The sequence below is a fragment of the Oceanimonas doudoroffii genome, from assembly GCF_002242685.1.
GTDB classification, from domain to species: domain Bacteria; phylum Pseudomonadota; class Gammaproteobacteria; order Enterobacterales; family Aeromonadaceae; genus Oceanimonas; species Oceanimonas doudoroffii.
In genome coordinates, this window is sequence record NZ_NBIM01000001.1 from 630946 (window position 1) to 861631 (window position 230686).

The 230686-nt window shown below is 58.5% G+C and carries 214 protein-coding genes, 8 tRNA genes and 4 pseudogenes (2 of these 226 running past the window's edge); 101 read left to right on the plus strand and 125 right to left on the minus strand.

Annotated features, from left to right (window positions below; genetic code table 11):
* Positions 1 to 366: the start of an ABC transporter ATP-binding protein gene (locus B6S08_RS02860; RefSeq protein ID WP_094199267.1), read on the minus strand. 1422 nt of this gene lie to the left of the window's left edge; the window shows 366 of its 1788 coding nt (coding positions 1–366); the start codon lies at positions 364 to 366; the stop codon falls past the left edge of the window.
* A gap of 73 nt (positions 367 to 439) precedes the next feature.
* On the opposite strand from B6S08_RS02860, the gene B6S08_RS02865 reads away from it, so the two are divergent.
* From B6S08_RS02865 to B6S08_RS02900, 8 genes are all read left to right on the plus strand, one after another.
* The gene (locus tag B6S08_RS02865) at positions 440 to 898 is read left to right on the plus strand and encodes a GAF domain-containing protein (protein ID WP_094199268.1); all 459 of its coding nucleotides are present in this window, start codon (positions 440 to 442) and stop codon (positions 896 to 898) included.
* A gap of 92 nt (positions 899 to 990) precedes the next feature.
* On the plus strand, positions 991 to 1542 hold the full coding sequence (gene proQ / locus B6S08_RS02870; RefSeq protein ID WP_094199269.1) for an RNA chaperone ProQ: 552 nt from the start codon (positions 991 to 993) through the stop codon (positions 1540 to 1542).
* Between the two features lie 10 nt (positions 1543 to 1552).
* A complete protein-coding gene (gene prc / locus B6S08_RS02875) occupies positions 1553 to 3559 on the plus strand; it encodes a carboxy terminal-processing peptidase (protein ID WP_094199270.1) in 2007 nt (668 codons plus the stop codon).
* A 76-nt stretch (positions 3560 to 3635) separates the two neighbouring features.
* The gene (pepN, locus tag B6S08_RS02880; protein ID WP_094199271.1) at positions 3636 to 6242 is read left to right on the plus strand and encodes an aminopeptidase N; all 2607 of its coding nucleotides are present in this window, start codon (positions 3636 to 3638) and stop codon (positions 6240 to 6242) included.
* Positions 6242 to 6463 (plus strand): DUF2835 domain-containing protein, encoded by a 222-nt coding sequence (locus B6S08_RS02885; RefSeq protein WP_094199272.1) that lies wholly within the window; start codon positions 6242 to 6244, stop codon positions 6461 to 6463. The genes pepN and B6S08_RS02885 overlap by 1 nt, the downstream gene beginning before the upstream one ends.
* A gap of 284 nt (positions 6464 to 6747) precedes the next feature.
* On the plus strand, positions 6748 to 11583 hold the full coding sequence (locus tag B6S08_RS02890) for an NAD-glutamate dehydrogenase (protein ID WP_094199273.1): 4836 nt from the start codon (positions 6748 to 6750) through the stop codon (positions 11581 to 11583).
* A 65-nt stretch (positions 11584 to 11648) separates the two neighbouring features.
* Positions 11649 to 12656 (plus strand): quinone-dependent dihydroorotate dehydrogenase, encoded by a 1008-nt coding sequence (pyrD, locus tag B6S08_RS02895; RefSeq protein ID WP_094199274.1) that lies wholly within the window; start codon positions 11649 to 11651, stop codon positions 12654 to 12656.
* Between the two features lie 84 nt (positions 12657 to 12740).
* Positions 12741 to 13277: a cell division protein ZapC gene (locus B6S08_RS02900; RefSeq protein WP_094199275.1), complete on the plus strand. Its 537-nt coding sequence runs from the start codon at positions 12741 to 12743 to the stop codon at positions 13275 to 13277.
* A 129-nt stretch (positions 13278 to 13406) separates the two neighbouring features.
* Here the strand turns inward: B6S08_RS02900 and B6S08_RS02905 are convergent.
* The 5 genes from B6S08_RS02905 to B6S08_RS02925 form a co-directional block, all read right to left on the minus strand.
* A tRNA-Met gene (locus B6S08_RS02905) sits at positions 13407 to 13483 on the minus strand.
* Between the two features lie 38 nt (positions 13484 to 13521).
* Positions 13522 to 13598 (minus strand) — tRNA-Met (locus B6S08_RS02910).
* 41 nt (positions 13599 to 13639) lie between these two features.
* A tRNA-Met gene (locus tag B6S08_RS02915) sits at positions 13640 to 13716 on the minus strand.
* A 39-nt stretch (positions 13717 to 13755) separates the two neighbouring features.
* A tRNA-Met gene (locus B6S08_RS02920) sits at positions 13756 to 13832 on the minus strand.
* A 39-nt stretch (positions 13833 to 13871) separates the two neighbouring features.
* Positions 13872 to 13948: transfer RNA gene (locus B6S08_RS02925), tRNA-Met, on the minus strand.
* A 217-nt stretch (positions 13949 to 14165) separates the two neighbouring features.
* Here B6S08_RS02925 and rlmKL point away from each other — a divergent pair.
* The 4 genes from rlmKL to rmf all read left to right on the plus strand — a co-directional run bounded on the left by rlmKL (position 14166) and on the right by rmf (position 18840).
* A complete protein-coding gene (gene rlmKL, locus B6S08_RS02930; RefSeq protein WP_094199276.1) occupies positions 14166 to 16268 on the plus strand; it encodes a bifunctional 23S rRNA (guanine(2069)-N(7))-methyltransferase RlmK/23S rRNA (guanine(2445)-N(2))-methyltransferase RlmL in 2103 nt (700 codons plus the stop codon).
* Positions 16265 to 16498 (plus strand): glutaredoxin family protein, encoded by a 234-nt coding sequence (locus B6S08_RS02935; RefSeq protein ID WP_094199277.1) that lies wholly within the window; start codon positions 16265 to 16267, stop codon positions 16496 to 16498. The genes rlmKL and B6S08_RS02935 overlap by 4 nt, the downstream gene beginning before the upstream one ends.
* Positions 16495 to 18402 carry an ATP-binding cassette ATPase Uup gene (uup, locus tag B6S08_RS02940; protein WP_094199278.1) on the plus strand — a complete coding sequence of 636 codons (1908 nt, stop codon included), beginning with the start codon at positions 16495 to 16497 and terminating at the stop codon, positions 18400 to 18402. Before B6S08_RS02935 ends, uup begins: the two co-directional genes overlap by 4 nt.
* A gap of 261 nt (positions 18403 to 18663) precedes the next feature.
* Positions 18664 to 18840 (plus strand): ribosome modulation factor, encoded by a 177-nt coding sequence (rmf, locus tag B6S08_RS02945; protein ID WP_014292547.1) that lies wholly within the window; start codon positions 18664 to 18666, stop codon positions 18838 to 18840.
* Positions 18841 to 18951: 111 nt separating this feature from the next.
* Here the strand turns inward: rmf and fabA are convergent, their stop codons facing one another.
* From fabA to B6S08_RS02970, 5 genes are all read right to left on the minus strand, one after another.
* Complete coding sequence (gene fabA, locus B6S08_RS02950) at positions 18952 to 19482, minus strand: 3-hydroxyacyl-[acyl-carrier-protein] dehydratase FabA (protein WP_094199279.1); 531 nt, start codon at positions 19480 to 19482, stop codon at positions 18952 to 18954.
* 91 nt (positions 19483 to 19573) lie between these two features.
* Positions 19574 to 21529 (minus strand): Lon protease family protein, encoded by a 1956-nt coding sequence (locus tag B6S08_RS02955; RefSeq protein ID WP_094199280.1) that lies wholly within the window; start codon positions 21527 to 21529, stop codon positions 19574 to 19576.
* 89 nt (positions 21530 to 21618) lie between these two features.
* Positions 21619 to 22392 (minus strand): PhnD/SsuA/transferrin family substrate-binding protein, encoded by a 774-nt coding sequence (locus B6S08_RS02960; RefSeq protein WP_094199281.1) that lies wholly within the window; start codon positions 22390 to 22392, stop codon positions 21619 to 21621.
* Between the two features lie 229 nt (positions 22393 to 22621).
* Positions 22622 to 22924: an MTH1187 family thiamine-binding protein gene (locus tag B6S08_RS02965; RefSeq protein WP_094199282.1), complete on the minus strand. Its 303-nt coding sequence runs from the start codon at positions 22922 to 22924 to the stop codon at positions 22622 to 22624.
* A gap of 1856 nt (positions 22925 to 24780) precedes the next feature.
* Positions 24781 to 26073 (minus strand): tyrosine-type recombinase/integrase, encoded by a 1293-nt coding sequence (locus B6S08_RS02970; RefSeq protein ID WP_094200524.1) that lies wholly within the window; start codon positions 26071 to 26073, stop codon positions 24781 to 24783.
* A gap of 123 nt (positions 26074 to 26196) precedes the next feature.
* On the opposite strand from B6S08_RS02970, the gene B6S08_RS02975 reads away from it, so the two are divergent.
* On the plus strand, positions 26197 to 26997 hold the full coding sequence (locus tag B6S08_RS02975) for a dienelactone hydrolase family protein (RefSeq protein ID WP_094199283.1): 801 nt from the start codon (positions 26197 to 26199) through the stop codon (positions 26995 to 26997).
* Here B6S08_RS02975 and B6S08_RS02980 read toward each other — a convergent pair.
* The gene (locus B6S08_RS02980) at positions 26991 to 27461 is read right to left on the minus strand and encodes a hypothetical protein (RefSeq protein ID WP_094199284.1); all 471 of its coding nucleotides are present in this window, start codon (positions 27459 to 27461) and stop codon (positions 26991 to 26993) included. The two genes, B6S08_RS02975 and B6S08_RS02980, sit on opposite strands and share 7 nt — an antisense overlap.
* Before the next feature lie 311 nt (positions 27462 to 27772).
* Between B6S08_RS02980 and ccoN the strand changes: the two genes are divergently transcribed.
* The 11 genes from ccoN (at position 27773) to ttcA (ending at position 37571) form a co-directional block, all read left to right on the plus strand.
* On the plus strand, positions 27773 to 29197 hold the full coding sequence (ccoN, locus tag B6S08_RS02985) for a cytochrome-c oxidase, cbb3-type subunit I (protein WP_094199285.1): 1425 nt from the start codon (positions 27773 to 27775) through the stop codon (positions 29195 to 29197).
* Between the two features lie 16 nt (positions 29198 to 29213).
* Positions 29214 to 29822, plus strand: a complete 609-nt coding sequence (ccoO, locus tag B6S08_RS02990) for a cytochrome-c oxidase, cbb3-type subunit II (RefSeq protein ID WP_094199286.1) — start codon at positions 29214 to 29216, stop codon at positions 29820 to 29822.
* 11 nt (positions 29823 to 29833) lie between these two features.
* Positions 29834 to 30049, plus strand: coding sequence for a cbb3-type cytochrome oxidase subunit 3 (locus B6S08_RS02995; RefSeq protein ID WP_094199287.1), 216 nt, complete (start codon positions 29834 to 29836; stop codon positions 30047 to 30049).
* Complete coding sequence (ccoP, locus tag B6S08_RS03000) at positions 30046 to 31014, plus strand: cytochrome-c oxidase, cbb3-type subunit III (protein WP_094199288.1); 969 nt, start codon at positions 30046 to 30048, stop codon at positions 31012 to 31014. Before B6S08_RS02995 ends, ccoP begins: the two co-directional genes overlap by 4 nt.
* Positions 31015 to 31106: 92 nt before the next feature.
* A complete protein-coding gene (locus tag B6S08_RS03005) occupies positions 31107 to 31592 on the plus strand; it encodes a FixH family protein (RefSeq protein WP_094199289.1) in 486 nt (161 codons plus the stop codon).
* Positions 31593 to 31594: 2 nt separating this feature from the next.
* Complete coding sequence (locus B6S08_RS03010; protein ID WP_094199290.1) at positions 31595 to 33964, plus strand: heavy metal translocating P-type ATPase; 2370 nt, start codon at positions 31595 to 31597, stop codon at positions 33962 to 33964.
* Positions 33961 to 34173, plus strand: coding sequence for a cbb3-type cytochrome oxidase assembly protein CcoS (gene ccoS / locus B6S08_RS03015; protein ID WP_094199291.1), 213 nt, complete (start codon positions 33961 to 33963; stop codon positions 34171 to 34173). Before B6S08_RS03010 ends, ccoS begins: the two co-directional genes overlap by 4 nt.
* Positions 34157 to 34840, plus strand: a complete 684-nt coding sequence (locus B6S08_RS03020) for a sulfite exporter TauE/SafE family protein (RefSeq protein WP_094199292.1) — start codon at positions 34157 to 34159, stop codon at positions 34838 to 34840. Before ccoS ends, B6S08_RS03020 begins: the two co-directional genes overlap by 17 nt.
* 63 nt (positions 34841 to 34903) lie before the next feature.
* On the plus strand, positions 34904 to 35647 hold the full coding sequence (locus tag B6S08_RS03025; RefSeq protein ID WP_094199293.1) for a fumarate/nitrate reduction transcriptional regulator Fnr: 744 nt from the start codon (positions 34904 to 34906) through the stop codon (positions 35645 to 35647).
* Positions 35648 to 35669: 22 nt separating this feature from the next.
* Complete coding sequence (gene uspE, locus B6S08_RS03030; protein WP_094199294.1) at positions 35670 to 36584, plus strand: universal stress protein UspE; 915 nt, start codon at positions 35670 to 35672, stop codon at positions 36582 to 36584.
* A gap of 66 nt (positions 36585 to 36650) precedes the next feature.
* Positions 36651 to 37571 (plus strand): tRNA 2-thiocytidine(32) synthetase TtcA, encoded by a 921-nt coding sequence (gene ttcA / locus B6S08_RS03035; protein ID WP_370462313.1) that lies wholly within the window; start codon positions 36651 to 36653, stop codon positions 37569 to 37571.
* Between the two features lie 58 nt (positions 37572 to 37629).
* Here the strand turns inward: ttcA and B6S08_RS03040 are convergent, their stop codons facing one another.
* Together B6S08_RS03040 and B6S08_RS03045 are read right to left on the minus strand one after the other, a co-directional pair.
* Positions 37630 to 38229, minus strand: coding sequence for a DUF2987 domain-containing protein (locus tag B6S08_RS03040; protein ID WP_094199296.1), 600 nt, complete (start codon positions 38227 to 38229; stop codon positions 37630 to 37632).
* Positions 38226 to 38981, minus strand: coding sequence for a DUF2189 domain-containing protein (locus B6S08_RS03045; RefSeq protein ID WP_094199297.1), 756 nt, complete (start codon positions 38979 to 38981; stop codon positions 38226 to 38228). Before B6S08_RS03045 ends, B6S08_RS03040 begins: the two co-directional genes overlap by 4 nt.
* A 230-nt stretch (positions 38982 to 39211) precedes the next feature.
* Between B6S08_RS03045 and potA the strand changes: the two genes are divergently transcribed.
* From potA to B6S08_RS03065, 4 genes are read left to right on the plus strand one after another with little or no spacing between them, the layout of a single operon-like run.
* Positions 39212 to 40318, plus strand: a complete 1107-nt coding sequence (gene potA / locus B6S08_RS03050) for a spermidine/putrescine ABC transporter ATP-binding protein PotA (protein ID WP_094199298.1) — start codon at positions 39212 to 39214, stop codon at positions 40316 to 40318.
* The gene (gene potB, locus B6S08_RS03055) at positions 40305 to 41162 is read left to right on the plus strand and encodes a spermidine/putrescine ABC transporter permease PotB (RefSeq protein WP_094199299.1); all 858 of its coding nucleotides are present in this window, start codon (positions 40305 to 40307) and stop codon (positions 41160 to 41162) included. The genes potA and potB overlap by 14 nt, the downstream gene beginning before the upstream one ends.
* Positions 41159 to 41926, plus strand: a complete 768-nt coding sequence (gene potC, locus B6S08_RS03060; RefSeq protein WP_094199300.1) for a spermidine/putrescine ABC transporter permease PotC — start codon at positions 41159 to 41161, stop codon at positions 41924 to 41926. The genes potB and potC overlap by 4 nt, the downstream gene beginning before the upstream one ends.
* 1 nt (position 41927) lies before the next feature.
* A complete protein-coding gene (locus tag B6S08_RS03065) occupies positions 41928 to 42974 on the plus strand; it encodes an extracellular solute-binding protein (protein ID WP_094199301.1) in 1047 nt (348 codons plus the stop codon).
* Positions 42975 to 43018: 44 nt separating this feature from the next.
* Here B6S08_RS03065 and cobB read toward each other — a convergent pair whose 3' ends face one another.
* The 9 genes from cobB to B6S08_RS03110 all read right to left on the minus strand — a co-directional run bounded on the left by cobB (position 43019) and on the right by B6S08_RS03110 (position 51461).
* Positions 43019 to 43759, minus strand: coding sequence for a Sir2 family NAD+-dependent deacetylase (gene cobB / locus B6S08_RS03070; protein ID WP_094200525.1), 741 nt, complete (start codon positions 43757 to 43759; stop codon positions 43019 to 43021).
* Positions 43760 to 43866: 107 nt separating this feature from the next.
* Positions 43867 to 44169: an integration host factor subunit alpha gene (locus B6S08_RS03075; protein ID WP_094199302.1), complete on the minus strand. Its 303-nt coding sequence runs from the start codon at positions 44167 to 44169 to the stop codon at positions 43867 to 43869.
* A 4-nt stretch (positions 44170 to 44173) separates the two neighbouring features.
* Positions 44174 to 46561, minus strand: coding sequence for a phenylalanine--tRNA ligase subunit beta (pheT, locus tag B6S08_RS03080; RefSeq protein ID WP_094199303.1), 2388 nt, complete (start codon positions 46559 to 46561; stop codon positions 44174 to 44176).
* Positions 46562 to 46576: 15 nt separating this feature from the next.
* Positions 46577 to 47560, minus strand: coding sequence for a phenylalanine--tRNA ligase subunit alpha (gene pheS / locus B6S08_RS03085; RefSeq protein WP_094199304.1), 984 nt, complete (start codon positions 47558 to 47560; stop codon positions 46577 to 46579).
* A gap of 155 nt (positions 47561 to 47715) precedes the next feature.
* Positions 47716 to 48072 carry a 50S ribosomal protein L20 gene (gene rplT / locus B6S08_RS03090; protein WP_094199305.1) on the minus strand — a complete coding sequence of 119 codons (357 nt, stop codon included), beginning with the start codon at positions 48070 to 48072 and terminating at the stop codon, positions 47716 to 47718.
* 14 nt (positions 48073 to 48086) lie between these two features.
* Complete coding sequence (rpmI, locus tag B6S08_RS03095) at positions 48087 to 48284, minus strand: 50S ribosomal protein L35 (protein WP_094199306.1); 198 nt, start codon at positions 48282 to 48284, stop codon at positions 48087 to 48089.
* Between the two features lie 74 nt (positions 48285 to 48358).
* Complete coding sequence (gene infC, locus B6S08_RS03100; RefSeq protein ID WP_094199307.1) at positions 48359 to 48901, minus strand: translation initiation factor IF-3; 543 nt, start codon at positions 48899 to 48901, stop codon at positions 48359 to 48361.
* Complete coding sequence (gene thrS / locus B6S08_RS03105; RefSeq protein WP_094199308.1) at positions 48898 to 50832, minus strand: threonine--tRNA ligase; 1935 nt, start codon at positions 50830 to 50832, stop codon at positions 48898 to 48900. The genes infC and thrS (B6S08_RS03105) overlap by 4 nt, the downstream gene beginning before the upstream one ends.
* 188 nt (positions 50833 to 51020) lie before the next feature.
* Positions 51021 to 51461, minus strand: coding sequence for a tellurite resistance TerB family protein (locus B6S08_RS03110; protein ID WP_094199309.1), 441 nt, complete (start codon positions 51459 to 51461; stop codon positions 51021 to 51023).
* An 87-nt stretch (positions 51462 to 51548) separates the two neighbouring features.
* On the opposite strand from B6S08_RS03110, the gene B6S08_RS03115 reads away from it, so the two are divergent.
* Genes B6S08_RS03115 through B6S08_RS03125 form a run of 3 tightly spaced genes read left to right on the plus strand, consistent with a single transcriptional unit; the run spans position 51549 to position 53399 of the window.
* Positions 51549 to 52412: a fructosamine kinase family protein gene (locus tag B6S08_RS03115; protein WP_094199310.1), complete on the plus strand. Its 864-nt coding sequence runs from the start codon at positions 51549 to 51551 to the stop codon at positions 52410 to 52412.
* A gap of 8 nt (positions 52413 to 52420) precedes the next feature.
* Positions 52421 to 53167 carry a pteridine reductase gene (locus tag B6S08_RS03120; RefSeq protein ID WP_094199311.1) on the plus strand — a complete coding sequence of 249 codons (747 nt, stop codon included), beginning with the start codon at positions 52421 to 52423 and terminating at the stop codon, positions 53165 to 53167.
* A 28-nt stretch (positions 53168 to 53195) separates the two neighbouring features.
* Entirely contained in the window at positions 53196 to 53399 is a 204-nt protein-coding gene (locus B6S08_RS03125; RefSeq protein WP_094199312.1) for a CPXCG motif-containing cysteine-rich protein, read from the plus strand.
* A 90-nt stretch (positions 53400 to 53489) separates the two neighbouring features.
* On the opposite strand, the gene B6S08_RS03130 is transcribed toward B6S08_RS03125, so the two are convergent.
* The gene (locus tag B6S08_RS03130) at positions 53490 to 54098 is read right to left on the minus strand and encodes a riboflavin synthase subunit alpha (protein ID WP_094199313.1); all 609 of its coding nucleotides are present in this window, start codon (positions 54096 to 54098) and stop codon (positions 53490 to 53492) included.
* A 160-nt stretch (positions 54099 to 54258) separates the two neighbouring features.
* On the opposite strand from B6S08_RS03130, the gene B6S08_RS03135 reads away from it, so the two are divergent.
* From B6S08_RS03135 to B6S08_RS03155, 5 genes are all read left to right on the plus strand, one after another.
* On the plus strand, positions 54259 to 55647 hold the full coding sequence (locus B6S08_RS03135; RefSeq protein WP_094199314.1) for an MATE family efflux transporter: 1389 nt from the start codon (positions 54259 to 54261) through the stop codon (positions 55645 to 55647).
* A complete protein-coding gene (locus B6S08_RS03140; protein ID WP_094199315.1) occupies positions 55592 to 56623 on the plus strand; it encodes a DUF3080 domain-containing protein in 1032 nt (343 codons plus the stop codon). The genes B6S08_RS03135 and B6S08_RS03140 overlap by 56 nt, the downstream gene beginning before the upstream one ends.
* Before the next feature lie 91 nt (positions 56624 to 56714).
* Positions 56715 to 56791: transfer RNA gene (locus B6S08_RS03145), tRNA-Val, on the plus strand.
* A gap of 12 nt (positions 56792 to 56803) precedes the next feature.
* Positions 56804 to 56880 (plus strand) — tRNA-Val (locus B6S08_RS03150).
* A 12-nt stretch (positions 56881 to 56892) separates the two neighbouring features.
* A tRNA-Val gene (locus B6S08_RS03155) sits at positions 56893 to 56969 on the plus strand.
* A 55-nt stretch (positions 56970 to 57024) separates the two neighbouring features.
* On the opposite strand, the gene B6S08_RS03160 is transcribed toward B6S08_RS03155, so the two are convergent.
* Positions 57025 to 58800 carry a cytochrome c peroxidase gene (locus tag B6S08_RS03160; RefSeq protein WP_094199316.1) on the minus strand — a complete coding sequence of 592 codons (1776 nt, stop codon included), beginning with the start codon at positions 58798 to 58800 and terminating at the stop codon, positions 57025 to 57027.
* A gap of 317 nt (positions 58801 to 59117) precedes the next feature.
* On the opposite strand from B6S08_RS03160, the gene aptA reads away from it, so the two are divergent.
* Positions 59118 to 60422, plus strand: a complete 1305-nt coding sequence (gene aptA, locus B6S08_RS03165) for an omega-aminotransferase AptA (protein ID WP_094199317.1) — start codon at positions 59118 to 59120, stop codon at positions 60420 to 60422.
* Between the two features lie 57 nt (positions 60423 to 60479).
* Here the strand turns inward: aptA and B6S08_RS03170 are convergent, their stop codons facing one another.
* The gene (locus tag B6S08_RS03170) at positions 60480 to 61070 is read right to left on the minus strand and encodes an FMN-dependent NADH-azoreductase (protein WP_094199318.1); all 591 of its coding nucleotides are present in this window, start codon (positions 61068 to 61070) and stop codon (positions 60480 to 60482) included.
* Between the two features lie 683 nt (positions 61071 to 61753).
* Between B6S08_RS03170 and B6S08_RS03175 the strand changes: the two genes are divergently transcribed.
* Genes B6S08_RS03175 through B6S08_RS03185 form a run of 3 tightly spaced genes read left to right on the plus strand, consistent with a single transcriptional unit; the run spans position 61754 to position 66498 of the window.
* Positions 61754 to 63676, plus strand: coding sequence for a PrkA family serine protein kinase (locus tag B6S08_RS03175; RefSeq protein ID WP_094199319.1), 1923 nt, complete (start codon positions 61754 to 61756; stop codon positions 63674 to 63676).
* 21 nt (positions 63677 to 63697) lie between these two features.
* Positions 63698 to 64966: a YeaH/YhbH family protein gene (locus B6S08_RS03180; protein WP_094199320.1), complete on the plus strand. Its 1269-nt coding sequence runs from the start codon at positions 63698 to 63700 to the stop codon at positions 64964 to 64966.
* A gap of 8 nt (positions 64967 to 64974) precedes the next feature.
* Positions 64975 to 66498, plus strand: a complete 1524-nt coding sequence (locus B6S08_RS03185; RefSeq protein ID WP_094199321.1) for a SpoVR family protein — start codon at positions 64975 to 64977, stop codon at positions 66496 to 66498.
* A 34-nt stretch (positions 66499 to 66532) separates the two neighbouring features.
* On the opposite strand, the gene fadR is transcribed toward B6S08_RS03185, so the two are convergent.
* On the minus strand, positions 66533 to 67246 hold the full coding sequence (fadR, locus tag B6S08_RS03190) for a fatty acid metabolism transcriptional regulator FadR (RefSeq protein WP_094199322.1): 714 nt from the start codon (positions 67244 to 67246) through the stop codon (positions 66533 to 66535).
* A 122-nt stretch (positions 67247 to 67368) separates the two neighbouring features.
* Here fadR and dsbB point away from each other — a divergent pair, with 122 nt between their 5' ends.
* Entirely contained in the window at positions 67369 to 67881 is a 513-nt protein-coding gene (gene dsbB / locus B6S08_RS03195; protein ID WP_094199323.1) for a disulfide bond formation protein DsbB, read from the plus strand.
* Between the two features lie 24 nt (positions 67882 to 67905).
* Here dsbB and B6S08_RS03200 read toward each other — a convergent pair whose 3' ends face one another.
* The 3 genes from B6S08_RS03200 to B6S08_RS03210 are packed head-to-tail and all read right to left on the minus strand — an operon-like array spanning position 67906 to position 69302.
* Positions 67906 to 68340, minus strand: coding sequence for a YcgN family cysteine cluster protein (locus B6S08_RS03200; RefSeq protein WP_094199324.1), 435 nt, complete (start codon positions 68338 to 68340; stop codon positions 67906 to 67908).
* Complete coding sequence (locus B6S08_RS03205) at positions 68341 to 69003, minus strand: fumarylacetoacetate hydrolase family protein (RefSeq protein ID WP_094199325.1); 663 nt, start codon at positions 69001 to 69003, stop codon at positions 68341 to 68343.
* Positions 69004 to 69014: 11 nt separating this feature from the next.
* Positions 69015 to 69302, minus strand: a complete 288-nt coding sequence (locus B6S08_RS03210; protein ID WP_094199326.1) for a YcgL domain-containing protein — start codon at positions 69300 to 69302, stop codon at positions 69015 to 69017.
* Positions 69303 to 69410: 108 nt separating this feature from the next.
* On the opposite strand from B6S08_RS03210, the gene minC reads away from it, so the two are divergent.
* Genes minC through minE form a run of 3 tightly spaced genes read left to right on the plus strand, consistent with a single transcriptional unit; the run spans position 69411 to position 71210 of the window.
* The gene (gene minC, locus B6S08_RS03215; protein WP_094199327.1) at positions 69411 to 70088 is read left to right on the plus strand and encodes a septum site-determining protein MinC; all 678 of its coding nucleotides are present in this window, start codon (positions 69411 to 69413) and stop codon (positions 70086 to 70088) included.
* A gap of 27 nt (positions 70089 to 70115) precedes the next feature.
* Positions 70116 to 70928, plus strand: coding sequence for a septum site-determining protein MinD (gene minD, locus B6S08_RS03220; protein WP_094199328.1), 813 nt, complete (start codon positions 70116 to 70118; stop codon positions 70926 to 70928).
* Positions 70929 to 70931: 3 nt separating this feature from the next.
* The gene (gene minE, locus B6S08_RS03225; protein WP_094199329.1) at positions 70932 to 71210 is read left to right on the plus strand and encodes a cell division topological specificity factor MinE; all 279 of its coding nucleotides are present in this window, start codon (positions 70932 to 70934) and stop codon (positions 71208 to 71210) included.
* Between the two features lie 73 nt (positions 71211 to 71283).
* On the opposite strand, the gene rnd is transcribed toward minE, so the two are convergent.
* From rnd to yoaA, 4 genes are read right to left on the minus strand one after another with little or no spacing between them, the layout of a single operon-like run.
* Positions 71284 to 72378: a ribonuclease D gene (gene rnd, locus B6S08_RS03230; protein ID WP_094199330.1), complete on the minus strand. Its 1095-nt coding sequence runs from the start codon at positions 72376 to 72378 to the stop codon at positions 71284 to 71286.
* A 56-nt stretch (positions 72379 to 72434) separates the two neighbouring features.
* Entirely contained in the window at positions 72435 to 72581 is a 147-nt protein-coding gene (locus tag B6S08_RS18365) for a hypothetical protein (protein ID WP_165661844.1), read from the minus strand.
* Positions 72582 to 72590: 9 nt separating this feature from the next.
* A complete protein-coding gene (gene tsaB, locus B6S08_RS03235; protein ID WP_094199331.1) occupies positions 72591 to 73271 on the minus strand; it encodes a tRNA (adenosine(37)-N6)-threonylcarbamoyltransferase complex dimerization subunit type 1 TsaB in 681 nt (226 codons plus the stop codon).
* Between the two features lie 6 nt (positions 73272 to 73277).
* Positions 73278 to 75188, minus strand: coding sequence for a DNA repair helicase YoaA (yoaA, locus tag B6S08_RS03240; protein WP_425435354.1), 1911 nt, complete (start codon positions 75186 to 75188; stop codon positions 73278 to 73280).
* A gap of 342 nt (positions 75189 to 75530) precedes the next feature.
* Between yoaA and B6S08_RS03245 the strand changes: the two genes are divergently transcribed.
* The gene (locus tag B6S08_RS03245; protein WP_211284145.1) at positions 75531 to 75746 is read left to right on the plus strand and encodes a hypothetical protein; all 216 of its coding nucleotides are present in this window, start codon (positions 75531 to 75533) and stop codon (positions 75744 to 75746) included.
* A gap of 20 nt (positions 75747 to 75766) precedes the next feature.
* Here the strand turns inward: B6S08_RS03245 and B6S08_RS03250 are convergent, their stop codons facing one another.
* The 3 genes from B6S08_RS03250 to B6S08_RS03255 all read right to left on the minus strand — a co-directional run bounded on the left by B6S08_RS03250 (position 75767) and on the right by B6S08_RS03255 (position 77961).
* Complete coding sequence (locus B6S08_RS03250; RefSeq protein WP_245849801.1) at positions 75767 to 76489, minus strand: ZIP family metal transporter; 723 nt, start codon at positions 76487 to 76489, stop codon at positions 75767 to 75769.
* Positions 76490 to 76579: 90 nt separating this feature from the next.
* Positions 76580 to 76720 (minus strand): hypothetical protein, encoded by a 141-nt coding sequence (locus tag B6S08_RS18370; protein ID WP_165661842.1) that lies wholly within the window; start codon positions 76718 to 76720, stop codon positions 76580 to 76582.
* 8 nt (positions 76721 to 76728) lie between these two features.
* Positions 76729 to 77961: a porin gene (locus tag B6S08_RS03255; RefSeq protein WP_094199334.1), complete on the minus strand. Its 1233-nt coding sequence runs from the start codon at positions 77959 to 77961 to the stop codon at positions 76729 to 76731.
* A gap of 339 nt (positions 77962 to 78300) precedes the next feature.
* Between B6S08_RS03255 and hglS the strand changes: the two genes are divergently transcribed.
* From hglS to hisIE, 12 genes are all read left to right on the plus strand, one after another.
* Positions 78301 to 79668 (plus strand): 2-oxoadipate dioxygenase/decarboxylase HglS, encoded by a 1368-nt coding sequence (hglS, locus tag B6S08_RS03260; RefSeq protein ID WP_094199335.1) that lies wholly within the window; start codon positions 78301 to 78303, stop codon positions 79666 to 79668.
* A 442-nt stretch (positions 79669 to 80110) separates the two neighbouring features.
* Complete coding sequence (locus B6S08_RS03265) at positions 80111 to 81109, plus strand: TAXI family TRAP transporter solute-binding subunit (RefSeq protein ID WP_094199336.1); 999 nt, start codon at positions 80111 to 80113, stop codon at positions 81107 to 81109.
* A 69-nt stretch (positions 81110 to 81178) separates the two neighbouring features.
* On the plus strand, positions 81179 to 83110 hold the full coding sequence (locus B6S08_RS03270; protein ID WP_094199337.1) for a TRAP transporter permease: 1932 nt from the start codon (positions 81179 to 81181) through the stop codon (positions 83108 to 83110).
* A 111-nt stretch (positions 83111 to 83221) separates the two neighbouring features.
* Entirely contained in the window at positions 83222 to 84130 is a 909-nt protein-coding gene (gene gcvA, locus B6S08_RS03275; RefSeq protein ID WP_094199338.1) for a transcriptional regulator GcvA, read from the plus strand.
* A gap of 373 nt (positions 84131 to 84503) precedes the next feature.
* A complete protein-coding gene (gene hisG / locus B6S08_RS03280; RefSeq protein ID WP_094200527.1) occupies positions 84504 to 85400 on the plus strand; it encodes an ATP phosphoribosyltransferase in 897 nt (298 codons plus the stop codon).
* 3 nt (positions 85401 to 85403) lie between these two features.
* The gene (hisD, locus tag B6S08_RS03285) at positions 85404 to 86696 is read left to right on the plus strand and encodes a histidinol dehydrogenase (protein ID WP_094199339.1); all 1293 of its coding nucleotides are present in this window, start codon (positions 85404 to 85406) and stop codon (positions 86694 to 86696) included.
* Positions 86693 to 87751 (plus strand): histidinol-phosphate transaminase, encoded by a 1059-nt coding sequence (gene hisC / locus B6S08_RS03290; RefSeq protein WP_094199340.1) that lies wholly within the window; start codon positions 86693 to 86695, stop codon positions 87749 to 87751. Before hisD ends, hisC begins: the two co-directional genes overlap by 4 nt.
* Positions 87752 to 88822 carry a bifunctional histidinol-phosphatase/imidazoleglycerol-phosphate dehydratase HisB gene (gene hisB, locus B6S08_RS03295; protein ID WP_094199341.1) on the plus strand — a complete coding sequence of 357 codons (1071 nt, stop codon included), beginning with the start codon at positions 87752 to 87754 and terminating at the stop codon, positions 88820 to 88822.
* Positions 88819 to 89409, plus strand: a complete 591-nt coding sequence (hisH, locus tag B6S08_RS03300) for an imidazole glycerol phosphate synthase subunit HisH (RefSeq protein ID WP_094199342.1) — start codon at positions 88819 to 88821, stop codon at positions 89407 to 89409. The genes hisB and hisH overlap by 4 nt, the downstream gene beginning before the upstream one ends.
* A 79-nt stretch (positions 89410 to 89488) precedes the next feature.
* Positions 89489 to 90226 (plus strand): 1-(5-phosphoribosyl)-5-[(5-phosphoribosylamino)methylideneamino]imidazole-4-carboxamide isomerase, encoded by a 738-nt coding sequence (hisA, locus tag B6S08_RS03305; protein ID WP_094199343.1) that lies wholly within the window; start codon positions 89489 to 89491, stop codon positions 90224 to 90226.
* Positions 90208 to 90981: an imidazole glycerol phosphate synthase subunit HisF gene (hisF, locus tag B6S08_RS03310; RefSeq protein WP_094199344.1), complete on the plus strand. Its 774-nt coding sequence runs from the start codon at positions 90208 to 90210 to the stop codon at positions 90979 to 90981. The genes hisA and hisF overlap by 19 nt, the downstream gene beginning before the upstream one ends.
* Positions 90974 to 91582, plus strand: coding sequence for a bifunctional phosphoribosyl-AMP cyclohydrolase/phosphoribosyl-ATP diphosphatase HisIE (gene hisIE / locus B6S08_RS03315; RefSeq protein WP_094199345.1), 609 nt, complete (start codon positions 90974 to 90976; stop codon positions 91580 to 91582). Before hisF ends, hisIE begins: the two co-directional genes overlap by 8 nt.
* 313 nt (positions 91583 to 91895) lie before the next feature.
* Here hisIE and B6S08_RS18665 read toward each other — a convergent pair whose 3' ends face one another.
* The 5 genes from B6S08_RS18665 to B6S08_RS03340 all read right to left on the minus strand — a co-directional run bounded on the left by B6S08_RS18665 (position 91896) and on the right by B6S08_RS03340 (position 94622).
* The gene (locus B6S08_RS18665) at positions 91896 to 92228 is read right to left on the minus strand and encodes a nuclear transport factor 2 family protein (RefSeq protein ID WP_094199346.1); all 333 of its coding nucleotides are present in this window, start codon (positions 92226 to 92228) and stop codon (positions 91896 to 91898) included.
* Between the two features lie 221 nt (positions 92229 to 92449).
* A complete protein-coding gene (locus B6S08_RS03325) occupies positions 92450 to 92854 on the minus strand; it encodes a GNAT family N-acetyltransferase (RefSeq protein WP_094200528.1) in 405 nt (134 codons plus the stop codon).
* A 15-nt stretch (positions 92855 to 92869) separates the two neighbouring features.
* Positions 92870 to 93778 carry a M14 family metallopeptidase gene (locus B6S08_RS03330; protein ID WP_094199347.1) on the minus strand — a complete coding sequence of 303 codons (909 nt, stop codon included), beginning with the start codon at positions 93776 to 93778 and terminating at the stop codon, positions 92870 to 92872.
* Between the two features lie 120 nt (positions 93779 to 93898).
* Complete coding sequence (locus B6S08_RS18610; protein ID WP_094199348.1) at positions 93899 to 94105, minus strand: GDCCVxC domain-containing (seleno)protein; 207 nt, start codon at positions 94103 to 94105, stop codon at positions 93899 to 93901.
* 79 nt (positions 94106 to 94184) lie between these two features.
* Positions 94185 to 94622 carry a GFA family protein gene (locus B6S08_RS03340; RefSeq protein WP_342744138.1) on the minus strand — a complete coding sequence of 146 codons (438 nt, stop codon included), beginning with the start codon at positions 94620 to 94622 and terminating at the stop codon, positions 94185 to 94187.
* 381 nt (positions 94623 to 95003) lie between these two features.
* Between B6S08_RS03340 and B6S08_RS18175 the strand changes: the two are divergent.
* Positions 95004 to 95161 (plus strand): annotated as a pseudogene (locus tag B6S08_RS18175) (IS66 family transposase); the annotation flags it as partial.
* Between the two features lie 80 nt (positions 95162 to 95241).
* Here B6S08_RS18175 and B6S08_RS03345 read toward each other — a convergent pair.
* The 6 genes from B6S08_RS03345 to B6S08_RS03365 all read right to left on the minus strand — a co-directional run bounded on the left by B6S08_RS03345 (position 95242) and on the right by B6S08_RS03365 (position 101109).
* Positions 95242 to 97212, minus strand: coding sequence for a UvrD-helicase domain-containing protein (locus B6S08_RS03345; RefSeq protein WP_094199350.1), 1971 nt, complete (start codon positions 97210 to 97212; stop codon positions 95242 to 95244).
* A gap of 8 nt (positions 97213 to 97220) precedes the next feature.
* Positions 97221 to 98978: a DEAD/DEAH box helicase gene (locus tag B6S08_RS03350; RefSeq protein WP_211284146.1), complete on the minus strand. Its 1758-nt coding sequence runs from the start codon at positions 98976 to 98978 to the stop codon at positions 97221 to 97223.
* Positions 98979 to 99116: 138 nt separating this feature from the next.
* Positions 99117 to 99341, minus strand: a complete 225-nt coding sequence (locus tag B6S08_RS18180; RefSeq protein ID WP_141202172.1) for a hypothetical protein — start codon at positions 99339 to 99341, stop codon at positions 99117 to 99119.
* A gap of 100 nt (positions 99342 to 99441) precedes the next feature.
* Positions 99442 to 100047, minus strand: a complete 606-nt coding sequence (locus B6S08_RS03355) for a DUF4326 domain-containing protein (RefSeq protein WP_094199352.1) — start codon at positions 100045 to 100047, stop codon at positions 99442 to 99444.
* Positions 100047 to 100487: a DUF488 domain-containing protein gene (locus B6S08_RS03360; RefSeq protein ID WP_094199353.1), complete on the minus strand. Its 441-nt coding sequence runs from the start codon at positions 100485 to 100487 to the stop codon at positions 100047 to 100049. Before B6S08_RS03360 ends, B6S08_RS03355 begins: the two co-directional genes overlap by 1 nt.
* A gap of 7 nt (positions 100488 to 100494) precedes the next feature.
* Positions 100495 to 101109 (minus strand): dual OB domain-containing protein, encoded by a 615-nt coding sequence (locus B6S08_RS03365; protein WP_094199354.1) that lies wholly within the window; start codon positions 101107 to 101109, stop codon positions 100495 to 100497.
* Positions 101110 to 101447: 338 nt separating this feature from the next.
* Between B6S08_RS03365 and B6S08_RS03370 the strand changes: the two are divergent.
* Positions 101448 to 102423: pseudogene (locus B6S08_RS03370) on the plus strand (integron integrase).
* Between the two features lie 171 nt (positions 102424 to 102594).
* Here B6S08_RS03370 and B6S08_RS03375 read toward each other — a convergent pair.
* The 19 genes from B6S08_RS03375 to yceD form a co-directional block, all read right to left on the minus strand.
* Complete coding sequence (locus B6S08_RS03375) at positions 102595 to 103242, minus strand: DsbA family oxidoreductase (RefSeq protein ID WP_094199355.1); 648 nt, start codon at positions 103240 to 103242, stop codon at positions 102595 to 102597.
* A 7-nt stretch (positions 103243 to 103249) separates the two neighbouring features.
* Positions 103250 to 103531, minus strand: coding sequence for a DUF503 domain-containing protein (locus B6S08_RS03380; protein ID WP_094199356.1), 282 nt, complete (start codon positions 103529 to 103531; stop codon positions 103250 to 103252).
* Between the two features lie 127 nt (positions 103532 to 103658).
* On the minus strand, positions 103659 to 105185 hold the full coding sequence (locus B6S08_RS03385) for an alkaline phosphatase D family protein (RefSeq protein WP_094199357.1): 1527 nt from the start codon (positions 105183 to 105185) through the stop codon (positions 103659 to 103661).
* Between the two features lie 192 nt (positions 105186 to 105377).
* A complete protein-coding gene (locus B6S08_RS03390; RefSeq protein ID WP_094199358.1) occupies positions 105378 to 106484 on the minus strand; it encodes a Fic family protein in 1107 nt (368 codons plus the stop codon).
* 110 nt (positions 106485 to 106594) lie between these two features.
* Positions 106595 to 107548: an SPFH domain-containing protein gene (locus tag B6S08_RS03395; protein WP_094199359.1), complete on the minus strand. Its 954-nt coding sequence runs from the start codon at positions 107546 to 107548 to the stop codon at positions 106595 to 106597.
* Between the two features lie 42 nt (positions 107549 to 107590).
* Positions 107591 to 108013 (minus strand): NfeD family protein, encoded by a 423-nt coding sequence (locus tag B6S08_RS03400; protein WP_094199360.1) that lies wholly within the window; start codon positions 108011 to 108013, stop codon positions 107591 to 107593.
* Between the two features lie 287 nt (positions 108014 to 108300).
* Positions 108301 to 109089, minus strand: a complete 789-nt coding sequence (locus B6S08_RS03405; RefSeq protein ID WP_211284192.1) for a TatD family hydrolase — start codon at positions 109087 to 109089, stop codon at positions 108301 to 108303.
* Positions 109090 to 109117: 28 nt separating this feature from the next.
* Entirely contained in the window at positions 109118 to 110077 is a 960-nt protein-coding gene (holB, locus tag B6S08_RS03410) for a DNA polymerase III subunit delta' (RefSeq protein WP_094199362.1), read from the minus strand.
* A complete protein-coding gene (gene tmk, locus B6S08_RS03415) occupies positions 110062 to 110685 on the minus strand; it encodes a dTMP kinase (RefSeq protein ID WP_094199363.1) in 624 nt (207 codons plus the stop codon). The genes holB and tmk overlap by 16 nt, the downstream gene beginning before the upstream one ends.
* 8 nt (positions 110686 to 110693) lie before the next feature.
* Positions 110694 to 111701 carry an endolytic transglycosylase MltG gene (mltG, locus tag B6S08_RS03420; RefSeq protein WP_094199364.1) on the minus strand — a complete coding sequence of 336 codons (1008 nt, stop codon included), beginning with the start codon at positions 111699 to 111701 and terminating at the stop codon, positions 110694 to 110696.
* Positions 111685 to 112476: an aminodeoxychorismate lyase gene (pabC, locus tag B6S08_RS03425; protein ID WP_094200529.1), complete on the minus strand. Its 792-nt coding sequence runs from the start codon at positions 112474 to 112476 to the stop codon at positions 111685 to 111687. Before pabC ends, mltG begins: the two co-directional genes overlap by 17 nt.
* Positions 112477 to 112533: 57 nt before the next feature.
* A complete protein-coding gene (gene fabF / locus B6S08_RS03430; RefSeq protein ID WP_094199365.1) occupies positions 112534 to 113775 on the minus strand; it encodes a beta-ketoacyl-ACP synthase II in 1242 nt (413 codons plus the stop codon).
* A 72-nt stretch (positions 113776 to 113847) separates the two neighbouring features.
* Positions 113848 to 114084, minus strand: a complete 237-nt coding sequence (gene acpP / locus B6S08_RS03435) for an acyl carrier protein (protein ID WP_014292450.1) — start codon at positions 114082 to 114084, stop codon at positions 113848 to 113850.
* A gap of 158 nt (positions 114085 to 114242) precedes the next feature.
* Positions 114243 to 114977, minus strand: coding sequence for a 3-oxoacyl-ACP reductase FabG (fabG, locus tag B6S08_RS03440; protein ID WP_094199366.1), 735 nt, complete (start codon positions 114975 to 114977; stop codon positions 114243 to 114245).
* Positions 114978 to 115090: 113 nt separating this feature from the next.
* Complete coding sequence (gene fabD, locus B6S08_RS03445) at positions 115091 to 116026, minus strand: ACP S-malonyltransferase (protein ID WP_094199367.1); 936 nt, start codon at positions 116024 to 116026, stop codon at positions 115091 to 115093.
* 11 nt (positions 116027 to 116037) lie between these two features.
* Entirely contained in the window at positions 116038 to 116997 is a 960-nt protein-coding gene (locus B6S08_RS03450; RefSeq protein WP_094199368.1) for a beta-ketoacyl-ACP synthase III, read from the minus strand.
* Between the two features lie 5 nt (positions 116998 to 117002).
* Positions 117003 to 118013, minus strand: a complete 1011-nt coding sequence (gene plsX / locus B6S08_RS03455; RefSeq protein ID WP_094199369.1) for a phosphate acyltransferase PlsX — start codon at positions 118011 to 118013, stop codon at positions 117003 to 117005.
* Positions 118014 to 118023: 10 nt separating this feature from the next.
* Positions 118024 to 118194 carry a 50S ribosomal protein L32 gene (gene rpmF, locus B6S08_RS03460; RefSeq protein ID WP_014292445.1) on the minus strand — a complete coding sequence of 57 codons (171 nt, stop codon included), beginning with the start codon at positions 118192 to 118194 and terminating at the stop codon, positions 118024 to 118026.
* Between the two features lie 20 nt (positions 118195 to 118214).
* Positions 118215 to 118736 (minus strand): 23S rRNA accumulation protein YceD, encoded by a 522-nt coding sequence (gene yceD / locus B6S08_RS03465; RefSeq protein ID WP_094199370.1) that lies wholly within the window; start codon positions 118734 to 118736, stop codon positions 118215 to 118217.
* Positions 118737 to 118871: 135 nt separating this feature from the next.
* Here yceD and B6S08_RS03470 point away from each other — a divergent pair, with 135 nt between their 5' ends.
* Both B6S08_RS03470 and B6S08_RS03475 read left to right on the plus strand, forming a co-directional pair.
* The gene (locus B6S08_RS03470) at positions 118872 to 119450 is read left to right on the plus strand and encodes a Maf family protein (RefSeq protein WP_094199371.1); all 579 of its coding nucleotides are present in this window, start codon (positions 118872 to 118874) and stop codon (positions 119448 to 119450) included.
* Between the two features lie 117 nt (positions 119451 to 119567).
* Positions 119568 to 120098, plus strand: a complete 531-nt coding sequence (locus B6S08_RS03475) for an REP-associated tyrosine transposase (RefSeq protein ID WP_094199372.1) — start codon at positions 119568 to 119570, stop codon at positions 120096 to 120098.
* A 140-nt stretch (positions 120099 to 120238) separates the two neighbouring features.
* On the opposite strand, the gene B6S08_RS03480 is transcribed toward B6S08_RS03475, so the two are convergent.
* Together B6S08_RS03480 and rluC are read right to left on the minus strand one after the other, a co-directional pair.
* Entirely contained in the window at positions 120239 to 120880 is a 642-nt protein-coding gene (locus tag B6S08_RS03480; protein ID WP_094199373.1) for an HAD family hydrolase, read from the minus strand.
* Positions 120877 to 121827 carry a 23S rRNA pseudouridine(955/2504/2580) synthase RluC gene (gene rluC / locus B6S08_RS03485; RefSeq protein WP_094199374.1) on the minus strand — a complete coding sequence of 317 codons (951 nt, stop codon included), beginning with the start codon at positions 121825 to 121827 and terminating at the stop codon, positions 120877 to 120879. The genes B6S08_RS03480 and rluC overlap by 4 nt, the downstream gene beginning before the upstream one ends.
* A gap of 333 nt (positions 121828 to 122160) precedes the next feature.
* Here rluC and rne point away from each other — a divergent pair, with 333 nt between their 5' ends.
* A complete protein-coding gene (gene rne / locus B6S08_RS03490) occupies positions 122161 to 125094 on the plus strand; it encodes a ribonuclease E (RefSeq protein WP_094199375.1) in 2934 nt (977 codons plus the stop codon).
* Between the two features lie 70 nt (positions 125095 to 125164).
* Here the strand turns inward: rne and B6S08_RS03495 are convergent, their stop codons facing one another.
* Entirely contained in the window at positions 125165 to 125653 is a 489-nt protein-coding gene (locus B6S08_RS03495; protein ID WP_094199376.1) for a low molecular weight protein-tyrosine-phosphatase, read from the minus strand.
* A gap of 508 nt (positions 125654 to 126161) precedes the next feature.
* On the opposite strand from B6S08_RS03495, the gene pcaQ reads away from it, so the two are divergent.
* On the plus strand, positions 126162 to 127091 hold the full coding sequence (pcaQ, locus tag B6S08_RS03500; RefSeq protein WP_094199377.1) for a pca operon transcription factor PcaQ: 930 nt from the start codon (positions 126162 to 126164) through the stop codon (positions 127089 to 127091).
* A gap of 12 nt (positions 127092 to 127103) precedes the next feature.
* Here pcaQ and B6S08_RS03505 read toward each other — a convergent pair whose 3' ends face one another.
* The 7 genes from B6S08_RS03505 to B6S08_RS03535 all read right to left on the minus strand — a co-directional run bounded on the left by B6S08_RS03505 (position 127104) and on the right by B6S08_RS03535 (position 133300).
* Positions 127104 to 127334 carry an ATP-binding protein gene (locus B6S08_RS03505; protein WP_094199378.1) on the minus strand — a complete coding sequence of 77 codons (231 nt, stop codon included), beginning with the start codon at positions 127332 to 127334 and terminating at the stop codon, positions 127104 to 127106.
* 157 nt (positions 127335 to 127491) lie between these two features.
* Positions 127492 to 127647: a histidine kinase dimerization/phospho-acceptor domain-containing protein gene (locus B6S08_RS18375; protein ID WP_169716343.1), complete on the minus strand. Its 156-nt coding sequence runs from the start codon at positions 127645 to 127647 to the stop codon at positions 127492 to 127494.
* 424 nt (positions 127648 to 128071) lie between these two features.
* Complete coding sequence (locus B6S08_RS03515; RefSeq protein ID WP_094199380.1) at positions 128072 to 129052, minus strand: MBL fold metallo-hydrolase; 981 nt, start codon at positions 129050 to 129052, stop codon at positions 128072 to 128074.
* Between the two features lie 144 nt (positions 129053 to 129196).
* Entirely contained in the window at positions 129197 to 130768 is a 1572-nt protein-coding gene (locus B6S08_RS03520; protein ID WP_094199381.1) for an FAD-binding oxidoreductase, read from the minus strand.
* 14 nt (positions 130769 to 130782) lie between these two features.
* Entirely contained in the window at positions 130783 to 131421 is a 639-nt protein-coding gene (locus B6S08_RS03525; protein ID WP_094199382.1) for a hypothetical protein, read from the minus strand.
* A 2-nt stretch (positions 131422 to 131423) separates the two neighbouring features.
* Positions 131424 to 131756, minus strand: coding sequence for a c-type cytochrome (locus B6S08_RS03530; RefSeq protein WP_094199383.1), 333 nt, complete (start codon positions 131754 to 131756; stop codon positions 131424 to 131426).
* Between the two features lie 74 nt (positions 131757 to 131830).
* Positions 131831 to 133300, minus strand: a complete 1470-nt coding sequence (locus B6S08_RS03535) for an aldehyde dehydrogenase family protein (protein WP_094199384.1) — start codon at positions 133298 to 133300, stop codon at positions 131831 to 131833.
* Positions 133301 to 133730: 430 nt separating this feature from the next.
* Here B6S08_RS03535 and pcaDC point away from each other — a divergent pair, with 430 nt between their 5' ends.
* The 9 genes from pcaDC to B6S08_RS03580 all read left to right on the plus strand — a co-directional run bounded on the left by pcaDC (position 133731) and on the right by B6S08_RS03580 (position 142655).
* Positions 133731 to 134909, plus strand: a complete 1179-nt coding sequence (gene pcaDC, locus B6S08_RS03540; RefSeq protein WP_094199385.1) for a bifunctional 3-oxoadipate enol-lactonase/4-carboxymuconolactone decarboxylase PcaDC — start codon at positions 133731 to 133733, stop codon at positions 134907 to 134909.
* Between the two features lies 1 nt (position 134910).
* Complete coding sequence (pcaH, locus tag B6S08_RS03545) at positions 134911 to 135609, plus strand: protocatechuate 3,4-dioxygenase subunit beta (protein ID WP_094199386.1); 699 nt, start codon at positions 134911 to 134913, stop codon at positions 135607 to 135609.
* Positions 135610 to 135612: 3 nt separating this feature from the next.
* Positions 135613 to 136212, plus strand: coding sequence for a protocatechuate 3,4-dioxygenase subunit alpha (pcaG, locus tag B6S08_RS03550; protein WP_094199387.1), 600 nt, complete (start codon positions 135613 to 135615; stop codon positions 136210 to 136212).
* A gap of 128 nt (positions 136213 to 136340) precedes the next feature.
* Positions 136341 to 137669, plus strand: coding sequence for a class-II fumarase/aspartase family protein (locus B6S08_RS03555; protein ID WP_094199388.1), 1329 nt, complete (start codon positions 136341 to 136343; stop codon positions 137667 to 137669).
* Positions 137670 to 137761: 92 nt separating this feature from the next.
* On the plus strand, positions 137762 to 138694 hold the full coding sequence (locus B6S08_RS03560; RefSeq protein ID WP_094199389.1) for an AEC family transporter: 933 nt from the start codon (positions 137762 to 137764) through the stop codon (positions 138692 to 138694).
* Between the two features lie 177 nt (positions 138695 to 138871).
* Positions 138872 to 139867 (plus strand): TRAP transporter substrate-binding protein, encoded by a 996-nt coding sequence (locus B6S08_RS03565; RefSeq protein ID WP_094199390.1) that lies wholly within the window; start codon positions 138872 to 138874, stop codon positions 139865 to 139867.
* Between the two features lie 17 nt (positions 139868 to 139884).
* Positions 139885 to 140409 carry a TRAP transporter small permease subunit gene (locus B6S08_RS03570; protein WP_094199391.1) on the plus strand — a complete coding sequence of 175 codons (525 nt, stop codon included), beginning with the start codon at positions 139885 to 139887 and terminating at the stop codon, positions 140407 to 140409.
* Positions 140406 to 141692: a TRAP transporter large permease gene (locus tag B6S08_RS03575; protein ID WP_094199392.1), complete on the plus strand. Its 1287-nt coding sequence runs from the start codon at positions 140406 to 140408 to the stop codon at positions 141690 to 141692. Before B6S08_RS03570 ends, B6S08_RS03575 begins: the two co-directional genes overlap by 4 nt.
* 57 nt (positions 141693 to 141749) lie before the next feature.
* A complete protein-coding gene (locus B6S08_RS03580) occupies positions 141750 to 142655 on the plus strand; it encodes a SphA family protein (RefSeq protein ID WP_094199393.1) in 906 nt (301 codons plus the stop codon).
* Positions 142656 to 142695: 40 nt separating this feature from the next.
* Here the strand turns inward: B6S08_RS03580 and B6S08_RS03585 are convergent, their stop codons facing one another.
* Positions 142696 to 143604: a helix-turn-helix domain-containing protein gene (locus B6S08_RS03585; RefSeq protein WP_094199394.1), complete on the minus strand. Its 909-nt coding sequence runs from the start codon at positions 143602 to 143604 to the stop codon at positions 142696 to 142698.
* A 131-nt stretch (positions 143605 to 143735) separates the two neighbouring features.
* Here B6S08_RS03585 and pobA point away from each other — a divergent pair, with 131 nt between their 5' ends.
* On the plus strand, positions 143736 to 144920 hold the full coding sequence (gene pobA, locus B6S08_RS03590; protein ID WP_094200530.1) for a 4-hydroxybenzoate 3-monooxygenase: 1185 nt from the start codon (positions 143736 to 143738) through the stop codon (positions 144918 to 144920).
* A 160-nt stretch (positions 144921 to 145080) separates the two neighbouring features.
* Positions 145081 to 145218 (plus strand): annotated as a pseudogene (gene tatA, locus B6S08_RS03595) (twin-arginine translocase TatA/TatE family subunit); the annotation flags it as partial.
* A 408-nt stretch (positions 145219 to 145626) separates the two neighbouring features.
* Here the strand turns inward: tatA and B6S08_RS18670 are convergent.
* Both B6S08_RS18670 and B6S08_RS03600 read right to left on the minus strand, forming a co-directional pair.
* Positions 145627 to 145833: a LysR substrate-binding domain-containing protein gene (locus tag B6S08_RS18670; protein WP_211284147.1), complete on the minus strand. Its 207-nt coding sequence runs from the start codon at positions 145831 to 145833 to the stop codon at positions 145627 to 145629.
* Positions 145834 to 145838: 5 nt separating this feature from the next.
* The gene (locus B6S08_RS03600) at positions 145839 to 146522 is read right to left on the minus strand and encodes a LysR family transcriptional regulator (RefSeq protein ID WP_211284148.1); all 684 of its coding nucleotides are present in this window, start codon (positions 146520 to 146522) and stop codon (positions 145839 to 145841) included.
* 167 nt (positions 146523 to 146689) lie between these two features.
* Here B6S08_RS03600 and B6S08_RS03605 point away from each other — a divergent pair, with 167 nt between their 5' ends.
* From B6S08_RS03605 to B6S08_RS03615, 3 genes are read left to right on the plus strand one after another with little or no spacing between them, the layout of a single operon-like run.
* On the plus strand, positions 146690 to 147388 hold the full coding sequence (locus tag B6S08_RS03605) for a CoA transferase subunit A (protein WP_094199395.1): 699 nt from the start codon (positions 146690 to 146692) through the stop codon (positions 147386 to 147388).
* Positions 147389 to 147439: 51 nt separating this feature from the next.
* Positions 147440 to 148102: a CoA transferase subunit B gene (locus tag B6S08_RS03610; protein ID WP_094199396.1), complete on the plus strand. Its 663-nt coding sequence runs from the start codon at positions 147440 to 147442 to the stop codon at positions 148100 to 148102.
* 19 nt (positions 148103 to 148121) lie between these two features.
* Entirely contained in the window at positions 148122 to 149303 is a 1182-nt protein-coding gene (locus tag B6S08_RS03615; RefSeq protein ID WP_094199397.1) for an acetyl-CoA C-acetyltransferase, read from the plus strand.
* Between the two features lie 360 nt (positions 149304 to 149663).
* Here B6S08_RS03615 and betT (B6S08_RS03620) read toward each other — a convergent pair whose 3' ends face one another.
* The 14 genes from betT (B6S08_RS03620) to betC form a co-directional block, all read right to left on the minus strand.
* Complete coding sequence (gene betT / locus B6S08_RS03620) at positions 149664 to 151700, minus strand: choline BCCT transporter BetT (protein WP_094199398.1); 2037 nt, start codon at positions 151698 to 151700, stop codon at positions 149664 to 149666.
* 177 nt (positions 151701 to 151877) lie between these two features.
* Positions 151878 to 152879 carry a 3-hydroxyacyl-CoA dehydrogenase NAD-binding domain-containing protein gene (locus tag B6S08_RS03625; RefSeq protein ID WP_094199399.1) on the minus strand — a complete coding sequence of 334 codons (1002 nt, stop codon included), beginning with the start codon at positions 152877 to 152879 and terminating at the stop codon, positions 151878 to 151880.
* Between the two features lie 65 nt (positions 152880 to 152944).
* Positions 152945 to 153709: an SDR family NAD(P)-dependent oxidoreductase gene (locus B6S08_RS03630; protein ID WP_094199400.1), complete on the minus strand. Its 765-nt coding sequence runs from the start codon at positions 153707 to 153709 to the stop codon at positions 152945 to 152947.
* An 11-nt stretch (positions 153710 to 153720) separates the two neighbouring features.
* On the minus strand, positions 153721 to 154695 hold the full coding sequence (locus B6S08_RS03635) for a PDR/VanB family oxidoreductase (RefSeq protein ID WP_094199401.1): 975 nt from the start codon (positions 154693 to 154695) through the stop codon (positions 153721 to 153723).
* A 52-nt stretch (positions 154696 to 154747) separates the two neighbouring features.
* Positions 154748 to 156175, minus strand: coding sequence for a gamma-aminobutyraldehyde dehydrogenase (locus B6S08_RS03640; protein WP_094199402.1), 1428 nt, complete (start codon positions 156173 to 156175; stop codon positions 154748 to 154750).
* Between the two features lie 23 nt (positions 156176 to 156198).
* Complete coding sequence (kce, locus tag B6S08_RS03645; protein ID WP_094199403.1) at positions 156199 to 157128, minus strand: 3,5-dioxohexanoate:acetyl-CoA acetone transferase; 930 nt, start codon at positions 157126 to 157128, stop codon at positions 156199 to 156201.
* Positions 157129 to 157140: 12 nt separating this feature from the next.
* Entirely contained in the window at positions 157141 to 157905 is a 765-nt protein-coding gene (locus B6S08_RS03650) for an SDR family NAD(P)-dependent oxidoreductase (RefSeq protein ID WP_094199404.1), read from the minus strand.
* 71 nt (positions 157906 to 157976) lie between these two features.
* Positions 157977 to 159122, minus strand: coding sequence for an aromatic ring-hydroxylating oxygenase subunit alpha (locus B6S08_RS03655; RefSeq protein ID WP_211284149.1), 1146 nt, complete (start codon positions 159120 to 159122; stop codon positions 157977 to 157979).
* Between the two features lie 553 nt (positions 159123 to 159675).
* Complete coding sequence (locus tag B6S08_RS18380; protein WP_169716360.1) at positions 159676 to 159834, minus strand: hypothetical protein; 159 nt, start codon at positions 159832 to 159834, stop codon at positions 159676 to 159678.
* A gap of 34 nt (positions 159835 to 159868) precedes the next feature.
* A complete protein-coding gene (locus tag B6S08_RS03660) occupies positions 159869 to 161476 on the minus strand; it encodes a sodium:solute symporter family protein (RefSeq protein WP_094199406.1) in 1608 nt (535 codons plus the stop codon).
* A gap of 267 nt (positions 161477 to 161743) precedes the next feature.
* Positions 161744 to 163837, minus strand: coding sequence for a choline BCCT transporter BetT (gene betT / locus B6S08_RS03665; protein ID WP_094199407.1), 2094 nt, complete (start codon positions 163835 to 163837; stop codon positions 161744 to 161746).
* A 12-nt stretch (positions 163838 to 163849) separates the two neighbouring features.
* Positions 163850 to 165487: a SulP family inorganic anion transporter gene (locus B6S08_RS03670; RefSeq protein ID WP_094199408.1), complete on the minus strand. Its 1638-nt coding sequence runs from the start codon at positions 165485 to 165487 to the stop codon at positions 163850 to 163852.
* A complete protein-coding gene (locus B6S08_RS03675; RefSeq protein WP_094199409.1) occupies positions 165484 to 165939 on the minus strand; it encodes a hypothetical protein in 456 nt (151 codons plus the stop codon). The genes B6S08_RS03670 and B6S08_RS03675 overlap by 4 nt, the downstream gene beginning before the upstream one ends.
* Positions 165939 to 167459, minus strand: a complete 1521-nt coding sequence (betC, locus tag B6S08_RS03680) for a choline-sulfatase (RefSeq protein WP_094199410.1) — start codon at positions 167457 to 167459, stop codon at positions 165939 to 165941. The genes B6S08_RS03675 and betC overlap by 1 nt, the downstream gene beginning before the upstream one ends.
* A gap of 142 nt (positions 167460 to 167601) precedes the next feature.
* Here betC and B6S08_RS03685 point away from each other — a divergent pair, with 142 nt between their 5' ends.
* The 11 genes and pseudogenes from B6S08_RS03685 to thrS (B6S08_RS03730) all read left to right on the plus strand — a co-directional run bounded on the left by B6S08_RS03685 (position 167602) and on the right by thrS (B6S08_RS03730) (position 181412).
* Entirely contained in the window at positions 167602 to 168516 is a 915-nt protein-coding gene (locus B6S08_RS03685) for a choline sulfate utilization transcriptional regulator (RefSeq protein WP_094199411.1), read from the plus strand.
* A 130-nt stretch (positions 168517 to 168646) separates the two neighbouring features.
* Positions 168647 to 169126, plus strand: a complete 480-nt coding sequence (locus B6S08_RS03690; protein WP_094199412.1) for a thioesterase family protein — start codon at positions 168647 to 168649, stop codon at positions 169124 to 169126.
* A gap of 163 nt (positions 169127 to 169289) precedes the next feature.
* Positions 169290 to 170240, plus strand: a complete 951-nt coding sequence (locus B6S08_RS03695; RefSeq protein ID WP_094199413.1) for a LysR substrate-binding domain-containing protein — start codon at positions 169290 to 169292, stop codon at positions 170238 to 170240.
* Between the two features lie 177 nt (positions 170241 to 170417).
* On the plus strand, positions 170418 to 172367 hold the full coding sequence (locus tag B6S08_RS03700; RefSeq protein ID WP_211284150.1) for an acetoacetate--CoA ligase: 1950 nt from the start codon (positions 170418 to 170420) through the stop codon (positions 172365 to 172367).
* Between the two features lie 606 nt (positions 172368 to 172973).
* Positions 172974 to 173108: pseudogene (locus B6S08_RS18190) on the plus strand (IS3 family transposase); the annotation flags it as partial.
* A gap of 295 nt (positions 173109 to 173403) precedes the next feature.
* A complete protein-coding gene (locus tag B6S08_RS03705; RefSeq protein WP_094199414.1) occupies positions 173404 to 173859 on the plus strand; it encodes a (2Fe-2S)-binding protein in 456 nt (151 codons plus the stop codon).
* 26 nt (positions 173860 to 173885) lie between these two features.
* On the plus strand, positions 173886 to 176081 hold the full coding sequence (locus B6S08_RS03710; protein WP_094199415.1) for a xanthine dehydrogenase family protein molybdopterin-binding subunit: 2196 nt from the start codon (positions 173886 to 173888) through the stop codon (positions 176079 to 176081).
* Positions 176082 to 176708: 627 nt separating this feature from the next.
* On the plus strand, positions 176709 to 177113 hold the full coding sequence (dksA, locus tag B6S08_RS03715) for an RNA polymerase-binding protein DksA (protein ID WP_094199416.1): 405 nt from the start codon (positions 176709 to 176711) through the stop codon (positions 177111 to 177113).
* A gap of 228 nt (positions 177114 to 177341) precedes the next feature.
* The gene (gene cysS, locus B6S08_RS03720) at positions 177342 to 178748 is read left to right on the plus strand and encodes a cysteine--tRNA ligase (protein ID WP_094199417.1); all 1407 of its coding nucleotides are present in this window, start codon (positions 177342 to 177344) and stop codon (positions 178746 to 178748) included.
* Positions 178749 to 178848: 100 nt separating this feature from the next.
* Positions 178849 to 179409, plus strand: a complete 561-nt coding sequence (locus tag B6S08_RS03725) for a gamma carbonic anhydrase family protein (RefSeq protein WP_094199418.1) — start codon at positions 178849 to 178851, stop codon at positions 179407 to 179409.
* Positions 179410 to 179411: 2 nt separating this feature from the next.
* On the plus strand, positions 179412 to 181412 hold the full coding sequence (thrS, locus tag B6S08_RS03730) for a threonine--tRNA ligase (RefSeq protein ID WP_094199419.1): 2001 nt from the start codon (positions 179412 to 179414) through the stop codon (positions 181410 to 181412).
* 121 nt (positions 181413 to 181533) lie between these two features.
* Here thrS (B6S08_RS03730) and B6S08_RS03735 read toward each other — a convergent pair whose 3' ends face one another.
* The 6 genes from B6S08_RS03735 to apbC form a co-directional block, all read right to left on the minus strand.
* Positions 181534 to 182640: an NADH:flavin oxidoreductase/NADH oxidase gene (locus tag B6S08_RS03735; protein WP_094199420.1), complete on the minus strand. Its 1107-nt coding sequence runs from the start codon at positions 182638 to 182640 to the stop codon at positions 181534 to 181536.
* Between the two features lie 144 nt (positions 182641 to 182784).
* On the minus strand, positions 182785 to 183030 hold the full coding sequence (locus tag B6S08_RS18200) for a hypothetical protein (RefSeq protein WP_141202174.1): 246 nt from the start codon (positions 183028 to 183030) through the stop codon (positions 182785 to 182787).
* 425 nt (positions 183031 to 183455) lie between these two features.
* Positions 183456 to 183701, minus strand: a complete 246-nt coding sequence (locus B6S08_RS03740; RefSeq protein ID WP_094199421.1) for a hypothetical protein — start codon at positions 183699 to 183701, stop codon at positions 183456 to 183458.
* A gap of 232 nt (positions 183702 to 183933) precedes the next feature.
* Positions 183934 to 185889 (minus strand): AsmA family protein, encoded by a 1956-nt coding sequence (locus B6S08_RS03745; protein ID WP_094199422.1) that lies wholly within the window; start codon positions 185887 to 185889, stop codon positions 183934 to 183936.
* Between the two features lie 116 nt (positions 185890 to 186005).
* On the minus strand, positions 186006 to 186587 hold the full coding sequence (gene dcd, locus B6S08_RS03750; RefSeq protein WP_094199423.1) for a dCTP deaminase: 582 nt from the start codon (positions 186585 to 186587) through the stop codon (positions 186006 to 186008).
* A gap of 98 nt (positions 186588 to 186685) precedes the next feature.
* Positions 186686 to 187759, minus strand: coding sequence for an iron-sulfur cluster carrier protein ApbC (gene apbC, locus B6S08_RS03755; RefSeq protein ID WP_094199424.1), 1074 nt, complete (start codon positions 187757 to 187759; stop codon positions 186686 to 186688).
* A 140-nt stretch (positions 187760 to 187899) separates the two neighbouring features.
* Between apbC and metG the strand changes: the two genes are divergently transcribed.
* Complete coding sequence (metG, locus tag B6S08_RS03760; RefSeq protein ID WP_094200533.1) at positions 187900 to 189933, plus strand: methionine--tRNA ligase; 2034 nt, start codon at positions 187900 to 187902, stop codon at positions 189931 to 189933.
* Positions 189934 to 190109: 176 nt separating this feature from the next.
* Here metG and B6S08_RS03765 read toward each other — a convergent pair whose 3' ends face one another.
* The 3 genes from B6S08_RS03765 to pabB form a co-directional block, all read right to left on the minus strand.
* Positions 190110 to 191492 carry an L-serine ammonia-lyase gene (locus B6S08_RS03765; protein WP_094200534.1) on the minus strand — a complete coding sequence of 461 codons (1383 nt, stop codon included), beginning with the start codon at positions 191490 to 191492 and terminating at the stop codon, positions 190110 to 190112.
* A 152-nt stretch (positions 191493 to 191644) separates the two neighbouring features.
* Positions 191645 to 192208 carry a CoA pyrophosphatase gene (locus B6S08_RS03770; protein ID WP_094199425.1) on the minus strand — a complete coding sequence of 188 codons (564 nt, stop codon included), beginning with the start codon at positions 192206 to 192208 and terminating at the stop codon, positions 191645 to 191647.
* Positions 192205 to 193581 carry an aminodeoxychorismate synthase component I gene (pabB, locus tag B6S08_RS03775; protein WP_094199426.1) on the minus strand — a complete coding sequence of 459 codons (1377 nt, stop codon included), beginning with the start codon at positions 193579 to 193581 and terminating at the stop codon, positions 192205 to 192207. The genes B6S08_RS03770 and pabB overlap by 4 nt, the downstream gene beginning before the upstream one ends.
* A 125-nt stretch (positions 193582 to 193706) precedes the next feature.
* Between pabB and B6S08_RS03780 the strand changes: the two genes are divergently transcribed.
* Positions 193707 to 195227, plus strand: a complete 1521-nt coding sequence (locus tag B6S08_RS03780) for a fumarate hydratase (protein WP_094199427.1) — start codon at positions 193707 to 193709, stop codon at positions 195225 to 195227.
* 84 nt (positions 195228 to 195311) lie between these two features.
* On the opposite strand, the gene yccX is transcribed toward B6S08_RS03780, so the two are convergent.
* Positions 195312 to 195584, minus strand: a complete 273-nt coding sequence (yccX, locus tag B6S08_RS03785) for an acylphosphatase (protein WP_094199428.1) — start codon at positions 195582 to 195584, stop codon at positions 195312 to 195314.
* Between the two features lie 78 nt (positions 195585 to 195662).
* Here yccX and B6S08_RS03790 point away from each other — a divergent pair, with 78 nt between their 5' ends.
* The 5 genes from B6S08_RS03790 to B6S08_RS03810 all read left to right on the plus strand — a co-directional run bounded on the left by B6S08_RS03790 (position 195663) and on the right by B6S08_RS03810 (position 201651).
* A complete protein-coding gene (locus B6S08_RS03790) occupies positions 195663 to 196856 on the plus strand; it encodes a class I SAM-dependent methyltransferase (RefSeq protein ID WP_094199429.1) in 1194 nt (397 codons plus the stop codon).
* Positions 196857 to 196960: 104 nt separating this feature from the next.
* Positions 196961 to 197998 carry a selenide, water dikinase SelD gene (gene selD / locus B6S08_RS03795; protein WP_094199430.1) on the plus strand — a complete coding sequence of 346 codons (1038 nt, stop codon included), beginning with the start codon at positions 196961 to 196963 and terminating at the stop codon, positions 197996 to 197998.
* Positions 197991 to 199082 (plus strand): tRNA 2-selenouridine(34) synthase MnmH, encoded by a 1092-nt coding sequence (gene mnmH / locus B6S08_RS03800; RefSeq protein WP_094199431.1) that lies wholly within the window; start codon positions 197991 to 197993, stop codon positions 199080 to 199082. Before selD ends, mnmH begins: the two co-directional genes overlap by 8 nt.
* 22 nt (positions 199083 to 199104) lie before the next feature.
* On the plus strand, positions 199105 to 199737 hold the full coding sequence (locus B6S08_RS03805; RefSeq protein WP_094199432.1) for an MBL fold metallo-hydrolase: 633 nt from the start codon (positions 199105 to 199107) through the stop codon (positions 199735 to 199737).
* 72 nt (positions 199738 to 199809) lie between these two features.
* The gene (locus tag B6S08_RS03810; RefSeq protein WP_094199433.1) at positions 199810 to 201651 is read left to right on the plus strand and encodes a methyl-accepting chemotaxis protein; all 1842 of its coding nucleotides are present in this window, start codon (positions 199810 to 199812) and stop codon (positions 201649 to 201651) included.
* 21 nt (positions 201652 to 201672) lie between these two features.
* Here the strand turns inward: B6S08_RS03810 and B6S08_RS03815 are convergent, their stop codons facing one another.
* Positions 201673 to 202281: a hypothetical protein gene (locus B6S08_RS03815; RefSeq protein ID WP_094199434.1), complete on the minus strand. Its 609-nt coding sequence runs from the start codon at positions 202279 to 202281 to the stop codon at positions 201673 to 201675.
* 95 nt (positions 202282 to 202376) lie between these two features.
* Here B6S08_RS03815 and B6S08_RS03820 point away from each other — a divergent pair, with 95 nt between their 5' ends.
* The 3 genes from B6S08_RS03820 to glpD are packed head-to-tail and all read left to right on the plus strand — an operon-like array spanning position 202377 to position 206142.
* Positions 202377 to 203138, plus strand: a complete 762-nt coding sequence (locus B6S08_RS03820) for a penicillin-insensitive murein endopeptidase (protein WP_094200535.1) — start codon at positions 202377 to 202379, stop codon at positions 203136 to 203138.
* Entirely contained in the window at positions 203138 to 204631 is a 1494-nt protein-coding gene (gene glpK, locus B6S08_RS03825) for a glycerol kinase GlpK (protein ID WP_342744132.1), read from the plus strand. Before B6S08_RS03820 ends, glpK begins: the two co-directional genes overlap by 1 nt.
* Complete coding sequence (gene glpD / locus B6S08_RS03830; protein ID WP_094199436.1) at positions 204628 to 206142, plus strand: glycerol-3-phosphate dehydrogenase; 1515 nt, start codon at positions 204628 to 204630, stop codon at positions 206140 to 206142. Before glpK ends, glpD begins: the two co-directional genes overlap by 4 nt.
* A gap of 33 nt (positions 206143 to 206175) precedes the next feature.
* On the opposite strand, the gene B6S08_RS03835 is transcribed toward glpD, so the two are convergent.
* The 19 genes from B6S08_RS03835 to B6S08_RS03940 form a co-directional block, all read right to left on the minus strand.
* Positions 206176 to 207927, minus strand: a complete 1752-nt coding sequence (locus B6S08_RS03835) for a putative bifunctional diguanylate cyclase/phosphodiesterase (protein WP_094199437.1) — start codon at positions 207925 to 207927, stop codon at positions 206176 to 206178.
* A gap of 107 nt (positions 207928 to 208034) precedes the next feature.
* On the minus strand, positions 208035 to 211280 hold the full coding sequence (locus tag B6S08_RS18205; protein ID WP_141202175.1) for a hypothetical protein: 3246 nt from the start codon (positions 211278 to 211280) through the stop codon (positions 208035 to 208037).
* Positions 211277 to 211651: a hypothetical protein gene (locus tag B6S08_RS03860; protein WP_240919657.1), complete on the minus strand. Its 375-nt coding sequence runs from the start codon at positions 211649 to 211651 to the stop codon at positions 211277 to 211279. The genes B6S08_RS18205 and B6S08_RS03860 overlap by 4 nt, the downstream gene beginning before the upstream one ends.
* Positions 211641 to 212396: a PulJ/GspJ family protein gene (locus tag B6S08_RS03865; protein WP_094199441.1), complete on the minus strand. Its 756-nt coding sequence runs from the start codon at positions 212394 to 212396 to the stop codon at positions 211641 to 211643. Before B6S08_RS03865 ends, B6S08_RS03860 begins: the two co-directional genes overlap by 11 nt.
* Entirely contained in the window at positions 212393 to 212920 is a 528-nt protein-coding gene (locus B6S08_RS03870; protein ID WP_094199442.1) for a prepilin-type cleavage/methylation-like protein, read from the minus strand. The genes B6S08_RS03865 and B6S08_RS03870 overlap by 4 nt, the downstream gene beginning before the upstream one ends.
* Positions 212907 to 213455: a pilus assembly FimT family protein gene (locus tag B6S08_RS03875; protein WP_094199443.1), complete on the minus strand. Its 549-nt coding sequence runs from the start codon at positions 213453 to 213455 to the stop codon at positions 212907 to 212909. Before B6S08_RS03875 ends, B6S08_RS03870 begins: the two co-directional genes overlap by 14 nt.
* 45 nt (positions 213456 to 213500) lie before the next feature.
* A complete protein-coding gene (locus B6S08_RS18620; protein ID WP_094199444.1) occupies positions 213501 to 214001 on the minus strand; it encodes a pilus assembly FimT family protein in 501 nt (166 codons plus the stop codon).
* Between the two features lie 163 nt (positions 214002 to 214164).
* Positions 214165 to 215388 carry a type II secretion system F family protein gene (locus B6S08_RS03885; protein ID WP_094199445.1) on the minus strand — a complete coding sequence of 408 codons (1224 nt, stop codon included), beginning with the start codon at positions 215386 to 215388 and terminating at the stop codon, positions 214165 to 214167.
* Positions 215388 to 217085, minus strand: coding sequence for a GspE/PulE family protein (locus B6S08_RS03890; protein ID WP_094199446.1), 1698 nt, complete (start codon positions 217083 to 217085; stop codon positions 215388 to 215390). The genes B6S08_RS03885 and B6S08_RS03890 overlap by 1 nt, the downstream gene beginning before the upstream one ends.
* The gene (locus B6S08_RS03895; protein WP_094199447.1) at positions 217063 to 217794 is read right to left on the minus strand and encodes a tetratricopeptide repeat protein; all 732 of its coding nucleotides are present in this window, start codon (positions 217792 to 217794) and stop codon (positions 217063 to 217065) included. Before B6S08_RS03895 ends, B6S08_RS03890 begins: the two co-directional genes overlap by 23 nt.
* A complete protein-coding gene (gene mshL / locus B6S08_RS03900; protein ID WP_094199448.1) occupies positions 217794 to 219377 on the minus strand; it encodes a pilus (MSHA type) biogenesis protein MshL in 1584 nt (527 codons plus the stop codon). The genes B6S08_RS03895 and mshL overlap by 1 nt, the downstream gene beginning before the upstream one ends.
* Positions 219374 to 219697 (minus strand): hypothetical protein, encoded by a 324-nt coding sequence (locus B6S08_RS03905; protein ID WP_094199449.1) that lies wholly within the window; start codon positions 219695 to 219697, stop codon positions 219374 to 219376. The genes mshL and B6S08_RS03905 overlap by 4 nt, the downstream gene beginning before the upstream one ends.
* The gene (locus B6S08_RS03910; RefSeq protein WP_094199450.1) at positions 219690 to 220334 is read right to left on the minus strand and encodes a type IV pilus inner membrane component PilO; all 645 of its coding nucleotides are present in this window, start codon (positions 220332 to 220334) and stop codon (positions 219690 to 219692) included. The genes B6S08_RS03905 and B6S08_RS03910 overlap by 8 nt, the downstream gene beginning before the upstream one ends.
* Positions 220331 to 220909 (minus strand): PilN domain-containing protein, encoded by a 579-nt coding sequence (locus tag B6S08_RS03915; protein ID WP_094199451.1) that lies wholly within the window; start codon positions 220907 to 220909, stop codon positions 220331 to 220333. The genes B6S08_RS03910 and B6S08_RS03915 overlap by 4 nt, the downstream gene beginning before the upstream one ends.
* 2 nt (positions 220910 to 220911) lie before the next feature.
* Complete coding sequence (locus tag B6S08_RS03920) at positions 220912 to 221763, minus strand: MSHA biogenesis protein MshI (protein WP_094199452.1); 852 nt, start codon at positions 221761 to 221763, stop codon at positions 220912 to 220914.
* A gap of 147 nt (positions 221764 to 221910) precedes the next feature.
* Positions 221911 to 222792 carry an AEC family transporter gene (locus B6S08_RS03925; RefSeq protein WP_094199453.1) on the minus strand — a complete coding sequence of 294 codons (882 nt, stop codon included), beginning with the start codon at positions 222790 to 222792 and terminating at the stop codon, positions 221911 to 221913.
* Between the two features lie 142 nt (positions 222793 to 222934).
* On the minus strand, positions 222935 to 224188 hold the full coding sequence (locus tag B6S08_RS03930; protein WP_094199454.1) for a D-amino acid dehydrogenase: 1254 nt from the start codon (positions 224186 to 224188) through the stop codon (positions 222935 to 222937).
* A 250-nt stretch (positions 224189 to 224438) separates the two neighbouring features.
* A complete protein-coding gene (locus B6S08_RS03935; protein ID WP_245849803.1) occupies positions 224439 to 227192 on the minus strand; it encodes a hybrid sensor histidine kinase/response regulator in 2754 nt (917 codons plus the stop codon).
* An 89-nt stretch (positions 227193 to 227281) separates the two neighbouring features.
* Positions 227282 to 227485 (minus strand): DUF1127 domain-containing protein, encoded by a 204-nt coding sequence (locus tag B6S08_RS03940; protein ID WP_094199455.1) that lies wholly within the window; start codon positions 227483 to 227485, stop codon positions 227282 to 227284.
* A gap of 575 nt (positions 227486 to 228060) precedes the next feature.
* Here B6S08_RS03940 and B6S08_RS03945 point away from each other — a divergent pair.
* Together B6S08_RS03945 and B6S08_RS03950 are read left to right on the plus strand one after the other, a co-directional pair.
* Positions 228061 to 229536: a sodium-dependent transporter gene (locus B6S08_RS03945; protein ID WP_094199456.1), complete on the plus strand. Its 1476-nt coding sequence runs from the start codon at positions 228061 to 228063 to the stop codon at positions 229534 to 229536.
* Positions 229533 to 229631: a MetS family NSS transporter small subunit gene (locus B6S08_RS03950; RefSeq protein WP_094199457.1), complete on the plus strand. Its 99-nt coding sequence runs from the start codon at positions 229533 to 229535 to the stop codon at positions 229629 to 229631. Before B6S08_RS03945 ends, B6S08_RS03950 begins: the two co-directional genes overlap by 4 nt.
* 66 nt (positions 229632 to 229697) lie before the next feature.
* Here B6S08_RS03950 and B6S08_RS03955 read toward each other — a convergent pair whose 3' ends face one another.
* Complete coding sequence (locus B6S08_RS03955) at positions 229698 to 230189, minus strand: ATP-dependent zinc protease family protein (protein ID WP_094200538.1); 492 nt, start codon at positions 230187 to 230189, stop codon at positions 229698 to 229700.
* Positions 230190 to 230364: 175 nt separating this feature from the next.
* Between B6S08_RS03955 and B6S08_RS03960 the strand changes: the two genes are divergently transcribed.
* Positions 230365 to 230686: the start of a DUF3025 domain-containing protein gene (locus B6S08_RS03960; protein ID WP_094200539.1), read on the plus strand. 452 nt of this gene lie beyond the right edge of the window; 322 of the gene's 774 nt are visible here — the first part of the coding sequence; its start codon is at positions 230365 to 230367; the stop codon falls past the right edge of the window.

The following is a 230686-nucleotide window of genomic DNA, read 5'->3' on the forward strand; positions in this document are numbered from 1 at the left end:
AAGGCGGCGGCGGATCTGAAAGGTGATGTGTTTGGCCACATGGGCAAATTGCCGGCCCTGCAATATGTTGAACACCAGGGCCAGCGCGCGCAGCAACAGGGTAACCAGCAGCACCGCCAGAATATAGCCCACGCCGGTCTGCCAGGCCGTGGGTAACAGCGGGTCGAGCCAGGCGATCAGGGTCCCCGGCTGCTCAAGCAACACCTCGTCCACCAGCAGGGGCATCAGCAGCGGCACCGGTACCGCCAGCAGGGTGCCGACAATGGCCAGCAGGTGGGCATTGATCAACAACCGCTTGTGGCGGCGCATCATGCCGGTGATCACCGGCCAGTGCAAACCCTGCTCGTTCGCTTTATTTTTATTCATTCACCACCATCATTGGTTTTCATTTTCCCAAAGGGCAGGTAATTTAGGCCAAAATCACCAACCCTCTGACACCATGAGTGAAAAAAACGCATTTTATCAAAGCCTGACCGCTCAGGCACTGGCGCTGTGCGAAGGCGAACCCAATCGCATTGCCAAACTGGCGAACCTGTCTGCCCTGCTGAACCTGTCCCTGGACGACATCAACTGGGTGGGCTTTTATCTGCGTGAACAGGACGAGCTGGTGTTGGGTCCGTTCCAGGGCAAGCCCGCCTGTGTCCGTATTCCCATGGGCCGAGGCGTGTGTGGTACCGCCGCCGCCAATGGCGAGGTGCAGCGGGTAGCCGATGTGCACGCCTTTGCCGGCCACATCGCCTGTGACGCCGCCAGCAATTCCGAAATTGTGCTGCCGCTGGGCGAGGGTGACAAGGTCTGGGGCGTGCTTGATATCGACAGCCCCAGCCATGGCAGGTTTGACACCGAGGATGAAGCCGGTCTTTCGGCCCTGGTGCGTGCCGTTCTGCCGCTGCTGTAACAAAGCCGGGGGTCGCTTTTGTCGGTGCGGCCCTTATAATGTGAAGGTTTCAACGGGCGGTGCGCCCACAGCTTTCAAAACCAAGGTAATTCATGGAAAACTCTGAAAAACTGAAAAACAGCAAAGAAGTCATCGCCTACCTGGCCGAGCGCTTTCCCCAGTGTTTTGTGGCGGCCGGCGAAGCCAAGCCGCTCAAGATAGGTATCTTTCAGGATCTGGCCGAGCGCATGGAAGATGACCCCCGGGTCTCACGGACCCTGCTGCGCACCGCCCTGCGCCAGTACACTTCCAGCTGGCGTTACCTGCATGGTCTCAAGGCCGGTATGAGCCGCGTGGACCTGGACGGCAACCCTTGTGGCGAGCTGACCCAGGAACACATCGATCACGCCAAGCAGGCGCTGAAGGAAAGCAAGGAAAAGGTGTTTGGTCCCCGCAAGGAAAAACCCGCCGGCAACAAAAAGCCCCGCCCGCGCGCCAACAAGAAGGTTGACCCCGCGAAACTCGCCGTAGAGCAGAATGTCAAAGTTATGCTGGGTAAGTCTCCGGTACCCGCTACCATTATGGAAGTGACCCGGGACGATGTTCAGGTGCAGCTGAAAACCGGCATGTCGGTTCGCGTCAAGTTCGAACATATAGTTCTCTGAGGAGTAGGGTTTGATCAGTCACGGAATTCGTTTGTCTCTGGTGGCCGCCGGCATGCTGGTCGCCGGGGTTGCCTGGGCAGTGCCGCCGGCCATTGAGGCCGATGCCATCCCCGTTCTGGCACCGGAAAGCCAGCATGCCGCTGCCAGCAAGCGGATTACCGCGCTGTTCACCCGCTCTCATTACAAGCAGTTCATGCTTGACGATGCGTTTTCACAGGCGATTTTTGATCGTTACATCGAAAGCCTGGATTACGGCCGCAACATCTTCACTCAGCAGGACATTCGCCGCTTTGAGCGCTATCGCGATCGGTTTGACGACCTGTTGCGAGCCGGGCGGCTCGATGCCGCCTTTGATATGTTCAACGACAGCCTCAGGCACCGTTACGAGCGCTTGAGTTATGCGCTGTCGCTGCTCGATACGCCCATGACCTTTGATGGTGACGAGGACTATCAGTTCGACCGCACCGAGGCGGACTGGCCCGCGGATCAGCGCGAGCTGGACGAATTGTGGCGCAAGCGGGTCAAGTTTGACGCCCTGAGCCTGGCTCTGGCCGACAAGGACTGGAGCGAGATCAAGGACACCCTGACCAAGCGCTACAACAACGCCATCAAGCGCCTGGCCCAGAGCGAAAGCGAAGACGCCTTTCAGAGCTTTGCCAACGCCTTTGCCCGGGCCATTGAACCCCACACCAGTTACCTGAGCCCTCGCAACGCCGAGCGCTTCGAGACCGAGATGAACCTCTCCCTTGAAGGCATAGGCGCCGTGCTGCAGGCGGAAGACGACTACACCGTTATTCGTTCCCTGGTACCCGGCGGCCCGGCGGCCAAGTCCAGCGAATTGCAGCCCGATGATCGCATCATTGGGGTGGGGCAGGCCGTCGACAAGATCACCGACGTGATCGGTTGGCGGCTCGACGAGGTGGTGGATCTGATCAAGGGTCCCAAGGGCACCAAGGTATGGTTGCAGATCCAGCGGGGTCAGGCGGTGGCCAACACGCCGCGCATCGTTGAACTGACGCGGGATACCGTGCGCCTGGAAGACAGGGCCGCCAGCGGCAAGGTGCTGGAGGTAAATGATCGCCGCATTGGCGTAATTGAGATTCCCAGTTTCTATGTCAACCTGAGCGTCGACGTGGCCCGGGAAATCGACAAGCTCAAGCAGCAAAAGGTGCAGGGGCTGGTGATCGATCTGCGCGCCAACGGCGGCGGTGCCCTGACCGAAGCTTCGGCGCTCACCGGGTTGTTTATCGACAGCGGCCCTGTGGTGCAGATTCGTGACGGCCTGGGCCGTATTTCGGTGAATGGCGATGATGACGATCGCACCAGCTATGATGGCCCCATGGCGGTGCTGGTGGATCGTTACTCCGCCTCGGCCTCGGAAATTTTTGCCGCCGCCATGAAAGACTATGGCCGGGCGGTGATCCTGGGTGAAAACACCTTTGGCAAAGGCACGGTACAGCAGCACCGCAGTCTGTCACGCATCTATGATCTGTATGAAAACCCCATGGGCTTTGTGCAGTTCACCATCGCCAAGTTCTATCGCATCAACGGCGGCAGCACCCAGAACCGCGGCGTAAGCCCGGATATTCCGTTCCCCACCGCGGTGGCCGCCGAGGAGACCGGTGAAAGCCTGGAGAAGAACGCGCTGCCCTGGGATCAGATAGAGAGTCTGGACTTTGCCCATGTGCAGGACCTGTCGCCCTTTCTCGGCCAGCTGCGTCAGCGTCATCAGGCCCGTATTGAGCAGGATCCCGAGTTCGCCTATGTGTTTGAAGACATTCGTGAATACCTGAAGCTGAAAGACAAGGACTCGGTGTCACTCAACCTGGCCGAGCGTAAGGCCGAGCTGACCGAGCAGGACGCCAAGTCCCTGGCCCGCCTCAATGACCGCCTGCGTCGGGCCAACCTTGATCCGGTGCAGACCCTGGATGAAGCGCCAAAGGACTTTGAACCCGAAGACAGCTATTTGCTGGAAGCGGCCCGCATTACCGCCGATCTGGCCGACATGCTGGGCTGAGCCATTCTGTTCACGGGGCCGCTCTGGCCCCGTTTTTTCATCACTGTTTCTTTTTCACCTTGCTACGGGATCCACTATGAGCCAAAACCAACCTCAAGTGCAGTATCGCGACGACTACCAGCCGCCCCATTACTGGATTGATACCCTGGATCTGGACATTCAGCTGCATGACAGCGCCACCGAGGTGGTGGCCATCAGCCGAGTGCGCCGCAACGGCGAACACAATGAAGCCCTGGTGCTCGACGGCGAGCAACTGGAGCTGTTGTCGGTGTCGATTAACGGGGTGGAGACCAGCCAATACGAACTGGGAGAGGGCAGCCTGACGTTGCCCCAGGTACCTCAGGAATTCGTGCTGACCATCAAGAATCGTATCAATCCCGCCGCCAACACCGCCCTGGAAGGGCTGTACAAATCCGGTAACGCCTATTGTACCCAGTGCGAGGCGCAAGGGTTTCGGCGCATTACCTTTTATCTGGATCGCCCGGATGTGCTGGCCCGGTTCAGTACCCGCATTACCGCCGATGCCGAGGCCTGCCCCTATTTGCTGTCCAACGGCAACCGGGTCGGTCAGGGCGTGCTCGATGACGGTCGCCACTGGGTGCAATGGCAGGATCCCTTTCCCAAGCCGGCCTATCTGTTTGCCCTGGTGGCCGGAGATTTTGATGTGTTGCGCGACCGTTACACCACCCGTAGCGGCCGCGACGTGGCGCTGGAGATCTTTGTCGACAAGGGCAACCTGCACCGTGCCGGCCACGCCATGGACAGCCTCAAGGCATCCATGCGCTGGGACGAGCAGCGCTGCAACCTGGAGTATGATCTCGACATCTACATGATAGTGGCGGTGGACTTCTTCAACATGGGCGCCATGGAAAACAAGGGCCTGAATGTGTTCAACGCCAAGTTCGTGCTGGCCGACGCCCAGACCGCCACCGACGATGATTACCTGGACGTGGAGCGGGTGATCGGTCACGAGTATTTCCATAACTGGACCGGTAACCGGGTGACCTGCCGGGACTGGTTCCAGCTGTCTCTGAAGGAAGGCCTGACGGTATTCCGGGATCAGGAATTCTCCTCCGACCTGGGCTCTCGGACCGTCAACCGCATCGGCAATGTGCGCATCATGCGTGGTCCCCAGTTCGCCGAAGACGCCGGCCCCATGGCCCATCCGATCCGGCCCGATGCGGTGATCGAGATGAACAACTTCTATACCCTCACCGTGTACGAAAAAGGGTCGGAAGTCATTCGCATGCTGCACACCCTGCTCGGCGAGCAGGCATTTCAGGTAGGTCTGGCACTGTATCTGCGGCGTCACGACGGTGAAGCCGCCACCTGTGATGATTTTGTCGCCGCCATGAGTGAAGCCAGCGGCCGGGATCTGACCCGCTTCAAGCGCTGGTATGGCCAGTCCGGCACGCCGGTGCTGACGGTACGGGACAGTTACGACGCCGACAGCGGCCGTTATACCCTGAGTGTGCGCCAGCACACGCCGCCGACACGGGAGCAGCCGGAAAAACTGCCGCTGCACATTCCCCTGAGCATGGCACTCTATACCGAGCAGGGTGAGCCGGTTCCCCTGATCCTTGAAGGCCGGCCGGCGGATTCGGTGCTGGATGTGCTTGAAGCCGAGCAGGAGTTCGTGTTTGAACGGGTACCGTCCCGTCCGGTGCCGGCACTGCTGCAGGGCTTTTCTGCACCGGTCAAGCTCGACTATCCCTACAGCGACGAACAGCTCGCCTTGCTGGCCCGGGTCAGTCAGGATGAGTTTGTACGCTGGGACGCGGTGCAGATGCTGATCAACGACACCGTGCGCCGCAACATCGCCCTGCTGCAGCGTCGTCAGACTCCCGTGCTGCCGCGCAGCCTGCTGAATGTATTTCGCAGTACCCTGGAAGATAACGCCATGGATCGGGCGCTCAAGGCCGAGATGCTGACCCTGCCGGATGTGGCCAGCCTGCTCGAGCTCTTTGAACAGGTGGACATCGATCAGCTTGCCGAGGTACGCCATCACCTGGCCCGGGAATTGGCCGAGGCCCTGGCGCCGGCCTGGCAGCAGGCCTACGACGACAACCTGACCCCGGAATACCGCATTGACCACCAGGACATGGCCCGGCGGGCGCTGAAAAACACCGCCCTGGGTTACCTGGCGTTGATGGGTACCGAGATCCCGGTGGCCCATCAGTACGATGCCGCCGACAACATGACCGACACGCTCGGAGCGCTACGCGCCGCGGTGCGGGGCGAACTGGACTGTCGTCACGCCATGCTGGCGGATTTTGAGCGCAAATGGCGTGACGACGGCCTGGTGCTGGACAACTGGTTTAGATTGCAGGCCACGGCCCCCGGCGCCGACACCTTGGGCCGGGTGCGTGAGCTGATGAGCCACCCCACCTTCAGCCTGGGCAACCCCAACCGGGTGAGGGCGCTGATTGGTGCCTTCTGTCAGGTGAATCCGGTCCAGTTTCATCGTCTCGACGGCAGCGGCTACGATTTGCTGGTGGAGGTACTGGAACAGCTTAATCACAGCAACCCACAGGTGGCGTCGCGGCTGCTAACCCCGCTGATCCAGTTCAGTCGGCTGGATGACGCCCGTCAGGGGTTGATTCGCGCCCGGCTGGAGCGGCTGATGGCACTGCCCGAGTTGTCTCGGGATCTGTTTGAAAAGATCAGCAAGGCCCTGGCTTGATGCAACGGTTGCGCTTTCGGCTGGCCATTTCCGCCGCCGAATTGCAGCGCTACTACTCCGGCCGAGTATCGGCGCTTACGGTGATGACCGAACAGGGGCTGAGGCTGCAGTTGCCCCTGCATCATTTTCGCCGGTATGTGGGGCACGCCGGGCTCAGTGGTCGTTTTGAGGTGGTGCTGAATGAGCACAACCAGTTGCAACGGCTGGAGCGCCTGGCCTGAAAAACCGTAAAAAGCGAAGCCCTGGCTTCGCTTTTTTGTTGAGAAGGTCTGTTAAATATTTTAACGATAGAAATATGTTGGCTTTCGGAATATAAATTCACTCATAAGCAGTCTGTCATTATATATATTCGGACCATAGTGATCCGGTCGATATTTTCGAATTAATGCCCTGCTCACCGCTCGCATTCCCACTTTGGCAGGCATAAACTGGTGCCATTATCGGGGTCAAACGGACGCGCCCCTTGTTCCCATGGTTACTGCCTGTCTTCGAGGAATTCGATACCATGACACTGAATGATGCCAGCACTTCCGTATTGTTGGAAAACGTAGAACAACTGGTCAGCGAAAAATTTCCTGAGCAAACCGCTCCCCTAGTGCAATCCTTTGTGGCCCGCCTTTATGGCAGCATGACTCACGAGGATCTTCATTACCGCAATGACAGCGACCTCTATGGCGCCGCGATCAACCTGTGGAATTCCTTTGAAACCCGGCCCGACACCAGCCCCCATGTGCGCGTTTACAACCCCGAGTTGTCCCGTCACGGCTGGCAGTCCCCCCATACCATCGTGGAGCTGGTGTTGCGGGACGCCCCTTTTCAGGTGGACTCCATTCGCATGGCCCTGACCCGCATGGGCATTACCGCCCATCTGATGCTACACCAGCCCATGCATCTGGTGCGCAATGAACAGGGCCGGCTGGAACGCATTCTCAGCAGCAAGGACAAGGCCAAGCAAAACCGGGTGGAAACCGCCTTTCTTATCGAGATCGATCGCCTGCCGGCCAAGGAGCGGCGTGAACAGCTGCATCAAGAGCTGATGTCGGTAGTGGAAGAAGTGGCGCTGGTAGTGGATGACTGGCAGCCCATGGTGAAAAAGCTCAACGAGGTGATAGAAGGACTGCCGGCCCAGCTGAGCCAACACGACAAGCAGGACTGCAAGGAAAATCTGTCATTTCTGCACTGGGTAGCCGATCACAATTTCACCCTGATGGGCTATCGCCGCTACCATATTTCCGCCATAGAAGGGGACCACGAACTGGTGCCCGAGCATGACACCAGCCTGGGGTTGATGCGCCACATTCAGCACAGTGACGGCCTGCGTTTAAGCAGCCTGACCGCCACCGCCCGGGAAGCGGCCCTCAGCCAGAACATTCTGGTGCTGACCAAGACCAACCACAAGTCCCGCGTACACCGGCCTGCCTATATCGATTACATCGGCGTCAAGCGTTTTGACGACAAGGGCAGGGTGGTGGGTGAAGACCGCTTTATCGGCCTGTATGCCTCCAGCATCTATAACACCAGTGCCACCCAGATCCCGCTGATCGGTGAGAAGCTGCGTCGCATCATCAAGGCATCCGGGCTTGAAGCCGGCTCTCATGCCTACAAGGCGCTGCTCAATATTCTGGAAACCTACCCTCGTGATGAACTGATCCAGGCTCAGGAAGACGAGTTGCTGGAGATTGGCATGGGCGTACTGGCCATGCAGGAGCGGGACATGACCCGGCTCTTTGTGCGCCGGGATCTGTTTGGTCGTTTCTTCTCCTGCATGGTGTATGTCACCAAAGACAGGTACAACACCGCATTGCGGGAAAAGACCCAGCGTATTTTTCAGCGCTGTTTCGGCTCCGACGAGGAAGTGGAATTCACTACCTATTTCTCGGAAGGGGTGCTGGCCCGGACCCATTACCTGATCCGTGTACAGAACAATTCAATGGACATCAATGTGAACGAGATCCAGGCAAACCTGATCGAAGCCGCTCGCAGCTGGGACGACAAGCTGGAGCACGCACTCTCTGCCAACTTTGGCGAGGCCGAAGGCAACCGGCTGAAAAACAAGTATCACCATGCTTTCCCTCGGGCCTATACCGAAGACGTAATGCCAGGCTCGGCGGTGGCCGATATTCAGCAACTGGAAGCCTTGAGTGACGACAATCGTCTGGGCATGCTGTTTTATCGGGCCCAGGAAGAACAGCGTGACTCCAACCGGGTGCGGCTCAAGCTCTATCACAGGGCCGAGCCCATTCACCTGTCCGACGTGCTGCCCATGCTGGAAAACCTGGGGCTGCGGGTCATCGGTGAAACGCCCTATGAAATCGATTGTGGTGACGAGACCTTCTGGATCCTCGACTTTTCCATGCTGCACCCGCGCGGACCGCTCGATCTGGATGCCGGCCAGCAGCGTTTTCAGGAGGCCTTTGCCCAGATTTGGCACAACCAGCTTGAAAACGACGGTTTCAACCGCCTGGTGCTGGCCACCCAGCTGACCGGCCGGGAAGTGAGCGTGCTGCGTGCCTATGCCCGTTATATGCGTCAGACCGGGGTCAGCTTCAGCCAGGCGTATATTGAGGAAACCCTGTCCCGCTATCCGCACCTGGCCTGCCTGCTGTTCCGGCTGTTTGAGCAGCGCCTGAACCCGGCTTGCAAGCAGAGCAGCAAACAGCTGCATGCCCTGCACCAGGAGCTGGTGGAAGAGTTGGACAAGGTGGCCAACCTGGACGACGACCGCATCATTCGTCGTTACATGGAAATGATAGAAGCCACCCTGCGCACCAACTTCTACCAGCCCGCCAGTGATGGCAGCGACAAGGATTACATTTCCTTCAAGCTGGCTCCCGAGTCCATCAGCGAAATGCCGCTGCCACTGCCGAAATTTGAGATTTTCGTGTATTCGCCGCGAGTGGAAGGTGTGCACCTGCGCTGGGGCAAGGTGGCCCGGGGCGGCCTGCGCTGGTCCGACCGACGCGAAGACTTCCGTACCGAGGTGCTGGGACTGGTCAAGGCCCAGCAGGTGAAAAACACCGTGATCGTACCGGTGGGCGCCAAGGGCGGTTTTGTCTGCAAGCAGCTGCCGGAAGGCGATCGCGCCGCCTTCCTGAAGGAAGGCCAGGACTGCTACCGGCTGTTTATTCGCGCCCTGCTGGACGTGACCGACAATATCATTAACGGCGAGGTGATTCCGCCCAAAAACGTGGTGCGCCACGACGAGGACGATTACTACCTGGTGGTGGCCGCCGACAAGGGCACCGCCACCTTCTCCGACATTGCCAACGGCATCAGCGCCGAATACGGCCACTGGCTGGGCGACGCCTTTGCCTCGGGCGGCTCCGTGGGTTATGACCACAAGAAAATGGGCATTACCGCCAAGGGTGCCTGGGAGTCGGTCAAGCGCCACTTCCGCGAGCTCGGTATTGATTGCCAGACCACCGACTTTACCTGTGTCGGCGTGGGCGACATGGCCGGTGACGTATTCGGCAACGGCATGCTGCTGTCAAAGCACATTCGCCTGGTGGGTGCGTTTAACCACCTGCATATCTTTATCGATCCGGAGCCGAATGCGGCATCCAGTTTTGAAGAGCGCCAGCGCCTGTTTACCTCTCCGGGCACCACCTGGGACGACTACAATCGGGAACTGATTTCCGAGGGTGGCGGTGTCTTTGCCCGCTCCGCCAAATCCATCACGCTGACGCCCCAGATGAAAAAACTGCTGGGCACCCAGAAGGCGGCCCTGCCCCCCAACGAGGTCATTCGGCACCTGCTCACGGCCCAGGTGGATCTGCTGTGGAACGGCGGCATTGGTACCTATGTGAAATCACGCCGGGAAACCGACGCCGATGTGGGTGATCGGGCCAACGATGCGGTGCGGGTCAACGGTGAAGATCTGCGTGTGCGTGTGGTGGGCGAGGGCGGCAACCTGGGCTGCACCCAGCTGGGCCGTATTGAGTACGCCGGCAAGGGCGGACGCATCAACACCGATTTTACCGACAACGTGGGCGGGGTGGACTGCTCCGACAACGAGGTCAACATCAAGATCCTGCTTAACAAGCTGGTGGCCGAGGGCGAGCTGACCAAGAAGCACCGAGACGAGTTGTTGTACGACATGACCGACAAGGTCGCCGACATCGTGCTCACCAATGCCTATCGTCAGTCCCAGACCATTTCCATTACCCAGCACAGGGGCGCGCGCACTTTGAAAGAGCATCAGCGCTTTATGCAGTGGCTGGAGCGGGAAGGCCGTCTGGATCGTAACCTGGAATACCTGCCCAACGATGAGGAGCTGGGTGAGCGCATGGCCGCCGGTCGTGGCCTGACCCGGCCGGAAATGGCCATTCTGGTGGCTTACGGCAAGATGGTACTGAAGGACATGCTCAACATTCCCGAGGTAACCAACAACGAATACATCGCCCGCCTGCTGCCCGACAGCATGCCGGAGCAGCTGGTGTCGCGTTTTGGCGATGCCCTGATGGACCATCCGCTGCGCAGTGAAATCATCGCGACTCGGCTGGCCAACATCATGGTCAATGACATGGGCTTTAACTTCGCCAACCGCATGCTGGATGAAACCGGCGCCGGTATCGGCGATATTGCGGTGAGCTTCATGATCGCCCGGGAAGTGTTTGGCATGGATCAGTTGCTGCGCGACATCGAGGCCCTCGACAATCAGGTGCCGGCACCGCTGCAACTGCAGATGTTCTACCAGGCCCGGCGCATGGTCCGTCGTGCCACTCGCTGGTTCCTGCGTAACCGCAACCGCAATCAGGGGCTGGAAGATACCATTGCCCAGTTCCGTCCTGCCTACCAGGCCCTGTCCGAACACCTCTATGAGGTGATGGTGGACGGCGAAGTAACCGAGCACAAACGCGAGCTGGCCAAGCTGGTGGAGCAGGGAGTGCCCGAGGCCCTGGCGGTGCGCGTGGCACATATGAGCAGCCTGTTCTCGGCACTGGATCTGGCCCAGGTGGCCAACGAGCTGCAGCGGGACATCAAGGTCGTGGCCCGGCTTTACTTCCACCTCGGCGCGGCGCTCGAACTGCACTGGTTCCTGGATCAGATCAACCAGCAGGCGGTGGGCAACCACTGGCAGGCGCTGGCTCGGGCCTCGTTCCGGGAAGAGCTGGACTTCCAGCAGCGCAGCCTGACCGCGGTGATCCTTAAAAACTGTAAAGCCCAGGGCGAATGCGATACCATGCTGGATCAGTGGCTTGATGAGCATGAGCAGCTGCTTAACCGGTGGCGGCACCTGCTGGCGGATTTCAAAACCTCCGGCAGCCATGAATTTGCCCAGTTCTCTGTCGCCCTGCGCGAACTGAACCTGCTGCATCTCAATTGTGCGAACGCCGCCTGATAAAGGCGGCCACGACAAACAAAAGCCCCGGCCCAGACCGGGGCTTTTTTATAAGGAAGCTAAACGTGTACTCCCTGGTAAAACCCCTGTTGTTTCAGTGTGACCCCGAACATTCCCACGAGCTGACCCTGGAGGCGCTGGCCAAAACCCAGCACACCCCGCTGGCCGCCCTCTATCGCCGCCCGGCCATTCACAACCCGGTTGAGCTGATGGGGTTGACCTTCAGCAACCCGGTGGGCCTGGCCGCCGGTCTCGACAAAAACGGCGAGTGCATCGATGCCTTTGCCGCCATGGGATTTGGCTTTGTGGAAGTAGGCACGGTCACGCCACGGCCACAGGACGGCAACCCCAAGCCCCGGCTGTTTCGGGTCAAGCCCGCGGAAGGCATTATCAACCGCATGGGCTTTAACAACAGGGGCATCGATTACCTGGTAGAAAACGTGAAAAATGCCCGTTTCAAGGGCGTGCTCGGTATTAATATCGGCAAGAACAAAGACACGCCCATTGAACACGGCAAGGACGATTACCTGGTGTGCATGGAAAAGTCTTATGAACACGCCAGCTATATTACCGTGAATATTTCCTCGCCCAATACGCCGGATCTGCGATCCCTGCAATATGGTGATGCGCTGGATGATCTTCTGGGATCCTTAAAAGAAAAACAGGCCGAGCTCGCCCAACGCCATCACAAGCAAGTGCCGCTGGTGGTAAAAATTGCTCCGGATCTGAATGAAGCGGAAATTGAGCAAATCGCCGACAGCCTGGTGCGCTTTAATATTGATGGAGTGATCGCCACCAATACCACCCTGGATCGGGAACTGGTGTTTGAACTGCCCCATGCCCAGGAAGCGGGCGGCCTCAGTGGCCGGCCGGTGCAGAACAAAAGCACGCAAGTGATTGCCGAGCTGTCCCGTCGACTGAATGGTAAATTGCCGATTATCGGCGTAGGCGGTATTGATTCCCTGACCGCCGCTCGGGAAAAAATGACCGCCGGCGCCAGCCTGGTGCAGGTCTATTCCGGCTTTATTTATCACGGCCCCAAACTGGTACAGAACTTGGCGCGTTACCTCTAATTGTGATAATAATTTGCCCCCGATGGCAAAATTCCTTATATATTGAAGGTATCGGGGGAATTTTTATTTTCACAAGGTGCGTGAATGCTGCTTAAACCAAATGATCAGTGGTGCTGGTTTGTCGGCGCAGACCGGCACCTGATGCTGGATCTGGGAGAGGAAATGCTGTTTGCCACTCCCTACCTACAAAATAAACTGATTTTCGCCGACAACCTGCGGCAGAGTTTCTCGGTGGAAGACACCGGGCTCTATTATGCCTTTCTTGACAAACTCAGCTGTGTGGCAACGCCTTCCCGGCGGGTGCAGGCGGCGCTCAACGGCGTGGCCGTGGCCCGCTTCTACAAGCCGCTAATGCCCCAGAGCTGGTTTTTTGAACCTCAGGCCGACTACCACCAGCCCCAGCTGGGCGAGTTGATCGGGCTGGACTGCGGCGAGCGACACTTAACCATGATGGTGGTGGAAACCTCACCGTCGACGTCGTTGTGCATTTCGCTCTCGGCAGACGTGGTGCTGAACGACAGCAAAACCCTGCCGGTGTTTGGCGCCATCAAGGTGATGAACGACAGACTGTTCAGCCTGGAGCCGGCTCACGGCATGGAAGAAATGCGTCGGGTCGGCTGACGCCGGCGTGTTTGTGACTCGGTTGAGCAGACGGATGTGTGCCATGCAAGACAGGAATATTGAATAAGGGAAGATAAAACAGAAAGCGGTATAAGCTGCGAGGGTAGGGGAGTGCAATTGTCACCGGATTGGTTGCGGGAGCCGGATTTGAACCGACGACCTTCGGGTTATGAGCCCGACGAGCTACCAGGCTGCTCCATCCCGCGGCCGGTGTATTGCATCTTTATTTCACTTCACATCAAGTTGGTTGCGGGAGCCGGATTTGAACCGACGACCTTCGGGTTATGAGCCCGACGAGCTACCAGACTGCTCCATCCCGCGCCAGGGTATTACGTCTTGATGCTGCCGTACTGAAATCAAGTTGGTTGCGGGAGCCGGATTTGAACCGACGACCTTCGGGTTATGAGCCCGACGAGCTACCAGGCTGCTCCATCCCGCGCCAGGTGCTTGATTTCTTATTTGCAGTACCGAACCGGATTGGTTGCGGGAGCCGGATTTGAACCGACGACCTTCGGGTTATGAGCCCGACGAGCTACCAGGCTGCTCCATCCCGCGGCCGGTATCGTACTTGCAAATTTTACAGCGTCTGAGAACTGGTTGCGGGAGCCGGATTTGAACCGACGACCTTCGGGTTATGAGCCCGACGAGCTACCAGGCTGCTCCATCCCGCGTCCTCAGGTGGTGCATACTAGTGATCAGGCTCACCAAAGGCAAGCCCTTGATTGAAACTTTATTTTGTTTGCTCGTTAAACCAGCGGTATGTTTACCTGTTACCCATGTTGCCTTTATTTTGCCCGCTCACTACCCCGTTGGCCGCCATTAATCCGCAGAAATCGCATTACCACTCATGTATAATGTGCCCTCTCTTTTGTTTGACCATGCGTGATTATGCTGCCGTTTTTTGCTACCTGCCCCAAGGGGCTGGAATCCTTACTCTCCGACGAACTGCAAGCCCTGGGCGCCAGCCAGGTGCAGGAAACCGTGGCCGGTGTTGCCTTTCAGGGTGAACTGGACGTGGCCTACCGCGCCTGCCTGTGGTCTCGACTGGCCTCGCGCATCATGCTGCAACTGGCCGACTTTCCCATGCGTGACGACATGGACCTGTATCTCGGCGCCAGTAACGTGGAGTGGGAAAAGCACATTCAGGAAGGCCAGACCTTTGCGGTGGACTTTTCCGGCAGCAACCGGGCCATTACCAATACCCAATATGGTGCGCTCAAGATAAAGGACGCCATTGTTGATCGCCTGAGCAAGCGCCGGGGTGAGCGGCCCAGCGTCGACAAGCGCTTTCCCGACATTCGTATTCTCGCGCACCTGAAGCGCGAGCGCCTGAGCATTACCCTGGACTTGTCCGGCCCGGCGCTGCACCAGCGCGGTTACCGTCAGCAGGCCGGCGAGGCGCCGCTCAAGGAGAACCTGGCCGCCGCCATTCTGCTGCGCAGCGGCTGGGACGCCAACAGCCCGCTGGTGGATCCCATGTGCGGTTCCGGCACCCTGCTGATAGAAGCCGCGCTCATGGCCGCCGATCAGGCCCCGGGCCTGCTGCGCCCGCGGTTTGGCTTTATGGCCTGGTCCGGTCACGACCGCGAACTGTGGCAAAGCCTGCATGCCGAGGCCACGGTGCGCGCCACCCGCGGCCTGAACAAGGCCGAGGCGGTGATTTACGGCATTGATCAGGACAAGCGGGTGCTGGGCTTTGCCCAGGACAACGCCGAAGCCGCCGGGGTGGAGCGGTTGATTCACTTCTCCCAAGGTTCGGTCGGTGATCTGCATAATCCGAGTGAACAACCGGGCTGGCTGATTTCCAACCCGCCTTACGGCGAGCGTTTAAGCGAGTTTCCGTCGCTGCTCGGACTGCATCAGGGGCTGGGCGATACCCTGCGGGAACAGTTCAAGGGCTGGCACGTCAGCCTGATCTCAAGCTCCCCCGAGCTGCTCAGCTGCCTGCGCCTGCGCCCGGAAAAAACCTACAAGCTGTTTAACGGCGCCCTGGCCTGTGAGCTGCGCAACTACCTGATTGCCGCAGACGCCCGTCCGGCGCGGCCATTGGCGGAAGACTTCGCCAACCGTCTGGCCAAGAACATCAAGGCCCTCGACAAGTGGGCCCGGGGCGAGGGCATTGACTGCTATCGCCTCTATGATGCGGATCTGCCCGAATACAATGCCGCCATCGACCGTTATCAGGATCACCTGGTGATTCAGGAATACGCGGCCCCCAAAAGCGTGCCCGAGCACAAGGCTCAGGCCCGCTTCTTTGATCTGGTGCAGGCCACCATGACGGTGACCGGCGTGCCCGGCAGTAAGGTGGTGCTCAAGGTACGTGCCCGCCAGAAGGGCCGGGAACAGTATGAAAAGCTCGACAAGCGCGAGCAGTGGATGGAAGTGCAGGAGCACAACGCGCAACTGCTGGTGAACCTGCACGACTACCTGGACACCGGCCTGTTCCTGGATCACAGACCCATTCGAAAGCGGCTGGGCGAACTGGCCAAGGGCAAGGACGTGCTCAATGTATTTGCCTACACCGGCACCGCCACCGTACATGCGGCCCTGGGCGGCGCCCGCTCCACCACCACGGTGGACATGTCCAAGACCTATCTCGGCTGGGCCGAACGCAACATGCAACTCAATGGCATGAACGGCCGCCGGCACCAGTATGTGCAGGCCGACTGCCTGAGCTGGCTGGCGAAAAGTGACGGCGATTACGATCTGATCTTCGCCGATCCGCCGACCTTCTCCAACTCCAAGCGCATGGAAGACAGCTTTGATGTGCAGCGGGATCACCTGGAGCTGTTGCACCTGCTGAGCAAGCACCTGCGCAAGGGCGGCCTGCTGGTGTTCTCCAATAACAAGCGCAATTTCAAAATGGACATGGACGGCCTGACGGCCCTCGGCCTGAGCGCGAAAGACATTACCCGTTCGACCCTGCCGAAAGATTTTGCCCGCAACCCGCAGATCCACAACTGCTGGGAAATTCGCTGGAGTGACCAATGAGCCTGACGCTGTTTTCCACCGACGGCTGTCATCTGTGCGAGCAGGCCTGGGGCCTGCTTGAACAGACCGGCCTGGCCGCGGCCACCGAAATAAAAGACATCATCGACAACGACCAGTGGCTTGAGGCCTACCGCATTCGTATTCCGGTGTTGCGCCGGGCCGACGGTGCCGAGCTGGACTGGCCCTTTGACACCGATGACCTTATTGCATTTAACCGGGAACCATCATGAGTCTGCTTACCCTGCAAAATGCCCTTCTGGCTTACGGCGATGCGCCGTTGCTGGATGGGGTTGAGCTTAACATTCAGGCCGGCGAGCGGCTGTGTATCGTCGGCCGCAACGGTGCCGGCAAGTCCACCCTGATGAAGGTGATCGCCGGCGACATTCAGCTTGATGACGGTCGTCGCCAGGTGCAGCAGGACGTGGTGATCGCCCGGCTGGAGCAGGATCCGCCCCAGGTGGACGATGATCAAACGGTGTTTGACTATGTCTCCGCCGGCCTGGCCGAGCTTGGCGAGCTGCTGGCCCGTTATCATCACCAGCTGGAAAAAGTCAGCCACGACAGTTCCGAAAAAGCCATGAACGAACTGATGCGGTTGCAAGAGCAGGTAGAGCATGCCAACGGCTGGCAGTTTGATACCCGCATCAACCAGAGCCTGACCCTACTGGGCCTGAACGGTGACACCCGGCTGCAGGACTTGTCCGGTGGCTGGCTGCGCAAGGTGGCCCTGGCCCGGGCCCTGGCCAATGATCCCGATATTCTGCTGCTGGACGAACCCACCAACCACCTGGATATTGACGCCATCGCCTGGTTGGAAAACTTTCTGGTGGAGTTTCGCGGCGCCATTGTGTTTATCAGCCACGACCGCGCCTTTATACGCAAGATGGCCACCCGCATTCTCGACCTCGATCGGGGCAAACTCTCGAGCTGGCCGGGCAATTACGACGACTACCTGGTCAACAAGGAAGAAGCCCTGCGGGTGGAAGCGGAGCAGAACGCCCTGTTCGACAAACGGTTGGCCCAGGAAGAAGCCTGGATCCGCCAGGGCATCAAGGCCCGTCGCACCCGTAACGAAGGCCGGGTGAGGGCACTCAAGGCCCTGCGCAATGAGCGCAGTCAGCGCCGGGAGAGCCTGGGCAAGGTGTCGGTCACCCTGGATGATGTGCGTCGTTCGGGCAAGATCGTGTTTGAAGCCGAGCACCTTGGCTTTGACTACGAAGACAAGCCGCTTATCACCGACTTTTCCGCCCTGGTGCAGCGGGGCGACAAAATTGCCCTGGTTGGCCCCAACGGTTGCGGCAAGAGTACCCTGATCAAGCTGTTGCTGGGCCGGCTGCAGCCCAAGCAGGGCAGCCTGAAGTGCGGCACCAAGCTGGACGTGGCCTATTTCGATCAGTACCGGGAGCAGCTCGACCCCGAGCGCACCGTGATGGACAACCTGGCCGATGGCAAGCAGGAAGTGGAAGTGGGCGGCAAGTCGCGCCATGTGCTGGGCTATTTGCAGGACTTTTTGTTTGAGCCCAAGCGCGCCCGCACGCCGGTGAAGGCGCTGTCGGGGGGTGAGAAAAACCGCCTGCTGCTGGCCCGGCTGTTTCTGAAACCCAGCAACCTTTTGGTGCTCGACGAACCGACTAACGATCTGGATGTGGAAACTCTGGAGCTGCTGGAAGAGCTGCTGGCCGATTATCAGGGTACCCTGCTGCTGGTGAGTCACGACCGGGACTTTATCGACAACACCGCCACTCATTGCTGGACCTTTGACGGCAAGGGCGGGGTGGAAGAGTTTGTGGGCGGTTATCAGGACATGCTGGCTCAGCGTAGTCGGCAACCCGTGGCCACGCCGGCGCCGGTCAGGGCGGAAACCGCGACACCGGCCAAGTCCCAGAAGCCCAAACCCGCGTCTGGCAAAAAACTGTCTTATAAACAGCAACAGGAACTCAACGGCCTGCCGGCACGCCTTGAGCAACTGGAGCAGCAGATTGAAGCCCTGCAGGAAGAAATCAACGGCCCAGACTTTTTCACCCAGGCCGAAGACGTGACCCAGGGCAAGCTGCAGCAATTGGCGACGGTAGAAAACGAGCTGGAAGAAGCCTTTGCCCGTTGGGAAGAGCTGGAAGAGTTATCTGCCGGCTGAGCCGTTTTTTCGCTCAATTGCGAATGTGTATGCCGGCCTGTGAGCCGGCATTTTTATCACCCCGTTTTCTGTAAGGTGATCGGGGTCACACTTCGGTGTTTCCCTGCTTCATCAAAACTTCATAAATATCAGTCGCTAAATAGCCAGACTGGCCTATGCTCTAAAATTAACCCTTGAGATCGGTACGCAACTCAACTATTTCTAAAGAGCGGCAGAACGAAACGCCGTGCACTTTTTGTTGATTAAACGAGGGTAATACCTATGAAGAGACAAAAACGTGACCGTCTGGAAAGAGCGCGTACCCGCGGTTACCAAGCCGGAGTCAGTGGACGTTCCAAAGAGCAGTGCCCCTACAATGATTTTGACGCTAAAGGCCATTGGCTTGGCGGCTGGCGAGATGCCATGGAAGACAAAGGTTCCGGCCTCTTCATCAAGTAAGTAATGCATTCATCATCAACAAAAAGGCCCCGCACTTGCGGGGCCTTCATCGTTACAGTGCCATGAAAAAGCCCCGCAGGTGCGGGGCGTTACATTGATATTGGCGTAGCCTCAGAAAGTGGAGGTGTCGGTAAACAGACCCACTTTCAGCTCCTTGGCTTCGTAGATGGGACGACCATCCACTTCCACCACGCCGTCGGCGATGCCCATGATGAGCTTGCGCCAGATCACCCGCTTCAGGGTGATCTTGTAGGTCACTTTTTTGGCGGTCGGCAGGATCTGGCCGGTGAATTTCACTTCACCCACGCCCAGGGCGCGGCCCTTGCCGGGACCACCTTTCCAGCCCAGGAAGAAGCCAACCAGCTGCCACATGGCATCCAGTCCCAGGCAGCCGGGCATCACCGGGTCGCCGGGGAAGTGGCAGTCAAAAAACCACAGGTCGGGAGTGATATCCAGCTCGGCCAGGATTTCGCCCTTGCCGTGCTCGCCACCCTCGTCACTGATGTGCACGATGCGATCCATCATCAGCATGTTGGGGGCGGGCAGCTGACTGTTGCCAGGACCAAACAGCTCGCCCTGGCTGCACGCCAGCAGTTCTTCTCTGGTAAAGCTGTGTTTACCCAGTTCTTTTTGTGAAGGCATTCCACTCTTCCGTTTTTCATCGGGCACGGGGCCCGGGTGTAAAATTGGCGTCACTTTAGCGAACAGCTGTGCGCCCGACAAGTCCGATCTGTCATCGACGCAACAATCGGCGCCAAAAACCGCTCTCAACGGTATGACCGTTAAGGTCGTCCAGACGTTCACGAATACGCCCGAACAGGGTATGGGGGTCATCCACCTTGCCCGCTTCGCAACCCATCAACAGGGCAATGGCGTCTTCCACCCGGGCGACCGGATGAATATGAAAACGCCCCTCGGCCACCGCACCTGCCACCTCATCCGACAGGTTGAGCTGCAGGCGGTTGCTGGCCGGGATCAACACACCTTGCTCGCCGGTGAGTCCCTGTAGTCGGCACAGCCGGTAAAAGCCTTCGATCTTTTCGTTCACGCCGCCCACCGGCTGCACATTGCCGAACTGATCCACCGCGCCGGTAATGGCAAAGTGCTGATAGATGGGCTCTCGACCCAGGGCCGAGATCAGCGCACAAAGGCCGGCCAGGGCCGCGCTGTCCCCATCGATTTCATGGTAGGACTGCTCAAACACCAGATTGGCCGAGAGCGGCGAGGGGTGCTCGGCACCAAACAGGTTGGCCAGATAACCGTGAATGATCATCATTGCCTTGGCATGAATATGCCCGGCCAGATCGGCCTTGCGCTCGATGTCGGCCACGTCGCCGTCACCCAGGTGCACGGTCGCGGTCAGCCGTACCGGCTCGCCGAAGTCATAGGGGTGGCCGGCAATCTGAATGACCGACAGGCCATTGATCTGCCCCACTTCCCGGCCTTTGGTCTGCAGCAGAAACTGGCCGTCGCGAACGCCCAGATCCGACTGCTCCACCAGAAAGTTGAGGCGGTGATCCTGCTCTTCCTGAGCCAGCCGCAGATGCTGTTCGGTAATGAGTTCGCTTTGTTCCCGGGCGGCAATGACGTCTGCCAGTTGCATCATGGCCACCAGCTGAGACTCCACCAATGACAACCGGTGCTGATGATCGGTGATGCGGCTGCCGTAGCGGCACAGCCGGGTTACGGCGCCAGCGTCCATGTCGCGCAGGCCGTGCTTGTGGCGCAGATGCGACAGGTAACCCAGATAGGACGGCAGATCGTCCTGAGCGTTCCACTCGGGAATGATATCGGCGCGCAGAAATGCCAGGGTGTCGAGCTCGCGATCAAGCATGTGCAGCTCGGCCACCGCCAGACGATCCCCCACCAAAATCAGGTGCACGTCCAGGGGCGGCGGCTCGGGCTGAAAGTAGAACGCCGCCATCTCATTGGGCCGGCTCCACTCCACCCGTTGCGTGGCCAGGGCGTTTTTCAGCCGGAACCAGAGGCCGGGCTGATCCAGCAGCTCTTCAATGGGCACAATGAGGTAGCCGCCATTGGCACGATGAATAAGTCCGGGCTCCAGTAAATGATGATGACTGAACACCGAGCCCTGCTCGGTCTGAAAGTGAATGGCGCCAAACAGCTGCTCCGGTGTGAACTGACGGGCATGCACAATGGGAATGGTGCTGTCAAAGCGGTGCACCATGAGGTTGATCAGTACCGGATGACTAAAGCCACCGCCAGCGGCCACGTGCTGGGCCAGGTCAGACAGGTAGTCGGCTACCTTTTCATCCTGGCCCTGCTTTTTAAGAATGCGCTCAACAATGTGCTCCGCCTCCAGGTGGCGGGAACTCAGCTCCAGCAGTTGACCCACCAGCTCGCAGAACTCGATGCCGGTGCCGGCCTTCAGCCGCAGCCAGATGGGCTTTTGCGGGTGATGCAGGTTTTCGGCGTAACAGAGGTCGAACAGATCGGCGTGATTGGCGTGGCGCTTGACCAGATCCTGCACCAGCTCTTCCACATCCATGCCGGCAAAGCCGTTCAGCAGCAGAATGGGATTGACGCTGTTCAGCCCCGACAAGGTGGCAAAGGCCGAGTCGGCCCGCTGTTGCAGGGCGCTGAAGGGCAGGGGAGCCGCATCGTTCAAGGTGGTGAGTTCGGGTAAGGAGAATGCGGGGGCCAGCTCGGCCGGGCTCAGTGGTTGCACTGGTTCACTCGTTCTTGGGACAGATGAGGCCAGTATACTTCAGCCGGCCCGCGGTTACAGCCGGCCCGGCAATATTCTGCCGGTTGTGCTCAGCACAGCGTCGCGCAACCGACCGCCTGAGTACCGGGATCATAAACGATGGGGCTATAGCTTTCTCGTTCCGCCGGTTGCACCCCGGCAATGCCAATGGCCTCACCGGCTTTGGCAATGGTCGCAATCAGCGCGGCGTGCATGTACTGCCGGGTTACCGGCGCGCCCCGATGCATCACAAAGGGTGGCGAGGGCGCAGGCTCGCTGCGGCCGATAATGTGCAGTCCCTGAGTATTGAGCAGCGGCCAGCTGTGGGCGTCGATGGCGGCCATATCGGCACGGCCGTGTCGCAACCATTCCAGGCTTTGGGCATGGGCGCCGCTGATCAGCACGCTGCCGGGCTCAACCCGTTGCCGGCGCAGCCATTCATAGAGCGCGGCGCAGCCGGAACGGGAGCTGGGAGCATTCACCACCAGCCGGGGCCGCGTCGGCAGCGGCCGGCTGGTCGTGACGATATGGCTGTAGTAATCACCGGGATTGCAATCGAGATCCATAAATACAGGTCGGGCGATGGGCACCAGGTGGCGGGCTGCCGGCGTAAACAAGTCCGGCCCGCAACACTGGCTCAGCAGCAAACCGGCGTGGGCCCATTGATCAATCAGCGGCATATCGCGCTCAAGGGCTGGGGGCAAGGGCAGGGCGCCGATGTGCTTTAGCTCGCCACGCAATACCTCCCAGAAGGCATTCAGGCCATCACGGGCCGGGGGCAAGTCGTACCAGGGCAGGCTGGCGATCAGGCGCACGATGTCTCCTTTGCGGGTGAACAGGGTCAAGAAAAGTCAGGCGAAGAGTGTAAACAGCGCCTGCCCGCAAGTAAACAAACGGCGGTTTAGGTAATATTTTCAGAATAATTCACTAAAGGCTCAAGTGTAGCCTCGGGAATATTTGAGACCGGGCAGGACAAAATGCTGGTTAAGGTGCCATGGGGAGCAACATCAGGGGTGCCAGATCCGGTCGGAAACGGCACTCCCTGACATTGCCTGGTGATGACGCTTTATCGCGTTAACCGCCCAGCTTTTGCTGCACGCTGGTGACCTTGTCGGCCATGGTCTGGTCGCGGTCGTTGCGGGTGCCCAGCTTGATATGGCTGGTAATGCGCACGGCACCGGCGTCGTGCAGGGTTTCATGGCAGCGCTTGACCGCCGCCATGACGTCATCCCATTCGCCTTCCACATTGGTGCCATAGCCATGCATGGTGTGCACCAGGCCGGCGTCTTCAAAAATCTGCTGACACATGGCCACGTAAGGCGACACCGACACACCAACGCCGCCGGGCGACACCATGATATCCATTAAAACGTACATAACAGCTCCTTGGTAAGAATGAATCGTTGCGTTAAACACATGCCATTCGAGCCAAAGCACGGCTGGGCCACAAGGGCCAGATTGGGAGTTTGGGTTGGCCAGTGAGAGGTATCTTTTTATTTATGTTAAACGCGCCAAGAGAGCTAGCTCAAGGCCAAGCAAGCACGGGCACAAAAACAGCGTCAGAAGCAAACGGCTTAGGCTGCGGTTATTTCCGCTGAACGTATCCAACAGTTCTCTGAGCTGCCATCATATTCTCCTGAACATTTGTATTTGCCTGTTCTCGTACAGGGTGTGCTTGCTCGACCTAGATTAAGTTGCAATGGGCTTGAACTGCTTGAACGCGTAGCCATGAACGCAACAATGTTTGCTTATTGGTCTACGACGGGTAAGACAGTGATATCTACAGATGAATGGTTTGCTGGCACAGAGCAGCTAAAGAAGGTACTGAGCGTTGGGTTCAATCATAAGCTCCTACATTTCGCATAATGTATATTATGTTAAATATGAAATTTGTAAGCTCAAGGCTGCAGGCAATATTGTGGGTTTCATGAGAGTTTCACCCTGCGATCGTCACTCCCTCACCTGCGGCCGGACCAACCGGCACCGGCTGCAATGCCAAACAGTCAATAACGTATGTCTCTGTCTCTGTGTAAGCCTGTGGTAATGCTCTTTAAGGTCGTCTGCGCGAAAACGCGCGGCACAAACCCCACAATGCAGCAATCAAGAAAAGGTGTTCCAGGGGGCTGTTACAGACGCGCTCCCGATTCGCGAGGAGCCGATCGCTAACGCACGATGCAAGAAGTTAATCTGTGGGACGGCGTGACTGATAGTCTGTAAAGGCGGAATTGTTCGCCCCTATAGCCGAGTCATGTTCATTAGACCGATTCTCGGCCTGAGCCGGTGGCAACCCGTTTGAGGTTGTTGTCGGCTTTCAGTTCTTTATCAGGTGATCGCTGATGTCGTTGTGACTTCAGTGGTAAAGGATGGATAACCGGCTGTCAGCTCGTATTCGATGGATGAGAGAACACCTAGCCGACCACGGTACAAGAATCATAATGGTAGCCAGATAACACCAGCGGCAGCCGGCCCAGATGACCAGGTGTGATTGGAGTGAAATATCTGGTTGTTCAACGGTGTCATCATGCAAACCTCAATCGTATTTCGGTAAGCGAAAGCATAAGATAACTGGCTGAAATAGCTGAATTATCTCACCTCCAATTAGGCGGAATGCCAGCTTTTTCCACCGTTTTCGAGCGGGTATGCTCTTTAAAATGCACTGTTTTATGGAGGATCCCTGCCTGGGTTGGTGAGCCTTTAATATACCCACTCGCACCAGGCCCAGCAGTAAGATGGAGAACTGGTCCGTGTAGGGCCTTAACACCAAATGCCGATAAACTGCATTATCGGCATTGAGACAGCATAAATTAACCTGTCAGGCTTTCCCCAGTTGCGTTTTCTCAGTCCACAGTCAAGGCAGCCTTCTTGTGGGCAAATCACGGTATGCCTGTCACTGTTGTTTTCCACGGTTATCCATGGTTTTCAACTGTTCAGTTGCTACCCGACTTCAAGTGATTGCAGTGTGGCGTGGTCGCTACGCCTGCATCTACGGTATTCCCCCTTCGCCAGAGAAAAATGCGGCTCCCCTGCCATGCCTGGCTTCAAACCGTTTGCTCGGGTAACTACAACCCACCCAAGGTTGCTCCAAGGCGGGCTTCGACTGGATGATTTACGACCACCTTGCCCCTGCGCTTGAGTTACCCATCGGCACCAACGGGCTAACAATCCTCTCTAAGCAGGTCGAATGGTAACGATGCCCTTGACCTGCATTAGCTCTCCCCTGCTGGCGTTGTTATCTACTGCTCTCGTAACCGGTCCAGTCGTTTGTTGGCGGCACTTTCGTGACGCTCAACCTTGCCGGTGTGCAGATATTGCGAGGTGGTGTCGATGCTGTCGTGGCCGGCATCGGCCTGCACGTGAGACAGTGGCCGGCCGTTGTAGTTGATGTCGTGGGTAATGCCGGTGTGACGAATGCCATGCACGGTGAGTGTACGCATTTCACCGGCATCCTGGTCAAAACCGTCGGCCATGGCGGCATCGGCGGCGGCGGTCAGCAGCTCATTAAGCAACTCACGCAACTGGCGAATGCCCAGATTGGCATTCACCATGCCCTGATCCCGCCCTCGCCCGGCAGCCCGGTGGCGCACAAACAATGGAGTGGCGTCATTGGGCGCAGGCAGTGGCGACAGCCCCAGGTGAGCGCGATAGCGTTTTAGCGCGTCCAGCAGCTCGCGGGACACGGCCACGGTGCGCTTTTTTCCGCCCTTGCTCACGGGAATGTAAAAGCTCCAAATCCCGGTTTTGGTATCCCGCCGAAACTGGCTCATCACCGGGGAAAAGCCCGGCCTGGCGGCCACTTCCGAAATCCGCAGATAACAGCCGTACATCAGCGACACCAGAAACAGGGTACGCTCGTGGCGCTCGGGTGCGACTTCGGCCAGCTGTCGGGCGGTGTTCATGACATAGGACCACTGCAGGTCGCTGAACACCCGCACCTCGTCTTCTTCATTGTGCCCTGCCACCAAAGGGGCCGCACTGCCAAAGCGGCTGTGACGCATCCACATGGTGGCCGGGTTGCGCTCGGTGACTTCCTCATTAATGAGGTAGCTATAAAAGGAAGACAATACCGCCATCTTGGTTTTCAGGGCCTTGTCGCTGAGCCGATACGGTTGTTCGATGCCGTCGATCTTCTTGCCGAGAAACGGGCGCCACAGAGGGTTGGGCCGGCGCTCGCCCAGCTCCCGATCGGCCACGAACTGGGCCACATTACGGTAGGCAATCAGCGCCCGTGGTGGTGCCTGGCAATAGTCCACATATCGATTCATGGTGCGGCGGGTTACCTCTGTGGGTGAAATCTGCTCCACCTCCAGGCACCAGTGCAAAAAGGTGGTGAGCTCACTGCGGTAGGTCTTGTAGTTGTTCTCGCTGTGGCGGCTTTCCAGCAGCCATTCCATGGCATGTTCATAAATAAAGGCGGCGTCGGGCACCCGGTTCAGGGTGATGTCGGCAATATGCTGATTGACGGCGCTGTTGCCTTCTTCCAGAAATTGCGGAGCGTCAAACAGGGGAAAAACCGGTGGCGTATCCATGGTGTGCGAAGGGTCAGAACGAGTGGTGTGCGCATAATGTCGATAAATCCAGGTTTCGGCAATGCGCCGCACGCAGGTGGGCTGCTCTATGCTTTATATTCACTCACTGACGGAGCCCATGCCATGAAGCCCCTGTTGTTGTTGCTGACCCTGATGACCTTTGCCGTGCAGGCCGGCCTGATAACCGAAGAGCGCCGCTACGAGGTCAACGGCAAGACCTATCGCGGTTATCTCGCCCTGGATGATGCCGCCCCGGCCCCCCTGCCCGGCGTGCTGGTGGTGCATGAATGGTGGGGACACAACGACTATGTGCGCGAGCGCGCTCGCATGCTGGCCGAGCTGGGTTATGCCGCCTTTGCCATCGACATGTACGGTGACGGCAAGACCGCCACCCACCCGGATCAGGCCGGCGCCTTTGCCAAGGCCTCGCTGGCGTCTCTGCCGGAAGCCGAGCAACGCTTTAATGCCGCCCTCGCCCTGCTGGCCGCCGATTCACGGGTCGATGGCAGCCGACTGGCCGCCATCGGTTATTGTTATGGCGGTGGTGTGGCGCTGCACATGGCCCGGGCCGGCGCCCAGCTGCAGGCGGTAGCCAGCTTCCATGGCTCCCTGGCTCCCAAGGCGGATCCCCTGCCTGCTCACAGCCCGGTGGCCATTGCGGTGTTCAACGGCGCCGCCGATCCTCTGGTGCCGGCCGAGCAGGTAACGGCCTTTCGTGAGGAAATGATGAATGCCAATGCCGACCACCTGCTGGTGAACTACGAAGGCGCCCTGCACGCCTTCACCAATCCCGATGCCGATCGCACCGCCGCCGAGTTTGGCCTGCCACTGGCATACAACCAGGCCGCGGATAGGGACTCCTGGCAGCGATTACAGACGTTCTTGAAGGAAAAACTTGAGCCGGAGAATGAGTCCGCTCAGTGACGCACTTCAAACAGAAAGCGGTAGGTCTGCGGTTGGCCCAGGTATTCCACCTCCACTACCCAGGCCCACAGCATGCGGGCCTCGGTGCAGCTGCCTACCAGCGCCTGCCCCTGCCACCGCCCTTTGCCGGCGGGTTGCAGCAGGGCCGGCAGGGTACCCATGTACATGGTTTCCCCTTCCAGCACGCTGCGCACAACAGTCACACTCGGATCTGAAAAGGTAATGTTCAGTTCAAAGGGCGATTCCGCCTGCAGCTTGTCGGCCTTAAGGCGGGCGGTGGCGATCAGCCCCCCTTGTTCCTGCCGACATTCATTGTGACTTACATCACAGTAATCAAGTTTTTCCTCGACGTTTTCGGTCGTTTGCTGCTCCGTACCGCAGGTACGCAGCCAGAAGGCCGCCGACAAAACGACCATGACCACCAGAATTTGCACCATTTTTGGGCCAGTCAGCCGGTCTCTCATGAAATAACTCTTCCTGTTTCGGGGTCAGTTACGAGGCTTGCTTGATCTCGATCAACACGCGTCGTTATGCCCTATGGGCGGGCTAAAGGGGTAATCATATTACTGTTTATACTGTTTTTTTGGCAGCCACTCATTTATCATCTGTGCCGGTTTTGGGGGGGTGCCTTTGCTTTGTTAACAAAGAGTTAACGAATTCTGGTGCGCGCCAAAGCCACGATAAGAGAAACCGGTAACACTTAATCCTTCCGATGTGAGCACCTAAACCGTGAGCACAAAACCTGAATAACAGCAGTGGAAGCGGAACTATAACGATGAGTCAAACTAATAATCAACCAAACTACAACTACACCGTAGTTCGTCAGTTTACGGTCATGACCGTGATCTGGGGCGTTGTAGGTATGTCGTTGGGTGTGCTGATCGCAGCACAGCTGATCTGGCCTGCCCTCAACTTCGAAACACCCTGGCTGACCTACAGCCGCCTGCGTCCGTTGCACACCAACGCGGTAATTTTTGCCTTTGGTGTCAGCGCGCTGATGGCAACGTCCTTTTACGTGGTGCAACGCACCTGTCAGGTTCGCCTGTTCGGTGGTCCGCTGGCCTCCTTTGTATTCTGGGGCTGGCAGGCAATCATCGTCTCGGCGATCATCACCCTGCCCATGGGCTACACCTCGAGCAAGGAATACGCCGAGCTGGAGTGGCCGATCGACATCGCCATTGCCGTGGTGTGGGTGTCTTATGCCATCGTCTTCTTTGGCACCATGTACAAGCGCGTGACCTCCCACATCTATGTGGCCAACTGGTTCTACGGCGGCTTCATTCTGACCGTGGCGGTGCTGCACATCGTTAACAGCCTGGCCATTCCGGTCAGCGGCATGAAGTCCTACTCGGTGTACTCCGGTGCGGCCGACGCCATGATCCAGTGGTGGTACGGTCACAACGCCGTGGGCTTCCTGCTGACCGCCGGCTTCCTGGGCATGATGTATTACTTTGTACCCAAGCAGGCCGGTCGTCCGGTTTACTCTTATCGTCTGTCCATCGTGCACTTCTGGGCGCTGATCACCCTGTATATCTGGGCTGGCCCGCACCACCTGCACTACACCGCCCTGCCCGACTGGGCCCAGTCTCTGGGCATGGTCATGTCCCTGATCCTGTTCGTACCGTCCTGGGGTGGCATGATCAACGGCATCATGACCCTGTCCGGCGCCTGGCACAAACTGCGTTACGATCCCGTTTTGCGCTTCCTGATCGTGTCCCTGTCGTTCTACGGCATGTCCACCTTTGAAGGCCCGATGATGGCGATCAAGACCGTAAACGCCCTGTCCCACTACACCGACTGGACCGTGGGTCACGTGCACTCCGGTGCCCTGGGCTGGGTGGCCATGATCTCCATCGGCTCCGTTTACCACCTGATCCCCAACCTGTTCGGTCAGCAGCGTATGTACAGCCTGACGCTGATCAACACCCACTTCTGGCTCGCCACCATCGGTACCGTGCTGTACATCGTGGCCATGTGGATCAGTGGTGTGATGCAGGGCCTGATGTGGCGTGCGGTGAACGAAGACGGCACCCTGACCTACAGCTTTGTTGAAGGTCTGCAGGCGTCCTACCCGTTCTACTTTGTACGTTTCCTGGGCGGCGTCTTCTTTGTCACCGGCATGCTGCTGATGCTGTACAACACCTACCGTACCATCAAGGCGCCGAAAGGCTCCCTGCAAGCCATTGCCCAACCGGCCTGATTTAGGAGACTCGTGAATGCAAAACCGTCATGAACTGGTCGAAAAGAATGTCACCTGGTTGGCAATCCTGACCGTTGTGGCCATCAGCTTTGGTGGCCTGGTTGAAATCGTGCCGCTGTTCTTTCAGCAGCAGACCAACGAGCCGGTAGAGGGCCTGCGTCCCTACACCGCACTGGAAATGGAAGGCCGTGACATCTACATCCGTGAAGGTTGTACCGTGTGTCACAGCCAGATGATCCGTCCGTTCCGTGCCGAAACCGAGCGTTATGGTCACTACTCCGTGGCCGGTGAAAGTGTGTGGGAGCACCCCTTCCTGTGGGGCTCCAAGCGTACCGGTCCGGATCTGGCCCGGGTGGGCGGCCGTTACTCCGACGAGTGGCACCGTGTGCACCTGCTGAATCCGCGTGATGTGGTGCCCGAGTCCAACATGCCGGCGTTCCCCTGGCTGGAAACCAATGTGCTGGACGGCAAGCATACTGCCGAGAAGCTGCGCGTTTTCCGCGACAACTTTGGTGTTCCGTACACCGACGCCGACATTGAAGGTGCCGAAGCGGCCGTGAAGGGCAAAACCGAAATGGATGCCGTCATCGCCTATCTGCAGTCCCTGGGACACGCCCTTAAATAACCGGAGTCGATATGGATCTCAGTACCTTGGAAGCCCTCAAGCCCATGCTGATCAGCTTTCAGACCCTGGCCCTGCTGGTGTTGTTTGCAGGCATCGTTTGGTGGGCCTTTAGCAAACGCAGAAAGGGTAAGTTTGACGATGCTGCTCACTCCATCTTTGACGAGGATGAGCGCAACAAGCCGCGCCGGGGTACTGAGCAGGATCGCGCAGGAGCTAACAAAAAATGAATACTTTTCTGAGCATATTTGTCACCGTGATCAGCCTGGGCACCATTTTCGGCTGCCTGACGCTGCTCATCTGGTGTAACAAAGACAAGATGGGAATGGAAGAAGGGGCGCCCACCGGGCACACCTATGACGGCATCTCCGAACTGAACAACCCTCTGCCCAAGTGGTGGAGCTACATGTTCATTATCATGGTGGTGTTTTCCCTGATCTACCTGGCTCTGTATCCGGGCCTGGGCAACTTCAAGGGTCTGCTGGGCTGGCAGAGCTCCAACCAGGACATTCGTTCCCTGGAAGAGTCTCGCGCCGCCTCCGCCGCCGCCCGTGAAGAAGGCCGTCTGGTGCAGTACGAGCGTGAGATGGTCAAGGCCGACGAGGTCTTCGGTGCCAAGTTCCGCGAGCTGGCCTATGAGGCCGATGGCAGCAGCTACCGTGCCATTGCCGATATCGCCCAGGACGAAGAGGCCACCAAGGTGGGCCAACGCCTGTTCCTGCAGAACTGTGCCCAGTGTCATGGCTCCGACGCCCGTGGTGCCCGTGGTTTCCCCAACCTGGCGGATGCCGACTGGCTCTACGGCGGCACCCCGGAAGCCATCAAGGCCACCATCATGCACGGCCGCAAGGGCGCCATGCCCGCCTGGGGCGACAGCCTGGGTGAGCAAGGCGTACAGGAAGTCACTTCCTACGTGCTGAGCCTGTCCGGCCGTAAAGTGGATCCCGTAGAGGCCCAGAAAGGCCAGGCCCGGTTCGCCATGTGTGCCGCCTGTCACGGCATGGACGGCAAGGGTAACCCCGCCATGGGCGCGCCCAACCTGACCGACAACATCTGGCTTTACGGCGGCTCCCGTGCCGCGGTGGAAGACTCCATTCGTCATGGCCGCGCCGGTGTCATGCCCGCCTGGAATGAAATTCTGGGCGAAGACAAGGTGCATCTGCTGGCGTCTTACATCTACAGCCTGAACGACTGATAAAGCCCGCCGGGCTTGGACAGAAAGCCCCGCTTGCGGGGCTTTTTTTGTTATATTAGCCGTCGACTTTTTTCGCAGTAGGAATTCCCGTTATGCATCGTCCCTGGTATCAGCAATTCTGGCCCTGGTTTTTGATCGTGCTGCCCCTGTGCGCCGTGGTGGCCAGCCTCTATACCCTGCACCTGGCAAGCACCAATGCCGATACCATGGTGGTGGATGACTACTACAAAAAAGGCCGCGCCATTAACCAGGATCTGAGTGAGCTCAAGGAAGCAGAGCGACTGGGCCTGATGGCCGAGCTCGGTTATGCCGACGGCCAGATCACCCTGCGCATGCAGGGCGAGCACACCGAGGGGGAGCCGGTGCGACTGCGTTTTACCCACCCCACCCTGGCCGAGCAGGACGTACAGGCCCTGCTCACCACCGATGCCGCCGGCGTCTACCGCTTCCGCCCGGATCACGTACTGCTGAACGGGCTGTGGAACCTGCAGCTGGAAGCCTTTGACCGGCGCTGGCGCATGCAGCAGCGCATTCGCCTGCCCATTGCCGACAAACTCGTGATCCGAGCCGGTCAGTAAGCATGGTCGGCTGTTTCCATTGTGGTGAGCCGGTTCCGGCGGCGGCCGGCTTCAGTGCCGTGCTGGAAGGGGAACCCCGCCAGTTCTGCTGCCCCGGTTGTCAGGCGGTGGCCGAAACCATCATCGACTGCGGCCTCGGCAGTTATTATCAACACAGAACCAGTACCCCGCCCAAGGCCGAGGCGGTGCCCGATGAGCTGCGCCGGCTGCAGCATTATGACCTGGACGACATTCAGCAGGACTTTGTGGTACAACGCGACGACATTCGCGAAGTGCAGTTGTCCATCGGCGGCCTGACCTGCGCCGCCTGTGCCTGGCTGATTGAGCGCCACCTGGCCCAGCTGCCGGGGGTGATGCTTATCCAGGTCAACACCACTACCGAGCGGGCCCGGTTGCGCTGGGATCCGCAACAGACCCGGCTCAGCACCCTGCTGGCCGGTTTTGCCCATATCGGCTATCAGGCCCGGCCGTTTCAGCCCCATCAGCAGGAGCAGGAATACAACCGCGAGGTAAAATCCTACCTGTTGCGCATGGGCCTGGCCGGGCTTGCCAGCATGCAGGTGATGATGGTGGGTTTCGCCCTCTATGAAGACCTGTTTCCCGACATTGATCCCGGCCTGGTGCAGCTGTTTCGCTGGGTCAGCCTGTGGCTGTCGGTGCCGGTGATGGCCTACTCCGCCCTGCCCTTTTACCGCAATGCCTGGCGAGGGCTGAAAAACCGGGCGCTGAACATGGACTTGCCGGTGTCGCTGGCCATGCTGTTCGCCTTTGTCGCCTCTGTCTATGCCACCGTGACCGCGACCGGTGAGGTCTATTACGAGTGCGTGTCGATGTTTGCGTTTCTGCTGCTCACCGGCCGCTTTCTGGAAATGCGGGCCAAGCGCCGGGCCTCGGAAACCACCGCCAACCTCACTCACCATATTCCCATGCTGGCCCGGCTGGAAAGCGACGGTGACGAGCAGGAAGTGGCCGCCCGCACCCTGCTGCCCGGCCAGGTGGTACGGGTATCGCCCGGTGCGGTGATCCCCGCCGACGGTGACATTATCGAGGGCCACACCAGCGTGGACGAGTCCATGCTGACCGGTGAACATTTGCCGGTGTCGCGCCGCCCGGGTGAGCCGGTGTTTGCCGGCACCACCAATGTGGAGTCACCACTGCGCATTCGTGTCAGCCGAGGCCTGGCCGATGCCCGCGTCTCGGAAATTTTGCGGGCCCAGGACGACGCCCTGCTGGAAAAGCCCAGGGTGGCGGTGCTGGCGGATCAGCTGTCCCGCTATTTTGTGGCGGCGCTGTTGCTGGCCACCCTCGCCACCTACCTGGTGTGGCTGCAGCTCGATGCCGACCGCGCCTTCTGGGTGATGCTGTCGGTGCTGGTGGCCACCTGCCCCTGTGCGCTGTCGCTGGCCACCCCCACGGCGCTGACCGTGGCCACCTCCCGGCTGACCCAGGGCGGCGTGCTGGTGCGCCGGGGTCACGTGCTCGACACCTTGCCCCGCACCACCCGCATGGTGTTTGACAAGACCGGCACCCTGACCCGGGGCAAGGTGGCACTGACCGAGGTTACCCTGCTCGGCGCCATGGACAAGAAGCAGGTCCTGGCGCTGGCCGCCGCCCTGGAAAGCGGCTCCGAGCACCCCATCGCCCGTGCCTTTGCCCCGTATTGTGATGCCGGCATTCCGGTGAGCCAACGGCAAAACCACGTGGGCCGGGGCGTCAGTGGTGTGATCGACGGCGAGACATGGCGGCTGGGCAGCGGCCCATGGCTGAATCCCGGCCACCAGGACAGCGAGCTGTGCGTTTATCTTGCCGGAGAGCATGGCCTGGCAGCCCGCTTTACCCTGACGGATCCCCTGCGGGACGAGGCCGCCGCCCTGATCGCCCGCTGCCACGAGCAGGGCCTGGCCACCACCATTCTCACCGGTGACGGCTCCGGCCAGGCGGATCGGGTGGCGCAGGTGCTCGGGGTAACCGAACTCGAAAAAAGCGCCACCCCCGACAACAAACTGGCGTATCTGCGCGCCCGCGCCGAACGGGGCGACGTCTGCCTGATGGTGGGGGACGGCATCAACGATGCCCCCGTGCTGGCCGGTGCCCATGTGTCCTTTGCCATGGCCGGCGGCACCGACATTGCCAAAAACAGTGCCGATGCCATTTTGCTGGGGGACTCCCTCGACCGCCTGCTGATGGCCCGGCGCATTGCCGCGGCCGCCCGGCGGGTGATCAAGCAGAATTTCGGCTGGGCCCTGGGCTATAACCTGGTGGTGCTGCCGCTGGCGGCGGCCGGTCAGGTCTCGCCCTGGTTCGCCATGCTGGGCATGTCGGCCAGCTCGCTGCTCGTTATTTCCAACTCCCTGAGGTTATCCCGGTTATGAATGGTGACACCATCTGGTACCTGATCCTGCCCATTGCCCTGATTTTGCTGGCGGTGGCCGTGGCGGTGTTTTTCTGGTCGGTAAGAAGCAACCAGTTCGAGGATCTGGATCGGCAAGGCAACAATATTTTGTTTGATGACGACGGCGGTGCCCATCGCCGCGCCCAGCATCGCGACTCGCGCAAGGATAATGATGACCGGTCAGCTTGATCCCGTAGCGGCCCTGCTGATCGGGCTGCTTGGCGCCGGTCACTGCATTGCCATGTGCGGCGGGGTGGCGGCGGCCTTTTCCATGGCCATTCCTCAGTCTCAGCGGCGCTGGCAGTGGCTGTATCTGCTTGGTTACAACGCCGGCCGCATTGGCAGCTATGCCCTGGCCGGTGCCTTGGTGGGGGGCGTGTTCGCGGGACTTGCCGACATCAGCCTGGGCAAACAGGGGCTCTTGTGGCTGCGGCTGCTGGCCGGGCTGATGATGGTGTTGCTGGGCTTGTATCTGGCACGCTGGTGGAACGGTCTGCTGGCCCTGGAGCGGCTCGGCAATGGCCTGTGGCGTCATATCAAGCCGCTGGCCGGGTGTTTTGTGCCCTTTCGCCACCCCCTTGCCGCCCTGCCCTTCGGCATGATCTGGGGTTGGCTGCCCTGCGGCCTGGTGTATTCGGCACTGACCTGGAGCGCGGTGTCTGGCGGCGCCGCCGAAGGCGCCCTGGTGATGGCGTTGTTTGGTCTCGGCACCCTGCCCACCCTGCTGGCACTGGGTGGCCTGGCCGGGTCGCTCAGGCACTGGCTGAACCATGCCGGCTTTCGTCGAGCTTCGGGCATCTTGTTGATTTGCTACGGTTTATTCAGCCTGTATCAGGCGTTGTCGCTGCTTTCGTGAACTATTAACCGGTTTTTATTGGTGCTATGATTCAGGTTGGATTACACACAAGCGACGGAGCACATGGGTAACATAATAAAAGCCGGCAAATCCGCCACAGGTCGCGCCATTCACTGCCAGGACTGCAGCATCAGCCAGTTGTGCATTCCCCTGGGCCTTAATTCCGACGAGCTGGATCAGCTGGACGACATCATCGAGCGCAAAAAGCCCATTCAGAAAGGAGAAGAGCTTTTCAAGGCCGGTCAGCCGCTGAAATCGCTTTATGCGATTCGCGCCGGCACCGTCAAGTCCTACACCCTCACCGAGCAGGGAGACGAGCAGATCACCGCCTTTCACCTGGCCGGGGATCTGGTGGGGTTCGACGCCATCAACACCGGGGCCCACCCTTCCTTTGCCCAGGCGCTGGAAACGGCCATGGTGTGCGAGATTCCCTATGAGGTACTGGACGAGCTGTCGGGCAAGATGCCCCGGCTCAGACAGCAGATCATGCGACTGATGAGCAACGAAATTAACGGTGATCAGCAGATGATATTGCTGTTGTCCAAGAAAACCGCCGAAGAGCGGCTGGCCGCCTTTCTGCACGGGTTGTCGACCCGCTTTGCCCAGCGCGGCTTTTCCCCCCGGGAGTTTCGCCTGACCATGACCCGCGGCGAAATCGGCAACTATCTCGGACTGACGGTGGAAACCGTGAGCCGGCTGCTGGGCCGTTTTCAGAAAAATGGCATGATAGCGGTAGACGGCAAGTACATTCGTATTCTCAAGCAACCCGAGCTGGCCTGCCTGGCAGGTGCGCCGGACGCAGACTGATCCACACCACAAGGAGGTGTCTATGATCAAGTATCAACATATTCTGGTGGTTATCGACCCGGTCGCCGAGGCCCAGCCCGCCCTGCACCGGGCGGTGTCGGTGGCGGCGCTGCAGGAAAACGCCGCCATCACCCTGTTTTTGCCCATTTACGACTTTTCCTACGAGATGACCTCCATGCTCTCCAGTGAAGAGCGGGACGAAATGCGCGAAGGGGTGGTGCAGGGCAAGGAGGAGTGGCTCAGGACCCTGCTTGAGCCTTACGCCGACAGCAAAATCAGCTTTCATGTGCGGGTGGTGTGGCACAGCCGGCCCTTTGAGGCGATCATTCAGCAGGTACAGGAGCAGGGCCACGATCTGGTGGTGAAAAGCACCCACAAGCACGCCATGATCCAGTCCTTTATCTTTACCCCCACCGACTGGCACCTGCTGCGCAAGTGTCCCTGCCCGGTGCTGTTGGTCAAGGAGCGGGACTGGCCCATGGGTGGTACCGTGCTGGCCGCGGTCAATTGCTGCAGCGACGACAAGGCCCAGGAAGCGCTGAATGAAAAAATCATCGGCGAGAGCGCCGAAGTGGCGCGGCTGCTTTCCGCCACTCTGCACCTGGTCAACGCCTACCCCATCACTCCGGTGAACATGGCGCTGGAGCTGCCCGACTTTGACCCTCACGCCTACAATGCGGCGGTAAAAAAACACCATGAGCGGGCCCTGTATGAATATGCGGTGCGTTTTAACCTGGAGTCCGACAGCCTGCACCTGCACGAGGGCCTGGCAGAGGAAGTCATTCCTAACTGTGCCGATGCCATTGACGCCAGCCTGGTGATTCTGGGCTCGGTGGGCCGCACCGGCATGGCGGCGGCGCTGCTTGGCAATACCGCCGAGCACGTGATCGACAAGCTAAGCTGCGACGTGCTGGTGCTGCGCCCCGACACCGACTGATCCCTCAGGCGCCTTGCCCTCAAGGCGCCAGTCACTATAATAGCCCCCAGTTTTTTCGCCGGGGGCATCATGTCTGTTCAAACCGCCAAGCAAGTCTATAACTTCAACAAGCTGCAAAAGCGGCTGCGTCGCAACGTGGGTGAGGCCATCGCCGACTTCAATATGATTGAAGACGGTGACAGGGTCATGGTGTGCCTGTCGGGCGGCAAGGACAGCTATGCCATGCTCGACATTCTGCAGAACCTGCAGGCCCACGCCCCCATTCGTTTCGAGATTGTGGCGGTCAACCTGGATCAGAAGCAGCCCGGCTTTCCCGAGCATGTGCTGCCCGCCTACCTGGACGGCCTGGGGGTGGAGTACAAAATCGTCGAGGAAGACACCTACTCCATCGTCAAGGACAAGGTTCCGGAAGGCAAAACCACCTGCTCACTGTGCTCGCGGCTGCGCCGGGGCATTCTCTATCGCACCGCCACCGAGCTGGGGGCCACCAAGATTGCCCTTGGCCACCACAGGGACGACATTCTGGAAACCCTGCTGCTCAACATGTTCTATGGCGGCACCATGAAGTCGATGCCTCCCAAGCTGGTGAGCGATGACGGTAAACACGTGGTGATCCGTCCCCTGGCCTATGCCAAGGAAAAGGATCTGGTACGCTACGCCGAGGCCCGGGAATTTCCCATTATTCCGTGCAACCTGTGCGGCTCCCAGGAAAACCTGCAACGCCAGGCCATCAAGACCATGCTGCAGGATTGGGACAAGCGTTTTCCCGGCCGCATTGAAAGCATGTTCCGCTCGGTGCAAAACCTGGTGCCGTCGCACCTGATGGATCATCAGCAGTTTGACTTTAAAAGCATTAACAGCGAGTCCGGCGTAATCGACGGCGGCGACATCGGTTTTGACAAGCCCGACGTTGCTCCTCGTTTTGAGCAGGATGATGACGACGCCCCCGAGCTGGGCGAGCGCCTGCAGGTGCTTGAAGTGAAGTAATAAAAAAGGCGCCGAGGCGCCTTTTTTGCTGATGTAGCCTGGCTTCCCAGTGCCGGGGTTACAACCAGGGCGTGACCCGAGTGGCGGGAATCTGCCAGTTGCCATTACCGGTCAGTGCGGCATCATCCAGAGACAGTTTGTTCAGGCCCTGAATAAGCTCTTGCCCGCTCAGCGGCTGTAATTGCACGCCCTTGATGCTCGGCACAAAATAGCGCCCCGGCCAGCCGGCCATTTCCTGCAGCAAGGCCTGCATTTCATCGCGAATGGCACGCAGCTGTGCCGCCTGCACCTCGCCTGCCGGCAGCAGGGTCTGAATTTGAATGGAGATTTCACAGCGCTCCGGCTGATCCACGTCGAGTCGGACCACGGCCTTGTCCAGATCCAGCTGCTTGTCAAAGGGCAACACGAATTCACCATGGGGCAGAACGGTCACTTCGCCCCGTGGTTGGCCGACAACCTCAACCGAGCCGTGATGAATGGTGCACCAGCCCTCGCCGTCGTTGCGGCTGAGGTAAAAACCCAGGGTGGCGTGCTCGACTTCGGCGTCGGCCACGGTATCCAGGTGCTTGTAAAAACCGCTGTAACCCAGATTGAGCGCGTCGGCGTGGGCCGGAACGGCCAGCAGGGCCAGCGCGGCCCCAAACAGTACGGATTTCATGCCTCGAAATGATCCCTTGAAGGTGAGGAAGCCGGGGCGGTGGCGTCACCGGCGCCACGAACGCCGCAGGCTTCCCGGTAAATGATGCCCTTGACCACCATGTACAGCGGCGCCACCCATACCAGGCCAATGCCAAAGCTGAGTACGGCGGCCATAAACAGCGCCACCAGTATCAGATGAATGGCAATCAGGTTGAGCCACTGGCGGGCGAACAGCCGCAGAGACACCAGAATGGCCTGAAACGGGCTCAGGCCTTTTTCCAGGATCAGCGGAAAAACAAACATCAGCGCCACGCTCAGCACCAGGGTGGGCAACATGGCCAGCACCGCCGGCAGGCCAAATGCTGCCCCCAGGGGCAGGAACAGGCTGGTCATAAAGCCCATGATCAGGCTGGCCACCGCCAGCGGCAGCACATAACGGAAATAATCAAAAATCTGATTGGCGCGAATGGGTCTTTCCACCGCCCGGTGAATGCCCATCATGTCGAGGCCGCCGCTCATGGGTGCCATGATCATGGAAATCAGCAGGCCCAGCAGGCTGGCACGCCAGTCGCCGGTCTCGCTATCACCGGCCACGGTCAGCAGCAGGTGATTGAGCAGCAGCCAGCTGCCGGCCACGCCGATGGCGGCCATCACCATGGTCAGCTTGGCGCCGTAAATGCGCTGCCAGCCTTCCTGCAGCACCGCCTTGGGAGCAAGGGAAAATCCGTGTTGCAGCGACTGCTGCAGGCGGGAAGATTCGGGTTCGTTCATCAAATACGATTTCTGGTTCAGGGAATGCGGCCATTATAGCGGCATCGGCCGGCTCTCGTAACCCGTTGTGAGCCGGTTAAAAGTTGCGCACATTCAACGGCTTCGCAAACAACAAAACCGTTTGTTGCGGCAATTTTTATTTGCTTTGCTTCATGCCGGACGAGTCCTAGAATGCGCGCTTTCCTTTCCCTGTGAACGCCGGGCGTTCCTATCGAGGTGCATTCAGGCACATGGCCGAACACAAAGCTCCCATTGTCACCCTTGCCGGCATCAGCAAGTCCTTCGGCGGCAAGACCATCATCGAACACCTGGATCTGTCTATCTACGATGGTGAATTTGTCACCCTGCTGGGTCCTTCCGGCTGTGGTAAAACCACGGTGCTCAGGCTGATTGCCGGGCTGGAGTCGGCCGACGGCGGCCGTATTTTTCTCGCCGGCGATGACATTACCGCGGTGCCCGCGGAGCAGCGTCATGTCAACACCGTGTTTCAGAGCTATGCCCTGTTTCCCCACATGACCATTTTCGACAATGTGGCCTTTGGCCTGCGCATGCAAAAGGTGCCCGCCGCCGACATCGCCCCGCGAGTGCAGGAAGCCCTGGCCATGGTGCAGCTGGAGCAGATGGCCGACCGTTATCCCCATCAGCTCTCCGGTGGTCAGCAGCAGCGTATCGCCATTGCCCGGGCGGTGGTCAACCGCCCGCGGGTGTTGCTGCTGGACGAGTCGCTCAGTGCCCTTGACTACAAGCTGCGCCGGCAAATGCAGGTGGAGCTGAAGGCGCTGCAGCGTCGGCTGGGCATAACCTTTGTGTTTGTGACCCACGATCAGGAAGAAGCGCTGTCGATGTCCGATCGCATTCTGGTGATGCAGGGCGGCCGTGTGGTGCAGCAGGGGTCGCCCCGGGACATTTACGAAGCCCCCGCCAACCTGTTCGTCGCCCGTTTTATCGGCGAAATCAACATTCTCGATGGCGAGCTGCTGGCCCCCGCCGAACAGGGGCGTTGGCACGCCCGGGTGGAAGGCCGTGACTGCCTGGTGCACAGCCGTCATCCGTTCAGCCCGGGCGATCGGGTGTGTGTATTGCTGCGCCCGGAAGATCTGCGTATGTCGGCCCAAGGAACTGAGCAGGCGGCTGCGGGAGTGAACGGGCGTATTCTCGATCGCCAGTACAAGGGGGCCACCCTTGAGTCCCGGGTGCAGCTCGACGCCGGCGGCGAGATCCTGATCTCCGAGTTTTTCGACGAAGACGATGCCGGCACCGACTACGCCCTGGATCAGCGGGTGTCGGTGAGCTGGGTGGATGGCTGGGAGGTGGTGCTGCCCCATGAACAACACTAACGGCTTTCGCAACCTGGCGGTGGGCCTGATTGTGGGCTGGCTGCTGCTGTTCGTGTTTCTGCCCAATTTGATGATCATCGGCACCAGCTTTCTGACCCGGGATCACGCCAGCCTGGTGAGCCTGGTGTTGACCCCGGAGAACTATGCCCGGCTGCTTGATCCCATGTACATCAAGGTGCTGTGGCATTCCCTGATGATGGCCGGCCTCGCCACCCTGCTGTGTCTGCTGATCGGCTACCCCTTTGCCTTTGTGGTGGCGGGGCTGCCCAAGGCCTGGCGCCCGGTTTTGCTGTTTCTGGTGATAGTGCCGTTCTGGACCAACTCGCTGATCCGCACCTATGCGCTCAAGGCGGTGCTGGGCACCAAGGGCCTGCTCAACCAGACGCTGTTGTCACTGGGCATTATCGAGCAGCCGCTGCGCATCGTGTTTACCGAGGCGGCGGTGATCATCGGCCTGGTGTATATCCTGCTGCCGTTCATGATCCTGCCGCTGTATGCGGCCATCGAAAAGCTGGACGGCCGCCTGCTGGAGGCGGCGCGGGATCTGGGGGCCGGTCCCCTGCCCCGCTTTGTGCGAGTGGTGTTGCCGCTGACCCTGCCGGGCATCGTTGCCGGCTGTCTGCTGGTGTTTCTGCCGGCGCTGGGCATGTTTTACATCTCGGATCTGCTGGGCGGGGCCAAGCACTTGTTGATCGGCAACATCATCAAGACCCAGTTCCTTAACATTCGTGACTGGCCCTTTGGCGCCGCCACCAGCGTGACCCTGACGGTGCTGATGGCGACCCTGATGCTGATTTACTACCAGGCCGGCCGGCTGCTGAACAACAAGGGAGAGGCCGAATGACCAGATGGCTGAAAGGCGCATTGCTGTTGCTGGTGTTTGCCTACCTGTATATCCCCATTGGTGTGCTGGTGGTGAACTCCTTTAACCAGTCCCGCTTTGGCATTCGCTGGGACGGTTTTACCCTGGACTGGTATCAGCGGCTGGCCGGCAACACCGCCCTGCTCGAGGCGGCGCGCCACTCGCTGACGGTGGCCCTGCTGTCCGCCAGTGTCGCCACCCTGATCGGCACCCTGGCGGCGGTGGCACTGTACCGTTACCGCTTTCGTGGCAAACGCTTCGTGGGGGGCATGCTGTTTGTGGTGATGATGTCACCGGATATCGTCATGGCCATTTCGCTGCTGGCGCTGTTCGTGGTCATTGGCGTGTCGCTGGGGTTCTGGTCACTGCTGTTTGCCCATGTCACCTTTTGCCTGCCCTTTGTGGTGATCACGGTATTTTCCCGGCTCAGGGGCTTTGATGTGCGCATCATAGAAGCGGCGCGGGATCTGGGCGCCGGCGAAGCGGTGATTTTCCGGCGCATTCTGCTGCCGCTGGCGCTGCCGGCCATCGCCGCGGGCTGGCTGCTCAGCTTCACCCTGTCGCTGGATGACGTCATCATCAGCTCCTTCGTGACCGGGCCGGGTTATGACATTCTGCCGCTGCGCATTTATTCCATGGTCAAGGTGGGAGTTTCCCCCGAGGTCAATGCACTGGCCACCCTGATGCTGGTGGTATCACTGATTCTGGTGGTGATTTCTCAATTACTGTTAAGGGACAAACGCTGATATGAATATTCGCACTTACTCGCTGGCGGTGGCCCTGGCCACCCTGCCCGCCTTTTCCGTGGCCCAGGAGCGCCTGGCCGTGTACGCCTGGGCCGAATACCTGCCCGAGGCCGTGTTGCATGCCTTTACCAAGGAAACCGGCGTGGCGGTGGATTACGCCAGTTTTGACTCCAACGAGGCGCTCTATGCCAAGCTCAAGCTGCTGCAGACCAGCGGTGCCAGGGAAAGCTATGACGTGATTTTTCCGTCCAGCTACATGCTGAGCAAAATGGCCCGGGAGAACATGCTGCAGCCCCTCGACAAGAGCCAACTGCCCCACTTCGGCCAGCTGGACTCTGCCCTGCTGAATCGGGATTTCGACAAGGGCAATACCTACAGCATGCCCTATGCCTTTGGCAGCACCGCCATTGCCGTTAACCGGGACGAGCTGCCTGATGCCAGCGTGACCGGCTGGGCCGATTTGTGGAACAGTGATTTCAACGGCCAGCTGATGCTGACCGACGACATTCGCGAAAATTTCCAGATGGCACTGCTGACCCTGGGGCATTCCGCCAACAGCAAGGATGGCCAGGAGGTGGCCGCCGCTTATGACAAGCTGGTGGCGTTGAAAGACAATGTGCTGCTGTATAACTCCGACAACCCGCGCATGCCTTATGTGACCGGTGAAACCAGCATCGGCCTGTTGTGGAGCGATCAGGCTTACAAGACCCAGCAGGATGGCCTCAATCTGGAATATGTTTATCCCGAGGAAGGCGCCATCTTCTGGGTGGACAGTGCCGCCATTCCCGCCAACGCCCGCTCCGTGGATGCCGCGCACCGTTTTCTGGATTATCTGATGCGGCCCGAAGTCGCCGCACAGATCATTACCGAGCTGGGACTGGCGGTGCCCAATCGAGGGGCCAAGGCGCTGTTGCCCGCCGACGTGGCGAACAACCCGGTGCTGTTTCCCTCGGCCGAGGTGGTGGCGAACGGCCATTTCCAGGACGATCTGGGCGATGAAGTGCTCGCCATCTACGAACAGTTCTGGGTCAAGCTGCGTACCCAGTGAATGAAAAAGCCCGCCAATGGCGGGCTTTTTTTTCAGCCGTGCATTCAACCTTGTTGCCGAATGGGGGCTCCGGCGAGACCGGTCAGTAACTCCTCCACCCAGGCGCCGACTTCCTGGGTGGCCGGGCCGTAGCGATGGGCATCGAAATGGGTGCGTATTTCGCTGGGCTGCAGGTTGATCTCCAGGGTATGGGCGTTGTGCATGGCCGCCTCGTGTACAAAGCCGGCGGCGGGATAGACATTGCCCGAGGTGCCGATGGCAACGAACAGGCTGGCTTCACTCAAGGCCTGGTAAATATGATCGAGCAGCAGCGGCATTTCTCCGAACCAGACCACATGAGGGCGCAACGGCTCGGGAAACTGGCAGCAATGGCACAGATCCGTGGTGCGCAGATCGCCGCTCCAGTCGACGGTCTGGTTGCTGTGGGGGCAGCGCGCCTTGAGCAGCTCGCCGTGCATGTGCAGCACATTGTGGCTGCCGGCACGCTCGTGCAGATCATCGATGTTCTGGGTGATCAGGGTTACGCGATCCGGCCACTCGGCCTCGAGCCGGGCCAGGGCCTGGTGGGCCGCATTGGGCGCAACGGTTTGCAACAGTGCGCGCCTTTCATTGTAAAAGCGCTGCACCAGCTCGGGATTACGGCGGTAACCTTCGGGCGTGGCCACGTCTTCGATATGATGCTCTTCCCACAGGCCGTCTGCGGCCCTGAAAGTGCGAATGCCGGACTCGGCGGAAATGCCGGCGCCGGTGAGGATCACGATGTTTCCTTTCTGCACGCTGTGCATGCCTCTGCTGATTTCATCCTGCCTCATAGGCTAACAGCCAGTGAGGCGCAGAGCCAATAGTGCCTTAGTCTAAACGCAAAAAGCCAGGCGGTTGCCTGGCTTTGATTTTACTCTGCGTCGTTCAGGGTGGCGTTCTCCACCCGGGCCTTGAGCTTCTGCCCCGGGCGAAAGGTCACCACCCGCCTGGCCGAAATGGGAATGTCTTCCCCGGTCTTGGGATTGCGCCCGGGGCGTTCTCCCTTGTTGCGCAGTTCAAAATTGCCGAAACCGGAAATTTTGACCTGTTCACCCTGTTCAAGCGCACTACGAATTTCCTCAAAGAACGCTTCAACCATGTCCTTGGCATCCCGCTTGCTGATGCCAAGTTTGGTAAACAGGTGCTCTGCTATGTCGGCCTTGGTTAACGCCATAAGCTCAATCCCTCAAGGAAGCATTAAACTCGTCGGAAACCGCCGTTACAATGCGGGCCACGGTGTCGGCGATTTCCTTTTCTTCCAACGTCCGTTGGGTGTCCTGCAGTACCAGGCTGAGTGCCAGGCTCTTTTTGCCCTCGGCAATGCCCTGGCCCTGGTACACGTCAAACAAGTTTAAGCCAACCAGCTGGTTACCGCCAACTTTCCTAACCAAATCAAGGATATCGGCAGCGGCCAGGTTCTGATCGACAACCAGTGCCAGATCGCGGCGGTTGGCCGGGAAACGAGACACCTCCACCGCATTCGGCACTCGGCGTTCGGTCAGGGCGGCCAGCTCGATTTCAAACAGGTACACCTGAGACTTGAGGCCGAGTTTCTTCAGCAGGCTGGGATGCAGGGCGCCAAAGTGACCCACTACCTGACCGCCACGCAGCAGCCGAGCGGATTGCCCCGGGTGCAGGGCTGCCAGCTCGGCGCGCTCGACGCTGAAGGCCAACTCATCGGCGGAGAGGGCCAGCAGGCTTTCCACGTCGCCCTTGAGATCAAAGAAATCGGCACCCTGGCTGCTCATGCTCCAGTGCTCGTCCACCACGGCGCCCAGTATCAGGCCCGCCAGAACCGGGGTCTGGCGCACGCCGTTTTCGGCGGTGTTGTCCGGCACAAAGGTCAGGCCCTGTTCGAACAGACGCAGACGCGACTGCTGGCGGTTCTGGTTGTAGACCGCGGCCTGGATCAGGCCCGGCCACAGTGAGACCCGCATGGCAGACATGTCGGCGGCGATGGGGTTGGGCAACACCATGTGCTCGGCGTTCGGGAACAGCAGTTGCTGCTGGGTCGGATCCACAAAGCTGTAGGTGATGGCTTCCTGGTAACCCGCGTCCACCAGGGCATCCTTGAGCCGGTTCAGCGGCAGTTGCGCCTCACGGTGGGACGACATGGAGAGGTTGGCCCGAGGAGCGACATTGGGAATGTTGTTGTAGCCGTAGATGCGGGCCACTTCTTCCACCAGATCTTCCTCGATGGCAATGTCAAAGCGATAGCTCGGCACTACCACGTTCCAACCCTCGGCGGTGGTGGTGACCTCCAGCCCCAGGCGGGTCAGCATTTCAGTCACCTGACCGGCGTCGATGTCAATACCGATGAGGCGGTTGAGTTTGGCGTGGCGCAGGGTCACGGTGGCGGCCTGAGGCAGCTGATCGTCAGCGACGGCTTCAATGACCGGGCCGGCTTCACCGCCGCAGATGTCCAGCAGCAGGGCGGTAGCCCGCTCCATCACCTTGTGCTGCAGGCGGTAATCCACGCCCCGCTCAAAGCGGTGGGACGAGTCGGTATGCAGGCCGTAGCTGCGGGCGCGACCGGTAATGGCCAGCGGGCTGAAGAAGGCACACTCCAGCAGCACGTGCCGAGTATTTTCGGTCACGCCGGTGGCTTCGCCACCAAAGATACCGGCCATGGCCACCGGGCGCTCGCTGTCGGCAATCACCAGGGTGTCGGTGTTCAGGGTCACTTCGTTGCCGTCGAGCAGGGTCAGTTTTTCGCCTTGCTCCGCCTGACGAACCACAATACCACCGTTCAGGGTATTGAGGTCAAAGGCGTGCATGGGCTGGCCCCATTCCAGCAGCACGAAATTGGTGATGTCCACCACGGGATCGATGCTGCGAATACCGCTGCGACGCAGTTTTTCCTGCATCCACAGTGGCGTCTCGGCCTTGACGTTGATGTTCTTCACCACCCGGCCCAGGTAACGGGGACAGGCGGCGGGCGCTTCCAGGCGAATGTCGAGCCGATCGTCAATGGCGGCGGGCACGGCGGCGATCTCGGGCCAGGCCACATCCTGATTGTTGAGCACTCCCACTTCCCGAGCCAGGCCGGCGAGACTCAGGCAGTCGGCGCGGTTGGGGGTCAGATCCACCTCGACAATGACGTCGTTCAGGGCCAGATAGTCACGCACGTCGGTACCGACCGGCGCATCGGCGGGCAGCTCGATAATGCCGTCGGACTCCACATCGATACCCAGCTCACCGTAGGAGCACAGCATGCCGTGAGACGGCTGGCCGCGCAGCTTGGCCTTCTTGATTTTGAAATCACCGGGCAGCACGGCGCCAACCACGGCCACCGCCACCTTCAGGCCCTGACGGCAGTTAGGGGCGCCACAGACGATGTCGAGCAGCTCGTCACCGCCCACATTGATTTTGGTGACGCGCAGCTTGTCGGCGTCCGGGTGCTGGCCGCACTCCACCACTTCACCCACAACGACCTGGCTGAAGTCGCCGGCCACCGGCTCGATGCCGTCCACTTCCAGACCGGCCATGGTGATCTGCTCGGCAAGGGCCTCGGCGTTAAGACCGGTGTTGATCCATTCATCCAGCCATGATTTTGAAAACTTCATTATTGCTCCTGCCGCTTACCGGAATTGCTTGAGAAAACGCAGATCATTTTCGAAGAAGGCACGCAGATCGTTGACGCCGTAACGCAGCATGGTCAGACGCTCTACGCCCATGCCAAAGGCAAAGCCGCTGTAACGCTCGGGGTCGATGCCTACCGAGCGCAGTACGTTCGGGTGCACCATGCCGCAGCCAAGCACTTCCAGCCACTTGCCGTTCTTGCCCATCACGTCCACTTCGGCACTGGGCTCGGTGAACGGAAAGTAGGACGGACGGAATCGAATCTGCAGATCTTCTTCAAAAAAGTTGTGCAGAAAGTCGTGCAGTACGCCCTTGAGCTGGGTGAAGCTGACGTTTTCATCCACCAGCAGGCCTTCCACCTGGTGGAACATGGGGGTGTGGGTCTGATCGTAGTCGTTACGATATACCCGGCCCGGCGAGATGATGCGAATGGGCGGCTGCTGCTGTTCCATGGTACGGATCTGCACGCCGGAGGTCTGGGTGCGCAGCATCAGCTTGGGGTTGAAATAGAAGGTGTCGTGATCGGCTCGGGCCGGATGATGGGCCGGAATGTTCAGCGCATCGAAGTTGTGGAAATCGTCTTCGATTTCCGGACCCTCGGCCACTTGAAAACCCAGCTCGCCAAAAAACGATTCGATACGCTTGATGGTGCGGCTGACCGGATGCAGGCCACCGCTGGCCTGGCGACGGCCCGGCAGGCTGATATCCAGGGTTTCTCCGGCCAGCTTGGTATTGAGCTCGGCCAGTTGCAGGGCATCGCGCTTGCTATTGAGCGCGTCGTTAACGGCCTGCTTGGCCTGGTTGATGGCCTGGCCCGCGGCGGGACGCTCTTCCGGAGACAGCTTGCCGAGCGCCTTGGACTGCTCGGTAAAGGTGCCCTTCTTGCCCATGTAGCGAACCCGGATTTCATCCAGTTCGGCGGCAGTGGCGGCAGCCTGGATCTCCGCCTGCGCCTTGACGATCACGTCTTCCAGCTGATCCATGTATTCCTCGTTGACTTGCCCGTATACACGGACGCTAAATAATAGAAAAGGCCTTGATAATAAAGGAAATGCCTTGTTGCTTCCACCGCTGAACCGGGGGGAAGTCAATAAAAAAAGGAGGCCGTAGCCTCCTTTGAAAACCATTGAAGTCCGGCTTACGCCAGGGCCTCTTTCGCTTTGGCAACCAGAGCGGTGAAGGTGGCCTTGTCGTGCACGGCGATGTCAGCCAGGATCTTGCGATCGATTTCAACGGAAGCCTTCTTCAGGCCATCGATGAAGCGGCTGTAGGACAGGCCGTTCTGACGGGAAGCCGCGTTGATACGGGCAATCCACAGCTGACGGAACTGACGCTTTTTCTGGCGACGGTCGCGGTAAGCGTACTGGCCGGCCTTGGTAACGGCCTGCACGGCAACGCGATAAACGCGTGAACGGGCACCGTAATAACCTTTGGCCTGCTTCAGAATTTTCTTGTGACGCGCGCGCGCAGTTACACCACGTTTAACTCTTGGCATTGTTCACTCTCCTCTTAAGCGGTGGGCAGCATGGATTTGATCTGGGCAACGTCGCAGGCTGCTACCAGACACTTACCGCGCAGCTGACGCTTACGCTTGGTGCTTTTCTTGGTGAGGATGTGACGCAGGTGGGACTGCTTGCGCTTGAAACCACCAGAGCCGGTCTTCTTGAAGCGCTTGGCAGCGCCCTTGTTGGATTTCATCTTAGGCATGAAATACTCCGCATTGTTAATAACATCAAACAGACAAGGCGAGCCGGGCGTAATGCCCGGCTACTTGCTGAACCTTACTGTTTCTTTTTAGGGGCAAGCACCATGACGGCCTGACGACCTTCCAGCTTGGGAAAGGATTCGACCAGGGCCAGTTCATCGAGATCGCCTTTGATGCGGTTAAGCAAATCAAAGCCGATTTCCTGGTGGGCCATTTCACGACCGCGGAATCGCAGCGTGACTTTGGCCTTGTTGCCTTCTTCCAAAAAGCGAACCAGGTTGCGTAGCTTTACCTGATAGTCGCCTTCATCGGTACCGGGCCGGAATTTAACTTCCTTGACCTGGATTTGTTTCTGCTTTTTCTTCTGTTCCTTGGTGGCCTTGCTCTTCTCGTAGAGGAACTTGCCGTAATCCATGATACGGCAAACGGGCGGCTCGGCATTGGGACTGATTTCCACCAGATCGACGCCCGCCTCACTGGCGGCGCTCAGTGCCTCATTGATGGACACGACCCCCAATGCTTCACCTTCCAGGCCGACCAGACGAACTTCTTTCAGTCGGATTTCTTCATTCAGTCGATTGCGGGGAGCGGGCTTGCCCCCTTTTTTGGCGCCTTTTATAACCTATCCTCCACTGTTTTCTTTCCGCGGGTTTGAATCTCCTGCTGAATGAGCGCTGTCAGCTCTTCAACGTCAAAGGTACCGAGATCCTGCCCTTTCCGGGTACGGACCGCAACCTTGCCGGCTTCGACTTCTTTGTCGCCGCACACCAGCATGAAAGGTACCCGCTTTAGAGTATGCTCGCGGATTTTAAAGCCAATTTTTTCATTTCTCAAGTCTGCACGGGCTCGAATGCCAACATTATTCAGTGACGCGACCAGGTTTTTGGCATAGTCGGCCTGATTGTCGGTAATGTTGAGCACCACCGCCTGGGTGGGAGCCAGCCAGGTCGGGAACAATCCGGCGTATTCCTCGATAAGAATACCGATAAAACGCTCGATGGAGCCGAGAATGGCGCGATGGATCATCACCGGCACGTGGCGCTCGTTGTCTTCACCCACGTAGCTGGCCCCCAGTCGCCCCGGCAGGGCGAAGTCGAGCTGAACGGTACCACACTGCCAGGCCCGGTTGAGACAGTCGTGCAGGGTAAACTCAATCTTGGGACCGTAGAAGGCGCCCTCGCCCGGTTGCAGCTCATATTCGATGCCGTAGGCCTTGAGTGCTTCTTCCAGGGCCAGCTCGGCCTTGTCCCAGATTTCGTCGCTGCCGATGCGCTGCTCCGGACGGGTAGACAGCTTGACCGCGATATTGGTAAAGCCAAAGGTTTCGTAGGTGTCGTACACCATGCGAATACAGGCTGATACCTCACTCTGGATCTGATCTTCGGTACAGAAGATATGGGCGTCGTCCTGGGTAAAACCACGCACCCGCATCAGGCCATGGAGGGCACCGCTGGGCTCGTTGCGATGACAGCAGCCGAACTCGGCCATGCGCAGGGGCAGATCCCGGTAGGACTTGAGGCCCTGATTGAAGATCTGCACATGCCCCGGGCAGTTCATCGGCTTGATGGCATAGTCCCGGTTCTCGGAGTGGGTGGTAAACATGTTTTCGGCGTACTTGTCCCAGTGGCCGGATTTCTCCCACAGCACCCGGTCCATCATGAAGGGGCCCTTGACCTCTTCATACTGGTATTCCCGCAGCTTGTCGCGCACAAAGGTTTCCAGCTCGCGGAAGATGGTCCAGCCGTCGTTGTGCCAGAACACCATGCCCGGCGCTTCTTCCTGCATGTGATAGAGGTCGAGCTGCTTGCCGATTTTACGATGATCGCGCTTGGCGGCTTCTTCCAGTTGCAGCAGGTACGCCTTGAGCGCCTTCTTGTCGGCCCAGGCGGTCCCGTAAATGCGCTGCAGCATCTTGTTTTTGGAATCGCCACGCCAGTAAGCGCCGGATACCTTCTGCAGCTTGAAATGCTGGCAGAAACGCATGCTGGGCACATGAGGGCCCCGGCACATGTCGATGTATTCTTCGTGATGATACAGGCCGGGCTTGTCGTGCTGGCTGACGTTCTGATCGAGGATTTCGATCTTGTACGGCTCATGCCGACGGGCAAAGGTGTCCCGTGCTTCCTGCCAGCTCACCTTCTTCTTGACCACCGCATATTCGGTCTTGGCCAGCTCCAGCATGCGGGCTTCCAGCTTCTGAATGTCTTCCTCGGTCAGGGTGTGCTCGAGATCCACATCGTAATAAAAGCCGTTGTCGATTACCGGACCAATGGCCATGCGGGTTTCGGGCCACAGTTGCTTGATGGCGTGACCGAGCAGGTGGGCGCAGGAGTGGCGAATGATCTCGAGGCCATCCTGATCCTTGGCGGTGATGATCGACAGGCTGGCGTCATGGCTGATGAGCTCACAGGCGTCCGCCAGCTCACCATCGATACGACCGGCAATGCAGGCCTTGGCCAGGCCCGGGCCGATGTCCTGGGCGACCTCCATGATGGAGACGGGATGCTCGAAATGGCGTTGGCTGCCATCGGGAAGAGTAATTGTCGGCATGAAATGTCCTTGACAGTGGTGCACCCTACCAAAGCGCACATGTATGTGTGAAATAAGGTTGTCGTTTTACCGTCCCGACCATCTGGCGTTACCTTGCCAGCCTGGCACGCAATTGGTGTTACCCGGCGGCACAGGTCGGGAGCGCAAAGCCTAACAGAATTCATGACCGGCCGCCATGCGCCATCGCCTCAGTCGGCCCCCTTCTGCGCCCTGTGCTTTAGCTGAATAAAGCGGCTGTGCGGAATATAGAGCAGCTCCGCCACCTGACGCACGATGCCCTCCTCCTGCTGGTCCAGTTCGCCATCGGCCAGGGCCATGTGCCACAAGGCCTGTAAAATGGCCTCGCGTCGTGTCGCCGGCAGGGCCCGCAGGTGTGTGGTAAATTCAAACAGGGAAATGGCTTGCTGCTGTCGTGCCCTGCCCTGTTCAAGCCATAGTTCCAGTTGTTGTGCCTCGTCCCGGAACAAGCGCCGGAACAGGCTCTGCAACCGACGCTGCTCGGCATCACTAGCACTGCCATCGGCCAGCATCACCTCGACCAGCAGGGCCGCTACCGCGGCCTCCTCGGACAGCTCGGCGGCGGTTTCACCCGGGTTGCCGGACAGCCATTGCTTGAGTTGTTTTATCATACTATCTCCATGGTGAAGAGGATGGCCGGCCGACGCCGGCGTATGGCCTATACTGTGGCAAAACCGGTACCGTGGAGTGAAGCGCTTATGTGGCCCGTTATTGCCAGTCAGATCAGCGAGGCGATTGACGCCGAATTTGCCATTACCGAACGCAAGCCCCTCAGCGGTGGTGAAATCAACCAGGCCTTTCGTGTCAGCGATGGCCACCGCCACTTTTTCGTTAAATTGAATGACCGTGCCGGCGTCGATATGTTCCGCACCGAGTGGACCAGCCTTGAGCATTTACTCAATACCCAGACCGTGAAGGTGCCCCGCCCTGTCTGCTGTGGCACCACGGTGAGCAGCAGTTTTCTGGTATTGGAATACCTGGCCCTGGGCAGTGCCGAAGAGCAGGACTGGCACATGCTGGGCCGGCAGCTGGCCCATCTGCACAAGGGCAGCTCCCAGCCCATGTATGGTTGGGACGAGGACAATTTTATCGGCACCACGGTGCAACCCAATGCCTGGCATAAAAAATGGGCCACCTTTTTTGCCGAGCAGAGAATAGGCTGGCAACTGAAGTTGCTGGAAGAAAAGGGCCAGTATTTTGGGGATATCGAAGAAATTGTCGGTGCCATCAAAAACCGCCTTGCCAGTCACCAACCTCGGGCATGTCTGTTGCATGGAGATTTATGGCGTGGCAACCTTGGATTCAGTGAGCGACAGGGCGTGCTGTTTGATCCGGCCAGTTATTTTGGTGATCGGGAAACGGATATTGCCATGACCGAGTTGTTTGGCCAGTTTCCCCGCGTCTTTTACCAGGGTTACGACGCTGTCTGGCCCCGGGAAGAGGGTTACCGTGCCCGCCGCGAGATCTACAACCTCTATCACCTGCTCAATCACGTCAATCTCTTTGGGAACCCTTATCTGCAGCAGGCAAAAACCAGCCTGCTGCGCATTATCGCCAGTTAGGAGAAGTCATGCCGCAACCCGTGGTGTTGATTACCGGCGCCGCCAGGCGCATTGGAGCCTCAATCAGTCGTCACCTTCACCAGCGGGGATACCGCCTGGTACTGCATTTTCATCACAGCGAGGCCCTGGCCAGGGAGCTGGCCGACAGTCTGAATCATGAACGCCCCGACAGCGTACACTTGTTGCAACAGGATCTGACCCGGCTTGACGAACTCAATGCCCTGGCAGATCGGGCCTTGGGCTGTTTTGGCCGCCTCGACGCCCTGGTCAACAACGCCTCTGCCTTCTATCCCACCGCCATGGGTGAGATCACTCCGGCCCAGTGGCTCGAGCTGTCGGCCACCAATGCCGCTGCCCCGCTGCTACTGAGCCAGGCCCTGCTGCCGGCGCTGAAAAAGCAACGGGGGGCTATCGTCAATATGGTGGATATTCACGCCAAAAATGGCCTGCAGCATCATCTCCCCTACAGCATGGCCAAGAATGCCCTGGCCACCCTGACCCGAGGGCTTGCGGCGGAGCTGGCTCCCGAGGTGCGAGTCAATGGCATCGCCCCCGGCGCCATCATCTGGCCCGAGCACGAGCTGGATGAGCAACAGAAGCAAACCGTGCTCAAGTCGGTGCCCATGGGGCGGCTGGGTGAGCCGGAAGAAATCGCCGAGACGGTGGCCTTTTTGCTGGAAGGGCCGGCCTACCTCACTGGTCAGATCATCGCGCTGGATGGCGGCCGCACCTGCCGTAGCCTGCCGGAGGCCTGAGCCCGCCGCCAACATGAAGGAGTTACATATGCGTGACTATTTTGAGCAAAACATTGTCTGCCCTCATTGCGGCCATCATACCCGTCTTGTGGTGGATGCGTCCGAAGGTGATCAGGACTATTACGAAGATTGTCAGGCCTGTTGTAACGCCATACATGTTTGTATTGAGCGAGATGAGCTAAGCGATGAGGTGCGTGTTCGCGTGGATGCCGATGATGAGCAGTACTTTTGAACCAGGCTGGTGTTATACCTAGCTCATGTATGTTGGCATAACATATTCATGTTAATAAAGCCGGGTATACCCGGCTTTTTCTTGTCTGCTTCAGGCGCGGCTCGCCATTACCCGCTCCACGGTGTCCACTATGGCCTGGGTTTGCGGATCCACTTCGATATTGGCCAGGTAACCGGGCTGTACCCTCCCCAGGTTGGTGCGAGCCAGGGTTTCCGGTATCAGGTGCACGGCAAAGCCTGTATTATTCACCTCCCCCAGGGTCAGGCTGATGCCGTCAATACCGATATACCCCTTGGTAAACAGATATTTGCCAAGACCGGAGGGCATGGCAAAACGCAACATGGTGTTGCTCTCGGTTTCAACTCGCTCAAGCAGTTCGCTCTGCCCCATAATGTGCCCCGACATGGCGTGGCCACCAATATCATCGCCAAAGCGCGCAGCCCGTTCCAGGTTGACACCATCGCCGCGCTTCAGCTGACCCAGATTGGTCACCCGCAGGGTTTCCTGCATCAGGTCAAAACTGACCTGTTCTCCCTCAATGGCCGTGACCGTCAGGCAGCAACCATTATGGGCAACCGACGCCCCCAGGGCCAATCCCGGCAGCATCTCGGCCGGCATGGCCACCACATGGGTGCGAAAATCGGTTTTTTCAATCACATCCAGCAGGATGCCCTGCCCTTGCACAATTCCGGTAAACATCGCGAAAATCCATCACAAAACAGTTCAAAATAATGGGAAACGGCCTGAATAACCGTTATATTCCCGCTATATTACGATGCACCCGACATCGTCGTCAGCAGGAATTCAATTCAGCGGCCTGAATGCCGGTTTTCAGGCGCCATTCCCAAGCGAGAAAAGCATGTCTTTCACCCCATATTTTGCCGAAACACGGCATTTGCTGCGGCTGTGCGGCCCCATTCTGGTGGCGCAGGTAGCCCAGACCACCATGAGTTTTGTCGACACCGTCATGGCCGGCCAGATCAGTGCCACCGATATGGCGGCGGTGGCCGTGGCCACAAGCTTCTGGCTGCCGATCATTTTGCTGGTGCAGGGGGTGGTCATGGCACTCACCCCCATCATATCGCAACTCAACGGCGCCCGTCGTCACCCGGAGGTGGCCGGCGCCGTCCATCAGGGTTTCTGGCTTACCCTGATGGTCATGGTGCCAGCCTGGCTGGCCCTGTATTTCTCGCCCCAGGTGCTGCACTGGATGGACGTAGAACCCCTGCTGGCAGAGAAAACCACCGGCTACCTGCACGGCATTCTGTGGGGCATGCCCGCCTATGCCCTGTATCAGGTACTACGCAATTTCAGTGAAGGCCTGTCCCATACCCGGCCCACCATGGTCATCGGCTTTATTGGCCTGACGGTGAACGTGCCCGCCAACTATGTGCTGATCCACGGCAAATTCGGCCTGCCCCAGCTCGGCGGCGTGGGCTGTGGTTATGCCTCGGCGTTGGTATTCTGGGCCATGTTGATCGCCATGGTGGTGTATACACAACGCTCCAGCCTGCTTAGCCGCTTCGGTGTCTTTGCCGCCGTTACCGCCCCGGATCTGGCCCGCATCGGGCGCATTTTCCGCCTTGGCTTCCCTATTGCCATGGCCATTTTCTGCGAAGTTACCCTGTTTACCGTGGTGGCATTGCTATTGGCTCCACTGGGGGCCGATGTGGTGGCCGGGCATCAGATCGCCATCAATTTTTCCAGCCTGATTTTCATGCTGCCACTGAGCCTTGGCATGGCACTGACCATCAGGGTGGGACACAGCCTGGGCGAAGGCATGGCCGAACAGGCCAAGGTTGCCAGCGTCTCGGGCATCGTCTTTGGTTGCCTGCTGGCGGTGTGCACGGCTCTGGCCACCGCCCTGTCCCGGTACTGGATAAGCGGTATCTATACCGACAACGATTACGTGCTGGAACTGGCCGCCAGCCTGCTGTTGCTGGCGTCTCTGTATCAGATTTCCGACTCGGTGCAGGTCATTGGTGCCGCCGCCCTGCGTGGTTACAAAGACACCCAGATGATTTTCTACATTACCCTGCTGGCCTACTGGCTGTGCGGCCTGCCGGTAGGCATGGTACTGGGACTGACCGACTGGCTGGTGCCCGCCATGGGCCCTCACGGCTTCTGGATTGGTTTTCTGGTAGGCTTGACCATAGCGGCAATCCTTTTGATTCGGCGGTTACGTAAAATTTATGAACGGGTCCATCATCGCAATATTGCTGGCCTGCCTCTGGTTGACGGGGTGTAATGACCGGCAGGCTCTTAAACCCGCCTTTGACACCTACCTGAGTCGTGTCGCCAATGTGTTGGGAGTCGATGCTCCCTCTCTTGGCGAACCACCGCCGCTGCCCACATTGCCTGCCCAGCGCCGACTGCAATTGCCCCAGCCGCGCGTCAGCGCCGGCCTGCTCGACACCCTGAAACTGGGAGAATGCCGGCTGCTGGGGCTGGTGAGTGAGCACAACAGCCCCATTGGTAAAAGCCAAAACGCCGGCGCCGTGCTGCTGTACCACCTGCATTTTCAGCAAGGCCTTGAGGACTGCCTGGCACAGAGTCACGATGACGAGTTGCACGCCTGGCTGGCCGCATTGCAACAACAAAAAGCACCGCTATTGCCCGGCTATCACTGGAACATGATGGTGGCCGAGCCGGAGATACGAGCAGCCCTCACTCCCCGCCAGCGGCCGGTGCCGCCGGATCACCGCGGTTTTCAGTCAACCCTCCACGCCTTTGCCCTGTTTGCCGACCTCCAGCGACAGGCCGCAGGCCACCTCTCACTGAAAGGCATTGACGCCACCGAGTTCAATTCGCGCCTGGGTGGCCTTTATAACAATCATTACCTGGGCGAACTCTATTATTCATTGCACAGCGCCGCCCATTACCTGCAGCAAAGCCTCGACTTTCTGCAACGACTGACCCAGTTCGACTGTGACCCGGCAGGACAGGCCGACGCCGAACGGCTGCGCAATGCCATGGAACATTACTACATTAAGGACATTCAGGGGCAGCTGAGCGAGCTGGACCGCCGCTTTGTTCAACTCGCCCCCCTGCTGGCCCAAAGCCTGTCGGCACCGACGGAGCGATATTCGGCCATGGCCGAATATCGCAACTGGTACGCCTCCGGCCTTGAAAGCCAGATCTATGTTCGCTACCGTCGCCTGACCCTCGAGCACGCCAGGGCATGGCAAGACTTTCTGCGCCGGTGCAATCTTTCACCGGGATGAGCAATTGTTCTCCATCCGGTTGTTGTGGAAGAAAAAAGGCTTGCCCAGCCCCGGCCCCTTGGCTAGTATACGCAGCGCCTGAAGGCACGATGCGTTCTTAGCTCAGTTGGTTAGAGCACCACCTTGACATGGTGGGGGTCGGTGGTTCGAATCCACTAGAACGCACCAATTTTTACATAAGCGTCCTTAGCTCAGTTGGTTAGAGCACTACCTTGACATGGTAGGGGTCGGTGGTTCGAATCCACTAGGACGCACCAATTTTAAATCAGGCGTTCTTAGCTCAGTTGGTTAGAGCACCACCTTGACATGGTGGGGGTCGGTGGTTCGAATCCACTAGAACGCACCAGATTGCAAAAGCCCGCTCACCGAGCGGGCTTTTTGTTATGCCTGACTCGTCAGTATCATGGCGTCGCGGCGATGTGCGTATCGCTCAATGCCCTGATGTAGGCAGCCAGCGCCTTTTCTTCTTCGGGATAGAAGTCAAACTGACCCACCACAATGGGCGCGGCATTGAAAAACTCGGGCTCCGGCCAGCAATCGCTTGCACGCGCTTCGGCTTCAGTCGCATTGGCAACCGGCGAGTCAATCACGTCGTAGTTGGCAATAAAGGGGTTGCCAAAGGGAATCGGATTGGGCCTGCGTTCACCTTCCGGCACATGGTCGCAACGTTTTTTCAGGTCGCGGCTGCCGTAGAAGTGAATGATGCCCTCCAGGCTCTTGAAGTAACCATTATGTGCAAATGCCTTGACGAAATTTGGCTCTTCACCTTTGGCAACTTCGCGCAGGGTGGGAGAACGGAACTCACCCGGGTGAATCTCGGTTCCGCTATAGAAGTTATGGCTAACATGCCCCACCAAACCTGCGATCTCTCCCTTGACGGTATTGGGAATATCACGATTAAAGGGGACGCCGATATTGTGATAACCCTGATCGGTATAAAGCTGACGCGGCTCGGTGCCGTCATCAACAAAAGGCCTGTCTGCATGGCATGCGACACAGAGCGCGGCGATACCTCTGCCAGCAAACTGAGGATTACCCGTCACAATGGGGCCACTGGCGTTTTGGCGAAGAGGGCCAGGGTTACCATCATTTAGGCTGTCAGGCGCACTTTCTATGCCATAAAAAATATCATGGCCGCGGTTTATTTCCCTAATCTCGTAAGGTTTTAAACCTGTACCCACAAAGGCCAGGGGAAACTCACCCCAGGTGGCTTGATCCGGCTTTACGTTTTCCAGCTGGTTACACAGCTGAGTTGAGGCATATGAAGCAAAGTCTACCTCCCCCTTACAGCCGAGCTCCCGGTACAGGGCAAGATCCCTCAACGAACTGAATGAGTTGACATCCGGTGAGCCCTGATAGGCGGACAACGCCAGGGCTACACGCCTGAACACCATCTTGTGATCAAGCCTATTGGGATTGGTGGAACAACTTACCGGCTCCCCAAATGCCTTTTCATAAAGTCGCTTGTGAGCCCCTTTCACCTTCATGCAAATCTTGCGTTCGCCCGCATTTTGTTCAATACCGGGCTGAGCCGGATTCAAAGCCTGATCGGCCAATGCTCCGAGAAAAGGGGCGTATTCCTGCTCCAGATCGATGTACGAGTTCCAGCCAACTCTTATCTTACGCAACCGCAGGCTTTCCATGGTCACCGTTTCGCTGACCGCACCATCCCCTTCGGGGTAAGAGCCCACAGGGCCGGTGCCTTCGGCCCGCCCATCCCAGAACACCCCCCCGCACCATTCAACCAACCCGAAAGGATTATTTTCATTACAGGGCTGAAAATGCCGGGCAAAACTGCCATACGCCACGGTAGGCGGCTTTATTTTGCCGCGATCATCGGGTTGTGCACCGGGGCTTCCCACCGGACCCAGGTTGGTATCAGAATCAGGGAAAGTCCAGCCCTGGTTGGGATCGTGGCAGGATACGCAGCCCTGAGCATTACTGGGGGTCGACATATCTTCATCAAAAAATACATGTTTACCGAATTCAGCCAGTGCCTGCTGCTGCTCGGTATATGTGACGGCCTGGGATTGAACTTGGGGAGCAAACGATAATATCGCCATGGTTATCAGGGATACATTAATGATTATTTTTTTCCCCGAAGACTTCAGCGGTAATGAAGGTTGTAAATCGGTGGACGTTGCCGCCCGACCCAATGGTTGGCTATTTATGGTCATGGAAATCTCCTTATTTCGGGGTAGAGCGACCTACCACCTAAAAGTTTAGCCAGCCACAGGTCCGAAGTGAGTCCTAACTATGGCACTATTGATAACTTTCCCGCACAGTATTCATGGTTAATTTCTCGGTTTTGAAATTAATTGTCTTATATTTGAATTGCATGTTGGCATAATTCACTTCACTGAATCGTTATCATGTTGAAGTCAGCCAAACTGAACATTGAGCCACCGTCATTTTCCCCCCCTGTTATTTTGTTCACACTGGTTGTCATTCCGCGCCCGGGGCGCCCATCACAAGAGTCCAAGAGAGTGCCGCTATGAACAACCCCTCCCTGAACACCCACTGGATGCCGTTTACCCCCAACAAGGGCTTCAAGGCCAGTCCCCGTATGCTCACCGGTGCCAAAGGCATGCACTGGATCACCGACGACAACCGCCAGGTCCTGGACATGACTGCCGGCCTTTGGTGCTGCAACGCCGGCCACGGCAACCCGCATATTGCCGAGGCCATCGCCCGCCAGGCCCGGGAGCTCGACTATGCCCCCTGCTTCGGTTTTGGCCACCCGCTGGCGTTTGAGTTGTCGGAGCGGCTCGCCCACCTTGCGCCGGGCAACCTGAATCGCGTGTTTTATACCAATTCCGGCTCTGAGTCGGTGGAAACCGCCCTGAAAATGGCCCTGGCCTACCACCACGCCCGAGGAGAGGCCGGGCGCCAGCTGTTTATTGGCCGGGAACGCGGTTATCACGGGGTCAACTTCGGCGGCATCGCGGTGGGTGGCATCACCAACAACTACAAGGCCTTTGGCCAGTGGCTGCCTACCGACCACTTATCTCATACTCAGGATCTGCGCCGAAACGCCTTTTCCCGTGGTCTGCCCCTGCATGGCGGCATAGACATGGCCAACGAGCTGGAAAAACTCATACGCCTGCACGATGCCAGCCGCATTGCCGCCGTCATTATTGAACCCATTAGCGGCGCCGGCGGCGTATTGCCTCCTCCCGTCGGTTACCTGCAGCGCATTCGGGAGATCTGCGATCAACATGGCATATTGCTTATCTTTGACGAGGTGATCTGTGGCTTTGGTCGTACCGGCGAGGCCTTTGCCAGCCAGACGTTCCAGGTGCAGCCTGACATCATGACTACCGCCAAGGGGCTGACCAACGGCGCCGCCCCCATGGGGGCCGTGCTGGCCGGTGATCATGTTTACGATGCCGTCATGGAAGCCAGCGCCAGCGGCGTTGAGTTCTTCCATGGCTACACCTATTCGGCTCATCCCCTCGCCTGTGCCGCCGCCATGGCCACCCTGGATGTGTATGAACAGGACGGTCTGTACCAGCGCGGCGACGCCGATGGCGAAATCAGCCAATACTTTGAAAGAGGTTTGCACAGCCTGAAAGGCCTGCCCGGCGTCATCGACATTCGCAATTACTCGCTGATCGCCGCCGTGGAATTCGATGCCCCCGCCGGCACCGACATACAAGCCATGGCATGGGAACAAGGGCTGATGCTGCGCTCCCTGGGCAATGCCATCGCCATGTCCCCTCCCCTTATTCTTGAAAAGGAGCATGTGGATCAGACCGTCGGCATTCTGGAGCGCTGTATTCGCCAACACTTTAAATGATCCCGCATACAAAAAAGGGCTGCAAAAGCAGCCCTTTGTCATGTTACGACATCAACTTTAGCCGGCGGCCAGCTCGCTCAGCAGGCCGCGAGCCTCACTCAGCCCAGATTCACGGCCCTCTCCGCTCATGGCCAGGCCTTCCGCGTATACGAACTCAACGTCCCGGATCCCCACAAACCCGAGCACGGTCCGCATGTAAGGCGTGATCATATCGAGGTCGCTGCCCTGGTATTGGCCGCCACGGGTGGATACCACCACTGCCTTCTTGCCGGTCAGCAGCCCCTGAGGACCCTGCTCGGTATAACGGAAGGTAACGCCGGCCCGACAGATCAGATCGACCCAGGCTTTGAGCTGTACCGGTACATGAAAGTTATACATGGGTGCGGAAATAACCACGCGGTCCGCGGTTTTCAGCTCCGCCACCAGCTCATCGGAGAGCGCCAGCAATTCACGCTGACGTTCATTGAGGTTATCTCCGCCACGCAAAGCCTGGGCGCCTTCACCATCCAGCATCGGCAGCGGCGAGGCGGCCAGATCCCGCACTCGAACCTGAGGCTCATCGACAAGGGAGGTGAAATAGTCCAGCAGGCGGCCGGATTCGGAGTGCTCTCCCAGTATGCTGGATTTCAGTATCAGTGTTTGAGTCATGGTCTGGCTCCTTGGTGCAGTAATATTGAATAAGTGTAACCAACGCTTGTTGGCGGGGTGATTAGCTTGATGTCAGCTTAAGGCAGGCTTTGCAGGGATAAAACAGGAATTTGGCGGTCAAGATATTCAAATTATTCGAACCAAGACATTATTCGAAATCTAACCATGACGTCAACGTAAACTTGAAATTCAGGCAAAAGAAAACCCTCGGCTGGCGAGGGTCAAACAAACGGAAACGTGCTTAAACAGAGCTATGCATACCGTCTAACGACTTGCTCTCATTGAGTGCAGCGAATGGCTAGACCGTGATGCTGGTTCAATGTAACCGGAGCAAAATGTGAAGTCAACGTAAAACACCATAAATATTCCCGACATTTACCTTCCACCGCACCATCATTACGTTAACGTTATGGTTAGACAAAAACACGAATCTGACATCGCAGCGTCACCGTGAATGGACTCTCTCGAACCATTCCGCCGTCTCTTCCCCAGGTGGCTCCATGTGAAAACTCCCTACCGCGTCAGGCCTTACATCGATGGCAAGCACAATTCTTTGTTTTTTCCGCACCTTACACGAGCACAATGACGAAACCATGACTAACCTTATTCGTAAAGGATGTGAAATGTGTGTGCGCGCGGCTCTGTCTTGATCAGAAGCCAAAAGTTAACCGGGGGGAATGACCATGGGTATTTTCGAGCACTATCAAATGCGCTATGAAAAGGCCAAGGAAGAGGAATACAGCCTGCAGGAGTTCCTCGACCTGTGCCGTGATGACAAGGGTTGTTATGCCTCCGCTTCCGAGCGGTTGCTGATGGCCATTGGTGAGCCGGAGATGATTGACACCGCCCAGGTGCCACGATATAGCCGGCTGTTTTCAAACCGGGTAATCGCCCGCTATCCCGCTTTCGCCGACTTTTTTGGCATGGAAGAAAGCATTGAACAAATCGTTTCCTACCTCAAGCACGCCGCTCAGGGGCTGGAAGAAAAGAAACAGATCCTCTATCTGCTGGGCCCGGTGGGTGGCGGTAAATCGTCTCTGGCCGAATGCCTCAAGGCACTGATGCAGAAGGTGCCCATTTATCGAATCAAGGGCTCGCCGGTCAATGACCATCCCTTCTGCCTGTTTGACATGAACGAAGACGGCCCTGTGCTGGAGCAGGAATACGGCATACCCCGTCGTTACCTGAGACCCATCATGTCGCCATGGGCGGTCAAGCGTCTGCACGACTACGGCGGCGACATTACCCGCTTTCGAGTTGAAAAGGTCTACCCATCGGTGCTCGACCAGATTGCCGTGGCCAAGACCGAGCCAGGCGATGATAACAACCAGGATATTTCTTCACTGGTGGGTAAGGTCGACATTCGTAAACTGGAGCACTACGCCCAGGACGATGCCGATGCCTACTCCTATTCCGGTGCCCTGTGCAAAGCCAACCAGGGCATGATGGAATTCGTGGAGATGTTCAAGGCGCCCATCAAGGTACTGCACCCGCTGCTGACCGCGACCCAGGAAGGAAACTATAACGGTACCGAGGGCCTCTCCGCCCTGCCCTTTGAAGGCATCATTCTGGCCCACTCCAACGAGTCGGAATGGCAGCACTTCAAGCACAACAAGAACAACGAGGCCTTCCTTGACCGGGTCTATATCGTCAAGGTGCCTTATTGCCTGCGAGTGACCGAAGAAGTCGAAATCTACCAGAAGCTGCTGACCCACAGTGAGCTGTCCACCGCCAAGTGTGCGCCAGGCACCCTTGAAACCCTGGCCCAGTTTACCGTGCTGTCACGGCTCAAGGAGCCGGAGAACTCCAGCATCTATTCCAAGATGCGGGTCTACGACGGTGAAACCCTTAAAGACACGGATCCCAAGGCCAAGTCCTATCAGGAATACCGGGACTACGCCGGCGTGGACGAAGGCATGACCGGCCTGTCTACCCGTTTTGCCTTCAAGATCCTGTCCCGCGTATTCAACTTTGACCATGCCGAGGTGGCCGCCAACCCGGTGCATCTGTTCTATGTGCTTGAGCAGCAGATTGAGCGGGAGCAGTTCCCCCAGGAAGTGCACGATCGCTACCTGGAATTCATCAAGGGATATCTGATTCCCAAGTACGTCGAGTTTATCGGCAAGGAAATTCAGACCGCCTACCTCGAGTCCTATTCCGAATATGGCCAGAACATCTTCGACCGTTACGTGACCTACGCCGACTTCTGGATACAGGATCAGGAATACCGGGATCCCGATACCGGCCAACTGTTCGACCGCAGCGCGCTCAATGCCGAGCTGGAGAAAATTGAGAAACCTGCGGGCATCAGCAATCCCAAAGACTTCCGCAACGAAATCGTCAACTTCGTACTGCGGGCGCGGGCCAACAATGCAGGCAAAAATCCCAACTGGACCAGCTACGAAAAGCTCAGAACCGTTATCGAGAAGAAGATGTTCTCCAATACCGAAGAGCTGCTGCCGGTTATCTCCTTCAATGCGAAAACCAGTGCCGACGAGCAGAAAAAGCACGACGACTTCGTGGATCGCATGATGGAGAAAGGATATACCCGCAAACAGGTCCGTCTGCTGTCCGAATGGTACCTGCGGGTACGCAAGTCAAGCTGACGGCAATCAGTTGGGGGAAATATGGCGCATTTTATCGACAGACGACTGAATGGCCGCAACAAGAGCGCTGTTAATCGGCAGCGCTTTATCCGCCGCTACAAACAACAGCTCAAAAAGGCGGTGTCGGACGCGGTGCTCAAACGCAGCATTCAGGATATCGACAAGGGCGAGAGTGTCTCCATTCCCACCCGGGACATCTCCGAGCCCCTATTTCATCACGGCAAGGGAGGTCAGCGCGACCAGGTTCATCCGGGAAACGATCAGTTCGTAACCGGTGACCGGGTAGACCGGCCTTCAGGAGGCGGTGGTGGTGGATCTGGCCAAGGGGAAGCCAGTAACCAGGGGGAAGGTCAGGACGATTTTGTATTCCAGATCTCCAAGGAAGAATACCTGGATCTGCTCTTTGATGGCCTTGAGCTGCCCAACCTGGAGAAAAACAAGCTTAACAAGATCAGCGAGATGAAAACCTTTCGCGCCGGCTACACCGCCGATGGCGTACCGGCCAACATCAACGTGGTGCGTTCCCTGCGCCAGTCCTTGGCTCGGCGCACCGCCCTGCAGGCGGGCAAGAAGAAAAGCGTGGCAGAGCTTGAGCAGGAGCTGGCAGAGCTTGGCAAACGCCCCGCGGAAAACTATGTCCGCATTCAGCAACTGGAAGACGAGATTGCCGAGCTCAAGCGGCGTATTGCGGCGGTGCCTTTTATCGACACCTTCGACTTGCGCTACAACAACTTCGTCAAGCGACCGGTGCCGTCAACCCAGGCGGTGATGTTTTGCCTGATGGACGTATCCGGCTCCATGGATCAGGCCACCAAGGACATGGCCAAACGGTTCTACCTGCTGCTGTATTTGTTTCTTACCCGCAGCTACAAGAACGTGGACGTGGTGTTTATTCGTCACCACACCCAGGCCAAGGAGGTGGACGAACAGGAGTTTTTCTACTCCCAGGAAACCGGCGGTACCATCGTCTCCAGTGCCCTGCAGCTGATGAAGGAAGTCATGGCCGAGCGTTATCCGGCGGATCAGTGGAATATCTATGCCGCCCAGGCTTCCGATGGTGACAACTGGGCCGACGACTCACCGTTATGTCGGCAGTTACTACACAAAGACATCATGCCGCTGGTGCGCTATTACGCCTATATAGAAATTACCAACCGGGCCCATCAGAGCCTGTGGCACGAGTACGAGTCCATTGCCCGGCAGTACTCGACCTTTGCCATGGAGCATATACGTTCGGTAGAAGACATCTATCCCGTGTTCCGGGAACTTTTCAAGAAACAGGCGGCGTGAGGTGAAGCATGGCACAAGCACTCAAAAAGCGCCGGCCGCTCAGCGACGGGCCGGACTGGACCTTCGACTTGCTCGAGTCCTACCACAAGGAAATTGCCCGAATCGCCAACAGTTACGGGCTTGATACCTACCCCAACCAGATAGAGATCATTACCGGCGAACAGATGATGGATGCCTATTCCAGCATCGGCATGCCTATTGGCTACCATCATTGGTCCTACGGCAAGAAGTTCATTCAGACCGAGCAAAACTACAAGCGTGGCCAGATGGGACTGGCCTACGAGATCGTCATCAACTCCAACCCCTGCATCGCCTACCTGATGGAGGAAAACACCATGCCCATGCAGGCGCTGGTGATGGCCCACGCCTGCTATGGCCACAACTCCTTTTTCAAGAACAACTACCTGTTCAAGACCTGGACCGATGCCGAGTCGATTATCGATTACCTGCTGTTTGCCAAGCACTACATTACCGAATGCGAAGAAAAGTACGGCGTATCCGAGGTGGAGAGCCTGCTGGATAGCTGCCATGCCCTGATGAACTATGGGGTGGATCGCTATAAACGGCCGCAGAAACTGTCACTGGCGGAAGAGCGTCGGCGCCAGAAGGCCCGCGAAGCCTACCTGCAGACCCAGGTCAATGAATTGTGGCGCACCCTGCCCCGCATGGATGATTCAAAAGAAAAGCAAAAGCTGCGTTATCCTCGAGAGCCGGAAGAGAACCTGCTGTATTTTATTGAAAAGCACGCACCTCTGCTGGAACCCTGGCAGCGCGAAATCGTGCGCATCGTGCGCAAGATAAGCCAGTATTTCTACCCGCAGAAACAGACGCAGGTCATGAATGAAGGCTGGGCCACTTTCTGGCATTACACCATCTGCCAGCACATGTACGACGAGGGCCTGGTTACCGACAAGTTCATGATGGAAATACTGCACAGCCATACCAATGTGGTATATCAGCCCCCCTATAACAGCAAGTATTACTCGGGCATCAACCCTTACGCCCTGGGTTTTGCCATGTTTCAGGATCTGCGCCGTATCTGCGAGCAGCCCACCGAGGAAGACAAGGCCTGGTTTCCGGATATCGCAGGAGCCGACTGGGTCAAAACCCTGCACTTTGCCATGGAAAACTTCAAGGACGAGAGTTTCGTCAGCCAGTTTCTTTCCCCCAAGGTCATGCGTGACTTTCACCTGTTCGCCGTGGCCGACGACGACACCCGCAATTATCTGGAGATTTCCGCCATTCACGACGAATCCGGCTACCGGGCCCTGCGCCAGACCATGTCGAACCAGTACAACCTGTCCAACCTGGAGCCCAACATTCAGGTGTACAACGTGGAGGTCAAGGGAGACCGTTCATTGACCCTGCGCCACGTGCCCCACAATCGTATTCCTCTGTCGGATTCCTGCCATGAGGTGATCAAACACGTGCACCGGCTGTGGGGCTTTGATGTGTTGCTGGAGCAGGAAGAAGCCGATGGCAGCGGCACCCTGCTGAGCCGCTGCCCCACCAAGCAGGAGCCAAAGGCCTGAACCAAAAACGCCTCTCATCGAGAGGCGTTGTTTATTAGGGCTGCACCAGGGTGTCGGGCAGTTGCTCGCGCATGTCCTGCCACAGACGACCCGACGCCTTGCCATAGTCCCGAATCAGCTCCGCCACGTCCTCCGCCTGCCCTGCCCGCACATGCGCGGCCAGGGCACGGTAATAGTCGGCGGCCAGGGCCCGCGCGGCGCCAAGGGAAAAGTAGTATCGCCCCACCCGACAGTACAAACCTTTAAAGCCGTTCAGAATAAGTCCGTAGATGGGATTGCCAGAAGCAAAGGCCAGGCGCTGATGCAAGCGGTAGTCATAGCTGGCGTAGGCCTCGGCCTCGTTGTTTAGATAGTCATGGCCGTCCAGGGCCTGAAGCGCGGCGTCGGGATCATGGCGAATGGCACCGCGAATAAAGATGGTGCTGATGTGGGTGCGAGCCGAGAGCAGGTGCTCGATAAGCTCGGGCCGCTTGTCGGCATCGAGCCGCGCCAGGGTCTCGAGAATGTTGAGGCCGGAGGTTTCCCAGAAATTGTTGACCCGGGTCGGTTTGCCGTGCCGAATGGTCAGCCAGCCATCGCGGGCCAGACGGTGCAGCACTTCCCGCAAGGTGGTGCGGGTAACGCCAATCAACTCCGACAGCTCACGCTCTGCCGGCAGAATAGAGCCGGGCGGAAAGCGGCTGTTCCAGATGGACTCTATGATATATTCTTCCGCAAACCCGGCGGGGCTCTGTGCCTTGATGACCATGAAACCACTCTGTATTGCAAAGGTTAAAAACGGTGAAAAACGCCCAAAATAATAACAGAGCCGACCAGTTGGTCACAAGCACGGCCCTCTCGACCGCAGTCATCAACAACAAAGGAAATGGCGTGAACCAGTTCTCCCGCTCTCGCCCGGCCTGGGCCCTGCTCACCCTGTCCAGCACCGGCCTGCTGCTGACGGCACTGTACTACCAGTATTTGGAAGGATATGCCCCCTGCGTCATGTGTGTTTATCAACGCGCAGCCCTCTGCGGCATCATCGTGGCCGGCCTGCTCGGCTGGCTGGCGCCGGCACACCGGGTGGTCAGTCATGTCGCGCTGGCGGGCTGGCTGTTCGCTTCGGTGGAAGGTTTTTTGCTGGCAAAGGAGCACGTGGGCTATCAGCTCAATCCTTCTCCCTTTCACCAGTGCTCAACGGTGGCGGAGTTTCCCGTTTGGTTTCAGCTGGAAGCCTGGTGGCCGGCCCTGTTCTTTCCCAGTGGGGACTGTGCGTCCATCGACTGGCACTGGCTGGGCTTATCGATGCCACAGTGGCTGATGGGCATTTTCGGTGGAATGGCCGCCCTGGCGGCGTTCTTTATTGGTGTGCGGGTGGCGGCTATGGTGAGGCGTGAAGGCTGAGGCGACGATATCGCCCCGGTTTCATCAGCTGGCCCAGGTAATAATATGATCTTCCCAGTCGCCGGCCTTTGATTCCGGCACCGCCTTGCCCCGTACCGACTGGCCGGCGCGGTGCATGGCGCTTTTTGAACCGGTGCGCAGCGGATGCCAGGACGGCAGCGACTTGCCCTCGGCCAATACCCGGTAGGCGCAGGTCGAGGGCAACCAGTAAAACTCCTCAAGCTGATCGCGAGTAATCTTCAGGCAATCCGGCACTCGGGCAAAACGGTTGGCATAGTCACTGCAGGCACAGCTATGAGTGTTGAGCAGCTCGCAGGCCACATTGGTGTGCACCAGCTCTTCGGTGTCTTCATCGATAAGCTTGTTGAGGCAACACTTGCCACACCCGTCGCACAGGGCTTCCCATTCCTCGTCGGTCATGTCGTCCAGGGTTTTGGTCTGCCAGAAATTCGCCTGCATTTACTTTGCTACCTTCGCCTCAACGTCGAATGTGTTGTCCAGGGTCAGCGTCAGAACATCGCCGCCCCGCAGTTCACCCACCCCCTTGGGCGTGCCGGTCAACACGATGTCACCGGGCATCAGGGTAAAGCTGTGGCTGATGTCGGCCAGCAACTCGCCCATGGGCCACATCATCATTCCGGTGTTGCCCTGCTGACGCAAAGCACCATTGACGGTGAGGGAGAAGTCCAGCTGCTGCAACGGCGACAACAGCTCCGGCGCCACAAAGGGGCCCACGGGGCAGCTGCCGTCAAAGGCCTTGGCCCGCTCCCAGGGTTGTCCCTTGCCCTTGAGCTGATCTTGCACCGCACGCAGCGTCAGATCCAGCGCCAACCCTACCCCAACCACGGCATTGAGGGCGTCGGTCGCCGATGCCCGGCACAGGCGGCGGCCGATCAGCAGCGCCACTTCCGCTTCATGATGCACCGGGCCCTGCCCTTGTGGCAGCACCAGGGGCTCATCCAGCGGCACCAGACTGGTGGCGGGCTTGATAAACAACAACGGCTGATCGGGCACCGGATTATTGAGCTCGGCGGCGTGCTCAAGGTAACTGCGTCCAACACACACCACCTTGCCGGTGGCATAGGGCAAGACAAAACCTTCCTGATCCACATGCTGATACACGGGCTGTCTCCTTATTCACCGCCGCGTTCGGCGGCCTGGCGGGCGAGGTGCTCTTTGAGCAGGTTTTTGGGGGGTGGTGGCAGCTGCAAATAGAACCCCTGGGTTCGCAGGGCCTCACGCACCTTGTCTATATCGGATATACCCAGTCGAACCTTGTTGGCCAGATTCAGCATCATCGCCAGCTGCGGCGTGCCAAAGGTCTCCATCAGGGAAGCGGGAACACGCGAAAAATCGTCGCGCCGTTCAACAAACAGATAGGTCTCTGCCTTTTTGGGGCTTTTATACACTGCACACAACATGGAAATTGCTATAATCCGTCGGGTTTAATTGCCAGTCAGGATGGCAGACTATAACATCAGCACGACCAATAACAAAAAGGATCACCTTTCCTTGGGGGACAACCGCTTATGGCGGAGCGTGGCATTGAATTAAAAGGCAGCAGCTTCACGCTGTCGGTACTGCATATTACCTCAACCGATATTGCACGGGTCAGAGAACAACTGCAGGACAAAATCGCACAGGCGCCGGAATTTTTCCGCGCCGCACCACTGGTCATCAATATCGAAAAGCTGTCAAACATTCCCGACTTTACCGCCCTGGCCGCCGTCGTTCGCGAGCTGGAGCTGGTGCCTGTGGGTGTCAGCGGCATTCTCGACGATCAGGGCCGTGCCGCCGCGCGCGCCGCCGGCCTGGCGGTGATGACCACCGGCAAGGTGCCTGCCGCCGCAACCTCCCCCTCGCCCGCCCTGCTCAATCAGCCCGGAACCCGGGTGCATCGCGGCCCGGTTCGCTCGGGCCAGCAGATTTACGCTCCTAACGGCTCCTTGGTGGTGCTGGGTGCGGTCAGTAACGGCGCCGAAGTCATCGCCGACGACAGCATTCATGTATATGGCGCGTTACGCGGTCGCGCCGTGGCCGGTGCCAAGGGCAACGAACATGCACGAATTTACTGTCAACAACTGATGCCCGAGCTGGTCTCCATCGCCGGCCACTATCAGCTCAGCGATGGTCTGCAAGGTGATCACTGGGAACAACCGGTCAGCCTCTATCTGGCGGGCGAGCAGCTCAAGCTGGACAGACTCTGAATTTTTCTCGACTTAGGAACGCACTTTATGGCACGGATAATCGTCGTCACTTCTGGTAAGGGAGGCGTAGGCAAGACCACCTCCAGCGCAGCCATCAGCACCGGCCTGGCCAAACTGGGCCACAAAACCGTGGTCATCGATTTTGACATCGGCCTGCGTAATCTCGACTTGATCATGGGCTGTGAACGCCGCGTGGTCTATGACTTCGTCAATGTGATCAACGGAGACGCCAACCTCAACCAGGCCCTGATCCGCGACAAGCGGGTGGAGCAGCTCTATATTCTGCCCGCCTCGCAAACCCGCGACAAGGAAGCCCTCACCCGCGATGGTGTGGAAAAAGTCATCAGGGATCTCAATGAGATGGGCTTTGACTACATCATTTGCGATTCGCCCGCCGGTATTGAAAGCGGTGCCCTGATGGCGCTCTACTTTGCCGACGAGGCCATTGTTACCACCAACCCGGAAGTGTCCTCAGTGCGCGACTCCGACCGCATTCTGGGCATCCTTTCTTCCAAGTCCCGCCGGGCCGAGCAGGGCCTGGAGCCGATTCGGGAGCACCTGTTGCTGACTCGCTATTCCCCCGAGCGGGTTAACCGGGGCGACATGCTGAGTGTGGAAGACGTGCAGGAGATCCTGGCCATTCCGCTGCTGGGTGTGATCCCCGAATCCCAGGCCGTGCTCAAGGCATCCAACGCCGGTGAGCCGGTGATCCTGGACGAAGAGTCCGATGCCGGCCAGGCCTATGGCGACACCGTGGCCCGTCTGCTGGGTGAAGAGCGGGAGTTTCGTTTCCTGGAAGAAGGGAAGAAGGGATTTTTCAGCCGACTTTTTGGGAGTTAACTCATGTCTCTACTGGACTATTTCTTTAGCTCAAGAAAGAACCAGAGCAGCGCCAAGCTGGCCAAAGAGCGTTTGCAAATTATCGTGGCTCACGAGCGCAGCCAACGGGATACCCCCGACTACCTGCCGCAAATGAAACAGGATATTCTGGAAGTCATTCGCAAATATGTAAATATCGATCTGGAGCAGATCTCGGTGCAGCTTGATCAGAAAGGGGAAAACCTCTCTGTGCTGGAGCTGAATATCATGTTGCCCGATCAGGATGACAAGCCCGCCTCTTGAGACGCAAAATGTTAAAAACAATAACGGCGCCGTGGAAACACAGCGCCGTTTTTAATGGCTCTCGCTTACTGCATTACAGTCGACTTTGCATCAGCTCGCCGCGCCAACCCTGCAGCAGCGCCGGCATAGCGTCTTCGCTTTCCTCCAGTCGCCATTTCCAGCTCAGATACTGGTGAATCAGCCGTTTAGAGGCAATCAGCTCGGCCGGCACGCCGGAAGCCTCACCGGCCTGCTCCACCAGCTCACGGATACGTTTAAGCTCGGCCTTGTAACCGGGAAAGTCCACCAGCCGTTTCACCGGCTCGGGCCAGCTATTCGGCGCCGCCAGGGCCTGCTGCACCAGCGCCAGCAAGGTCTGGCCGTGACGCTTGATTTCCATGGGCTCCAGCCCCAGCCGGTTGAGATCACTCAGGCTGCCCGGCGCGCGCTCGGCCACTCGCAACAGGTGGGCCTCACGCACCACAAAGTTCACCGCCAGATCCCGTTTGCGGGCCTCGTTCAGGCGCCATGCACACAGCCGCTGCAAAATACCCAGGGCCTGCCTGTCCAGGGTCCAGGCGTTTTTCACCTCCAGGTAGGCCAGCTCCGGTCTGACATTGACCGCCCGGCGTTTTACCGTCCACTCACATTCCTGCTCAAACCAGTCCAGCAGTCCTTTTTGCGCCAGCCGCTCATGCAGTGTTCGATACAGCGGGTAGAGATAAATGACATCATCGGCGGCATAGCTGAGCTGGGCCGGCGACAGCGGCCGGGCCAGCCAGTCGGTGCGGGCATGGGCCTTGTCGAGGCTGACCCCGAGCAATTGCTCCACCAGGGGGGCAAAGCCCAGCTGAGCGCCCAGGCCGAGAAAGGCCGCGGCCAGCTGAGTGTCATGCACTCGAGCCGGCAGCGCACCACTCTGATGCTGAAACAGCTCCAGATCCTCTCCCCCGGCGTGCAGCAGGCACAGCCGGTTGCCATCATGCAGCAACCGCCACAGCGGACTCATGTCGGTTACCGCCAGCGGATCCACCAGGGCGGTGTGCTCGCCGTCGTTGATCTGATACAGGCCGGGACGGGCGTAATAGGTGCGCGTGCGGACAAACTCGGTGTCTACCGCCAGCACGGTGGCGTTGGTCTGGCAGAAATCCGCCAGGGCCTGGTTGTCGGAAATAATGGTATAAGTCATGCGGGCTCTGTCTGGCATGGCCCGAACCATGCCGGGCCTGAAAAAATAAATACCGCTTACCGGCGCCGCTGCCGATGCCACTGGCGCAACAGGCGTTGACGCTGGCGTTTGCGGCGGCGCGTACACTGACGGGTTCGATGATAGGGCCGCTGGGGAAACATCAGCGGCGCCTCTTCCCGGGTAAACGAATAAAAAATGGTCACCCCGACTCCTTAGCGACCGGGCAGCTTCTGCCAGGTTACCTTGTCTCTCAAGTATACCGGCCGAGCCTCGGCGGCGCTGACGCCCTTGCCGGCGGCCAGATCCTGCAGGGCGGCGGGCAGCATGTCGCGCGCCTCGGGAAAGGGCACCGCCTCGCACAACACATCCACCCGGCCGGTGAGATCAGGATAGGTGACAAAACCACTGCCGGCGCCCTGCTGCCAGCGTTCGTCGCCGGCGGCCAGGAAGTCCTTCGGCGCCAGCACCTGCTCCGGCAGGGTTTCTATCATCACCCCCTGCTCCAGGGCAAAGCCGCCCACATAAATTTCGTCCATGCGGGCATCAATGGCGGCCAGCACGCGCTCGCAACCGCCGTGGCGATGGGCGCCCTGGGCCAGGGCCTGCAGGTTGGATACGCCCACCAGCGGCAGATCGGCGCCAAAGGCCAGCCCCTGGGCCACGCCCAGGGTGATGCGCACGCCGGTAAAGGAGCCGGGGCCTCGGCCAAAGGCCAGGCCATCAAGCTGAGCCAGGGTGACCCCGGCCTCGGCCAGCAACTCCTGCACCATGGGCAGGATCAACTCGGTGTGACCCCGGGGCGCCACCTGATAGCGGCTCAGTATGGCGCCGTCCTGCCAGAGGGCGGCGGAGCAGGCTTCGGTGGCGGTATCAATGGCCAGTAACAGGCTCATGGGTGATTACTCCAGATTTGACAGAAATTCATTCAGCGCCGGCAGGCTGCGGGTGCGTGGCATCGCCGGCAGGCTGGCAATAAAGTCGGCGCCGTAGGCCCGGTTCACCAGGCGGGCATCGGTGATCACCAGTACGCCCTTGTCTTCCACGTCGCGAATCAGCCGCCCCACCCCCTGCTTGAGGGTAATAATGGCCCTGGGCAGCTGCACTCGGGCAAAGCCGTCTTCACCCCGGCGTCGGCAGTCTTCCAGCCGGGCGCTGAGCAGCGGATCATCGGGGGCGGCAAAGGGCAGCTTGTCGATCACCACACACTGCAGGGCACGGCCACGCACGTCTATGCCTTCCCAGAAACTGCCGGTGGCCACCAATACCGCCCGGCCATCCTGGCTGAACTGCTCCAGCAGCCGTACCTTGTTGTCCTCCCCCTGCATCAGCACGGTGCGATCCAGGCGGGCGCGCAACACCTCGGCCACTTCCCGCATCACCTGATAGCTGGTGCACAAAAAGAAGGTGCCGCCGGGCACTCGGGCTATGGTCTCAAGCAGGCTGTTGGCCAGCCGGTGGCCGCGGCCCGCGCCGCTGGTTTCGGGCAAATAGCGGGGCACACACAGGCGAGACTGGCGAGGGTAATCAAAAGGGCTGTCCAATTGCAAGGTACGGCATTCGGTGAGTCCCAGATCGGCGCAAAAATGCGCAAAACTGGCGCCCACCGCCAGGGTGGCGGAGGTAAACACCCAGCTGGTTTCTTCCCGGGCCAGCTCGGCGGCAAAACGCTCGGCCACCGACAGCGGGGTCTTGTGCAGGGCCACATGCAGCCGGCTGCAGTCATACCAGAAGGAATAGCCGTGCTCCTCGACCCGGGTTAGCTCGTCCAGTTGGGTGCGCAGGCCAATCAGCCGTTCAAAACACTGATCGAGCTGCTCGCCCCGTCCCAAACAGAGCTTTAACACCTCATGGGTAAAGCCGAGGCTGTCGCCCAGCCGGGACAGCGTCTGGGCCACCGCCGGCCGTGCCAGGGCCGGTCGAAGCTGTCCCCGGCCGGTATCGAGGCCGAACGCCAACCGAAAATCCTGGGCATTGCGCTCCAGCTGATCCGCCGCCTTGCCGAGCTGAGCCATGTCCTTGGCCTCGCTCTTTTGCGCCAGCCGCAGATCCCGGGCAAATTCCAGAAACTGCCGGCTGGACTGGCTTTGACCGAAATACTGGCCGGCAATGTCGGGCAGCTGGTGGGCCTCGTCGAGAATATACATCTCGGCGTCGGGGATCAGCTGGCCAAAACCGGTATCGCGCACGGCCATGTCGGCAAAAAACAGGTGATGATTTACCACCACCACCTGGGCCTCCATGGCCCGGTTACGGGCCTTGACCAGGTGGCAGTCCTGATAGTGGGCGCAGTCACGGCCGGCACAGTTGTCGTTGGTGCTGGTCACCAGGGGCAGGATCTCGCTGCGCTCGGGCAGGCCGGGAATATCGCCCACATCGCCGGTAGTGGTGAGCGGCGCAAAGCGCCTGACCCGTTGCAGATCGGTCAACGCCTCCGCCGACAGTCCGGGCACGGCGTCGTTCAACCGGCCCAACCGCTCAATGCACAGATAGTTGACCCGCCCCTTGAGCAGGGCCACCGGCTGACTGTAGCCCAGGGCCTTGATCAGGGTGGGCAGATCCCGGTGATAAAGCTGCTCCTGCAGGTTGCGCGAACCGGTGCTGACCACCACCTTCTTGCCGGCGGCCAGGGCCGGCGCCAGGTAGGCAAAGGTTTTGCCGGTGCCGGTGCCCGCCTCCACCACCAGGGGAATGCGATCGGTCAGCGCCTGGGCCACCGCCGCCGACATGTCCACCTGGGCGGCGCGGGGGCTGAAGCCCTCAATCGCTTGAGCCAGGGGCCCGTCAGGGTCAAAGAGTGCGCTGCTGTCGATGGGGTCCACGGCGGTGTATCCATTGCTAAAACGCAAATAATACCAAAAGCCGGGCCGGGGCGGCAGGCGCTATTCGGCCTTATTCAAAACCTGGGTGAGATAGCATAACCGACTTGCACGATAAACCAACACGGCAGGCTGGGCGAGCGACCAATCCGCCGAAGCCGGCAATGCATCTCCATTACCGTGGCATCGCCCACTACCGAAGTTTGAACGATCGTTCAAAAGGTGCTGCAATGAGCCCTTTACCGGCAAGGAGACAGAATGGTTAAAAATCGCACGTTATTTCATGGCCGCCGATTTGCACTCAACTTGGTGACCTATCCGCAGGGACATAGGGTGATGCGTCACCATGACCCCATGGGTGGGGGCCGCTATTACAAGTTGAATATGGTGCTGAAAAAGCCCGAAAAAGGGGGACGGTTCCACGCCGACAAGGTGATTTTTAGCCTGTTCGATCGCGTCATTTTGTTCCGCCCGGATCTGTATGATCACAGTGTCAGCCGTATTGAGCAGGGCCGCCGTGTATTGCTCAGCCTGGCGATTCACCTTCCCTGAACCCTGCCATCAATAGCTGTTCAGGCGCCATGGCCGGTGAGCATATGCCCGATGATTCCCAGCAAAAAGCCCAGCACCGCCCCCATGGGCGGTGCCCAGTGGCGCTTCAGTACCGCCTGGGGGGCGATATCCTGAAACACCGAATAGAGAATGCCACCGGCAGCGAACAGCATGATGCCCGACACCAGCTCGGGGTAGGCCGACAACCAGAAATAGCCAGTCAGGGCCGCCACCGGCCCCAGCAGGGCCATCAGGGTAAAGGCGCGAATCGCCTGCCCCGCCCTGCGGCCACGGTCGCCATTCAACTCACGAAAGGCGTTAAAACCTTCAGGCAAATTCTGCAGCGCCATCAACCCGGCCAGCAACAAAGCGCCGCCCTGACTGCCAAAGGCAAAGGCGGCCCCCAGTGCCAGCGATTCGGGAATAAAGTCCGACAGCATGGCCGCCAGCTGACCGGCCTGCGTTTTCAGGCGATACAACAGCATGTCGAGGGCCATAAAGGCCAGGCCGCCGCCGGCAAAGCACAGCGCCGCGGTGCCGGCCTGCAACCGGGCCGCCCCTTGCGGCACCAGCACCAGGGCCACCGCCGACAACAAGGCACCGCCGCCAAAGGCTACCACGGCGTGACGGAACTCGGTTTCCAGCCAGTGGGGATGAATACGCTCTACCCGCGCCAGCAGGGCACCGGCGGGCATGGCCATGCCCGCCACCAGGGTCAGCACCAGCATAATGAGAATGTCCAAGACAAAGGCTCCCGTATGAATCCAATTCGGTCACCCTTGTTAGCACAGCCTCACTTCAATTGCCATGATGTGCCCCGGCCTTCCGCGTCCTCAGCGCTGATACAGGTAGGCGCCATCCTCACCGGTCAGCAGGCCGGGACCTTCGGGAATTTCCCGCTCACTGTGATAGCTGGACGGCGTACCACCGCAGCCACTCAACCACAGCACCATCAGCAAAATGCCTGTTTTCATGTCGGCTCCTAAAACTTGATGCGGGCACCGGCGATCAGCGCATTGGCATCGTCCAGGTTCTCGTCGGCGCGCTCGAGATCATAGTTGCGGTAGCCCACATAGAGCTCGGTGGCCCAGTCATCGACATTCTGCACCATCTGCACCCCGACCGAGGTGGCCTTGTCACTGCGTTCATCGGCATGGTTGGCCACATGATAATCCACCGACATGGCGGTTTTACCGGCACTGAACCACTGGTTCTGATAACCCAGCTTGCCGTAGACAAAGTTAGGATCCTGTCCACCGCTGTCCCGCTCACCCGCGGCCAGGGTCAGACTGACGCCACTGGTATGCAGAAACGACGCCGAGCCATTCACCTGACCGTCGTTGCTTTCCTGATCCGAGTAGGCCACGGCGGCGGCCAGCTTGCCCAGGTTGTAGTCGGCGGAGTAATTCAGGGCCGCATCCCAGGCGCTGTCTTCCACGGCGCTCACCGCCAGCCTGACGCCGCCAAAGGTAGGCGTATCGTAACGCAGGCGATCCCGGCGGCCCAGGCCATCCAGGTTGGTGAAACTGTCACCCACCGTGGTGCTGCTCAGGTTGCCATCGTCATCCCGAAACTTGATGCCACCGGCAATATCGGCGGTAGAGGAGTAACCCGCGAGGGCAGTACCCGACAGATCCATTTCAGAGCTGTCTTCACTGGCGGTCCAGCCCTTACCGACCCAGAGTTTGCCCAGCCGGTCATGATCGAAATACACCTCCAGCCGTCGGTCGGAAATGGTGTCGCCACTGGGGGATTCATTATCCTGACTCACCGCAAAGGAGGAGTTGGACTCAAGCTGCACCTCAATGGCGGTACCCACGGTCAGCTCGGGGCTGACATCCCCTTCCCCGATAACCCTTAACCGGGTTGAAGAGCTGTCGTTGTCCACATGGTAGAGCTCGGTCTCTTCGCCATCGTCCACCGCCAGCAGCGCCCGGTTAACATGCCCGGACACCGACACTCGAATCTTGTCGTTACCGGAGTGCACCGCCGTCGGTTTTGCCGCCGGCATGGCACTGGCGGCCCTGGCTTCAGCAGCCTCTGCCCGCGCCTCTGCATTGCGGGTTTTGACTTCAAGTTGCTCTACTCGGTCGAGCAGGGTGCCCAGCTGGCGCTTGAGTTGCTCCAGCTCCTGAGTATCGGCCAGCGCCGAAGGGGAAGCGCTGGCCATTGCACAAACAATGGCCGTTGCCAACAAGGTTTTTTGATAGGCCATGATGATTCTCCCTTTGCCTGGCACCGAATACCGGCCTCATCACGGCAAACCACTGGCCCGCCGGGGTAATATGAGTGCCGCTGGTACCAGACAGCAGAGTGATTCTTCCTTTAGTGGTTAACCTCCCTCCCTGGATCGGTTGTTTTTTTGAACAACATCTTGCCTGTTAAACTTAGTCAAGGCCGCCTTAAAGCACCATTTTCACGGCGTGATAAACGTATGCAGCATCCAATTCCATTGTGGAATGCGTTCACGAGCAATCGCCGTTTGTCATCCTTTATGAAGGGGTATTAAGGTTCGGTAGATTCACCGTTTCACAGGTCAAAGGACATTGCCACCATGGTGCACACTGCCTACGTTTCTGCGGATAACATCCGCACCCTGTTTTCCGATGCCATGTCGCGCATGTATCAGCAAGAGGTGCCGCAATACGGCACCCTGGTACGACTGGTTGCCGACATCAACGAGCAAGTGCTGGCCAGCGAGCCGGCCTTGCACGAGCAATTGCAGCAACAGGGAGAGCTGGAACGGCTGAGCCTGGAGCGTCATGGCGCCATTCGGGTTGGAACCGCCGACGAGCTGCACATGCTGCGCCGCATCTTCGCCATCATGGGCATGCAGCCGGTCAGCTATTACGATCTGTCCGAAGCCGGCGTGCCGGTGCATTCCACCGCGTTTCGTCCCGTTGATCCGGCGTCGCTGCAGCGCAATCCGTTTCGCATTTTCACTTCGCTGCTGCGGCTGGAGCTTATCGAAGATGACGCCCTGCGCCAGCAGGCCGAGGCCATTCTGGCCCGGCGGGACATCTTCACGCCCAAGGCCAGAGCCCTGGTGGATGTCGCCGAGGCCCAGGGCGGCCTGACCGACGCCCAGGCGCAGGAATTCGTGGCCGAGGTACTGGAAACCTTTCGCTGGCACCGCCACGCCACCGTTGACCACGCCAGCTACCAGGCGCTGCAGGACTCCCATCGGCTGATTGCCGACGTGGTCTGCTTTCATGGCCCCCATATCAATCACCTGACTCCCCGCACCCTGGACATCGACGCCGTGCAGCAACACATGCCCGCGGCGGGCATCAGCCCGAAGGCGGTCATTGAAGGTCCCCCCCGTCGCCGTTGCCCCATACTGCTGCGCCAGACCAGCTTTACCGCCCTGGAAGAGCCGGTGCTGTTTGCCGGCGAGCAGGCCGGTACCCACACCGCCCGCTTTGGCGAAATCGAACAGCGGGGCATGGCGCTCACTCCGAAGGGGCGTGCCCTTTATGATGAACTGCTCGCCCGCTCGCGCCAGGCCCCGGCTCAGCCCGACAACGACGGCCATCAGCGCCAGCTGGTCGATATTTTTGCCGACTTTCCCGATGATGAGGCCAGCCTGCGCCAGCAGCGGCTGGGTTATTTCCGTTATGAACTGACCGATGCCGGCCGGCAACCCGCGGCCCGGGGCGACGATGTCAGCGACATGGAAACACTGATCGAGGCCGGACTGGTACAGGCCAGTCCCATCACCTATGAAGATTTCCTGCCGGTCAGCGCCGCAGGCATTTTTCAGTCCAACCTGGGTAGCGCCAGCCACCAGGCCTACCGTCAGAATGCCAGCAAGGCCGCGTTTGAACGCGCCCTGGGATGCCCGGTGATCGATGAGTTCGGCCTTTACGCCGACATGCAGGACGCCTCCATTCAACGGGTTCGTCAGGTGCTCAGCGCCTGATAGCGGCCGTCACTTCTCCCCAGGCCGTTGCCCGCAGCGCGGCCTGGGGGGAATATGGTCACGACTCGACGACCGAAACCACACATTCCCACGCCGACACACCACCACGAATGACCATGCCCTGTGCGAACGACGCGCCGTCGGTCGATGCATGAGGACTCAAATTTTGCCACCCGCTCATAGACTCAAAGGCAATGCAATACAAAGGTCTTCATTTTTATGCCCGCTCTGTTACAACTTTCATAAAAAGGAAAAAAGCTGACATAAAAAACCACAGAAAAACGAAAAAATGGAATGAAATCACAACTATTTTTCGTTTTATCTCAATATGAAAATAATGGAACCTCCGTGCACTCTCTAGCCCACAGCAAGGCCGGAGCACGCCAGCCATCAACCCTGACGAGGCAATGGACACGTTCCGGCTGATAAGGATATTGAACTCATGAAAAAGACAATACTGGCCACCACCCTGCTTTCCCTGACCGCCGTACTGAGCGGCTGCGATAATGCAGCCAGCAAGGCCAACATCGCCATCGGTCCCGCCGCCAGCACCACGCAGAAAGTATCCCACATGATCCTGAACGCCTATGGCGTTGAAGAGGGCGATTTCAATGCCTATCAGGAGCGCTTTGGCGATGCCCTCGACGGCGTTCAGGATGGCAACATCGATATCTCCATGGGGATCATGGGCCTGCCCGCCGGCAGCATCGAAAGCCTGCAGGCGGCCTCCGGAGACGTGGTCATGCTGAGCCTGTCCGACGACGTCGTCGAAAAAATCGAAGGCAGCAGCGATTACCGTCGTTTCATCATCGACAAGGCCAGCTACCAGTTCCTGGATAAAGACGTACAAACCATCGCGGCCTTTGCGGTGCTGATGGCCAACACCAATACCATCAGCGAAGAAATGGGGTATCAACTGGCCAAGGTCATGTACGACCAGGCCGATCAGGTGACCCATTCCCAGGCCAAGTTCCTGACCCTGGAGCACGCCCTGAATGGAGGGGACGCCCTCAAAATCCATCCGGGCGCCAAGCGCTTCTATGAAGAAAAGGGCCTGACCGTTACTCTTCCCGTGGCCGAACTTGGCGAGCAGACGGACAAGAGCGAGTTCATTCTCGGCACCGGCAGCCAGGGGGGCACCTATTATCCGCTGGGCGGCGAAATCGCCACCAACTGGAACAACAACATTCCCGGTGCCAACTTCACCAACGTGGAAACCAGCGCCTCCATAGAAAACCTGGTGAGCATTCGTGACGGCAAAATGGATCTGGGCATGTCTGTGCATGTGCCGGCCCGCAATGCGCTCGAAGGCAAGGCCGAGTTTGAAGGCTCCCCCGTGGACAACGCCGCCTTTATCGGCCAGATCTATCCGGAAGTCGTACAAATCGTCAGCCGCGCCGGCAACAAGGTTTCTTCCTTCGACAACATCAAGGCAAAGTAACCGATCCCGGTTCGAACAGAGGTGGGCCTTGTTGCCCGCCTCTTTTTATTTGGTTCATGGATAGCTGCAATGAATAACACTCACACACAGGACACCCTGCTCGAAAAATACGACAAAGAGTCGGCCTTCAGAAAAAACATCGGCCGCTGGGGCTGGGTAGTGACCCTGTTTGCGGTCACCCTGACCGGCTTTCACCTCTACACCGGTTATTTCGGTACCCTGCCGACCCAGAAGCAGGGGGCCGTTCACCTGGGCCTGGCCCTGGGCATGATATTTCTGCTGTATCCGGCCAGTCGCCGAGGGGTAAATCGCCCTGGCGTGGCCTGGTATGACGTCATACTGGCCTTTGTCGCCACCTTTGTGGCCTATTACAAAATACTGTTCTTTAACGAAATTTTGCGTGGCCGTGTGACCGGCTACTCCACCATCGACCTGATTGTGGCGGTGCTGGGGGTGCTGTTCGTACTGGAAGCCACCCGCCGCACCGTGGGCATGCCCATCGTCATCGTGGCCTCACTGGCCATTGCCTACGCCCTGTTTGGCAATTTCATTCCCACCCGCATTCTGTCTCACCCCGGCTTTGAGCTGACCGATGTGTCGGTCAGCCTGTGGTTTCGGGAGAGCGGCATTTTTGGCACCCCGATTCAGATCTCTGCCAAATTTATCTTTCTGTTCCTGTTTTTTGGCGTGGTGCTGACCCGCACCGGCGTCGGCCAGTTTTTCAATGATCTGGCCTTTGCCTGCACCGGCCGCTATACCGGCGGCAGCGCCAAGGCGGCGGTGATCGCCAGTGCCTTTCAGGGCATGATCTCGGGCAGCTCGGTCGGCAATACCGTGGCCTCCGGCTCCTTTACCATTCCGATGATGAAAAAGGCCGGCTTCAAGCCCGAATTCGCCGCCGCCGGCGAGGCTGCCGCGTCTACCGGCGGGCAGATCATGCCTCCCCTGATGGGCGCCGCCGCCTTTATCATGGTGGAATACATCGGTGTCTCCTACGCCGAAATCATGATGGCCGCCGTCATTCCCGCCGTGCTCTACTTCAGCGGCATCTTCATCGGCGCCCACTTCGAAGCCAAGAAACAAGGCATTCTCGGGATCCCGAAAGAGCAGCTGCCCAGCAAGCTCGAACTGCTCAAACGCCAGGGTTATATGCTGTTGCCGCTGCTGGTGGTGGTTGGCACCATCATCGCCGGCTTTACCGCACAGCGCGCCGCCCTGCTCGGCATTGGCGCCGCCCTGCTGGTCAGCATGGTAAGAAAAGAATCCCGGCTGACACCGAAGTCGCTGCTGTCTTTGCTGGAACAGGGTGCCCGCGTGGCCCTGCCGGTGATCGCCGCCGTGGCCACCGCCGGCATTATTGCCGGTGTGGTCGGCATGACCGGACTGGGCGCCAAGTTTGCCGCCGGCATTATCAACCTGGCCGACGGCACTTTGATTCTGGCGCTTATCTTTACCATGATCGCCTGCATCGTGCTGGGCATGGGGCTGCCCACCACCGCCAACTACGTGGTGACCGCCACCATAGCGGCGCCGGCACTGATCAACGAGTTCGGCCTGGCGCCCATTGCCGTGCACCTGTTCGTGTTCTATTTCGGTATCGTCGCCGACATCACCCCGCCGGTGTGTCTGGCCGCCTATGCCGGCGCCGGCATTGCCCGGGCCAACCCGATGAAAACCGGGGTCACCGCGGTCAAACTGGCCATTGGTGCCTTTATCATTCCTTATGTGTTTATCTACCACCCCATACTGGTACTGGTGGATGTAAACCTGCCGGAGCTGGTCATGGCGCTGGTGTTCGCCCTGCTCGGCATGATGGCCATCAGCAGTGCGCTGATCGGCTATTTCATTCGCCCGTCGTCGCTGCCCGAACGAGCCCTGCTGCTGGCGGCCGGCCTGGCCATGATCATGCCCGGCATCGTCAGCTCCGCCTCGGGCCTGGTGCTGATTGCCGCCTGTTACTGGCTACAGCGCCAGCGCCCCGCTCTGGTTGCCACTCAGTAACAAGCCTCATAACACTGGAGGGAGATCACACTCCCTCACCGGCGCCAGCCGGTACTCAGGCCGCCAGACGAGGTATACTGGCGGCTTGCTTCCACAGCCATATACGAATTCATGCGTTACCTACCTTCCATTACGGCCATGCAATGTTTTGACGCCTCGGCCAGACACCTGAGCTTTACCCGCGCGGCGGACGAACTCAGCCTGACCCAGAGTGCGGTGAGCAAGCAGGTAGCCCAGCTTGAGTCGTTCCTCAACCGCAAGCTGTTTCGCCGGGTGCGCCGCTCCCTGTGCCTGACCCCAGAAGGGGCCATTTACATCGGCGAAGTACGCAAGATCCTCGCCCAGCTGGAAATGTCATCCCAGTACGTCATGTCCTATAACAACCAGCGGGACGTGCTCAGGGTGGCAACCCTGCCCACCTTTGGCAGTCGCTGGCTGGCCCCCCGGCTCAGCGCCTTTCTCGACCGCCACCCGCATATCAACCTGGACAGCAGCGAGAAGGTGGAGTCGTTTGACCTGGATCAGGAAGGCATTGATATCGCTTTTTTCTACGGCCACGGCAGCTGGCCCGGACTGGAATGCCACCGGCTGTTCGGTGAAGAAGTGGTGCCCGTGTGCGCACCCGGCCTGCTGAATAATCATGCACCTGCGTCGCCCCTGGAGCTGACCCGTTACCGGCTGTTGCACCTGTCCACCCGCCCCCGCTCCTGGCACGACTGGTTTGCGGCGCAGGATCTGACCACGGAGCACAGTTATCAGGGCAACCGCTTTGAGACCTTTCACATGCTGATCCGCGCCACCATGGCCGGCTGCGGCATCGCCCTGCTACCCCGTTTCCTGATCGAAGACGAGCTGGCATCGGGTCAGCTGGTGATGCCCTGGTCCCATGGCATCACCAGCGCCAACAGCTATTACCTGGTTTATCCGGAGCGCCTGGGCGAGGTGGAAAAGGTGCGTGTGTTCGCGGATTATTTGCTGAACCTTGCCGCCGGCACCACAACAGATTCCTTTAGTGATTAGTGAATTTATATTCATTTATTCCGCAAAATGAGCAAGTCACCACATGGCGCACCACCCCGTTGAGCAACGCCCAACACGCTTTGTGATCCCGGCCGGAACTTTCTTGTGATTCAGGGTTGGCAAAACCAGCCCGACTTGTTAAGGTGAATCCGTTTTCAACGAATTGAACGAGCCGAATACAGCATCATGAACTTCCTGCACACCGCCAAGCATCACCATCATCATCGACACTAGTCTTTCAGAATGCTTTTTCTGGAAGACCTTGCGCTTGGCGGCTTCCAGCAGGACAGAATTATCGACCCCCGGAAGCTTGGCTTTCGGGGGTTTTTCGTTTCAGGACTCACATCAGTAACAAGGAATACCGATTATGACTTTGGATAAAACCCGCCTTCGTATTGCGATTCAGAAATCCGGTCGTCTGAGCAAGGAATGTCAGCAGCTGCTCAAGGGCTGCGGCGTCAAGCTCAACCTGCGTGAACAGCGCCTGATCGCCCACGCCGAGAACATGCCCATCGACCTGCTGCTGGTGCGGGACGACGACATTCCCGGCCTGGTGATGGACGGCGTGGTCGATCTCGGCGTGGTGGGTGAAAACGTGCTGGAAGAGACCCTGATGGATCGCCAGGCCCAGGGCGAGGCCGCCGATTACAGCGTGCTCAAGCGCCTCGACTTCGGCGGCTGCCGGCTGTCGCTGGCGGTGGCCGACGACTTCGACTACCAAGGCCCGCAAAGCCTGGAAGGCAAGCGCATCGCCACCTCCTACCCCTGGCTGCTGAAGCGCTTTATGGATGAGCAGGGCGTGAAGTTCAAAAGCGTAATGCTGAACGGCTCGGTGGAAGTGGCGCCCCGCGCCGGCGTGGCCGACGCCATCTGCGATCTGGTGTCTACCGGCGCCACTCTGGAAGCCAACGGCCTGGTGGAAGCCGATGTCATCTTCCGCTCCAAGGCGGTACTGATCCAGAGCGGCAACGCCCTGCCCGCCGGCAAGCAGCAAATCGTCGACAAGCTGCTGCCCCGTATTCAGGGCCTGCAACAGGCGCGGGAAAGCAAATACATTATGCTGCACGCCCCCAAAGACAAGCTCGAGCAGGTGATCGATCTGCTGCCCGGTGCCGAGCGCCCCACCATCATGCAGCTGGCCGGCGAGACCAACCAGGTGGCCATTCACATGGTAAGCAGCGAAGACATGTTCTGGGAAACCATGGAAGGCTTAAAGAGCCTGGGCGCTTCATCCATTCTGGTGCTGCCCATTGAGAAGATGATGGAGTAAGCCATGAAAACCCTGAACTGGAACCAACTGAGCGCGGCCGAGCAGGCCGCCGCCCTGCGCCGGCCGGCTCTCGCGCAGAGCGGCCGCGAGGCACAGGTGGCCGACATTATCAGCCGAGTGCGTAAAGGCGGCGACACCGCCCTGCTGGATCTCACCCGCACCCTGGACCGCGCCGAGCGTGATTGCCTTGAGCTTGTCGACGCGGACATCGCCGCCGCCGGCGAGCGGGTCAGCGACGAGCTGAAAGACGCCATTGAACTGGCCATCGGCAATATCGAGGCCTTTCACCGCGCCCAGCTGCCCGCCTCCGTCATTCAGGACACCACCCCGGGCGTGCGCTGCGAGCTGCACTTTCAGCCCATTAGCAAGGTGGGCCTGTACGTGCCTGGCGGCAGCGCGCCCCTGGTGTCCACCGTGATGATGCTGGCCATTCCGGCCCGCCTGGCCGGTTGCGAACGGGTGGTGCTGTGCTCGCCGCCCCCCATCAACGACGCCATTGTCTACACCGCCAAACGCTGCGGCGTCGACGCCATCTACACCCTTGGGGGCGCTCAGGCCATTGCCGCCATGGCCTATGGCAGCGAGACCGTGACCAAGGTGGACAAGATTTTCGGCCCGGGCAACGCCTGGGTCACCGAGGCCAAGCAGCAGGTTTCCGGTGATGTGGACGGCGCCGCCATCGACATGCCCGCCGGCCCGTCGGAAGTGCTGGTGATTGCGGATGACAGTGCCGATGCCGACTTTATCGCCTCGGATCTGCTGTCTCAGGCCGAGCACGGCCCCGACTCCCAGGTGATCCTGGTGACCCCGAGCCGGGCACTGGCGGCACGAGTGGACGACGCCCTGGAGCGTCAGCTGGCCGAGCTCTCCCGTGCCGACATCGCCCGCCAAGCACTGGGGGAAAGCCGCACCTTTATCTGTGCCGACCTGGCCGAGGCGGCGCGCATTTCCAATGCCTATGCCCCCGAGCACCTGATCGTACAGACCGAGGAGCCGCGTGCCCTGTTGCCGGCGCTTAAAAATGCCGGCTCCATCTTTCTCGGGGCCTGGACCCCCGAGTCGGTGGGTGACTATGCCAGCGGCACCAACCACACCCTGCCCACCTATGGCTATGCGCGCACCTATTCCAGCCTGGGGCTGGCCGACTACCAGCGCCGCTATACGGTGCAGGAGCTCAGCCCCGAAGGGCTGCGTGCCATTGGCCCGGCGGTTGAGCTGCTGGCCGCCACCGAAACCCTGGATGCCCACAAAAACGCCGTGACCCTGCGCCTGGCGAAACTGGAGAAACAAGCATGAGCCTTACCAAACTGGCCCGGGCCAAAGTGCAGCAACTGACCCCCTACCAGTCCGCCCGGCGCATTGGTGGTCAGGGTCATGTGTGGCTGAACGCCAACGAGGCGGCCGACAGCGGTGAGTTCAGCCTGAACTGCGAGCGGCTGAACCGCTATCCGGAATGCCAGCCGCCCCAGGTGATTAACGCCTACGCCGCCTATGCCGGCGTGGCCCCCGAGCAGGTGCTGGTAAGCCGGGGCGGCGACGAGGGCATAGAGCTGCTGATCCGCACCTTTTGCGAGCCGGGGCAGGATCGCATTCTGATCTGCCCGCCCACCTACGGCATGTATGCCATCAGCGCCGAGACCAACGGCGTGGAGGTGGTGGAAGTGCCCCTCACCGACACCCGACAGCCGGACTTCGACGGCATTATCGCCCGCCTCGACGAGGTGAAAATTGTCTTTCTCTGTTCCCCCAACAACCCCACCGGGGATCTGGTGGACCAAGCCGGTCTGGTGCGGTTGCTGAACGCCGCCAAGGGTCGCGCCCTGGTGGTGGTGGACGAGGCCTATATCGAGTTCTGCCCCGAGCACAGCCAGGCGGACCTGCTGAACGACTACGACGGCCTGGTGATCATTCGCACCCTGTCCAAGGCCTTTGGCCTGGCGGGCATTCGCTGCGGCTTTACGCTGGCCAGCCCCGAGGTGATTGGCCTGCTGCTGAAGGTGATTGCCCCCTACCCGGTGCCGGATCCGGTGGCGCAGATTGCCGCCCAGGCGCTGAGCGACCAGGGCCTGGTGCTGATGCGCAAGCGAGTGGATGAGATTAACCGGCTGAAAACCGAGCTGGCCGGCCGGCTGGAGCAGCACGCCCAGGTGAAAGAGGTGTTCGCCCCCAATGGCAACTACCTGCTGGTGCGCTTTGCCCCGGGCAGCGAAATGTTTGCCCGCATGAGCCGGGCCGGTATCATATTGCGCGACTTTGCAAGCAAGCCGGGACTGGCCGACTGCATTCGCATTACCATCGGCAACCCTGCCGAGATGGACGCGGTACTGAACGTACTGCAAGAGGAGCAATAAGTGTCTAAGGAACGCATTCTTTTTATTGACCGCGACGGCACCCTGGTGGAAGAGCCGCCGGTCGACAAACAGCTGGACCGCCTCGACAAACTGGCGTTTCTGCCCAACGCCATTCCGGCGCTGCTGACCCTGCAAAACGCCGGCTACCGGCTGGTGATGGTCACCAACCAGGATGGCCTGGGCACCGACAGCTTTCCCCAGGAAGACTTCGACGCCCCCCACAACCTGATGATGCAGATTTTCAGCTCTCAGGGCGTGCGTTTTGACGAGGTGCTGATTTGCCCGCACTTTCAGCACGACGACTGCGCCTGCCGCAAGCCGCGCCTGGGGCTGGTGAAAGACTACCTGCAGCAGGGCAAAATCGACTTTACCGACTCCTGGGTGATCGGTGATCGCCACACCGACATGCAGCTGGCCGAAAACATGGGCCTGCCCGGTTTGCACTACGGCCACAACAACCTGGGCTGGGATCAGATCGTAGAAAAGCTCACCAGCCGGGGCCGCACCGCCGAAGTGACCCGCACCACCAAGGAAACCGACATTCACGTGGGGCTGGATCTCGACCAGACCGGTGGCAGCCAAATCAGCACCGGCCTGCACTTTTTCGACCACATGCTGGATCAAATCGCCACCCACGGCGGCTTTCGCCTGAACGTCAAGGTGGACGGCGATCTGCACATTGACGATCACCACACCGTGGAAGACACCGCCCTGGCCCTGGGCGAAGCCCTACGCAAGGCCCTGGGCAACAAGCGCGGCATTGGCCGCTTTGGCTTTGTGCTGCCCATGGACGAGTGTGAAGCGGCGGTCACCCTGGACTTGTCCGGTCGCCCCTTCATGAAGTTTGAAGGCGAATTCAAGCAACCCAAGGCGGGTGATCTCACCGTGGAAATGGTGCCGCACTTCTTCCGCTCCCTGAGCGACAGCCTGGCCGCCAACATTCACCTCAAGGTGACCGGCGACAACACCCACCACATGGTGGAAAGCGTGTTCAAGAGCTTTGGCCGCGCCCTGCGCCAGGCCATTCGCGTGGAAGGCAATGAGCTGCCGTCCAGCAAGGGGGTTTTGTGAAAACAGTCATTATCGACACCGGCTGCGCCAACCTGTCCTCCGTGCGCTACGCCATTGAGCGTCTGGGCTATGAGGTCACCGTGAGCCGCGACCCCGAGGTGGTGCTGGCCGCCGACAAGCTGCTGCTGCCCGGTGTGGGCACCGCCAAGGAAGCCATGAAAAACCTGGCCGACCGCGACCTGATTGAACTGCTGGATCAGGTGCAAAAGCCGGTGCTGGGCATTTGCCTCGGCATGCAGATGCTGGTGAACCGCTCCCAGGAAGGCGACGTGGCCTGCCTGGGCAAGGTGGATGCCGAGTGCCTGCACATGGAAGGCGGCGACGGCGTGCGCCTGCCCCACATGGGCTGGAACCGCATTACCCCCATGCCGGAGCACCCGCTGTTCAAGGACATTCCCGAAGGCAGCTTCTTCTATTTCGTGCACTCCTACGCGGTGCCCGTGGGTGAATATACCCTGGCCACCTGCCAGCATGGCCAAAGCTTCAGTGCCGCCATTGGCCAGGAAAACTTCTTTGGCGTGCAATTTCACCCGGAGCGCTCCGGTGCCGCCGGCGCCCAACTGCTGAAAAACTTTCTGGAGCTGTAATGATTATTCCCGCCATAGACCTGATTGATCGTAAGAGGAAAAGTGCCCAGCAGCAGAAATTTTCTTGGAGCCGTAACACATGATTATCCCTGCAATAGATCTGATCGGTGGAAAAGTGGTGCGCCTGTATCAGGGCGACTACCAGCAAAAAACCGAATACACCGCCTCACCCCAGGAGCGCTTTGACCTCTATGTGGCCGAAGGCGCCACCCAGCTGCACCTGGTGGATCTGGACGGTGCCAAGAACAGCAGCGAGCGCCAGCTGTCGGTTATCAAAAGCCTGATTGAAAACACGCCGGTGCCGGTGCAGATTGGCGGCGGCATTCGCACCGAGCAGGACGTCAGGGATCTGCTCGACATCGGCGCCCAGCGCGTGGTGATTGGCTCCACCGCGGTGAAAAACCCGGAAATGGTGGCCGGCTGGATCAAGCACTATGGCCCCGATCGCATTGTGCTGGCGCTCGACATCAACATTACCGCCGACGGCGAAAAGAAAATCGCCATTGCCGGCTGGCAGGAAGACAGTGGCATTACCATTGAATCCCTGCTCGAGCACTACCTGCCCGCGGGCCTGTGCCATGTGCTGTGCACCGACATCTCCAAGGACGGCACCCTGTCGGGCTCCAACGTGGCGCTGTATCGTGAGCTGGCCGCACGCTACCCCACCATTTTGTGGCAGGCGTCGGGCGGCATTGGCAACATCGACGACATCGACGCCCTCAAGGGCACCGGCGTGGCCGGCGTGATCCTCGGCCGCTCGCTGCTGGAAGGCAAATTCACCGTCAAGGAGGCCATCGCATGCTGGCAAGACGCATAATTCCCTGCCTGGACGTAAAGGACGGCCAGGTCGTTAAAGGCGTGAAATTCCGCAACCACGAGATCATCGGCGACATCGTGCCGCTGGCGGAGCGTTACGCCGCCGAAGGCGCCGACGAGCTGGTGTTTTACGACATTACCGCCTCCAGTCAAGACCGGGTGGTAGACAAGAGCTGGGTGAGCCGGGTGGCGGAAGTGATCGACATTCCCTTCTGCGTGGCCGGCGGCATCAAGTCGGTGGAAGACGCGGCGCGCATTCTGGAATTTGGCGCCGACAAGATTTCCATCAACTCCCCGGCCCTGGCCAACCCCGAGCTCATCACCGAGCTGGCCGACACCTTTGGCGTGCAGTGCATCGTGGTGGGCATCGACTCCTACTATGACGAAGCCACCGGCCAGTATCAGGTGCACCAGTTCACCGGTGACGAAAGCCGCACCCAGGTGACCCGCTGGAACACCTTTGACTGGGTGGAAGAAGTGCAGAAGCGCGGCGCCGGTGAAATTGTGCTCAACGTGATGAACCAGGACGGTGTGCGCCAGGGCTATGACATTGAGCAACTGCTGAAGGTACGGGCCATTTGTGATGTGCCGCTGATCGCTTCAGGTGGTGCCGGCGAAATGGTGCATTTCCGCAATGCGTTTCTGGAAGCGGACGTAGACGGGGCACTCGCAGCCTCGGTGTTTCACAAGGGCATCATCAACATGGGTGAGCTCAAGCAGTATCTCAAGCAGGAAGGAGTGGTGATCCGTGATTGATGCAAGCAAGCTGGACTGGGACAAGGTAGACGGCATGATGCCTGCGATTGTGCAGGACAGCCACACCGGCCGCGTGCTGATGCTGGGCTATATGAACGGCGACGCCCTGACCAAAACCCTGGAAACCGGCCATGTGACCTTTTTCAGCCGCACCAAGAGCCGGCTGTGGACCAAGGGCGAAAGCTCCGGCCATGTGCTCAAGCTGAAAGACATCAGCACCGATTGCGACAGCGACACCCTGCTGGTCATGGCCGAGCCGGTGGGCCCCACCTGCCATTTGGGCAATGTGTCCTGCTTTAACGAGCAACAGGCACCGGCGCTGACCTTTTTGGCCGAGCTTGAAGCGGTGATCGCCAGTCGCAAGGGCGCCGACCCTGCCTCCAGCTACACTGCCAGCCTGTATGCCAAGGGCACCAAGCGCATTGCCCAGAAAGTGGGTGAAGAAGGCGTGGAAACGGCGCTGGCCGCCACCGTGCACGACAAGGACGAGCTGGTGAACGAGTCTGCCGACCTGCTCTACCACCTTACCGTGCTGCTGCAGCAGGAAGGCCTGGGGCTGGCCGATGTGATGGCCAAACTCAAAGAGCGCCACGGCAAGTAAACGGAAAAGGCGGGCAAAAGCCCGCCTGTTTCATGCTTTCCGATACGCTTGCAGGCCCCAATTTATTGGGGAAACCTGTGCAAAATCAACGAATTAACCGTAGGTTGGCGATGAGCGCAGCGAATCCCAACACTTCCCCCGGCCACCCCGCCGCCTGAACCATCGCAAGCCGCCTGCAGGAACGTGTAACTTCGTCGCACAACAAGCCACTCCAGCGACCCCAATCACTGGAGCGCAGGCGGCTCGCCTGCATATTGCCGCAACGCGGCAACTTCAATTCGTTCCCACGCTCCGCGTGGGAATGCATACCAATTCAGACATCCTTGCCTGGGCGAATACAATACGAATTGATGTAAACGATCTTTCCCTTCTCAATGTGGTAAACATCGCAGTATCTCACGTCACCATCGACTTCCCGCCCCTCGACCACGACCGAATGTACTCCAACGGTAATGTGCTCATTCCGAAAGTTGGGGCACCCCTGCTCCGTCATCTGAGCGCAGAACGCCTGCACGGAGCCGAGCCCGGCAATGGTTTTCTGCCCGACTACCTCCCACCTGACGTTAGCATCGAGGTGTGGTAGACAGGGTTCAAGCCGACCTTCAGAAAACGCTTCACATCCCTTTCGTATCGCTTCATCCACCATGACTGCCTCCTTGAGCCGAATCTCTTCTCGGCACAACACCGTTTTCCCCAAGGAATGAGCGCGATCCTGTTCAATAATTATAGAAAGAGGGAGTTCCGGCCATCATGCCCGGTAAAGTGCGTCATTCCCGCGAAGGCGGGAATCCATTCCTCAGGCTCACCCGGTGCATCAGATAAAAATTCGCATCACAAAACATTATGTAAAATAAAAGCTCAAAACTCTTACAACACCCGACTCATGCGGTAATACGCCACTCCGTGCTTGTAAAACCGCTCTCCTTCCACCGCAAAGCCAAACCGCTGATAAAAATCCAGGGCCGAGGCCCGGGCATCAAACCAGAACACCCGCACGCCTCTTGCACGCAAATGCTCAATCAAAAACTGCAGCATCACTGAGCCCATGCCCTGCCCCTGACACTCAACCCTGGTCGCAAACTTGCGCAGCCTTGCCGTGTCACCGCTGAAAAACACCGAGGCCACGCACACCACCTCGCCGTGTTGCCGAATGCCAAAGTGCGCACCGGTGTCGTCCTCCGCCACTCTGCAAAACGCCACCGGCTCATTCGGCCATAACACCGCATGACGCAGCGGCAGCACCTCCTCTACCGTAAGCACTTCAACCTTCACGTTCGCCCGGGTCACCTAGCGATGCGCCAGTGCATAATCGATGGCTGCACACACGGCGGTTACCTGGGCGGCATTGCACTGCTCGGGCGTAGCGCGGGGGCTGTCGGGGTACACTTCCGTGGTGGTCTTGTAACGAGCGGGCGTGATGCCGGCGCACAGGCCAAGCTGAGTAAGCGGGTATTCAATCACCCCTCTGGCCACCACCGGTGAGCCGATGATTTCATTGCTCTCATCAGCGGGAGCAATGTGCGTGACCTTTTCAACCGCCGCGATCACCGCCTGCTGAAATTCAGGCTGCGGATGCTCGCTGTCGTCCACCAGATAAAAGCCATCGGGAATGCCACAGGGCTCGAATGACTGGCCGTCTCGCGCCGCCAGCGCCGGGCGAAACTCGCTTTCGTCGGTATCCGTGGTCTCGTGCAGATCGATATGCAGCAACACACGGTCACGCACCGGCGCCACCAGTTGCATCAGCGCCGCCGACTCATGCGCCGGACTGTTTTCCCGAAAAGAACGGTTCGGATCCACCGCGTTGGCATTCCAGCGGTGAATGCGCTCATAGGCCCAGGGGCTGACGCAGGGTGCCACCAGCAGATTCACCCGGCCGGCATAATGCTCGCCGTGCTGCTCCACAAACTGCAAGGCCCCGTGCACACCACTGGTCTCATAGCCATGCACCCCGCCGGTCACCAGCACCACCGGCAAACTGTTCCGCCAGTGGTTGCGAATGGCCATCAGCGGAAAATGCTCATCGCCATAACTCAGCTCGCCATAGGGCTGCACATCAGAACGCGAACCCAGGCGCTCGATAACGCTCAGCACATCCGCTTGATAACTGCGCTGACGGCGCTGCCGGGCCAGCCACGCGGCGCGCTCCGCCTCGCCCCAGGGCTGGCCCGGCGTGCCAATGGGATAGGTATTCATTTGATGCCTCCGGGTAATCCATGCTTTCGGGCACTCTATCAGGTGCAAACAGGGCTGACAAAGCGCAACGTACGCTGAGGTAAACTCAGATAAGCATGTTATCACGCAGCCGATTTCCAATTAATGGCACGATTGGCCCCGCTGTACCGGAGGACAGGGCGTATCTCCATAAGAACAAAATACACAGCAATCGCCATGCCTGGGTTTAAGCATGGTTTTGCAGTTTTTACATTCATAAAAATACTGACAAGCATCCTCTGGCATGGTCTCCGTTTCCCTGTGACCGCACTTTGGGCATGTTACCTCAGATGTGAATTTGGGTTTCATAATTCACCTTTATTTTGAGATCTAACGCCCCTGTGCAGCGGCAAGCGTAGCGAGCCACGGTTTGTTATGTGATAGCTGTTCACTCTGGCAGCCCCTCGAATTCTGGAGCGTTCCCTAACCCCTCGTCCCAATTAGCTTTGCTGGATAAAAAGATATGCGCTGTTGGTGCCATAGGTATTTCAGTATTCAAGCATCCTGCTGGAACGACAAGTAAACCTGGGATCTGAGTACTTGGCAATGCAGACCCACACAATTTGCAAAAGCTCTTGTTATGACTAGTGCCTGGAAACGTAAAGGTCGTCACAGCATCTGCACCCGACCGCCAGACCAATTTAGCTGAATGTGAGAATAGATTTGCTGCATGAGCCGACCCCGTATCTTTTTGGCAATGCTTACAATGACACAGGTAAAAACTGTCAAAGTCCCCATGGACCTCAAATGTCACTATGCCACACAGGCAAGAACCAGCATGCTTAGTCATTAGATTCCTTCTATGGCCTGCATATGACGCACACATAACGCCGCCATAATTTTCGGCTTTGCAGTTGATTGTTTTGTGGCAGGCTTTTTTGCCACAAAACAAGCGACGGAGAAGCCGTCAAATTGATGGCTTTGTTAGGGTTTGGATGCTGGAGTTCAAGGTAAAAATTTACCACTAGAAATATCATCTTGTATTTTAGTAAGAACTTCTTCTTCACTCATACCGCTGTTCAATAGCTCTTGCTGTCTGTCAGTTATAGGTTTTTTTGGCCTCATCTGGATCAACACCAGATTTCATTAAGCTAATTGACTTTTTAAGGACATGTAGGCGAGAGTTTCACTGAAACTTTTTCCAGTAACTTGAAAATCGCAGTCCAGGTGGCTATTCAGTGCGTCCAGTATCGATGGTTCAGATCATTACCGTCAGGAAAGCCTGTTTGAACAATCGAGTATCGAACTCTCCCGAACCACTATGGCACGCTGGATTATGCAGGTCAGCGAACACTTCACACCAGGGGTTACCAGGCACTTCATACCCATCTGCTTAAACAAGTTGTGGTGCATAGAACCCCATTACTTTACTAACCATTTAACAGCGCTCATCTATATAACCGGCGTTTGCAGGACATTAGACCTGATTGAATCCTCCTTACTAATCAATCTAATGACGCGCCAGAAACCTCTACATGTTCATGTACCCGTTCAGGCAGTTTCTCGGTACTAAATAAGGCCAGTCTTTGTCCGGCTCGAGTCATTGCGACATAAAGTTTTCTAAGGGATTCTTGTTGAGCGAGCTCTCTTTCAGTATCATCTAAATCAATATTCTTGGCTTGATTCATCAGCTCACCTGCCCCAAGAACGAATGTCACTCCTGATTCCATTCCTGTACAGCTGTTAATACTCATAAGACGGATTTTCCCACCAATATTATCTTTAATGTCTTTCCAGTCATTGCAGTTAACCACAGTTCCTTTACCTAGAGTGTTCTCAATATCGCGTTTAAGGCTCCAAGGACTATAGCTACCACTGCAAAGCACCATGATTTGCTGAAGAGGTATATCGTCGGATCTACAACATTCACTTAACTCATTTAAAAAACGTGTCTTTTCATCTTGAAGAGTATGACTATAGATTATCTGAGGTTTTACCCCTCTCTCCATTTTTTCTAAATCCGGCTTTACAAAATCATCAGCATCATCTTCAATACCTTCGATCAATGTATTCGCAGCAACCATAATTTCATAAGTGGTGCGATATGAATAATTGAGCCGTTTTGTTCGCCCTCGAACATTGAAACCAACACTTTTCCAGCTCAATCGACTCTTTAGAAAGCCTTGGTTAGGGTCCGCACACAGAAATATTGCACCATTTGAAATTAACGACATCTTAACTAGTTGGAGCCAAGAAGGCGCAAAGAACTGAGCCTCATCGACCAAAATATGATCAAACTTTTCCAACCCAGTGGTATCTTCGAGTAAAGCTAAGTCCTTAACATAAAGGCTTGGTAAATATCCTTTAGGACTAGACATTGCCTGAACTACCATCTCGTAGAGTTTCCAAATATGCACACGCTGCGACTTCTGAAGAGCAAAGCCTCTGCCTTGACGCTCATACTCTAAATATTCATTCTCATCTTTTATCAGATATTCATTGATGTACTCTAACTCAGACCAGATCTGCCCATCAGTTAACTTCAATTGAGTGTAGCTCTCATTGATATCACAAAGGATTTGGGCACGAAGGGGCTCTACAGCTTTGTCGCCAAATAATGGGGTGAGCCTACAATTGTTAGAAACTTTCTTCTGTTGATTGAGAGCAAATTGATGAAATGTCTCGATCTTCAGGTTCGAAGGGGCTCCGCCTAACCACTCTTCAAATCTATGCTTAATATCTGAAGTGACCGGCTTGTTATGAATAACGAGTAATGCTTTCTTATCGGGATGCTTTTTACAAAATGCTATAGCACGATTTATCAAGATCAATGTTTTCCCACTACCAGCAACCCCATTAATAAGTCTTACAGAGAAATCATCTTGACGTTCTTCGCTAGAATCAACTTGTTCAAGCATGTCAAAACGAGTTGCCAATTCTTGATCATAATCTAAGAAAAACTGTTGTAGACTAGCTCTATTATCTACTCTTGAAACGCTCCTCCTCGTCGTACATTGCGAATGGATTGCTGACTCAGGGAAAATTGTCTTTTTTACCCAGTTGTACTGTTCAAGCGGAGACTCTGTCAAAAGGTCAACAATATTCTTCTCACCGTCTATGTAAAAGCCCTTTTGGTCGAGGATATGGATGAATCTATCAGCCTGTTCCTCACTTGTTGCCTTGTGTTTCAAATCTTCTTCAACTACAGCAAGATACTTGATTGGTTGATATCCCTTAGACAGTAAAGCTGAATTGAATCGCCTCCATTTAGCAAGCTCAGTTTCATTTGGCCACTTTTCGTGCCAACCAATCATCAACCAACTTTTACAAGGCCCTTCCAGTACGATTGATGCAATTTTTGATTCATCCAGTAATGGTTCTCGGACAATGAATTCGTCTGACAATCTACTTAGAACTTTTTTAAAATGCCTTCTAACCTTACGATCTAAGCCCGTAATTGATTCCATCTGTGCCATAACATTTCCTAATTATTATATTTATATCCTGAGTTAATCAAAGAACGATATTCCTCAACTCTTTTGAGTAAGCTCTCGTCATTTGACTCTTGGAGAAAAGAACTGGAGATCTCAGGACCAACTAATATCAGTTTTGTTTGTGGACGAGTGATCGCTACATTTAAACGTTCAGCTTGAAAAAAGAACTCAGCGATAGCACTTATATACTGAGGATCTGTAGAACAAAGAGAAATAATGATCATTTCTCTTTCTTGCCCCTGCATTCTTTCAACTGTATCAGTAACAATAGTCTCCGAAGAAAAAATACCTTTCCTATCTGCTAGTCGAGATTTCAAAGCTTTAGCATGGCTCCTAAATGGCGTTACTACACCTATCTCACCAGCACTCAATCCTGATTCAATTGCAGTTTCAATAAGTTCAACTACAAGTTCAGCTTCAAGCCTATTAACATTTCGCGCATTTATTGCGGGAGACTTAATAAACACAAAGGGAGATTCAGTAGATAAGACTTCAGCATACTTTTGAGGCTGATTAGGCAGATTGAAAGTGCGTGTAGCATTGGGGCCAGCCGAGACTAAACGCCCAGAATAATAAATTTGACTAGGCCAGCTAGATAGCGCGTGACACATACGGTATGTTTGACTAAGCATCACTGAAACATCAGGGTTACCAGATATCATCCGCGAAAAGATGGAGCAATCATCCAGAACAGAGGCCGAAAGTACTACTGGAGGTAATTGCTTGTGGTCACCAACAAATATAAATCGCTTCGCCTTTCTCATTGCCATAATTGCTAATGGAAGAGTGATTTGACTTGCTTCATCGAAAATGACTGTATCGAAGTCATATTGCTCTAACCTTGCACTACACGTTGCAAAAGGAGTTGCACCAATTACGTACCCAGAATCCGGTTTGTTCTCCCAATCATCGCCATATTCAAAATGCTTAACACTCTTATCAAGGCCCTTAGTACAACCTCTTGCTCCAACTTTGATCACTGGAACGTTTTCACCAGCAATCTTATTAAGGGCATTGTTTATTGCCATGTGAGTATGTGACGTCATAAATACTCGTTGACCTTGCTCTACCAATAACTTTGCAATCAGACTGATTACTTTCGTTTTTCCGGTCCCGGGAGGCCCTTGTATACAAGCTAGGTACTTAGCGGCAACAGCTTTACCCACAGCATCCGCTTGAAGCTCATTTAAACCACACTTTTCGGCAAAGTCAGCGGCTTCATCGTAATCATCTTCAAAGATCAAACCTGTATCCAACTTATCTGCCAGCAACGGTAGTACTATTTCCCTACCTCGCTTGGATTCAGCTATTTCATCCAATGCTTTATCATAAAATGGTTTTAGATCCATCGTGTCTGGATCAGCATAACAACCGGAACTAATCTCCTGAAGCATTTCATCATCTATTTGATGAACTCGAACCAACCACTCATCTTCATTTTCTGCTTCGATGGTACCTTGCTGTACATGCCTCTTTCTGCTCGGCTCCCCCAAATGAAGGCATATCATGTCCCCTTCACGAAATCTCGACTCATTTTGGCCCAAAGTAACAAACAGGTGATTTTTACCTTCTTTTCGGACATAACGAATTTGTTGAGACTCACCTTTTGTAAGTTTTTGGGTGAGCGGTTTCTCCCAGACTTCATACAGCTTTTCATAGTTTGCTCTATGTTCATCTTCAACAAACTTTCTCAAATCAGTTAGAACACTTCGTAATTCCATTTTTTTACTCAAAAGTGATTTAAACAAAACCTTTCATCAGAAAGTGAAATAAAATCAATAGCAACAATAAGTTAAGAGCAACATTAAATTTGGGGCTTTCATAAAGTCAAACAGAGTATTACGAAAGTGTTATGTAAAACAGGTTTAAACAAGGTAACTACTAGCTTAATGAGGCAAAAAAGTTTCAGCCAGAAAAACACTGCCATCGAGAAAGAATGATCCTTCAATCTGCTCTCCTTCGGCTTTATAACTTGCGCGAGGATCTAGTTGCTCATGCTCTAAACAGCTTTTAAGTATTTCCTCAAATGCATAGCCCCTTTTTCGGTACCATGTGGGAGGTGCATCATCAGTCGGTTCAAGCCATTTTTTATATTGTTCTCTGAAATCCATAACCCTTCATGCTTTCTCTAATGACTGCCTAACGCCGCGCTCTGCGGAAATTTAGGAGCGCCAGCGAGTAAATTTTCCGTAGCAGCGCTTTGTTAAGCGTTTACTTTCCGTCATCCCATGAATTCAAAAAATCTGCAAGAACATCACCGTGACATGCGTGCGGTTTACAAAAGCAGCCCAATCGCTTTCCTGCCAATTTATACACTTCTGATTTTTCTTTATTTGGAAACTTTTCGTAATCGAAGTCATACTTAAATTTTCGAATAACTTCTTCGCGATCATCACCTTCTTCATACATTGAATAAGGATTACCCCAGTATGATCCTCTCCCGATATACTCATAGTTTGGCGTACTTTTTTTTGCTTGGTATTCAGTGTCTATTTTTATATTTATAACGCGCGTTATTGAAATATTCACGACCCGCATGGGCAACCCGACAGATCGCAACCTTTGAGTTTCCATCGGAAATTCTTCACCATCATCAAAAACTATCGCGTGGGTTATATTTTCATTTTGCCAATCAAAAAGTTCTTTACTTTGTATTTCATCAGGCCGCTCATCACAGAATTTCTGAACGAACCCGTTGGGATCGGCAGGACATACCAAAGAAACCTTGTCTAAGCTCGAAATTATTTTTCCTACTTTCCGAGAGAACTTCGAGTAGCAATTAAAGGCCTTCGGATAAAGAATTAGAACAATAGCCATCAGTATAAATGCTTCACTTTGAGGTTTAGATTTGAATGTTCATTAAGGTACTCGACAACTAGCCTTCTGTGGCAAAAATGTGGTTCATGCTCGCTGCATAGCAAGCACCCATGATCTAGCAATTCTGACTTAATCGATTTCTCAATATTTCGCTGCGCCATAAGATTTAGAAACTTATCCTCGTAAACGTTCCAAGGCATTTCCCCTTTTTTGTACGCATTTAAAATATCTTTAGTTGGCGCAAGCTCTGGTGAATGAATATATTCAGCCCCGCACAGCTCTTTCAGAAAGAACTTAAGATCGTCTTTTTTTGCGAAACCTGCTAATTGCGATACATTATTTAAGCGAACATCGACAAGTGTTTTAACACCAGAAACCCTCAGAAATTTAAAAAATTTTTCAGCATTTTTTTGAGTAAATCCGATAGTATAAATATCCATTACAACCTCAGAAAACTGTGGCTACAAGCTTGTAGCAATACCCTTGATACTCTTCCCCAAGGCTTATACAAAGAATTTGGTTAACTTCGCGATTATCTCTTACTATTTCGTCAAATTTTGGATCAGTCACAGCTAGATCATACGCGATCCCGTTATAAGTAAAAGATGCTCTCCTCTTACCGTCGTCTGTATTATAGAGGATAAGCCCTTCCACTTGAACGAGGTAAAGCGATTGAGGAACATTATAAAATCCAGAAGTAATTAGAGCATGCTGTACTCTATTATCCTGCCCCCATATGTCAACAGGTTGGTCAAGATAGTTGGGCAGATCCCCTAGTCCAATAGAATAGTTTTGCTGCCACAGGTTGCCGTCTATCAGATAATTTTCCGGCTGATGTGGAAGCGGAACATGTTGTGAGAATCCCATTCGGATTTTTTGAAGTGGTTTTACTCCATACGTACCGTATGGATTTTGATATTTTGCTTGCTCATGACTTAACTCGGCACCTTGTGCATTGGACACAGGTCTAATCCATCTGCCGGTATTCATACACTTGCCAGCCACGCAATGCTGTCCATGCTTAACTGAGTTTGCCAGTATAACTATTTCTGTTTGGCTCATACATTATCCTTGCTACGTGCACCTTGGCGCTTAACATTTTAATAGTGAGCGTGCTCATATATGTTCAGACACCCACTCTCAGTAAACTTTATAAAATCCTGATTATACAATCATTTTATCTCTTTTAGAGTAATTACTCCATGATCAAACTAAGCATGCTCAATATCTACACAGCTTTGCTCGTTATCTTCGTCACCGCGATATAATTCATTGATTTTAATGACCTTTAGTCCATCTTGCTGCTGTACACGAGCACGCTCTGTTGATAACGCGCATGCAAATCTCACAGACCGCAATATACTGTATACTTATACAGTTAACATGGGGTGGGTAACAGCATGGCTACCAGTCCGTTTTTGAATCGCATTCGCCGGGAGCTGCGCCTGGGTGGCTACAGCTTGCGCACCGAAAAAACCTACCTGCACTGGATCAAACGGTTTATTCGCTTTCATCGATTGCGACATCCAGCCGACATGGGTGCACCGGAGGTGCGCAACTTTCTTACCTGGCTGGCCGCCGATTGTCATGTTGCCGTCAACACGCAGAAAACCGCTCTCAATGCCCTGGCATTTATGTATCACAAGGTACTGAACATCGAGCTTGGCGAGCTGGATTTTCACCATGCCACTCAGTATCGCCGCCTTCCCGTGGTGCTTACTCAGGCTGAAGTCGCCTTAATCCTCAAACAACTGGATGAACGCAACCGGCTGATCTTTTCATTGCTGTATGGCAGCGGCCTCAGAATCACCGAATGCCTGCGGCTCAGAGTGCAGGACATTGGCTCTAACGACGGCTCTGTTACCGTGCGTAATGGCAAGGGCAACAAAGACAGAAAGAGCATGTTAAGCCAGCAGCTTCACGGCATGCTGCACCGGCAGATAGAAAGTGCCTTGTCGATTCAACAAGCAGATAACCTGAAAGGTGTTGGCCCGTCACTGCCTTACGCCATTGGCAAAAAATACCCCAATGCCTATCGTCAACCGGCCTGGATGTTTGTTTTCCCATCCGTCAGCCTGTGCAAACATCCCGTTACCGGCGTAGTTTGCCGTCATCACCTGCATGACTCGGTGCCTCGCAGGGCGCTTAAAGCGGCAGTTCGTCAGTCCGGCATCTGCAACAAGCGCATCAGTTGCCATATTTCGCCATTCCTTTGCCACGCATTTGCTTGAAAGCGGCCGCGATATCAGAACGGTACAGGAGCTGCTTGGCCACAGCGATGTGCGTACCACTCAGATTTACACCCATGTGATCGGTCAGCACTTTGCCGGCACACACAGCCCGCTCGACTTTCTTGCCAGTGCAGATAAACAGTAACCAGATACACACTCCGAACGGCATCCACGCTACCGCCGGACCTTGCAGGCGATCATCCTGATTGCAGCTCTGTAAATTTGCGACCTATTTTGACGCGCTGGCAGATTATTTCAATTGAGACCCATACAAAAACGGCCCGCACTGCGGGCCGTTTTTGGATAACGAGCGTATTCAGGCGAATTCGGCGCCAATCTCTTGCAGTGCCTGCACCAGGGCATCGGGCTCCTGGGCGCCGGCAATCAGATACTGGCTATTGATAATAAAGGCGGGCACGGAAGTTACCCCGGCCTGCCGGTAAGTGGCTTCTTCTTCCCGCACCAGGTCGGCGTATTGATCCGAGTCCAGCACCTGTTTGGCTTTTGCCGGGTCCAGCCCCAGTGCTTGCACGCAACTCAGCAGCACGGTGTGATCAGACACATCCATCGCCTTGCCAAAATACACCTCGAACAGGGCTTGTTTCATGGCGGTTTGTCGGCCCCACTCCCCTGCCCACTTCACCAGCCGGTGGGCATCAAAGGTATTGCAGGTTAGCCGTTCCTGTATTTTTGCGAAGTTGAGGCCAAGCGCGGTGGCTATAGCCTGCATGCGCTGCTGGTTGTCGTGCATCTCCTGCTCGCTGCGGCCGTATTTTCTGGCCAGGGCAGGCAAAATGGGCTCCCCTTGCCCGGTGTGATCCGGGTTCAGTTCAAATGCCTTCCACTGCACGCTGAATTCATACGCGGGCGCCAGCCGTTCCATGGCCTTCGCCAGCCGGGCATAGCCAATGGCACACCAGGGGCAGGCAATATCGGAAACAATATCTATTCGTATCTTTTTCATAAGGCTCCTACAGGAATTCGCGGGTAACGCTGATGATGCGCGCTTCCACGGTGCACTTTATCTTGTCTTCAATGCGGCTACACAGCGATTCCACCTCCCGGCGTGAGGCCGCCACCACCACAAATGACCATTCACTGGCATCGTGACTGTTGTGTTCGCCACTCTCGCACACGGCCACCGCCGGGTTGCGCCCGAACCGTTCGTGCATGCCTCCCATGCGCTGGCGTTTTTCCTTTAACGAGCCACAGCCCGGCAGAGAAAAGGTGATGCTCAGCAAGCCGATATGCATGTCGTCCTCCTTGCCGGCGGAGTTACAGGGCCAGACAAGGATAGTGTTTCACGTCCCGGTCAGCAGCGCGAACGACTTTATGCAGGACACCGGCCCGCTATATGGGCCGGTGTGTTTCAAGGTAGCATCAGGCGGGTTGCAGCACCTTGGTGAACAAGGTTTGGTTATTGAGATCCTTGAGTGTCACGGTCATGACGCGGCTTTCTGGGTTTATATCCACCTGGCCAAAGAACTGCAGGCCGGCCAGGGGCGACTGGTTCTGAGTGGTGGGTGATTTCTCATATACCACCTGCAGGCCAAAGGTGTCGTCCGGCTTGCCGGGGCCAAAGCTGCCGGCATTCAGCGGGCCGGATACGAATTCCCAGAAGGGCGCAAAGTCGTTAAAGCTGGCCTTGGCCGGGTCGTAATAGTGGGCGGCGGTGTAGTGCACATCGGCGGTAAACCACACCACGTTGTTAATGCCGGCATCCTTAATGCCCTTGAGCAATCGGGCAATCTCCAGCTCCCTGCCTTTGGCAGGGCCGTGATCGCCATTGGCTACCGCTTCCCACTTATCGCCGTCGGCCACCTGCAGGCCCAGGGGCATGTCGCAGAACACCGCCTTCCAGGTGGCGTTGGAGGCCTTGAGCCGGGCCAGCAGCCAGTCTACCTGAGTGCTGCCGAGAATAGCGGTGTCTTCCCCTTCCCGGGTTTGCAGGTTGGCGCTGTTGGGGCCACGGTAAGAGCGCATGTCGAGCACAAAGCGGTCGAGCAGCGGGCCAAAGGGCAGGCTGCGATAGATCTGCTCGCTGCCTTCGGGGCCACTGCGACGGATGGGGGCGTAATCGAAAAAGGCGCGGGTGGCACGGGCCTGCAACAGCGTGGTGCTTTTAACCTGGTAGCGGGCGTCGCCGCTCAGATCCTTTGAAGCGGAATAGTTGTTCACCACTTCGTGATCGTCCCACTGCCATATTTGCGCCACTCGGCTGTTAAACAACCGCACGTTCTCGTCCATCAGGTTATAGCGGTAACGGCCACGGAATTCGTTGAGGGTTTCGGCCACCTTGCTCACCTCGGGGGTAACCAGGTTTTTCCAGATCTTGCCGTCTTCCACTTCAATTTGCTCGGGAATGGCGCCGTCGGCATAGATGTTGTCGCCGCTGTGCACAAAGAAGTCGGGCTGCTGCTCGGCCATGGTGCGGTAAATTTTCATGCCGCCCATCTCGGGATTAATGCCATAGCCCTGGCCGGCGGTGTCGCCGGACCACAAAAAGCGCACCGGCCCGGCGGCCACGGGAGCGGTCATAAAGCTGCCCGTTACCCACTCCGAGAACTCGCCATTGCCGGCATCGCTGTAGCCCACCCGCACATGAATGCGGCGGCCGGCGGGCATGCCGGTGAGCTCCACTCGGCTGGTAAAGTCGCTGGGCGACAGCGCCCAGGGCCCGCGCACGCGGTTGGCCTGGTCAAAGCTTGGGGCGGTGCTCCACTCCACCCACATGCGCGCCGGCCGATCGCTGCGGCCCCACACAATGGCGCTGTTGGCAAGCACGTCGCCAATTTGAATGCCGCTTTGCTGGCTGGGCCGACCGCCGGCCGCCATGGCCGGGGTTTTGCTCAGCAGCAGGCCACCACCCAGTACCGCCATGCCCTGAAGAAAGTCGCGTCGTTTCATTCCACCCTCTGCATCCCATTGAAAAAGGTCCACTGTAGAAAGCAAAAGTGAAAGGCAGGTAAAGTTTGAATGACGAATTGAAGAAAGCGAGTGGCTGAGCCGAATAAAACGTACTAATCGGCTCAGATAGCGAGCCGAATACGCAGGTTATTCGGCTCAGGGACTTCTGATATGTTTAACCTTGCCTTAATATTACAGGTTCAGGCCATAACGACTGCTACGCCCGCCGCCCGGCAGGCTGTACAAACACCCTTTCTCTACCAGATCGGCCAGATCCCGGGTCGCCGTTGCCTTGCTCACCTTGGCCAGCGACTGATATTTACGCGCGTTTATGCCGTCTTCAAACTCTTCGCCCACGGTGTCGAGCAGCCGGTTAAGCACCTTGACCTGCCGTTCATTAAGCAGCGTGGTGGCATGCCGCTGCCAGAAGCGCGCTTTTTCCAGCACCCGATCAACACGCCCCAACGCTTGTTGTAGTGCCGCTTTCAGCGTATCCAGAAACCAGGCCAGCCAGGGTGTAATGTCGAGACTGCCCTTCTGGGTGTGCTCAAGGTGATCATAATAACCGTTACGTCGCGACATAATGGCGGCACTCAGGGAATAAAAACGTACGGAGCGGGCCTCGGCCTGCGCCAACGCCCTGTCGGTAACGGCCCGTGTCACCCGCCCGTTACCGTCATCAAAGGGGTGCAGCGTGATCAACCATAAGTGAGCAATACCCGCCCGAAGAAGCGGATCCAGACCTGCCGGCGGATGATTGAACCAGTGAATAAAGGCGTCCAGCTGCTGCTCCAGCCCCTGTCGGGGGGGCGCCTCAAAATGTACTTTGGGATTGTCCATTCGTCCGGAAACTACCTGCATCGGGTGCTCACCCCGCAATTCGCCAATCAGAATACGGGAGAGAATCCCTTCTGCAGGAAACAGCTGTGCTTGCCAGCGGCAAAGTTGTTCACGGGACAATGGCTGCTCAGGTTGATGGATGGCTTCCAGCAACAGGGCAACCAGAGATTCAGACTCCGGGGTTGTTCTGCCGGCCATGCCTGCCTGATTTAAACCGAGCTGGCGAGCCACTGAAGATCGTACCGACCCCACGTCCAGGTGCTCTCCTTCAATTTCGCTGGTACGAATGGCATTCTGGATTAGCGCATCCATCTCCACTTCAAGATCGGTCTGTGCCGGTGCCGTCTCGGTTCTTCCCAGCAGGCGCCCCTGCATCAGACGTAGGTCATCAAGGGTCTCTCTGAGAACAGTTTCATCCCAGCGAAAATGAGGCCATTGCTCGCGTTGCCAGATGTACATGAGCCGAATAACCTACCTAATCGAATCAAAATATGAGCCGATTATGGCAAATAATCGGCTCAAGGGCCATGGCCCCCCGCCTTCGCGGGGGTGATGATGATCACCTCTCCTTACTGCACCTTGCCCTTGAGCAGGGCCTCTATGCTGCCCACGGCGCCGAGCACGCTGCTGGCCTCATAGGGCAGGAAGATGCGATCGCCGTCTTTGCCGATCTCGGGCAGGGTTTTCAGGTATTCCAGGCCGAGCAGGTAGCCCACCACCATTTGCGGATCGAGCCGGTCGCCGCCGGCGGCGAGCACCTGGTCAATGGCCTGGCGCTGGCCGTCGGCCATGAGAATGGCGGCTTCCTTTTCGCCTTCCGCCACCAGAATGTTGGAACGCTTTTCCCCTTCCGCCCGGGCGATGGCGGCTTCCCGCTCACCGTTGGCCTGCAGCACCAGGGCACGGCGCTCCCGCTCGGCGGCCATTTGCTTGCGCATGGCGTCTTCCACTTCGGCGGGGATCATGATGTCCTGGATCTCGACCCGGGTCACCTTTACCCCCCACTTGTTGCCGGCTTCATCCATCACGATCTGCAGCTTGTCGTTGATCTCCTGACGGGATTCAAACAGCTTGTCGAGCTCCATCTTGCCCACCTCGGAGCGCAGCGAGGTCTTGGCCAGAATTTCAATGGCCTGGATCAGGTTCTCGGTCTGATACACGGCCCGCTCCGGGTCAATCACCTGAAAATACAGCGCGCCGTTCACGGTCACACTCACGTTGTCGGCGGTGATCACCGACTGGCCGGGAAAGTCGAGCACGGTTTCACGGCGATCGATGCGGGTTTCTTCCATCACTACCGCCACATTCTCGCCGTCAATGGGCTGGTAGCGGCGCACCTTGATCGAGCGGGGCTTGTCGACAAAGGGAATAATCCAGTTGATGCCCGGGCTCAGGGTTTTCTGGTAGCTGCCCAGACGCTCAATCACCACCGCTTCCGACTGCTGCACTATCATCAGGCCCTTTATCACCAGTGCCAGTACCAGCACGGTAAACACCAGGGCAATTATCAACATCACATCCATGAGCACACTCCCCTTATGGTTTTTGAAACTTGTTGGTTGGCGTTATTCCGGCCGTTTGACGATGGCGGTAATGCCGTCGAAACGGACAATCTCGACCTGCTCGCCTTCTTTCAGCTCGGCACCGTTCTGGCTGCGCACCATAAACAGATCCCCTTCCAGCTTCAGGCGCAGCTCACCGGTATGATGGCGCACCAGGGTGCCGGTTTGATGACGGCTTTCCCCGGCCAGGCCACTTTGCCGGCGTGACGGGGCAAATTCACGAAAGACTTTTTTCAGCAGCGGGGCCAGCACGGCGGTGGCCAGGGCAAAGGCAAACCACTGGCCGGTGGCGCCCACCTCTAACAGGGCCGCCACCATGGCGGCAAGGGCAGCCAGCCCCATGGCAAAGGCGAAGAAACCGGTGCCAAGCAGCTCGGCAAGTAACAGAATTAGGGCGGCAATCAGCCAAAGATGCCAGGCAAGCACGTGTTTCACCTCAGATACAAATGGAACAGAGCTTACTATAGAAGAGCGGGAGTGAAGCTGGAAGCGTAGGCTCGGGGATTAGGAACTTGGGATTGGTGATTGGTGATTGGTGATTGGTGATTGGTGATTGGCAGTAGGTTGTCAATGAGCGCAGCGAATTGCAACAATCCGCCGGCGGCTTCATGTTGTGGTTCGCTTCGCTCATCACAACCTACGGTCAAACCGCCGTTATGCCCGTTTGGCGGTATGCGTTACGCTGGGCATGGGAACGAGGAATACCTTACCCCTCACTTCACCGGCTTTGCCAGTTTAAACAGCTCAAAGAAGTTGGCGGTGGTTTGCCGGGCTACGTCTTCATAGGGCACGCCCTTGAGCTCGGCCACAAATTCGGCCACGGTGCGGGTGTAGGCGGGCTCGTTTTCTTCGCCACGAAACGGCACCGGGGCCAGCCAGGGAGAGTCGGTTTCCACCAGCAGACGCTCCAGCGGCAGGGCCTTGACCACTTCCCGCAGGGCGTCGGCGCTGCGAAAGGTCACAATGCCGGAGATGGAAATGTAAAAGCCCAGCTCCATGGCGGCCTCGGCCATCTCCAGGGATTCGGTAAAGCAGTGCAGCACACCGCCCACCTTGTCGGCGCAACCCTTGCGCAAAATCTCCAGGGTGTCTTCCTGGGCACTACGGGTGTGAATGATCAACGGCTTGTTCAGCTCTACCGCCACCTGCACATGTTGCTCAAAGGAGCGCTTTTGCAGCTCGGCGCTTTCCGGGGCGTAGAAGTAGTCCAGCCCGGTTTCACCAATGGCCACCACGGACGGGTGCGATGCCAGCTCCCGCAGCAACGCCGGATCGTTTTGCTCGTCGCCCTGGTGCAGCGGATGCACGCCGCAAGACGCAAACACCTGAGGGTAAGGCGCAACGGCCTTCAGCATGTCGGGAAAGGACGACAGCCCCACGCCAATGCACAGCATGTGGTTCACGCCGCGGTTGGCGGCCTTGGCAATGGCCTCGTCCATGGATTTGTGTTTCTTGCCGTAATCAAGTTTGTCGAGGTGGCAATGGGAATCAACCAGCAAAATCGGCTCCAGTAAAACGTGTTCAGTCATGTCAGGAATGGGTTAAGGCCTGCTGCAGGCGACGCAGCCACTGGCCCAGTTGCAGCCCGGCATTCATCGGCCTGCCCTGCCCCGGCTGCAACCGCCGGCGCAGCTCCAGCAATTCACTGCCGAGCTCATGCAGTGCAATCGGCCCCAGCCGCGCCAAGCGTACACTTTGCTCGCGGCAATCATCCAGCTTGAGCGGCGCGTTTACCGCCAGGGCGGTTTGCAGGGCATCCTGCAGCAACAACTGCACCCACACCAGGTGCACCGGCTGCTCCAGCAGGCGGGCCTGCACTTGAGGCAAGCCGGCAGGCGCTTCGCCCAAGCTTACCAGCTCACCCAGCAGGGTCAGGCGCTTGTCGTCGGCACCGGCCTGCAGGTATTCCAGGGTTTGCAGCGGCGAGCCCTGGTTCACGCTCAGCGCCGCCGGGGTGGCGGTTACTCCCTGCTCATTAAGCCAGGAAAGGGCGGAGTGCGTGTCGGGCAGCGGCACCAGCCACTGTTGGCAGCGGCTGGTCAGCGTCGGCAGCAACCGCTCGGGCTGCGACGACACCAGAATCAGCGTGGCCTGCCCCGCCGGCTCTTCCAGGGTTTTCAGCAGGGCATTGGCGGCGGCCTCGGTCATCAGCTCGGCCCGCTCGATAATGGCGACCTTGCCATGGCCCAGGCGGGCGCTTTCGCTCATGATGCGGCCGAGTTCGCGAATGGCGTCAATGCCAATGCTGCGCCCTTCCCGACCCACTACATGCAGATCGGAATGGCTGCCGGCGGCGGTCAGCTCACAGGCGTGGCACATGCCGCAAGGGGCATTATTTGTATGTTGGCATAACAAGGCGGTAGCCAGTTTGCCGGCCAGCTCGCGCTTGCCCAGCCCGGCCATGCCCTTGATGAGCAGCGCATGGCCAAGCCGGCGTTCGCGCACGCCCTGCAGCAGCGGCTGCCACACCGGGATCAGCCAGTGGTGCACAGTCGCTGCTCCAGGCAGGCCAGCACGCGGTCTTTCACTTCCTGCTCATTGCCGGAAGCGTCAATCAACGCGCAGTTGGAATCGGCCTTGGCCAGTTCGAGGTAACGGGCGCGGGTGCGCTCGAAAAAGTCGAGGTTTTCCAACTCAATACGGTCCAGCTCGCCCCGGCTGCGGGCCCGGGTCAGCCCCTGGGCGGGGTCGATGTCGAGATACAGGGTAAGATCCGGTTTAAACTCCCCCAGCACCGCCTGCTTGATCTGGGTAATCAGGCCGGCATCAATGCCCCGGCCGCCCCCCTGATAAGCCTGAGAAGACAAATCGTGCCGGTCTCCCACCACCCAGATGCCGTCCGCCAGCGCCGGCTGAATGCGGTTTTTCACCAGCTGCACCCGGGCGGCATACATCAGCAGCAATTCGGCTTCCATGGTCAGCGGCTCGTCATGCACTTCCTTCACCAGGGCGCGCATTTTTTCCGCCAGCGGCGTGCCGCCCGGCTCACGGGTGGTCATCACGGTATGGCCGCGCGCCTCGAGCCAGCTCACCACGTGGCGCTGCACCGTGCTTTTGCCGGCGCCTTCCAGGCCTTCAATCACAATAAAACGGCTCATGGCTTACCTTACCTGTTCAATATGTAGCGACGCACCGCGTTGTTGTGCTCGCGCAGCGTTTTGGAAAAGTAATGGCGGCCGTCTTCGCCCATGGCCACAAAATAGTAATATTTGCTCTCGGCCGGGTTCAGCGCCGCACGAATCGCCTCCTTGCTGGGCATGGCAATGGGCGTGGGCGGCAGGCCGCTGATCACATAGGTGTTGTAGGGCGTGTGGGTCTGCAGATCGCGTTTGCGAATATTGCCGTCATAGTCCTCCCCCATGCCGTAAATCACCGTGGGATCGGTCTGCAGCCGCATGCCCCGGCGCAACCGGTTGACAAACACAGAGGCGATCATGGGCCGCTCGTCGGCCACACCGGTTTCCTTTTCAATGATGGAGGCCAGGATCAGCGCCTCATAGGGCGTGTCGATGGGCAGATTGGGCTCGCGGTTTTCCCAGGCCTCGGTCAGAAAGTCCTGCATATGGCCATAGGCGCGCTCAAGCACGTCCAGGTCGCTGTCGCCGGGGGTGTAGTTGTAGGTTTCGGGCAGGAACAGGCCTTCGAGCTTGTCGCGCTTGGCGCCCAGCCGTTCGGCCAGCTCCGCCTCGCTCACGCCCTCAAGGGTCTGCTCCAGATATTCCGCCCCGGCGAGACGGGCCTGCCAGTCGGACAGACGCAGGCCTTCCACCAGGGTCACGTTCAGGCGATAAACGTCGCCGTTGACGAATTTGGTCAGCGCCTCACGCAGGCTGGTGTCTTCATCCAGCTTGTAGGTACCCTGGCGCACCGCCGCCAGCTCCGGGTGCAGCTTCAGCCACAGCCGGCGGTGCAGCAGGGGCAGCTCCGGGCTGAGCCGGCCGGTCAGTTGCAGCGCGGTTTCGCCGCGGTGCACCACAAACAGCGGGTGCTCCCCCGGCGTGATGGTCAGGCTTTCCAGCCGTTGCCACTGGTGGTAGCCATATCCGGCCAGCCCAACACCCGCCAGGGTGGCCGCCAGCACGGCGGCCTTCAGCCCTTTAATCAATTTGCTCATATCGTTGTTGCAGTGCTCTCGTCATGGAAAAGTCGCCGCCAAGGTCGTGCCCGGCCACCGAGCGTGCCGGCACCAGGCCCATCAGGGCATTGGTCAGCCACACTTCGTCGGCCTGTTGCAGCGCCGCAAGGGGCGCACTTGTCTGCTGTACCCGTTCGCCCAGCTCGGTCATCACCCAGCGGCGCAGGGTGCCGTGCACACCGCCAATGGCCAGCTCTGGGGTATAAATATCGTCGCCTCGGCGCCAGAACAGGTTGGCGGTCACCGCCTCCATCACCCTGCCCGCCTCGTTCAGTACCACCCCCTCGGCCAGCCCTTGGGCGTCAAGCTCGGCCTTGAGCAGCACCTGCTCCAGCCGGTTGATGGTTTTCAGCCCCGCCAGCAGTGGTGAGCTGCCCAGGCGTCCCTCACACAGGCCGAGGGCAATGCCCTGCTCGCGCCAGGTGACATAGTGGGCGGGAAAGGGCGACACATTCAGAGCCACCGTGGTGGCGCCGCAGCCGGCAATACCGTAACCCCGGCCGCCGGGTCCGCGCAACAGGGTCAGGCGCACCACGCGATCGCCCTCGTCCGGCAGCGCCGCCAGCTCGGCGTCAATGGCGGCCCAGTCGGGCTCGGCCATGTGCAGTCGGCGGCAGGCCTCCACCAGCCGCGCCTTGTGCAGCGACCACAAGCGCACGCGGCCCCGCCGCGCATGCATGGTGGTGAAGTGGCCGTCGCCGAGCTGCCAGCCCCGGGCCAGCGCCGGCTCCTGTGAATGATGAATGTAGTGCATGGTTATTTCATAAAAAAAGCCCGGCACATGGCCGGGCTTTGTCTGACCAAAAGGCCATTATATGCGTTTGAAGATCAATGAGCCATTGGTGCCGCCAAACCCAAAGGAGTTGGACAGCGCATACTCAAAGTCGGCCTTTCTGGCCTGGTGCGGCACCAGATCCAGATCGCACTCATCATCCGGGTTGTCCAGGTTGATGGTGGGCGGCGCAACCTGATCGCGCAGGGCCAGCACGGTAATGATGGCTTCAATGGCACCGGCGGCACCCAACAGGTGACCGGTCATCGATTTGGTGGAGCTCACCAGCACCTTGCCGGCGTGCTCGCCAAACACCTTCTTCACCGCCTTCAGCTCGGCCACATCCCCCAGGGGGGTGGAAGTGCCGTGGGCGTTGATGTAACCCACCAGTGCCGGATCGAGCTGGGCATCGCGCAGGGCGTTGGCCATGGCGGCGGCGGCACCGCTGCCGTCGTCGGGCGGCGCAGTCATGTGGTGCGCATCGCCACTCATGCCAAAACCGACCAGCTCGGCATAAATGGTGGCGCCACGGGCCTTGGCGTGCTCGTATTCTTCCAGCATCACCACACCGGCACCATCACCCAGCACAAAGCCATCACGCTCCTTGTCCCACGGACGACTGGCCTTTTGCGGATCGTCGTTGCGGGTAGAGAGCGCGCGGGCGGCGGCAAAGCCACCCATGCCCATGGGCGTGGAGGCCTTTTCGGTGCCGCCGGCCAGCATGGCGTCGGCGTCGCCGTAGGCGATCATGCGTGCCGCCAGACCAATGCTGTGCGTACCCGTGGTACAGGCAGTGGTGGCCGCGATGTTGGGACCACGCAGTCCCTTCATGATCGACAGATGGCCAGACACCATGTTGATGATGGTGGACGGCACAAAGAACGGGCTCAGCTTGCGCGGGCCGCTGTTCATCAGGCTGGTGTGGTTCTGCTCGATAAGACCGAGGCCGCCAATGCCGGAGCCGATGGATACACCCACGCGATCGGCGTTGGTGTCGTTGATCTCCAGTCCGGAGTCGGCAAAGGCCTGCAGGCCTGCCGCGATACCGTACTGAATGAACAGGTCCATCTTGCGGGCTTCTTTCTTGGCAATGCCATGCGCTTCCGGGTCAAAATCCTTGACCAGGCCGGCAAACTTGGTGGTGTAATCGGTCGTATCAAAGTGCTCGATATTGGAAATGCCGCTTTGACCTGCCAGCAGGGCCTGCCAGCTGGCATCGACCGAGTTTCCAACAGGAGAGAGCATACCGAGGCCAGTCACCACGACTCTGCGTTTGGACACAGGAGCGCCTCCGAATGGGATTTGAAACAAGAAAAAAACCGAAGTGGCGGGCGCCACTCCGGTACAGGTTTGTTATTCCTGGTTGGCGTTGATGTAGTCGATCGCAGCCTGAACGGTGGTGATCTTTTCCGCTTCTTCGTCAGGAATCTCGGTATCGAACTCTTCTTCCAGAGCCATTACCAGTTCAACGGTGTCCAGGGAATCCGCGCCCAGATCATCAACGAAGGAAGCTTCAGACTTTACTTCTTCTTCCTTAACGCCCAGTTGTTCTACGATGATTTTCTTTACGCGTTCTTCGATGTTGCTCATGACCAGTATTTTCCTTTAGAAATACGCAAGTGCGTGTCGTTGCGGTAGTGTATTAAAATAACGGTGGTTTGCAAGCCTGTTTGGGGCTGGTCTAACCAGAATTCATACGAAAAACGCCGCATTTTCCGCCAAACAGGTGCCAACTGCCGTGATTTTCATCACACCATGTACATGCCGCCGTTAACGTGCAGCGTTTCGCCGGTAATATAACCGGCTTCATCCGACGCCAAAAAGGCAACGGCGGATGCAATCTCTTTGGGGTCGCCCAGGCGCTGAGCCGGAACCTGTGACAAGATACCGGCTCGTTGCTCGTCATTCAATGCGCGCGTCATGTCGGTTTCAATAAAACCGGGGGCCACCACGTTCACGGTAATGCCACGGGAAGCCACTTCGCGGCCCAGGGACTTGCTGAAGCCAATCAGGCCCGCCTTGGCGGCGGCGTAGTTGGCCTGGCCGGCATTGCCCATGGTGCCCACTACTGAGCCGATAGTCACAATGCGGCCAAAACGCTTTTTCATCATGGTGCGCAGCACCGCCTTGGACAGGCGGAATACCGAGGTGAGGTTGGTGTCGATAATGTCCTGCCACTCCTCGTCCTTCATGCGCATCATCAGGTTGTCCCGGGTGATGCCGGCGTTATTGACCAGCACGTCGATGTCACCAAAGCGCTCCTTGATGGTGGCCAGAGTGGCTTCGAGGGACGCAGAATCGGTCACGTTCAGCACCAGGCCGGCACCCTTGTCGCCCAGATAGGCGCTGATCGCCTCGGCACCCTTTTCGCTGGTGGCGGTGCCGATCACGGTGGCGCCACGCTCAGCAAACAGTTCGGCGGTGGCCCGGCCGATGCCACGGCTGGCACCGGTCACCAGGACTACTTTACCGGAAAAACTCATATTCACTCCTTAGACTGCAAACAGGGCGGGCATTAACGATGGGTCAGGTTAGTGACGCCCGCCACTCTTTACCAGGGGTTTTACATGAAGCCGTGCTTCACGTCATAAAGCGATTAACCGTTAACTGCGGTCAGGGCCTTTTCCAGGCTGGCGTCGTCGTTGACCGCCAGGCCTTCCACCCGCTTGTCGATGCGCTTGGCCAGGCCGGTAAGCACCTTGCCCGGCCCCACTTCCAGCGCCAGGGTCACGCCCTGCTCGGCCATGGTTTCCACGGTTTCGGTCCAGCGCACCGGGCTGTACAGCTGACGCACCAGGGCATCTTTAATGGCGGCGGGATCGGTCTCGGGCTTGACATCCACGTTGTTGATCACGGGCACGGCCGGGGCGTTAAAGCTCATGGCGCCAAGCGTCTCGGCCAGCTTGTCGGCGGCGGGCTTCATCAGCGCGCAGTGCGAGGGCACGCTCACCGGCAGCGGCAGCGCACGCTTGGCACCGCTTTCCTTCATCAGGGCATTGGCCCGCTCTACCGCGGCCTTGTTGCCGGCGATCACCACCTGACCCGGGGAGTTGAAGTTGACCGCTGACACCACGTCGCCTTCGGCGGCCTTTTCGCAGTTGGCAATAATAGTGTCATTGTCGAGGCCGATAATGGCGGACATGGCACCGGTGCCTTCGGGCACGGCATCCTGCATCAGTTTACCGCGCAGCTCAACCAGCTTGACGCCGTCGGCCAGGCTCAGCACACCGGCGCACACCAGGGCGGAATATTCGCCCAGGCTGTGACCGGCCATCATGGCGGGCTCTGCCCCGCCCTGCTGTTGCCACAGGCGGTACAGGGCCACGGAGGACGTCAGCAGCGCCGGCTGGGTGCGCCAGGTTTTGTTCAGCTCTTCCGCCGGGCCGTTCAGCACCAGGGCGGCCAGATCATAGCCCAGGGCATCGGAGGCCTCGGCAAAGGTGGCTTTCACGATGTCGTGATTGGCCAGCACATCGGCCAGCATGCCCACGGTCTGGGAGCCCTGACCGGGAAAGGTAATGGCAAAAGACATGGTAATTCCTCTTAAAAACGTACCAGGGCGGAGCCCCAGGCAAAACCGCCGCCAAAGGCTTCCAGCAGCACCAGCTGGCCGCGCTGAATGCGACCGTCGCGCACCCCTTCATCCAGGGCGATGGGCACACTGGCCGCCGAGGTGTTGCCGTGCTTGTCGAGGGTCAGAATGACGCGCTCGATGGGCATGTTCAGCTTGCGGGCGGTGGCGTTGATAATACGGTAGTTGGCCTGATGCGGAACCAGCCAGTCGAGTTCCGACTTGTCGATGCCGTTGGCTGCGAGGGTCTGGGTCACGATGTCGCTCAAACGGCTTACTGCCACCTTGAACACTTCGTTGCCCTTCATGTGCATGTAGGCATCCATTTCGGTGCCGGTCACGCCACGCTGACGGTGTGGCAGCTTGAGCAGCTCGCCGTAGGCGCCGTCGGCATGCAGGTGGGTGGACAGAATGCCCGGCTCTTCGCTGGCCCCCAGCACCACGGCACCGGCGCCGTCGCCAAAGAGAATAATGGTGGAGCGGTCTTCCGGATCGCACATGCGCGACAGGGCGTCGGCACCAATCACCAGCACGTGACGGGCCTGACCGCTCTTGATGAACTGATCCGCCACGCTCAGGGCGTAGCTGAAGCCGGCGCAGGCGGCGGCAAGGTCAAAGGCCGGAATGCCGGGCACATTCAGCATGGCCTGCACTTCACAGGCGGCGGCCGGAAAGGCATTGTCGGCACTGGTGGTGGCCAGCACTATCATGTCGAGCTGGCCGGCTTCGATACCGGCGGCTTCCAGGGCGCGCAGGGCGGCGCCGTAAGACATGGTGGCCACGGTTTCTTCGGCACCGGCAATGCGGCGCTCGCGAATGCCGGTGCGCTCTACAATCCACTGGTCGCTGGTTTCAACCATGCGTTCCAGGTCGGCGTTGGTACGCACATCCTGTGGCAGGTAGCTGCCGGTTCCCAAAATTTTACTGTTCATAGGCGTTATCTTGCGTGACTGTCCTGAGGGGCAGTATCGAAACGATGCGCAATTCTGGCAGGTAGCCCGTGCTCGATCTCGGCAACGGCCTGCAGAATCGCATTCAAGAAGGCGGGTGATCCTGCGCTCCCGTGGCTTTTTACCACACTGGAACGCAATCCTATCAGACTGGCGCCATTATACTGGTCTGGGTTCAGATGAGAAAGTCGCCGTTTTACCCAGAAAGCGAGCAGTTTCCACCAGAAGCCCCGCTTTTTACCTGCCCCCAGCAGCAGCCGGGCCACACCCTCGCTGGTTTTGAGCGCCACGTTACCGACGAAGCCGTCACAGACAATGACATCGGCCTTGCCGGTAAAGAGATCATCCCCTTCCACATAACCGGTATAGTGCAGCTCGGGCAACTCCTTCAGGCGGCGGGCCGCCTGGCGCACGGCATCGTTGCCCTTGTTCGCCTCGGCGCCCACATTCAGCAGCGCCACGCGAGGACGCGACTGCGACAGCACATGGCGTGCCACCGCATCGCCCATCAGCGCGAACTGTACCAGCTGACCGGCATCACAGCACACGTTGGCGCCCAAATCGAGCAACAACGCATGACCGCCGCCGGCCTGGGGCAGACGGGTGATCAGCGCCGGCCGGGCCACGCCCGGCAGGGTGTGCACCACCCGCAACGCCAGTGCCATCAGGGCGCCGGTGTTGCCGCCACTCACGCACGCCTGGGCCTCGCCCCGGGCCAGGGCCTCAAGGGCCTGCCGCATGGACGAATCGGTCAGGTGACGCAGGGCGTAACCGGCCTTGTGCTCATTGGTGACCTGTTGGGTGCAATAGTGCACCTGCACTCGAGGATGGGAGCTCAGGTGGTGGCGTTCAAGCCAGGGGGAAAGCGCCGTCCGGGACCCGAACAACATCAGCTTGAGGTCGGGCAGAAGCGACAGTGCCTGCGCGGCGGCAGGCACTGTAACTGAAGGGCCGAAATCGCCCCCCATCATATCAAGCGCAACGGTCAGCTGCGGCAAGAGGCAACCCTTACTTGGCGATTACCTTCTGGCCACGGTAGAAACCATCGGCAGTCACGTGGTGACGACGATGAGTTTCGCCAGTGGTCTGGTCTACAGACAGGTTGGCAGTGCTCAGGGCATCGTGTGAACGACGCATACCACGCTTGGAACGGGTTTTACGGTTCTGTTGTACGGCCATTTGACCTACTCCTAAATCAGTTACTTGCGTTTTAATTCTTCCAGAATCGCGAAAGGATTCGGACGTTCTTCGGCTTCGGGAATGTCGCCATAACTCAGATCATACTTGCCTTCGGCACAGTGCTCATTTTCATGAGCCGGCACCAGCGGCAGGGCGAGAATGAGTTCATCCTCAATGATCTCAACCAGGTTAACTTCCCCGAATTCATCTGCCTCGAACGTCTCGTACGCTTCCGGCAGCTCCGGCGCCTCGGCGTCTCGACGCAAAGGCGTGTACGTAAACTCGGACTCTATGGTGGTGTCGAACAGCTCGTTACAGCGCTGGCACTGAAGGGCGATCTGTGCGCGGGCATGACCCGTCATCACACGAAGCCCCTGGGCATCGGTGCCAAAGCTCAGAGATGCGTCGATATCACCATGGATACCTTGGGTCGACTCCGCCAGTCTGGGCATCAGTTCTGCGGCATAAACACCCTGATAATCCAGGCGTTTATTGGCGCAGCGAGCGGGGTCTACCTTGATGGGCAACTTTACCTTTTCCATAAGGCGCGCATATTATAGCGCCACTCCCCCGGAGTCAAAGGGAAAATGTGGCCATTACCCCGCGCGTGATTTGTCTCACCGGGCCCTGCGGGGCTAGAATCGGCGCTTTCCTTTAATTTACTGCGGAGTGCTACCATGCCGCCCCTGATCCTCGCCTCTTCCTCCCCTTATCGCCGCGCCCTGCTGACACGTCTGGGGCTCACCTTTGACTGTCACAGCCCGGACATCGATGAGTCCCCCCTGCCCGGCGAACGCGGCGACGCCCTTGCCCTGCGCCTGGCACGGCAAAAGGCGGCTGCGGTGGCCGCCCACTATCAGCACGGCCTGGTGATTGGCTCGGATCAGGTTTGTGTGAATGGCGACAAATTACTGGGCAAGCCCGGCACCATCGAAAAGGCCCGGGAGCAACTACTGGCCGCCGCCGGCAAGCGCGTGTCTTTTTATACCGGCCTGTGTCTGCACGACATCGGCTCGGGCCAAAGCCGCGCATTGGTTGAGCCCTTTCACGTGCACTTTCGCCCACTCACCGCCGCACAGATTGATCGTTACCTCGAGCAGGAGCCGGCCCTGGACTGCGCCGGGGCCTTCAAGTGCGAAGGCCTTGGCATCAGCCTGTTTGAACGCATGGACGGCCGTGACCCCAACAGCCTGGTGGGCCTGCCGCTGATCGCCCTGGTGGATGCGCTGGCGGAATTCGGAGTGGAAGTGCCTTAACGCCGGAAGGGCCAGGTTGGCAATAAGCGCAGCGAATTCCAACAGCCCGCCGGCGGCTTCTTGTTGTGGTTCGCTTCAACCAACTATGCTTGTCTGATCCCATCCTGAGGTCTGGATATGCAGTACCGGCGCATGTGGCGACAAGGTGGTACCTTTTTCTTTACGGTTACTCTGGCGGATCGGCGCCGGGCCTTGCTGACCGAGCACATCACGCTATTACGCGAAGCCTTTCGCCGGGTGAAACGCCGCCACCCCTTTGAACTTGACGCCATCGTCGTGTTGCCGGAGCACCTGCACGCCCTTATGACGCTGCCCAAGGGCGACACCGATTACGCCAAGCGCTGGCACCTGATCAAGTCCGGTTTTTCCCGTCGCCTGCCCGCCACGGAATGGCGCAGTGACAGCCGCCAGCGCAGGAGGGAACGGGGGATCTGGCAGCGTCGTTACTGGGAACATCTGATCCGTGACGAAAGGGATTTCCGCCATCACATGGATTACATTCACTATAACCCGGTAAAACACGGTTATGTGAATGCGGTAAAAGACTGGCCCTACTCCAGTTTTCACCGTTATGTGCGGGCCGGGCTGTTACCGGAAGACTGGGCGGGGTTGTCGGCAGAGCAAGCAACCCGCCAATACGGAGAGTAGCAACGGAATATTCGCCGGAGGTGAACCGTAGGTTGGCAATGAGCGCAGCGAATTCCAACAACCCGCCGGCGGCTTTATGTTGTGGTTCGCTCCGCTCATCACAACCTACCAGGGTTGATGCCAAACATGGCGTTGTTACTTCACAGCCACTTCGGCAAATGACGAATATCATCGATCAGCGCCACCGGCGTGTGGGCGCCGAGCTGGTCGCGGTTATGCACGCCATAGGTAACGCCGATGCGGTCCATGCCGATGGCTTCGGCCATGGCCAGATCGTAACTGGAATCTCCCACCATTACCGCCTGCTCCGGGGCCAGGCTGAGCTCGTCCAGAATTTGGGCCAGCATCAGCGGATCCGGCTTTGAACGGGCCTGATCCGAGCCCCGCAGGGCATGGAACAAATGGCCGAGGCCGGTTTCATCCAGTACCCGGTCCAGCCCCACACGCTGTTTGCCGGTGGCCACCGCCAGCCGATAACCGCCCTGGTGCAGGCCGGCCAGGGTGTCGGCGGCCCCCGCAAACAGCGGTGAGGGCGTGGTGTTCAGCTCCAGATAATGGCGGCGGTAGGCCAGCAATAACGCATCGCTCTCGGCCTGGGACAGCTCACCAAAGAGAATGGGAAATGCCTTGTACAGGCTCAAGCCGATAATATGGCGCACCGCCTCGTCCGTGGGCACCGGCTGCTCGCAGTCGAGGGCCGCCGCCTGCATACAGGAGACAATGCGTGCCACCGAGTCCATCAGGGTGCCGTCCCAGTCAAAGATCACCAGCTCGTATTTCATGAGGTCGCCATTCTCGTCAGCAGTTTTTTCAGGGCCGGCTCCAGGGGCGCCTCCAGCGTCATGACTTCTTCCCTGCCCGGATGATAAAAATGAATGCGGCAGGCGTGCAGGAACAGCCGCCCCAGCCCCTCGCCCTTCATTTTTTCGTCAAACTGGCGATCGCCGTATTTGTCGTCGCCGGCGATGGGGTGGCCCGCATGCAGGGTATGCACCCGAATCTGGTGGGTACGACCGGTCACCGGGCTGCATTCCACCAGGGTGGCGCCATCAAACTTCTGCACGATGCGAAAACGGGTTTCCGACGGTTTGCCTTCCCGATCCACCTTGACGATGCGTTCGCCCGAAGCCAGCTCGTTTTTCTTGAGCGGCGCCTTCACCACCTTCTGATGCGGCTGCCACTGGCCGCGCACCAGCGCCAGGTAGTGCTTGTCCATGGTCTTTTCCCGCAGCTGCTCATGCAGACTGCGCAGCATGCTGCGTTTTTTGGCCACCAGCAAAATCCCGGAGGTGTCGCGGTCGAGCCGGTGCACCAGCTCGAGGAACCTGGCCTGGGGCCGCAGGGAGCGCAGCCCTTCAATCACGCCAAAGCTGAGCCCGCTGCCGCCATGCACCGCCATGCCCGAGGGCTTGTTAAGCACCAGCAGGGCGTCATCCTCATAGATAATGGCGTTTTCCAGCCCCTGCACGGAGTCGAGCTTGGCCGAAGGCAGCACGTCTTCCCGCTCGGCCACCCGCACCGGCGGCACGCGGATCACGTCGCCGGCCAGCAATTTGTATTCCGGTTTGATGCGCTTTTTGTTAACCCTAACCTCACCCTTGCGCAAAATACGATAAATCAGGCTTTTGGGAACGCCTTTGAGCTGAGTCCGTAAAAAGTTGTCGATGCGCTGCCCTTCATGCTCAGCCTCTATGGTGAGCAGCCGCACGCTTTGATGGTCTTGTTTCATGGCGGTGATTCTACCACCGAAGCCGGTGTTTTTGCTGCAAAAATGGTGCCTTGCTAAGGCTGTGGGTAAAGTGTGATAATGCGTGAGTTTTTCGTGTCTTCCCGGTTGGGGGGACACACACCCAAACCCCGGTATAACCGTTTGGTTCGCGACCTTTGGGCTCTCTCCCTTATGACGTGATACACCTGAAAAATGCGCCTCATGCGTAGCCAGCCGGGAGGCTGTAATGACTACGCTGACAGACTCGAGGCCGGTGTCAGTCGGAGCCGGATGGTCAATCCGGGTAACACGACCACTGTAAAAAACAGTAAAAACATATAAAAAGAGTACTCAATGAAAAGAATGTTGATTAACGCAACCCAGGAAGAGGAGTTGCGCGTTGCCCTGGTGGACGGGCAAAGGCTGTATGATCTCGATATTGAAAGCCCCGGCCACGAGCAGAAAAAAGCCAACATCTACAAAGGCAAAATCACTCGGGTCGAACCCAGTCTGGAAGCCGCCTTTGTTGACTACGGCGCCGAACGCCACGGCTTTCTGCCCCTCAAGGAAATCGCCCGCAACTATTTTCCCTCCGGTTACACCTATCAGGGCCGCCCCAATATCAAGGAAGTGGTCAAGGAAGGTCAGGAAGTCATCGTCCAGATCGACAAGGAAGAACGTGGCAACAAGGGCGCAGCCCTCACCACCTTTATCAGCCTGGCCGGCTCCTACCTGGTACTGATGCCCAACAACCCCCGCGCCGGTGGCATCTCCCGCCGCATCGAGGGTGACGAACGTACCGAACTGAAGGAAGCCCTGTCCCGCCTCAAACTGCCCGACGGCATGGGCCTGATTGTGCGCACCGCCGGTGTGGGCAAGTCCGGCGAAGAGCTGGAGTGGGATTTGAACGTACTCAAAACCCACTGGACCACCATTCAGGAGGCTGCAGAAAGCCGCCCCGCTCCTTTCCTGATCCATCAGGAGAGCAACGTGATTGTGCGCGCCATTCGCGACTACCTGCGCCGGGACATCGGCGAGATCCTGATCGACAACCCCACCGTGTTTGAACGTGCCAAACAGCACATTCAGCTGGTACGTCCCGACTTTATCAACCGGGTCAAGCTGTATGAGGGCGACGTGCCCATGTTCAGCCACTACCAGATTGAGAGCCAGATCGAGTCGGCCTTTCAGCGGGAAGTACGCCTGCCCTCCGGCGGCAGCATTGTCATCGATCCCACCGAAGCACTGACTTCCATCGACATCAACTCCGCCCGCGCCACCAAGGGCGGCGACATTGAAGAAACCGCGCTGCAGACCAACCTGGAAGCGGCCGAGGAAATTGCCCGTCAGCTGCGCCTGCGCGACCTGGGCGGCCTGGTGGTCATCGACTTTATCGACATGACCCCGGTGCGCCACCAGCGCGAAGTGGAAAACCGCCTGCGCGACGCCGTACGCCAGGACCGTGCCCGCATTCAGCTGGGCCGTATCTCCCGCTTCGGCCTGCTGGAAATGTCCCGTCAGCGCCTTCGTCCGTCTCTGGGCGAGTCCAGCACCCATGTGTGCCCTCGCTGTCTGGGTCAGGGCACTATTCGTGACAACGAATCCCTCGCCCTCGCCATTCTGCGCCTGATCGAGGAAGAAGCCCTCAAGGACAACACCGGGCAGATCCACGCCCAGGTGCCGGTGGACGTGGCCGCCTACCTGCTCAACGAAAAGCGCAAGTCCATTGCCAACCTGGAGAACCGCTACAAGGTCGACATCTTCATCATTCCCAACGAGCAGCTGGAAACGCCGCACTTCGACGTGACCCGAGTACGCAGCAGCGACGTGGAAGAGGTCACCAGTTTTGAGCTGAAGACCGAGGTGGAGCAGCCGGTTTACCAGCCCCGCCAGCATCAGGCCAAGCCCAAGAGCGAACAGCCGGCCCTGCAGGGCTTTTCTGCCCCGGCCCCGGCACCGGTGGCACCCAGCCGTCCCGAGCCGCAGCAAGCCCAGCCTCAGGTTCGTCAGCCCGGTCTTCTGAGCCGCCTGTTCTGTACCATTGCCGGCTGGTTCAAGGCCCCGGAGCAGGCCGAAACCACCGCGTCTGAGCCGGCCCCGGCCAAGCCCGAGCGTGGCAACCGCAACCAGCGTTCCGGCGAACGTCGGGATCGCCGCGAACGTGGCGATCGCCGCTCCAACAACCGTAATCGCAAGCCCCGCGACGAAGAGCGCAGCCAGAAGCCGGCCCCGGCCGCCGCTACTCAGGAGAGCAGTGAGCAGAAGCCTGAGCGCCCGCGTCGTGAGCGTCGCAAGCCCCGTCGCGAGCAGCAACAACCCGAGCGCGCCGCCCGCCAGCAGCAGGAGCAATCCCAGCCGGTCCGCGAGGTTGAAACGCCCCGCCCCGCCGAGGTGACCACCCAGCCGGAAGCCCAAAAAGAGCAGGCTCGCGAACAGGCCGTGGCCGAGCGCCGCCAGCGTCGTCAGCTGCGTAAAAAGGTGCGCCTGGACAGCGAAGGCCGCCCTCAGGAGCAGGCTACCGCCCCGGCAGAAAGCCAGGCTACCGAACAGGCCGAGGCCCCGACGCGCAAGGAGCAGCCCCGTACTCACCAGCGTGCCCCCAAGCGCAAGCGCATCAATGAAGACAGCCGTCGTCAGCGTCGTGAGGAAAGCATTGCGGCCCTGATCGCCGAGCAAGGCGCCGAAAAGTGGGTGGCCACCGAGCCGCAGCCCGAAGCCAAGCCTAAGCAGCCGGAAATGGCCGTTGAAGCCAAGGCAGAGGAGCCCAAGCAGCCGGAAGTGACCGTTGCAGCCAAGGCCGAGGAGCCCAAACAGCCGGAAGTGGCCGTAGCAACCACAGCCGAGGAGCCCAAGCAGCCGGAAGTGGCCGTAGAAACCACAGCCGAGGAGCCCAAGCAGCCGGAAGTGGCCGTAGAAACCACAGCCGAGGAGCCCAAGCAGCCGGAAGTGGCCGTAGCAACCACAGCCGAGGAGCCCAAACAGCCGGAAGTGGCCGTTGCAGCCAAGGCCGAGGAGCCCAAGCAACCGGAAGTGGCCGTTGCAGCCAAGGCCGAGGAGCCCAAACAGCCGGAAGTGGTTGCCAAAGCCCAACCCGAGGCCGCTGCCGGCCGTTACCTTGCCGCCCGCAAGGCATCAGCCCCCATGGCCAAGCCTGAGGTCGTGGAAGCCGTGCCCTATGTGAAACCGGACTACCCGCCCCTGGTGCGCCAGCCGATCGCCACCAGCGGCCGTCAGGGAGGCTCCGTCAACGCCCGCAACCAGGCCTCGGCTCCCATGGCCAAGCCCTGATTACGGCGCTAACGTAAAAAGGCTCCTTCGGGAGCCTTTTTTATTGCATCACTTAACGCCGCAGCTTGGCCTACGGCACCCGCAACGTCTTCAATACCCCGTCACACGCCGCTTCCACCAGATCCAGCACATGCTCAAAGCCCTGTTCACCGCCATAGTAGGGGTCCGGAACTTCCTGCTCGGGGCCGTTCGCATAGCTCAGCAGCAGTTTCACCTTGTGTTGGTGCTCCGGCGGACATAGCCGCAATAGATCTTCCAGGTTACTGCGATCCGCCGCCAACACCAGGTCAAAACGGGCAAAATCGTCCACCGTCACCTGGCGAGCCCGCATGCCGGAAAAATCATAGCCCCTCGCCTCTCCCGCCGCCCGGGCTCGAGCATCGGGTCCGGAGCCGGCGTGGTAGCCGATGGTACCCGCCGAATCGATGGTGAGATTCAGTCCGGCTTGGGTCGCCTTGTGACGAAACACCGCCTCGGCGGTGGGTGAGCGGCAAATATTGCCCATGCATATCATAAGAACACTAAATTTTTCTTTATATCTCAGATGATTGTCAGCCATTTAGCACTTTTCCTTGAAGTTTGCTAACAAAGATAACTTCCTAAATCTCTGTGATTTACTAAAGGACGCTGTTTCCTAAATCATGAACTAGCTGCCTCAACTATGACCTGAGCACCTGTAATGGACTCAGGAACGGGCATTCTGGCGTAAGCTCCATTAGGCGATAACCCACAACCATCAATGCCACAGTACGGAAGCCCTGCTGCAGCGAGTCAGGTACTTTAATAAGCACGATCTCACCATGTGCTGGGGGGGTTATGGAATGAATGGCCAAAATTTAGAGCACCATCCGGATCAGTTATTCACTCATAGCCTCTCAAATAAAACTACCAGTCTTCAGCTCGAAGTCCGTCACTGTCTTCAACTTGGTAATATGATACCGTCGCTCGTCAGCTGTGCGAAGAGAGTACTCACGCTCGCCCAAACGAGAATGACAACCTCCTTGTACGGGTATAAATATTATGTTCTCCCGGTCACAGAAGCTGCCTATCCATAAACTGAGGCTCAAATGATAGAGAATCGGATCAAGTTCCGTCACTTGCAATGCTTTATTGAAGTTGCCCGCCAGAACAGCGTCAGCCGAGCTGCCGATGTCCTGTCGCTGACCCAGCCTGCCGTATCCAAGAAGCTGAAAGAGCTGGAAGACATGCTGGAAGTACAGCTGCTGAAGCGTAGCAAGAAAGGGGTTGAGCTCACCCAGTTTGGCGAGGTGTTTCTCAGGTACGCTGGGGCCAGCATGACTGCCCTGCGCGAGGGCACCGAATGCATAGTGCAGGCGCAGCTGAAAGGAAAAATGCGGCTCAGCATTGGCGTGCTACCCACCGTCGCCGCCAGCGTATTACCCAAGGCCGTCATGCATTTCCGCACTTCGGGAATGGATATCACCCTCAACCTTGTCTCCGGCCCCAATACCCTGCTGCTGGGCCAATTGCGGGTCGGTGAGCTCGATTTAGTGGTCGGCAGACTGGCCGAACCGGAGCTGATGACAGGACTGTCGTTCCAGCATCTTTATTCGGAACGTATTACCTTTGTGGTCCGCCCCGGCCACCCCCTGCTGGCAAGCAACCCCTTCAATATCCGCGATATCCGCCACTTCAACGTGCTCTTTCCCACCAAGGAGTCCATTATTGCCGTCTCGGCCGAGCGCTTCCTGATCTCCCGGGGCGTGGGTCTGTCACCAGATCGCATTGAAACCATCTCGGACTCCTTCAGTAAGGAATATATTCGCCAGAGCGATGCCATCTGGATCATTTCCCGAGGCGTGGTGGCCAGGGAAATAGAGGAAGGCGAGCTAATGGAGCTGCCGCTGGACACTCGGGAAACCCTGGGACCAGTTGGCCTGACCGTTAGGGCCGATACCATTCCCTCCCCGGCACTTCAGCTATTTATGAACAGTGTGCGCCACGCAGCGGAAGCCATCGGCGAAAAAGGACACTGAGGAGCTGCCCCGTCAGCCTCTGGTCACCGGCAGGGCCAGAATGCCGTCAATCCCCTGATAAGGGTTGCGCTCCATCGAAAAACAGCTATTAGAGTGCTCGGTAATGGCCTCCACTATGGTCAGGCCCAGCCCCTGGCCCTTGAGCGATAACGAGGGAGCATTTTTCCCGCCGCTCGTCCCCCGGCCAAAGTCCCGCATCCGGAATGCGGCCCGGTTGGCGGTGACCGCCAGACTCAGCTCCACCAGCTGGCCGGCCGAGTATAGCGCAGGGCATTGTCGACCAGGTTACGCAGGGCCTCGGGGATCGCCAGCCACGTTTCCGTACCGGATAGGCTCAGGCGCAGTCACTGCCGCGCGGCTTCCGGCAAATCCGCCAGCGCCTCGCTCACCACGTCTCCGATCAGGCTATGAGGCTGGCCAGCTTGCCGGCCACCTGCAGGTGTGTCTTGATGCCGGTGAGCGGGGTGCGAAACTCGTGGGCGGCCTGGCTGGCAAAACGCTGCTCCCGCCGCACCGTGCCGGCGGTGCGCCGCAACAGCTGGTTAAGGATCGACATGGTGCAGGGCCTGCCCCGTCCCGATATGATGGCGGAGGTAATGGGTGGTCCCAAGCCCGAACAACTTGAACGGGCCGTTGACCAGAGCCAGGAGGTTTATATGAAGCAAAAGAGGACGCCCTGCAACGGGGCCGGGCCAATGTCCGCAACCTATTGTGCCCGCTGCCCGACGCCGAAATTGAGCTGGTGGTCAACGGACCGGCCATCGGTGCGCCCCTGACCATCGAGGATGATCAAATCCGCGCCCGTCTGGTGCAGTGTCAGAACAGACTGACGCCCCGGCGGAACTCAGCCGGGTGCCGGCGGTGATCCGGCACCTAGTGCAGCGCCAACAACAGGGCTGGAGCTATTTCACGCCTGAGTGCACCCAACGAAGGAACAGGGCGCTATGCGTCCTGTTTATGTAATACCAACATAAAGCGGCTTATTCGTAGATATCCAGATCCTGGGCCAGTACAAATTTGCCATCGTAGTGCTTGGCCAGCTCTGCCACCATGTCTTCATCTGTGCTGCCGAAGAACAGCGGGTGGTTCATCACCAGCAGGCCGGGCTTGACCTCCCTGGCGATCTCGGCCAGCTGACTAGTGCTGGTATGGGCATGATACATGTACTTCTGCCAGTCTTCCGGCATGCGGGAGATGGCGCCCTCGTGCATCACTTCGTGGATCAGAATGTCGGCGCCGCGGAAGTGCTCGTAGTTGACTTCATCCTTACGGGTATCACCGCTGATCACTATGGTCTTGGTGGGAGTTTCCACCCGGTAACCGAACGACATGTCCGCATCCCAGCTGCCGTGGGGCACCCGGAACGCCTTGATGGTGACCTTGTCATCCTGGTGCACGATCTGGGTTTCGCTGATCTCGGTCACTTCACCCTTGTAACCATCGGCATTGGCCGGCTGGGTGCCATACAGACGATGGTCGATATCATCCTGGAAGGCTTTCAGGGTGTTGTCGACCAGGCCTCGGGTGCCTTTGGGGCCGATCACCTGCAGGGGCTGATCCCGGCCCAGCACCCAGGGCCGCAGCAGCAGCTCGGGCAGGCCCAGCACATGGTCGGAATCGAGATGGGTAATAAATACCTTGTTCAGGCCACCATACATGGAGTCATTGGTGAACATCACGTCCTGAGGCATAAAGTCCTTGCCGGACAGCGCCTTGAGGTTGCGCACAAAACCGGGGCCGGCATCAAACAGGTACATTTCCTTGTCAACCACCACCAGAATTGCCTGGCCGGCGCGCTTGTGCTGCAGGGTGGGAGTACCGGTGCCCAGCATCACCACGTGGGTCTGGCTTTGCTCCTTGACCTCGGCGGTGGTGGCAGGCTGGTCCTCGGCCAGGACGACGGAGGGGGCCAGACCGGCCAAGGCCAGGGCCATAAACAGGGGCTTGAGGGTTCCTTTCATCTCGTTATTCCTTCATTTATTGCACGTACGAGTCCCACTTGGGACACAAAAAAGGCCGGAACAGAGGGGTGCCCGAAAGCGCAGCCCTGCCGTGCCGGCCGATCTTGTTCCATCAGGGTGCCGGGTGGCACCCTGATGGTCGGCTTACCAGTCGTTGAACTTGTCCAGATCGATGCCGGATTTGCCCGGGGCCAGGATATTGTTTGGATCCAGGGCCTTCTTCAGGGTGTGCTCCAGACGGCGCTTGACCGGACCGTAGCTCTGGGCCACTCGATCCATAAAGCGGGTGTTGACCCGGTACACGGCGTAGCCGCGCTTTTCAAACTCGTCGAGCAGCTCGTTGAAGCAGGCGTCGGCACGCTTGGTTTCTTCCGGGTTTGTACGATCATAGAGCACATCGATAACATGGTGCATGTCGCGCCAGCCCACAATGAACTCACCCACGTAGTCCAGGCCGTGTTTGTTGAGGATTTCTTTGGCCAGAGCATACTGCTTGTCGCACTCGCTGCCCCGGGCCTGGCTCACCGGCGCAAACCACATGGAGCCGCCACCCCCGCGCCAGTTGTACAGGCCGAACTCGCGCAAGTTGGGCACGCCGGACATCAGTTTGGCCCGGTAGGTAAAGGGCTCGGTGCCGCCGGCCTCTTCCTCGGTGATGATCTTCCCCTTGCCCAGTTGCTTCAGCGCCCCGGTCACGATATTCCAGTTCACTTCCACCTGCTCGGGGGTGCCGTACAGGGCGCAGTACACGTTCCAGGCCCCCAGGTGCTTGTCTTTCTGGATCTGCTTGAGAATGGCATCCGGGGTGGCGCCCGGTTCGCTGGTGTAGTCGGAACGACGCACCCCGGCGGTGGAAGCTTCCCACAGTACGCCGGCGATCACCACCGAGTTGGGGATCACCTGGTTGATACGCAGCGGACGGATAAACTCGACGATCTCGGCGATGTCGGTTTCTTCCTCAAACTGGATCTCAAAGGGCTTGATCACCGGCGGCTTGTGCATCAGCCAGAAACCCAGCTTGGTACAGATGCCGTAGTTGGCCTGGGTGAACATGCCATCCAGAGTCGGGCCGTAGCCCCACTTGAACACCTGCCAGGCGTTATCGCCTTCCACCCCGCCCATGCCGGTGCGATATACCTCACCGTTGGCCAGCACCAGCTCCATGCCGCACTGCATCAGGAAGTGCTCGCCGTAAGGGGTGTAGCCCACGCCGCGGTCCATGGTGTTGCCCAGGGGGCCGGCAATAGCGGATGGCGCCGAGAACGACAGCATCAGCGGCAGGTTATTTTCCTGGATGTAATCGTACAACTGCTGGTAGGTCACCCCCGGCTCAACCAGAGCGGTACCCAGCTCGGCGTCCACGTGGATGATCTTGTTCATTTTCTTCAGATCGAGAATGATCTGGCCGCGATGGTGGGGGGCGGTGCTGCCGTAACCAAAGTTGCGGCCGGTAGACACTGTCCACACCGGGACCTTGTGCTCGTTACAGATTTTGACCACGCCCTGCACCTGCTCCACCGTGGTGGCTGTGACGGCGGCGGAGGGCGCGTGCTCGGCATCTTCGCTGGGCATCATGATCTTGTTGTAAGGCTTGAGCTGGGCTTCTTCCACCAGCACATTGTCGTCCCCCAACAGGGCCCGGAACTTCTCGATGGCCTGATGGAACTCACCCTGTTCAACGTCGCGGGGCAATACCTTGTAGTCTTGTTCACTCATGAGATGGGTTTCCTTCAGGTCTCAATGGAAAATGAAACATAGTGGCCATGCGGAGCGGCGACCCGGGCCGGCGGCGCGGCGCGCAGGTAGCGCCGGCCCGGCTCCGGCGAGGCCAGGGCAAAGGCCAGGGCCGGTGCCCACTGGGGGCCGGCGGCCAGGATCTGCTCGCTGAGGGCACTCGGCTGGCTGCAGCCCTCGGTGAGGGCGGCAAACTGGCCGAGGCAGGCATTGGCGCCAGAACTGACCGACACCCGGTGACGGGACTGACCGCCCTCAGTGACGTGCTGACCAGACCAGTGCAGACGGGCGCCGGCGCTGCGAGCCAGGCTCAGGATCAGGGCGCCGCTGGCGTCATCCACCAGACCGATAATCCGCTCACCCCGGGCACCGTGCAGCCGCTGCTGCAGCTCGGAAAGAAATTCCATGTCGCTGTCGGTGCGCAGCAAGCTGACGCCCCGGGCAGCGGGATTGGCCTGTACGCCGGCCGCAAAGGCGGCCTCGGCATCGGCGCCGCTCACCAACATCAGCAGGGGTTTGCCGGCAGGGCTGCCGGCAACCGGACCGGCGCTGGCCAGACCGGCCCGGCCCAGGGTCAGGCCGGCCAGACCGCCCAGGGCCATGCCCTTGAGAACGGAACGACGTTCAATACTCATGCTTACTCCTTGGCCGGGGCCGGCAGCTGCTGAATGTATTCACCCACCTGCTGCAGCGAGGCATCATCGATAAAGGAAGCGGGAAAGGCCGGCATGGCGCGAAAGCCCTGACGCACGATGGCGGTGATATAGGCCGGCGGCAGACCACGGCCGGCCAGTACCGGGCCAATGTCGCCATTGGTGTCGTGGCAGTGGCCGCACACCTTCTGATAAACATGCTCACCACCTTTCCACTGACCATCGCCGCTGGCGCTGGCAGAAAAGGCAACCAGGGCTGACGGCAGCACCAGGGCGGCAATGGCAAGGGACCTTGCCTTGGAACGGATCACTGACATCTTGGATGCTCCTTGCTTGATATATTGGGTTGGCCGCGTTCCCCCGGCGCACCGAGGGAATGGCTCAGTGGCAATCAGAACGGATAACGGCGCGGCTCGTGCTGCACGGTGATCCAGTGATCGGTGGTGAACTCCTCGATGGCCCACTCGCCGTTGAAGCGGCCCAGACCAGAGCTCTTTTCACCGCCAAAGGCCGCGTTGGGCTCATCGTTGACCGGCATGTCGTTGATGTGGGTCATGCCCGCATGAATGCCCTGGGCAAAACGCACGCCCCGCTCCAGGCTGCCGGTGAACACAGCGCTGGACAGGCCGTAGTCGCTCTGGTTGGCCAGCTCCAGGGCGTGCTGCTCGTCCTGGGCCACCTGAATGCCCACCAGGGGGCCGAAGATTTCTTCCTTGGCGATGTCCATGTCGGCGGTCACGTTGCCGAATACATGGGGGGGCAGCACGTTGCCCTGGGGCTCACCGCCCACCAGCACTTCGGCCCCTTCCGCCTTGGCGGTTTCAATTTTCTGCAACAGGCCCTGCAGTTGCTTCTGGTTGATCACCGGACCCACCACGGTTTCGGGCTTGCTCGGGTCGCCATAGGGCAGTGCCTTGACCCGCTCGGTGTAACGGCGGGTGAACTCCTCGGCCAAGGGCTGCTCCACGATGATACGGTTCACCGCCATGCAGATCTGACCCTGGTGCAGGAACTTGCCCACCACGGCGGCGCTCACCGCCTGCTCCACGTCCGCATCGGCCAGCACCACGAAGGGGCTGTTGCCGCCCAGCTCCAGGGCCACGTGCTTGAGGTGCTTGCCGCCACTGGCCAGACGGCCGATATTGAGGCCGATTTCGGTGGAGCCGGTAAAGGAGATAAAGGCCGGTACCGGGTGCTCGACAAAGGCATCGCCGATGTCGGCGCCGGAGCCCACCACCACGCTGAGCACGCCGGCGGGCAGGCCGGCTTCTTCAAAAATGCGGGCAATCAGCAGGCCGCCGGTAACCGGGGTGTCGCTGGCGGGCTTGACCACCACGGCGTTGCCTAGGGCCAGGGCCGGCGCCACGGAGCGCTGTGTCAGGTGCAGGGGAAAGTTCCAGGGGCTGATCACGCCCACCACGCCCAGGGGCTTGCGATATACCCGGCTTTCCTTGCCCGGCACGCCGCTGGGCAGAATACGGCCGTGCACACGGGACGGAAAGCTGGCGGCTTCCAGGGTAATGGCACGGGCGGCGCCCCATTCGATCTGGGCCTTGATGCGGGTACTGCCCGACTCACGAATGATCCAGTCGACGATTTCATCCTTGCGCTGGTCGAAAATGGCAACGGCCTTGTGCAGTACGGCAGCACGAGCCGTCGGCGCCATGGCGGCCCAGCTGGCCTGGGCCTGGCGGGCCGCCTCGAAGGCTTCATTCATATCTTCCCGGGTCGCCAGATTCAGCTCCAGCAGGGTTTCCTGGGTAAAGGGGTTCTGCACCTGCAGCTTGCGCTCCGAGCTGCCCGCCCGCCAGTGGCCACCGAGGGGCTGCTGGTCGAAGTTCTGATAGGAACCGGTAGTCATAAACAACATCCTTCTAAACGTATCGTTTATCGCGGGCAACGGATACCAAATGACCGAGTGCCCAGAACAATCAATGAGCCACATTATTTACCGAGGGATCATGCTTGCGCCCCGCTCCCTTGGCATTGCTCAAATGTTATTTCAATGTTACTCACAAAGGTAATGTTCCATTAACGATATTTAAAATGAAATTATTGCCTTCACACATATCAAATTAAATATAGAAAGAAACCCTTTCTTCCTTTCGGCTATCCATTCACCTTGCCCATCATGCACTCGCAAGATTAGGCATTGTTTTGGTCAATCTTGTAACTGGCGCCAACACATTCCATTTTTGATATGGATAGGTCACAAATCCTTATTTTACATAACCATTACTTTAGGCAACATTGATACCTAGCGCCTTTACTTGCCAACACAGGTCAACACCATGACACAGACACTGGCTATCAACGGAGTTCAGCTCCACTACCAACTGGACGGGCCGGCCCATCTGCCGCTGCTGGTCTTTTCCAATTCACTGGGCACGGACCTGAGGGTCTGGGATCCCCTGCTTCCCCTGCTGGCAAACCATTTCCGCTTTCTGCGCTATGACAAGCGGGGCCACGGTCTGTCTGCCTGTCCTGCCGGCCCCTACCGGCTCGATGACCATATCGACGATCTGATCGGCCTGCTCGATGCCCTCGGGCTGGAGCAGGTGGCGCTATGCGGCCTCTCGGTGGGCGGCATGATCGCCCAGGGCGTGGCCGCCCGCCGGCCCGAGCTGGTCAGGGAACTGATCCTGTGCGACACCGCCCACAAAATCGGCCCGGCCCAGGGTTGGGAAGATCGCATTCAGGCCATTCGCCAGCAAGGTATCGAGGCCATTGCCGACGCGGTGATGGAGCGCTGGCTCGCCCCCGGTTTCCGCCAGCAGCGTCCCCAAGAGCTGGCACTGTGGCGCAACATGCTGGTGCGTACCCCGATGGAAGGCTATGTGGCCACCTGTGCCGCCATTCGCGACGCGGACCTGACCGACAGCAGCGCCCGCCTGACCCAGCCCACCCTGTGCGTGGTGGGCGATCAGGACGGCGCCACTCCCCCGGATCTGGTTAAAAGCACCGCCGATCTGATCCCCGACAGCCGCTTTGAAGTGATCACTAACGCCGGCCACCTGCCCTGCGTGGAGCAACCCGACGCCCTGGCTGGCCTGATCATTGGTTTTCTGGGAGAGCACCAGCCCGACCAGAGCCGCGTTGAGCTGGGCATGAAGGTGCGTCGATCAGTGCTGGGCAACGCTCATGTGGATCGGGCCGAGTCTCGCAAAACCCCCTTTGACGAGCCCTTTCAAACCTTTATTACCGAGGGTGCCTGGGGATCTGTGTGGAGTCGACCCGGGCTGAGCAAGCGGGATCGCAGCCTGCTGACCATCGCCCTGATGACCGCCCTCGGCCATGAGGAAGAGCTGGCCATGCACATTCGCGCCACCCGAAATACCGGCGCCAGCAAGGCCGAGGTGCTTGAGGTCTTGCTGCAAACCGCCGTATATGGCGGCGTCCCGGCCGCCAATACGGCGTTTAGCATCGCCAAGGACGTGTACAACGAACTCGAATCTCAAGAGGAGCAATAACATGAGCGACATGACTAAACGGGATTGGTCCAGCCATCCTGCCTTTATCTCCCCCGAATACAAGTCCTCCGTGTTGCGGGGCGCGTCTCAGAATCTGGTCCGGATCGACCCCGAGCTGGCCGAGCTGACCGGCCCGGCCTTTGGCGCTGAGGCGTTGGGACCGCTGGATCATGACCTTACCAGAAACGGCCGGGTTAATGGCGCCCCCTTGGGCGAGCGCATCGTGGTCACCGGCCAGGTGTTTGACGAGTTCGGCAAGCCGATTCCCAATACCCTGATAGAGGTATGGCAGGCCAATGCCGCTGGCCGCTATGTGCACAAGCGCGATCAGCACGATGCCCCGCTGGATCCAAACTTTCTGGGTGCCGGCCGCTGCCTGACCGATGCCGAGGGCCGCTACAAGTTCTACACCATCAAGCCCGGTGCCTACCCCTGGGGCAACCACCCCAACGCCTGGCGCCCCAACCACATTCATTTCTCCCTGTTCGGGCCGTCCATCGCCACCCGCATCGTGACCCAGATGTACTTCCCCGGCGATCCCCTGCTGGCCTATGACCCCATTTTTGAAAGCACGCCGGCCGGGGCCCGCGACCGCCTGATCAGCGAGTTTTCCCTAGACGTGACCGAAGAGGGTTTCTCCCTAGGCTATATCTTCAATATTGTGCTGCGTGGCGTGAACGCCACCCCTGTGGAGGCCTGAACCATGACCATGAAACAAACTCCTTCCCAGACCGTGGGTCCCTACTTCGCCTATGGCCTGACTGCCCAGCAGTATCATTACGACCACGGTCAGGTGGCCGGCAGCCAGCTGGTGCGGGGCGAGGTGCAGGGGGAGCGCATTCGTCTCACCGGCAAGGTCTATGACGGCGAAGGAGTGGCCATCGACGACGCCATGATCGAAATCTGGCAGGCCAATGCTGCCGGTCGCTTTAACCACCCGCTGGATCAACGCGAAGGCCGCCCCCTGGACCAGGGCTTTCTCGGTTTTGGCCGCTGCGGCACCGGCACCCGGGACGATCTGAGCTATGAGTTCAACACCGTTAAACCGGGCGCCGCCCAGGACGGTCATGCGCCTTTTATCACCCTGGTGGTGTTCCTGCGCGGTCTGTTGAGCCATGCTTATACTCGCGTCTACTTTGAAGATGAAGGCAGCGCCAACGACGTCGATCCGGTGTTGAACAAGGTGCCCGCCGCGCGTCGCCACACCCTGATTGCCCGCCGCAGCGAGACCGGCACCGGAGTGGAGTACCACTTTAACATTCATATGCAGGGCGACAAGGAAACCGTATTTTTCGACGTGTAATCAAAGCAGGGGCCTGAGTCGGACAAGGCTTGCGGCCTCTTTTTCTACCCCGATGTCCCCGGTGCCGGCCGGTTGCCGGTATGCTGACATCCTGACCGTCCCATCACGATTGCACAGCGAGACCATTCATGTTTTCCATTTCTCCGTTTGACTCCGCCCTGTTCCGTGAACTGTTGTCCGATGCCGAGGCCGCCCGCCTGCTGGGAGACGAGGCCCGCATTGCCGCCATGCTCAGGGTGGAGGGTGAGCTGGCCCTGGCCCAGGCCGACTGCGATCTGATCCCAGGCGAAGCCGCCACCGCCATTGCCCGGGCAGCCGCCGAGCTGACCCTGCCCGCCATCAAGCTAGCCAGCGGCACCGGTGCCGCCGGGGTGCCGGTTCCGGCCCTGGTCAAGGCCCTGAAACAGGCCCTGCCCGCCGAGCAGGCCCGCTGGGTGCACTTTGGCGCCACCAGCCAGGACATTGTCGATACCGCTTTGGTGCTCAATTGCCGGGAGCTGCTGACCCTCTTTGAACAGCGCCTGGCGGGTGTAGTCGAGCGGCTGGCCGGGCTGGCCCATGCTCACCGTCACACCCTGACCGCCGGCCGTACCCGCACCCAACAGGCGGTGCCGATGAACTTCGGCTTCAAGGTGGCCAACTGGCTAGCGCCCCTGCTGCGCCAGCAGGAGCGGCTGCAACAGCTGAAACCGCGCCTGTTCAAGGTGCAGCTCGCGGGAGCCGTGGGCACCCTGGCGGCCATGGGCGAGCGGGCCCCGGCCATTGCCGAGCGCCTGGCCGAACGGCTGGAACTGGCTCCCGGGCGCAACTGGCATACCCAGCGCGACAGCCTGGTGGAGCTAGCCGGCTGGCTGTCCATTACCACGGGCGTCCTGGGCAAGATCGGCCAGGACTGGCTCTGGCTGAGCCAGACCGAGGTGGGTGAAGTCACCTTTACCAATGGCGGTGGCTCTTCCACCATGCCCCAGAAGTGCAACCCGGTGAACGCCGAAATTCTGGTAGCCCTGGCCCGCCACAATGCCGGCCAGGTGGGCCAGCTGCATCAGGCCATGATCCAGGAGCACGAGCGCAGCGGCAGCGCCTGGACCCAGGAATGGCTGACCCTGCCCCCCATGCTGATAGGCACGGCGGTGGCCCTGCACCATGCCCGGGATGCCCTCGACCACCTGGTGGTGAACACCGCCCGCATGCAGGCCAATCTGGGGCTGTATAACGGGGTGATTTTTGCCGAAGCCGCCACCTTCGCCCTGGCCAAGCAGATGCCCCGGGATCAGGCCGCCGATCTGGTCAAGGCCGCCTGCCAGCAGGCCCTGAACGGAGATCAACACCTGTTTGCGCTGATTCAAGAGCGATGCGGGGTGGAATTGCAGCTGGACGAGCTGCAGCAACACCTGCTGGACGGCGGCGCCACCTCGGCCTGGTTTGACGATATCCTGAACACCGCCGAGCACAGCTGACCCGGGCATGGTGCCGCGTCGCCCCTCACTAGGGCGGCACGGCACCGCAGGGCACCTATCAAACAGATACATCACAGAGAATTAATTGCCCCATGCTGGCCATCATATCCATTACCGCCCCGATCTTTCTGCTGATCGGCATGGGCTACAGCGCCGTGCGCTGGCGCCTTATCCCTGCCGACACCATTCCCGGCCTGGGCCGTTTCGTACTCTACTTCGCCATGCCCGGCCTGATCCTCAGCACCCTGAGCAAAATGCGCATAGAGGAAGTCATCGAGCCCGGCTTTATGCTGGCCTATGGCCTGGGCTCCTTGCTGCTGATGGGGCTCGGATTGATACTGTTTCGCCTGCTGCGACAGGATCCGGTGCTAGCTTCCCTCAAAACCATGGGCATGGTGATGCCCAACACCCCCTACTTCGGTTTTCCGGTGCTGCTGCAGGTGGTGGACAGCGTGGCCGGCCAGGCCCTGGCCATGGCTATGCTGGTGGAAGCCATGCTGATCATTCCCCTGTCGATGGCGTTGCTGGAGTTTTACTCTTCACGGGACGACAGCCAGTATCTGGGGAAGGTGCTGCTCACCCTGCCCAGACGGGTACTGCGCAACCCCATGATCATCGCCATTCTCGCCGGCCTGCTAATTGCCCTGCTCGAGCTGCGCCTGCCCCAGGCCATCGGCACCACCCTGGACATGCTGGGCCGGGCCTCGGCGGCGGTGGCCCTGTTCGTGATCGGCGCTTCTCTGGTAGGCAGACCGCTCAAGGGCAAGGTAGGCGGCATGGTGCCGGTGATGGCGGGCAAGCTGGTAGTCCATCCGCTGCTGGTGGGGCTGATGATCTGGCTGCTGCCGCCCTTTAATCCCGATCTGCAATTGGCGCTGCTGCTGCTGGCCGCCATGCCCATGATGAGCATCTATCCCATTATTGGCAGCCAGTACGGTCAAAGATACTTCGCCGCCGGCACCCTGTTGCTGACCACCCTGAGCGCCTTTGCCAGTGTCTCGCTCCTGCTGTTGTTTGTACGCTGACCGATATCGGGTCGGCCCAGGGGCTGGCCCGACTTTATACGCAAAACGATATAGAAGGAGACAGACTTTTCATTTTCCCATTCCTTCCCGGTACTTTAACTTTGTTTCACTAATGAAAAATAAATGTGAATCACTTGATGGCGCTGTGCCTTCAAAAACAACGCGGGGAAGGATCCTATGAAAAAAGTTGCTACTTTGACCCTGAGCGCCCTGCTCGTCAGTCCGTTCAGTCAGGCCGCCGACTACACACTGCGCTTCTCCCATTTCTGGCCGGCCAGCTCCGGCATTCATCAGGGCTTTGAAGAATGGGGTCAGTCCCTGGAGGCCGCCTCCGATGGGCGCCTGCAGGTGGAGTTTTACCCGGCCCAGACCCTGACCAAGGCCCCGCAGAGTTATGACGGGGTCAAGATGGGTATCGCCGACATTACCGCCACCGTACAGGGCTACACCGCCAACCGCTTTCCCCTTACCCAAATCATGGAGCTGCCCGGCATGGTCGACTCGGCGGTACACGGCTCCTGCGTACTGCAGTCGCTCTTTGACGAGGGCCTGATCGCCAAGGAATACGACGACACCCAGGTGCTCTACCTCTTTACCCACGGTCCCGGCTATCTGCATACCCGGGACCAGGCCATCACCACCCCGGACGATCTGGCCGGCCTCAAGATCCGCCGGCCCACTACCGTGGTGGCCCAGCTGCTTGAGTCCCAGGGCGCCCAGCCGGTGGGCATGCCGGCGCCGGAGACCTATCCGTCCCTGCAACGGGGCGTGCTCGATGGCGTGGCCTTTCCTTGGGAAGCCATGAAGGTGTTTCGCACCAATGAGCTGGCCAGTTATCACACCGAGGTCAACCTCTACACCCTGTCGTTTATGGTCACCATGAATAAACGGGTCTATAACCGCATGCCGGACGATCTGAAAGCCGTGCTGGCCGACCACTCCGGCCAGGAATGGTCACAAAAGCTGGCGCAGGTGTTTGACGATCTCGACCACGCCGGGCGGGCCGAAGCCAGCGAGGCCGGCCATCAGCTGATCCCGGTGCAGCAGGCCGACTGGCAGCCGGTGTTCGAGCAGGCCGCCCAGACCTATTTGTCGGGGCTGGAGAAACGCCGTCTGCCCGCCAATGAAGTCTACCAGCGGGCCCTTGAGCTCGCCGACGCCTGTCGCGCCTGATCTAGGGAGATCAACTGATGAATAGCCTGACCCGACTGACGGACAGGGTAGCCCTGCTGATGTACTGGCTCGGGGGTGTCCTGATCGTTGCCATGATGCTGATAGTGGTCGCTGATGTAGCCGCCCGGGGATTTTTTTCCCTGACCGATGGTCAGCTGGATCTGACCTTTGTGGGCGGCATTGAGCTGGTCAAGTTCAGTCTGCTGTTTTCCATGCTGCTCGCCTTTCCCCATGCGGTGGACAAGGGGCAGATAGTGGTGGATCTGTTCACCCAGCAGATGAACGCCGCCCGGCTGCGCTTTTTTACCGGTGGCTACACCCTGGGCTTCGGTCTGCTCGGCGCCGCCTGGTGCTGGCGCTTTACCGAAGCCGCTCACTCGGCCCGCCAGACCGGTGAACTGACCCAGGATCTGCTGCTGCCGATGTCCGCCATCTACCAGATCGCCTCCCTGGCCCTGGCGGTGCTGGCCCTGCGCGCCCTGCTGGTGGGAGTGAATATCGTAATGGGCACCCATGCCCCGGAACAGGAGCACCACTCATGAGCCCTGCTTTGCTTGGATTACTGTGCCTGGCCGGCATGCTGGTGATGATCGCCCTGCGCTGCCCCATTGCCCTGGCCATGGCCCTGACCGGCCTGATTGGCTTTGGCCTGATCGTGGCCTTTGAGCCGGCCCTGGCCCTGCTGGAAGCCGGGCCTTTTGAAACCCTCAGCAATTACAGTTTCAGCCCCATCCCCATGTTTTTGCTGATGGGGGTGCTGGCCTCCAAGGCCCGCATGTCCCAAGAGCTGTTCAGCGCCGCCCGCTCCCTGTTTGGTGGCTGGCGCGGCGGCATGGCCATTGCCGCCGTGTCCGCCTGCGGCACCTTTTCCGCCATCTCCGGCTCCTCGGTGGCCACCGCCGCCAGCATGTCCCGGGTGGCGCTGCCGGAAATGCGCAAGCACGGCTATGCCGACTCCCTGGCTACCGGCACCCTGGCCGCCGGCGGCACCCTGGGCATTATTATTCCGCCCAGCATCGCCCTGCTGCTGTATGCGCTGATCACCGAGCAATCGGTGGGTGACATGTTTATCGCCGGCCTGCTGCCCGGCCTGCTGGGCCTGGTGCTGTATTGCGCCACCATCGCCCTGCTGGTGTTCCGCTACCCCCATCTGGCCCAACCCGGCACCGCCACCGCCTGGAACCAGAAACTGCAGGATATGCGCGGCTTTTTACCCTTTATGCTGGTGTTCGCGCTGATTATCGGTGGCATTTACAGCGGCCTGTTCACTCCCACCGAGGCCGCCGCCATCGGTGCCGGCATCACCCTGATCATCGCCCTGGTACGTGGCATGCGCTGGCGCGGTCTGATGGAGGCGGTGTCGGAGACCCTGGCGCTGTCGGCGATGATTTTCTTCATGATCGTCGGTGCCGAGATCTTTGGTTATTTTCTGTCGGTCTCCCGCCTGTCGTTTTTTCTGGTGGAGCTGGTGGCCGAATGGCAGCTGTCCCCCTATGCGGTGCTGTTTGCCGTGCTGCTGTTGTTCGTACTGCTCGGCTGCGTGATGGACAGCATCGCCATGCTGCTGCTGACGGTGCCGGTGGTGATGCCGCTGATCCTCAGTGCCGGCTTCGATCCAGTATGGTTCGGCATTGTGGCAGTGATCACCGTGGAGCTGGGACTGATGACACCACCGGTGGGTATGAACGTGTTCGTGATCAAGAGCGTCTCCCCCGAGGTGCCGATAGGCCAGATTTACAAAGGCGTCCTGCCCTTTGTGTTATCGGATCTGATGCGACTGCTGCTGCTTATTCTGTTTCCGGTGCTGGCCCTGGGCCTGCTCTGATCATCATTCACCACCGGCGGGCCACCGCCCGCCGTGATTTAACCAAAGGACTGCTGTATGACTTGTTTAACTGTCCGGACTGCCTTCAACCCTCGCCGGGCGCTGACCCTGGCCGCCAGTCTGCTACTGATCTCACCCGCTACCCTGGCGGTCACCGGCCACTATGTGCCCGGTGTGGAAGGGATCAAGGGCTCTTCTGTGCCCCCCGCCGGCACCTATTACCGGGGCTATGGGGTACATTACGATATTGACCAGCTTAACGACGACAACGGCGACGCCCTGCCTGGCAGCAACACCGGCTCGGTGACCGCGCTGGCCAACCGCTTTATTCATATCACCGGCAAGCAGTTTCTGAACGCCGACTACGGCTTTGAAACCATAATTCCCGTCCAGCACACCTCCCTGGACTTTGAGCTGATCGGGGTCGACAGCAGCGAAACCGAAATAGGCGATATTTTTATCGGCCCTCTGATCCTGGGCTGGCACGGTCAGCAATGGGATGCGGTGTTCGCCTCCGGGGTCTGGTTCGATACCGGCAGCACCTCCGAGCCCGCTTCCGCCGGCAAGGGCTACAAGAGCACCATGATCACCCTGGGCGGCACCTTCTACCCGGACGCCGCCAAAACCTGGTCGTTCTCGGCATTGTCCCGCTACGAGATCAACTTCGATGACGACAACGGCGTCGACCGGGGCGACAGCTTTCTGGTGGAGTGGGGCCTGGGCAAGCGCCTAAACAACGGCGTTGAGTTGGGACTGATTGGCTACGATGGCTGGCAGCTGGACGAAAATACCGGTGGCGATGCCCTGCCGGGCAAGGTGGAAAAACACGCCCTGGGCCTGGAAGTGGGCTATTTCTGGCCGAGCCTGGGCTTTGGCATGACCGGCGCCTATCTCAATGAATATCGGGTAGACAATACCACCGAGGGTGATCTGTTCCGTATCGGCCTGACCAAGATCTTCTGACCCTCCCGAGCTGATATATTCTGCTTTCAGGGCCACTCCTTCAGCGGAGTGGCCCTGCTTTTTCCTCGTCGGAAACGGAGTCGAACTGCGCGATGCCCGCCTGTCGAAAGGTGTTGGGCGAGGTCCCGGCCAGACGACGGAAAAAACGGGAAAAATAGGCTGGTTCACTGAACCCCAGCAGATCGGATACTTGGCTGACCGTCATGGCGGTGTAGAGCAAGCTGCGTTTGGCTTCAAGCAACAGCCGTTGATGGATAAACTGCAATGCACTCTGCCCGCCCAAACGACGGCAGAGGGTGTTGAGGTAAGTGACAGAAATCCCCAGCGTTTCGGCATACTTCTGCACCGGCCATTGCTGTGCGTAGTGCTCTTCCACCAGCCGGGAAAAGCGGAAAAATATTTTGTGCTTTCTGGTAACAAGCTCTTCGCCATTGTCCCGCTCCAGACCCTTGCGCTGTAACCAGGTCAGCAACAGGTTAACCCAGGACGCCAGCGCCAATTGCCGCCCGGGCAAATGATGATGGTATTCCCGGGCCAACCCTTCAAACAAGGAATGTAGCAAGACTGCGTCCTCTCCTGGCTCCATGCAAAGCGACACGCTGCCAAAGGCCAGGGGCATATTCAGTGACTGCTCAAACTGGCTGACCAGCGGCACCGCCAGGGTCAGTACGCCGCCGGTCACATCCGGAGAAAAGCGAAAGCCATGCACGCACAGGGGAGGAACCCATTGCAACGCCCCCTCTCTCATAACCCTGATATCACCTTCAATATTCAGCTCGACTTCCCCCTGGTGCACATAAAGCAACTGGTAGAGATCGCCGTGCCGGTGGGGTTTGATCTCCCAGTCATGCAAGCGGCTGCGCTGAGCAATCGACTCATAGTGCAGCATATCGGGGGCCGCCCAAGGGGCCTGTTCACCATACAGCTGGAAAATCGGGATCTCGCTCACAAGAGCTCCTCTTGTTTTAAAAAGTCCAATTATAAACTTATTACGTCCCTTCTTGTTCACCTTTGAATAACCAAAAATACAATTTATCAACAATACAAGGAGAAGCCGCCTTGCCGGCTGTGGAGGAAGTGATGAAAACCCAGGTTGCCATTATTGGAGCCGGCCCGTCCGGTCTGCTGCTCGGTCAACTACTGAGCAAGGCAGGGATCGACAATGTCATTCTGGAACGCCAGACGCCCGAATATGTACTGGGTCGCATCCGCGCCGGCGTTTTGGAGCAAGGCATGGTGGATCTGCTGCGAGAAGCCGGCGTCAATGAACGCATGGAGCAGGAAGGGCTTATCCACGAAGGCTTTGAGCTGGCGCTGGATGATCGTCTCGAGCATATCGATCTTAAAACGCTGACCGGTGGCAAGACCGTAATGGTTTATGGCCAAACCGAGGTCACCCGCGATCTGATGGAAGCCCGCACCGCCGGCAACGGAAAAAGCTTTTACCAGACCAGCAATGTAGCGCTGCACGATCTCAAAACCAGTGCACCCTACATCACCTTTGATCACAACGGCGAGCGCCATCGTCTGGACTGTGACTACATCGCCGGCTGCGATGGCTTCCACGGTGTTTCCCGCAAATCCATTCCTGAAGGCGTGCTGACCGAGTTTGAACGGGTCTATCCCTTTGGCTGGCTGGGCCTGCTGGCAGACACCCCTCCGGTACACGAAGAGCTTATCTATGCCCGCCATGAGCGCGGCTTTGCCCTGTGCAGCATGCGCTCGTCCACCCGTACCCGTTACTATGTTCAGGTGCCGGCCACCGAAAAAGTGGAAGACTGGTCCGATGAACGTTTCTGGGAAGAGCTGCGCAGCCGGCTTCCCGCCGAGCAGGCGGCCAAACTGGTTACCGGCCCATCGCTGGAGAAAAGCATCGCCCCCCTGCGCAGTTTCGTGGTGGAGCCCATGCAGTACGGCCACCTCTTCCTGCTGGGCGATGCCGCTCACATAGTGCCACCTACCGGCGCCAAGGGCCTGAACCTGGCCGCCAGTGACGTGAATACCATGTTCCGCATCCTGGTCAAGGTCTACCGGGAAGGGCGCACCGATTTGCTGGAAAAATATTCAGAGGTATGTCTGCGCCGCATCTGGAAAGCGGAGCGCTTCTCCTGGTGGATGACCAGCATGCTGCATGATTTTCCGGAGAACGATGCCTTTACCAAGCGCATGCTGCAGACCGAGCTGGAGTATTTCGTGGGCTCGGAAGCCGGCCGCAAGACCATTGCGGAAAACTATGTCGGCCTGCCCTATGAAGACATAGAGTAAATCACAGATGAAATCGGCCAGAATGATAGGGGCAAGTTCTGGCCGATGACATCACAACCTATCGTAACCTGAGACGGTATTGATAAGGCACCAGGGTCATTTACCCTGTTGCATGATCTGAGAATAACTCTCGACTATTTAGACGGAGGTAGCAATGGGAATGGGTGGCATCAGTATATGGCAACTTATCATCGTGGCATTAATCCTAGTACTGTTATTTGGCTCAAAGAAAATGCGAAGTTTGGGGAGTGATCTGGGCAGTGCTATTCAAGGATTCAAGAAAAGCATGCAAGAAGATTAAAAACAACCCCCCCCTAAACAAAACAATAACAGCGCCATTCCTAGACATGATTACATAGTTATACAAGGAAGTATCAAAAAAGTAGGTTATAAACTTTTTGCAGCATCAGGCTTGTCGCGGGCAGTCTGAATAATCTTGTATATTCGAAGTCACTCTCGGCAATACAGGGATGGTAAGATAGGTCTGAGCTCAGTCCTTTGGATGTAGAGTTGGTTTTGTTTGCCGACCGATCAGATCACACAAATAAACTGAGCTCCCTTCCTCCTGTTAACCACTATTCGGAACAGCTATTTAAATATCGCCGGCCCACTTTTTCAGGCTGCAGCTGTGGCGATACGGAATACCTTCAGCCAAATATGATTTGCCATCTTTTCCTTAATACTGGTCTGGCAAGCTCGTGCCAGTTTAACCCAAAGGTGGAACCGATGAAGCAACCAGTGTGTCGTGAAGTGCCTGGGCGGCCATAGATAATTCGTGCTCCGTCTTGGTCAGAATACCGACCTGTCTTTCGATTACCGGATCATGCAACGGCACACAGCGCGCCCCTAGTTCGTGCATCTGCTCGATGCACAGTGCCGGTACCGCACTGACCCCGAGCCCAGCCCCTACCATACGACCTACTGTGGCCAAAACTGGTGGCTTTCAAAGGCAACCGGCAAGGTCAGTTTCCACTCCCGCAGATGCTGCTCCAGCATCAGACGTACCGCCGACGGCCGTTGCAACGAAATAAAGGGGTGCTCCAGCAACTGTTGCCAGCCAACGACCTGCAGCCTAGCCAGCACTGACTCAGCCGGTACCACGGCAACGAACCGATCCAGGTACAGGGGAGTAAAGTGCAGGCTGATGGATGGGGCGGGCTCAAAGGCAATCCCCAGTTCAACGTAGCAGTCCTGCACCATCTCAATGACCTGCTCGTTGATCACATCGTTTACAGTTACATTGATATCCGGATAACGGTTCCGGAAATCCCGCAACAGCGCAGGCAGCAGGTTGCCGGCAAAGGACGGCATGGCCGCTATGGCTACCCGCCCCTGACGCAGGGTGAAACGCTGGCGCAGTTCATCCTGCACATTGTCCCACTCAGCCATCAGGCGCCGCGCCAATGGCAGCAATGCCTCCCCTTCAGGGGTCAGACGCACATGTCGGGTGGTACGACTGAACAGCCGTCCCCCCAGGCTGTCTTCCAATGCCTTGATATTGAGGCTCAGTGCCGACTGGGACAGGTGTACCCGCTCACAGGCCTGGGCGAAATTCAGGGTTTGCGCTACCGCGATAAAGGCGCGAAGTTGCTTTGCCGTCATGGAATCAATGAACTCCCTTTCGTTGGCGCCAGAGATAGCACTCTCACTCGCCAGTAGACTGTTTTAATAAACCAATCAATCAATGAAAAAAACAAACTTAACAAATTAATAACCTAACAAGATACTCTTTTACATCAGTCCGAAAGTACATAAAAAGAGGAAATGGTATGGCAGGTTTCGATAAGCGAGTGGGCTCCTATGCAGAAGCCCTTGAAGGCCTTGAGAATGGCATGACTCTTCTGGCCGGTGGATTTGGTTTGTGCGGTATCCCCGAAAACCTGATTGCCGAGATCAAACGCAAGGGGACCCGGGAGCTGACCGTGGTCTCCAACAACTGCGGAATAGACGGCTTTGGTCTCGGTATCCTGTTGGAAGACCGGCAAGTCCGCAAAATGATCTCTTCCTACGTGGGAGAAAATGCACTGTTTGAGCAGCAACTGCTTAACGGTGAGCTGGAAGTGGAGCTGACGCCTCAGGGCACACTGGCCGAAAAGTTGCGCGCTGGCGGTGCCGGCATTCCCGCTTTCTATACCGCCACCGGTTACGGCACGCTGGTTGCCGAAGGCAAGGAAGTACGCGAGTTCAATGCTCGTCCCCACATTTTTGAGCAGGCCATTACCGGCGATTTTGCCATCGTCAAGGGCTGGAAAGCCGATCATTTCGGCAACGTGGTCTACCGCCATACCGCACAGAACTTCAACCCCCTGGCCGCCACCGCCGGCAAAATCACCGTGGTCGAAGTCGAGGAAATTGTCGAGCCCGGCGAGCTGGAGCCAAGCCAGATCCATACCCCGGGTATCTATGTGGATCGCATTATCTGCGGCAAGTTCGAGAAGCGTATCGAAAAGCGAACCCTGCGTGGCTGAGCCAGCAGGATGCCGGCATCTATCCATTGAATCAGTAAAAGAGGCAATAACATGGCACTTTCCCGCGAACAAATGGCCCAGCGTGTCGCCCGCGAATTGCAGGACGGCTTTTACGTCAATCTGGGCATCGGCATCCCCACCATGGTGGCCAACTATGTCCCTGAAGGCATGGAAGTCATGCTTCAGTCCGAAAACGGCCTGCTCGGCATGGGCGCCTTTCCTACCGAGGAAGAGTTGGACGCCGATATGATCAACGCCGGCAAACAAACGGTCACCGCGCGCACTGGCGCTTCCATTTTTAACTCGGCTGAGTCTTTCGCCATGATCCGCGGCGGGCATGTTGATCTGACCGTGCTGGGTGCCTTTGAGGTGGACGTCAACGGCAACATTGCCTCCTGGATGATCCCGGGCAAGCTGATCAAGGGCATGGGCGGCGCCATGGATCTGGTGGCGGGTGCCGACAATATCATCGTCACCATGACCCATGCGTCAAAAGGCGGAGAGTCCAAGCTGCTCCCTCACTGCACCCTGCCATTGACCGGCGCCGGCTGCATCAAGCGGGTACTCACCGATCTCGCCTACCTGGAGATCGCCGATGGCGCTTTTATTCTGCGCGAGCGGGCACCGGGTGTCAGTGTGGAAGAGATCAAGACCAAAACCGCCGGCAAGCTGATCGTGCCCGACCATGTACCGGAAATGACCTTCGCTAACTAACATGATCTAGGAGAGCATTATGCAAGACGTTGTTATCGTTGCCGCCACCCGTACGCCTATCGGCAGCTTTCAGGGGGCATTGGCCAACATTCCAGCCCATCGGTTGGGCGCCATTGTTATCCGTCATCTGCTGGAGCAGACCAGTGTAAATCCGACTGATGTGGATGAAATCATTCTCGGACAGGTACTGAGCGCCGGCGTCGGCCAGAACCCCGCTCGCCAGGCAGCCATTGCAGCTGGCCTGCCGGTCACTGTGCCGGCCATGACCTTGAACAAGGTCTGCGGATCCGGGCTCAAGGCACTGCAACTGGCCAGCCAGGCCATTCGTTGCGGTGATGCCGACATCGTGATCGCCGGCGGCCAGGAAAACATGAGCCTGGCCCCTTACGTGCTGCCCAAGGCCAGAACAGGCCTGCGTATGGGCCATGCCGAGCTGGTTGACAGCATGATCCAGGACGGCCTGTGGGATGCCTTTAACGACATTCACATGGGCATCACGGCCGAAAACCTGGTGGAGAAATACAGCATCAGCCGCGAGCAACAAGATGCCTTTGCCGCCGCCTCCCAGCAAAAGGCCATGGCCGCGATCGAAAGTGGCCGTTTCCGCCAGGAAATCTGTCCGGTGACCATCCCCCAGCGTAAGGGTGAGCCCCTGCTGTTTGATACCGATGAGCAGCCCCGCCCCGGTATTACTCCGGAATCTCTGGCCACGCTGCGGCCTGCCTTTCGCAAGGACGGCAGTGTTACCGCCGGCAATGCCTCCAGCCTGAATGACGGAGCCGCCGCCGTGCTGCTGATGAGCGCCAACCGGGCTCGGGCTATGGGCTTGCCGGTGCTGGCCCGAGTCAGTGCCTGTGCCAGCGCCGGTGTGGAGCCCACCATCATGGGCATAGGACCGGTGCCGGCTACCCGTCGCTGCTTGGAAAAAGCGGGCTGGCCCCTGGAGCAGTTAGACTTGATTGAAGCCAACGAGGCTTTCGCCGCCCAGGCCCTGGCGGTAGGCAGAGAGCTGGGCTGGGATCCGGAGCGTGTCAATGTCAACGGCGGCGCCATTGCCCTCGGTCATCCCATCGGGGCCTCGGGCTGCCGGGTGCTGGTCACCCTGGTACATGAGCTGGTACGGCGTAATGCCAGCCGAGGGCTGGCTACCCTGTGCATCGGCGGCGGCCAGGGCGTGGCCATGGCCATAGAGCGCCCCTGAGTCGTTACCACTCCGATATTTTTTATCATCCGGCCGCTCTTTTACACACACAATAAGCCCCGCAACAAGGGGCTTTCTTGTATGCAAGTGCTCATACCTTGCTGACTCCGGAAATACTTCAAGGGCTGTTCGCCCACACTACATCAGCAATGGGCCCACACTCGGCCCACTACCACTCTCACGATGCCAGTACCCATTGCTGCTCTCAGGTGCTGAGTCATACCAATCAGATTAAACCTTTGTTCAGACTGTCATCCTGACGAAAGTCGCCGCTGCCCCCCCAAAAAAAAGCATAACCTGATGCAACATCAGGTTATGCCTGTTCCTTTTTAGCCATTGAGGCGGATTAGGTATTCTCATTCACGCCATGTCAGGCAATCTTCCGTCCGGAACAATCGTATACCCGGGATCGTTATCATTGCTGGTCAAAGCCTGTATCTGGACAAAGTGCTCGAACTCGAACACCAGGTCATGCAGCACATCATCAAACTGATAACCGGCCAAGCAGCTGCCCTCTTTACCACCCGCCAGAAACACCCTCAATGCCACCTCCGTGGACCGAGTGTCCGACAATGGCTCATGACACAGAAACAGAGGTTGCGGCCTGATTTCGTAGACAAAATAAAGTTCATCGCGCCACTGCACTTTTAATGTCAGACAAGCGCCATTCGAGTCAATATTCTGCTGCTCAACGGTTACCGTTTTGCCATTCTCCCTGAGCTCCTGAGCAAACATCTCTACCGCTGGGCGTACCGTGTTATTCAGAAATCCGGTGATCTCAACCTTGCCCCCTCGTTTCAGTGTGGCATGCAGCCTCTGGCGCCAGTCCTCCCCAAAGGCCATCGCTTGCCTCTTCGGTATCACCTGCCCGTCCACTTCCCGTGCCAGCGCCTTGTATAACCCCGCGATACTGGCAAACAAGACCAAGGAAAACGGCAACGCCGCTATGACTACCACACTTTGCAGAGCATTCAGGCCACCGGCCAGCAGCAGCACTATGGTAACGGCACCGATAATGGCCGCCCATAACGCACGCAGATAAGCTGGAGCATCACTGTCGGCTCCCGGCAAGACCGAAGTGAAATTTGCCAGCACCAGTGCACCGGAGTCGGCCGACGTCACAAAGAAGAGCACTGCGAGTACCAGCACAACCGCCGTGGTCAGCCCCACATAGGGATATTGCTCCAACAAGGTATAAATGGTGCTCTGTGGGCTGTTCAATGCCTGTTCGCCCAGCGCCTTCAGACCCTGGCTGGCAACCAGCTCAATGCCCGAATTTCCGAATACCGACATCCAGGCTATCATGAAACCAAGGGGGATCAGCAGGGCCCCAATGGCAAACTCTCGCAGGGTGCGCCCCTTTGAAATTCGCGCCAAAAACATGCCGATAAACGGGGTCCAGGCGATCCACCAAGACCAGAAGAACACCGTCCACCAGCCTTTCCATTGCTGAGCCTGCTCACCGGAAAGCGCGTAGGTATTAAAGCTTAGCGCCACAAAGTCTGTGACATAATCACCGATATTCAACACCAGCGTGTCCAGCAGCCCCAGAGTATTACCCTGATAAAGCACGAACAGCAATAATCCAGTGGCCAGCAGCATGTTGACTTCGGATAACCGGCGAATACCCTTGTCCACGCCGCTCATGGCAGAAAAGGCCGCGATAATGACCACGGCGATAATCAAGAAAACCTGATTCGTCAGGTTCTCGGGCAAGCCGAACATGATGCCTAGGCCATAGTTCAGCTGCATGACGCCTATCCCGAGGCTGGTGGCGATACCGAAGACGGTGCCGATCACGGCGGCAATATCCACCAGGTAACCGATGGGTCCGTTGATACGCTTGCCGAGCAGTGGAAACAGCGTGCTGCGAATGGCCAGCGGCAGCTTGTGACGATAGCTGAAATAGGCCAGCGCCGCCCCCATCAGTGCATACATGGCCCAACCGGTCAGCCCCCAGTGGAAGAAGGTCTGGGGCACGGCGTGGCGTATAGCCTCTCGGCTTTCAGGCGCAAGTTCGGGGGGAAGCAGGTAATGCGACAAGGGTTCGGCGACACTGAAAAACAGCACGTCAATCCCGATGCCGGCGGCAAACAGCATGGCGGCCCAGGAGATCAATGAAAATTCGGGCCTGGCGTCATCGGTACCCAGACGCACCTTGCCGAAGCGAGACAGGCTGATATACAGAATAAACACCAGATAGGCCACGGTGGCCAGCATGTAATACCAGCCGAAGGTATGGTTGACCCAGGCCAGCCCTTCACTGAACACCTGCGCGGCCTGGTCGGTATATAAAATGGCGTATAGAAGAAAAAAGACTACACCGGACAATGAACCGTAGAAGATAGTCGAATTGATATGGAACCCACCCACTTCCCGGGGTTTAACATCTGTCATAAGAATCCATCCTTTGCGTAATGTGAAGTCTGTTGTTGGCAACTGGTACTATCGGTAGCGCCATACCTCCGTTGATTCCTGGTTTGTCTTCTGTGCTCCTGTTGACGGTGCCTGAATAAACAGGCCGGCTATTGATCGCCGGCCTGTCTGTCAATCCATCACAACCAGTAATTTGCCCTAGCGGGCAGTGACCAGCCGAGCCTTGGAAGTTTGCTCGTGAGCATCTGTCTGCAATGCGTATTGTATGGCCCGGCTGGCCTCCACTATTTTGCTGTCACGCTCATAGGCCAGCGAATCAAAGCTTCGGCCGTTCTCCTCAGCCTGCACCCCGGACAGCAGTTGCTCTATCACCTCGGGGGTCAGTCGCGGATCGCCCAGATCATCCCACCAGCGGTGGAAAGAAGGCCCGAAACGCTCGCAGAACACGCCCAGTCCGTGGCCGCCACTGCCCAGGTTGAACAGCATGTGTGGCCCCATGACCGACCAGCGCAGCCCGGGCCCGGCATAGACCGCCTTGTCCACGTCTTCAACACTGGCGACCCCTTCCACCACCAGGTGAATCGCCTCACGCCACAGAGCAGCCTGCAGCCGGTTGGCCACATGCCCGGGTACTTCCTTGTTGACCCGAATCGTCACCTTGCCGCAGGCCGCATAGAACTGCTCGGCCAGCTCCAGCACGCCGCCGTCGGTCTTGTCGTTGCCCAGCAGCTCCACCAGCGGGATCAGGTGAGGCGGATTGAAGGGATGGCCCAGGATAAAGCGGCCGGGTTTTTTCCAGCCATCCTGCATCTCTTTTACCAGCAGGCCGGACGCACTGGAGGCGACAATGGCATCGGCGCGCAGGTGCGGCTCGATACGGGCATACAAATCGTGTTTGATTTCGATGCGCTCGGGCACACTTTCCTGTACAAACTGGGCCCTGACTACCGCCTCCTCCGGGGTGCGGAAGAAGCGCACCCGATCCATGGCACCATTGACCGTCAGCCCCAGCCGCGCCAGGCTCGGCCAGGCATGCTCCACATAATCACGCACGAAGGCCTCGGCGTTTTCGGAAGGATCATAGACATCAACCTCCAGCCCCGCCGCCAGAAACAGGGCGGTCCAGCTGGCGCCTATGGTGCCGGCACCCAGAATGGCCGCCACCTTTACCTCCCGAGGAAAATCAACCCGCTTGTTCATTTGCTACCTCTCTTAAAACAGCCATTCACACGTCAATATTTAACCGGTAGACACGACCGGACGACTTAAAACAGGCCGGGCTGCAGCGGCGATGCTGCCGTCAGTCCGCCGTCCATCACGAACATCTGTCCGCTGGCATAGGCCGCATCGTCAGACGCCAGCCAGAGCGCCAGACCGGCGACATCTTCCGGCTTGCCAAAACGCCCCACCGAATGGCGCGCCAGTGCATCGCGTTTGGCGGCCTCCGGGTTGACCGCCAGATCGAAGCCCGCCTCGGCCATTTCGGTCATGATCCAGCCCGGGCAGATGGCATTGCAGCGCACACCGTCCTTGCCGTGGTCCACCGCAATCGAGCGGGTCAGACCGTGCACAAAGGCTTTGGAGGCGTTGTAGATGGCCATGCTGGGATCCGACACGTTGGCGCTGATGGAGCCCAGGTTGATAATGACCCCCGCTCCCTCGTGGCCCAGATCCGGGATCAGCTCGCGACAGCACAGGAATACCGCCTTAGCATTGACTCCCATCACCAGCTCCCAGTCGTCATCCGTGGTCTCGGTCACCGTCTTTTCTACCTGCACTCCGGCGTTGTTGACGAGAATGTCCACCTGGCCGAAGGTCTCGAGCGCGACGCTGCGCACCCGCTTTACATCCTCCAACCGTGACAGATCCGCCTGCACCCAGCTCACCGCCTCGGGCAGATCCGCCGGGCGCTCGCCCCTGCCGCAGCTCAGCACTCGAGCACCGTTGGCAACATAACGATCCACCACGGCACGGCCGATACCCCGGCCACCGCCGGTAACAATTGCAACTTTTCCTTCCAGGGAAGACATGGTTATCTCCATTAAAGATCGAGTACCAGACGATCGGACTTGGCTCGCGAGCAGCAAACCGCCATCACGTCATTCATGCTTTTTTCATCTTCGGTCAGGATCTGATCCCGGTGCTCGGGCTCCCCTTCCAGCACATCGGTCAGGCAGGAGCCGCAGACCCCCTCTTCACAGATGGTGTCGATATCGAACCCGTTTTCTTTCAGCACCTTGAGTGCCGTTTTCTCGGCCGGTACCTCCAGCTCCATCTTCGAACGGCAGAGATAGATACGGAACGGCCGGTTCTCGCCGGTAACCACAGGGGATGCCTTGAAGCGCTCGAAATGCACGGTCCCGGCCGGCCAGTGGGACGATGCGGCTTCAACGGCATCCATCAACCCGCCCGGACCACAGCAATACAGGTGCCGCCCCGGCACCACTTCGGCCAGCAGTGCGCGCAGATCCAGCCCCTTGGAGGGATCACCGCCATCAAAATGCAGCTGCACCCGGTCGCCGAAGGGCGCTGCGTTTTTCAGCCAGTCGACAAAGGCCGCATCCTCCGCATGGCGGGCGCAGTAGTGCATCTGAAAGGGGCTGCCAACGTGATGCAGTGCAAGCGCCATCGACAATATCGGCGTCACCCCGATACCGCCGGCAATCAGCAGCGACGAAGCTGCCTCCTTGGCCAGCGGGAAATGATTGACGGGACCACTGACACTGATCCGGTCACCCACCTTGAGTTCATGCATAAAGCGGGAGCCACCGCGGCTGGCAGGATCCTTGAGCACGGCCACGCGATAGCTGTGACGAATACCGGGCCGATCATAGAGCGAGTACTGCCGGGTCAGGCCATTGTCCAGGTGCATGGCCAGGTGCGCCCCCGCCTCGAACGGCGGCAGGGCTTCGCCGCTTTCCAGCGCCAGTTCGACGCTGCGTATATTTCTGGCTTCATCCTTCACGGCGCGCACGATCAGCGGTTGTTTGTCCAGCGGTGTAATGGGGTTGCGCATGGGCGTCACCTCTCCTTGATTCAGGCCCGGCTGCGACCGGGCCAGGCTGCTGTTACAGATGGGCAATCTGTACGTGACGCACCGAGGTATAGCCCTCCAGGGCATACACCGACATGTCACTGCCATAGCCCGAGGCCTTCATGCCGCCATGGGGCATTTCCGAGGTCGCCACCCCATGGGTATTGACCCAGGTAATGCCGCAGCGCAGCGCGGCAGCCACCTTCATCGCCTTGCCCGTATTCTGGGTCCAGATGGACGACGCCAGACCGAACTCGCTGTCGTTGGCAAGCGTAATGCCCTGCTCCACGCCGCTGAACGGGGTGATGGAGATCACCGGCCCGAAGACCTCCTTCTGCACGATTTCGTCCTGCTGGCGCGCATTGGCAATCACGGTTGGGGCATAGAAAAACCCCTTGTCCTGCAACCGGTACCCGCCGGTCACCACCTCGGTGTGGGCCAGCTCCCGCGCCCGCTCCACAAAGCCAGCCACATGATCCAGGTGTCGGCCCGAGATCACAGGTCCCATTTCCGTGCTGCCGTCATTCGGTTGACCCACCCTGATGGACGAAACCGCCTGCGCCATCTCCGCCACGAAGTTGTCGTAGATGCGGTCTTCCACATAGAAGCGACAGGGCTGGGTACAGTCCTGCCCGGCATTGAAGAAGGCGGCCCCCCGCAATGTCTCGATAGCCGCCGACACATCGGCATCATTGAACACCAGTACCGGCGCCTTGCCACCAAGCTCCATGTGGGTATGCATGATATTGCGCGCTGAAGCTTCCAGAATCCGGCTGGCCGTCTCGGGCCCGCCGGTCAGCGACACCAGCTCCAGATCCGGGTTGTTGATCAGGGCATTACCTGTGGTCGAGCCGCGGCCGGCAACCACATTGACCACGCCCCTGGGGAAGATCTCTGCGGCCAGTTCGGCCAGGCGCAGGGTGGTCAGCGGCGTCATCTGTGACGGCTTGAGTACCAGCGGACAGCCCGCGGCCAGCGCCGGGGCTATCTTCCAGGCTGCCATCATCAGCGGGTAGTTCCAGGGGGCGATGGAGCCCACCACCCCCACGGGGTCGCGGCGGATCATGGAGGTGAAGCCCTGTACATACTCCCCGGCGGTCGAGCCGCTCATGCTGCGGGCGGCGCCGGCCATAAAGCGGAACACATCGATGATCAGCGGCATTTCATCCGCCTTCGCCGACGCCAGCGGCTTGCCGTTGTTGAGCGACTCCAGCATCGCAAACTCATCCAGCCGTGCCTCCAGCGCATCGGCCAGGGCCAGCAGGTGCGCCGCACGCTCTGCGGGGGTGGTGCTGGACCAGGCGGGAAAGGCCGCCTTCGCCGCCGCCACCGCAGCAGCCACCTGTTCCGGGGTGGCCTCGGCGATCTCGACAATCACCTCTTCCGTTGCCGGGTTAAGCACCCGTACGATCTCGCCGTCACCGGCCACCAGTTCGCCATTGATCAGATTTTTTATTTGCATGTTCCGACTCCCGTTAGTGCCAATCAAAAACCGACCTGGTCTTTGCCCTTGAGCCCCAGCCTTTCACGCGCCTCATCCGGGGTGGCGACCTTCAGACCCAGCTCTTCGACGATACGGCGGATCTTTTTGACCTGCTCTGCATTGGAGGCCGCCAGCTGACCGGCGCCGATATACAGGTTGTCTTCCAGGCCGACCCGCACATTACCCCCCATGATGGCGGACTGGGTGGCGAACGACATCTGGTTGCGCCCGGCCGCCAGCACCGACCACTCGAAGCTATCGCCAAACAGCTTCTTGGCGATGCTGTGCATATGGGTCATGTTGTCGGGATCCGCCCCCACGCCACCGAGAATGCCGTAGATCATCTGAATGAAGAACGGCGGCTTGATCAGCCCCTTGTCGACGAAATAGGCCAGGTTATAGAGGTGGCCCAGGTCGTAACATTCGAACTCGAAGCGGGTGCCATGGGTCTCGCCCAGCTCACGCAGGGTGTACTCGATATCCTTGAAGGTGTTCTTGAACACAAAGTCACGGGTCATGTCGAGGAACTCGGGTTCCCAGTCATGCTGCCATTCCTTGTGTTTCTGCAGCAGCGGGAAAATACCGAAGTTGATCGATCCCGCATTCAGCGACGCCATCTCGGGGCGGGTGACCAGCGCCGCTTCCAGCCGCTGCTCCAGGGTCATGCCCAGGCCGCCCCCGGTAGAGACATTGATGACCGCATCGCAGTGGTTCTTGATCACCGGCAGAAACTGCATGAACACCTTCGGATCCGGTGTTGGCCGGCCGGTTTCCGGATCACGGGCATGCAGATGAATGATGGACGCCCCCGCCTCGGCCGCCGCAATGGACTCAGCCGCTATCTGATCTGGTGTGATCGGCAGGTGTTTGGACATGGTCGGAGTATGGATGCCACCGGTGACCGCACAGGTAATAATGACGCTCTTGGACATGGCTCTTCTCCCTTACAGACGCATTTGCTGAACTTGCGCGGTCAGGCCGCCATCCAGAACCCACAGCTGGCCACTGGCATAGACGGATTCGTCCCCCGCCAGCCAGTTGACCAGGCTGGCAATGTCGGCCGGCGTGCCGTAACGGCGCATGGGGTGAATGCGGCGCACCTCTTCCTTGAGGCTCTCGATATTGCCGGAGCTGCCAAAAAAGCTTTGCAGCATAGGGGTATCGATAAAACCCGGGCAGACCGCGTTGACCCGGATGTTTTCGGGGCCGTAATCGCAGGCCATGGCCTTGGTCAGGGCATGCACCGCACCCTTGGTAGCGCAATAGGCGGCCAGGCTCGGATCGGCGATAAAACCGTCGTAGGAGCCAAAGTTGATAATGGAGCCACCACCAGCCCGGCGCATTAGCGGCACCGCATACTTGCAGACCAGAAACATGCCAGTCACGTTGATCGAGAAAATACGGTTCCAGTCGTCGAGAGAGGTTTCTTCAATGGTTTTCTCGATTTCAATGGCGGCGGCATTCACCAGGATATCCAGCTGGCCGTATTTCTCTCCCACCTTTGCCATCAGTGCGTGAACATTGTCTTCATTGGTCACATCCAGCCGTTCAAAGCAGACCGCCTCCGGCAGTGCGCCTTCTCCCTGTGCAATATCCGCGGCAATTACCGTTGCCCCTTCATTGGCAAAGCGTTCACAGATCCCGCGACCGATACCACCGCGACCACCTGTTACTAGTGCCACCTTGCCCCGCAGCTGTCCCTGAGCCATATATCACCTCATGTTTGGATATTCAGAATAAACTTGGAGGACATCCCCTCCAGGAAAACCAGTAATTGACGTTACCTGACGGCCTGTTTGTAGGCGTCAAGCAGCAGACCATGAAAATGATGCAGCGCATGCTCACTCAGACCGGAGCCAGCGGGATCATTGACAATACGGCCGCTTTCAAAGGCCGGTGTGCTCATTCCGCGCTGCACGCTTTCGACCAGATCGATATCCTCCTGCTGCAGGACATCGCGAATGTATTTGATCGCTTCTTCTTCCTGTTCGGTCGGCTCCGCCGTTTCGAAATAGAAGTCGTAGGTTTCTATGGTGTGGTCCGGCCCCACGGGGATGATATTGAGCACCAGGAAGTTATTGCGCCCGGGGTAGCGCATCAGGCAGGTATTGGGCCACAACCACCAGACCGCATGGTCGTCGCAGCTACCGCCCTCGACGCTGTAGGCGCTGTTCTCCCCCTTGGAGCCCTTGGCCATATGGCTGGAATAGATGCCATGGGTGGTCACCTTGTAGGTATCAAACTGCAGCAGGGTGCAGAAATCCTTATGCGCCGTCGGGCAGTGGTAGCACTCCAGAAAGTTGTCGACCACATTCTTCCAGTTCGACTTGATATCGAAGGTCAGCCGGCGGGCCAGGGTCAGATCCTTGATATCAGGGGCAAACTCATTAATTTCAGTGGCAAGGTTACCGGTCTGTTCTGCCAGTGATTTCGCCTCGGGGTCGAGGTTCACATAGATAAAGCCGCAGAACTCCTCAACCTTGACCTGATCCAGGCAGATATCCCCCTTGTTGAAATCAATCAGGCTGTCGGTGTGCGGCGCATTGCGCAGGTTGCCATCCAGGTTGTAGCTCCAGGCGTGGTACGGGCAGGTCATGACCCGGGCCTTGCCTTCTCCCTCGAGCAGGTGGTGCGCCCGGTGCTTGCACACATTGTAGAAGGCACGCAATTCACCGCTGCGATCGCGCACTACGGCAATGCTTCGTCCCTGCACATCCGCGACATAGTAGGCACCCGGCTCACGCACCTTCTCCATATGACATACCCACTGCCAGGTACGGTGGAAAATCGTTTCACGCTCCAGATCCAGAAACTTCTGTTCGGTATAGCACTGGGCATTCAGGGTAAAAGACGCATTTGGATCGGCTTCGTCATATCGGCCTTTGGCCACCTGGATCTCTGCATCGGAAATATATACGCCCATCATTACTCTCCTGTCGGTAGATAAACTGTTCCGGCCTAAACCTGATCGTCCAACACGCCGGATGTTACCAAGACGTTACGTCCTTGAACTGGGGTCACTGTAGCTCGCCCCAAAGCGCACGCTCAAACGATGAATATCTGGGCAAATGAGTTAAAAAAGTTAAGGCATTTTCAGGCTTTGACTTAGCCGGATGCGTGTCATAGCGGTAATACGGATGCCCCATGACGTGGGTGTGTCGAAGGTCAGGGTCTGGCGCTCAGGCGTTGGTATTAGGCCGCCATATGACGGGTAGGCAAGACACTCCAGAAAGGAGCATCGAAGAGTGAACATGTGGCTTATCACCAACCGGCTACATCTGAAATAAACACAATGGGGGCTAAACAGGCAGGTAAATTCAATTCAAACATAAAGAACTGAGAGCTTGAGGAATGGAGTGCCGCGCCCCAGCGGAATAGAAGACAGGACGCGCTAACAGCGACTGCTCAGGCACTGCAGGCTATGTCGGGTCCCCCGGCGTGGCCGGGGGATTCGTATTTCATTCAGGCCCGTTATGTTCTCAGGTCAATGACTTGCCATTTCTCCTCGACATCACCGTGACTTCAGGCTTCTCGGCCATGACTCTGGAATACGCCTTGTTGACCTGCCAGTGCGCCAGGGCTCCCACCATAAACATGGACAGACCAAAGCCGATCGATAACAGTAGTTCACCGCTCATATCAGTTTTCTCCTTGTTTGCAAAAGGCCGAATATCAGCCCCCCACGGCGTTGCCGTAAGGCAGCGCATACATCACTACCAGGAATACTGAGGTCGCCACCCCGAGCACCATCAGAGCCTTTGACCATACCAGCGTCTGCCTGAGTTCGCCGGCATCGAACTCCGACGCCGGGGTGCGGTGAATCTGAAGGCGGTAATCGGATTCCTGCTGGCTGACCCGCGTCATGCGGGAAATCAGCATAATGGTGGCAATACTGAGTACCAGGCCAACGATAAAGGGGTCCAGATATACCGGCAGCTCGAGCACACCGAATTTACTCAGCAACTTGGCGGCAATATTTCCGATAAAACCGGCAAGAATGCCCCAGAAGGCGGCGGCTTCGGTAATATGCCGGCTCCAGATACTCATAAAGGCCACGGGTCCCCAGGACGACGCGAACAACGTGCCGGCAAAATAGGTAATCCACATCACCGCCGGGGGCTGCGCATACGCCAGCACCAGCACGATCAGACCGACAACCAACATGGTCCAGCGTGTGATACGCAGGCTGGATGCGTCCGTCCGCCCCTTGAACCGGACGATATCGTGACTGACGCTAAAACCGATCAAGGACAAAAAGGTAGATGCCGAAGACAACGCTGCCGCCATCAGGCCGGCCATCAGCAATACTCCCAGCCAGGTCGGCATCATGTTCATCGCGGCCCAGATAATGGCCTTGTTGGAGGTCTCGATATTTGGGTTATCGAGGTTGATCGCCGCCCCGCTCACCACCAGTGCGATATAAAGCAGCATCAGTATGCCACCTGAGATGCAAGCCGAACGGATCACTGTATGTTCATTACGCGCCATCAGGTAACGACTGGTTTGCCACGGGCTGACCGCCAGCACCGTCGCCCAGGACACACCCAGGATAAGGGCCCAGATCAGCGCCTCACCCGGTGTGCTCCAGTAGGCCCCGTCACCGTTGACCCCATGCCAGGCGATGATATCCGGTTTCGCCTCGTAGGTGGCCAGGGCCTGAATGGTGTCGAACCAGCCTCCGGAACCATCGACGATGTAAGGAAGTGCCAGAAAGGCCACGACCGTAAACAACAGGAACATCAGTGTATCCGTGATGACGACCCCTTGAGAGCCGGAGTACAGGGTAAACAGGGTATATCCCAGCCAGACAATCAGCAGGGTCAAGCCATAGGGAATATCCACCACCTCGGAGATAATCAGCGAAGCCCCCTGGGTCACCGCCAGCAGATAGGCCGCCAGCCCCACCACAATGGTGATACCGGTGACCACCTGTACCCTGCGACTATTGAAGCGCCGGCCAAAATACTCAGGCAGAGTCAGCGCTCCACTACGGCGCACAAAACGACCAAAGAATAGCGCGCCGACAACATAGCCCGTGGTATTGATGGCAATCAGCACCAACAACAGGAAGCCATAACCTTCGTAGGCAAAGCCGGTTTCTCCCAAAAATGCATTGGTGCTCAGGAAACTGGCCACCAGAGTGCCGACAATCAGCAAGGTCGGCGAGCGCCGGCCGGCAACAAAATAATCATCCAGTCCTTTCACTTTACGGCCGGCATAATTGCCGACCAGAACGTATAGCAAAATACTGACCGCTATACCGACAGAAAACATATCCATGGATATCTCCCTATTATCACATGTCCTTGATGTAAATTGCTTGAGCATAAAAACGGAAGAAAACATCAAAAAACTATCTTGCGTCCCCGTCATTCTCAAACGATGAATACCAAGGCAAATGCATTAAATTATTTAAGACAGCAACAAGGATTGACTGAATGGCAAAAGAGTGCCGGCGGTCGCAGGCAGAAACGGCGATATACCGTAACAAAGGAATGGTGAACCCCAGCAAAAACGGCCAGGTCGGTGAGACCCTGGCCGTTGTCTTTACACTGGTTGCTCCTGGTGTTCACCTGTTGTGTCATGGCCAGTCGCGCTGCGGGTGGCGGTGAGCAGCTCCCTTTCCATTTCATGGTCGGGAATCGCCCCCAGATGCCCCGCCAAACCCGCTTCGGTCAGGAAACTCAGGTGCTGCTGAAACTCGTTCAGCACATCATGGACGACCTGCAGCCGGGTATAGCCATTCAGATCCTGTCCCACACTACCATCGGCCAGGTGCACATCGAGGCGCAGATAGTAGTCATCATCCGCAGGCAGAAAACTCGGTGGTTGCATACGCCGGGTGCGGATCTCGTAGCTAAAGCTCGGCGCCCCCTCAAAGTCGACCCGCAACATGGGACACGGCAACTGTGCTTCACCGGTTTCCCGCTCGGTGAGGCTGGCTTGCTGACCACGCGATGTCAGCTCTTCAACCAGCTCGGTCAGGGCCGGGCGAATGGCGTGGCGTATGGTGGCCTCGGCCCGATCATGGGTGGCTCCGTCCAGGGTGCGATCAAGCCGTTCACGCCAGTCAAGAGCAGCACCATTACCGGTCACCGCCTGCTGGCGTGCTTCCAGCTTGCCGGTTTCTATCCTCAGCGAGCGGTACAGGCCAAATATCACCAGAAAGATAACCGCCGAAAATGGCAGTGCACTGATCACCACTGCACTCTGCAGCGTTCGCAGACCGCCGGCCATCAGCAGAGCCAGGGTGATCAGACCAATCAACACCGACCAGAAAATGCGCAGGCGAACCGGCGCATCATGATTCACATCGCGCAGTATATAGGTGAAGTTGGACAACACCAGGGCGCCGGAATCGGCCGAGGTCACAAAGAAGATAATACTCAGCAGGGTCACCAGGCTGGCGGTGAGCCCCACCCAGGGCAGCTGTTCGAGGAAGGTATAAATGCTGGCCTGCGGCATGTTGACCGCCTGCTCTCCCAGTACCACCAGCCCCTGCTCCACTAGGTTGATACCGCTGTTGCCAAACACGGACATCATCACCATCACAAAAATCAGCGGAATAAACAGAGCGCCGGCGACAAACTCGCGAATGGTGCGACCACGGGAAATACGCGCCAGAAACAGGCCGATAAACGGCGCCCAGGCAATCCACCAGCTCCAGAAGAACACAGTCCAGCCACTGAACCAACCCTGAGCCTCGGAATTATAGGCATAGGTTTCAAAGCTTTTGCCGGTGAGTGCGGCAATATAGTCACCCACATTCATCACCAGGGCATTGAGCAACATCAGGGTGTCTCCCTGCAGCAGCACAAATAACACCACGGCGGCCACCATCAGCAGGTTGAACTCGGACAGCCGGCGTATGCCCTTGTCTACCCCGCTCACCACCGACAGGGTCGCCAGGGTCACCACCAGCGCAATCAGCAGCACCTGTGCCGTCAGCCCCTCAGGCACATCAAACAGATAGGACAGCCCGTAGTTCATCTGCATCACGCCAATGCCCAAGGCGGTGGCAATGCCAAACACGGTAGCCAGCACGGCCGTAATATCGACGGCGTCACCTACCGGTCCGTAGATGCGCTTGCCCAGCAGGGGATAGAGGGTGGAACGGATGGCCAGCGGCAAGCGGTGACGATAGCTGAAATAGGCCAACGCCAAGCCCATCAGCACATACACGCCCCAGCCCGAGATCCCCCAGTGCATAAAGGTCTGAACAATGGCACGACGATGAGCCTCCGCCCCACCTCCGATACCGACCGGTGGATTGAGATAATGTGTCAGCGGCTCGGAAACCACAAAAAACAGAATGGCTCCGCCAAGGCCGGCAGCAAACAGCATGGCCGACCAGGATAGCAGCGAAAATTCCGGTCGCGAGTGATCCGGGCCCAGCCGTATCTTGCCAAAGCGCGAGGCACCAACCGCCAGTACAAATACCAGGTAGACGACGATGGCCAGCATGTAATACCAGCCAAAGGTCTGGCCAATCCAGTCCAGCCCGGCGTTGAAGAACGCCGTGGCATGGTCGGTAAAGGCGATCGCATAAATCAGAAATATCAGTATGCCGGCCACCGAACCATGGAAAACCGCCGTATTGAGGCGGCCGCCCGGCCGGCTGTCACTCACTTGCTGTGTCATGGAGAATCCCTCTCATAGTGTGATTACCGTGATCTTGTCACTGTTCAATACGCCGGCCCGCCGCAGGCGATACAGCACGTCATCCTTGGTGCCGGCTAGGTAGAGCCTGCCTCCCCGGTCCCGGCACACACTGGCCTGCCGCAGCAACAGATGCAGGCCGCTGATATCGATAAAATTGATGCCCTCCGCCAGGATCACCAGATTCGGCCGGTCATGGGCATCCAGCCGCCGTGCGATCCCCTCGCAGGCGCCGAAATACAGGGAGCCGTCGATCCTGACCACCGCGCAGCTGTCGGGGGTCAGGACCTGCCGAATGGCCACAGGTGCCTGTGCCAGCTCACAGGCCACCACCGGCGGCCGCATGGTGCGCAGCAAGTAAAAGACAAAGGACGCCAGCACCCCGACGAAGATGGCGAACTCCAGCGCCAGCAGCAGGGTGCTGGCAAAGGTGAGCAACAAGACCGTGGTCTCGGCACGGCTGACAGCCAGCGCTTCACGAATACTGTGCCGGTCAATCAGGTTGGCGGCGACCACCAGCAGCATGCCGGCCATGGCCGGCATGGGCACGTAGCCCAGCAACGGGGTTGCCAGCAACACCATGGGCACCAGAAACAGCGCGGCCATCACCGCGGCCAGCGGGGACCGGGCCCCGGCACTGGCATTCAGGCCGGAGCGGGTAAAAGATCCGGATGACACATAACCAGAGAAAAAGGCGCCCCCGATATTGGAGATCCCCTGCCCGATAAACTCCTGATCACTGTTCATACGCTGCCCCGTGCGCACCGCCATGGCCCGGGAAATGGCAGCGGCCTCGACCAAACCCAACAGCCCCAGCGCCATGGCGCCGGGGGCCAGCTGGCGCAATATATCCAGGGAAAAGAGCGGGGTCGATAACGGCGGCAGACCCGCCGGCACGGCGGCGATGCGCTGAATATGCACGCTCTGCGGATCGATCCAGGCGGCCAGAACAGCCCCCCCGGCCAGCGCCAGCAACATGCCCGGCCAGCGGGGTAACCAGCGCCGGAATGCCAGGCAGGCGGCCAGGGTAACACCGGTGATAAACACCGCCTCGGGGCAAATATCGTCCCACCGCTCCAGCAGCGCCGGCCAGCTGTCGAAAAAATCGGCACTGTCGAGCGGGCCCAACCCCAGCGCATAGGGCAACTGGCTGTTAGCAATGATCAACGCGGCACCGGCAGTAAAGCCAGTCACCACCGCATGGGATACCAGATTCACCAGCACGCCCAGCTTGGCCAGACCCAACAGTAATTGAAACAACCCGGTGAGAAAGGTCAGGGTCAGCACCAGCACCACATACTCTCCGGGGCCGGCCTCGGCAAATGGCTGCAGAGTGGCAAATAACGCAATCGACAACGCTGCCGTCGGCCCGCTGACCATTTGCCGTGACGAACCGAACAGAGCTGCCAGTATGGTGGGAATAATGGCGGTATACAGGCCGTACTCGGGGGGCAGGCCCGCCAGCAAGGCATAGGCAACGCCTTGCGGTATTACCAATACCGCCCCCGTCAGCCCGGCCAGTACATCGGCACGCAGCGAACAAGTGCTCTGTTGCGGTAACCAGCCCATGAAGGGCACCAGGCACAGCAGCAGTGTCTGGTAGCGCTGTGCCTTGCCCTGTGCTGTTATCATGATTGCATCCCGGAAATGACCGGCAAAGATGCTCGCCGATCCAGAACATTTGGATAGATGATATTGCGCATGTGCCGGCCAAAATACTCATTCAGCCCTTTTATTTTCCCGTCGCTATAATGACCGAAAAAAATATATAGAAAAATACTGGCAGCTACACCGTCAGCAAACATGTCCATGAATATCTCCCTATTATCACATGCCTTTTCAAAAAACACTTCAATTAACAAAGCGGAAGGAAACATAAGTAAAAATACCCCGCCACCATGGTCATGCTCAAACGATGAATATCTGGTCAAATGCGTTAAATTAATTAAGACAAGCGCACCCGAACAATCGGAATAAAAGAATGGAAAGGTGGAAAATAAAATGAAAGCAAGAAACCGGGTCAATTGACCCGGCGGCTCTATGCGCCCGCCAAGGAAGCATGCTCCCCAACTGGGCACGGTCATTACTTTTTGACCTGCGGGTAACGGGAACGCCGTTCCAGATCGTAGAGGCCAATGGTATGACGCACATACTGGTGGCTGGCATCCACAAAGGGCTGGAAATCCCAGGGGGTATACTTTCCCTTGTTCAGCGCTTCACCCACAAGTTGGCGACGACGCTGGCTCTGGAGCACATTTTCATTGAGCTGGTCCAGATCCCAGCCACTGGCCACCTGCTCACGGAACGACTGCAGCACATCAGCATGCGCCGGCGAATTCGCCAGGTTGCGTAACTCCTGTGGATCCTCGACCAGGTTGAACAGCTGCTCCGGATCGGCCGGTGAACAAATGTATTTGTAAGCTCCACGACGGATCATCAACAGTGGCGCCAGTGCCCCCTCCGCCAGGTATTCGCCGATGACCTCGTCATGCCCCTCCTCGCCCTGCAGGTGCGGCACCAGACTGCGCCCTTCGATGGGAGTGACATAACCGGACTGAGGCCCGTCCACCATCTCGACAAAGGTGGGCAGCAAATCCAGCGTAGACACGCTGGCGCTGACCCGCCGTGGGGCAAAACGCTCGGGGTAATGAACAATCAGCGGTACCCGGGCAGACCATTCAAACCAGCTCATCTTGTACCAGAGCCCACGCTCGCCCAGCATGTCACCGTGGTCGCCGGAAAAGACAATGATGGTATTTTTATCCAGGCCGGTTTCCTTGAGGGTTTTCACCAGCTTGCCGACCTGATCATCCACATAGCTGATGGAGCCATAATAGGCATGACGCGCATTGCGGATCTGTTCATCGGTCACCTCGGTTTTATCCAGACCGCAGACAAAGCGCAGGCGCTCGGAATGGGGATCATGCTCACCCGGCGCTACCTTGACCGACGGCATGTCGATGTCGTCGTGGTGGTAACGGCTCCAGTATTCGTCGGTGGTAATGTAGGGATCATGGGGATGAGTCATGGAAACCGTCAGACAGAAGGGGCGATCGTCGCTGCCGCGCACCTGGTCGTAGAGAAAGCGCTGGGCGTTCACTACCACTTCCTCGTCGTAATCCAGCTGCAGGCTGCGCACACAGGGGCCGGCCTCGATGACCGGGTCCATATTGTGATACCACTCAGGGCGCTTCTCCGGCTGATCCCAGCTGGTGATCCAATTGAAGTTGGACGGGTAGATATCACTGGTCAGGCGCTCTTCAAAACCATGCAGCTGGTCAGCGCCGCAAAAATGCATCTTGCCAGACAAAGCCGTACGGTAACCGAGGTTGCGCAGGTAATGGGCAAAGGTCGGAATATCGTCGGCCAGATCGGCCGCATTGTCATAGGCACCGATTTTTGACGGCAGACGCCCGGTCATCAGCACATAACGCGACGGCGCGCACAGCGGGCTGTTGCAATAAGCGGAATCAAACACCACCCCAGCATCGGCCAGTGCGCTCAGATGAGGGGTCTTAACAACGGGATGACCATAAATGGGAAGCGCGGGCGCTGCCAGCTGATCCGCCATGATAAAAACGATATTTGGCCTGTTGGTATCCATTACTGCTCCTTTGTAACGAGACTAGATCCTGCTATACATAAATTCGCCTAATTGCTGTACCCTGCGGGCACAAGACAATGTTGCACAGTAATTAAGGAACTGTGAACAGATCTTGGGCTAATGTTAAGGATTAGACAGATTTATGACTAAACTCGATCAACTCCCAAGTCTGGTGACCTTGCTGGCATTTGAGGCAGCGGCAAGGCTGGGGAACTTCACCCTGGCGGCCCAGGAACTGGGCAGTACCCAGTCTGCCGTCAGCCAGCAGATTCGCCGCCTGGAAGGGGATTTAGGCGCATCTCTCTTTCATCGCGCCCACCGTGGCGTGACCCTGACCAGTGCGGGTGAAACCCTGCTCACGGCGGTACTCGAAGGTCTGCACCGGCTGGCGGAAGGTGTTGGTGCAGTACAGCAATCCGGCCAGCACTCGGTCATCAATGTCGCAACTGACTATGCCTTTGCCGCATTCTGGATACTCCCGCGCCTGTCCGGCTTTCGCGAGCACTATCCCAATACCGAAGTACGTGTGGTGACATCGCAGCAACGCAACACACCGGCCCAGCAGGAATTTGATCTCGCCATTCTGTTCGGCAACGGCTACTTTCCCGGCTGCATCAGCCGCCAGCTGTTCAGAGAGCAGGTTTTGCCGGTATGCAGCCCGACCCTGTTGCAGAACAGAGGACCGGTAACCCATGCAGAGCAGCTGGCGCAGTTCCCCTTGCTCAAGCTCGATACCGACTACCATCTCGACTGCTTTACCTGGCCCCGGCTGTTCAAGACCCTGGGAATTAACGGTGCGCCACCGGAGCCGGCCATTGCGTTCAATAACTACACCCTGCTGCTGCAGGCGGCGATCGCCGGCCAGGGCGTGGCCATCGGCTGGACCGGACTGGTGGACTCACTGCTGGATAACGGCCTGCTGGTTCCCGTGCTCGAACAACGCTTCACTTCGGCCAATGGCTACCATGTGGTCCTGCCCCAGCGACGCGAGGTGGAACCGGTGGTGCAGTGCTTTGCCGACTGGCTTTACCATGAAAGCCTGCCGGCGCCAGGCTAATCACAGCAAGGCCGGACAGTGGCAAGAAGGTAACAATGGACCAGTGAATGACACTGCGCGGCATCATATACATACAACCCGCGGCCGGACACCGGCTGCCAACCCAACCAAGATGACAAGGAAGACACAGATGACAACCGAGCTGAGCATATTCGAGTCCCCGGTCAAACCCGAGTGGATCGACTACAACGGCCATATGAACGATGCCTGCTATGTGGTGGTGTTCGCCACCGCCCTCAATAATTTCATCGACCAGATCGGGATGGATGCCGCCTTTCGGACTCGGCATCAGGTTTCGCTCTACACACTGCAAAGCGCGGTGCACTACCTGCAGGAAGTAAAAGAAGGCGAACCCTTAAAAATTTTTGCCCAGCTGCTTGAACACGACAGCAAGAAGTTGCGCCTGGTGCTGACCATGCGCCATGCCGACACTGGTGTCGATCTCGCCCTGATGGAAACCCTGCTGCTGCACATGGACATGAGTATAAAACGGGCCAGCGCCTTTTTACCGGCCACCCGGGAGCAGCTTGAGCATCTCCATGCCCGGCAGGCAAGCCAGCCTTGGCCTGCCCAGGCCGGCCGTGGTATCGCCCTCAGGCGCCCCGCCTGAGCCTGCTCATGTCAATGGCCTGACAATACACTTCCGGCCACCCCTGCGGATCAGCTGGGCCGTGGCCGTAACTGCCACGAGCAAGGAACGCAGTGCTCGACCGTCATCATGACACTGTGCGCGGCCAGGCACGAATAAGTGCCGGCCCCAAGGAGATACCACCATGAGAAGCATCATCAAGGCCCTGCCGCCGCTGACCTACCTGGTCGCTTTTGAAGCGGCCGCCCGTTATCAGAGCTTCACTCAGGCCGCAGACGAACTCTGTGTCACCCAGGCAGCCGTCAGCCGGCAAATTCGCCTGCTGGAAGAGGAGCTGGGATGCGTCCTGTTCAATCGCTCACACAAGGCCGTGACCCTCACGCCGGACGGGCGCAAGTTCCAGCGGGCCGTCACCGCGGCATTGGAGCTGCTTGCCTCCTCAGCTTCAGAGCTGAAAATCCATCGTTCCTGCTCCACGGTCACAGTGTCTGCCGATCTGGCCATTGCTTCCCTGTGGCTTATTCCCAAGTTGCCACTGTTTCGTATGGCCCATCCGGACATCGTCGTGCATGTGGACGCCTCCGATGATCATACCCATCAGCTCAGAGAAGGCTCGGATATCGCCATCCAGTTCGGTGATGGCCACTGGCCCGGCTGCAATGCCCGCTTTCTGCTGGGAGAGGAAATCTTTCCGGTATGTAGCCCGGCCTACCTGGCCGGCATCCAGTCACTGGAAACCCCCGCCGACCTGTCTGCCGCCACCCTGATCCACCTGGAATCCGAGCACTGGGACTGGATGGACTGGGCCACCTGGCTGGCCCACCAAAACATCGCGCTGCCGGCGGGCCGCCAGGATATCTATATCAGCAGCTATCCGGCCGTTATCCAGGCGGCGCTGAGTGGCCAGGGAATCGCTTTGGGCTGGCGGCACCAGGTAGACGAACTGCTGGCCAGCGGAGCCCTGGTGCGGCCAATGGCCGCATCGGTAAAAACCCGGCGCGGATTTTACCTAGTTCACCCCAGCAACAACCTGCTGAGCGAAGAAGCCCTGAGCTTCTGCGAGTGGACCATAGAGCAATGCATGGCGGCAGGACCGCTCAAGGGCACATCAGATGCAGCATGGGTCGGTACCTGATAGGCCGTCGCCAGGACACTCCCATTCATTAATAAAACCAAACAATTCGACAGAAAAATAAACTTAATAAATTTATAACGTCATTACACACTAGGACCGATACCAGCAAACGGTTCACCCGTGGCATCGCGAAACGCGACCCGGGGACGCCATCCCACAAGGACGAAACGGGGAGTAATGATGAACAAAGTATTGTGGCAACCAGACAGAACACGTATTGAACACAGCCAGCTGCACCGGTTTATGCAGCAGGCCAGCGAGCACAGTGGTCTGAAGCTCGACAGCTACGACCGGCTGTACCGCTGGTCGGTAGCACAGCCGGAGGCGTTCTGGTCACTGCTGTGGGACTTTACCGGGGTGATGGCGAGCGAGCGGGGTGAACGGGTGCTGCTCGATGGCGAGCGGATGCCCGGCGCACGCTGGTTTCCCGATGCACGACTGAACTATGCCGAGAACCTGCTTCGCTTTCGTGACGAGCGTCCGGCATTGGTGTTTCGCAATGAGGCCGGCCGGCGCGACAGCCTGAGTTATGCCGGGCTTTACCGGCGGGTGGCCCAGGTGGCCGCCGGTCTGCGTCGCGCCGGTGTGGAGCCAGGCGATCGCGTGGCCGGCTTTGTGCCCAACGTCATCAACACTGCGGTCGCCATGCTGGCCGCCGCCAGTCTGGGCGCCGTCTGGACCGCCTGCTCACCCGATTTTGGCCTTCAGGGCATCATCGACCGCTTTGGTCAGACCGAGCCCAAGGTGCTGTTCACCACCGACGGCTACCTCTATAACGGCAAGTCCTTTAACTCACTGGAACGCCTGACGCAGGTACTGCCGCACTTGCCGACACTCGGCCAACTGGTGGTGATGCCCTACCTCGACGCCAGTCCCGATCTGAGCCCGGTGCCTGGCGCCGTGCTGCTGGATGACTTTATCGATGCGGCCGCGACCGAGGTCGAATTCACCCGGGTGGCCTTCGACAACCCGCTCTGTATTCTCTACTCTTCCGGCACCACGGGGGTGCCCAAGTGTATTGTTCACGGGGTGGGCGGCACTCTGCTGCAACACCTCAAGGAACACCAGCTACACACCGACCTGAAGTCCGGGGACACCCTGTTCTATTACACCACCTGTGGCTGGATGATGTGGAACTGGATGCTCAGCGGCCTGGCCACCGGCGCTACTCTGGTGCTGTACGACGGCTCCCCCTTCGCCCCCACGGCAGAAGTACTGTGGGATATTGTGGCGCAGGAAGGAGTCACCGCCTTCGGCACCAGCGCCAAATACATCGCCGCCCAGGAAAAGGCCGGTATTCGCCCGAGGCAAAGCCACCGGCTGGATGCCCTCAGAACCCTGCTGTCCACCGGCTCGACCCTCACCCACGAGAGCTTCGAATATGTCTACCAGGAGATCAAACGCGATCTCTGCCTGTCATCCATCTCGGGCGGCACCGACATACTGTCGTGTTTTGCCCTAGGCTGCCCCATCCTGCCGGTGAGCGCCGGTGAGCTGCAGTGCAGGGGACTGGGGATGGCGGTCGACATCTGGGACAACGGCCAGCCGGTGGCCAGCGGCAAGGGTGAGCTGGTCTGTACCCGCCCCTTTCCGGCCATGCCCATCGGCTTCTGGAATGACAGTAATGGTCGCAAGTACAAAGAGGCCTATTTTGAGACCTTTGACAATGTCTGGGCCCATGGCGACTACGCCGAGCTGACCCCCAGCGGCGGTATGGTGATCCACGGCCGCTCCGATGCGGTGCTCAATCCGGGCGGAGTGCGGATCGGCACCGCCGAGATCTATCGCCAGGTGGAGAAGGTTGAGGCGGTGCAGGAAGCCGTCGCCATCGGCCAGCCCTGGCAGGGCGATGTACGAGTCGTGCTGTTTGTGGTGCTCAAACCCGGCTACCGGCTGGACAAGCCCCTGGAACAGACGATTCGCCACACCATTCGCAGCAATACCACACCACGCCATGTGCCGGCCAGGATTATCCAGGTAGCGGATATCCCCCGCACCCGGACCGGAAAGCTGGTGGAGCTGGCCATTCGAAACACGGTGGAGGGACAACCGGTGAAAAACCTGGAAGCGCTGGCCAATCCCGAGGCACTGGCACTGTTTCGGGACCTGCCGCAACTAAACTGCTGATAATAAATTCTGTAACGGCACTGCGGGCCTGAAAAGTCCCGCTCTGCCCCAATATTCTGCTGGAAAGCGGCGCTGTTGATAAAATCAGAGCCGGGGCGGTCAGTCCCATCTAGGCTTGATGTCCTTAACTGGCTGGCTGGCTGGCTGGCTGGCTGGCTGGCTACAGGCATATTAAGCCCGGGCACTTTGTTCAGGACCAGCACACTAGCCAGAGTTTTTCCGACCTGACCATTGTATTTACGCAGGCAAGGCGGATAGCAATGTTTGTATCAAACTTCCAATGTCAGTTGGGGACCGAGTTATGGCTGGCCGGGCCCGCAATCGGAATGTTGGCTACAATCCGTGCTCGACTGGGGCTCTGGATGTCGCTATGGGGAGTCGTCGTTGCCTAACAACCCCTTAGAGCTCCCATATCGTCCGACTCTACGCAATTTCTCTCGCTTTCCCATCAAGGCTTGAAAAGTCGTCTGAGAGACTATCAATGGCGTCAGGGCGATTGGGGGTGCCACTTGGCCGCCATCACCGATTTGGTACTAAGGTTAGCGTGTGTTCTTTATGTGCTCGCTTTGTATGCACACAAAATTGCAGAGTAGATCACGCAAGTAACTGGCTGAAGCCAAAAGAGACATCAGCGATTATCTGATGAACTACTACAACCGGCAGCGCCCTCATCAACACAATGGCGGATTGCCGCCGGTTGAGGCAGAGAATCGGTCTAATTTACTGTCCGGGATTAGTTGACCACTACACTTTAAACAAATTCTGTTTCTTTATGAACATTTGGAATCACCTTGAAGTGAGCGAAAATTGAATAAAGTATTGATAAAAAGTGGCATTCTCTAACACCCAACAAATTTATTCATTCACTTCAACAAGTTACATTTTCACACAAGCAGTCTCTAAGAATCACTCAACACACAAACTTCAAGTTTATTATAATTATCAGCCCTCAAGATGATTCACCAAGCGAGAATCATGGCTCTTTTTTTTCGGAGAGAGGAGCCGCTAGCAACATCCAAAACGCAGGAGAAGCCACATGCCAGTAAGCTTGAATGTAAACGGTGTTGACCATGACATTGATGCATCGCCGGATACGCCCATCCTCTGGGCAGTGCGTGATCATCTGGAAATGACCGGCACCAAGTTCGGGTGCGGCCTGTCGCAGTGTGGTGCCTGTACCGTGCACCTGGACGGCCAACCGATTCGTTCTTATGTCACTCCCATTCAATCCGCCGTCGGCAAGAAAATTACGACCATTGAAGGCGTACAAAGTCAGGTTGCGAAAGCGGTGCAGCAAGCCTGGGACGACGTGCAGGTGCCACAGTGTGGATATTGCCAGTCTGGGCAGATCATGTCTGCGATTGCGCTGCTGGAAAATAACCCTGCCCCGACCGATGACGACATCGATGCGGCCATGTCCGGCAATATCTGCCGCTGCGCCACCTATGTGCGTATTCGTAAAGCGATCAAGAATGCCGCTGCACAGCTGTAAATTGTTTGATTAAGGAGTGATCAATCATGCGTAGAATCTCTTTACCGAGTGAGGCCACAAACGTCGCGCTCGACCGCCGCAAGTTTCTCAAAATCATGGGTGGCATAGGCGCTGGACTCACCCTGGGATTTTCTTTACCTGTATCACTAAATGCCCGGGCAACGGAAACCGCCCCTGCGACGGCATTATTTGAACCCAATGCCTTTGTACGTATCGGTACCGATAACAAGGTAACCGTCATGATCAAACACGTTGAGATGGGTCAAGGAACCTATACCGGGTTGACCACCTTAGTCGCCGAAGAGCTGGATGCCGACTGGGACCAAATGGCCGCAGAAGGGGCGCCTGCGGACGCCAACCGTTACAACAATACCTTCTGGGGGCCGATGCAAGGAACGGGCGGCAGCACGGCAATTGCCAACTCCTATCTTCAGATGCGTACCGCAGGCGCGGTTGCCAAAGCCATGCTGGTTGCCGCTGCAGCCCAGCGCTGGAATGTGGATGCCAGCCAAATTCAGGTGAAGGCAGGCATTGTTAGTCACGGAGACCAGCAAGCCACCTTCGGAGAGCTGGCAGAAGCGGCGGCCGGCCAAGCGATACCCGATGAAGCCAGCGTGACACTGAAATCGCCAGAGCAGTTTGTATTTATCGGCAAGCAAACACTGAGTCGCAAGGACATCGGCAAGAACAATGGTACGGCCATATTCACCCAGGACATCAAGTTGCCGGGCATGTTAACGGCCGTGGTGTTACACGCACCAAAATTTGGCGCCAGGCTGAAAACGCTGGATGCCGCCCAAGCGAAAGCATCTGCCGGAGTAGTGGACGTATTGACTATCTCAACGGGGGTGGCGGTACTGGCCAGGGATTACTGGAGTGCCAAAAAAGGGCGAGAGCAGCTCGCCGTGACCTGGGATGAAAGTGACGCTTTTACCAAAAGCTCGACGCAAATTATGGCGGAATACAAAGAGCTGGCTAAAAATAATGGCCTCTCTGCCCGCAGTGAAGGAGACGTGGTGTCTGCCTTGCAACAAGCGGCAACCGTCATCGACAACCACTACGAGTTTCCTTTTTTGTCCCATTCGGCGTTGGAGCCAATGAACTGTGTTGCACAGGTCACCGAACAAGGCTGCGAAATCTGGAATGGTGAACAATTCCAGACCGTGGATCAGATGAACATCGCTCAGTTGCTGGGCATAAAGCCAGAGCAGGTGACCATACACATGCTGCTGGCGGGGGGCAGTTTTGGTCGCCGGGCAAATCCTCACTCCGATTATTTGATTGAAACCGTAGAAATTGCCAGACAGAAAAAGGGAACGCCGATCAAATTGGTATGGAGCCGGGAAGACGACACTCAGGTGGGTTACTATCGTCCGGCCTATGTGCATCGCATCCAGGCGGGCCTTGATGCCGACGGCAATATTTCAAGCTGGAAGCAGCACATTGTGGGCCAATCCATTGTCACCAACACGGCCTTTGAACCCGCATTGGTGAAAGAAGGCATTGACCATACCTCGGTAGAGGGAGCGTCAAACATTCCTTACGCAATTCCGAACTTGTCTATCGAACTGACCACCGTTAAAGAAGGCCCAACCGTTCAGTGGTGGCGCTCTGTAGGCAGCACGCACACCGCCTTCGCGATTGAGACCATGATTGATGAGCTGGCCGTGAAAACCAACCAGGATCCGGTGGCAATGCGCATGCGGTTACTGGCGAAACATCCTCGTTGGCAGGGCGTGCTCAAACTGGCAGCGGAAAAAGCCGAATGGGGTAAAACGCTTCCCGCCGGTACGGGCTTGGGGGTGGCCGTTCATGAGTCCTTCAGCACCTTTGTTGCCCAAGTGGCTCAGGTAACGGTCAAGGATGGCCACATTTCGGTGGACAAGGTGGTTTGTGCCGTTGATTGTGGCGTACCGGTGAATCCGGACGTGATTGCCGCGCAGATGGAAGGGGGGATTGGTTTTGGTCTGTCACCTACCCTGATGAGTGCCATTACCCTGGGGGAAGGTGGCATGGTGGAGCAATCCAACTTCCACAACTATCAGGTGCTGCGCCTGGATCAAATGCCAGAAGTTGAAGTGCATATCGTGCCTTCGGCAGAAGCGCCTACCGGGGTGGGTGAGCCGGGTGTTCCGCCTATTGCGCCGGCGGTTGCAAATGCCGTTGCCGCTGCAACCGGACAGCGTTTATACACCTTGCCTCTGAAACTGGCGACGACTTAAGTCGCCCTTTACAAAGGAGCAGTTGGCATAATTCACATTGGCTGGCTTAAGGTATAGTCGATGGCTAAATAGCTGCTCCGAATGCTGACGCACCAAAGGCAAGGAGCTCGGTCCGGACTGCGAGCGCTGATCAATCGCCAAACATGGTCGACTCGACATCCACCGGACTGAGTTCATGTCCATCCTCACCTCCCAGCCTCGCCCGAACCGACGCCAGTAGGACATGCTCCCCAGCTTCACCCAAACGCCTAGCCGTCAACGAATGAGCATAATGGCCACAGCCATTCGCCTTCCGATAAGAGCCCTCTACCTGCAGATCTCATCGGTACCATAGCCCCAAATACGGTCAGCAGCTTCTGCCAACCCGCCTGTATTGCAGATGGACAGGACGGAGTCATTGATGCCAAAATTGTTACGTTATAACATATCTCAAAATGACCAACCCGATGTCTGCCAAGGAATTTAATGCCACTGAGAAAAATCAAGGGAGTGCACTCACCTCTTCTCAGCAGGCGATGCGGCGCCTCGGTGTCAGTGCGTTAACGAACCATTACACGACAAGGGGCAAGGTAGGAAATCCGGCTCCCTTTTCCGAATGGGAATGTGCAACAACATGAGGTGTCCCCCATGACCAAAGAAGAACTTCTCCAGCAGCCCGAAGACGCCTACATGAATGCTCAACAGCAGGAGTTTTTTCACGAGTTGCTGCTGAAGCAGCGTCGTGAATTGCAAGAGCGCATTGAGGAGGAATTCGATGGACTGCGCAAATACGAAATCGGCAGTGACCTCGCCGATATCGGCAGTACGGAAGAACAGCGCCAGGCACACCTGCGCTTGCTGGAGCGTGAAAAAAAGCTACTCAACAAGATAGAGCATGCACTTCAGCGATTGGCCCGTGGCGAATATGGCTGGTGCCAGGAAACCGGCGAGCCCATCGGGCTGCCCAGGCTGCTGTTGCGGCCAACCGCCACACTCAGCATCGAGGCCAAGGAGCGACAGGAGCTGCTCGAGAAACACCAGCGCCGGCACTGAATTGCCTGATGAGTATCGCCAGTGAATGAAGAACACGTATACCCGAAGCAATGAAGACCGCACTGTCCGATGCCTTCTCGACCAAGGCCGCACCGGGGCCACGCGCCCATCAATGGGCTATCGCCGTTCGTGCCTGGTGTTCATCACCCAGGATGTAAACCGGGACGTGATCGAAAACACCTTTCATGCCTTTCGGCAGGCGTTGCCACAGGCCAAGGAGTCCATAACATGACCTATCCCATCACTCTTTACAACACGCTCAAGCGGCAGAAAGCGCCTTTGCGTACCGGCCGCCCCGATCGCGTGACAATGTATGTATGCGGACCCACCGTTTACAACTACGCCCACATTGGCAACGCGCGGCCCGCCGTAGTGTTCGATGTGCTGGCCCGGTTGCTCAGACATGACTACCCGGAAGTGGTCTATGTACGCAATTTCACCGACGTGGATGACAAAATTAATCAGGCCGCCGCTGCCGCCGGCCTGCCCATCAGTGCCATCACCAATCGATATATCGATGCCTACCATCAAGACATGCGGTCGCTCGGGGTATTGCCCCCCGATCTGGAGCCCCGTGTCACCGCGCATATCGCGGACATCATCGCACTGATTGACACCCTGATAGCCCGTGGCCATGCCTATGTAGAACAAGGGCACGTGCTGTTCCATGTGCCATCCTACCCGGCTTATGGCCAGCTCTCGGGCCGGCGCGTTGAAGACATGCTGGCCGGCGCGCGGGTGGAAGTGGCCCCTTACAAGCGCGATCCCATGGACTTTGTGCTCTGGAAGCCTTCTACACCGGCGCTGCCGGGGTGGGACAGTCCCTGGGGTAGAGGCCGTCCGGGTTGGCATGTGGAATGCACGGCCATGATCGACAAGCACCTGGGTCACACCATCGACATTCACGGTGGCGGCCAGGATCTGATCTTTCCGCACCACGAAAATGAGATCGCCCAAGGCACCTGTGCGCACGGTGAGCTTTACTGCCGTACCTGGGTACACAACAGCTTCGTCACCGTAAATGGGCAGAAAATGTCCAAGTCTCTGGGCAATGTACTGCTGGCGCGCGAGCTGCTGGACCAGGCGCCAGGTGAAGCTATTCGCCTGGCACTGCTGTCCACCCACTACCGCAAACCGCTGGACTGGAATACACAACGCCTGCTGAACGCGCGAGAAACCCTGATCAAGTTCTACAGCAGCCTGCTTCAGGTTGAGCATATTGACGTTCTGCCGCACACCTCACCTGACCTTCAGGTGCTGGAGGCGTTGCGCAACGATCTCAATGTTTCTGGTGTCCTGGCCCGGCTGCGAGTACTGCTGACCCGGCTGGATGAAGCGGACTCGGATGACCGGCGTGCGCATGCCAAATCCGTGCTGCTGGCGTCCGCCGCCCTCATTGGGCTGTTGCAGCAACCGCCACAAACGGTCCTGGCCGAGCTAAGACCGGCGGCCGTTGAGCAACCAAGCGATAACGATCGCGTCCAAAGCCTGCTGGCCGAACGTGAGCAGGCACGCCGTGACCGCGACTTTGCCAGATCGGATGCACTGCGCGCGGCATTGAAAGCCGAGGGTTTCCTGGTAGAAGACACACCATCAGGCCCCGTGCTGCGGCCTGTCGAGAAGGAGCTGGCATGACCCGCTGGCCCAGTCTGCTGCTGGTACGCGGTGCAGCCGAGAGAGTGTTGAACACGTCAAAGTGCAGTCAACGTCTGGCTGCAATAATGGAAGGACTTCTATGATTCGAAAAAATCCTCGGGGCGATCTGCCGCAAATCCACCCCAGTGCCTTTGTCGATCCCACCGCCATTCTGTGCGGGTTGGTGATCGTGGAAGAAAATGTCTTCATCGGGCCCTACGCGGTGATCCGTGCCGACGAAATGGACGCCAACGGCCACATCGATCCCATTGTGATCGGTGCGCATTCCAATATTCAGGACGGCGTGGTCATTCACTCCAAATCCGGTGCCAGGGTCAGCATTGGCCAGCGCACCTCCGTTGCGCACCGCGCCATCGTTCATGGCCCCTGCACCGTTGGCAGCAATGTGTTCATCGGCTTTAACAGTGTGCTGTTCAACTGCACGGTCGAAGACCGCTGTGTGGTGCGACACAATGCCGTTGTGGACGGTGTGCATTTGCCGGCGGGGTTCTATGTAACGTCAACCGAACGTATTGGCCCCGAAACCGATCTGGCCGCACTGCCCCAGGTTCCCGTTGCCGCCAGTGAATTCTCCGAAGACGTGGCCCGCACCAACAATGAACTGGTGCTGGGTTACAAACACATCCAGAACGAGTTCTGAACATGACGATTGCTTACAGCGAACAAGAAGCCATTACCCTCACCCTGCCTGACGGCAGCCAGCGCCGTTTTGAACACCCCGTCTCGGTGGCAACGCTTGCGGCTGAAATAGGCCCGGGCCTTGCCAAGCAGGCGATAGCCGGCAGGGTAAACGGTCGCCTGGTCGATGCCTGTGACCTGATCGACCAGGATGCGAACGTACAGATTATTACGCCCAACGACGAGGCAGGGCTGGAGATCATTCGTCATTCCTGCGCTCACCTGATTGGTCATGCCATCAAACAGCTCTATCCCAGTGCCAAGATGGCCATCGGCCCCGTCATCGACAATGGTTTCTACTACGACATCGCCTATGAACGCCCCTTTACGCCCGAGGATTTGGCCGCCATCGAGCGGCGCATGCGCGAGCTGATTGCCAAGCACTACGAGATAGTCAAACGCATGCTGCCGCGCGGCGAGGTGATTCGCCTTTTTCAGGAACGTGAGGAAGACTACAAACTGCGCCTGATCGACGACATGCCGAACGAGCAGGCTATGGGCATGTATTTCCATGAAGAATACATCGACATGTGCCGCGGACCTCATGTGCCCAACTCACGATTTCTGAAGCACTTCAAGCTGACTCGCATCTCCGGTGCCTATTGGCGTGGCGATGCCAGGAACGAGCAGCTTCAACGCATCTACGGAACCGCCTGGGCCGACAAGAAGCAACTTGCCGCCTACCTGCAGCGCATTGAAGAAGCCGAGAAGCGGGATCATCGCAAGCTGGGCCGCGAGCTGGACCTGTTCCACTTTCAGGAAGACGCGCCAGGTGCGGTGTTCTGGCACCCCCGTGGCTGGTCCGTGTTTCAGGAGCTGATCGCCTATATGCGCCGCCGCCAGCAAGACGCCGGCTACGTGGAAGTGAACTCGCCCGACGTGATGGACCGCAGCCTGTGGGAGATATCCGGTCACTGGCAAAACTACCGCGACCACATGTTTACCACCGAGACCGAAGACGGCCGCGCGCTGGCGCTCAAGCCGATGAACTGCCCCGGCAGCGTGCTGCTGTACCGGCACGGACTGAAGAGCTATCGCGACCTGCCCATTCGCATGGGCGAATTCGGCAAGGTGCATCGCTACGAGCCCTCGGGCGCACTGCACGGCCTGCTGCGCGTACGCCATTTCACCCAGGACGATGCCCACGTGTACTGCACACCGCAGCAGATGGGTGCCGAATGCCGTGACGTGGTGGCACTGGTGCTGGACATCTACCAGCAGTTTGGCTTTGAAGACGTGAGCATCAAGCTCTCCACCCGCCCCGAAAACCGCATGGGTGACGACGCCAGCTGGGATCTGCTGGAAGGTGCACTGGTGCAGGCGCTGGAGGGCATGGGGCTGGACTACCAGCTCAACCCGGGTGAAGGCGCCTTCTACGGCCCCAAGCTTGAGTTTGTACTGCGCGATGCCATCGGCCGCGACTGGCAATGCGGCACCCTGCAGGTAGACATGAACCTGCCCGAACGCTTTGGCATTGAATACGTCGACGAAGACGGCCAGCGCAAACGCCCGGTCATGTTGCATCGTGCGCTGTTTGGTTCGCTGGAACGTTTCACCGGCATTCTGATCGAGCATCATGCGGGCAAGCTGCCAGCCTGGCTGGCGCCGGTGCAGGCGGTGGTGCTTTCGATCACGGAGGAGCATGCCGCCTATGTTCAGGATGTAACGCAACTGCTGCTTGGGGCGGGCCTGCGTGCGAGCTGTGACGTAAGAAACGAGAAAATCGGCTACAAGATCCGCGAGCAAACACTGCAACGCGTGCCCTTCCTGTTGGTGGCCGGCGGCAAGGAGCGCGACGCTAGCACCGTGGCCATTCGCACTCGCAATGGTGACGATCTGGGTGTGCTGCCACTGGCCGAGGCGGTAACGTATTTGCAACAGGCGGCCCAGGCCCCCGACGTTACTGCCCGCGCAGCGGCACAACAAGCCTTGATCGACAGGCTCGGTGCCAATGCCCATCACTAACAAGACATCATGACTGAATAAAATAAGGGCGGCGTGCGCCGCCCCGAATTAGTGGGTCATGCCGTTGAGATGCTCAGAAAAACAAAACGGCGCTTGAGCAAGCGCCGTGAATTCACATGACTTATCTTTCATCAGACGGCGCATAGCGCTCGAGCCAGTGGGCATAAGGTGCAGGGAGCACCCACGAAGGTTTCTCTACGCCCAGCTTTTTCGCGGCATAGTAAGTCCAATGAGGGTTAGTCAGGTGCATTCTGCCCACCATGACAAGATCCAGCTGCTGCTTTTCAATGGTCTCGTTGGCAAGCTCAGGTGTATCAACACCCCATGCCGTGGCCACTGGAATAGCAGCTTCATTGCGTACGCGTTCAGCGATAGGCGCAAGGAATGCAGGACCCCATGGAATGCTGGCTTTCGGAATATTGAAGTTGACGCTGACGTTTACAAAGTCGGCACCAATTTCTTTAAACTGTTTGATCAGCTCAATAGACTCATTCAGTGTCTGCTCGTCTTCACCGTCATATTCAATCACACCGAAGCGGACCGTTAATGGCAAGTTCTGAGGCCATTCTTCACGCACGGCACTCAGTGTTTCAAGCAGGAAGCGAGCACGGCCTTTTGCGTCACCGCCGTATTCATCGGTACGCTTGTTGGCGTGCCTGGAGAAGAAACTTTGTGCCAGATAACCATGCGCAAAGTGAAGTTCAAGCCATTCAAAACCGGCCTCACGTGCACGCTTGGCACCGTTGACAAAGTCGCCTTTCACGCGCTCAATATCGGCCTTGGTTACTTCGGTCGGGGTTACCGGCAGGTGTTCACCAAATGCCACGGCAGAGGGACCAATGGGTTGCCAGCCCTTTTCATCTGTCGGCAGGATATGATCATCCCCTTCCCAGGGGCGGTTTGCACTTGCTTTTCTGCCAGCGTGAGCGATTTGAATACCTGCAACGGCGCCTTGATCTTTAATGCGCTGTGCAACACTCCGAAGGCCGCTTACGTGCTCTTCACTCCAAATACCCAGACAGTTTGGTGAAATGCGCCCTTCAGGAGAAACGGCGGTTGCTTCAACAATCACCAAGCCGGCACCACCGCGAGCAAGTGATTGGTAGTGTGCTTCGTGCCATTGATTGGTGAAACCGTCTTCTGCCAAATACTGACACATAGGTGGCACAGCAATACGGTTACGAAGTGTTACGTCTTTCAGCGTAAACGGCTCAAATAACGCTGCCATGTTTATCTCCCTGTTAGAAATCAAAAAGCAACACAAGAAGCACCAAAGAAGACTTCGGTGCGTTGGAATCAATCATTAGTTACGCAGCTGGCGTTTGTATTTCGTACGCGTTGACGCAGCGATTGAAATAAATGGCGTTGGCAATCAGCCACGGGCCTCTCGCAGCTTGGCCATGCGTGCATCATGGCGGTCGACGCCATCGCTGCCATTTTTCATGGCCAGATGGGATGAGGCCGTGCTCGGCAGTACGTCTACACTCTGTGCATATTTACCATGAGCGTCACGCAGCTCTTTCATACGCTGCTCGTGACGGTCGATACCGTCGGCAGACGCAGCGCCTGCGACAAACAAGGAAAAAAGGGCAATCGCGGGCAGAATGTGTTTACGCATAATGATGTCTCTACTCAGAATTTGGTTAGCGGGATTTGTTGCTACCCGGCCATGATATTCGAGTCGAGGTGATGCTGTGTACCCAATCAGGCTTTGGAATCGTTGTGAGTAAAAGTTGAATCAAAACTTGCCTGCATCATGCCCACACCTGACGTAGATTTGACCTGTCGCACTTGATGTTCGATGGTCTGGAACATTAAAAAGCACTAAAACAGTGCAAAACGAACATTATTATTGAATGCTCAGGCGATCAATGCAGTTATTTACAACTTATTGTTTAAACGATTTCAAATAATAGTCGAATCATTACTCGATGCTCAACCAGGTTCAGATCGTGGCTTGCAGCCGGATTCATACAGGGCAATAGCCGAAGAACAATAAAAAAGGGGGCTGGCGCCCCCCTGAATCTGGATTGATGACGGATATCAGCCACGCGCCTCGCGCAGCTCGGCCAAACGGGCCTCATGACGGTCAATACCATCACTGCCATTTTGCCGGGCCAGATGGGAAGGATCCTGGCTCGGCAACACTTCTACACTTTGTGAATATTGACCATGGGAGTCACGCAGCTCTTTCATACGCTGCTCGTGACGATCGATACCATCGGCAGACGCTGTGCCTACGGCAAACAGGGAGAACAGGGCAATGGCGGGCAGAATTTGTTTACGCATAATAATGTCTCTACTCAAAATTTGGTTAGCGGGATTTGTTGCTACCCCGCTATGATATTTGAGCTGCCATGGTGCTGTGTACCCGCTCCCGCTTTGGAATTGTTGTAAATAAAAGTTGAAGCAACACCATGGCCTTGTGGTAATAGCCTCAGCAGGATAACGCCCGAAGACAATAAAAAGGGCGGCTCACGCCACCCTGTTCTTTTTAATACCGATGCCGATGGCGGCCGGTTTACAGCCCCAGCTTGTCCAGCAGGCCGGGCAGCTTTTCATTGATCTTGTCGCCCAGCTCGCCATTCAGTTTTTCATCCAGCTTGCGTTGCAGACGTTCCGCTTCCTTGCCGGCCTTTTCCTTCAGGTAGAGGTCAAACACCCGTTGCATGTCCAGGCTGTAACGGGGCTCCTTGTAGCTGCCACTGATGCGCACCGGCACGGTAATATTTTTCAGCTCATCCAGGGTTTCGCCATCCTGGCCCTTGAGGGTGCCAACAATGGAAGTGTTCAGCAACACGTCAAGGGAGTCATTCAGCAGGCTGGTTTCCCCCTCGCCCCGCACCCGCAGCAGCGGAGATGCCAGACGCAGGTTATCGGTACTCACCTTGCCTTCGCCAATGGCAAAATCGGCGGTCAGGGCACTGAAATCGGTTTTCTGGGCTTCCTGCTCCTCCATCACTGGCTGACCCTTTACCTGGGCATAGGCCCGGCGGATCATGGCCGCAATATTGATGCCTCGCAGGGCACCATCGGCAAATTCCACCCGGCTGGTACCGGCTAGGCTTTCCTTGATGGCTTGGGACGACAGCCCCCGTCCGGTGACATTCAGGTCCACGCTGGCACGCCCTTCGAGGGAGTCCATGCCGGCGGCATTGTTCAGCAATTGATAGCCGTCCACCCCCTTCAGCTCGGTTTGCAGGGCAAAACGGGCCGGCGTAGGATTGGCGTTCAGGCTGACGGTGCCGTTCAGGGTGCCATCATACAGCCGGGCGCTGATCTGCTCGGCCGAGGCCTTGCCCTGGCGCACCTTGATGTTCAGCTCGAGGTTTTCCATTTCCATGCCCTGCACCTTCAGCTGGTCGGCACTCAGCCGGCCCTGCACATCCAGGGTTTTCAGTATGGACAGATCCGGCTCACTGGAAGCCACGGACGGCGGCAGGCTGGCTCCCTCGGCGGGCACCTCGGCATGATTGTCGGTGGCCGCGGCACCACTGACCGCGCCACCCTGCTCACTGCTCCATTCGGCGCTCAGCTGCTCCAGATCCAGCAGCGGGGTATGCAGATCAAAACGAATCTGCGGTACATCGGGGGCATGGTTGACGTTCAGCTCACCATCCAGCGCCAGCGAGCCCACCGTCATGTTCACGCCGGTAAAGGCGGCCTGCTTGTTGGCAATGTGATAGGCCAGATCGCCGCTCAGTGTCAGCTCCTTGTTGCCGGGCACGGCACGGCCGGTCGCCCCCAGACTGACCAAGAGGTCGTCCAGCCGCAGCCGGTCATATTCCGGGGACAGCCACAGCCGGCCTTCGGCGTTCACATTGCCCTGCACCGCATCGGAAAACAGGTTGCTGGAGAAACCGAAGGGGACTTCTTCACCCGGGGCGAAACGATCCAGGGTCAAATTAACCCGGTTAAGCCGGGTCAGGCCGGCATTACGTTCGTCCTGCAGCAATACTTCGGCGTCGACCACCTTCACCCCGGCCAGGCTGACAAACTCCAGCCTGCGAGCTTGATCAGGGGCAGACTCGTTTACGTCGGGTTCGGTCGTTTCGGCGTCCGGAGCCGCGGCTTCACGCTTGCTCAGCCGCTGCAGATCGTCGAGGTTGGTGGAGCCGTCCTTGCGGGTGATCAGATGCAGGCGGGCGTTGCGCAGCACCGCATGCCCCACTTCCAACCGGTTGTCGAGCAGGGGTTGCAGCGCCACATCCAGGCTTACCTCGCCCACCGACAGGGTAGCGCCTTGCTCGAAACCGGCCGGGTTCAGCAGCGCGGTCTTCCCAAGGGTAAAACCCACGGACGGAAAGAAACGCCAGCTCAAATCCCCTTCTATCACCAGGGTGCGGCCGGTTTTTTCCCGTGTCTGCTCCACCAGCAGACGCTTGATCCTGTCGGTGTCTACCAGCCGGGTCAACGCAAAGGCCCCCAGCAACAACACCAGCACGAGTACCGCTAGCGCATATAGCCATTTTTTCATTATTTTTGTCCCGTTTTTATTCCTGTTGGATAAGACCCATGTCAACCAACCTACGCGCAACAATCATCCCCACTTAAAGCTGACAGCTTATAGCTTTCAGCTCCCCCGAAGGGGGTTCAGTCCTGATTAATGCGGCTGGCGTCGGCGCCCTTCTGGGACTTGTATTTGGCATTGGCCCGGCTCATGTAGGGCCGCTCCGCCGGACCGGACATGGTTTCAAAGTTGAGCGCACCGATCACCATTTGGGGCCGCAGCGCCAGGGGCAGCTTGCCGCTGTTGTAGAACTCCAGCACGATGCGGCCACTCCAGCCCGGGTCGATACGGTGGGCGGTTACATGCACCATCAACCCCAGCCGCGCCAGGGAGGAGCGACCGTCGAGCCAGCCGACGATATCGTCGGGCAGGGTGACCGACTCGTGCGTTACCGCCAGGGCCAGCTCCCCCGGATGCAGGAAAAACGCCTCACCGTCTTCAATCACGATTTCATCGCTCATCACCCGGTTGATCTGCTCCTGCACCTGAGCCTTGGGGCCGCTCAGATCGATATAGGGGGCGGTATGATCCTGAAACACGCGGAACTCATTGCCGAGCAGCACATCGACGGTCACGCCGCTGATCCGATCTGCCGGCGGCTCGGGCACGATTTGAATGCGGCCGTCGGCCAGATATTGCTTGATGTCCCGATCACAAAGACGCATGAGAACTCCTTAAACCAACCAGGCCCTGCCACGTCAATATCAGGGCCAGCATAGAAAACGATGCCGGATGGGCCGGCACCTGAAAAAACTGTCAGTGGTTATACCTGTCGGGTATACAGCGTAGTGGGCACCGCCTTGCCGGCAAAATACAGGCCGGCGGCCAGGCGCCCGGCCATGGCCAGGTAGCGCCGGGCCACGTCGCCATCGGGCTCAGCCACCACCGCCGGGGTGCCGGCGTCCATTTGCCGGCACAGGGTGGCATTAAGCGGCATCTGCCCCAGCAGGGGCACGCCATGCTCGCTGCACAGGTGTTCGCCGCCACCTTCGCCAAACAGGCTTTCTTGATGGCCGCACTGGCTGCACTGGTGATAACTCATGTTTTCGATCACCCCGAGCACCGGAATATTGACCTTGTTGAACATGCTGATGCCTTTGACCGCATCGGCCAGGGCCACATTCTGGGGTGTGGTCACCACCACCGCCGCCGTGGTCGGCACCTGCTGGGCAATGGTGAGCTGAATGTCGCCGGTGCCCGGGGGCAGGTCCACCACCAGGTAGTCGAGCTCGCCCCAGCGGGTTTCCCGCAATATCTGCGACAGCGCCTTGCTGGCCATGGGACCGCGCCACACGGTGGCGTCGTCGTCCCCCACCAGAAACCCAATGCTGTTGGCACGAATGCCGTGGGCCGCAACCGGCTGCATGGTCTTGCCATCGTCGCTGGCCGGCCGTGCGCCGGCCACGCCCAGCATAACGGGAATGGACGGACCGTATATATCGGCATCGAGAATACCCACCCGGGCACCGAGGCGGCTGAGGGCCAGCGCCAAATTGACCGCCGTGGTGGACTTGCCCACCCCGCCCTTGCCCGACGACACCGCAATGATGTTGCGAACGCCGGCCACGGCGGGGGCCGCATTGGCATGGGCCAGGGTGGCCACTTCCAGTTGCAGCTGCCAGTTCACCGCCCGCGCAGCGGTCAGAGCACACAGCTCGTCATTGAGGGTGTTCAGCTCATCCAGCAGGTTGTGGTGGGCAAAGGGCAGAGCCAGGGAAATGGCCAGCACGCCCTCTTGCAGCTCAATGTGCCGCACCATGCCGGCGGTCACCGGATCCTGGGCCCAGTGAGCGGGCCTGAAACGGCTCAGCCGTTGCCGAATTGGTTCAATATTCATTCACTTGCGTCCGGTGAGGGGAATGCCTGCACTGTAACAAAAAGCGCAATAGGGGGAAAACGTCCTTGATGAGTGTATATAAGAAAAAACTCGGGTAACATGCGGGGTCCTGCAAACCGATTCAACTAGAAATGGAAATTATGGCTACCGATCCACGTAAGATTCTCGTTACCTGCGCCCTCCCCTATGCCAACGGTTCAATTCACCTTGGTCATATGCTGGAGCACATTCAGGCCGACATCTGGGTTCGTTACCAGCGAATGCGTGGCCATCAGGTCCATTTTATCTGCGCCGACGACGCCCACGGCACCCCCATCATGCTCAAGGCCCAGCAGCTGGGTGTCAGCGCGGAGGAAATGATTGCCGCGGTGCAGAAGGAACACCAGCACGACTTTGATCGCTTCAACATCGGCTTCGACAACTACCACAGCACGCACAGCGATGAAAACCGGGAGCTGGCGAAATTGATTTACGGCCGGCTCAAGCAGAACGGCTTTATTCAAAGCCGTACCATTTCCCAGCTGTTTGACCCCGAGCAGAGCATGTTCCTGCCGGATCGCTTCGTCAAAGGTACCTGCCCGAGCTGCAAGGCCGAAGATCAATACGGCGACAACTGTGAAGTCTGTGGTGCCACCTACACCCCGGCGGAGCTGATCAATCCGAAATCTGCGGTGTCTGGCGCCACCCCGGTCATGAAAGACACCGAGCACTTCTTCTTTGATCTGCCCCAGTTCGACGGCATGCTCAAGGCCTGGACCCGTTCCGGCGCCCTGCAGGAAGAAATGGCCAACAAGCTGGAGGAGTGGTTTGAATCCGGCCTGCAGCAGTGGGATATCACCCGCGACGCCCCCTATTTCGGCTTTGAAATCCCCGATGCCCCGGGCAAGTATTTCTATGTGTGGCTGGACGCCCCCATCGGCTACATGGGCTCGTTCAAGAACTATTGTGACCAGCGCGACGATCTGAACTTTGACGATTACTGGCAGGCCGGCAGCGATGCCGAGCTGTATCACTTTATTGGCAAGGACATCGTCTACTTCCACAGCCTGTTCTGGCCGGCCATGCTGGAAGGCAGCAACTTCCGCAAGCCCAACAACATTTTTGTGCACGGCTATGTCACCGTGAACGGCGCCAAGATGTCCAAGTCCAAGGGCACCTTTATCAAGGCCGACACTTACCTCAACCACCTGGATCCCGAGTGCCTGCGTTACTACTACGCCGCCAAGCTGTCCAACCGCATCGACGATCTCGATCTGAACCTGGACGACTTCGTGGCCCGGGTCAATGCCGACGTGGTCAACAAGCTGGTCAACCTGGCCTCGCGCAACGCCGGCTTTATTGCCAAGCGCTTTGACGGCGTGCTGGCCGCCGAGTGCGCCGAGCCCGAGCTTTACGCCGAGTTTGCCGAGGCCGCCGGGCGCATTGGCGAGTTTTACGAGCAGCGGGAATTCGGCCGCGCCATTCGCGAGATCATGGCCCTGGCCGACAAGGCCAACCGCTATGTGGACGACAAGGCCCCCTGGGTTATCGCCAAGGAAGAAGGCAAAGACGCGGAGCTGCAGGCCATCTGCTCCGTGGGCATTAACCTGTTCCGGGTGCTGATGACCTACCTCAAGCCGGTCATGCCGCAACTGGCCGAGCGGGCCGAGGCCTTCCTCAACGCCGATCTGGCCTGGAACGCCGTTGCCACGCCGCTGACCGGCCACAGCGTCAACAAGTTCAAGGCGCTGTTCAGCCGTATCGAGGCCGACAAGGTCACCGCCATGGTGGAAGCCTCCAAGGAAGATCTGGCCGCCGAACAGGCCAAGGTCGCCCCCACCGGTCCGCTGGCGGATGATCCCATCGGCGACACCATTTCCTTTGACGACTTCGCCAAGGTGGATCTGCGGGTGGCGCTGATCAAGAAGGCGGAAGCCGTGCCCAAGGCCGACAAGCTGCTGCGCCTGCAACTGGATCTGGGCGGTGAAACCCGCCAGGTGTTTGCCGGCATCAAGTCTGCCTACAACCCGGAAGATCTGGAAGGCAAGCTCACCGTGATGGTGGCCAACCTGGCCCCACGCAAGATGCGCTTTGGCATGAGTGAGGGCATGGTGCTGGCCGCCGGCCCCGGCGGTAAGGATCTGTGGATCCTTGAGCCCCACGACGGCGCCCAGCCGGGTATGCGCATAAAATAATAGCTGGAAGCCGTTGGAACCGTAGGTTGGAATGAGCCCCGCGAATTCCAACATTCCGCTGGCGCCCGTAATACGTTGGGATTCGCTTCGCTCATCACAACCTACTCCTATCCAAATACAAAAAGCCCGGTATCGCCGGGCTTTTCATTTCATGCCTCACCCCTCGCGGGACGGCATCAGCATTCGATAATGTTCACTGCCAGGCCGCCGCGGGCGGTTTCCTTGTATTTGGTTTTCATGTCCATGCCGGTGTCACGCATGGTCTTGATCACCTTGTCGAGGGACACCTTGTGCTCACCGGTGCCACGCAGGGCCAGACGACTGGCATTAATGGCCTTGACCGAGCCCATGGCGTTACGCTCAATGCAGGGCACCTGCACCAGGCCACCCACCGGATCACAGGTCAGGCCCAGGTTGTGCTCCATGCCGATTTCGGCGGCGTTTTCCACGTGATCTATGGTGCCCCCCACCACGGCGGTGAGCGCGCCGGCAGCCATGGAGCAGGCCACGCCCACTTCACCCTGGCAGCCCACTTCGGCACCGGAGATGGAGGCGTTTTCCTTGTACAGAATGCCGATGGCGGCGGCGGTCAGGAAATACTGCACCAGGGCATCGTCATCCACCGGCTGCACGAACTTGTCGTAGTAGTGCAACACGGCGGGAATGATGCCGGCGGCGCCGTTGGTGGGCGCGGTCACTACTCGGCCACCGGCGGCGTTTTCCTCGTTCACCGCCAGGGCAAACAGGTCCACCCACTCCATCACGCTTAAAGGATCCTTATTGTACTGGGACTCGCTTACCAGGCGGCGATACAGCGACGGTGCGCGGCGCTTGACCTTGAGGCCGCCGGGCAGAATGCCCTCGGTCTTGCAACCACGCTTGACGCAGGCCTTCATCACGTCCCAGATCTCGCGCAGGCCGGCAATGATCTCTTCCTCGCTGCGATTGATCTTTTCATTGGCCATCATCAGGCCGCTGATGGACATGCCGTTTTCCCGGCACAGGCGCAGCAGCTCGTTGCCGCTCTTAAACGGATAGGGCACCGGCCGGGCGCTGGACTCGGCCACGGCGGCGGCCTTGGTGTCGGCAAATTCCTCGGCCTTGACGATAAAGCCGCCACCAATGGAATAGTAAGACTGCTCGGCCAGCACCGCATCGCCCTCAAAGGCGCGGCAGGTCATGCCGTTGCTGTGCAGCGGCAGGGTCTTGCGACGGTGAAACACGACGGCGCCGCTGCGCGGAAACGCCGCCGGGTGGGTCTGGTTGAGCACGATTTCCTGGCTGCTTTCCACCTTTTCCAGAAAACCGGGAATGATGTCCACATCCACCGACTCCGGATCATAGCCGCCCAACCCGAGGATCACCGCCTTGCCGGTGCCGTGGCCGATGCCGGTCTGGCCCAGAGAGCCAAACAGCTCAACTTCCACGCGGGTGGTGCGGTTGAGTGTGCCCTGCTCGGCCATGGCCTGAACAAAGGCGTGGGCTGCCCGCATGGGGCCAACGGTATGAGAAGAAGACGGGCCGATACCGATACTGAACATGTCAAACACGCTGATCATGGCAAACTCCAAACACTACTCGCTTAGGAACAGCGACGCCGAATGCGGTCGCTCAACTATTATTGAACGATTGTAGGTTTATTTGAGCTTAACCCCAACAACATTTTAACAAGCAAAAAAAAATCAGCGGGATTTGTGATGGGGATCGCCGCTCAGCGTGCCACCTGGCGAGCGAACTGATGGATCACGGCGGCGGTAATGCCCCACACCCACAATCCCTGCCAGCGAATGAACACCACCCGGTGCAGCTTGCCCCGACGATGCTGGCTCAACACATGGTGATGGCGCAGATCCAGCAGGTAATCCAGCGGCACCCGGTAAAGCTCATCCACTTCATCGGGGTTGAGCACAAACTCGGGCTGACCTTCCACCAGCCCGACAAAGGGCGTGAGCGCAAAACCGGAAATGGTGTACTGCGCCCTGAGTCGCGCCAGCAGCCGGCAGCGTTCCGGCGGCAGGCCGATTTCTTCCTCGCTTTCCCGAAGGGCCGTGTGCCACAGGCTGGGGTCGGTGTCGTCCACGCGCCCCCCGGGAAAGCTGATCTGCCCCGGATGCTGGCGCAGATGCCTGCTGCGCCGGGTCAGCACCAGTTCAAGTCCGGCCTCGCCTTCCAGCACCGGCATCAGCACCGCCGCCGGCCGGGCGTGTTGCGGCCAGCCGTCGTCGGGCTGGGGCGGCAACAGGTTGATGCGGGTGATCAGCTCGTCCAGGGTCATAGGCGTTCCAGTACCGGCAATATGCGGCCCAGCTTGTCGAACAACTCCTGGTATTCATCCGCCTGCTTCGAGTCGGCCACCACGCCGCCCCCCGCCCAGCAGTAAAGCCGGCCTTGCTCCGCCAGCAGGGTGCGAATGGTGATGCTGGTGTCCATGCGGCCGTGGGCGCTGAGGTAACCCATGCTGCCGCAGTAACCGTGGCGGCGGTGGGGCTCCAGCTCCTCGATGATTTCCATGGCCCGTACCTTGGGGGCACCGGTAATGGAGCCACCAGGAAAGGTAGCCGCCAGCAGATCGGTTCCATTCAAGCCTGGCTGCAACTCGCCGGTGATGGTCGACACCAGGTGGTGCACCGCCGGAAACGACTCAATGGCAAACAGCGATGGCACCCTGACCGAGCCCGGCACACACACCCGGCCGATGTCGTTGCGCAACAGATCCACTATCATCAGGTTCTCGGATCTGTCCTTGGGCGCCGCCGCCAGCTCCTCGGCCAGTTGCTGGTCCTGCTGTTCATTGTCGCCACGAGGCCGCGTGCCCTTGATGGGCTTGGTTTCCACCCGGCGCCCTTCCAGGGCGATAAAGCGCTCTGGCGACAGGCTCAGAACCGTGCTCTTCGGCAGTTGCATAAAGGCGGAAAAGGGGGCCCGGTTGTGCTCGCTCAGTCCGCAATAGGCCTGCCAGGGCTCCCCCTCAAAGGGAGCGTTAAAGCGCACCGTAAGGTTTATTTGATAACAATCGCCGGCGGCCAGGTAGTCCTGCACTCGATTAAAGTGGTCACCGTATATTTCACGGCTTTGATTGGCCTGCCAGGGCCCGGTCAGGTGAAACGGCATGCCGGGCGCGGCGGTGAGCCTGCGCCACCAGGCCAGCTTTTGTGTGAGTGCGTCCTCGTCACCCAGCACCAGCAGATGGGCCTGCTCACATTCACGGTCTATCACCCAGGTCCAGTCGTACAGGCCCACCGCCATGTCCGGGGTGGCCAGCTCATTGGCGGCCAGCTCGGGAACACGCTCCAGCCGCCGGCCCAGATCGTAGCCAAACAGCCCAAGGGCCCCACCGGCAAAGGGCAGGTGAGCATATTCCTCGGGCAGGACAACGTCACCCAGCAACCGCTGTTGCCAGGTTTTAAGCAGGGCAAAGGGGCAGTCTCGGCTGCTATCGGTGCCGTCGGCATGGGTAATGGTGGTCGCATCGCCACTGGTCACCAGGGTGGCGACCGGGCTGGCGCTCAGTATGTGAAAACGGCTGTCTGCGGCCAGCGGCGAGGCCGACTCCAGCAGCACCGCCCAGGGGCTGTTGGCCAGGGGTGAAAAAAAGTCGCGCACCGGCCCGGCAAAGGGCTCGCTGTGTATGTGCAAAGGCAGTCCCATTTATGTAATCCACTCGACAGTTTTGGCATTCCGCCCCGGGCCAGACTGGTCAGCCGGGGGCGGCAAAGCGTATCATGGCGCCGATTATAACAATACAGAGCCAGCCGATAACCCATGAGGAAGCCATGAGCATTATCAAAAAGCAGGACTTTATCGACTCCGTTGCTGACGCCCTTCAATATATCTCCTACTACCACCCGCTGGATTTCGTCAAAGCGCTGGAAAAAGCCTACGAAAAAGAGCAGAGCCAGGCCGCCAAAGACGCCATTGCACAGATACTCATCAACTCCCGCATGTCCGCCGAAGGTCACCGCCCCCTGTGCCAGGACACCGGCATTGTGACCTGCTTTGTGAAAATCGGCATGCAGGTACAGTGGGACTCGGATCTCACCGTGCAGGAAATGGTGGACGAAGGCGTTCGCCGTGCCTACACCAATCCCGACAACCCGCTGCGCGCCAGCATTGTGGCCGATCCGGCCGGTGCCCGTAAAAACACCAAAGACAATGCCCCCGCCGTGGTGCATATCGACATGGTGCCCGGTGATCACGTTGAAGTGGCCATTGCCGCCAAGGGTGGCGGCTCAGAAAACAAGTCCAAGATGGTAATGCTGAACCCGTCCGACGACGTGGTGGAATGGGTGCTGAAAACCCTGCCGACCATGGGCGCCGGCTGGTGCCCCCCGGGCATGCTGGGCATTGGCATCGGCGGCACCGCCGAAAAGGCCGCGGTGCTGGCCAAGGAATCCCTGATGGATCCGGTCGATATTCACGACCTGATTGAACGTGGCGCCGACACCACCGAAGACAAGCTGCGCCTGGAGATCTTTGAAAAGGCCAACAAGCTGGGCATTGGTGCCCAGGGCCTGGGCGGCCTCACTACCGTGGTGGACATCAAGATCAAAACCGCCCCCACCCACGCCGCGTCAAAGCCGGTGGTGATGATTCCCAACTGCGCCGCCACCCGCCATGTGCACTTTCACCTGGACGGCACCGGCCCCGCCGAGCTGACGCCGCCGAAGCTGGAAGACTGGCCGGAAGTCACCTGGGAGGTGGGCGAAAACGTGCGCCGGGTGAACCTCGACACCGTCACCCGTGACGACGTCAAGGAATGGAAAATGGGCGAGACCCTGCTGCTCTCCGGCAAGCTGCTCACCGGCCGGGATGCGGCCCACAAGCGCATTCAAGACATGATCGGCAAGGGCGAGCCGCTGCCGGTGGACTTCAAGGATCGCTTTATCTACTACGTGGGTCCGGTTGACGCCATTGGCGACGAAGCCGTGGGCCCCGCCGGCCCCACTACCTCCACCCGCATGGACAAGTTCACCGACATGATGCTGGAGCAGACCGGCCTGATGGGCATGGTGGGCAAGGCCGAGCGTGGTCCGGCCACCGTGGACTCCATCAAGGATCACCAGGCCGTGTACCTGATGGCCGTGGGTGGTGCCGCCTACCTGGTGGCCAAGGCGGTGAAAAAAGCCCGCGTGCTGGCGTTTGAAGATCTGGGTATGGAAGCCATCTACGAATTCGAGGTGGAAAACATGCCGGTGACCGTGGCCGTAGACAGCGAGGGTCAGAACGCCCACGTGGCCGGCCCCGCCATCTGGAAAGCCAAAATCGAAGAGCTGGACGCCACGCTCAAAGGCTAAACCCGATACGCATGCCGGCTCATAAGCCGGCATTTTCTTTGGCGCAGGCATCTTGTCCCCGAATGGGGGCAGCCCGCGCTCCCTTCACCCGGTTTCAAACCCGTGCACGCCCCTGGGCGCGATCTCGTCCTCTTCCAACCCATTCACTCGCGCCGTATCCGGTCCGTGGCGTAACCAGGCCACCAGCTGGCGCACCGCGGCGGCCTGCCCTTCCGCCAGTACCTCAACCCGGCCATCGGGCAGGTTGCGGGCGTAACCGTGCACCCCCAGTCGTTCCGCCTCGCACTGGGTGTAATAACGAAAGCTCACCCCCTGCACTCGGCCGCTGACCCAGATCTTTTTGGCGATAATGGTCATTTTTGTACGCCCCCCTTTGTGTTTTACTCTCGTCACTTCTAGAATTGTGCCCCTTTTTGCAAGCAAGCAGCCCAGCCTATGACCTCCTCTATAACCCTAGTTGCAGGACGGGAAAAATCCCTCCTGCGCCGCCACCCCTGGGTCTTTTCCCGTGCCGTCGACAAGGTACAGGGACAGCCCAACGCCGGTGATACCGTCGATATTCTGAGCCACAACGGCCAATGGCTGGGCCGGGGTTTCTACTCGCCCCAGTCCCAGATCCGCGCCCGCATCTGGACCTTTGACCGTCATGAGACCATCGACGATGCCTTCTTTCTACGCCGCCTGAAGCGGGCCAAAGCCGGCCGCGAGGCGCTGATTGCCGAACAGGGCCTGACCGGTTACCGGCTGTGCGCCGCCGAGTCCGACGGCCTGCCCGGGGTGACCATCGACGTGTACGCCAATGTGGTGGTGTGCCAGCTGCTCAGCACCGGCGCCGAGCGCTGGCGCAAGGCCATTGTGGCCGCCCTCACCCACCTGTATCCGGACGCCTGCATCTATGAACGCTCCGACGTGGCGGTGCGCAAAAAGGAAGGCCTGAAAGAGCGCAAGGGCCTGCTGGCCGGCACCCTGCCCAGCCAGCCGGTGGTGATCGAGGAAAACAACGGCGTGCGCATTCTGGTGGACGTGGAGACCGGCCACAAGACCGGGTTTTACCTGGATCAGCGCGACAACCGCCGCATTGCCGGTCGTTACTGCCAAGGCAAACGAGTGCTGAACTGCTTCAGCTACACCGGCACCTTTGGCGTCTATGCGCTCAAGGGCGGCGCCAGCGAAGTGGTCAACGCCGATGTGTCCGAGTCGGCGCTGGCTCTGGCCAGGCAAAATGCCGAGCTGAACCAGCTCGACCTAAGCCGCGCCCGCTTTGAGCAGGCCGATGTGTTCAAGCTGCTGCGGGACTACCGGGAGCAGGGTGAAAGCTTTGACGTGATCGTGCTGGACCCGCCCAAATTCGCCGAAAGCAAGGCCCAGCTCAACGGCGCCTGCCGGGGCTATAAAGACATCAATATGCTGGCCTTTCAGCTGCTCAATCCGGGCGGTGTGCTGCTCACCTTCTCCTGCTCCGGGCTGATGACCTCGGATCTGTTTCAAAAGATCGTGGCCGACGCCGCCCTGGATGCCGGCCGCGATGCCCAGATTCTGGAACGCCTGAACCAGGCCGCCGATCACCCCATCGGCACCGCCTATCCGGAAGGCCACTACCTCAAGGGCCTGGTGGTGCGGGCCTGGTAAGCCCTGCTCATTTCCCCCGGTCTGCGCGCCGGGGGGAAGCGGGTGCGAATAACGGCGAGAAAGAGTAGAATGGGCGCTTTCCGTTAGTCACCAAGGAAGCTCGAGTGGAACCCATTCGCCTGACCCAATACAGCCACGGCGCCGGCTGCGGCTGTAAAATTTCCCCCAAAATTCTCGACACCATACTGCACAGTCAGCTGCCCGGCTTTAACGATCCGCGCCTGGTGGTGGGCAACGCCAGTCGCGATGACGCCGCCGTGGTCGACATTGGCAATGGCATGGGCATTATCTCCACCACCGACTTCTTTATGCCCATCGTCGACGATCCCTTTACCTTTGGCCGCATTGCCGCCACCAACGCCATCAGTGACATCTACGCCATGGGTGGCACACCCGTGGTCGCCATTGCCATTCTCGGCTGGCCGGTCAACACCCTGGCGCCGGAAGTGGCGCAACAGGTGATCGACGGCGGCCGTCAGGCCTGCTTTGATGCCGGCATCTCCCTGGCCGGAGGCCACAGCATAGACGCGCCCGAGCCCATTTTTGGCCTGGCGGTGACCGGGCAGATACCGCTCAGTCAGGTCAAGCGCAACGACACCGCCGCCGCCGGCGATGTGCTGTTTCTGACCAAGCCCCTGGGCATTGGCGTGCTCTCCACCGCCCAGAAAAAGGGCGTGCTGCGGGACGAAGACAGCCAGCTTGCACCGCAAGTGATGTGCCAGCTTAATAAGCCCGGTCAGGACTTTGCCGCGCTGGAAGGGGTCAGCGCCATGACCGACGTCACCGGCTTTGGCCTGCTCGGACACCTGGTGGAAGTGTGCGAAGGCGCCGATGTCAGCGCCATTTTGCACATGGCGGATATTCCGCTGCTGCCCAACCTGGACCACTACCTGCAGGCCGGCGCCGTGCCCGGCGGCACCCTGCGCAACTTCGACGCCTACGGCCACAAGCTGGCCCCGCTCACTCAGCGCCAGCAGCACATTCTGTGCGATCCGCAAACCAGCGGCGGCCTGCTGGTGGCGGTGCGCCCCGGGGCCATTGACGACTTCCTGCGCGTGGCGGCCCGCCATGATCTCGAGTTGTCCCCCATCGGCGAGCTGATCCCTGCCGGTGAACACCGCATTGAGGTTGTGGATGCCTGAGCTGGAAACCGATCTCGACCGGCTGCTGACCGGCGATGTGCCCATGCTGGACCTGCGCGCCCCGGTAGAATTTATTCAGGGCGCCTTTCCCGCTGCCACCAACCTGCCGCTGATGACCGACGACGAGCGTGCGCAGGTGGGTACCTGCTACAAGCAACAGGGCCAGCAGGCGGCCATTGAACTGGGTCACCGGCTGGTGGCGGGCGAGGTGCGTGAAGCGCGGCTACAGGGCTGGCTGGACTGGTTTAGCGAACACCCCAACGGCGTGATTTACTGTTTTCGCGGCGGCCTGCGCAGCCAGACGGTACAGCAATGGCTGCATGATGCCGGCCGCCCGGTGGCCAGAGTAAAGGGCGGCTACAAGGCGCTGCGCCGCCGCTTGCTTGAAGAAATTGAACAGGGCTTTGCCGGGCCCGGCTATGTGCTCACCGGCCTGACCGGCAGCGGCAAGACCGACTGGCTGGCGCGCAGCCCGTTGTCGCTGGATCTGGAAGGCTATGCCCACCACCGGGGTTCCAGCTTTGGTCACTGGGGCGAGCCTCAACCCACCCCCATCAACTTTGAAAACCGCCTCGCCATTGCCCGCATGAAACAACGCAAGGCCGGCATTCAGGGCTGGCTGGTGGAAGACGAAAGCGCCATGATCGGCCGCTGCCCGGTGCCCCTGCCCCTCTATGAGCGCATGCAGCAAATGCCGCTGCTGCTGCTGGAAGTACCCTTTGAGCAGCGGGTGCGGCAAATTCGCCACGATTACGTGGAGACCATGCAACACCACTTCAACGACGACTTTGACCGGCTGGAGCACTACCTGCAGGACAGCCTCAAGCGACTGTATAAGCGCCTGGGCGACCGGGAGTGGCGCCGGCTATCGGAAATTGTAAGCGAAGCCGTGCGCCAGCAGCGGGCCGGCCATGGCTGTGGTGGCCACGACGAGTGGATCGCCACCCTGCTGGGCAGCTATTACGACCCGATTTATGCCCGTCACCAGGCCGCCAAGGAAGATCGTATCGTCAAACGGGGCGAGGCCGAGGAGCTGGCCCACTGGCTGGCACAACGGCCCGAAGCGCAGATTTCCCAGCCCTGAATGTTATGTTAAAGGAATTACCATGCTGAACCGTATCACCCTGCCGGTGACCCCCTTTATGCAAAACTGCAGCCTGGTGTGGTGCTCGGCCACCAACAGGGCGGCACTGATTGATCCTGGCGGGGAAACCGAACGCCTGCTGGCGGCCCTTGCTGAGCGCAATCTCACTCTTGAGCGCATTATTCTCACCCATGGCCACCTGGACCATGTGGGCGCCACCGGCGAGCTTCAGGCCCGCACCGGTGTGCCGGTAGAGGGCCCCGGCGAAGCCGACGCCTACTGGATAGACGGCCTGCCCCAGCAGGTGCAAATGTTTGGCTTTGACCCGGTGCCGGGCTTTACGCCGGACCGCTGGCTGGGCGCCGGTGACACCGTCACCGTGGGCGAAGAAACCCTTGAGGTGTACCACTGCCCCGGCCACACCCCGGGACATATGGTGCTGGTGCACAAGGGGCAACGACTGGCCTTTGTGGGCGATGTGCTGTTTCAGGGCAGCATTGGCCGCACCGACTTTCCCGGCGGCAATCACCAGCAGTTACTCGACAGCATCAGGGAAACCCTGCTGCCGCTGGGGGACGACATTACCTTTGTGCCCGGCCACGGTCCGGAAAGCACCTTTGGCCACGAGCGCCAGCATAACCCGTTCCTGCGTTAATCCCGGGCGCCCCCTGGCGGGCGCCTTCTCCCCCCTGCTTTTCGCTGTTCCGATAACGAGAAAAACAAACGGATGAAAATAAAACACAAACTGGTACTCAATACCCTGGTGGTGGTCGCCGCCATGGGCATGTTATTCGTGCTGTTCACCCATACCCTGAATACCATCAACACCCTGAACCATGGCAAGGCACTGGCCATGACTCTGACCAACGACGTGCTCGGCCTGCGCCGGAGTGAGAAGAATTTTATGGCGCGTCTGGACCTGGCTTATCTGCACGATTTCAACCGGCAACTGACCCAGACACACGGCCATTTGGCGGAATTGCGCGGCCTGCTGGAACGGCAGCAACTGCCCCTGGATGCCCTGACCAGCCTGGATCGGCTTTTCGCCCAGTACGGCAAGGATTTTGAAGCCGTGGTCGCCGGCTATCAGACCCTGGGGCTGGATCACGAATCCGGCCTGGAGGGCGAGCTGCGCCGGGCCGTGCATCAGGTGGAGGACGAGCTCAATCAATACGGCGCCGACCCCATTCTGGTTACCTTGCTGCAGCTGCGCCGGGCCGAAAAGGACTTTATGCTGCGCCACGAACTGCGCTACGTCGAACGTTTTAGCGCGCTGCACCAGCGCCTGCTGGCACAACTCGACACCCTGGGCCTGCCCCACACTCAGGCCAACCATTACCGGGCGCGCTTTATGGCCTATGCCGACGGGCTGCAACGCATCGGCCTGAACAGTGAGCAGGGCCTGCAACTGGCCATGCACCAGACCATTGAAAGCACGGAAACCCTGTTGGACGACACCGTTACCGCCATTGAGCAGGAGCTGCAGGCCTACCTTGATCGGGCCAGCCGCTCCGCCAGCCTGGTATTTGTGGCCATGCTGCTGCTCACCGCCCTGGTGGCCGCGCTTATCGGCCGTTCCATCTTTCGCCCGATTCGGCAAATACGCGATGCCGTGCTGCGCATTCACCGCAACCGCGATCTGGGCCTGCACATCGACACCCACAGCCGGGATGAGATGGCGGAAATGGCCGATGCCCTCAATATCATGCTCAAGGGATTTCGCGAGGTGATCATGCAGGTCAACCAGGCCGTAAACACCATGAACCAGACCACCTCCCAACTGTCGACCAATGCCGCCACCACCGCCGCCGACATTGAGCGGCAGCAGCAGGAAACCGAGCAGGTGGCCACCGCCGTCACCGAAATGGTCACTACCATAGACGACATAGCCCGCAACACCGACAACACCGCCATCAAGGCGGGTGAAGCAAACGACAACGCCGCCAGGGGGCAACAACAGGTGCAGGGCACCATAGCGCACATTCGCCGCCTGGCGGACCAGCTGGAGGCGTCGGTAGGCAGCATTGAGGAGCTGTCGCGCCAGAGTGAAACCATCGGCAATGTGCTGCAGGTGATTCGCGAGATCGCCGATCAGACCAACCTGCTGGCGCTCAATGCCGCCATTGAAGCCGCCCGGGCTGGACCCCAGGGCCGTGGCTTTGCCGTGGTGGCCGATGAGGTAAGGGCCCTGGCCGCCCGGACTCAGGATGCCACGCAGGAAATTGCCACCATCATCGGCTCACTGCAGGGCAAAACCGAGGCCATGGTACACATCATCTACCAAAGCCGCGAACACGGCCAGGAAAGCAGTCAGCAGGCGCAACAGGCCGAGATCGTGCTTGACGACATCACGCGGGAAGTCACCGAGATCTCCGACATGGCCACTCAGATTGCCGCCGCCATTGAGCAACAGAGCAGCGTGGCCAACGAAATTGGCAGAAACGTGGTCGTGATTCGGGACATTACCGACAACACGGTGCAGTCGGTGCGCAACAACGCCCACGCCAGTCAGGACATTGCCGAACAGGCCCAAGGCTTGCAGCAGGTGGTGGCGGTATTTCGCACCTGAGGCAACCGGTTTTATCTTTTGTCAGTCGTCCCACTCGTCGTCGTCATCGCCCTTTGCCGGCTCCTCCACCACCACGATGGGGGCAAGGGGGGCGATGGCGGCCAGCAGCTTGCGCCGAGGCTGCCAGTTGGCGACAAAACCAAAGCGATAACGGCCTTCACCCAGGGCAAAACGCTCCTCGGCCTGAGTCTCCAGGGTCTGATGCACCTGGTCCAGCTCTTGCTCATCGAGCTGCAAATCCAGGGTAAAGGCGATAATGGCGCCGTCGTGGCCCGGCAGCTTGCCCTTGTTCACCGCCCGCACCCGCGTCCTGGGCAGGCTCACCACCTGTTTGCTATTACCATTCACCAGATACAGCCGCTCGGCATCGAACGCCAGGTTAATCAGCCGCTGACGGCTCCAGCTGGCGGGCCAAAGGCTCACCAGCAGCAGCACGCCGCCAAACACCAGCCCCACATAGTGCATCAGCTCAAAGCCGCCTTGCCCATCCAGCAACGACCACGCCACCGCCATCAGGCTGGCCAGCAGCACGGACACCTGAGTGGCGTAAAAGCGAAAGGCGGGCGGCTGCAGCACATATTCAAGGGGCTGCTGTAATAACTGTTGCACGGTCAGGCGCTGCATGGTCATGATGGAATTCCGAACGGGTCAAAAGCCGCTACCCTAGCAAAAAACCGCAACCCCATAAATAATGGAGTCATATGGCCAAAGGACTGCATTACCTCATGATCAAAGCCGTCTGCCTGACAACCCTGCTGATCCTGCCCCTTGCGGCATGGGGCGAGGCCATTGGCGGCTATGCCGCCGGCTGTCAGACCAACGCGCGGGCGCTGCCGCAAGCCGGCGCCGGCTACCGGGTGGTGCGCGCCGAGCGACAGCGTTATTACGGCCAGACGCAGCTCATCGACTATCTGCAGGCCCTGGGTAAAAGGGCGCAACAGGCCGGCCTGCCGCCCATGCTGGTGGCCGACATCGCCAGGCGCCACGGCGGGCCCTTTGCCTACGGTCACCGCAGCCACCAGACCGGACTGGATGCGGACATCTGGCTGCGCCCCGGAAACGGGCCCCTGCCGTCACGCGCTCGGGATATGGTGGATCACAAGCTGTATATTCTTAACCGCCATTTTGGTGATAATCAGCGCCAGCTGATTGCCTTGGCCGCCCAGGACGCACGTGTCAGTCGCATTTTTGTGCACCCGCTGATCAAGCAGGCCATGTGCAAAACCTATGGCGACGCCCCCTGGCTTGGCCGGCTGCGACCCTGGTTCGGCCATTCCAGCCATTTTCACGTGCGCCTGCACTGCCCGACCCAGTCCCCACACTGTGTGTCTCAGCAGGCCGTGCCCCCCGGCACCGGTTGTGGCCGAGAGTTGGCAGGCTGGATTAATGATAAAAGCGGCGCCCTGACGGCCGGACCGCGCAAGCCCTGGCGGCCCAAGCTGCCCGCCGCCTGCCGCCCCCTCTTTGATCACAAGGAGCGTCGATAATGAGCGACCAACCCTATGTGCTGGCCCTGGATCAGGGCACGACGTCTTCCCGCAGCATTTTGTTCGACCACCAGGCCCGAGTGGTGGCCATGGCCCAGCGGGAATTTACCCAGCATTATCCTCGGGCCGGCTGGGTGGAGCACGATGCCACCGAAATCTGGGCCACCCAGCGGGCCACCCTGACCGAGGTGCTGGCCAAGACCGGCGTACGCCCCGAGCAGATCAGCGGCATTGGCATCACCAACCAGCGGGAAACCACCGTGGTGTGGAACAAACACACCGGCCTGCCCATTCATCACGCCATTGTGTGGCAGTGCCGACGCACCGCCCCCCTGTGCGAGCAGCTAAAGACACAAGGCCTGGTGCAGGAGATAAAAACCCGCACCGGCCTGGTGCCAGACGCCTATTTTTCCGCCACCAAAATTCGCTGGCTGCTGGATAACGTGCCCGGCGCCAGGGAGCAGGCCGAGGCCGGGGACCTGCTGTTTGGCACCATGGACACCTGGCTGGTGTGGAAGCTGACCGAAGGCCGGGTGCATGTGACCGACTACACCAATGCCTCGCGCACAATGCTGTTTAATATCAATACCCTGGAGTGGGATCCGCTGCTGCTGAAAGCACTGAATATTCCCGCCAGCCTGTTGCCCGAAGTGAAATCATCCTGCGCCGTGTATGGCCAGGCGAACCTGGGGGTGGAGGTGCCCATTGCCGGCATCGCCGGCGATCAGCAGGCGGCGCTGTTCGGTCAGTTGTGCTTTCACAAGGGCATGGTCAAAAACACTTACGGCACCGGCTGCTTTATGCTGATGAACACCGGCCAGAAAAAGGTGGAGTCCCGCCACGGCCTGCTCAGCACCCTGGCGGTGGGCGCCGATGGCGGCGTGAACTATGCGCTGGAAGGCTCGGTGTTTATGGGCGGTGCGGTAATCCAGTGGCTGCGGGACGAGCTGGGGCTGATCGGCCACTCCGCCGACAGCGAGGCCTGTGCCCGGCAGGTGAACGACACCAACGGCGTCTATCTGGTGCCGGCCTTTACTGGCCTGGGCGCGCCCTACTGGGATCCCTACGCCCGCGGCACCCTGGTGGGGCTGACCCGGGGTGCCAACCGCCATCACATTGTACGTGCCGCACTGGAAGCCATCGCCTTTCAGAGCCGGGATCTGCTCGACGCCATGCAACAGGACGCCGGGTTGCGGCTGGCGGCTCTCAAGGTGGACGGCGGTGCCGCCGCCAATGACTTTTTAATGCAGTTTCAGGCCGACATCACCCACAGCCGAGTGGTCCGGCCCAAACTGCTGGAAACCACCGCCCTGGGGGCGGCCTTTCTGGCGGGGCTGGCCACCGGCCTGTGGAAAGACACCGACGAGCTGGCGCAGTGTGTGGCGGTAGACCGCGAGTTCGGCCCTAACATGGACAGCCAGCACCGCGAACGGCATTACCGGGGCTGGCAAAAGGCGGTGACCCGCGCTCAACACTGGGCAGAGCCCTCATGACGGAACCGGTGGATGTGCTGGTGATCGGTGGCGGCGTCAACGGTGTCGGCATTGCCCTGGACGCCGCCGGACGGGGGCTTTCCGTGACCCTGTGCGAAATGAACGATCTGGCCTCGGCCACCTCGTCGGCCAGCAGCAAACTCATTCACGGCGGCCTGCGTTACCTGGAGCAGTTCGAATTCCGCTTGGTGCGCGAAGCCCTGACCGAGCGGGAGATTTTGCTGCAGGCCGCTCCGCACATTATCTGGCCAATGCGCTTTCGCCTGCCCCACCGCCCCCACCTGCGACCCGCCTGGATGATTCGCCTGGGGCTATGGCTCTATGATCACCTGGCTCGGCGGAATCGACTGCCGGCGTCGCGTACCCTGCGTTTGGGGGAGCACAGTCCGCTGCAGCCGCATCTTCAGCTGGCCTTTGAATATGCCGATGCCTGGGTGGACGACGCCCGCCTGGTGGTGCTGTGCGCCATGGCCGCCGCGCAGCGCGGCGCCACCATTTTACCCCGTACCCGTTGTGCAAAGGCCGAGCGGGAAAACGGCCTGTGGCGAGTAGAACTTGAACACACCAGTAGCCAACGGCGAATACTCCACGCCAGGACTCTGGTTAATGCCGCTGGCCCCTGGGCCAGCCGGTTGTTTGGCAGCGTATTATCCAGCCCGCCACCGGCCACCCTGCGACTGGTCAAGGGCAGCCACATGGTGGTGCCTCGGCTGCATGAGGGGAATGAAGCCTATATTCTGCAGAATGAGGACGGCCGCATTGTGTTTGTGCTGCCCTATGAGCGGGATTATTCCCTGATTGGCACCACGGATGTGGATCATGACGGCGAGCCGGCCGACGCCACCGCCAGTGATAAGGAAATCGACTATCTGTGTGCCGTGGCCAACGCCCATTTTCGCCGCCAAGTTGTTCCGACCGATGTGATTTACCGCTACGCCGGCGTGCGGCCACTGATGGCCAATGGTGATGGCCGTGCCCAGAAAGCCTCGCGGGACTACAAGCTGTTACTGGACGCCCCCGAAGACGATGCCCCGCTGCTGTCGGTGTTTGGCGGCAAGATCACCACCTTTCGCGCCCTGGCGGAAGACGCGGTCAATCAACTGGCCGAGCATCTACCCCAGGCCACCGCGCCCTGGACCCAGCGACTGGTGCTGCCGGGCGGCGACTTTAGCAGCCATGACAGCCTGGCCGCCGAGTTGACCTCGGAATACCCCTGGCTGGCTGACGCCCTGATACACCGCTATGTGCGCAGCTATGGCACCCTGTGCCGGGCCTTTTTACAGGGCTGCGCAGACACCGCAGATCTGGGCGAGCATTTTGGTGCCGGCCTGTATCAGCGAGAGCTGGATTACCTGATGCGGCAGGAATGGGCCCACAGTGCCGACGATGTGCTGTGGCGACGCAGCAAGCTGGGACTGCGCCTTACCCCCGAGCAACAGGCACGACTGGCGGCGTATATGGAGCAGCATGAGATGCGAGACACCTACCCCCCCGCCAAGGTGGGGGGGTAGGTGTCGGGTTGTGTAATATCGCTGAAAGCCGCGTCAGGGGGCCGCCGGCAGCAAGGCACACACATCATGCGCGGGCATGGGCCTGAAATAGTAATATCCCTGTACCGTGAGCGGGCCAAACTCCTTCAGCAGGGCCAGCTGTTCGGGTAGCTCTACCCCTTCCACCACCAGGCTTAATGACATTTGCCGGGCCAATTGCGCTATGGTGTGCAACAACGTCAGGGCACGCGGACTTTCACAGGCTTCTACCATAAAGCTGCGGTCAATCTTGAGCTCATCCAGGGGCAGGCGGTGCAGGCAGGACAACGCCGAATAGCCGGTGCCAAAGTCGTCCAGCGACAGCAAAAAACCCTGCTCCCGCAGCCGGCGCAGCATGCCGACCCCGGCGCCCATCTGCTCCACCATGGTAGACTCGGTCACCTCCAGCTTGAACGCCGCCGGGGCAAGGCCAAAGCGGGCCACGGTGGCGCTAATCCAGTCACAGAAGTCGGGCTGGCTAAACTGGTCGGCGCAGAGGTTGACCGACACCACCGGGGGCCGCCTTCCCTGCCGTTGCCAGGCTTCCATCTGAATGCACACCTGCTCTATCACCCAACGATCGAGCCGCACCGACAGCCCGTTTTGCTCCGCCACCGGAATAAATTCGGCGGGCGACAACTGGCCCAGGCTGCGATGAGTCCAGCGTAACAAGGCTTCAAGTCCCGTGATGGCTCCCGAGACCGGGCATATCTGCGGTTGGTAATGCAGGCTGATCCCGTCCGCTTCACCGGTATTGAGCATATGGCTGAGGCTGTGCTCAATCACCAGCTCCCGGTGATGCAACTCATGCTGGCGCTGATCCACAAACTGAAACCGGTTACGCCCGTTGCGCCTGGCCATGGCATGGGCGTGCTCCGCCGCCTGCAGCAGATTTTCCGGCTCGCGGGCATCCCGCGGATACACCGCAATGCCAATGCTGGGCTGCATGGACACGACATTATTGTCGGCCAGTACCAGGGGCCGGGCCAACAAACCAAGCAGTTTGTCGGCCAGCTGGGCCATGGCGGTGTCTTCCGCACGGCTGTGACGCAACACGGCGAAGATGTCGCCCTGCAGCCGTACCAGGGTGTCGGCCTCGTCTACCGCCGCTTGCAGGGTACGGGCCTGCTGGCGCAGCACATCGTCACCCCAGGTCATGCCCAGCTGCTCGTTCAGCGCCTTGAAACGGCCAAGATCAACCACCATGAGCCCAACTCGAATTCGGTTGCGTTGCGCCTCGGCCAGCGCCTGCTCAAGCCGCGATGTCAGCAACTGGCGATTGCCCAGCTGGGTTAACGGATCCTTAAAGGTAAAGGGGGTGCGGTCCTGCTCAACACTGCGCTGGCCGCTGAGATCGTGACCGATGGCCACCCTATGGGTGACTTCGCCCAGCTCATTGGTGAGGGTATTGATATTCAGCCACTGCGGATACACCTCACCCGACTTGCGCCGGTTCCAGACCTGACCGCTCCAGCTGCCGGTGAGCAGCAGCTGATGCCACATGCGTTTGTAAAAGTCGGGCTCGTGGCGGGCCGACTGCACCAGCCGGGGCGTTTTACCCAACACTTCCTCGGCCCGGTAGCCGGTAATCTGTGTAAAGGCGGCATTGACCCGTTCGATAACGCCGTCGGCATTGGTGACAATGATCGACTCCAGGGCATTATCGAACACGTGCTGTAACAACTGCCGTTTGAACTTGAGACTGTGCTCCAGGGTGAAGGCGTCCGATCCGACAGACGCCAGCGTGGTGTGATTGTCCTCGCGCACTTTAGGTATCCTTACCGTGTTTTGTTATTTTTTATAAGGCTCCATGATAAACAGTTGTGAACAATATTGAAGACATCCATGTCACAATTTGTACAGCTTCCTTATGCCTAGCGAATGACCTCGCGCCGGTTATAGGTTCGGTCACTGGCCCGCAGCCTGGGGTTGCTGAGTATGTCCAGCATGGCGGACGGGTTGGTCAGCTCACCGGCCTTCTCCTGATCAGCGAGCTTCAACCAGGCGGGCAAGTTCTCAATAGTCACTTCGATGTTTTTTTGTTCGCTGCTATAAGGAGCAACATCAATCACCTTTTTATTACCAGACTTTACAGACAAGCCTGGGAAACTGGCGCCGTCTGGTAAACTCCCCTTCGGAGTGTCGCCATCCGACAAACTGTAGTCAGTATCACCGTCTTCCTTCAGGGTGTTCAGATCATCGCCATAGTAGTTCAACTTGCTGGCCATGGTGCCCGCCTCGCCCACTTTCACCTCAGTGTCCATGAGAGTGATAAAGCCATAGCGCAGTTTATCGGCCTCGTCAGCAAGGGTGGTTTGTTTTTCCTCTATCTCAATACACTCATTATTTTTATCGCAGTCATGCGCACTGATGGTCAGCTCAAGCGGCAAATCCAGTGACATCTCCCGAAAAGGAACGTTCTTCAGAAATACCAGGCTGTCGGTATTTATGGTAATGCTGTGTTGCCCATGGCTGGGTTCACTAAAATCCCATTCAAGCAGGTTGTAATCCAGTGAGGAATTCAGGTTAATGAGTACATTCTCTTCAAGCCCGCCGGCAAACTCACCGCTATAACTGGCAAGGGTATTACCATCAGCGTCCAGCCCGACCACGGTAAATGCAGGCTTGGTGCTGAAGTTGGGCGCTTCTTCGACACCTGCATAAATCACATCACCTTCAATATCACCGGAGATGGCAGTGACCTTAAGCGACGCGGGCACGGTGCGGCCGACATAGGCACTGTCGCCTTGAGTGACAAGTCTGGTGTCGTCACCTGCAATATAAGCCGCTTGCCAATCGTCTACCTTCACCTGCAGTCGGCCCACAATATCACTGGCAAACTGATGGGTGGAAAAGGTCGCTTCGGCACCGTTATCATTCAGGGCATAATCCTTGGACGGTTTCAGCGCACCATTTTCCAGACTGGCATGAATGAGGTCGGTCGACATTCGGTCCGCCAGCCAATCCAGTGGTAGCAGTTGCTCGTTCGCGTCGAGGGCCGCCACCGAGAACCCGAGTGGTTCACCCGCCGCGCCCAACACGACACAACTGCCAGCATGGTTAGAATAGACAAAACCGCTGCTGTCACCACAGTTTGCATCCCGCTGCACCTGCCAGGCCAAGGGGACAAAGGCGGCCTTGTCGGTGAGCTGAGAACCCAGACCACCCTGCGGCAATACCTGCTGTACGCTCAAGGTCAGCAAGTCGGCATGAGGGTAGCTCAGTCTAGCGCCACTCACCGGCAGGGTCATGGTGCGTGCTTCGCCCGCACTGAGGGTCGCGATCGACTTTCCATCGGCCCCGTACACGGTAATGTTCTTGTTATCGCCACTGTCGTTGCGGTCAAAGCCAAACTTCACCTCGACTTCGCCCTCGGTGTCGAGACAGCCACCGCTAAAGGAAATGGGTGCCCCATCACCGGCGTAGGCGGTGTCCACATCAAAGGAAAAGGTACCGGCATCCCCCCCACCACTGGCTGCGGTCACGGTACAGGTTTTTTCACCGTTCACATAACAAACCAGGGGGTGAGCAGCGTCGGGATCCATATTGCCGCCCTTGCCATCGCTCTGTACCACCATGGTAAAGGGATAGCTCGGCGTTTTCTTCAACGACTGAGATTCACTGCCATAGAAATTGTTGAAGTTCGCCAGGTTAGAGCCATTGGCCTTGACATGTAACTTGGCCTTGCCGTCATAGAGTTCGTTACAACTTTCGTCGGCACAGGCATAGACAGTCAGTTGCTCGGCACAGCCATTAAGGTGTAATTCGTAGTGATGTACCGACGCCGCGGAATCGCCACGAGGGGCATAATTGATGAAACTGCCCTTACTCATTTTCAAATCGACAACATTAACTGCACCGAAAATTCCTGCATTTTTCTTTAACTCAAGCTTGCCATTCACATAAACAAAGCCATGGAGCCTGGCGTTGTCATAAAGCTGAACTTTACCTTTCTGGCCATTGTCGCTGCCGTCATCATCGTCGTCATCATCGTCATCGTCGTCATCGTCATCGTCGTCGTCGTCATCGTCGTCGTCGTCGTCGTCGTCGTCGTCGTCGTCGTCGTCGTCGTCGTCGTCGTCGTTACGATATGCATCCAGTTCACCATATACATACACAGTGATTGGCTGATTTTCTTCACCAAGCTGGGCTTTGTCTTCCAGCTTCAATTCTTCTTCAATGTGTAGTTGAACGTCTCCTGAAGATGTCAGTCTTGAGATGACCTTATTATCTTCATCCTCAAGTTTTACCTTTTTAAAGTAATAGTCTCCGCTGCTCAGGATCAGTGTTCCTTCGAGTTCGAGCTCTTCCGCCACAACCCTTCCTGTTACTGTTGAGCCGAAGCCATCAATTGTCAGTTTTTTATTCGTAAGTAGACTACCGTTGAAAGTTGAGTTATCAAGTTTGATTTCATCATAAGGCGCAGAAATATGAAGGCGATCGAGACTACCCGCATTTTTTATGCTGATTTTTTCGTTAATGTAGACATTGGCCTGACCTTCGGAAACCACCAGGCGCCCGCCATCCATTTCCAGCGTTTCAATCCAGTAATCACCAGCGGGCAGCGTTACTTGCCCTCCATCCTCGATCTGCATCGCCTTGATGCGAAATTCCCCGGCATTATTAGTCAGAGTCAATTTGCAACTGTCTTTAACCTTTATTTCCTTAAAATGGGTCTTTGAGTCTTTTCTAGTGCCGTTTTCACAATAAACCTTGTGAGAAGAGTTGGTTTTATTAAACGCGCCCGAGTCAGGAAAGCGTACCTCTTGACGACGAAAGTCGGCCGTAGATGGCAGTTCCTGATTGAAAATACGGTAACTCAGTTTACAAGCCTGATCATCATAATCACATATACCCAGGCTCGCCTTTTTATATCCATCATCGTCATCGTCATCGTCATCGTCATCGTCATGACTGTTTTTTCCCGAGTTTTTGAAGTCCAGATAGCCGAGCTTGTCTTTGGTTCCGTCAATTCGGGCGCTTGCATGCATTTCAACTTTGCCGTTATTGCTATGGCTTTGTGCGGCATAGGGAAACAACGCGGCAATGCTGCCTTCGTCCGCCAGAGTAGGCAGAGGTAATATCAGGGCTGCCAGGCATAGCCAGTCATTTTTTTTCACTCTATCACCTCAACTTCAATATTACGGATCACGGCAATGCCGCCGCCGATGCAGGTACCGGTGGCAATCACATTAACCTGGGTAACGCCGGCAACTGTATCGGTATTCGGAACACTCGCATTTCCTTCACAACCGGCGACGTCTGACGTGATGGTTTCGTTTTCAGTGATTTTATCCAGCAACACGAATACTTTTTGCTCCAGCACTGACTCGGCGGCGAGCCTCGCCTTGAGAGCCAGTGTTTCGTAGGCAAGTTGACGGCTGCTCTGACCCGACAGGGTGACCATGGCAGCCATCAGCGCAGACAAAATAAGCAGAATAAACAGCACACTAAGCAACATGCTGCCTTTTTGATTGTGGTCAGGGTGCATAGGTCACCTGTAATTGTCCTGGCAGTACCAGTTCGCCATCCCGCGTGCTCAGGATCAGTTGCAACTGAACCAATTGATTGGACTCATCGTAGTCTAAAAACGGTCTCTCTGATGTGAGTCCGGTCAACATAAGCACGCCATCCCCCCAATCGGCACCGGTTTTAACCTGACGAAACAGGCTGCCGCCGGTTGCACAATAACGCACCTGCTCGGCCCTGATCAGGGTATAGCGCAGGCCAAAGCCATCGCGATCAAAGTTGATCAGCGTGGGATCATTAAACACATCATCAAAGTCGAAACTGCTGCCACTGTATTCCTTCTGCACCAGATAAACATTGTTGTCGGGCGCGGCGGCTGGAAAGTCGCTCCACAAAGCCTCGCCGCTGGCGGCCCGAATGGCCATAAAACTGCCCTGAGGCACCTGCTTCTGCAGGCTGAGAGGCACCACAAAGCTGGCAGTGGCAGATTTGACCGAGCCCTGATAGGTGCCGGCAGCCAGGGTGGGCACAAAGGAAATACAGCGCTTGCTATCACTGAAATACACACTGGGGCCGTAAGCCAGCGCCAGCTCCCGGCGCAGGCGTTCCAGGGTAAAACGGGCGCCGGCCAGAGCCTGGGCACGCTCTGTATTCCCCATGTAGCCCTCGGCCATGTGTGCGATAAAACGGGTGCCAAATACGGCACTGATACCAATCAGCACCATCACAATTACCAGCTCCAGCAGGGTAAAACCGCGCGCCTTCATCGAATATTGTACCTGTGCAGGGTAAAGGAAAGATCACTGCCGTTTTGATCCCGAACGGTGATGTCTACCTTTTTGAAAGTAGTGCCGGCATCATCGGTGCCGATGGTGACACAGGTTTGTACCAAATAGCGGGCATAGAGTGCGGTTCGGCTCATCCCCAGTTGCTGCGCAAGCGCGTTGCCGGCAATGGCGTTGCCTTCATCGCACCAGAGGCGAAAATCATCCACATGGGTAAAGTCGTTTATCTCGGCGTCTGTTGGTATTGTTGCCTGATTTTCACAGACATCTGCCCCATCTATGCCACAGCGGGTTTGCTCCTGCAGATTATTGGCTGCATCATACGTGACCGCCAGCACCTGCTCGGCCAGGGCTTCGGCCAGGGCTACGGCGCGAAACTGAAACACCGGATCCAGCTGCCGGGGCTGACTTAAAAAAAACAGCCCTACCCCCACCAGGATAATAGCCAACACCGCCAGGCCCACCACATACTCCAGCAGGCTAAGCCCGGCATTACGGCGCAACATGAATATAGCCCTCGGGTTCAATCAGTACGGTTTTCCCGGCAAGGGTAATTTGCAGGGTGTTGGCCAGCGGCTGATACCCGGCTCCGGCATTCACAAAAAGCCGCCCCAAACGGCTGGCTTCGCTGAGGTAATCAGGATCGGATGCGACGTCGCCAAATTGCAGTGTAAAAGGTAAGGTGATATTGGCGGTCACCGGCAACTCCTGCGCCCCCAACCAAATTGACTGACCGGGATCACGGAGTTGATTCGCGCTTAACAGAGAGGCTGAATTGCAATCCGACGACAATGAAACACCATCAGTCGTTACAGCCACCACACCACAGCGGCCCATTTCAGTGCCGCTTTGCAGAGCCAGTGGATCGTTCATGGCCCTGAGCTGGGCCAGTCGCAGCAGCCCTGCCAGGTTGCGAGCCTGCAGCGAACCGTCAAAGTCGCTGTTCACCGGCAGGCGCGGAATTGCCACCGCCGCCAATATGCCCACCAGCACCAGCACGGCGACCATTTCAATAAGAGTAAAAGCCCGATGGCGTATCATAAGGTAAATGCGTTAAAAAAGGCGGCCAAAGCCGCCATTTTAAGTTTATTCACATTCTGTATTTGCTTCGACTGTAGCCGGTGTATCTGCATCTTTTGCTTCTGTGTACTTCACAAAACACTTTGTATCTACTGAAGAGCGTCCTTTGGGCTGAATAACCAAAGTCCCAGTGGTTGTTGTATCATCTAACGTATAATCTTCTGTGCTAGGAACGCTTTGTAAGGCACCTAAAATACCTTTTTCATCATCTGAAGCAATGGGATAGCCATACTTAAATTCAACATCAGTGTAACCTTTGATGCCAGTAACTGCAGTGGCATTACCGTCACTATCATCAGCACCAACACCATCTTTACCTTCCAGCACAGCTTTTGCATTTGCCAGAGTCAAGGCAGACTGAATAGAGCCTTTCAGGCTATTAATATTACCCGCATATGCATCACCCTGCAGATTTAGGAACTTGGGAGCCGCCACGGCACCCAGTATGCCGAGAATCACGATCACTATAACCAGTTCTATCAGGGTAAAACCCGCTGCTCTTTTCATATTGTATCCTTGCTTGTTCGTGTTGCTGATTTGTCGCCAAAGTTAATGTTTTTATTGTAAAAATCAAAACATTGACGGTTATGATAGCGGGGCTTTCACGGTCAATCCAGTCCCATAATGTGAGAATTTATGCTTTTCAACACAAAAAGGAGGGAAAAGCCCGTCAGCCCCCTTTGACCACATTCACCATGTCCCACATGGGGGTAAAAATCCCCAGCGCCAGCACCAATACCATGGCGGCGATGGCCACGATCAGAATGGGTTCAATGCGGGCGGTGAGGTTGGCAATGTCGTAGTCCACCTCTTCTTCGTAGAAGCGGCCCGCCTCCATCACCATTTCGTCAACCCGGCCGGTTTCTTCACCCACTCGGAACATCTGCATAATAAGGGGCGTAAATACTCCGCTGCCGGCGGCCACCGACGACAGGCTCTCGCCCGACGACAGTCCTTCTTCCATACGGTGAATCGCCTGGGTCAGAAAGGCGTTGTCGGTAGCGCTGCCGGCCAGGCGCAGCACACGGGTGATGGGTACGCCGGCGGCCAGCATCATGGCAAAGCTGCGGCAAAAGCGGGCCAGCAAAATACGCTTAATCAGGGGCCCGACAATGGGAATGCGCAGCAGAGTCTTGTGCCAGCGCAGTTTGCCCGCCGGCGTGCTGACATACCAGAGCGCCGCGGCCACCACCCCGGCCAGAATCGCCAACAACAACCCCAGGTAATGGGTAAAGAAGTAGGAGCTGCCGATCAGAAAGCGGGTGGTCCAGGGCAACTCGGCCCCCAGCCGGGCAAAAATGCCGCTGAAGGCCGGAATAACATAGAGGTTAATTACCGTCATGGCCGCCACCATGGCAATGGTCACAAACAGCGGATAGCGAATGGCGGCCTTGATGCGTCGCCGAGTGTCCAGCTCAAGCTGATAGTAATGGGACAGTTGCAAAAACGCCTGCTCCAGCTGGCCGGTGCTTTCGCCCACCTCCACCAGAGACACAAACAGGCTGTTAAACAGATGGGGATGATTGGCCAGGGCATTGGCCAGGGTCTGGCCCTGATTCAGGGCCTGGGCCACCTCGTTCAGCGCCTCTTTCAGCACGCGCACGTCCGAAGTATCGCGCAAGCCTTCCACAATGCGTAAAATGGGAATGCCGGCCCGCGTGAGCGACGCAAACTGGCGGCTCAGGATCAGCAGCGCCTCGGGCTTGATGCCGCCCTTGAAAAACTGGCGCAGGGCCAGCCAGGACTTGCTGCCGGAGCGGGCTTCCTTCATTTCCACCGGAATCAACCCGGCCTGAGCCAGGTTGCTGGCCAGGGCCCGCAGAGACGTTGCCTCCATGCGGCCCTCGTGCAGCTGGCCCTGGCTATCGCGCGCGCGATACTGATAAAACGCCATCAGTCCACCCACTCCGACAGGCGCAGCACTTCCGACACCGCAATCTCGCCCTGCAGCGCCAGCTCAAGGGCGGCCTGGGCCAGGGTCACAAAGCCCAGCGAGCGTGCCACTTCCGCCTCAAAGCCTTCGATGTGCTGTTTGCGCAGGGCATCGGCCATGGCCTGGTTGATCTCCAGCCATTCAAACACCCCCACCCGGCCCTTATGCCCGGTGTGGTTGCAGCTGGCGCAGCCCTGGCCCCGATAAAACCGGCCGCTTTCTGAGCGGGCATCCAGGTGCATCAGAAACTGGCGCTCGCCCGCATCAAGCCGATGCTCCACCTTGCAGTAACTGCAAATTTTGCGAACCAGGCGCTGGGCCAACACCGCCTTCAGGGTGCTGGCCACCAGATAGCCGGGCACCCCCATGTCCATCAACCGTATTGCCGAGCTGGGAGCATCGTTGGTATGCAGGGTGGACAGCACCAGGTGGCCGGTCAGGGCGCCGCGCATGGCGATTTCCGCGGTTTCCTGATCCCGCATTTCGCCGATCAGCAGCACGTCGGGATCCTGCCGCAGGCTGGTGCGCAAAATGCGAGCAAAAGTCAGTCCCACCTTGCCGTTCACCTGCACCTGGTTAACTCGGGGCAGCCGGTATTCCACCGGATCTTCGGCGGTAATGATTTTACGGTCCGGGGTATTGAGCTCGGCCAGGGCTCCGTACAGGGTGGTGGTTTTGCCGCTGCCGGTAGGGCCGGTGACCAGAATAATGCCGTTGGGGCTGGCCAGTTTGCGACGAAAGGCGCTGAGCAGGGACGACGGCATGCCCGCCTGCTCCAGACTGCGAATGCCGCCGGACTGATCAAGCAGCCGCAACACCACCGCCTCACCGTGCTGCACCGGCATGGTGGCCATGCGCACATCCACCGGGTTGGCCTTGACGGTGAGTTCAAAGCGTCCGTCCTGAGGCAGGCGCCGCTCGGAAATATCCAGTCCGGCCATCAGCTTGAGCCGCGACACCAATGCGGGGGCTATGGCCACTTCCTTGAGTTCGGTTTCCTGCAACATGCCGTCTACCCGCATGCGCAGGCGAATCACCTTGTGATCGGGTTCGATATGAATATCGGACGCCCCCACCTGCAGGGCATCTTCAAACAGCGAGTTCAGCAGCCGCGCCACGGTGGCGTCGTTGTCTTCAAGACCGGCGGTGTCTATCACATTCCGGCTGGGCGCGTGCTCTTCCGACAGCTGACCGGCCAGGTGGGCAATGTCGTCGGTACGCCGATAAAGCTGGTCGTAAAACTCCAGCATCTGGCTGTGGGGCGCCACCGCCAGGTGGACTTCCCGTGGCGCCAGCAAGTTGCCAATGGCGTCCTGCGTATCCAGATCCGCCGGATCCGCCAGTACCACGGTAACCTCGGTGTCGTTGGCATCGATCACCAGCGCCCGGTAGCGGCGGGCGTACACCTCAGACAGCAATTTCACCGCCTGCAGATCAATGTTGGCCTTGTTGAGATCAAGCAGCGGAATGCCCAGCTGCTCAGCCACAAACCCCAGCAGCTCACGCTCGCTGAGTATGCCCATCTGCACCAGCAGGGTCCCCATGCGGCCGCCTTGCTGATGCTGCTTTTGCAGCACGGTGTCGAGCTGAGCCGGGGTGATAACGCCGTGATCGATCAGCAGCTCACCCAGGCGTTTAGTGAGTTTGCGTTGTGGCATGGTGCTCCAGTTGCTGCTCTACGAATTGAAGGGAAGCCACGCCCAGATCCACGCTGGCCCTGGCCTGCTCAAAGGCATGGGTATAATCCTGATCCAGGCTGCGCTGGCACAGCCCCAGTCCCAACCACCAGGGTCCGCTGTCCTGCCGGGTCAGCAGTTGTCGGTACAGGGGAATGGCAGCATCACACCGATTGCTGCGCCGCCCGGCCTCGGCCTTGAGCGCATAGTAGTCGAGGTGTTCGGCAAGCACGGGTGCGGCACCGTCAAGTACCTTCCAGGCGGCGGCATGACGTTGCTCTCCGGCCAGTATGCGGGCCAGGGTCAAGCGCAACGAGGGATGCTCGGGGGCGGCTTTAAGCCCTTGCTGCAACAATGTGCGGGCACTGTCGAGGGCACCGCGCCCATAGAGTAAGGATGCCAGTTTCAGCCGCAGGGCATGGGCATCAGGGTGACTGGCGAGGGTGGTCATCAGGATTCGCTCGGCACCAGACCAGTCACCGGCAACCAGGGCCAGCTCGGCGGCATGGCGGCTTTCCCGCAGTTCATCTTCCCGGCTGGGCTTGATCTCGGCAATATGCAGTTCGCTGGCCGCCGGTGGCGCCGCCATCAGCTCGGCCCAAACCGGATCCTGCCAGTCGGGCTGAAACTCTTCCGCTTGCAGCGGGGCGCCGAGCAGCAGCATCACCACAGTCCCGATGGCCTTGTGCATTACCTTACTCCACTGTGCAGTTCATCAAGAGGGGAAGGCGGATACCATTTCTCCAGCAAATCCCGGCTACGCTGCAACTCCTGCTCCCAGGTATTGGCCGCCACCACCACGGGGCGCAGCATGATGACCAGCTCGCTTTTCTGCGTGGACAGGTTGCGGTTTTTAAACAGGTTACCCAATACCGGAATCTGGCTGATCAGCGGAATGGCACTTTCCTGCTCGCTTTGTTTCTCCTGCATCAGGCCGCCGATAATAATCACCTCGCCCGACGCCGCCTCCACCACGGTATCGGACTCACGAACCGTGCTTCTGGCCAGAGGTAGGATAAAGGCACCATCGCCAAAATCGATGATTTTGTTCGTATCTTCCACTTCGCTGACCGCCGGGTGAATATGCAGCAAAACCCGATTATCGTCGGCAATTTGTGGCGTTACATCCAGCGAAATGCCCGAGAAGAAGGGCCGCAGCTCCACATCCGGCGTCCGCTCCGACACGCCGCTGGTTCCCGTGGTGGTGGTCAGGGAAAAGTCGGTTACAAAATATTCATCGGTACCCACCTTGATCACCGCCTTCTGGTTATTGCTGGTGGTCACTCGAGGATTGGACAGGGTGTTGACCTCACCCTGGGTCTGCAGCAGATTGACCACGGCATCAAAGTTGCCATCGGTGTAGGTAAATACGGCACCGCCACCCAGCAGATCCGAGAGCGGGCTTAAAAAGCCGGGATAAGACGCGCTGGTCGAGCCGGTGGCTCGGCCGCCGTCGGACGACAGGTTGTTCCACTCAATGCCCTGCTCATAACCATCGTTCAGCTCCACTTCCACGATGCGCGCTTCCAGGATCACCTGGCGCTTGAGTTGACGCTCGGCACGCGTCAGAAAATCCTGCACCAGGGCCAGCTCGTCGGGGGCTGCCCGCACCGTCACCAGGCCGGCCTGCGGGTTGGTCACCACCACCCGCCCCTGCTCGCCGCCAATCAGCCGGCCCAGGGCGCTTTCCAGATCTCGCCAGAAATCGTTATTTGACTCGGTATTGATACGGGTAGCGCTACCATCGCTCCCTTCTTCACTGGTGGCCAGGCTGCTGCCGCTGATGGCGGTTTGGGACTGGCCATTACGGACCAGCATCAGGTAATTGACGTTAAAGGTGCGGGTACGCACGCCGTTGGGAAACACCTGATACACGCCGCCACGGCGCTCAATGCCATAACCATAGAGGCCGGATATGGCCTCGAGGATCTCCGGCAGGGACACTCGGCGAAGGTTAAGGGTAATGGTGCCGGTCACCTCAGGATGCACGGCAATACTGACATTGTGCTGATTGCCGAGGGCGGCAAAAAACTCCCGGGCATCCACCTCCCGGGCAGAAACGTCAAAACGGCGCTGGGGTGTGGCCGCGCGAGTTGCCACCGGCCGCGGCACACTCAACAATTCCTGTTCAACTGCCGCAGGCACCGGATCCGGCGTGGTGCGTAACGCCTCATCCAGCGCGCGCTTGGGCAGGCTGCCGTCGGGCGCGTGCACGCACCCGGCCAGGCCGGCGCACAACAGTGCCAGGGCAAGAGGACTCATCTTCCGTTTCATGGTGTATCCGTATTGTCAAAAGAAGGGAACAGGCTCAGGATCAGGCGCTCGCCCTGCCCTTCCAGTATCACGCGTTCGCCGGCAATGCGGACCAGGCGATAGCCGCCTACGGTATCACCCTGCACATAGCGCCGGCCGTCAAGAATGGCGCTCGCCACGCCGCCACCGGTAAAAATGGCCTGCAGGCTGGGGCGCGGCGTGGCGGGCTGAGACTCGTCTTGTACCACGGCCATCGCCGGCCCCGATAGGGGCCGGGTGGGATCCTGAACTCCGGCCGACGCACTCAGCAGCGCGAGCACCAGGGCACTGGCATTAACCACGGATCAGCTCCTTATGTTGACTCAGGGTGAAAAACTCCAGCCGAATATGGCCGTTCGGATGCGTATCCAGTTCAAAACTCAGGCTTTGCCAGAAAATCCGCCCGGTGAGGGCCTCCAGCCGCCTGACATAATCCAGCAGTTGCAGATAGCTGCCGCTGAGCTCCATGGCCAGTACATGGCGATACAGGGCCTGGCCTCCTTCGGCGGTACCGGGAATGATCTGGGCAGGCAGGTTGGTCAGGCCAAGCAAGTCAAGGCCACTGCCCTGATCCAGCACCGACACCAGCAACCCGGCCATTTGTTCAGGCCCCACCAGGGCCCGCATGCGCTGATCCACATTTTGATTGAGCCGGTTGAGTTGGCGATTTAGCCGCTCAATGCGCTGGCTCTGATCACTGGCGGTGAGCTCATCAATACGCCGTTCAAACTCGTTCGCCAGCCCTTGTTGTTCGTTCAGTCGCTGCTCCAGGCCGGCCCGCTCATCGGCCAGGCGCAGGCCGGTGGCCGCGACGGTCTGTTCAAACAGCACCAGCCCCAGCCAGCCGGTCACCGCCCACACCGTAATGGTCAACAGCCAGCGCTCCCGCCGTGGCCGTGCCATAAACCAGCCACTCAGGGCGTTCAGCCGGCGCTTCATTGGGTTACTCCGTCACTGTGCAGGGTAAAGGCCAGGGCACCGGGCTCTCTGCGATGAATGTCGAGCTTGCCAAAATCACGGCGGACCAGGCTATCACGACCTTCAAAGCCCAGAATCCAGGCGGGAACGGCGGCGGCATTCGAAGCCTCTCCGCTCAGGGTCATGGCACGGCCTTCAAGTTGCAGCCCGGTCAGCGCCACCCCTTGCCAGGACAACCGGGCCAAATCATCCAGGGTGGCCGCATAGGAAACCAGGTTATCCTGGCCCAGCACACCCAACAATTGACGGCGAATGCGAATGTCCTGCTCCAGCCGACGGCGCTGGCCGTCATCCTGACGCTGATTCAGCTGGGCCACCCGTTGCTGCAGGCCGGTGATATGCTGCTCGGCATTGCCCAGGGCCAACTGCAGCTGCGTATTGCTCTTGCTCAGGCGATGGTTGTGCACGGTCTGCCAGCCCAGAGCCATGGCCCATAACAGCGCCACCGCCAGTACACCCAGCCCGAGATGACGTACCGTGGGAATTTCGCGCACCGGCCTGAGCGCGGCCTGATAAAACTCAATGCGTGTTTTCATGATCATTCCTCCCGCAGCATGCCCAACGCCGGCAGGCTTACCGGCGACAGGTGCTCATTGCTGAGCGACTCTGGCTGAATGTCAAACACCTGGCGAATGGCCGTTTGTACCGCCGGAGTAACCCGGGCCGGCAAGGCCATAAACCATTGCTCAGGCGGGTTCAAACGGAGCTGACCTGTAGCATAGTCAATGCTGCGCTGCAGCTCCAGCAGAAGGTTGTCAAACACGAACTGATCCACCGCCATGCGCTCGTCGTCCAGCGCCTGAAAGCCACGAATGGTGCGGGAAAAATGCCATTGACGCTGGTGAATAAAGGTCATGGTCAGCTCCTGACCGGGCATTTTATGCAGCATCAGGCCCCGTTGCTCGGGATTGAGCAGGTTGGCCATGGCCAGCTCGTCCACCCCCAGGGTGTCGATTTCACACAAGGGCGTAACGGCATCCACCAGGGTCTGCAATTGCGCCCGCCGGCTGTAGTACACGGCAATGCGTGCCACCCCCTGGGGCCCCGGCGGCAGATCGATATAGTCAAACAGCAGTTGTTCTACCGGCTCATCCACCAGCTCGCGCATGCACCAGGGCAGGGCCTGGGCCAGTTCTTCATCGGGCATGGCCGGTTTGTCGAGCTGCACCTGGCGCCAGGCCTGACGACCCAAAGCCAGCCGTAGTCTGCGCCCCTGCCACTGCCGGTCGATGATCATGGCGGTCAGGGCAGACGCCATGGTTTCTCCGGCGCCCACCGGTCGCTCCAGCACCTGTTGTGGGTACTGCTCTTCCACCGCGTAGAGGGCAGAAGGTGTCAGATAAATGCCCACGGGAGTACCGCCGCGGGCGGATTTAAACCATTTGAACATGCGGACCCTGAATAGCGTGGAACATGAAAAAATCAGTATAAACAGTTAAAACCAGTTAATGAACAGAGGCTTGCTTTATTAACCGTTCGAAAAATATCACGCCCACCTTTTTGTTTGATTTGGATCAGGCCTGGCACCGCCGAACGGTTAAAATATGCGCAGGGTGGCGTATACCACCACAGGAATAATGATCACAGACATCAGGTTGCCCAGCAATACAATGCTGGCCATTTTATCCGGCTGACAACGATATTGTTCGCAAAGCAGATAATTCAGCACCGCCGGCGGTAACATCACCGACAGCGCAAGCAGTTGCAGCCACTCGGCTCTCAGTGGCAGTGTCCAGGCCACCAGGGCAAAGGCGGCGGCTCCCACCAGCAGATAGGCGAGGTTGACCCGCAGTGCCAGCCCCAGGTTACCCACCTCGCCCAACGACAGTCGCACACCCAGGGCAAACAACATCAAGGGCACCGCCATTTGCCCCAGCAGATCCGCACTGGTGTACACAAAGTCGGGCAGCAGACTTTTGTGATCCGCCAGCCAGATGCCCGCCACCGCTGCCCAGACAATGGGATTTTTCAGCCACTGCCAACGCCCGGCATCACTGGATAAAATAAAGAGCCCGAGGGAAAAGTGGATCAGGTTGGACAACACAAACAGTATGATAATGGCGCCGAGCTGCTCCTCCCCGTATGCCAGCATCATCAGCGGAATGCCGATATTGCCGGTATTGCGGAACATGCCCGCCAGCACCAGGGTGCGCCGCTCCAGGCTCTGAAAGCGAAACAGGCACAACAGCACACCGGGCAGCACTATGCAAAGGGCACCGGCCAGGATCAACGGCCAGCTGTCGCCAAGGGAAACGGGGTTATCGATTAGGGCGGAAAACACCAGGGCCGGGCAAAACACCGCCACGTTGGCCTGGTTGACAAAGCCCATGTCGGGATTGCGCTGACGCCGGCCAAAGACAACGCCTACCGCCACCACGGCAAACACCGGCACCACTATGTTAAGCAGAGTAAGCAGCATGAAATGAAAAGGCCAAAAGACGGCATAGTGCGTCTTTTGGCGTTGGGTGTCCAGTTGGAGCTATGCTCGACACCCGGACCGGTGGGGCTGAAAGCCTGCACAAACGCCGGGCCATGCCCGGAGTTTGGCGGTCTTAATTGCCTCAGCCGTAGCGGCTGAAGGCCAGACCGTCGCTGTCGATATCGGGCTGCTTGCCGGAAATCAGATCGGCAATCAGGGCCGCCGAGCCCGCTCCCATGGTCCAGCCAAGGGTACCATGGCCGGTGTTCAGCCACAGGTTCTTGTAACGGGTACCACCGATAATGGGGGTGCCGTCCGGGGTCATGGGACGGAAACCGGTCCAGAACTGGGCCTCTTCCATCTTGCCGCCTTTCGGGAACAGGCTGCTTACCGAATGGGCGATAGTTTCACGACGGGCAGCGGGCAGATCCTTGTTGAAATCGGCCAGCTCCGCGGTGCCGGCGGCGCGAATACGGTTGTCAAAACGGGTAATGGCCACCTTGTAGGTTTCGTCCATCACGGTGGACTGGGGCGCGTCCTCGTCCTTGTTCACCTCTATGGTCAGAGAGTAACCCTTCACCGGGTAGATCGGCAGGCTGATACCCAGCGGGGTCAGCAGGAAGGGCGAGTAGCTACCCATGCACACCAGCACCTGGTCGGCGGTTTCCAGGCCGTGATCGGTCTGTACGCCACGGATTTCATCGCCATCACGCACCAGGGCCTTGATCTCGGTGTTGAATTTGAACACCACTCCCTGCTCCTTGCACTTTTTCACCAGTGCCTTGGTGAACAGGTTGCAGTCACCGGTCTGATCGTCCGGAAAGTGCAGACCACCAACCAGCTTTTCCTTCACGCGCGCCAGTGCCGGCTCACGGGCAATACAATCTTCGACGCTCAGCATGGCGTGGTTAACACCAAACTCCTGCAGCACCTTGATGTCCTTGGCGGCGGCGTCCACCTGCTTCTGGGTGCGGAATACCTGCAGCAGACCCTTCTTGCGGGCCTCAAAGGGCAGGTTCAGCTCATCCTGAAGGGCATTGATGCAGTGACGGCTGTATTCGGATACCCGTACCATGCGTGACTTGTTGATGCCGTAGGCTTTTTCGTTGCAGTTGGCCAGCATGGACAGCATAAACTTCCACTGCGCCGGGTTGGTACCGGGGCGAACCTTCAGCGGTGCATGGGACTGGAACATCCACTTCATCGCCTTAAACGGAATGCCGGGGGCCGCCCAGGGCGAGGTCATGCCAAAGGATAACTGGCCGGCATTGCCAAAGCTGGTCTCTTCGGCCGCATCGGGCTGACGATCCAGCACCACCACTTCATGCCCCTGACGGGCCAGATACCAGGCGCTGGTAACGCCGACAACACCACTACCCAATACCAAAACTTTCATAACACTCCCCTATCCGAATGCGATTTTGGCAAGAATATCATCCAAAAAAAGGCGAAAATCCAGAGCAATAAAAAACAAAAATAAAGATGGGGTCAGCTCAAAGGGCCGGCGCCAGGCCGGCTTATCAAGGGGGTGAAGGGTTAAACTGAATCGGGTTTTCGAGGTAGGACAAAACTCTGCACCAACGCACAAATATCAGAACTTTAAACCAGATAGCACCGAGCTGTGACCAACATCACAAAGCTGACAATCAGCGCCCGTCATCCTGCTCAAGGGCACGGTTCAGCCGCTGCTGCAACAGGCTGAGCTCGGCATGGGGCAGAGGCTGGCCTCGTTCTGGCCAAACCAGTGCCGCCTCCGCCAGGCCGGCCAGGCTGGATTCCCCGGCTGCAGTCGCATAACGGATCAGTTCCTGCAGCAGCCGGGTGGCCTCGGCCCAGTCGGCTTCGGCCTGGGCCGCCTGCAGCAGCCACAGCTGATCGCCACAGCGCTCGGCCAGCATGCCATCCCTGGCCGGGCCGCCGTCGTTGTCGGCCGCCATGGCGTCGACGTGATCGTCGGAGCCGGGCTGGCCGCCACAGTAACGACTCAGTGCCTGATAGAGATCAAGGCGGTTAAGGGGTTTGGACAGGTAGCCGTTCATGCCGGAGTCCAGGCTGCTTTCCCTGTCACTGCGCATGGCGCTGGCGGTAAGGGCAATAATGGGCACGTCATGATGACGCAGCAGCTTGCGGATCTGCCGAGTGGCCTCGAGGCCATCAAGTATGGGCATCTGCAGATCCATAAGAATGGCGTCAAAGCGATGCCGGCTCGCCTGCTCCACCGCCTGCCGGCCGTTATCGGCCAGGCTGACCGACACCTCAACCCGAGTGAGAAACTCCACCACCAGTTGCTGATTCAGCCGGTTGTCTTCGGCCAGCAGCACACGGCAGCCGGCGAGACGCCGTCGGTAGTATTCCAGATCATTGTCTACCGGTGATGCCGCTCGGGCCGAAGACGGCGGCGGAGTAAGCACGGCGGCCAGGCTGGCCGACAGCCGGCTCCAGGTTACCGGCTTGGGCAGGTAATGCTTGATGCCCAGCTGTTTCATCTGGGCAGCGGGCCGCTCCCGGCCAAAGGCGCTGACCACTATGATGTTAAGGTCATCGAGCTGGGGGTGCTGGCGAATAAAGCGCGCCACATCCAGGCCATTGTCCCGGCCCAGGCAACAGTCGATCAGGGCCAGACGCAAATCGCCCCCCCGCTTTTGCAGCAGCTCTCTGGCCATCTCGGTGTTATGGGCCAGGTGCACCACCATGCCGGCACGGCGTAACATCTTGCCCATGACCTCCGCCGCCAGCGGGTTATCTTCCACCACCAGCACACCCAGGCCCGGTGCCAGGGCCGGCTCGGGCAGGGCGACCGCCTCGCCGGCGGGTCGAAGCGGCAGCACCACGGTAAAGGTGGAGCCGCGACCGGGCTGACTGCTGACCGCAATGGTGCCATGCATCAGCTCCACCAGATGACGGCAGATGCTGAGCCCGAGGCCGCTACCACCGTATTTGCGGGTGGTGCTGGCATCTACCTGGGTAAAGGACTGAAACAACTGCTGCTGTAGCTCGGGCATGATGCCGATGCCGGTGTCGCTGACCTCAAAACGCAGTTCATTGCCCTGATTGCCCGAGGCGATTCGCACGACCACTTCGCCCCGCTCGGTAAATTTGAGGGCATTGTTCACCAGGTTGACCAATATCTGCCCCAGCCGCAGCGGATCCCCCCGCAACCGATCCGGCACATCCGGAGCCTTGTCGATAATGACCTCCAGCTGTTTCTGCTCCGACATGTCGGCAAACAACCCCGACAGCCGCTCCAGTTGCTCATTGAGATCAAAGTCGATGTCTTCCAGCTGCAGCTTGCCGGCCTCGACCCGGGTCAGATCGAGAATATCGTTGATCAACAGCAACAGGTTGTCGGATGACATTCTGATCTTGGCCACATAGTCGCTCTGCCGCGCATCCAGTGGCGTTTGCTGCAGCAGGGAAACAAAGCCGGTAATGGCATTCATGGGGGTACGGATTTCATGGCTCATGTTGGCCAGAAAATCGGTTTTGGCCTGCGCCAGGGCACGGGCGGTGTCGCTGGCCTGGCGCAGCCGGCGGTTGTTGACGTAGAGCAGGCCGACACCGGCACCAAACAGCCCCAGCAGCAGCAGCATGACCAGTGCCAGCAGCCGGTCCCGGCTTTGCTCGGTACGCTGATGCCACCAGCTTATCCAGTCATAGAAGTCGGCGATGTCGGTGTCGGCAAACTTGTGGCGCATGGCAATAAGCCGCCGCAGGTTGGCGGTATAAATGCCGTGAGCCTGCAACAGATCGTCCCCGGCCATTTCCAGGCCACGCGCGTCCCATTCAAGCTCACGCACAAACAAGGGGTTGGTGGTATAGAGATATACCCGGCTGTGCTGCAGCAATTGCTTTAACGCGGCATTATCGCCGGCTTTGAGTCGTAGCTCAGCCTGGTTGGCAAACGACTCCAGACTATGGCGGGCATGCAGCTCTGCCTGTTGCAGGCCCTGCAGGGTTTTCAGGTAAGCGTCGGGCCGGCGATCCCCTTCCGCCATCGTCAGTCCGGACTCGCGCACATGGTACTGAAACCGCGCCAGCATCAGGCTCAGGCGGCGCACCTTGTCATCCAGCAGCACGGCGCCTTCGGCATCGGGCATCATCACCTGGTGATGAATATGATAAAGCTCATCCACTATGGGCTCGGCGTGACGCAGCAGCTGACGCCCGTCCTGATATTGCCGGAACAATTGGTGACCGTGGTTGATAATCAGCAGCAACAGCAAAATTGCCGGCAGCATCAGCCAGCGCCGTTTGCGGGCATCAAGGGTGAAGGCCCCCGTCATGTCGTGTGTCAACCTCATGCTGGCAGGAAAAAACAGATCCGAATGAGTCATCATCACAACACTGTCATGGCCCCGGCGCAACAGCAACGCCCGAACCACCGGTGTGAGAGCGAGCATAGTAACACTCCCGCCCCGGCCATGCCCGCCCCGATCAAAAACGCCGCTGACGAGCAGCGGCGTTTTTACTGAAGCGCATTCCCTTGCTGTTAGCGTTGCCAGAACGGCTTGCTGATCTCCTGGTAGCGGTCGGCTTCGTTCAGTCCTATGTCCTTCAGCAGATAGGCTGGCAGTTCGGCAAGCTCACGACGAGTGCGGCTGCGACGCAGCCAGGTTTCCAGGGTGGCCAGCAGGCCGGCTGTGTGCGCCTGAGCCTGGCCGGCCCGGCGAAGGGGTAAACGTACGGTAGTCATGATGCGTCTCCAGAATGATTCGGGGCACAGCTTAATGATCCTTCAACACCCCTCTCAACCGAGTTTTCTTGGGTTTCCGAATAACAAAAACTAATGGCAAATCACTGACAACCAGTAAGAAAACAACTTAAAAACAGCTTGTTAACAGAGCCAATCCAGGCAGTCATCCGGCATCACCATAAGCCAAACTCACCAACCTGCATAAGCAGCAAGTACGGACAATTAATTATGCAGCACCATGACAAAATATGCTGCCTGCAAGGGGCAAGGCAGCCCGGCATGCTGCATAATTTCCCAGATACCCTGTCTCCTGCCGTAATGTGCGCCAGCCATCGATTTTTATCAAAATGCAAAAAACAAGATTCCGCTGGGGCCACCATGAATACACGGCAGATAACACCGCTTTAACAACAAAAATTCATAAATAATTCTATTTATGAATAATGGGGCGCGCAGATATAAGGCGTAAATCCTAACAGACAGCAGATAGCCGCGTTGATTTTGCCCTCGCCTGCCCCTACCCTGCGCGCCGCACAGCTATCCTCAAGCTGTAAACTTTCATTCAAGGAGTGGTTATGAAACGAGAACAATGGGGTTCTCGCACCGGCTTTATCCTGGCGGCGGTCGGCTCTGCCGTCGGCCTGGGTAATATCTGGCGCTTTCCCTATATGGCCTATGAGAATGGCGGTGGCGCCTTCTTTATTCCCTACCTGTTTGCCATGCTGACCGCCGGCATTCCCTTTATGATCCTGGAGTTTACCCTGGGGCAGAAATACCGCGCCGGTGCTCCCGGCACCCTGCGCCGGCTGAATGCCCGTTTTGAGTGGCTGGGCTGGTTTCAGGTGATGATCTGCGCCGTGATCGCCTTTTACTATGTGGTGGTCATCGCCTGGGCCATTTCCTACGCCTGGTTTGCCCTTGATCAGCGCTGGGGCGACGACAGCAACGCCTTCTTCTTCGGCGACTTCCTGGGCCTTGGCGACAACTCGCCGTCCAACCTGGGCGGCCTGCAATGGCACCTGTTGCTGCCCCTGGTCATCGCCTGGACCGCCAGCTTCTTTGCCACCTACCGAGGCGTGAAGGGTGGCATTGAAAAGATCAATAAGGTACTGATGCCACTGCTGTTCCTGCTGGTGCTGGTACTGATCGGCCGTATCATCATGCTGCCCGGGGCCTTGAGCGGCATCAACTGGATGTTCGCCCCCGACTTCAGCAAAATCTGGGATCTCAAGGTATGGTCCGCCGCCTATGGCCAGATTTTCTTCACCCTGAGCGTGGGCTTCGCCATCATGCTGTCTTACGCCAGTTACCTGCCGGAAAAGTCCGACATCAACAACAACGCCTTTATGACGGTGCTGATGAACTGCGGCTTCTCCATGCTGGCCGGCATCATGATCTTTGGCGCCCTGGGCTATATGGCCCAGGCTCAGGACAAGGCACTGACCGAGGTAGTGAGCTCGGGCGTGGGACTGGCCTTTGTCACCCTGCCCACCGCCATCAACCTGCTGCCCGCCCCCGGCATCATGGGTCCCATGTTCTTCCTGGCACTGGTGTTTGCCGGCATCAGCTCACACATCTCCATTGCCGAGGCGGTGACCACAGGCTTGATGGGCAAAACCGGCTGGAGCCGGCAGAAAACCGCCACCCTCTTCTGTGGCACCGGCTTTGTAGTGAGCCTGCTGTTCATCACTCAGGGTGGCCTGCTGCTGCTGGATCTGGTGGATCACTTTATTAACAACATGGCGCTGCTCGGCTCCTGTCTGCTTGAACTGTTCCTGGTGGGCTGGCTGTGCAAGCTGTCCGATTACCAGAAGCGGGCCAATGAGCTGTCGGAATTCAGCATTGGCATCTGGTGGCAGCTGTGCATCAAGTTTTTGTCCATCGCCATGCTCGCGGTGATCCTGTTCAACAACATTGTCGGCGCCTTCAAGGAAAATTACGGTGGCTACAGCGATAACGAAATTCTGTTTATCGGCTGGGGCATGATTGCGGTGATGCTGGTGGTGGCCATTGTCATCAACGCCAGCAGCAAACAGGAGGTAAAAGCATGACGACCGGCGCCATTATCATGATGCTGATAGGACTGGGCATTACCTGGGGCGGTGCCGCCCTGTGCATTCGCCGGGCCATGAAGGCCAGGCAATAAGCCCCCCATAAACCAACAAAGGCAGCCGATTGGCTGCCTTTTTAATGCGCAATATATAACTAACGCTTACTGCTCGACGGGCTCGAACCTGGGCTGCACAAAGCGGCGGGACGGATCGATGAGCACGTCGTCACTCATAAATTCCCGGCCCAGCAATACCGGATAAAGCATGCGGGTGCGATCTTTAAGGGTAAATTCCACCTCTTTCACCAGCCCGCCAACCTGCACCGGCAGCACCACCACAGGGCGACGATCGGCCTTTTTGCTGTTGGCCTGGCGAATTTTCACATAACGGCTCAGCGGCACCTTCAACCGGGCACTGTGACGCTCATGATGGAAATTAAAGCGAATCCAGGGCTCACCTTCCCGCTCGAACTCCTCAATCTCGGTCGCGGAGAGCGACGAGGTCTTGGCTCCAGAGTCAATACGCGCCTTGACGCTTTCTTCCAGCGCCGGCAACCACAGCCATTCCACACGGCCAAGTAACCACTTTTCATCTATTTTCACGTCTTCACCATTTGCCGCCTGGGCAGAAAAACCAGGGAGCAACAACATCATACTCGTAAACCATACTACCAGACAGCCCCGTTTCATCGGCACTCCTCACGCGTCGGCTTTTGTCGTCATCCATTTTAACCGGGCTCGAACATCCGTGAAAATGGGAGAAAAACAAAATTTTGTGAACACCGACATCCAACAGGTATGCTTGGCGGTTTCACCGTTGGACGACCGCATGAACTGGGATCCCGATTTTACCACGCGCAATGCCATCCTTGCTCAGCTGGGCACCCTGCCGGACCTTGACGCCAGCGGCTGGCCCAATATCGTCACCCTTAACCAATGGCTGGCCCCGGACCTGCCGGTGCGCTTTATTGGTGATGATGCCTTTGCCACCCTGGGTTGTTATTACGAAGAAGCGGTGGCCCGGGGGCTGGTGCCCACGCGAGAGGCTAACTGGCATGATTTTTTCGGCGCCATTATCTGGCATCTGTTCCCACAAACCAAGACGCTGCTGAACCGGCTGCACATGGAGCACATTGCCGAGGTCGGTGCGA

Excerpts from the sequence above, each read along its gene's own strand:
- B6S08_RS03025 (WP_094199293.1), top strand. The coding sequence starts at position 34,904 with ATGGGTAACATAATAAAAGCCGGCAAATCCGCCACAGGTCGCGCCATT.
- B6S08_RS03860 (WP_240919657.1), bottom strand. The coding sequence starts at position 211,651 with ATGCACCCTGACCACAATCAAAAAGGCAGCATGTTGCTTAGTGTGCTG.
- pobA (WP_094200530.1), top strand. The coding sequence starts at position 143,736 with ATGAAAACCCAGGTTGCCATTATTGGAGCCGGCCCGTCCGGTCTGCTG.
- B6S08_RS18200 (WP_141202174.1), bottom strand. The coding sequence starts at position 183,030 with ATGCGTAAACACATTCTGCCCGCGATTGCCCTTTTTTCCTTGTTTGTC.
- B6S08_RS03270 (WP_094199337.1), top strand. The coding sequence starts at position 81,179 with ATGAATAACACTCACACACAGGACACCCTGCTCGAAAAATACGACAAA.
- B6S08_RS03575 (WP_094199392.1), top strand. The coding sequence starts at position 140,406 with ATGAGCCCTGCTTTGCTTGGATTACTGTGCCTGGCCGGCATGCTGGTG.
- B6S08_RS03670 (WP_094199408.1), bottom strand. The coding sequence starts at position 165,487 with ATGATAACAGCACAGGGCAAGGCACAGCGCTACCAGACACTGCTGCTG.
- potB (WP_094199299.1), top strand. The coding sequence starts at position 40,305 with ATGAACAACACTAACGGCTTTCGCAACCTGGCGGTGGGCCTGATTGTG.
- B6S08_RS03360 (WP_094199353.1), bottom strand. The coding sequence starts at position 100,487 with ATGGATATTTATACTATCGGATTTACTCAAAAAAATGCTGAAAAATTT.
- potC (WP_094199300.1), top strand. The coding sequence starts at position 41,159 with ATGACCAGATGGCTGAAAGGCGCATTGCTGTTGCTGGTGTTTGCCTAC.
- B6S08_RS03130 (WP_094199313.1), bottom strand. The coding sequence starts at position 54,098 with ATGTTTACCGGAATTGTGCAAGGGCAGGGCATCCTGCTGGATGTGATT.
- tsaB (WP_094199331.1), bottom strand. The coding sequence starts at position 73,271 with ATGAGCCTGTTACTGGCCATTGATACCGCCACCGAAGCCTGCTCCGCC.
- B6S08_RS03520 (WP_094199381.1), bottom strand. The coding sequence starts at position 130,768 with ATGAGTGAACAAGACTACAAGGTATTGCCCCGCGACGTTGAACAGGGT.
- thrS (WP_094199308.1), bottom strand. The coding sequence starts at position 50,832 with ATGCCGACAATTACTCTTCCCGATGGCAGCCAACGCCATTTCGAGCAT.
- rpmF (WP_014292445.1), bottom strand. The coding sequence starts at position 118,194 with ATGGCCGTACAACAGAACCGTAAAACCCGTTCCAAGCGTGGTATGCGT.
- B6S08_RS18620 (WP_094199444.1), bottom strand. The coding sequence starts at position 214,001 with ATGAAAAGAGCAGCGGGTTTTACCCTGATAGAACTGGTTATAGTGATC.
- mnmH (WP_094199431.1), top strand. The coding sequence starts at position 197,991 with ATGCCTGAGCTGGAAACCGATCTCGACCGGCTGCTGACCGGCGATGTG.
- apbC (WP_094199424.1), bottom strand. The coding sequence starts at position 187,759 with ATGAATATTGAACCAATTCGGCAACGGCTGAGCCGTTTCAGGCCCGCT.
- dcd (WP_094199423.1), bottom strand. The coding sequence starts at position 186,587 with ATGCGTCTTTGTGATCGGGACATCAAGCAATATCTGGCCGACGGCCGC.
- B6S08_RS03745 (WP_094199422.1), bottom strand. The coding sequence starts at position 185,889 with ATGAAAAAATGGCTATATGCGCTAGCGGTACTCGTGCTGGTGTTGTTG.
- B6S08_RS03780 (WP_094199427.1), top strand. The coding sequence starts at position 193,707 with ATGAGCATTATCAAAAAGCAGGACTTTATCGACTCCGTTGCTGACGCC.
- B6S08_RS03685 (WP_094199411.1), top strand. The coding sequence starts at position 167,602 with ATGACTAAACTCGATCAACTCCCAAGTCTGGTGACCTTGCTGGCATTT.
- B6S08_RS03210 (WP_094199326.1), bottom strand. The coding sequence starts at position 69,302 with ATGTTGTGTGCAGTGTATAAAAGCCCCAAAAAGGCAGAGACCTATCTG.
- B6S08_RS03200 (WP_094199324.1), bottom strand. The coding sequence starts at position 68,340 with ATGCAGGCGAATTTCTGGCAGACCAAAACCCTGGACGACATGACCGAC.
- fabA (WP_094199279.1), bottom strand. The coding sequence starts at position 19,482 with ATGCCTTCACAAAAAGAACTGGGTAAACACAGCTTTACCAGAGAAGAA.
- B6S08_RS02885 (WP_094199272.1), top strand. The coding sequence starts at position 6,242 with ATGCAACGGTTGCGCTTTCGGCTGGCCATTTCCGCCGCCGAATTGCAG.
- rmf (WP_014292547.1), top strand. The coding sequence starts at position 18,664 with ATGAAGAGACAAAAACGTGACCGTCTGGAAAGAGCGCGTACCCGCGGT.
- B6S08_RS03140 (WP_094199315.1), top strand. The coding sequence starts at position 55,592 with ATGAACGGGTCCATCATCGCAATATTGCTGGCCTGCCTCTGGTTGACG.
- fabD (WP_094199367.1), bottom strand. The coding sequence starts at position 116,026 with ATGTCTTTTGCCATTACCTTTCCCGGTCAGGGCTCCCAGACCGTGGGC.
- B6S08_RS03805 (WP_094199432.1), top strand. The coding sequence starts at position 199,105 with ATGCTGAACCGTATCACCCTGCCGGTGACCCCCTTTATGCAAAACTGC.
- pcaDC (WP_094199385.1), top strand. The coding sequence starts at position 133,731 with ATGACACAGACACTGGCTATCAACGGAGTTCAGCTCCACTACCAACTG.
- B6S08_RS03615 (WP_094199397.1), top strand. The coding sequence starts at position 148,122 with ATGCAAGACGTTGTTATCGTTGCCGCCACCCGTACGCCTATCGGCAGC.
- B6S08_RS03065 (WP_094199301.1), top strand. The coding sequence starts at position 41,928 with ATGAATATTCGCACTTACTCGCTGGCGGTGGCCCTGGCCACCCTGCCC.
- pepN (WP_094199271.1), top strand. The coding sequence starts at position 3,636 with ATGAGCCAAAACCAACCTCAAGTGCAGTATCGCGACGACTACCAGCCG.
- B6S08_RS03955 (WP_094200538.1), bottom strand. The coding sequence starts at position 230,189 with ATGATGTTGTTGCTCCCTGGTTTTTCTGCCCAGGCGGCAAATGGTGAA.
- B6S08_RS03255 (WP_094199334.1), bottom strand. The coding sequence starts at position 77,961 with ATGGCCTATCAAAAAACCTTGTTGGCAACGGCCATTGTTTGTGCAATG.
- B6S08_RS02965 (WP_094199282.1), bottom strand. The coding sequence starts at position 22,924 with ATGTACGTTTTAATGGATATCATGGTGTCGCCCGGCGGCGTTGGTGTG.
- B6S08_RS03515 (WP_094199380.1), bottom strand. The coding sequence starts at position 129,052 with ATGAAAGGAACCCTCAAGCCCCTGTTTATGGCCCTGGCCTTGGCCGGT.
- B6S08_RS03480 (WP_094199373.1), bottom strand. The coding sequence starts at position 120,880 with ATGAAATACGAGCTGGTGATCTTTGACTGGGACGGCACCCTGATGGAC.
- B6S08_RS03045 (WP_094199297.1), bottom strand. The coding sequence starts at position 38,981 with ATGAACGAACCCGAATCTTCCCGCCTGCAGCAGTCGCTGCAACACGGA.
- rlmKL (WP_094199276.1), top strand. The coding sequence starts at position 14,166 with ATGCTGCCGTTTTTTGCTACCTGCCCCAAGGGGCTGGAATCCTTACTC.
- B6S08_RS03120 (WP_094199311.1), top strand. The coding sequence starts at position 52,421 with ATGCCGCAACCCGTGGTGTTGATTACCGGCGCCGCCAGGCGCATTGGA.
- B6S08_RS03935 (WP_245849803.1), bottom strand. The coding sequence starts at position 227,192 with ATGCTCGCTCTCACACCGGTGGTTCGGGCGTTGCTGTTGCGCCGGGGC.
- B6S08_RS03185 (WP_094199321.1), top strand. The coding sequence starts at position 64,975 with ATGGCACAAGCACTCAAAAAGCGCCGGCCGCTCAGCGACGGGCCGGAC.
- proQ (WP_094199269.1), top strand. The coding sequence starts at position 991 with ATGGAAAACTCTGAAAAACTGAAAAACAGCAAAGAAGTCATCGCCTAC.
- B6S08_RS03390 (WP_094199358.1), bottom strand. The coding sequence starts at position 106,484 with ATGTACATCTGGCAACGCGAGCAATGGCCTCATTTTCGCTGGGATGAA.
- B6S08_RS03570 (WP_094199391.1), top strand. The coding sequence starts at position 139,885 with ATGAATAGCCTGACCCGACTGACGGACAGGGTAGCCCTGCTGATGTAC.
- pheT (WP_094199303.1), bottom strand. The coding sequence starts at position 46,561 with ATGAAGTTTTCAAAATCATGGCTGGATGAATGGATCAACACCGGTCTT.
- B6S08_RS03530 (WP_094199383.1), bottom strand. The coding sequence starts at position 131,756 with ATGTCAGTGATCCGTTCCAAGGCAAGGTCCCTTGCCATTGCCGCCCTG.
- B6S08_RS03950 (WP_094199457.1), top strand. The coding sequence starts at position 229,533 with ATGACGACCGGCGCCATTATCATGATGCTGATAGGACTGGGCATTACC.
- B6S08_RS03600 (WP_211284148.1), bottom strand. The coding sequence starts at position 146,522 with ATGACGGCAAAGCAACTTCGCGCCTTTATCGCGGTAGCGCAAACCCTG.
- B6S08_RS02995 (WP_094199287.1), top strand. The coding sequence starts at position 29,834 with ATGGATCTCAGTACCTTGGAAGCCCTCAAGCCCATGCTGATCAGCTTT.
- pheS (WP_094199304.1), bottom strand. The coding sequence starts at position 47,560 with ATGGATCAGCTGGAAGACGTGATCGTCAAGGCGCAGGCGGAGATCCAG.
- B6S08_RS18610 (WP_094199348.1), bottom strand. The coding sequence starts at position 94,105 with ATGAAACCCAAATTCACATCTGAGGTAACATGCCCAAAGTGCGGTCAC.
- B6S08_RS03125 (WP_094199312.1), top strand. The coding sequence starts at position 53,196 with ATGCGTGACTATTTTGAGCAAAACATTGTCTGCCCTCATTGCGGCCAT.
- hisF (WP_094199344.1), top strand. The coding sequence starts at position 90,208 with ATGCTGGCAAGACGCATAATTCCCTGCCTGGACGTAAAGGACGGCCAG.
- B6S08_RS02980 (WP_094199284.1), bottom strand. The coding sequence starts at position 27,461 with ATGAGAGACCGGCTGACTGGCCCAAAAATGGTGCAAATTCTGGTGGTC.
- B6S08_RS03925 (WP_094199453.1), bottom strand. The coding sequence starts at position 222,792 with ATGCTGCTTACTCTGCTTAACATAGTGGTGCCGGTGTTTGCCGTGGTG.
- metG (WP_094200533.1), top strand. The coding sequence starts at position 187,900 with ATGGCTACCGATCCACGTAAGATTCTCGTTACCTGCGCCCTCCCCTAT.
- B6S08_RS03160 (WP_094199316.1), bottom strand. The coding sequence starts at position 58,800 with ATGACCATAAATAGCCAACCATTGGGTCGGGCGGCAACGTCCACCGAT.
- B6S08_RS03915 (WP_094199451.1), bottom strand. The coding sequence starts at position 220,909 with ATGAAAACACGCATTGAGTTTTATCAGGCCGCGCTCAGGCCGGTGCGC.
- B6S08_RS03005 (WP_094199289.1), top strand. The coding sequence starts at position 31,107 with ATGCATCGTCCCTGGTATCAGCAATTCTGGCCCTGGTTTTTGATCGTG.
- B6S08_RS03695 (WP_094199413.1), top strand. The coding sequence starts at position 169,290 with ATGAGAAGCATCATCAAGGCCCTGCCGCCGCTGACCTACCTGGTCGCT.
- thrS (WP_094199419.1), top strand. The coding sequence starts at position 179,412 with ATGACGATTGCTTACAGCGAACAAGAAGCCATTACCCTCACCCTGCCT.
- rluC (WP_094199374.1), bottom strand. The coding sequence starts at position 121,827 with ATGAAACAAGACCATCAAAGCGTGCGGCTGCTCACCATAGAGGCTGAG.
- B6S08_RS03610 (WP_094199396.1), top strand. The coding sequence starts at position 147,440 with ATGGCACTTTCCCGCGAACAAATGGCCCAGCGTGTCGCCCGCGAATTG.
- B6S08_RS03740 (WP_094199421.1), bottom strand. The coding sequence starts at position 183,701 with ATGCGTAAACAAATTCTGCCCGCCATTGCCCTGTTCTCCCTGTTTGCC.
- B6S08_RS03340 (WP_342744138.1), bottom strand. The coding sequence starts at position 94,622 with ATGTGTGCGTCATATGCAGGCCATAGAAGGAATCTAATGACTAAGCAT.
- B6S08_RS03655 (WP_211284149.1), bottom strand. The coding sequence starts at position 159,122 with ATGATGGGCGTATATATTTCCGATGCAGAGATCCAGGTGGCCAAAGGC.
- ccoP (WP_094199288.1), top strand. The coding sequence starts at position 30,046 with ATGAATACTTTTCTGAGCATATTTGTCACCGTGATCAGCCTGGGCACC.
- B6S08_RS03475 (WP_094199372.1), top strand. The coding sequence starts at position 119,568 with ATGCAGTACCGGCGCATGTGGCGACAAGGTGGTACCTTTTTCTTTACG.
- pcaG (WP_094199387.1), top strand. The coding sequence starts at position 135,613 with ATGACCATGAAACAAACTCCTTCCCAGACCGTGGGTCCCTACTTCGCC.
- B6S08_RS03605 (WP_094199395.1), top strand. The coding sequence starts at position 146,690 with ATGGCAGGTTTCGATAAGCGAGTGGGCTCCTATGCAGAAGCCCTTGAA.
- B6S08_RS03700 (WP_211284150.1), top strand. The coding sequence starts at position 170,418 with ATGATGAACAAAGTATTGTGGCAACCAGACAGAACACGTATTGAACAC.
- B6S08_RS03375 (WP_094199355.1), bottom strand. The coding sequence starts at position 103,242 with ATGAAAAAGATACGAATAGATATTGTTTCCGATATTGCCTGCCCCTGG.
- minC (WP_094199327.1), top strand. The coding sequence starts at position 69,411 with ATGGCGGAGCGTGGCATTGAATTAAAAGGCAGCAGCTTCACGCTGTCG.
- ccoO (WP_094199286.1), top strand. The coding sequence starts at position 29,214 with ATGCAAAACCGTCATGAACTGGTCGAAAAGAATGTCACCTGGTTGGCA.
- dksA (WP_094199416.1), top strand. The coding sequence starts at position 176,709 with ATGACCAAAGAAGAACTTCTCCAGCAGCCCGAAGACGCCTACATGAAT.
- B6S08_RS03380 (WP_094199356.1), bottom strand. The coding sequence starts at position 103,531 with ATGCATATCGGCTTGCTGAGCATCACCTTTTCTCTGCCGGGCTGTGGC.
- aptA (WP_094199317.1), top strand. The coding sequence starts at position 59,118 with ATGAACAACCCCTCCCTGAACACCCACTGGATGCCGTTTACCCCCAAC.
- B6S08_RS03560 (WP_094199389.1), top strand. The coding sequence starts at position 137,762 with ATGCTGGCCATCATATCCATTACCGCCCCGATCTTTCTGCTGATCGGC.
- B6S08_RS03535 (WP_094199384.1), bottom strand. The coding sequence starts at position 133,300 with ATGACTACCGGTTCCTATCAGAACTTCGACCAGCAGCCCCTCGGTGGC.
- B6S08_RS03450 (WP_094199368.1), bottom strand. The coding sequence starts at position 116,997 with ATGAACAGTAAAATTTTGGGAACCGGCAGCTACCTGCCACAGGATGTG.
- B6S08_RS18375 (WP_169716343.1), bottom strand. The coding sequence starts at position 127,647 with ATGTCGATCCTTAACCAGCTGTTGCGGCGCACCGCCGGCACGGTGCGG.
- B6S08_RS18665 (WP_094199346.1), bottom strand. The coding sequence starts at position 92,228 with ATGGTGGATGAAGCGATACGAAAGGGATGTGAAGCGTTTTCTGAAGGT.
- B6S08_RS03625 (WP_094199399.1), bottom strand. The coding sequence starts at position 152,879 with ATGAACAAGCGGGTTGATTTTCCTCGGGAGGTAAAGGTGGCGGCCATT.
- hisC (WP_094199340.1), top strand. The coding sequence starts at position 86,693 with ATGAGCCTTACCAAACTGGCCCGGGCCAAAGTGCAGCAACTGACCCCC.
- B6S08_RS03870 (WP_094199442.1), bottom strand. The coding sequence starts at position 212,920 with ATGTTGCGCCGTAATGCCGGGCTTAGCCTGCTGGAGTATGTGGTGGGC.
- B6S08_RS03705 (WP_094199414.1), top strand. The coding sequence starts at position 173,404 with ATGCCAGTAAGCTTGAATGTAAACGGTGTTGACCATGACATTGATGCA.
- B6S08_RS03945 (WP_094199456.1), top strand. The coding sequence starts at position 228,061 with ATGAAACGAGAACAATGGGGTTCTCGCACCGGCTTTATCCTGGCGGCG.
- B6S08_RS03920 (WP_094199452.1), bottom strand. The coding sequence starts at position 221,763 with ATGTTCAAATGGTTTAAATCCGCCCGCGGCGGTACTCCCGTGGGCATT.
- B6S08_RS03895 (WP_094199447.1), bottom strand. The coding sequence starts at position 217,794 with ATGCACAAGGCCATCGGGACTGTGGTGATGCTGCTGCTCGGCGCCCCG.
- gcvA (WP_094199338.1), top strand. The coding sequence starts at position 83,222 with ATGCGTTACCTACCTTCCATTACGGCCATGCAATGTTTTGACGCCTCG.
- fadR (WP_094199322.1), bottom strand. The coding sequence starts at position 67,246 with ATGGTCATCAAGGCACAGAGCCCCGCCGGGTTTGCGGAAGAATATATC.
- kce (WP_094199403.1), bottom strand. The coding sequence starts at position 157,128 with ATGTCCAAGAGCGTCATTATTACCTGTGCGGTCACCGGTGGCATCCAT.
- minE (WP_094199329.1), top strand. The coding sequence starts at position 70,932 with ATGTCTCTACTGGACTATTTCTTTAGCTCAAGAAAGAACCAGAGCAGC.
- hisD (WP_094199339.1), top strand. The coding sequence starts at position 85,404 with ATGAAAACCCTGAACTGGAACCAACTGAGCGCGGCCGAGCAGGCCGCC.
- betC (WP_094199410.1), bottom strand. The coding sequence starts at position 167,459 with ATGGATACCAACAGGCCAAATATCGTTTTTATCATGGCGGATCAGCTG.
- B6S08_RS03810 (WP_094199433.1), top strand. The coding sequence starts at position 199,810 with ATGAAAATAAAACACAAACTGGTACTCAATACCCTGGTGGTGGTCGCC.
- B6S08_RS03075 (WP_094199302.1), bottom strand. The coding sequence starts at position 44,169 with ATGGCGTTAACCAAGGCCGACATAGCAGAGCACCTGTTTACCAAACTT.
- mshL (WP_094199448.1), bottom strand. The coding sequence starts at position 219,377 with ATGAAACGGAAGATGAGTCCTCTTGCCCTGGCACTGTTGTGCGCCGGC.
- hisA (WP_094199343.1), top strand. The coding sequence starts at position 89,489 with ATGATTATCCCTGCAATAGATCTGATCGGTGGAAAAGTGGTGCGCCTG.
- B6S08_RS03580 (WP_094199393.1), top strand. The coding sequence starts at position 141,750 with ATGACTTGTTTAACTGTCCGGACTGCCTTCAACCCTCGCCGGGCGCTG.
- B6S08_RS03735 (WP_094199420.1), bottom strand. The coding sequence starts at position 182,640 with ATGGCAGCGTTATTTGAGCCGTTTACGCTGAAAGACGTAACACTTCGT.
- B6S08_RS03910 (WP_094199450.1), bottom strand. The coding sequence starts at position 220,334 with ATGAAGCGCCGGCTGAACGCCCTGAGTGGCTGGTTTATGGCACGGCCA.
- B6S08_RS03725 (WP_094199418.1), top strand. The coding sequence starts at position 178,849 with ATGATTCGAAAAAATCCTCGGGGCGATCTGCCGCAAATCCACCCCAGT.
- B6S08_RS03395 (WP_094199359.1), bottom strand. The coding sequence starts at position 107,548 with ATGGATGTGATGTTGATAATTGCCCTGGTGTTTACCGTGCTGGTACTG.
- B6S08_RS02970 (WP_094200524.1), bottom strand. The coding sequence starts at position 26,073 with ATGGATACGCCACCGGTTTTTCCCCTGTTTGACGCTCCGCAATTTCTG.
- rnd (WP_094199330.1), bottom strand. The coding sequence starts at position 72,378 with ATGACTTATACCATTATTTCCGACAACCAGGCCCTGGCGGATTTCTGC.
- B6S08_RS03175 (WP_094199319.1), top strand. The coding sequence starts at position 61,754 with ATGGGTATTTTCGAGCACTATCAAATGCGCTATGAAAAGGCCAAGGAA.
- B6S08_RS03635 (WP_094199401.1), bottom strand. The coding sequence starts at position 154,695 with ATGCGCAACCCCATTACACCGCTGGACAAACAACCGCTGATCGTGCGC.
- pabC (WP_094200529.1), bottom strand. The coding sequence starts at position 112,476 with ATGCACTACATTCATCATTCACAGGAGCCGGCGCTGGCCCGGGGCTGG.
- hglS (WP_094199335.1), top strand. The coding sequence starts at position 78,301 with ATGGTGCACACTGCCTACGTTTCTGCGGATAACATCCGCACCCTGTTT.
- yceD (WP_094199370.1), bottom strand. The coding sequence starts at position 118,736 with ATGGAAAAGGTAAAGTTGCCCATCAAGGTAGACCCCGCTCGCTGCGCC.
- B6S08_RS02935 (WP_094199277.1), top strand. The coding sequence starts at position 16,265 with ATGAGCCTGACGCTGTTTTCCACCGACGGCTGTCATCTGTGCGAGCAG.
- B6S08_RS03330 (WP_094199347.1), bottom strand. The coding sequence starts at position 93,778 with ATGAATACCTATCCCATTGGCACGCCGGGCCAGCCCTGGGGCGAGGCG.
- pabB (WP_094199426.1), bottom strand. The coding sequence starts at position 193,581 with ATGGGACTGCCTTTGCACATACACAGCGAGCCCTTTGCCGGGCCGGTG.
- B6S08_RS03790 (WP_094199429.1), top strand. The coding sequence starts at position 195,663 with ATGACCTCCTCTATAACCCTAGTTGCAGGACGGGAAAAATCCCTCCTG.
- glpD (WP_094199436.1), top strand. The coding sequence starts at position 204,628 with ATGACGGAACCGGTGGATGTGCTGGTGATCGGTGGCGGCGTCAACGGT.
- rplT (WP_094199305.1), bottom strand. The coding sequence starts at position 48,072 with ATGCCAAGAGTTAAACGTGGTGTAACTGCGCGCGCGCGTCACAAGAAA.
- B6S08_RS03010 (WP_094199290.1), top strand. The coding sequence starts at position 31,595 with ATGGTCGGCTGTTTCCATTGTGGTGAGCCGGTTCCGGCGGCGGCCGGC.
- B6S08_RS03875 (WP_094199443.1), bottom strand. The coding sequence starts at position 213,455 with ATGATACGCCATCGGGCTTTTACTCTTATTGAAATGGTCGCCGTGCTG.
- potA (WP_094199298.1), top strand. The coding sequence starts at position 39,212 with ATGGCCGAACACAAAGCTCCCATTGTCACCCTTGCCGGCATCAGCAAG.
- rpmI (WP_094199306.1), bottom strand. The coding sequence starts at position 48,284 with ATGCCTAAGATGAAATCCAACAAGGGCGCTGCCAAGCGCTTCAAGAAG.
- B6S08_RS03525 (WP_094199382.1), bottom strand. The coding sequence starts at position 131,421 with ATGAGTATTGAACGTCGTTCCGTTCTCAAGGGCATGGCCCTGGGCGGT.
- B6S08_RS03135 (WP_094199314.1), top strand. The coding sequence starts at position 54,259 with ATGTCTTTCACCCCATATTTTGCCGAAACACGGCATTTGCTGCGGCTG.
- B6S08_RS03555 (WP_094199388.1), top strand. The coding sequence starts at position 136,341 with ATGTTTTCCATTTCTCCGTTTGACTCCGCCCTGTTCCGTGAACTGTTG.
- B6S08_RS02890 (WP_094199273.1), top strand. The coding sequence starts at position 6,748 with ATGACACTGAATGATGCCAGCACTTCCGTATTGTTGGAAAACGTAGAA.
- B6S08_RS03885 (WP_094199445.1), bottom strand. The coding sequence starts at position 215,388 with ATGGCGTTTTATCAGTATCGCGCGCGCGATAGCCAGGGCCAGCTGCAC.
- B6S08_RS03770 (WP_094199425.1), bottom strand. The coding sequence starts at position 192,208 with ATGACCCTGGACGAGCTGATCACCCGCATCAACCTGTTGCCGCCCCAG.
- B6S08_RS03640 (WP_094199402.1), bottom strand. The coding sequence starts at position 156,175 with ATGCAAATAAAAAATCTGATCAATGGCGAACTGGTGGCCGGTGACGGC.
- B6S08_RS03115 (WP_094199310.1), top strand. The coding sequence starts at position 51,549 with ATGTGGCCCGTTATTGCCAGTCAGATCAGCGAGGCGATTGACGCCGAA.
- B6S08_RS03940 (WP_094199455.1), bottom strand. The coding sequence starts at position 227,485 with ATGACTACCGTACGTTTACCCCTTCGCCGGGCCGGCCAGGCTCAGGCG.
- B6S08_RS03565 (WP_094199390.1), top strand. The coding sequence starts at position 138,872 with ATGAAAAAAGTTGCTACTTTGACCCTGAGCGCCCTGCTCGTCAGTCCG.
- B6S08_RS03765 (WP_094200534.1), bottom strand. The coding sequence starts at position 191,492 with ATGATCAGCGTGTTTGACATGTTCAGTATCGGTATCGGCCCGTCTTCT.
- B6S08_RS03355 (WP_094199352.1), bottom strand. The coding sequence starts at position 100,047 with ATGGCTATTGTTCTAATTCTTTATCCGAAGGCCTTTAATTGCTACTCG.
- B6S08_RS03660 (WP_094199406.1), bottom strand. The coding sequence starts at position 161,476 with ATGGATATGTTTTCTGTCGGTATAGCGGTCAGTATTTTGCTATACGTT.
- acpP (WP_014292450.1), bottom strand. The coding sequence starts at position 114,084 with ATGAGCAACATCGAAGAACGCGTAAAGAAAATCATCGTAGAACAACTG.
- tmk (WP_094199363.1), bottom strand. The coding sequence starts at position 110,685 with ATGAGCCGTTTTATTGTGATTGAAGGCCTGGAAGGCGCCGGCAAAAGC.
- cobB (WP_094200525.1), bottom strand. The coding sequence starts at position 43,759 with ATGCACAGCGTGCAGAAAGGAAACATCGTGATCCTCACCGGCGCCGGC.
- B6S08_RS03820 (WP_094200535.1), top strand. The coding sequence starts at position 202,377 with ATGATCAAAGCCGTCTGCCTGACAACCCTGCTGATCCTGCCCCTTGCG.
- B6S08_RS03170 (WP_094199318.1), bottom strand. The coding sequence starts at position 61,070 with ATGACTCAAACACTGATACTGAAATCCAGCATACTGGGAGAGCACTCC.
- pcaH (WP_094199386.1), top strand. The coding sequence starts at position 134,911 with ATGAGCGACATGACTAAACGGGATTGGTCCAGCCATCCTGCCTTTATC.
- B6S08_RS03865 (WP_094199441.1), bottom strand. The coding sequence starts at position 212,396 with ATGAAGGCGCGCGGTTTTACCCTGCTGGAGCTGGTAATTGTGATGGTG.
- B6S08_RS02975 (WP_094199283.1), top strand. The coding sequence starts at position 26,197 with ATGAAGCCCCTGTTGTTGTTGCTGACCCTGATGACCTTTGCCGTGCAG.
- rne (WP_094199375.1), top strand. The coding sequence starts at position 122,161 with ATGAAAAGAATGTTGATTAACGCAACCCAGGAAGAGGAGTTGCGCGTT.
- B6S08_RS18380 (WP_169716360.1), bottom strand. The coding sequence starts at position 159,834 with ATGAGCGGTGAACTACTGTTATCGATCGGCTTTGGTCTGTCCATGTTT.
- mltG (WP_094199364.1), bottom strand. The coding sequence starts at position 111,701 with ATGAGCAAATTGATTAAAGGGCTGAAGGCCGCCGTGCTGGCGGCCACC.
- B6S08_RS03020 (WP_094199292.1), top strand. The coding sequence starts at position 34,157 with ATGACCGGTCAGCTTGATCCCGTAGCGGCCCTGCTGATCGGGCTGCTT.
- B6S08_RS03690 (WP_094199412.1), top strand. The coding sequence starts at position 168,647 with ATGACAACCGAGCTGAGCATATTCGAGTCCCCGGTCAAACCCGAGTGG.
- B6S08_RS18370 (WP_165661842.1), bottom strand. The coding sequence starts at position 76,720 with ATGAAAACAGGCATTTTGCTGATGGTGCTGTGGTTGAGTGGCTGCGGT.
- uspE (WP_094199294.1), top strand. The coding sequence starts at position 35,670 with ATGATCAAGTATCAACATATTCTGGTGGTTATCGACCCGGTCGCCGAG.
- cysS (WP_094199417.1), top strand. The coding sequence starts at position 177,342 with ATGACCTATCCCATCACTCTTTACAACACGCTCAAGCGGCAGAAAGCG.
- B6S08_RS03495 (WP_094199376.1), bottom strand. The coding sequence starts at position 125,653 with ATGGCTGACAATCATCTGAGATATAAAGAAAAATTTAGTGTTCTTATG.
- B6S08_RS03040 (WP_094199296.1), bottom strand. The coding sequence starts at position 38,229 with ATGAAATCCGTACTGTTTGGGGCCGCGCTGGCCCTGCTGGCCGTTCCG.
- ccoN (WP_094199285.1), top strand. The coding sequence starts at position 27,773 with ATGAGTCAAACTAATAATCAACCAAACTACAACTACACCGTAGTTCGT.
- uup (WP_094199278.1), top strand. The coding sequence starts at position 16,495 with ATGAGTCTGCTTACCCTGCAAAATGCCCTTCTGGCTTACGGCGATGCG.
- B6S08_RS03930 (WP_094199454.1), bottom strand. The coding sequence starts at position 224,188 with ATGAAAGTTTTGGTATTGGGTAGTGGTGTTGTCGGCGTTACCAGCGCC.
- B6S08_RS03815 (WP_094199434.1), bottom strand. The coding sequence starts at position 202,281 with ATGACCATGCAGCGCCTGACCGTGCAACAGTTATTACAGCAGCCCCTT.
- B6S08_RS18180 (WP_141202172.1), bottom strand. The coding sequence starts at position 99,341 with ATGGATTTCAGAGAACAATATAAAAAATGGCTTGAACCGACTGATGAT.
- B6S08_RS03890 (WP_094199446.1), bottom strand. The coding sequence starts at position 217,085 with ATGCCACAACGCAAACTCACTAAACGCCTGGGTGAGCTGCTGATCGAT.
- B6S08_RS03245 (WP_211284145.1), top strand. The coding sequence starts at position 75,531 with ATGCGTCACCATGACCCCATGGGTGGGGGCCGCTATTACAAGTTGAAT.
- ccoS (WP_094199291.1), top strand. The coding sequence starts at position 33,961 with ATGAATGGTGACACCATCTGGTACCTGATCCTGCCCATTGCCCTGATT.
- B6S08_RS03110 (WP_094199309.1), bottom strand. The coding sequence starts at position 51,461 with ATGATAAAACAACTCAAGCAATGGCTGTCCGGCAACCCGGGTGAAACC.
- B6S08_RS03345 (WP_094199350.1), bottom strand. The coding sequence starts at position 97,212 with ATGGCACAGATGGAATCAATTACGGGCTTAGATCGTAAGGTTAGAAGG.
- minD (WP_094199328.1), top strand. The coding sequence starts at position 70,116 with ATGGCACGGATAATCGTCGTCACTTCTGGTAAGGGAGGCGTAGGCAAG.
- pcaQ (WP_094199377.1), top strand. The coding sequence starts at position 126,162 with ATGATAGAGAATCGGATCAAGTTCCGTCACTTGCAATGCTTTATTGAA.
- B6S08_RS03265 (WP_094199336.1), top strand. The coding sequence starts at position 80,111 with ATGAAAAAGACAATACTGGCCACCACCCTGCTTTCCCTGACCGCCGTA.
- B6S08_RS03385 (WP_094199357.1), bottom strand. The coding sequence starts at position 105,185 with ATGAAACGACGCGACTTTCTTCAGGGCATGGCGGTACTGGGTGGTGGC.
- B6S08_RS03630 (WP_094199400.1), bottom strand. The coding sequence starts at position 153,709 with ATGTCTTCCCTGGAAGGAAAAGTTGCAATTGTTACCGGCGGTGGCCGG.
- B6S08_RS03470 (WP_094199371.1), top strand. The coding sequence starts at position 118,872 with ATGCCGCCCCTGATCCTCGCCTCTTCCTCCCCTTATCGCCGCGCCCTG.
- B6S08_RS03650 (WP_094199404.1), bottom strand. The coding sequence starts at position 157,905 with ATGGCTCAGGGACAGCTGCGGGGCAAGGTGGCACTAGTAACAGGTGGT.
- fabG (WP_094199366.1), bottom strand. The coding sequence starts at position 114,977 with ATGAGTTTTTCCGGTAAAGTAGTCCTGGTGACCGGTGCCAGCCGTGGC.
- B6S08_RS03180 (WP_094199320.1), top strand. The coding sequence starts at position 63,698 with ATGGCGCATTTTATCGACAGACGACTGAATGGCCGCAACAAGAGCGCT.
- B6S08_RS03710 (WP_094199415.1), top strand. The coding sequence starts at position 173,886 with ATGCGTAGAATCTCTTTACCGAGTGAGGCCACAAACGTCGCGCTCGAC.
- glpK (WP_342744132.1), top strand. The coding sequence starts at position 203,138 with ATGAGCGACCAACCCTATGTGCTGGCCCTGGATCAGGGCACGACGTCT.
- B6S08_RS03365 (WP_094199354.1), bottom strand. The coding sequence starts at position 101,109 with ATGAGCCAAACAGAAATAGTTATACTGGCAAACTCAGTTAAGCATGGA.
- B6S08_RS03675 (WP_094199409.1), bottom strand. The coding sequence starts at position 165,939 with ATGACCGTGCCCAGTTGGGGAGCATGCTTCCTTGGCGGGCGCATAGAG.
- B6S08_RS02865 (WP_094199268.1), top strand. The coding sequence starts at position 440 with ATGAGTGAAAAAAACGCATTTTATCAAAGCCTGACCGCTCAGGCACTG.
- yccX (WP_094199428.1), bottom strand. The coding sequence starts at position 195,584 with ATGACCATTATCGCCAAAAAGATCTGGGTCAGCGGCCGAGTGCAGGGG.
- B6S08_RS18670 (WP_211284147.1), bottom strand. The coding sequence starts at position 145,833 with ATGGTAGGGGCTGGGCTCGGGGTCAGTGCGGTACCGGCACTGTGCATC.
- B6S08_RS02900 (WP_094199275.1), top strand. The coding sequence starts at position 12,741 with ATGCTGCTTAAACCAAATGATCAGTGGTGCTGGTTTGTCGGCGCAGAC.
- betT (WP_094199407.1), bottom strand. The coding sequence starts at position 163,837 with ATGACACAGCAAGTGAGTGACAGCCGGCCGGGCGGCCGCCTCAATACG.
- betT (WP_094199398.1), bottom strand. The coding sequence starts at position 151,700 with ATGACAGATGTTAAACCCCGGGAAGTGGGTGGGTTCCATATCAATTCG.